Source organism: Alteromonas sp. 4NH20-0056 (assembly GCF_057539655.1).
Map to the genome: position 1 here is coordinate 115,344 of NZ_BAAJLS010000004.1, position 230,686 is coordinate 346,029.

The 230,686-nt window shown below is 44.6% G+C and carries 206 protein-coding genes (2 of these 206 only partly in view); 111 read left to right on the forward strand and 95 right to left on the reverse strand.

All coding sequences use genetic code 11. From position 1 onward, the window contains the following. Both ilvD and ilvA read left to right on the forward strand, forming a co-directional pair. Positions 1 to 748, forward strand: partial view of a dihydroxy-acid dehydratase gene (gene ilvD, locus AC27EZ_RS09150; protein ID WP_487135035.1) — the final stretch only. 1,103 nt of this gene lie to the left of the window's left edge; 748 of the gene's 1,851 nt are visible here — the last part of the coding sequence; its start codon lies beyond the left edge, outside the window; the stop codon is at positions 746 to 748. Next, positions 745 to 2,283 carry a threonine ammonia-lyase, biosynthetic gene (gene ilvA, locus AC27EZ_RS09155; protein ID WP_487135036.1) on the forward strand — a complete coding sequence of 513 codons (1,539 nt, stop codon included), beginning with the start codon at positions 745 to 747 and terminating at the stop codon, positions 2,281 to 2,283. The genes ilvD and ilvA overlap by 4 nt, the downstream gene beginning before the upstream one ends. 132 nt (positions 2,284 to 2,415) lie before the next feature. Here ilvA and plsB read toward each other — a convergent pair whose 3' ends face one another. Both plsB and AC27EZ_RS09165 read right to left on the reverse strand, forming a co-directional pair. Continuing rightward, the gene (gene plsB / locus AC27EZ_RS09160) at positions 2,416 to 4,869 is read right to left on the reverse strand and encodes a glycerol-3-phosphate 1-O-acyltransferase PlsB (protein WP_487135037.1); all 2,454 of its coding nucleotides are present in this window, start codon (positions 4,867 to 4,869) and stop codon (positions 2,416 to 2,418) included. A gap of 136 nt (positions 4,870 to 5,005) precedes the next feature. Beyond that, positions 5,006 to 5,473: a GNAT family N-acetyltransferase gene (locus AC27EZ_RS09165; protein ID WP_487135038.1), complete on the reverse strand. Its 468-nt coding sequence runs from the start codon at positions 5,471 to 5,473 to the stop codon at positions 5,006 to 5,008. A 200-nt stretch (positions 5,474 to 5,673) separates the two neighbouring features. Between AC27EZ_RS09165 and AC27EZ_RS09170 the strand changes: the two genes are divergently transcribed. Both AC27EZ_RS09170 and AC27EZ_RS09175 read left to right on the forward strand, forming a co-directional pair. After that, on the forward strand, positions 5,674 to 7,974 hold the full coding sequence (locus AC27EZ_RS09170; RefSeq protein ID WP_487135039.1) for a sensor domain-containing diguanylate cyclase: 2,301 nt from the start codon (positions 5,674 to 5,676) through the stop codon (positions 7,972 to 7,974). A 163-nt stretch (positions 7,975 to 8,137) separates the two neighbouring features. Further along, positions 8,138 to 10,252 (forward strand): TonB-dependent receptor, encoded by a 2,115-nt coding sequence (locus AC27EZ_RS09175; protein WP_487135040.1) that lies wholly within the window; start codon positions 8,138 to 8,140, stop codon positions 10,250 to 10,252. 153 nt (positions 10,253 to 10,405) lie between these two features. Here AC27EZ_RS09175 and AC27EZ_RS09180 read toward each other — a convergent pair whose 3' ends face one another. After that, positions 10,406 to 11,104, reverse strand: a complete 699-nt coding sequence (locus AC27EZ_RS09180) for a hypothetical protein (RefSeq protein ID WP_487135041.1) — start codon at positions 11,102 to 11,104, stop codon at positions 10,406 to 10,408. A gap of 308 nt (positions 11,105 to 11,412) precedes the next feature. On the opposite strand from AC27EZ_RS09180, the gene lexA reads away from it, so the two are divergent. The 5 genes from lexA to AC27EZ_RS09205 all read left to right on the forward strand — a co-directional run bounded on the left by lexA (position 11,413) and on the right by AC27EZ_RS09205 (position 16,921). Continuing rightward, the gene (gene lexA, locus AC27EZ_RS09185) at positions 11,413 to 12,039 is read left to right on the forward strand and encodes a transcriptional repressor LexA (protein ID WP_487135042.1); all 627 of its coding nucleotides are present in this window, start codon (positions 11,413 to 11,415) and stop codon (positions 12,037 to 12,039) included. A gap of 624 nt (positions 12,040 to 12,663) precedes the next feature. Next, on the forward strand, positions 12,664 to 13,776 hold the full coding sequence (gene coxB, locus AC27EZ_RS09190; protein ID WP_421134794.1) for a cytochrome c oxidase subunit II: 1,113 nt from the start codon (positions 12,664 to 12,666) through the stop codon (positions 13,774 to 13,776). A 9-nt stretch (positions 13,777 to 13,785) separates the two neighbouring features. Continuing rightward, positions 13,786 to 15,399 carry a cytochrome c oxidase subunit I gene (ctaD, locus tag AC27EZ_RS09195; protein WP_421132930.1) on the forward strand — a complete coding sequence of 538 codons (1,614 nt, stop codon included), beginning with the start codon at positions 13,786 to 13,788 and terminating at the stop codon, positions 15,397 to 15,399. A 31-nt stretch (positions 15,400 to 15,430) separates the two neighbouring features. Further along, positions 15,431 to 16,018: a cytochrome c oxidase assembly protein gene (locus tag AC27EZ_RS09200; protein ID WP_421132929.1), complete on the forward strand. Its 588-nt coding sequence runs from the start codon at positions 15,431 to 15,433 to the stop codon at positions 16,016 to 16,018. A gap of 24 nt (positions 16,019 to 16,042) precedes the next feature. Further along, on the forward strand, positions 16,043 to 16,921 hold the full coding sequence (locus tag AC27EZ_RS09205) for a cytochrome c oxidase subunit 3 (RefSeq protein ID WP_421132928.1): 879 nt from the start codon (positions 16,043 to 16,045) through the stop codon (positions 16,919 to 16,921). Between the two features lie 18 nt (positions 16,922 to 16,939). Here AC27EZ_RS09205 and AC27EZ_RS09210 read toward each other — a convergent pair whose 3' ends face one another. After that, entirely contained in the window at positions 16,940 to 17,149 is a 210-nt protein-coding gene (locus AC27EZ_RS09210; RefSeq protein WP_421132927.1) for a DUF2909 domain-containing protein, read from the reverse strand. A 33-nt stretch (positions 17,150 to 17,182) separates the two neighbouring features. Between AC27EZ_RS09210 and AC27EZ_RS09215 the strand changes: the two genes are divergently transcribed. Genes AC27EZ_RS09215 through AC27EZ_RS09240 form a run of 6 tightly spaced genes read left to right on the forward strand, consistent with a single transcriptional unit; the run spans position 17,183 to position 21,619 of the window. Continuing rightward, complete coding sequence (locus tag AC27EZ_RS09215; RefSeq protein ID WP_487135043.1) at positions 17,183 to 17,890, forward strand: SURF1 family protein; 708 nt, start codon at positions 17,183 to 17,185, stop codon at positions 17,888 to 17,890. Continuing rightward, entirely contained in the window at positions 17,883 to 18,428 is a 546-nt protein-coding gene (locus tag AC27EZ_RS09220; protein ID WP_487135044.1) for a hypothetical protein, read from the forward strand. Before AC27EZ_RS09215 ends, AC27EZ_RS09220 begins: the two co-directional genes overlap by 8 nt. 9 nt (positions 18,429 to 18,437) lie before the next feature. Next, positions 18,438 to 19,472 carry a COX15/CtaA family protein gene (locus AC27EZ_RS09225; RefSeq protein WP_487135045.1) on the forward strand — a complete coding sequence of 345 codons (1,035 nt, stop codon included), beginning with the start codon at positions 18,438 to 18,440 and terminating at the stop codon, positions 19,470 to 19,472. Then, the gene (gene cyoE / locus AC27EZ_RS09230) at positions 19,465 to 20,382 is read left to right on the forward strand and encodes a heme o synthase (RefSeq protein WP_487135046.1); all 918 of its coding nucleotides are present in this window, start codon (positions 19,465 to 19,467) and stop codon (positions 20,380 to 20,382) included. Before AC27EZ_RS09225 ends, cyoE begins: the two co-directional genes overlap by 8 nt. Then, positions 20,379 to 21,032, forward strand: a complete 654-nt coding sequence (locus AC27EZ_RS09235; protein WP_487135047.1) for an SCO family protein — start codon at positions 20,379 to 20,381, stop codon at positions 21,030 to 21,032. Before cyoE ends, AC27EZ_RS09235 begins: the two co-directional genes overlap by 4 nt. Then, positions 21,032 to 21,619 (forward strand): GNAT family N-acetyltransferase, encoded by a 588-nt coding sequence (locus AC27EZ_RS09240; RefSeq protein ID WP_487135048.1) that lies wholly within the window; start codon positions 21,032 to 21,034, stop codon positions 21,617 to 21,619. The genes AC27EZ_RS09235 and AC27EZ_RS09240 overlap by 1 nt, the downstream gene beginning before the upstream one ends. Positions 21,620 to 21,632: 13 nt before the next feature. On the opposite strand, the gene AC27EZ_RS09245 is transcribed toward AC27EZ_RS09240, so the two are convergent. Further along, positions 21,633 to 22,649 carry a polysaccharide deacetylase family protein gene (locus AC27EZ_RS09245; protein WP_487135049.1) on the reverse strand — a complete coding sequence of 339 codons (1,017 nt, stop codon included), beginning with the start codon at positions 22,647 to 22,649 and terminating at the stop codon, positions 21,633 to 21,635. 239 nt (positions 22,650 to 22,888) lie between these two features. Here AC27EZ_RS09245 and AC27EZ_RS09250 point away from each other — a divergent pair, with 239 nt between their 5' ends. Continuing rightward, a complete protein-coding gene (locus tag AC27EZ_RS09250) occupies positions 22,889 to 24,229 on the forward strand; it encodes an MATE family efflux transporter (protein ID WP_487135050.1) in 1,341 nt (446 codons plus the stop codon). A gap of 47 nt (positions 24,230 to 24,276) precedes the next feature. Here AC27EZ_RS09250 and AC27EZ_RS09255 read toward each other — a convergent pair whose 3' ends face one another. The 4 genes from AC27EZ_RS09255 to nfuA form a co-directional block, all read right to left on the reverse strand. Further along, complete coding sequence (locus AC27EZ_RS09255) at positions 24,277 to 24,660, reverse strand: VOC family protein (protein ID WP_487135051.1); 384 nt, start codon at positions 24,658 to 24,660, stop codon at positions 24,277 to 24,279. A gap of 20 nt (positions 24,661 to 24,680) precedes the next feature. Beyond that, positions 24,681 to 25,391, reverse strand: a complete 711-nt coding sequence (locus AC27EZ_RS09260; protein ID WP_487135052.1) for an aspartate/glutamate racemase family protein — start codon at positions 25,389 to 25,391, stop codon at positions 24,681 to 24,683. Positions 25,392 to 25,477: 86 nt separating this feature from the next. Beyond that, positions 25,478 to 25,702: a hypothetical protein gene (locus tag AC27EZ_RS09265; RefSeq protein WP_487135053.1), complete on the reverse strand. Its 225-nt coding sequence runs from the start codon at positions 25,700 to 25,702 to the stop codon at positions 25,478 to 25,480. An 8-nt stretch (positions 25,703 to 25,710) separates the two neighbouring features. Then, entirely contained in the window at positions 25,711 to 26,289 is a 579-nt protein-coding gene (nfuA, locus tag AC27EZ_RS09270; protein ID WP_421132915.1) for a Fe-S biogenesis protein NfuA, read from the reverse strand. Positions 26,290 to 26,478: 189 nt separating this feature from the next. Between nfuA and AC27EZ_RS09275 the strand changes: the two genes are divergently transcribed. Next, on the forward strand, positions 26,479 to 29,028 hold the full coding sequence (locus AC27EZ_RS09275) for a M14 family zinc carboxypeptidase (RefSeq protein ID WP_487135277.1): 2,550 nt from the start codon (positions 26,479 to 26,481) through the stop codon (positions 29,026 to 29,028). Here AC27EZ_RS09275 and AC27EZ_RS09280 read toward each other — a convergent pair. Further along, the gene (locus AC27EZ_RS09280) at positions 29,018 to 29,623 is read right to left on the reverse strand and encodes a ComF family protein (RefSeq protein ID WP_487135054.1); all 606 of its coding nucleotides are present in this window, start codon (positions 29,621 to 29,623) and stop codon (positions 29,018 to 29,020) included. The two genes, AC27EZ_RS09275 and AC27EZ_RS09280, sit on opposite strands and share 11 nt — an antisense overlap. Before the next feature lie 163 nt (positions 29,624 to 29,786). On the opposite strand from AC27EZ_RS09280, the gene bioH reads away from it, so the two are divergent. From bioH to AC27EZ_RS09295, 3 genes are all read left to right on the forward strand, one after another. After that, positions 29,787 to 30,581, forward strand: a complete 795-nt coding sequence (bioH, locus tag AC27EZ_RS09285; protein WP_487135055.1) for a pimeloyl-ACP methyl ester esterase BioH — start codon at positions 29,787 to 29,789, stop codon at positions 30,579 to 30,581. A 144-nt stretch (positions 30,582 to 30,725) separates the two neighbouring features. Then, complete coding sequence (locus AC27EZ_RS09290) at positions 30,726 to 30,998, forward strand: hypothetical protein (RefSeq protein ID WP_487135056.1); 273 nt, start codon at positions 30,726 to 30,728, stop codon at positions 30,996 to 30,998. A 17-nt stretch (positions 30,999 to 31,015) separates the two neighbouring features. Continuing rightward, positions 31,016 to 31,969 carry a putative metalloprotease CJM1_0395 family protein gene (locus tag AC27EZ_RS09295; RefSeq protein WP_487135057.1) on the forward strand — a complete coding sequence of 318 codons (954 nt, stop codon included), beginning with the start codon at positions 31,016 to 31,018 and terminating at the stop codon, positions 31,967 to 31,969. A 69-nt stretch (positions 31,970 to 32,038) separates the two neighbouring features. On the opposite strand, the gene AC27EZ_RS09300 is transcribed toward AC27EZ_RS09295, so the two are convergent. The 3 genes from AC27EZ_RS09300 to fkpA all read right to left on the reverse strand — a co-directional run bounded on the left by AC27EZ_RS09300 (position 32,039) and on the right by fkpA (position 36,243). Next, positions 32,039 to 34,372 carry a Tex family protein gene (locus tag AC27EZ_RS09300; RefSeq protein ID WP_487135058.1) on the reverse strand — a complete coding sequence of 778 codons (2,334 nt, stop codon included), beginning with the start codon at positions 34,370 to 34,372 and terminating at the stop codon, positions 32,039 to 32,041. A gap of 136 nt (positions 34,373 to 34,508) precedes the next feature. Then, entirely contained in the window at positions 34,509 to 34,994 is a 486-nt protein-coding gene (greB, locus tag AC27EZ_RS09305; RefSeq protein ID WP_487135059.1) for a transcription elongation factor GreB, read from the reverse strand. Positions 34,995 to 35,457: 463 nt separating this feature from the next. Further along, positions 35,458 to 36,243 carry an FKBP-type peptidyl-prolyl cis-trans isomerase gene (fkpA, locus tag AC27EZ_RS09310; RefSeq protein WP_487135060.1) on the reverse strand — a complete coding sequence of 262 codons (786 nt, stop codon included), beginning with the start codon at positions 36,241 to 36,243 and terminating at the stop codon, positions 35,458 to 35,460. Positions 36,244 to 36,380: 137 nt separating this feature from the next. On the opposite strand from fkpA, the gene AC27EZ_RS09315 reads away from it, so the two are divergent. Together AC27EZ_RS09315 and AC27EZ_RS09320 are read left to right on the forward strand one after the other, a co-directional pair. After that, on the forward strand, positions 36,381 to 37,373 hold the full coding sequence (locus AC27EZ_RS09315; protein ID WP_487135061.1) for a WD40 repeat domain-containing protein: 993 nt from the start codon (positions 36,381 to 36,383) through the stop codon (positions 37,371 to 37,373). Positions 37,374 to 37,404: 31 nt separating this feature from the next. Then, complete coding sequence (locus tag AC27EZ_RS09320) at positions 37,405 to 37,656, forward strand: SlyX family protein (protein ID WP_487135062.1); 252 nt, start codon at positions 37,405 to 37,407, stop codon at positions 37,654 to 37,656. Positions 37,657 to 37,675: 19 nt separating this feature from the next. Here the strand turns inward: AC27EZ_RS09320 and AC27EZ_RS09325 are convergent, their stop codons facing one another. Further along, complete coding sequence (locus tag AC27EZ_RS09325; protein WP_487135063.1) at positions 37,676 to 38,773, reverse strand: DUF748 domain-containing protein; 1,098 nt, start codon at positions 38,771 to 38,773, stop codon at positions 37,676 to 37,678. A 429-nt stretch (positions 38,774 to 39,202) separates the two neighbouring features. Between AC27EZ_RS09325 and AC27EZ_RS09330 the strand changes: the two genes are divergently transcribed. Continuing rightward, positions 39,203 to 39,919 (forward strand): PEP-CTERM sorting domain-containing protein, encoded by a 717-nt coding sequence (locus AC27EZ_RS09330; protein ID WP_487135064.1) that lies wholly within the window; start codon positions 39,203 to 39,205, stop codon positions 39,917 to 39,919. A 158-nt stretch (positions 39,920 to 40,077) separates the two neighbouring features. Here AC27EZ_RS09330 and AC27EZ_RS09335 read toward each other — a convergent pair whose 3' ends face one another. After that, on the reverse strand, positions 40,078 to 40,284 hold the full coding sequence (locus tag AC27EZ_RS09335) for a YheV family putative zinc ribbon protein (protein ID WP_487135065.1): 207 nt from the start codon (positions 40,282 to 40,284) through the stop codon (positions 40,078 to 40,080). A gap of 116 nt (positions 40,285 to 40,400) precedes the next feature. Between AC27EZ_RS09335 and AC27EZ_RS09340 the strand changes: the two genes are divergently transcribed. Genes AC27EZ_RS09340 through AC27EZ_RS09355 form a run of 4 tightly spaced genes read left to right on the forward strand, consistent with a single transcriptional unit; the run spans position 40,401 to position 44,110 of the window. Beyond that, entirely contained in the window at positions 40,401 to 42,338 is a 1,938-nt protein-coding gene (locus AC27EZ_RS09340; protein WP_487135066.1) for an ATP-binding cassette domain-containing protein, read from the forward strand. Further along, a complete protein-coding gene (locus tag AC27EZ_RS09345) occupies positions 42,331 to 42,831 on the forward strand; it encodes a TIGR02444 family protein (RefSeq protein ID WP_487135067.1) in 501 nt (166 codons plus the stop codon). Before AC27EZ_RS09340 ends, AC27EZ_RS09345 begins: the two co-directional genes overlap by 8 nt. A 17-nt stretch (positions 42,832 to 42,848) precedes the next feature. Next, on the forward strand, positions 42,849 to 43,886 hold the full coding sequence (locus AC27EZ_RS09350; protein WP_487135068.1) for a hydrolase: 1,038 nt from the start codon (positions 42,849 to 42,851) through the stop codon (positions 43,884 to 43,886). Then, positions 43,883 to 44,110, forward strand: a complete 228-nt coding sequence (locus tag AC27EZ_RS09355; protein WP_487135069.1) for a YheU family protein — start codon at positions 43,883 to 43,885, stop codon at positions 44,108 to 44,110. The genes AC27EZ_RS09350 and AC27EZ_RS09355 overlap by 4 nt, the downstream gene beginning before the upstream one ends. A gap of 28 nt (positions 44,111 to 44,138) precedes the next feature. Here the strand turns inward: AC27EZ_RS09355 and AC27EZ_RS09360 are convergent, their stop codons facing one another. Together AC27EZ_RS09360 and AC27EZ_RS09365 are read right to left on the reverse strand one after the other, a co-directional pair. Beyond that, positions 44,139 to 45,518 carry a sensor histidine kinase gene (locus tag AC27EZ_RS09360; RefSeq protein WP_487135070.1) on the reverse strand — a complete coding sequence of 460 codons (1,380 nt, stop codon included), beginning with the start codon at positions 45,516 to 45,518 and terminating at the stop codon, positions 44,139 to 44,141. Further along, positions 45,515 to 47,044, reverse strand: coding sequence for a DUF3369 domain-containing protein (locus AC27EZ_RS09365; RefSeq protein ID WP_487135071.1), 1,530 nt, complete (start codon positions 47,042 to 47,044; stop codon positions 45,515 to 45,517). Before AC27EZ_RS09365 ends, AC27EZ_RS09360 begins: the two co-directional genes overlap by 4 nt. Positions 47,045 to 47,271: 227 nt before the next feature. On the opposite strand from AC27EZ_RS09365, the gene AC27EZ_RS09370 reads away from it, so the two are divergent. Next, a complete protein-coding gene (locus AC27EZ_RS09370) occupies positions 47,272 to 49,257 on the forward strand; it encodes an aminotransferase class I/II-fold pyridoxal phosphate-dependent enzyme (protein ID WP_487135072.1) in 1,986 nt (661 codons plus the stop codon). Between the two features lie 52 nt (positions 49,258 to 49,309). On the opposite strand, the gene AC27EZ_RS09375 is transcribed toward AC27EZ_RS09370, so the two are convergent. The 3 genes from AC27EZ_RS09375 to AC27EZ_RS09385 form a co-directional block, all read right to left on the reverse strand. Next, positions 49,310 to 50,926 carry a diguanylate cyclase gene (locus AC27EZ_RS09375; RefSeq protein ID WP_487135073.1) on the reverse strand — a complete coding sequence of 539 codons (1,617 nt, stop codon included), beginning with the start codon at positions 50,924 to 50,926 and terminating at the stop codon, positions 49,310 to 49,312. 2 nt (positions 50,927 to 50,928) lie between these two features. Beyond that, entirely contained in the window at positions 50,929 to 52,416 is a 1,488-nt protein-coding gene (locus AC27EZ_RS09380) for a bifunctional metallophosphatase/5'-nucleotidase (RefSeq protein ID WP_487135074.1), read from the reverse strand. Positions 52,417 to 52,693: 277 nt separating this feature from the next. Then, positions 52,694 to 53,242 carry an outer membrane beta-barrel protein gene (locus AC27EZ_RS09385; protein WP_487135075.1) on the reverse strand — a complete coding sequence of 183 codons (549 nt, stop codon included), beginning with the start codon at positions 53,240 to 53,242 and terminating at the stop codon, positions 52,694 to 52,696. Between the two features lie 579 nt (positions 53,243 to 53,821). Between AC27EZ_RS09385 and AC27EZ_RS09390 the strand changes: the two genes are divergently transcribed. Then, complete coding sequence (locus AC27EZ_RS09390) at positions 53,822 to 55,441, forward strand: OpgD/OpgG family glucan biosynthesis protein (protein ID WP_487135076.1); 1,620 nt, start codon at positions 53,822 to 53,824, stop codon at positions 55,439 to 55,441. Next, positions 55,422 to 57,386: a glucans biosynthesis glucosyltransferase MdoH gene (gene mdoH, locus AC27EZ_RS09395; RefSeq protein ID WP_487135077.1), complete on the forward strand. Its 1,965-nt coding sequence runs from the start codon at positions 55,422 to 55,424 to the stop codon at positions 57,384 to 57,386. The genes AC27EZ_RS09390 and mdoH overlap by 20 nt, the downstream gene beginning before the upstream one ends. A gap of 88 nt (positions 57,387 to 57,474) precedes the next feature. Here the strand turns inward: mdoH and AC27EZ_RS09400 are convergent, their stop codons facing one another. The 3 genes from AC27EZ_RS09400 to nudE all read right to left on the reverse strand — a co-directional run bounded on the left by AC27EZ_RS09400 (position 57,475) and on the right by nudE (position 59,579). After that, positions 57,475 to 58,056 (reverse strand): YceI family protein, encoded by a 582-nt coding sequence (locus tag AC27EZ_RS09400; protein ID WP_487135078.1) that lies wholly within the window; start codon positions 58,054 to 58,056, stop codon positions 57,475 to 57,477. A gap of 110 nt (positions 58,057 to 58,166) precedes the next feature. Next, positions 58,167 to 59,012, reverse strand: coding sequence for a 3'(2'),5'-bisphosphate nucleotidase CysQ (gene cysQ, locus AC27EZ_RS09405; protein WP_487135079.1), 846 nt, complete (start codon positions 59,010 to 59,012; stop codon positions 58,167 to 58,169). Positions 59,013 to 59,015: 3 nt separating this feature from the next. Next, positions 59,016 to 59,579, reverse strand: a complete 564-nt coding sequence (gene nudE, locus AC27EZ_RS09410; RefSeq protein WP_487135080.1) for an ADP compounds hydrolase NudE — start codon at positions 59,577 to 59,579, stop codon at positions 59,016 to 59,018. A 66-nt stretch (positions 59,580 to 59,645) separates the two neighbouring features. Here nudE and yrfG point away from each other — a divergent pair, with 66 nt between their 5' ends. The 4 genes from yrfG (at position 59,646) to AC27EZ_RS09430 (ending at position 63,544) form a co-directional block, all read left to right on the forward strand. Continuing rightward, the gene (gene yrfG, locus AC27EZ_RS09415) at positions 59,646 to 60,341 is read left to right on the forward strand and encodes a GMP/IMP nucleotidase (protein ID WP_487135081.1); all 696 of its coding nucleotides are present in this window, start codon (positions 59,646 to 59,648) and stop codon (positions 60,339 to 60,341) included. 14 nt (positions 60,342 to 60,355) lie between these two features. Then, complete coding sequence (gene yjjX / locus AC27EZ_RS09420; RefSeq protein WP_487135082.1) at positions 60,356 to 60,898, forward strand: inosine/xanthosine triphosphatase; 543 nt, start codon at positions 60,356 to 60,358, stop codon at positions 60,896 to 60,898. Between the two features lie 203 nt (positions 60,899 to 61,101). Continuing rightward, on the forward strand, positions 61,102 to 62,490 hold the full coding sequence (locus AC27EZ_RS09425; protein WP_487135083.1) for an NAD-dependent succinate-semialdehyde dehydrogenase: 1,389 nt from the start codon (positions 61,102 to 61,104) through the stop codon (positions 62,488 to 62,490). 100 nt (positions 62,491 to 62,590) lie between these two features. After that, positions 62,591 to 63,544, forward strand: coding sequence for an MBL fold metallo-hydrolase (locus AC27EZ_RS09430; RefSeq protein WP_487135084.1), 954 nt, complete (start codon positions 62,591 to 62,593; stop codon positions 63,542 to 63,544). An 11-nt stretch (positions 63,545 to 63,555) separates the two neighbouring features. Here the strand turns inward: AC27EZ_RS09430 and AC27EZ_RS09435 are convergent, their stop codons facing one another. From AC27EZ_RS09435 to gspC, 13 genes are all read right to left on the reverse strand, one after another. Further along, positions 63,556 to 64,998 carry a YdgA family protein gene (locus tag AC27EZ_RS09435; protein WP_487135085.1) on the reverse strand — a complete coding sequence of 481 codons (1,443 nt, stop codon included), beginning with the start codon at positions 64,996 to 64,998 and terminating at the stop codon, positions 63,556 to 63,558. A 39-nt stretch (positions 64,999 to 65,037) separates the two neighbouring features. Continuing rightward, positions 65,038 to 65,793 (reverse strand): type II secretion system protein N, encoded by a 756-nt coding sequence (locus tag AC27EZ_RS09440; protein ID WP_487135086.1) that lies wholly within the window; start codon positions 65,791 to 65,793, stop codon positions 65,038 to 65,040. Continuing rightward, positions 65,790 to 66,269 (reverse strand): type II secretion system protein GspM, encoded by a 480-nt coding sequence (gspM, locus tag AC27EZ_RS09445; protein WP_487135087.1) that lies wholly within the window; start codon positions 66,267 to 66,269, stop codon positions 65,790 to 65,792. Before gspM ends, AC27EZ_RS09440 begins: the two co-directional genes overlap by 4 nt. Next, the gene (gspL, locus tag AC27EZ_RS09450) at positions 66,266 to 67,465 is read right to left on the reverse strand and encodes a type II secretion system protein GspL (RefSeq protein WP_487135088.1); all 1,200 of its coding nucleotides are present in this window, start codon (positions 67,463 to 67,465) and stop codon (positions 66,266 to 66,268) included. Before gspL ends, gspM begins: the two co-directional genes overlap by 4 nt. After that, positions 67,465 to 68,475, reverse strand: a complete 1,011-nt coding sequence (gene gspK, locus AC27EZ_RS09455) for a type II secretion system minor pseudopilin GspK (RefSeq protein WP_487135089.1) — start codon at positions 68,473 to 68,475, stop codon at positions 67,465 to 67,467. Before gspK ends, gspL begins: the two co-directional genes overlap by 1 nt. Next, a complete protein-coding gene (gspJ, locus tag AC27EZ_RS09460) occupies positions 68,475 to 69,107 on the reverse strand; it encodes a type II secretion system minor pseudopilin GspJ (protein ID WP_487135278.1) in 633 nt (210 codons plus the stop codon). The genes gspK and gspJ overlap by 1 nt, the downstream gene beginning before the upstream one ends. Continuing rightward, a complete protein-coding gene (gene gspI / locus AC27EZ_RS09465) occupies positions 69,107 to 69,514 on the reverse strand; it encodes a type II secretion system minor pseudopilin GspI (protein WP_487135090.1) in 408 nt (135 codons plus the stop codon). Before gspI ends, gspJ begins: the two co-directional genes overlap by 1 nt. Continuing rightward, positions 69,514 to 70,140, reverse strand: coding sequence for a type II secretion system minor pseudopilin GspH (gspH, locus tag AC27EZ_RS09470; RefSeq protein WP_487135091.1), 627 nt, complete (start codon positions 70,138 to 70,140; stop codon positions 69,514 to 69,516). Before gspH ends, gspI begins: the two co-directional genes overlap by 1 nt. Before the next feature lie 15 nt (positions 70,141 to 70,155). Further along, positions 70,156 to 70,593, reverse strand: a complete 438-nt coding sequence (gspG, locus tag AC27EZ_RS09475; RefSeq protein WP_487135092.1) for a type II secretion system major pseudopilin GspG — start codon at positions 70,591 to 70,593, stop codon at positions 70,156 to 70,158. Next, the gene (gspF, locus tag AC27EZ_RS09480) at positions 70,593 to 71,819 is read right to left on the reverse strand and encodes a type II secretion system inner membrane protein GspF (protein ID WP_487135093.1); all 1,227 of its coding nucleotides are present in this window, start codon (positions 71,817 to 71,819) and stop codon (positions 70,593 to 70,595) included. The genes gspG and gspF overlap by 1 nt, the downstream gene beginning before the upstream one ends. A 1-nt stretch (position 71,820) precedes the next feature. After that, positions 71,821 to 73,386 (reverse strand): type II secretion system ATPase GspE, encoded by a 1,566-nt coding sequence (gene gspE / locus AC27EZ_RS09485; protein WP_487135094.1) that lies wholly within the window; start codon positions 73,384 to 73,386, stop codon positions 71,821 to 71,823. Position 73,387: 1 nt separating this feature from the next. Further along, complete coding sequence (gspD, locus tag AC27EZ_RS09490) at positions 73,388 to 75,439, reverse strand: type II secretion system secretin GspD (RefSeq protein WP_487135095.1); 2,052 nt, start codon at positions 75,437 to 75,439, stop codon at positions 73,388 to 73,390. 62 nt (positions 75,440 to 75,501) lie between these two features. Continuing rightward, positions 75,502 to 76,434 carry a type II secretion system protein GspC gene (gene gspC, locus AC27EZ_RS09495; RefSeq protein ID WP_487135096.1) on the reverse strand — a complete coding sequence of 311 codons (933 nt, stop codon included), beginning with the start codon at positions 76,432 to 76,434 and terminating at the stop codon, positions 75,502 to 75,504. A gap of 127 nt (positions 76,435 to 76,561) precedes the next feature. Here gspC and hslR point away from each other — a divergent pair, with 127 nt between their 5' ends. From hslR to AC27EZ_RS09515, 4 genes are all read left to right on the forward strand, one after another. Continuing rightward, positions 76,562 to 76,966 carry a ribosome-associated heat shock protein Hsp15 gene (gene hslR, locus AC27EZ_RS09500; RefSeq protein WP_487135097.1) on the forward strand — a complete coding sequence of 135 codons (405 nt, stop codon included), beginning with the start codon at positions 76,562 to 76,564 and terminating at the stop codon, positions 76,964 to 76,966. A gap of 24 nt (positions 76,967 to 76,990) precedes the next feature. After that, positions 76,991 to 77,890, forward strand: a complete 900-nt coding sequence (hslO, locus tag AC27EZ_RS09505) for an Hsp33 family molecular chaperone HslO (protein WP_487135098.1) — start codon at positions 76,991 to 76,993, stop codon at positions 77,888 to 77,890. Between the two features lie 461 nt (positions 77,891 to 78,351). Next, entirely contained in the window at positions 78,352 to 79,914 is a 1,563-nt protein-coding gene (locus tag AC27EZ_RS09510) for a phosphoenolpyruvate carboxykinase (protein ID WP_487135099.1), read from the forward strand. Between the two features lie 349 nt (positions 79,915 to 80,263). Continuing rightward, a complete protein-coding gene (locus tag AC27EZ_RS09515; protein ID WP_487135100.1) occupies positions 80,264 to 82,666 on the forward strand; it encodes a TIM-barrel domain-containing protein in 2,403 nt (800 codons plus the stop codon). 25 nt (positions 82,667 to 82,691) lie between these two features. Here the strand turns inward: AC27EZ_RS09515 and envZ are convergent, their stop codons facing one another. The 11 genes from envZ to prmA form a co-directional block, all read right to left on the reverse strand. Next, positions 82,692 to 84,026, reverse strand: a complete 1,335-nt coding sequence (gene envZ, locus AC27EZ_RS09520; protein ID WP_487135101.1) for a two-component system sensor histidine kinase EnvZ — start codon at positions 84,024 to 84,026, stop codon at positions 82,692 to 82,694. 48 nt (positions 84,027 to 84,074) lie between these two features. Next, positions 84,075 to 84,797, reverse strand: a complete 723-nt coding sequence (gene ompR / locus AC27EZ_RS09525; RefSeq protein WP_487135102.1) for an osmolarity response regulator transcription factor OmpR — start codon at positions 84,795 to 84,797, stop codon at positions 84,075 to 84,077. A 132-nt stretch (positions 84,798 to 84,929) separates the two neighbouring features. Continuing rightward, positions 84,930 to 86,024, reverse strand: coding sequence for a DUF2855 family protein (locus tag AC27EZ_RS09530; protein ID WP_487135103.1), 1,095 nt, complete (start codon positions 86,022 to 86,024; stop codon positions 84,930 to 84,932). Between the two features lie 125 nt (positions 86,025 to 86,149). Continuing rightward, complete coding sequence (locus tag AC27EZ_RS09535; RefSeq protein ID WP_487135104.1) at positions 86,150 to 87,055, reverse strand: phosphoribulokinase; 906 nt, start codon at positions 87,053 to 87,055, stop codon at positions 86,150 to 86,152. An 86-nt stretch (positions 87,056 to 87,141) separates the two neighbouring features. Beyond that, on the reverse strand, positions 87,142 to 88,077 hold the full coding sequence (locus AC27EZ_RS09540) for an ion transporter (protein WP_487135105.1): 936 nt from the start codon (positions 88,075 to 88,077) through the stop codon (positions 87,142 to 87,144). Between the two features lie 162 nt (positions 88,078 to 88,239). Next, positions 88,240 to 89,532: a phosphoribosylamine--glycine ligase gene (purD, locus tag AC27EZ_RS09545; RefSeq protein ID WP_487135106.1), complete on the reverse strand. Its 1,293-nt coding sequence runs from the start codon at positions 89,530 to 89,532 to the stop codon at positions 88,240 to 88,242. A 27-nt stretch (positions 89,533 to 89,559) separates the two neighbouring features. Next, positions 89,560 to 90,375 (reverse strand): class I SAM-dependent methyltransferase, encoded by an 816-nt coding sequence (locus AC27EZ_RS09550; protein WP_487135107.1) that lies wholly within the window; start codon positions 90,373 to 90,375, stop codon positions 89,560 to 89,562. Positions 90,376 to 90,701: 326 nt separating this feature from the next. Continuing rightward, positions 90,702 to 92,300, reverse strand: a complete 1,599-nt coding sequence (gene purH / locus AC27EZ_RS09555; RefSeq protein ID WP_487135108.1) for a bifunctional phosphoribosylaminoimidazolecarboxamide formyltransferase/IMP cyclohydrolase — start codon at positions 92,298 to 92,300, stop codon at positions 90,702 to 90,704. Between the two features lie 82 nt (positions 92,301 to 92,382). Further along, the gene (gene fis / locus AC27EZ_RS09560; RefSeq protein WP_012520109.1) at positions 92,383 to 92,676 is read right to left on the reverse strand and encodes a DNA-binding transcriptional regulator Fis; all 294 of its coding nucleotides are present in this window, start codon (positions 92,674 to 92,676) and stop codon (positions 92,383 to 92,385) included. 30 nt (positions 92,677 to 92,706) lie between these two features. Beyond that, positions 92,707 to 93,705, reverse strand: a complete 999-nt coding sequence (gene dusB, locus AC27EZ_RS09565) for a tRNA dihydrouridine synthase DusB (RefSeq protein WP_487135109.1) — start codon at positions 93,703 to 93,705, stop codon at positions 92,707 to 92,709. A gap of 314 nt (positions 93,706 to 94,019) precedes the next feature. After that, complete coding sequence (prmA, locus tag AC27EZ_RS09570; RefSeq protein WP_487135110.1) at positions 94,020 to 94,898, reverse strand: 50S ribosomal protein L11 methyltransferase; 879 nt, start codon at positions 94,896 to 94,898, stop codon at positions 94,020 to 94,022. 182 nt (positions 94,899 to 95,080) lie between these two features. On the opposite strand from prmA, the gene AC27EZ_RS09575 reads away from it, so the two are divergent. Then, entirely contained in the window at positions 95,081 to 95,848 is a 768-nt protein-coding gene (locus AC27EZ_RS09575) for a substrate-binding periplasmic protein (RefSeq protein ID WP_487135111.1), read from the forward strand. A gap of 106 nt (positions 95,849 to 95,954) precedes the next feature. Further along, positions 95,955 to 97,574: an amidase gene (locus AC27EZ_RS09580; RefSeq protein ID WP_487135112.1), complete on the forward strand. Its 1,620-nt coding sequence runs from the start codon at positions 95,955 to 95,957 to the stop codon at positions 97,572 to 97,574. A gap of 67 nt (positions 97,575 to 97,641) precedes the next feature. On the opposite strand, the gene AC27EZ_RS09585 is transcribed toward AC27EZ_RS09580, so the two are convergent. From AC27EZ_RS09585 to AC27EZ_RS09595, 3 genes are all read right to left on the reverse strand, one after another. After that, positions 97,642 to 97,935 carry a high-potential iron-sulfur protein gene (locus AC27EZ_RS09585; protein ID WP_487135113.1) on the reverse strand — a complete coding sequence of 98 codons (294 nt, stop codon included), beginning with the start codon at positions 97,933 to 97,935 and terminating at the stop codon, positions 97,642 to 97,644. Between the two features lie 222 nt (positions 97,936 to 98,157). Beyond that, the gene (locus AC27EZ_RS09590; protein ID WP_487135114.1) at positions 98,158 to 98,796 is read right to left on the reverse strand and encodes a flavin reductase family protein; all 639 of its coding nucleotides are present in this window, start codon (positions 98,794 to 98,796) and stop codon (positions 98,158 to 98,160) included. Continuing rightward, complete coding sequence (locus AC27EZ_RS09595; RefSeq protein ID WP_487135115.1) at positions 98,789 to 98,980, reverse strand: zinc ribbon domain-containing protein; 192 nt, start codon at positions 98,978 to 98,980, stop codon at positions 98,789 to 98,791. Before AC27EZ_RS09595 ends, AC27EZ_RS09590 begins: the two co-directional genes overlap by 8 nt. A 139-nt stretch (positions 98,981 to 99,119) precedes the next feature. On the opposite strand from AC27EZ_RS09595, the gene AC27EZ_RS09600 reads away from it, so the two are divergent. The 3 genes from AC27EZ_RS09600 (at position 99,120) to AC27EZ_RS09610 (ending at position 102,000) form a co-directional block, all read left to right on the forward strand. Then, positions 99,120 to 99,410, forward strand: a complete 291-nt coding sequence (locus AC27EZ_RS09600; protein ID WP_487135116.1) for a hypothetical protein — start codon at positions 99,120 to 99,122, stop codon at positions 99,408 to 99,410. 50 nt (positions 99,411 to 99,460) lie between these two features. After that, positions 99,461 to 101,587 carry an exonuclease domain-containing protein gene (locus tag AC27EZ_RS09605; protein ID WP_487135117.1) on the forward strand — a complete coding sequence of 709 codons (2,127 nt, stop codon included), beginning with the start codon at positions 99,461 to 99,463 and terminating at the stop codon, positions 101,585 to 101,587. 131 nt (positions 101,588 to 101,718) lie between these two features. Further along, complete coding sequence (locus tag AC27EZ_RS09610) at positions 101,719 to 102,000, forward strand: TIGR03643 family protein (RefSeq protein ID WP_487135118.1); 282 nt, start codon at positions 101,719 to 101,721, stop codon at positions 101,998 to 102,000. Between the two features lie 54 nt (positions 102,001 to 102,054). On the opposite strand, the gene AC27EZ_RS09615 is transcribed toward AC27EZ_RS09610, so the two are convergent. From AC27EZ_RS09615 to cutA, 8 genes are all read right to left on the reverse strand, one after another. Then, positions 102,055 to 102,501, reverse strand: coding sequence for a hypothetical protein (locus AC27EZ_RS09615; protein WP_487135119.1), 447 nt, complete (start codon positions 102,499 to 102,501; stop codon positions 102,055 to 102,057). 293 nt (positions 102,502 to 102,794) lie between these two features. Further along, positions 102,795 to 103,736, reverse strand: a complete 942-nt coding sequence (locus AC27EZ_RS09620) for a hypothetical protein (RefSeq protein WP_487135120.1) — start codon at positions 103,734 to 103,736, stop codon at positions 102,795 to 102,797. 340 nt (positions 103,737 to 104,076) lie between these two features. Further along, positions 104,077 to 105,420 carry an acetyl-CoA carboxylase biotin carboxylase subunit gene (accC, locus tag AC27EZ_RS09625; protein ID WP_487135121.1) on the reverse strand — a complete coding sequence of 448 codons (1,344 nt, stop codon included), beginning with the start codon at positions 105,418 to 105,420 and terminating at the stop codon, positions 104,077 to 104,079. Between the two features lie 14 nt (positions 105,421 to 105,434). Next, positions 105,435 to 105,890 carry an acetyl-CoA carboxylase biotin carboxyl carrier protein gene (gene accB / locus AC27EZ_RS09630; protein ID WP_487135122.1) on the reverse strand — a complete coding sequence of 152 codons (456 nt, stop codon included), beginning with the start codon at positions 105,888 to 105,890 and terminating at the stop codon, positions 105,435 to 105,437. Between the two features lie 14 nt (positions 105,891 to 105,904). Then, entirely contained in the window at positions 105,905 to 106,345 is a 441-nt protein-coding gene (aroQ, locus tag AC27EZ_RS09635) for a type II 3-dehydroquinate dehydratase (RefSeq protein WP_487135123.1), read from the reverse strand. 246 nt (positions 106,346 to 106,591) lie between these two features. Next, positions 106,592 to 107,401: a M23 family metallopeptidase gene (locus AC27EZ_RS09640; protein WP_487135124.1), complete on the reverse strand. Its 810-nt coding sequence runs from the start codon at positions 107,399 to 107,401 to the stop codon at positions 106,592 to 106,594. Positions 107,402 to 107,403: 2 nt separating this feature from the next. Beyond that, positions 107,404 to 109,179 carry a protein-disulfide reductase DsbD gene (locus AC27EZ_RS09645; protein ID WP_487135125.1) on the reverse strand — a complete coding sequence of 592 codons (1,776 nt, stop codon included), beginning with the start codon at positions 109,177 to 109,179 and terminating at the stop codon, positions 107,404 to 107,406. Beyond that, positions 109,176 to 109,505, reverse strand: coding sequence for a divalent-cation tolerance protein CutA (gene cutA / locus AC27EZ_RS09650; protein ID WP_487135126.1), 330 nt, complete (start codon positions 109,503 to 109,505; stop codon positions 109,176 to 109,178). The genes AC27EZ_RS09645 and cutA overlap by 4 nt, the downstream gene beginning before the upstream one ends. Positions 109,506 to 109,718: 213 nt before the next feature. On the opposite strand from cutA, the gene AC27EZ_RS09655 reads away from it, so the two are divergent. From AC27EZ_RS09655 to groL, 3 genes are all read left to right on the forward strand, one after another. Continuing rightward, on the forward strand, positions 109,719 to 110,231 hold the full coding sequence (locus AC27EZ_RS09655) for an FxsA family protein (RefSeq protein ID WP_487135127.1): 513 nt from the start codon (positions 109,719 to 109,721) through the stop codon (positions 110,229 to 110,231). Between the two features lie 265 nt (positions 110,232 to 110,496). Continuing rightward, a complete protein-coding gene (locus tag AC27EZ_RS09660; RefSeq protein ID WP_421132844.1) occupies positions 110,497 to 110,787 on the forward strand; it encodes a co-chaperone GroES in 291 nt (96 codons plus the stop codon). 40 nt (positions 110,788 to 110,827) lie between these two features. Further along, on the forward strand, positions 110,828 to 112,465 hold the full coding sequence (groL, locus tag AC27EZ_RS09665; protein ID WP_487135128.1) for a chaperonin GroEL: 1,638 nt from the start codon (positions 110,828 to 110,830) through the stop codon (positions 112,463 to 112,465). An 89-nt stretch (positions 112,466 to 112,554) separates the two neighbouring features. On the opposite strand, the gene AC27EZ_RS09670 is transcribed toward groL, so the two are convergent. Further along, positions 112,555 to 114,375: a DUF885 domain-containing protein gene (locus tag AC27EZ_RS09670; RefSeq protein WP_487135129.1), complete on the reverse strand. Its 1,821-nt coding sequence runs from the start codon at positions 114,373 to 114,375 to the stop codon at positions 112,555 to 112,557. A 597-nt stretch (positions 114,376 to 114,972) separates the two neighbouring features. Here AC27EZ_RS09670 and AC27EZ_RS09675 point away from each other — a divergent pair. The 3 genes from AC27EZ_RS09675 (at position 114,973) to ppiC (ending at position 118,131) form a co-directional block, all read left to right on the forward strand. Continuing rightward, the gene (locus tag AC27EZ_RS09675; RefSeq protein WP_487135130.1) at positions 114,973 to 116,466 is read left to right on the forward strand and encodes a hypothetical protein; all 1,494 of its coding nucleotides are present in this window, start codon (positions 114,973 to 114,975) and stop codon (positions 116,464 to 116,466) included. Next, the gene (locus AC27EZ_RS09680) at positions 116,459 to 117,697 is read left to right on the forward strand and encodes a hypothetical protein (RefSeq protein ID WP_487135131.1); all 1,239 of its coding nucleotides are present in this window, start codon (positions 116,459 to 116,461) and stop codon (positions 117,695 to 117,697) included. The genes AC27EZ_RS09675 and AC27EZ_RS09680 overlap by 8 nt, the downstream gene beginning before the upstream one ends. 152 nt (positions 117,698 to 117,849) lie before the next feature. Beyond that, positions 117,850 to 118,131: a peptidylprolyl isomerase PpiC gene (gene ppiC, locus AC27EZ_RS09685; RefSeq protein ID WP_487135132.1), complete on the forward strand. Its 282-nt coding sequence runs from the start codon at positions 117,850 to 117,852 to the stop codon at positions 118,129 to 118,131. A gap of 6 nt (positions 118,132 to 118,137) precedes the next feature. On the opposite strand, the gene AC27EZ_RS09690 is transcribed toward ppiC, so the two are convergent. Both AC27EZ_RS09690 and AC27EZ_RS09695 read right to left on the reverse strand, forming a co-directional pair. Next, a complete protein-coding gene (locus AC27EZ_RS09690; protein ID WP_487135133.1) occupies positions 118,138 to 118,824 on the reverse strand; it encodes a hypothetical protein in 687 nt (228 codons plus the stop codon). An 81-nt stretch (positions 118,825 to 118,905) separates the two neighbouring features. Beyond that, positions 118,906 to 119,082, reverse strand: coding sequence for a DUF6435 family protein (locus AC27EZ_RS09695; RefSeq protein ID WP_487135134.1), 177 nt, complete (start codon positions 119,080 to 119,082; stop codon positions 118,906 to 118,908). Positions 119,083 to 119,433: 351 nt separating this feature from the next. Here AC27EZ_RS09695 and AC27EZ_RS09700 point away from each other — a divergent pair, with 351 nt between their 5' ends. The 5 genes from AC27EZ_RS09700 (at position 119,434) to speA (ending at position 124,948) form a co-directional block, all read left to right on the forward strand. Then, on the forward strand, positions 119,434 to 120,591 hold the full coding sequence (locus AC27EZ_RS09700) for an NAD(P) transhydrogenase subunit alpha (RefSeq protein WP_487135135.1): 1,158 nt from the start codon (positions 119,434 to 119,436) through the stop codon (positions 120,589 to 120,591). Between the two features lie 2 nt (positions 120,592 to 120,593). Further along, positions 120,594 to 120,875, forward strand: coding sequence for an NAD(P) transhydrogenase subunit alpha part 2 (locus AC27EZ_RS09705; protein WP_487135136.1), 282 nt, complete (start codon positions 120,594 to 120,596; stop codon positions 120,873 to 120,875). Between the two features lie 11 nt (positions 120,876 to 120,886). Continuing rightward, a complete protein-coding gene (locus tag AC27EZ_RS09710; RefSeq protein ID WP_487135137.1) occupies positions 120,887 to 122,275 on the forward strand; it encodes an NAD(P)(+) transhydrogenase (Re/Si-specific) subunit beta in 1,389 nt (462 codons plus the stop codon). Between the two features lie 283 nt (positions 122,276 to 122,558). Then, a complete protein-coding gene (locus tag AC27EZ_RS09715) occupies positions 122,559 to 122,921 on the forward strand; it encodes an arginine decarboxylase (protein WP_487135138.1) in 363 nt (120 codons plus the stop codon). Positions 122,922 to 123,037: 116 nt separating this feature from the next. Further along, positions 123,038 to 124,948, forward strand: a complete 1,911-nt coding sequence (speA, locus tag AC27EZ_RS09720; protein WP_487135139.1) for a biosynthetic arginine decarboxylase — start codon at positions 123,038 to 123,040, stop codon at positions 124,946 to 124,948. A gap of 20 nt (positions 124,949 to 124,968) precedes the next feature. Here the strand turns inward: speA and AC27EZ_RS09725 are convergent, their stop codons facing one another. After that, positions 124,969 to 126,114, reverse strand: coding sequence for a serine hydrolase domain-containing protein (locus AC27EZ_RS09725; protein ID WP_487135140.1), 1,146 nt, complete (start codon positions 126,112 to 126,114; stop codon positions 124,969 to 124,971). 236 nt (positions 126,115 to 126,350) lie between these two features. Here AC27EZ_RS09725 and AC27EZ_RS09730 point away from each other — a divergent pair, with 236 nt between their 5' ends. From AC27EZ_RS09730 to AC27EZ_RS09740, 3 genes are all read left to right on the forward strand, one after another. Further along, on the forward strand, positions 126,351 to 127,745 hold the full coding sequence (locus AC27EZ_RS09730) for a DNA-3-methyladenine glycosylase 2 family protein (protein WP_487135141.1): 1,395 nt from the start codon (positions 126,351 to 126,353) through the stop codon (positions 127,743 to 127,745). 75 nt (positions 127,746 to 127,820) lie between these two features. Then, positions 127,821 to 128,282 (forward strand): methylated-DNA--[protein]-cysteine S-methyltransferase, encoded by a 462-nt coding sequence (locus tag AC27EZ_RS09735; protein ID WP_487135279.1) that lies wholly within the window; start codon positions 127,821 to 127,823, stop codon positions 128,280 to 128,282. Then, positions 128,273 to 129,151, forward strand: a complete 879-nt coding sequence (locus AC27EZ_RS09740; protein WP_487135142.1) for a DMT family transporter — start codon at positions 128,273 to 128,275, stop codon at positions 129,149 to 129,151. The genes AC27EZ_RS09735 and AC27EZ_RS09740 overlap by 10 nt, the downstream gene beginning before the upstream one ends. Positions 129,152 to 129,173: 22 nt before the next feature. Here the strand turns inward: AC27EZ_RS09740 and AC27EZ_RS09745 are convergent, their stop codons facing one another. After that, complete coding sequence (locus AC27EZ_RS09745) at positions 129,174 to 130,595, reverse strand: diguanylate cyclase domain-containing protein (RefSeq protein ID WP_487135143.1); 1,422 nt, start codon at positions 130,593 to 130,595, stop codon at positions 129,174 to 129,176. A 207-nt stretch (positions 130,596 to 130,802) separates the two neighbouring features. Between AC27EZ_RS09745 and glmU the strand changes: the two genes are divergently transcribed. From glmU to glmS, 4 genes are all read left to right on the forward strand, one after another. Beyond that, entirely contained in the window at positions 130,803 to 132,161 is a 1,359-nt protein-coding gene (gene glmU / locus AC27EZ_RS09750) for a bifunctional UDP-N-acetylglucosamine diphosphorylase/glucosamine-1-phosphate N-acetyltransferase GlmU (protein WP_487135144.1), read from the forward strand. A gap of 144 nt (positions 132,162 to 132,305) precedes the next feature. Beyond that, a complete protein-coding gene (locus AC27EZ_RS09755) occupies positions 132,306 to 133,331 on the forward strand; it encodes a Gfo/Idh/MocA family oxidoreductase (RefSeq protein ID WP_487135145.1) in 1,026 nt (341 codons plus the stop codon). Positions 133,332 to 133,411: 80 nt separating this feature from the next. Continuing rightward, positions 133,412 to 134,212, forward strand: a complete 801-nt coding sequence (locus tag AC27EZ_RS09760) for a DeoR/GlpR family DNA-binding transcription regulator (RefSeq protein ID WP_487135146.1) — start codon at positions 133,412 to 133,414, stop codon at positions 134,210 to 134,212. Positions 134,213 to 134,215: 3 nt separating this feature from the next. Beyond that, positions 134,216 to 136,048 (forward strand): glutamine--fructose-6-phosphate transaminase (isomerizing), encoded by a 1,833-nt coding sequence (gene glmS, locus AC27EZ_RS09765; protein WP_487135147.1) that lies wholly within the window; start codon positions 134,216 to 134,218, stop codon positions 136,046 to 136,048. A 52-nt stretch (positions 136,049 to 136,100) separates the two neighbouring features. Here glmS and AC27EZ_RS09770 read toward each other — a convergent pair whose 3' ends face one another. The 4 genes from AC27EZ_RS09770 to AC27EZ_RS09785 form a co-directional block, all read right to left on the reverse strand. Next, entirely contained in the window at positions 136,101 to 137,309 is a 1,209-nt protein-coding gene (locus AC27EZ_RS09770) for a CsgG/HfaB family protein (RefSeq protein ID WP_487135148.1), read from the reverse strand. After that, positions 137,293 to 138,699 (reverse strand): DUF6844 domain-containing protein, encoded by a 1,407-nt coding sequence (locus AC27EZ_RS09775; protein WP_487135149.1) that lies wholly within the window; start codon positions 138,697 to 138,699, stop codon positions 137,293 to 137,295. The genes AC27EZ_RS09770 and AC27EZ_RS09775 overlap by 17 nt, the downstream gene beginning before the upstream one ends. 221 nt (positions 138,700 to 138,920) lie before the next feature. After that, positions 138,921 to 139,541, reverse strand: coding sequence for a penicillin-binding protein activator LpoB (gene lpoB, locus AC27EZ_RS09780; protein WP_487135150.1), 621 nt, complete (start codon positions 139,539 to 139,541; stop codon positions 138,921 to 138,923). 21 nt (positions 139,542 to 139,562) lie between these two features. Continuing rightward, positions 139,563 to 141,005 carry a COG3014 family protein gene (locus AC27EZ_RS09785; protein WP_487135151.1) on the reverse strand — a complete coding sequence of 481 codons (1,443 nt, stop codon included), beginning with the start codon at positions 141,003 to 141,005 and terminating at the stop codon, positions 139,563 to 139,565. Between the two features lie 305 nt (positions 141,006 to 141,310). Here AC27EZ_RS09785 and AC27EZ_RS09790 point away from each other — a divergent pair, with 305 nt between their 5' ends. From AC27EZ_RS09790 to AC27EZ_RS09800, 3 genes are all read left to right on the forward strand, one after another. Further along, positions 141,311 to 142,321, forward strand: coding sequence for an ABC transporter substrate-binding protein (locus AC27EZ_RS09790; RefSeq protein WP_487135152.1), 1,011 nt, complete (start codon positions 141,311 to 141,313; stop codon positions 142,319 to 142,321). Between the two features lie 15 nt (positions 142,322 to 142,336). Then, positions 142,337 to 144,259 (forward strand): ATP-binding protein, encoded by a 1,923-nt coding sequence (locus tag AC27EZ_RS09795; RefSeq protein ID WP_487135153.1) that lies wholly within the window; start codon positions 142,337 to 142,339, stop codon positions 144,257 to 144,259. Between the two features lie 304 nt (positions 144,260 to 144,563). Beyond that, positions 144,564 to 145,865: an OmpP1/FadL family transporter gene (locus tag AC27EZ_RS09800; protein WP_487135154.1), complete on the forward strand. Its 1,302-nt coding sequence runs from the start codon at positions 144,564 to 144,566 to the stop codon at positions 145,863 to 145,865. Positions 145,866 to 145,923: 58 nt separating this feature from the next. On the opposite strand, the gene AC27EZ_RS09805 is transcribed toward AC27EZ_RS09800, so the two are convergent. Then, entirely contained in the window at positions 145,924 to 146,808 is an 885-nt protein-coding gene (locus tag AC27EZ_RS09805; RefSeq protein WP_487135155.1) for a LysR family transcriptional regulator, read from the reverse strand. Between the two features lie 458 nt (positions 146,809 to 147,266). On the opposite strand from AC27EZ_RS09805, the gene AC27EZ_RS09810 reads away from it, so the two are divergent. From AC27EZ_RS09810 to AC27EZ_RS09820, 3 genes are all read left to right on the forward strand, one after another. Continuing rightward, positions 147,267 to 148,262, forward strand: coding sequence for a 5'-methylthioadenosine/S-adenosylhomocysteine nucleosidase family protein (locus AC27EZ_RS09810; protein ID WP_487135156.1), 996 nt, complete (start codon positions 147,267 to 147,269; stop codon positions 148,260 to 148,262). Between the two features lie 155 nt (positions 148,263 to 148,417). After that, on the forward strand, positions 148,418 to 150,484 hold the full coding sequence (locus AC27EZ_RS09815; protein ID WP_487135157.1) for a TonB-dependent receptor: 2,067 nt from the start codon (positions 148,418 to 148,420) through the stop codon (positions 150,482 to 150,484). A 174-nt stretch (positions 150,485 to 150,658) separates the two neighbouring features. Then, positions 150,659 to 151,951, forward strand: coding sequence for an NAD(P)/FAD-dependent oxidoreductase (locus tag AC27EZ_RS09820; RefSeq protein WP_487135158.1), 1,293 nt, complete (start codon positions 150,659 to 150,661; stop codon positions 151,949 to 151,951). A gap of 47 nt (positions 151,952 to 151,998) precedes the next feature. Here the strand turns inward: AC27EZ_RS09820 and AC27EZ_RS09825 are convergent, their stop codons facing one another. Both AC27EZ_RS09825 and AC27EZ_RS09830 read right to left on the reverse strand, forming a co-directional pair. Then, complete coding sequence (locus tag AC27EZ_RS09825; RefSeq protein ID WP_487135159.1) at positions 151,999 to 152,565, reverse strand: YceI family protein; 567 nt, start codon at positions 152,563 to 152,565, stop codon at positions 151,999 to 152,001. Positions 152,566 to 152,580: 15 nt separating this feature from the next. Continuing rightward, positions 152,581 to 153,117, reverse strand: a complete 537-nt coding sequence (locus tag AC27EZ_RS09830) for a cytochrome b (RefSeq protein WP_487135160.1) — start codon at positions 153,115 to 153,117, stop codon at positions 152,581 to 152,583. Between the two features lie 250 nt (positions 153,118 to 153,367). On the opposite strand from AC27EZ_RS09830, the gene AC27EZ_RS09835 reads away from it, so the two are divergent. Next, complete coding sequence (locus AC27EZ_RS09835) at positions 153,368 to 153,805, forward strand: hypothetical protein (RefSeq protein WP_487135161.1); 438 nt, start codon at positions 153,368 to 153,370, stop codon at positions 153,803 to 153,805. Here the strand turns inward: AC27EZ_RS09835 and AC27EZ_RS09840 are convergent. Then, complete coding sequence (locus AC27EZ_RS09840; RefSeq protein WP_487135162.1) at positions 153,802 to 154,812, reverse strand: alpha/beta fold hydrolase; 1,011 nt, start codon at positions 154,810 to 154,812, stop codon at positions 153,802 to 153,804. The genes AC27EZ_RS09835 and AC27EZ_RS09840 overlap by 4 nt on opposite strands. Positions 154,813 to 154,892: 80 nt before the next feature. Here AC27EZ_RS09840 and arfB point away from each other — a divergent pair, with 80 nt between their 5' ends. Continuing rightward, a complete protein-coding gene (gene arfB / locus AC27EZ_RS09845; protein WP_487135163.1) occupies positions 154,893 to 155,312 on the forward strand; it encodes an alternative ribosome rescue aminoacyl-tRNA hydrolase ArfB in 420 nt (139 codons plus the stop codon). 124 nt (positions 155,313 to 155,436) lie between these two features. Further along, the gene (locus AC27EZ_RS09850; RefSeq protein WP_487135164.1) at positions 155,437 to 156,117 is read left to right on the forward strand and encodes a hypothetical protein; all 681 of its coding nucleotides are present in this window, start codon (positions 155,437 to 155,439) and stop codon (positions 156,115 to 156,117) included. Positions 156,118 to 156,180: 63 nt separating this feature from the next. Here the strand turns inward: AC27EZ_RS09850 and AC27EZ_RS09855 are convergent, their stop codons facing one another. Together AC27EZ_RS09855 and AC27EZ_RS09860 are read right to left on the reverse strand one after the other, a co-directional pair. Further along, complete coding sequence (locus AC27EZ_RS09855; RefSeq protein WP_487135165.1) at positions 156,181 to 156,372, reverse strand: CsbD family protein; 192 nt, start codon at positions 156,370 to 156,372, stop codon at positions 156,181 to 156,183. A gap of 393 nt (positions 156,373 to 156,765) precedes the next feature. Beyond that, the gene (locus tag AC27EZ_RS09860; RefSeq protein WP_487135166.1) at positions 156,766 to 158,004 is read right to left on the reverse strand and encodes an MFS transporter; all 1,239 of its coding nucleotides are present in this window, start codon (positions 158,002 to 158,004) and stop codon (positions 156,766 to 156,768) included. An 877-nt stretch (positions 158,005 to 158,881) separates the two neighbouring features. Between AC27EZ_RS09860 and AC27EZ_RS09865 the strand changes: the two genes are divergently transcribed. The 4 genes from AC27EZ_RS09865 to AC27EZ_RS09880 are packed head-to-tail and all read left to right on the forward strand — an operon-like array spanning position 158,882 to position 163,976. Further along, positions 158,882 to 161,461: an efflux RND transporter permease subunit gene (locus AC27EZ_RS09865; RefSeq protein WP_487135167.1), complete on the forward strand. Its 2,580-nt coding sequence runs from the start codon at positions 158,882 to 158,884 to the stop codon at positions 161,459 to 161,461. A 1-nt stretch (position 161,462) separates the two neighbouring features. Then, positions 161,463 to 162,317, forward strand: coding sequence for an outer membrane lipoprotein-sorting protein (locus tag AC27EZ_RS09870; RefSeq protein WP_487135168.1), 855 nt, complete (start codon positions 161,463 to 161,465; stop codon positions 162,315 to 162,317). After that, on the forward strand, positions 162,274 to 163,722 hold the full coding sequence (locus AC27EZ_RS09875; protein WP_487135169.1) for a hypothetical protein: 1,449 nt from the start codon (positions 162,274 to 162,276) through the stop codon (positions 163,720 to 163,722). The genes AC27EZ_RS09870 and AC27EZ_RS09875 overlap by 44 nt, the downstream gene beginning before the upstream one ends. A gap of 38 nt (positions 163,723 to 163,760) precedes the next feature. Then, entirely contained in the window at positions 163,761 to 163,976 is a 216-nt protein-coding gene (locus AC27EZ_RS09880) for a YgaP family membrane protein (protein WP_487135170.1), read from the forward strand. Between the two features lie 34 nt (positions 163,977 to 164,010). Here AC27EZ_RS09880 and AC27EZ_RS09885 read toward each other — a convergent pair whose 3' ends face one another. From AC27EZ_RS09885 to AC27EZ_RS09895, 3 genes are all read right to left on the reverse strand, one after another. Next, positions 164,011 to 164,406 carry a YybH family protein gene (locus AC27EZ_RS09885; protein ID WP_487135171.1) on the reverse strand — a complete coding sequence of 132 codons (396 nt, stop codon included), beginning with the start codon at positions 164,404 to 164,406 and terminating at the stop codon, positions 164,011 to 164,013. A gap of 248 nt (positions 164,407 to 164,654) precedes the next feature. Further along, entirely contained in the window at positions 164,655 to 165,416 is a 762-nt protein-coding gene (locus AC27EZ_RS09890; RefSeq protein ID WP_487135172.1) for an Npun_F0296 family exosortase-dependent surface protein, read from the reverse strand. Between the two features lie 242 nt (positions 165,417 to 165,658). Next, entirely contained in the window at positions 165,659 to 166,108 is a 450-nt protein-coding gene (locus tag AC27EZ_RS09895; protein WP_487135173.1) for a hypothetical protein, read from the reverse strand. A 479-nt stretch (positions 166,109 to 166,587) separates the two neighbouring features. On the opposite strand from AC27EZ_RS09895, the gene AC27EZ_RS09900 reads away from it, so the two are divergent. Next, positions 166,588 to 167,355 carry a sulfite exporter TauE/SafE family protein gene (locus AC27EZ_RS09900; protein WP_487135174.1) on the forward strand — a complete coding sequence of 256 codons (768 nt, stop codon included), beginning with the start codon at positions 166,588 to 166,590 and terminating at the stop codon, positions 167,353 to 167,355. 59 nt (positions 167,356 to 167,414) lie between these two features. On the opposite strand, the gene AC27EZ_RS09905 is transcribed toward AC27EZ_RS09900, so the two are convergent. The 3 genes from AC27EZ_RS09905 to AC27EZ_RS09915 all read right to left on the reverse strand — a co-directional run bounded on the left by AC27EZ_RS09905 (position 167,415) and on the right by AC27EZ_RS09915 (position 171,330). Further along, complete coding sequence (locus tag AC27EZ_RS09905) at positions 167,415 to 169,493, reverse strand: TonB-dependent receptor (protein WP_487135175.1); 2,079 nt, start codon at positions 169,491 to 169,493, stop codon at positions 167,415 to 167,417. A gap of 62 nt (positions 169,494 to 169,555) precedes the next feature. Beyond that, positions 169,556 to 169,966 carry a hypothetical protein gene (locus AC27EZ_RS09910; protein WP_487135176.1) on the reverse strand — a complete coding sequence of 137 codons (411 nt, stop codon included), beginning with the start codon at positions 169,964 to 169,966 and terminating at the stop codon, positions 169,556 to 169,558. A gap of 98 nt (positions 169,967 to 170,064) precedes the next feature. Then, the gene (locus AC27EZ_RS09915) at positions 170,065 to 171,330 is read right to left on the reverse strand and encodes a sigma-54 interaction domain-containing protein (protein WP_487135280.1); all 1,266 of its coding nucleotides are present in this window, start codon (positions 171,328 to 171,330) and stop codon (positions 170,065 to 170,067) included. A gap of 187 nt (positions 171,331 to 171,517) precedes the next feature. Between AC27EZ_RS09915 and AC27EZ_RS09920 the strand changes: the two genes are divergently transcribed. From AC27EZ_RS09920 to AC27EZ_RS09945, 6 genes are all read left to right on the forward strand, one after another. Then, on the forward strand, positions 171,518 to 172,090 hold the full coding sequence (locus AC27EZ_RS09920) for a Tll0287-like domain-containing protein (protein ID WP_487135177.1): 573 nt from the start codon (positions 171,518 to 171,520) through the stop codon (positions 172,088 to 172,090). Positions 172,091 to 172,425: 335 nt separating this feature from the next. Beyond that, the gene (locus tag AC27EZ_RS09925; protein ID WP_487135178.1) at positions 172,426 to 174,006 is read left to right on the forward strand and encodes a cytochrome ubiquinol oxidase subunit I; all 1,581 of its coding nucleotides are present in this window, start codon (positions 172,426 to 172,428) and stop codon (positions 174,004 to 174,006) included. Further along, a complete protein-coding gene (gene cydB, locus AC27EZ_RS09930) occupies positions 174,003 to 175,139 on the forward strand; it encodes a cytochrome d ubiquinol oxidase subunit II (RefSeq protein WP_487135179.1) in 1,137 nt (378 codons plus the stop codon). The genes AC27EZ_RS09925 and cydB overlap by 4 nt, the downstream gene beginning before the upstream one ends. A gap of 10 nt (positions 175,140 to 175,149) precedes the next feature. Further along, positions 175,150 to 175,263: a cytochrome bd-I oxidase subunit CydX gene (gene cydX / locus AC27EZ_RS09935; RefSeq protein ID WP_421134789.1), complete on the forward strand. Its 114-nt coding sequence runs from the start codon at positions 175,150 to 175,152 to the stop codon at positions 175,261 to 175,263. Between the two features lie 73 nt (positions 175,264 to 175,336). After that, positions 175,337 to 176,989 (forward strand): ATP-binding cassette domain-containing protein, encoded by a 1,653-nt coding sequence (locus AC27EZ_RS09940; RefSeq protein ID WP_487135180.1) that lies wholly within the window; start codon positions 175,337 to 175,339, stop codon positions 176,987 to 176,989. Further along, on the forward strand, positions 176,986 to 178,590 hold the full coding sequence (locus tag AC27EZ_RS09945) for an ATP-binding cassette domain-containing protein (protein ID WP_487135181.1): 1,605 nt from the start codon (positions 176,986 to 176,988) through the stop codon (positions 178,588 to 178,590). The genes AC27EZ_RS09940 and AC27EZ_RS09945 overlap by 4 nt, the downstream gene beginning before the upstream one ends. A 40-nt stretch (positions 178,591 to 178,630) precedes the next feature. Here AC27EZ_RS09945 and AC27EZ_RS09950 read toward each other — a convergent pair whose 3' ends face one another. Together AC27EZ_RS09950 and AC27EZ_RS09955 are read right to left on the reverse strand one after the other, a co-directional pair. Continuing rightward, positions 178,631 to 179,794: a M56 family metallopeptidase gene (locus AC27EZ_RS09950; protein ID WP_487135182.1), complete on the reverse strand. Its 1,164-nt coding sequence runs from the start codon at positions 179,792 to 179,794 to the stop codon at positions 178,631 to 178,633. Then, positions 179,787 to 180,182: a BlaI/MecI/CopY family transcriptional regulator gene (locus tag AC27EZ_RS09955; protein WP_487135281.1), complete on the reverse strand. Its 396-nt coding sequence runs from the start codon at positions 180,180 to 180,182 to the stop codon at positions 179,787 to 179,789. The genes AC27EZ_RS09950 and AC27EZ_RS09955 overlap by 8 nt, the downstream gene beginning before the upstream one ends. Positions 180,183 to 180,406: 224 nt before the next feature. Here AC27EZ_RS09955 and AC27EZ_RS09960 point away from each other — a divergent pair, with 224 nt between their 5' ends. Beyond that, positions 180,407 to 181,354, forward strand: coding sequence for a cation diffusion facilitator family transporter (locus AC27EZ_RS09960; RefSeq protein ID WP_487135183.1), 948 nt, complete (start codon positions 180,407 to 180,409; stop codon positions 181,352 to 181,354). On the opposite strand, the gene AC27EZ_RS09965 is transcribed toward AC27EZ_RS09960, so the two are convergent. Then, complete coding sequence (locus AC27EZ_RS09965; protein ID WP_487135184.1) at positions 181,351 to 182,127, reverse strand: sulfite exporter TauE/SafE family protein; 777 nt, start codon at positions 182,125 to 182,127, stop codon at positions 181,351 to 181,353. The genes AC27EZ_RS09960 and AC27EZ_RS09965 overlap by 4 nt on opposite strands. 346 nt (positions 182,128 to 182,473) lie before the next feature. On the opposite strand from AC27EZ_RS09965, the gene AC27EZ_RS09970 reads away from it, so the two are divergent. Further along, a complete protein-coding gene (locus tag AC27EZ_RS09970) occupies positions 182,474 to 183,685 on the forward strand; it encodes a sugar MFS transporter (protein ID WP_487135282.1) in 1,212 nt (403 codons plus the stop codon). Between the two features lie 9 nt (positions 183,686 to 183,694). Beyond that, positions 183,695 to 186,238: a glycoside hydrolase family 3 protein gene (locus AC27EZ_RS09975; protein ID WP_487135185.1), complete on the forward strand. Its 2,544-nt coding sequence runs from the start codon at positions 183,695 to 183,697 to the stop codon at positions 186,236 to 186,238. A gap of 373 nt (positions 186,239 to 186,611) precedes the next feature. Here AC27EZ_RS09975 and AC27EZ_RS09980 read toward each other — a convergent pair whose 3' ends face one another. Both AC27EZ_RS09980 and AC27EZ_RS09985 read right to left on the reverse strand, forming a co-directional pair. Continuing rightward, positions 186,612 to 189,554 carry a TonB-dependent receptor gene (locus AC27EZ_RS09980; RefSeq protein ID WP_487135186.1) on the reverse strand — a complete coding sequence of 981 codons (2,943 nt, stop codon included), beginning with the start codon at positions 189,552 to 189,554 and terminating at the stop codon, positions 186,612 to 186,614. A 65-nt stretch (positions 189,555 to 189,619) separates the two neighbouring features. Beyond that, on the reverse strand, positions 189,620 to 192,304 hold the full coding sequence (locus AC27EZ_RS09985) for a family 16 glycosylhydrolase (protein ID WP_487135187.1): 2,685 nt from the start codon (positions 192,302 to 192,304) through the stop codon (positions 189,620 to 189,622). Between the two features lie 551 nt (positions 192,305 to 192,855). Here AC27EZ_RS09985 and AC27EZ_RS09990 point away from each other — a divergent pair. The 6 genes from AC27EZ_RS09990 to AC27EZ_RS10015 all read left to right on the forward strand — a co-directional run bounded on the left by AC27EZ_RS09990 (position 192,856) and on the right by AC27EZ_RS10015 (position 201,103). Next, on the forward strand, positions 192,856 to 194,241 hold the full coding sequence (locus tag AC27EZ_RS09990) for a GH1 family beta-glucosidase (RefSeq protein WP_487135188.1): 1,386 nt from the start codon (positions 192,856 to 192,858) through the stop codon (positions 194,239 to 194,241). 19 nt (positions 194,242 to 194,260) lie between these two features. Continuing rightward, entirely contained in the window at positions 194,261 to 195,595 is a 1,335-nt protein-coding gene (locus AC27EZ_RS09995) for a glycoside-pentoside-hexuronide (GPH):cation symporter (protein WP_487135189.1), read from the forward strand. 68 nt (positions 195,596 to 195,663) lie between these two features. After that, positions 195,664 to 196,668 carry a LacI family DNA-binding transcriptional regulator gene (locus tag AC27EZ_RS10000; protein WP_487135190.1) on the forward strand — a complete coding sequence of 335 codons (1,005 nt, stop codon included), beginning with the start codon at positions 195,664 to 195,666 and terminating at the stop codon, positions 196,666 to 196,668. 77 nt (positions 196,669 to 196,745) lie between these two features. Further along, positions 196,746 to 197,828, forward strand: coding sequence for a methyl-accepting chemotaxis protein (locus AC27EZ_RS10005; protein WP_487135191.1), 1,083 nt, complete (start codon positions 196,746 to 196,748; stop codon positions 197,826 to 197,828). Between the two features lie 46 nt (positions 197,829 to 197,874). After that, complete coding sequence (locus tag AC27EZ_RS10010) at positions 197,875 to 199,380, forward strand: sensor histidine kinase (RefSeq protein ID WP_487135192.1); 1,506 nt, start codon at positions 197,875 to 197,877, stop codon at positions 199,378 to 199,380. 139 nt (positions 199,381 to 199,519) lie between these two features. Further along, positions 199,520 to 201,103 (forward strand): methyl-accepting chemotaxis protein, encoded by a 1,584-nt coding sequence (locus AC27EZ_RS10015; RefSeq protein ID WP_487135193.1) that lies wholly within the window; start codon positions 199,520 to 199,522, stop codon positions 201,101 to 201,103. Between the two features lie 27 nt (positions 201,104 to 201,130). On the opposite strand, the gene AC27EZ_RS10020 is transcribed toward AC27EZ_RS10015, so the two are convergent. From AC27EZ_RS10020 to AC27EZ_RS10030, 3 genes are all read right to left on the reverse strand, one after another. Further along, positions 201,131 to 202,486, reverse strand: coding sequence for an ABC transporter permease (locus tag AC27EZ_RS10020; protein ID WP_487135194.1), 1,356 nt, complete (start codon positions 202,484 to 202,486; stop codon positions 201,131 to 201,133). Further along, positions 202,480 to 203,181 (reverse strand): ABC transporter ATP-binding protein, encoded by a 702-nt coding sequence (locus AC27EZ_RS10025; protein ID WP_487135195.1) that lies wholly within the window; start codon positions 203,179 to 203,181, stop codon positions 202,480 to 202,482. The genes AC27EZ_RS10020 and AC27EZ_RS10025 overlap by 7 nt, the downstream gene beginning before the upstream one ends. Positions 203,182 to 203,312: 131 nt before the next feature. Further along, positions 203,313 to 203,600, reverse strand: a complete 288-nt coding sequence (locus tag AC27EZ_RS10030; protein ID WP_487135196.1) for a YebG family protein — start codon at positions 203,598 to 203,600, stop codon at positions 203,313 to 203,315. Positions 203,601 to 203,860: 260 nt separating this feature from the next. Between AC27EZ_RS10030 and AC27EZ_RS10035 the strand changes: the two genes are divergently transcribed. The 4 genes from AC27EZ_RS10035 to rplI all read left to right on the forward strand — a co-directional run bounded on the left by AC27EZ_RS10035 (position 203,861) and on the right by rplI (position 206,363). Next, positions 203,861 to 205,108: a sensor histidine kinase gene (locus tag AC27EZ_RS10035; protein ID WP_487135197.1), complete on the forward strand. Its 1,248-nt coding sequence runs from the start codon at positions 203,861 to 203,863 to the stop codon at positions 205,106 to 205,108. Between the two features lie 136 nt (positions 205,109 to 205,244). Further along, positions 205,245 to 205,646, forward strand: a complete 402-nt coding sequence (rpsF, locus tag AC27EZ_RS10040) for a 30S ribosomal protein S6 (RefSeq protein WP_487135198.1) — start codon at positions 205,245 to 205,247, stop codon at positions 205,644 to 205,646. An 11-nt stretch (positions 205,647 to 205,657) separates the two neighbouring features. Next, positions 205,658 to 205,885, forward strand: a complete 228-nt coding sequence (rpsR, locus tag AC27EZ_RS10045) for a 30S ribosomal protein S18 (RefSeq protein WP_012519954.1) — start codon at positions 205,658 to 205,660, stop codon at positions 205,883 to 205,885. Between the two features lie 25 nt (positions 205,886 to 205,910). Beyond that, positions 205,911 to 206,363, forward strand: coding sequence for a 50S ribosomal protein L9 (gene rplI, locus AC27EZ_RS10050; RefSeq protein ID WP_487135199.1), 453 nt, complete (start codon positions 205,911 to 205,913; stop codon positions 206,361 to 206,363). Positions 206,364 to 206,534: 171 nt separating this feature from the next. On the opposite strand, the gene AC27EZ_RS10055 is transcribed toward rplI, so the two are convergent. Together AC27EZ_RS10055 and AC27EZ_RS10060 are read right to left on the reverse strand one after the other, a co-directional pair. Then, the gene (locus AC27EZ_RS10055; protein WP_487135200.1) at positions 206,535 to 209,000 is read right to left on the reverse strand and encodes a TonB-dependent receptor; all 2,466 of its coding nucleotides are present in this window, start codon (positions 208,998 to 209,000) and stop codon (positions 206,535 to 206,537) included. A gap of 402 nt (positions 209,001 to 209,402) precedes the next feature. Then, a complete protein-coding gene (locus AC27EZ_RS10060; RefSeq protein ID WP_487135201.1) occupies positions 209,403 to 210,041 on the reverse strand; it encodes an MOSC domain-containing protein in 639 nt (212 codons plus the stop codon). 128 nt (positions 210,042 to 210,169) lie between these two features. On the opposite strand from AC27EZ_RS10060, the gene AC27EZ_RS10065 reads away from it, so the two are divergent. From AC27EZ_RS10065 to dnaB, 5 genes are all read left to right on the forward strand, one after another. Continuing rightward, positions 210,170 to 210,745 (forward strand): RNA polymerase sigma factor, encoded by a 576-nt coding sequence (locus AC27EZ_RS10065; protein WP_487135202.1) that lies wholly within the window; start codon positions 210,170 to 210,172, stop codon positions 210,743 to 210,745. Further along, positions 210,738 to 211,247 (forward strand): hypothetical protein, encoded by a 510-nt coding sequence (locus AC27EZ_RS10070; protein ID WP_487135203.1) that lies wholly within the window; start codon positions 210,738 to 210,740, stop codon positions 211,245 to 211,247. The genes AC27EZ_RS10065 and AC27EZ_RS10070 overlap by 8 nt, the downstream gene beginning before the upstream one ends. Positions 211,248 to 211,258: 11 nt before the next feature. Then, on the forward strand, positions 211,259 to 212,242 hold the full coding sequence (locus tag AC27EZ_RS10075) for a DUF4097 family beta strand repeat-containing protein (RefSeq protein WP_487135204.1): 984 nt from the start codon (positions 211,259 to 211,261) through the stop codon (positions 212,240 to 212,242). A gap of 202 nt (positions 212,243 to 212,444) precedes the next feature. Beyond that, positions 212,445 to 212,912 carry a hypothetical protein gene (locus AC27EZ_RS10080; RefSeq protein ID WP_487135205.1) on the forward strand — a complete coding sequence of 156 codons (468 nt, stop codon included), beginning with the start codon at positions 212,445 to 212,447 and terminating at the stop codon, positions 212,910 to 212,912. Between the two features lie 150 nt (positions 212,913 to 213,062). Next, positions 213,063 to 214,448 carry a replicative DNA helicase gene (gene dnaB, locus AC27EZ_RS10085; protein WP_487135206.1) on the forward strand — a complete coding sequence of 462 codons (1,386 nt, stop codon included), beginning with the start codon at positions 213,063 to 213,065 and terminating at the stop codon, positions 214,446 to 214,448. A gap of 85 nt (positions 214,449 to 214,533) precedes the next feature. On the opposite strand, the gene AC27EZ_RS10090 is transcribed toward dnaB, so the two are convergent. From AC27EZ_RS10090 to rsd, 5 genes are all read right to left on the reverse strand, one after another. Beyond that, complete coding sequence (locus AC27EZ_RS10090; RefSeq protein WP_487135207.1) at positions 214,534 to 215,718, reverse strand: OmpA family protein; 1,185 nt, start codon at positions 215,716 to 215,718, stop codon at positions 214,534 to 214,536. Positions 215,719 to 215,823: 105 nt separating this feature from the next. Next, positions 215,824 to 216,261 carry a secondary thiamine-phosphate synthase enzyme YjbQ gene (locus AC27EZ_RS10095; RefSeq protein WP_487135208.1) on the reverse strand — a complete coding sequence of 146 codons (438 nt, stop codon included), beginning with the start codon at positions 216,259 to 216,261 and terminating at the stop codon, positions 215,824 to 215,826. Continuing rightward, a complete protein-coding gene (locus tag AC27EZ_RS10100; RefSeq protein WP_421132759.1) occupies positions 216,251 to 216,715 on the reverse strand; it encodes a chemotaxis protein CheX in 465 nt (154 codons plus the stop codon). The genes AC27EZ_RS10095 and AC27EZ_RS10100 overlap by 11 nt, the downstream gene beginning before the upstream one ends. Then, positions 216,705 to 217,178, reverse strand: coding sequence for a transcriptional repressor (locus tag AC27EZ_RS10105; protein ID WP_421132758.1), 474 nt, complete (start codon positions 217,176 to 217,178; stop codon positions 216,705 to 216,707). The genes AC27EZ_RS10100 and AC27EZ_RS10105 overlap by 11 nt, the downstream gene beginning before the upstream one ends. A 38-nt stretch (positions 217,179 to 217,216) precedes the next feature. Next, positions 217,217 to 217,660 carry a sigma D regulator gene (rsd, locus tag AC27EZ_RS10110; protein WP_487135209.1) on the reverse strand — a complete coding sequence of 148 codons (444 nt, stop codon included), beginning with the start codon at positions 217,658 to 217,660 and terminating at the stop codon, positions 217,217 to 217,219. 138 nt (positions 217,661 to 217,798) lie between these two features. Here rsd and nudC point away from each other — a divergent pair, with 138 nt between their 5' ends. The 3 genes from nudC to AC27EZ_RS10125 all read left to right on the forward strand — a co-directional run bounded on the left by nudC (position 217,799) and on the right by AC27EZ_RS10125 (position 220,296). Further along, entirely contained in the window at positions 217,799 to 218,632 is an 834-nt protein-coding gene (nudC, locus tag AC27EZ_RS10115; RefSeq protein WP_487135210.1) for an NAD(+) diphosphatase, read from the forward strand. Positions 218,633 to 218,889: 257 nt separating this feature from the next. Continuing rightward, positions 218,890 to 219,981: a uroporphyrinogen decarboxylase gene (gene hemE, locus AC27EZ_RS10120; RefSeq protein ID WP_487135211.1), complete on the forward strand. Its 1,092-nt coding sequence runs from the start codon at positions 218,890 to 218,892 to the stop codon at positions 219,979 to 219,981. Between the two features lie 84 nt (positions 219,982 to 220,065). After that, positions 220,066 to 220,296, forward strand: a complete 231-nt coding sequence (locus AC27EZ_RS10125; protein ID WP_487135212.1) for a hypothetical protein — start codon at positions 220,066 to 220,068, stop codon at positions 220,294 to 220,296. Here the strand turns inward: AC27EZ_RS10125 and queG are convergent. Beyond that, a complete protein-coding gene (gene queG / locus AC27EZ_RS10130; RefSeq protein WP_487135213.1) occupies positions 220,293 to 221,435 on the reverse strand; it encodes a tRNA epoxyqueuosine(34) reductase QueG in 1,143 nt (380 codons plus the stop codon). The genes AC27EZ_RS10125 and queG overlap by 4 nt on opposite strands. 6 nt (positions 221,436 to 221,441) lie before the next feature. Between queG and AC27EZ_RS10135 the strand changes: the two genes are divergently transcribed. The 9 genes from AC27EZ_RS10135 to hflC form a co-directional block, all read left to right on the forward strand. Then, complete coding sequence (locus tag AC27EZ_RS10135) at positions 221,442 to 222,941, forward strand: NAD(P)H-hydrate dehydratase (RefSeq protein WP_487135214.1); 1,500 nt, start codon at positions 221,442 to 221,444, stop codon at positions 222,939 to 222,941. Between the two features lie 56 nt (positions 222,942 to 222,997). After that, positions 222,998 to 223,480: a tRNA (adenosine(37)-N6)-threonylcarbamoyltransferase complex ATPase subunit type 1 TsaE gene (gene tsaE / locus AC27EZ_RS10140; RefSeq protein ID WP_487135215.1), complete on the forward strand. Its 483-nt coding sequence runs from the start codon at positions 222,998 to 223,000 to the stop codon at positions 223,478 to 223,480. Positions 223,481 to 223,553: 73 nt separating this feature from the next. Then, positions 223,554 to 224,879, forward strand: coding sequence for an N-acetylmuramoyl-L-alanine amidase (locus AC27EZ_RS10145; RefSeq protein WP_487135216.1), 1,326 nt, complete (start codon positions 223,554 to 223,556; stop codon positions 224,877 to 224,879). A 43-nt stretch (positions 224,880 to 224,922) separates the two neighbouring features. Then, entirely contained in the window at positions 224,923 to 226,677 is a 1,755-nt protein-coding gene (gene mutL / locus AC27EZ_RS10150; RefSeq protein WP_487135217.1) for a DNA mismatch repair endonuclease MutL, read from the forward strand. After that, positions 226,667 to 227,605 (forward strand): tRNA (adenosine(37)-N6)-dimethylallyltransferase MiaA, encoded by a 939-nt coding sequence (miaA, locus tag AC27EZ_RS10155; RefSeq protein WP_487135218.1) that lies wholly within the window; start codon positions 226,667 to 226,669, stop codon positions 227,603 to 227,605. Before mutL ends, miaA begins: the two co-directional genes overlap by 11 nt. Positions 227,606 to 227,681: 76 nt before the next feature. Further along, entirely contained in the window at positions 227,682 to 227,933 is a 252-nt protein-coding gene (gene hfq, locus AC27EZ_RS10160) for an RNA chaperone Hfq (RefSeq protein WP_487135219.1), read from the forward strand. Between the two features lie 17 nt (positions 227,934 to 227,950). Beyond that, positions 227,951 to 229,240 carry a ribosome rescue GTPase HflX gene (hflX, locus tag AC27EZ_RS10165; protein WP_487135220.1) on the forward strand — a complete coding sequence of 430 codons (1,290 nt, stop codon included), beginning with the start codon at positions 227,951 to 227,953 and terminating at the stop codon, positions 229,238 to 229,240. 54 nt (positions 229,241 to 229,294) lie between these two features. After that, positions 229,295 to 230,446, forward strand: coding sequence for an FtsH protease activity modulator HflK (hflK, locus tag AC27EZ_RS10170; protein ID WP_487135221.1), 1,152 nt, complete (start codon positions 229,295 to 229,297; stop codon positions 230,444 to 230,446). 5 nt (positions 230,447 to 230,451) lie between these two features. Next, positions 230,452 to 230,686: the start of a protease modulator HflC gene (gene hflC / locus AC27EZ_RS10175; RefSeq protein WP_487135222.1), read on the forward strand. It continues 647 nt past the right edge of the window; 235 of the gene's 882 nt are visible here — the first part of the coding sequence; its start codon is at positions 230,452 to 230,454; its stop codon lies beyond the right edge, outside the window.

The following is a 230,686-nucleotide window of genomic DNA, read 5'->3' on the forward strand; positions in this document are numbered from 1 at the left end:
TCCTGAAAATGAAAAAGCTATAGAGTTTTATCGTGCTGGACCTGCTGGAATTCGAACCACACAGGCCTTTAGCCAAAGCTGTCGTTGGGATGAAGCCGACACCGACCGTGAAAACGGATGTATTCGTTCTGTTGAACATGCTTTTAGCCAAGAAGGTGGTCTGGCTGTGTTATACGGAAACGTGGCAGAGAATGGTTGTATTGTAAAAACCGCAGGCGTTGATGAATCTATCTTAACGTTTAATGGTAGCGCACGAATTTACGAAAGCCAAGATGACGCCGTAGCAGGTATTCTAAACAACGAAGTGAAGGCTGGCGATGTGGTATTTATTCGTTATGAAGGCCCTCGCGGCGGACCGGGTATGCAAGAAATGTTGTATCCCACCTCTTATCTTAAGTCAAAAGGGTTAGGGGCATCTTGCGCGCTAGTCACCGACGGTCGATTTAGTGGTGGCACAAGTGGTTTGTCTATTGGACATTGTTCGCCAGAAGCGGCAAGTGGCGGCGGTATCGCGTTGGTTGAACATGGCGACAAGATTGAAATTGATATCCCCAATCGTCGTATCAACATTATTATCAGCGATGAAGAATTAGCCGAGCGACGAGCTAAAATGGAAGCCAGTGAAAAACCATGGCGACCTAAAGATCGCGTACGTGAAGTATCAACATCGTTAAAAACCTTTGCAGCACTAGCGACTAGCGCAGATAAAGGTGCCGTGCGTGATGTGACAAAACTGGAAAACCTATGACAGTAAGCGATCATGATTATCTAAAGAAAATCTTACTCGCACCGGTTTATGATGTCGCGGTAATGAGCGATTTGTCTTATATGTCGTTGCTCTCTGACGAGTTAGGGAACGACGTATTTTTAAAGCGCGAAGACCAGCAGCCTGTTAAAAGCTTCAAGCTTAGAGGGGCATACAACCGCATTGCTTCATTAACTGAAGCACAGCGCAATGCAGGTGTCATTGGCGCTTCAGCAGGGAATCATGCGCAGGGTTTAGCCTACAGCGCAAAAATGAAGGGTATTCAAGCGACGATCGTAATGCCTGAAACGACACCGGATATTAAAGTTGATGCTGTTCGTCGTTTCGGCGGTGAAAATGTTAATGTTGTACTACATGGCACGAGTTTCGATCAAGCCAGCGGCCATGCAAAAGCCTTGTGTGAGACCCATGGTTATACCTTTGTTCCCCCGTTTGACGACCCTGATGTGATTGCGGGGCAAGGAACGGTTGCCCGTGAGTTGCTTGAGCAAAATCCTAACCTGGATATCTTATTTGTTGCCGTAGGCGGCGGTGGATTAGCGGCTGGGATTTGTGTTTATTTAAAGCAGCTTAAGCCAAGTATTAAAATTGTTGCAGTAGAGTCAGAAGAATCGGCCTGTTTCATAAAAGCGAAGGAAATGGGTGAGCCCACTGAGCTTGAAAGTGTCGGCATTTTTGCCGATGGCGTGGCCGTAAAGGTCATGGGCCAAGAAACCTTCAGGCTTTGCAATCGCTTAGTAGATGACACCATTACCGTCACCAATGATGAAATATGCGGGGCGATTAAAGATATCTTTGATGATACTCGCGTTATTGCCGAGCCTGCAGGTGCATTGTCGGTAGCGGCCATTCGCAAATACGTGAAATTACACGGGCTTCAAGATAAGTCACTCGGTGGTATTTTGTGTGGTGCCAATATTAACTTCCATACACTTCGTTATGTGTCTGAACGCTGTGAGTTAGGCGAGCAGAAAGAAGCCGTGTTTGCGGTTAAAATTCCTGAGACTAAAGGGGCTTTCAAGCAGTTCTGCGAGTGTGTTGGCGCTAAAGCAATTACCGAATTCAACTACCGATATGCCAGCGATGAAGAAGCGCACATTTTTGTGGGCGTTAAGCTTAAAGGCGGCAAGCAAGAGTTTGCAGCGTTAGAGTCAGACTTAGTCGATAAAGGCTATGAATGCTTTAATTTAACTAATAATGAACTGGCTAAGCTTCATGTGCGCCACATGGTTGGCGGCAGACCCCCAGCTTTACCTAACGAGCAGGTGTTTAGTTTTGAGTTTCCTGAGCGTCCTGGCGCGTTGCTTAATTTCTTAACGACGGTGGGTGAGCAGTGGAATATCACGCTATTTCATTATCGTAACCACGGTGCTGCTGAAGGACTCGTCATGGTAGGGTTTGATATTACGCCCGATAGCAGAGAGGCTTTCAACGCGCATGTGGACAAGTTAGGTTACAAGGTGGAAGACGTTAGCGATAATCCTGCATACCAATTCTTTTTATCACAACCTCGCTAAGTGAAACCCGTTTTCGTTTTATGTCGCCCCTTGATAAGCATGGTTTAGCAAGGGGCGATATAAAGCGGGATATAAAGAAGGCCACTATTTCAACATGAAATAACTGGCCTTTTTTGTCGCTATACCGTGGCATTAATCGTTACGTTGAAGTGCTACATTTTCAAGATGTTGCATCATCTCTGGCCAAATCAACGCCATAACGTCTTCACGTAACCCTTCACACTCCTCAGAATATTTCAGGCTACCGTCGTCAGATGAGTCTAACCAATGGTTTTCCTTAAGCGCAGTAATGAAGCTAGACAGTACATTCTTGTCATAGAATTCAGGAGAGCTTAAGCCATAAAGTACAGATAAACGTTCAGCCACTTTTTTGCTTTCGCGCTCAAGTGCATTGCGGCTTATGACCTTTTCTTTATCCAGAATAGTAAGTACAACGGCATAGCGCTGCAGTGTTTCTTGCATGCATCGGCTCAATAACCATGCAGAATGAAACTGCTTACAGTGTGCATCAGGTGGAAGCAGCTCGTCATCGTTACTTCTTAACAAGCCTAGCGAGAGCAGCCCGTTGATTAGCGCATCGGTATGCGCTAAAGCTTGGTCTTGCGTTAAGTGCAAGAATAACTCTCTTTGTAGCAGTGGGTACAGCGCAGCAATTAGCTGGAGTATCGCTGACCTGCTGGTACCCTTACGAGCAAAGACCGACGCCATGATAAGACCTGGTAAAGCGAATAGATGCAAAATATTATTGCGGTAATAGGTTAGGTATATCGCCGACTTTGGCACTGGACTAATAAGCTTACCGTAGTCATCTTCTTTTATTTCAAACTTACCAAGTTTCATGGTGTCATTGAATAATTCGTCGGCAGATGCGTTTGGCATTGTGGCATCTTCACTGAAAGGCACCGCTTTAAATAGGCCCATAAAATCGTTTATAGCCTGTTTTAGCTCAGTATCACTCATGGTTTGCGTTTTAGAAGACAGCAAACATAAAGACGTTAATGCCATACCGTTTAACGCCGCCGCCCTATTAATGCGTGTCATAACGTTATTGGCGAGTTCGTTAACAGTAGGGGTTAACCACGAGGGCTTCTTATCGCTATCATCGTCACGACAGTCGCGCCAATTTGGAACATGGGTTTCTAAAAACTGATTCAACTGGATAGGTTCGCCAAAGTTCACATAGCCATGACCGAAATTCTTGAGCTTTTTCATTGCAGAAAAAACCTGAAGATTAGACTCTTTCTTTTTCTTTGAGCCTTTCAGTTCATTCAAATAGCTCTTCACTTCCATGACGTTTTCATAACCAATGTAAACGGGCACAATACTCACCGGCCTGTTTACTCCTTTTAGCATGGCCTGAATCGTCATCGCCAGCATGCCGGTTTTAGGAGGAATAAGACGCCCCGTTCGGCTTCGGCCACCTTCAGGGTAATACTTTACCGAATACCCCTTGTTGAAGAGCAGTTCTAAGTATTCTCTAAATACCGCAGTGTAAAGCTTATTACCTGCGAAGCTGCGTCTTAAAAAGAAGGCGCCACCACGGCGAAACACCTTTCCAACAGGCCAAAAGTTTAGGTTTATTCCAGCAGCAATGTGAGGCGTTACCATACCTTCATGGTAGATGACGTAGGTAAGTAAGAGGTAGTCCATATGGCTACGGTGGCAAGGAACATAGATTATTTCGTGGCCATTTGCCGCTAATTCTCGTATGCGCTCAGCATGCCCAACACTAATACCGTTATATATTTTGTTCCAAATACGTGTAAGAAGCCGTTCACCAAAGCGAATAAGCCCCTCACGGTAATCGGCGGCGATTTCGTCTATGTAGCTTTGTGCTTGAGACTTTGCTTCATCATGTGTGAGCTTTTTACCACGTGACGCTTCTGCAATAGCCCGCCTTACTGCGTCAGACCCTAGCACACTGTTGTTTAATTCTTGGCGCTCTAAGAGTGTTGGCCCCGTCATGCTCTGACGTTTGCGGTGAAAATGGGTACTGGCCACACGCACTAACTTTTGCGCTATGTATTGATCGCTTCCATGCTGGTTCGACATGGTGCGCGCAGACACTGCTTTTGAGTAGTTAATAAAATTATCGCGGCCTAAAAACAACACGATAAAAAGCTTTCTTAGCCAACTGGGCGCGGCTTTGTCTGCGATGAGGTCGCTAAGCCCTGGTTTTCCCTTACCCGGAGCTCGTCCCCACGATACAAAAACCGGTACTACCTGAAGATCGAGATTTAAATGGTCTCTATGTAGATGAAACAGGTCAGTGAATACGCTCTCTATGCCCGTATTATTGGCTTCACTTCGAAAAAGCGGCTGCGTTTTTCTAAGAAACTGCGTGGCGGGGTATTCTCTTCCCGCGAGGGTCAATACGTTTGTTGGGCTAGGAAGTCCCAATGCCTCGGTTGACATTCTAAGCGCTAGCTGGTCTGTCACAGAGTTAGTTGGCAGCAAGTATATGATAGGCTTAGCCTTATCAATGCCTAGCTCTGACTCTACGTTGACCGGAATGCTGTGTGCTTTAACAAACAGCTTAACAGGATAATGAAATACCGATAAAAGGGCTTTTCGCATCCACGACATGAATTCTGTATTCCTATAAAATAAAGACTTATAAAGTGTACCATACGTTGCCTGTATTCACGTAAACTGGCGTATACAGGGTTACTACCTCAGTACAGCGTGTACAAACTGAAGTGGGTAAGGTAGCTATAGACGGCTACAGCATAGTGGGTTTATAACGCATCGCAACGTCACAGCGCTCGTACGATTTTCCGTATTTTTCCATAGTATCACTACAGTGAACAAACCCGTTTTTTTCGTATAAATGAATGGCTGACTCGCAGGCTTTGTTCGTTAGTAAAAACAAGTTTTTGTGTGCAATGGTTGGTGCCAGCTCTAGCACATGCTTAAGTAGGCACTCGCCTATCTTTTCACCGCGCGCTTGTGAGACAACTCCCATCTTGGTCAGTTCAAACACACCGTCTTCTTTTCGCATTAGCGCGCAGGTACCGGCAACACCATAATGCGGGTGTTTTGCAAACCAGATATGCCCACCTTTATTAATAATATGTGTTTTGGGCTGACTAATGACATCGTTATCAATAGGCTCAACGTAAAACATCGCATTTATCCATTCCCGATTAATGCTATCGAAATACGGAGCCAGAGCGTCGGAGTAATTCACAATTTCAATCATAAAGAGCAAGAAGGCTAATTTAAACTGGTTCGATATTATAATGGATTTAACGTTAAAGCCTATGGGTAATGGGCCACCAATTTATATAAAGAAATATTAATAAACTCGATGTAACGGCTTTGCTAATTTACTAAAGGCTGACTATTTTTAGTTGTAGTGTCGTGGTAACAGAATAGAGAAGTTAACGGTTGAGTTTCGAAGCGCGCGTAAAAAATAAAGCACTTTCTTTGGGTATGGAAGAGACTGGGCTTGAGTTAGACAATTTAATGTCTGTTCTGGCAAAGGCATTCAATGTGCCGTCTGCGTTTTTTGGCATTGTTGGTGTGCATAGTGAAATAGTGCATGCTTCATATGGAACCTCCCTTGACGTGATTGATAGGAATATTGCGTTCTGTTCGCACGTGGTGGACTCGGGCAGTCGCCTTGTGGTGAATGACACTCTTACCGATGAACGGTTTGCTGATAATCCAATGGTTGTTGGCGAGCCGCATATTCGTTTTTATGCCGGCGTTCCTGTCGAAGTTGAAGGCGCTAAAAAAGGCGTTGTATGCCTCCTTGATAGTAAACCTAGAAACATCGAAAAAAAGAAACTTATCCTTCTTAACAACATCGCCGACTTAATTGGCAGACATCTAGAATTAAAGAAGGAGCACGAGTTACTGAAAAGTGAACATGGATTGATTGAACACTCTCCATTAGTGCTTATGAGTTGGCAGTTCGGCTCATCGTTAAAGCTTATGCATGTATCAAATAACGTGTCGCGAATATTAGGCGTAGAAGCACAAGACTTATTAAATGGGAATGTGCAGATTATCGACGTTCTCGATAGTGCCAGTGAAGAAGACTTTACCTTTGCTATGCAAGCTCACATAGAGCGGGTGCAAACCCATACGTGTAGGCTCCGAATCAATGCCCCCACGCGCACAATATGGGTAAGTATGATATCAACCGCAAACTTTAATGAAGACGGCACGTTAGCCACCGTTCAGGCCTTTTTGTTTGATACCAGCGATCAAAAATATATTGAAGATAAGTTAAACGATACTAATCAGCGAATGCGACTGCTGCTAGAGGCATCTGAGCTTGGTACATGGGATTGGAACATTAAAGCCGACGTGAACCAGGTCAATAAAAGATGGTGTGAAATTGTCGGTGTTGACTACGAAGACTACGATACTAGCGCTCGGTTCTTCCGTCAGCGAATTCACCCTGCTGATATGGCAAGTGTCGAGAAAAAACTTAACGAACACTTGCTCGGAAAGACGCCTGCATACAATGCTACGTTCAGAATGCGCCATGAAAACGGAACATGGGTGTGGGTGGAAAGTTATGGAAAAACAGTCGAAAGTGATTACAAAAATGAAGCCATACGTATTGCCGGGATTCATCGAGACATCACAGATAAAATGTTAAAAGAGCTAAAAGAAAAAAAGAAAACCCAGCTGCTTCAATTCATTAATAAAACCCGAGAAGCGTACCTTAGTACTAACGACCTCACTCAGGCGTGCCAAGCGGTGCTTGCTGAGTTACTCGACCTGTCTGATAGTCAGTTTGCGTTCATTGGGCAAATGATAGATAAAGATTCTGAACCGAAACTATTTATTCATGCTATTTCAGATATTGTATGGGACAGCACAAGCTTGACCCAGTATCGGGAATATAAAAATCGGAACCTGTATTTTACAAGTTTTGATAATTTATTTGGAAAGGTTGTTACATCAGGTGATGTGGTAATAAGCAACAGCACGGGTACCCACCCGTCTTCGAAAGGTACACCAAAAGGTCATCCTCGAATTACACGCTTCTTAGGCATGCCTATAAAGCTTCAAACGGAAGTGGTGGGCATGATTGGTCTTGCCAACAAGTTCGAAGCGTATTCTTATGAAGATGCGGACTTTTTCCAACCCTTACTAGATGCCCTATCCGGGTTGTTTTATGCCGTTTCACTTGAGCAGGCTCGTGCAGAAGCGGAAGAGAAACTTCGAAAGCTAGCAATGACAGATTCACTGACAGGGCTGGCTAATCGACGCGCATTTTTAGACAGATGCGAGTTACTCGCGCTAGAGGACAAGCAATGTGTTGTGGCTATCATTGATATCGATTTTTTCAAAAAAGTAAATGACACCTATGGCCATGATGCTGGAGATGAAGCACTTATGCGTGTTGCTGCAACACTACAAAAACACGGTGATAGTGGCGACATGATGGCTCGCCTTGGTGGTGAGGAGTTTGCTTTTGTTGTTGTCGATAAGCGTGAAGAGGAAGCGGCGGTCATCCTCGAAACACTACGTCAAGATGTAGAAAATACGCCAATAAATTACAAAGACGATATCATTTCTTTGACTATCAGTATTGGGCGTACGCCTCTAATAGGCACATTCAACGCTGATTTTGGAGACTTACTGAGCCAAGCCGATAAGGCGCTCTATGAGTCAAAGGCGTCGGGTCGAAACTGTGTAACCCAATGCGCGGCGCCCTCTAAAAAATAGCTTTACCTCGCGTAGGCAGCAGCCTGCGCGAGTCCCCCCGGTCCTCATAAAACTTACTTAATATTTTAAAAATCCCTTTAAATTTTATTCAAGATCTATATGATGCGCTTACAAACGAGAATATTTCTCATTATCAATGTCATTTAACTTTGAGGAACGCACGTTGAAATTGAATAAAGTTATGTTGTCTATCGCTGCGGCGTTGACAGTGTGTAGCGCCAATGCAATAGCACAAGTAGACAATAAAGAAGCCGAATCATCTGTAGAGCGCATTACCGTTCGAGGGGCTTTTTTTGGGCAACAAGTTGCTAACGCTGTAAAGACACCCACTTTGCTGGTCAACGTACCTCAATCTGTTTCTGTCGTAAGCGCAGAGCAAATTGCTGAGCAAGCTTTATTTAGTGTTGCAGACGTTATGCAATACACGCCAGGTGTAAGCATTGGGCAAGGTGAAGATCACCGTGACCAAATTACTATTCGTGGACAAAATACGACGGCTGACTTTTTCGTAGACGGACTGCGTGATGACGTTCAGTATTTCCGCCCGCTTTATAACCTAGAACGCGTTGAAATATTGCGCGGTGCTAATGCATTGTTATTCGGTCGCGGTGGTGGCGGCGGTGTCGTTAACCGCGTTACCAAGGTTGCAGAAACTTCTAGCGATTTTACTCGCCTTTCTGCTGCTGTAGATACGTTCTCAGCGGGCTCTATTAGTATTGATACAAATACCGTGATTGATGAAGACAATGCGTTTCGTTTAAATGGCGTATTCGATACCATCGACAACCATCGCGATTTCAGAGATGGTGAACGTTTCGCCGTTAACCCAACTTATACATGGATGGTTAGCGACGATACAACTGTTATCGCATCCTATGAATATGTTAATGACGACCGTGTTGTTGACCGTGGTGTACCTTCACTTAACAACAAGCCGTTAGAAGGTGTTGAAGAAACATATTTTGGTGATCCAGACTTCAACAATACAACCCTTGAAGCACACATCGCGCGTTTAAAAGTAGACCATTCTCTTGCGCAAGACTGGAGTATTAACGGAACGGTTCAATTGGCTGACTACGATAAAGCCTATCAAAACCTTTACCCGGTTGGCTTCGATGCAACGGCGACGACGGTTACTTTAGATGGTTATAGAGATACTACTGCCCGCCAAAATGCGTTGTTGCAGCTTAATTTAGTGGGACAGTTCACCACTGGCAATATCGAACATACGTTACTGACGGGTTTTGAGTACGGTAATCAAGATACTGACAATGCGCGTCAAGATACCTTTTTTGCTGACACGCAAGACGATCAAATGACATTCGCGTTTTCTGATCCATTGGTAATCCCTGCGTTTACTTTGACAGACCCGGTTCGCGATCGTGCATCAGACGTTACCTTTGCATCTGCCTTCGTTCAAGATGAAATCAAATTGAACGACAACTGGATTGTGGTCGCCGGCCTTCGCTACGACAACTTTGATATTGACGTAGTAGATGCGATTGAAATCGCCAACGGTATTGAAGATAACAACGATGGTTTTCTTTCAAGTTCTGACTCTCAAGTGTCACCAAGAGCAGGTTTAATTTATAAGCCGTCTGAGTCGGTGTCGTTTTATGCTAGCTACAGTAAGTCATTTTTGCCACGTTCTGGCGACCAGTTCTTGAGCCTAACATTATCTAGTCAAGCGCTTGATGCTGAAGAGTTTGAAAACAAAGAAGTAGGCGTTAAGTGGAACGTGAATGACAGCTTGAGTGTAACCGCAGCTGCCTTTGAAGTAGAACGTGAAAACGGCACTGCGCAAGACCCAAATAACCCAGAAGCCTCAATTCTTACCGGTACAGAAACAACGGGTTTTGAAATCCAAGTTGTGGGTATGCTGACTGAAGCGTGGTCAATCAATGCTGGTTACAGTAATTTAGACGGTGAAGAAATGGGTCGCGTAGTAGATGGCGCAGTGGCCAATCGCGATCTGGCACAGTTGCCTGAGCACATGTTAACAGTATGGAATCAATATACGATTAACGATGCATGGGAAGTGGCTTTGGGCGTGATTCATCAGTCTGAACAGTATGCAACACTTAGCAACACGACTGAATTACCCGATTTTACTCGTGTAGACGCTGCGGTTTACTACACTTACAGCGATGACCTGCGTATTCAGCTGAACGTAGAAAACCTGTTTGATGAGGACTATTTTCCTTCGGCGCACAACGATAACAACATCTCAACAGGCGAGCCGTTAAACGCCCGTGTAAGCGTGCAATATCAGTTCTAGTCTGTGATGAACATGCGAAGCTATGCTTCATTTTAAAAAAGGCGGCTAATAAGCCGCCTTTTTAATGGATTGTGCAAAATCCGCGTGTTCCAGTTCAAAACTAAACTGGCCTCCACAAATCCAGCGCGACATTAAACTGCGCATCGGATGTACTCAGAACGAAAAACGCACGCCCAGATTCAACGTCGTGATTTTTCCGTACTCATACCCGGCGACTAGCGCTATATCGGGACTGAAATACCAACGGCCGTTCACACCTATCAGTATGTCGGATTCGAAGGGATCTGAACCGCTAGATGCGATACCACCGACCGCAGTGTAACGAGCATGACCCTGCAGATGTAAAGACGAAGTAGCAGCCCAAATAACGCCTAACTCAGCACCAAGGCCGCTATCGTCAGCATCGACATCCAGGTTGAAATCTGATGCACGCGCATCCTTGAACTCTAGTTGATCAAGGCTTAGCCGACCGTAGTATGCCAACATTTCCGAGACAGGGTATTGATAACCAACGCCGATTCGCCAGCGTACAACGTCGTACTCACCAGCAGCAGTGTTGATGTCGTTGCTTACTTCAAGCTCTTGGCCTAAAGATGCATACTCACCAAACAGGTGCATTTGATTACTAAACTGCCATGCACCACCAATGGACACGCCACCATCAGCATCGCTTTCTAAGTTTAGAGGACCATTTCCCGTAACCGCTCCAGATGTTTCCACATCGTTGACAAAGCCACCGGTGACTCCTCCCTCGATGTAGGTGAAGCCGATATCACCAGCTTGCACCATCGGTGTGTTAAATAAGACGCTAAATATAGCTGAACCCAACAATATTGCTGATTTGTTTTTCATTAAAATGTCTCTAGTGTTTTTAAGAGCATATGAAAGTTTTGCTCATTCTCATCATACATATAGATAAGTTCTTGCAAAAAATCTCAGTAATCGTGTTTAAATTTTTTAATCTCTGCACTTAAGCATTTATATCACTCATTTCTTTCGTTTAGTAATAACTGTCAGTTTTAGTCGAATTAAATATTGTTGGAATTTTTTCGTATTAAACTGAAACCTACAAATTCAGTCTTATTCTTCTATCGCGCCTCTTGTCATTTATTGTTAGGTGTATATACTTACAGTTAACTGTATAGACAAACAGGCCTTTTATGCGCCCACTTACTGCCAGACAAACCGAAGTTTTCGAACTGATTAAAGCAACAATGCTAGCGACAGGCATGCCACCCACACGTGCAGAAATTGCTCGCGAATTGGGGTTTCGCTCGGCTAATGCCGCAGAAGAGCATCTTAAAGCGCTGGCTAAAAAAGGGGTCATCGAAATCTTACCGGGTACTTCTCGAGGTATTAAGTTAACGCAGCCGCTTGAAGATGAAACGCCAGAAGATGAGGGCCTACCGCTTATTGGGCGTGTTGCCGCCGGTGAACCTATTCTTGCGCAAGAACATGTCGAATCACATTATAAAGTAGATCCCGCGCTGTTTAAGCCACAGGCCGATTTTCTATTGCGTGTTAATGGTATGAGTATGAAAGACATTGGTATTTTAGATGGCGATTTGCTTGCTGTGCATCGCACCACTGACGTGCATAACGGCCAGGTTGTAGTAGCCCGGATTGATGAAGATGTCACCGTTAAGCGCCTTGAAAAGCGTGGAAGAGAAGTATTGTTACACGCCGAAAACGATGAGTTTTCACCTATTAAGGTTGACCTTGCCACAGAACCTTTTGCAATAGAGGGGATTGCGGTTGGTGTTATTCGTAACGCAGACTGGATGTAGGCTTTTACCACTTACTATAGAAAAGCGACCTTAAGGTCGCTTTTTTGCATGTAAAGCGGGCTAAATAGCAGCCGTTTTCTGCTTTAAAGGCGCAGTTATGCCCTGCTAGTAACCTAGCCTACGTAATAGATTTTCCGTGCCCCGCGAAACATATTTTTATTGTTGTAATTACTCATGTTTTAGCTGCTTCGCAGTGATTTCTTGCACCTTTGTAGTGCGAAACACCTTGAATAATCTACATTACTGCCATTTCAAAACCGCATGTGGCGTCACTACATCACCATGTAAAATGAGCCAGTCGTGATGATACTTGCCACCGATTTCTTATTTCTCCTTCTCTACCTAAACATTAAATCTGATTAAAAAATAAGCGGCTCGATGATCTTTTTGCAGAAAAGACTAGACGGGCGGGTTTTATTGCGCAATTCTTAGTCAGTGATTAACAAAATAATAACAATGACTCTAAATTTGTTTTACAAATTGATGTTGTGGGTCAGGCATTAGGAAACCACATTGGTAGAAATAACACGCAAAAGTTGGGTGTTGTTGGTTCTACCATTACGGAGGTGCTGAGTGAAACAACCAACGATACGCGCGGCAAAATGGCTATCTACTTTACCATTATTGCTATGCTCACCTTTGCTTCATGCCGAAGCAGCCGCAGGTGAAGCGTCATCTTTAAACCTTCGACGGGGTGCCACAGATATAAGTGGGCAGGTGTACGATTTACACATGCTTATGTTCTTCATCTGTGTGGGCATAGCCGTTGTCGTATTTGGCGTTATGTTTGCGTCTATGTACTTACATAGAAAGTCGCGCGGTGCGAAGCCAGCGAATTTCCATGAAAACGTAAAAGTAGAAATTGCTTGGACGGTTGTCCCATTCCTCATTCTTATCTTTATGGCGGTCCCTGCTGCCAATACGCTTATTGCAATGGAAGATACTTCAGAGGCTGATATGACTGTGTTGGTCACAGGGTCTCAATGGAAGTGGCATTATAAATACATGGATAAAGACGTTGAGTTTTATTCATTGCTTGCCACCCAGCGCGAACAAATTGCTAATAAGTTCGAAAAGACCGAAAACTATCTTCTAGAAGTCGACCGTCCGTTAGTGATCCCCACGGGCCAAAAAGTACGATTCTTAATTACCTCTGACGACGTTATCCATTCTTGGTGGGTGCCTGATTTTGCCGTTAAGAAAGACGCTAACCCAGGCTTTATCAACGAAGCATGGGCAAACGTGAACGAACCCGGTGTATATCGAGGGCAATGTGCAGAGTTATGTGGCAAAGACCATGGTTATATGCCGATTGTAGTGATAGCGAAAGAACCTGCTGAGTTTGAAGCGTGGATTGGTGAGCAAGAATCTATTGCACGCCAAGCGAAGGAAGAAGAGCAGCGTCTTCTGTCAATGAATATGAGTATGGACGAGCTGATGACCGAAGGCGAGCGCGTATACAACGCAACATGCGCCGCATGTCATATGCCAAATGGTGAAGGTTTACCTGGTGTATTCCCAGCCCTAAAAGGCAGCAAAATGGCCTTAGAAGACCAACCTGCGCATATTGATATTGTATTGCACGGTAAAGGTGGTACTGCCATGCAGGCCTTTGGCAAAATGTTAAGTTTAAAAGAAATTGCAGCAGTGGTGACGTATGAGCGCAACGCCTGGGGTAATAACACTGGCGATATGGTTCAAGCAAAAGACGTTAATGCCGTCGCAACCGGTAATTAGGAGCGCGTTATGAGCAAAGCGACAGAAATCGTTACGCCGGGCACAGCGGCGCACAGTGATGACCATGAACATCATGATCATATCCCAAAAGGGATAACCCGATGGTTATTTACTACTAACCACAAAGACATAGGCACCCTTTATTTGTGGTTTGCCTTCATCATGTTTTTAGTTGGCGGGGCGATGGCCATGGTGATAAGGGCTGAGCTCTTTCAGCCAGGTCTTCAAATTGTAGAGCCTAACTTCTTTAACCAAATGACAACCGTTCACGGCCTTATTATGGTTTTTGGTGCGGTTATGCCAGCATTTACAGGGTTAGCCAACTGGCTTATTCCGATGATGATTGGCGCACCAGATATGGCACTTCCACGCATGAATAACTGGAGTTTTTGGATTTTGCCAGGTGCTTTCCTCATTCTCTTAAGTTCGTTGTTTATGGAAGGGGGCGGCCCGGCATTTGGTTGGACATTCTATGCACCGCTGTCGACCACTTACAGTGGTGATTCAACCGCGTTATTTGTGTTCTCTGTTCACATTATGGGTATCTCATCCATTATGGGGGCCATCAACGTTATCGTGACTATTTTCAACATGCGCGCCCCTGGAATGACATGGATGAAAATGCCATTGTTCGTTTGGACGTGGCTGATTACGGCATTCTTGCTGATTGCTGTAATGCCTGTTTTAGCCGGTGCTGTGACGATGGTACTCACCGATAAGTTCTTCGGCACAAGCTTCTTTGACGCAGCCGGCGGCGGCGACCCTGTAATGTTCCAGCATATCTTCTGGTTCTTTGGGCATCCCGAAGTGTACATTATGATCTTGCCTGCATTTGGCATCATCTCTCAAATTGTACCCACCTTCTCGCGGAAACAGCTGTTCGGTTATGCGTCGATGGTATATGCCACCGCGTCGATTGCACTGCTTTCGTTTGTGGTATGGGCGCACCACATGTTCACCACCGGAATGCCGGTTTACATGGAAATGTTTTTCATGTTTGCGACCATGCTTATTTCGGTACCCACAGGCGTGAAGGTATTTAACTGGGTCGCCACAATGTGGAGAGGGTCACTGTCGTTTGAAATGCCAATGATGTTTGCGATTGCGTTTATCGTGTTGTTTACCATTGGCGGGTTATCTGGCCTTATGCTGGCAATAACACCGGTCGATTTTCAATATCACGATACCTACTTTGTAGTGGCACATTTCCATTATGTGCTGGTGACAGGAGCGGTGTTCTCCATTATGGCAGCGGTGTACTACTGGCTACCTAAGTGGACAGGCAAAATGTATGACAACACATTAGCGAAATGGCATTTCTGGTGTTCATTGGTTTCCGTAAATGTGCTGTTCTTCCCTATGCACTTCGTAGGTTTAGCGGGCATGCCTCGTCGTATTCCTGACTATGCACTTCAGTTTGCTGACTTCAATAAATGGATAAGTTTAGGCGGCTTCGCATTTGGACTTTCTCAACTTATTTTCCTCGCGTTACTGATAAAAGCGTGCAGAAAACAGGGCGAGCCAGTGTCAAGTCAAGTGTGGGAAGGCGCAGAAGGGCTTGAGTGGGAAATTCCTTCTCCAGCACCATACCATACGTTTGAAACCCCACCGGTTGTGAAGTAGTACAACACTCATCGGCAATAGGAGCGAAGCAATGACGCAAACAAATGCAAATAACAAATTGGTCATCAAACTGGTTGTTATTGTGTTCGGTATGTTTGGTTTTGGCTTCGCCTTAGTGCCGCTTTACGATGTCTTCTGCGATATTGCAGGTATTAACGGAAAAACTGAGAACTCAGCGGCCTTGTATGAGTCGGTAGAAATCGATGAGAGCCGCGAAGTAACGGTAGAGTTTATAACGCGAACGAATACTGGGATGCCTTGGGAATTTCGCGCAGAAACTAAGCGGATTAAAGTTCACCCTGGTGAATTAAACACCGTGTCGTTTTATGTTCGTAACCCGGCATCAAGCAATATAGTGGCGCAGGCAATACCGTCGGTGTCGCCAGGTACCGCCGCAATATATTTAAACAAAACCGAATGTTTCTGTTTTAACCAGCAACCATTAACTGCGGGCGCAGAAGCGTATATGCCTATGCAGTTTTACGTTGACCCTCAGCTTCCAGAAGACATTACTTATTTTACCTTGCAGTACACCTTATACGATGTCACGGCACGTGCTAGTGACCTAACGACAAACCCGAATCCCTTTATGGTCCCTCAACCTGAAAGCGGTAAATAACAGGCACGGGATAAGGAGATATACATGCAACAAGAATACGAACGATATTATGTGCCCGCCCAAAGCCCTTGGCCAATAGTGGGTGCGGTAGCATTATTTTTAATTGCCGTTGGCGCTGGCAACTTTGTTATTGAAGCAACACGAGGAGAAACCGGGTACGGCATGCAAATATTGCTTGCGGGTATTGCCGTTTTATTAGTGATGCTAGTGGGATGGTTTAAAAATCAAATTGACGAGTCGATGTCTGGCCTTTACAGCGACCAACTTGGTCGTTCATATCGCCAAGGGATGAGTTGGTTTATTTTTTCTGAAGTGATGTTTTTTGCCGCGTTTTTTGGCGCCTTGTACTATGCGAGATTTATCTCTGTACCTTGGTTAGGCGGCGCTTCAAATAACGCGATGACTAACGAGGTGTTATGGCCAACGTTTGAGGCTATGTGGCCGCTAATTACAACGCCAGGTGGCATCTCTACTACCGAAATGAGCGCAGCAGGCCTACCAACAATTAATACCATTATTCTGTTGATATCGTCGGTCACCCTTCACTTTGCACACGTTGGGCTTGAGCAAAACAAGCGTAAGCAACTTACGGTTATGCTAGGCATTACTATCCTATTGGGTATCGGCTTCTTGTTTCTACAAGTAGAAGAATATATTCATGCTTATAGAGACCTAGGGTTAACCCTGCAGTCAGGCATTTATGGTAATACCTTTTTCATGTTAACCGGGTTTCACGGTATGCATGTCACGTTGGGCACAATCATACTGATCGTCTTGTTCTTTCGTGTCCTAAAGGGACACTTCACGCATGATAATCATTTTGCGTTCCAAGCAGGCAGCTGGTACTGGCACTTCGTAGATGTGGTGTGGGTAATGCTTTATCTGTTTGTTTATGTGTTGTAGCTAAAATATCGCCAAACCCTAGTAAGGTCGGGGGTTTGGCGTAATTAGACCTGTTGCTATCGCTATTAATATAAGGGTAACAATGGCAACAGAAGTAAATACCCTGCGGCCTATGTATTTGCTCATGGGGCCATCTTTAGGGTCGTTTTTCATCATGACCCTCATGGCTAAAAACAGATTTACTATCATGTAAATCACCAGGGCAGCCAGAATTATTTTTATTAACATGTCGACCTCTTAAGTTGTGCGCTGGTTTATTGAATGATGCAAAAACGTACCTCAACCTTTATTGCCATATTTGTTACTGCAACCTGTGTTGTAGCAATGTGCTACTTAGGTTTTTGGCAATTAGATAGGATGACGCAAAAGCAACAACGTTTAGCTAGCATAACGCAAAAACAGGGGAATGACAGTTTTGAACTTTTGAACGCATTATCGTTAGACGACCCTAGAGATGTCACGGTGACATTTGAGGGGTTGGCAGATAACCAGCATGTGTTTTTACTCGATAATCAGATACACCAGAGCCGAATTGGTTTTGATGTCGTTGTGCCAATGTTAACCAACGCAGGGTGGCTATTAGTTAATTACGGATGGATACAAGCACCCGACAAGGTGCGCACGCTTCCTGCTATTACGATTGACAATGTCGCCTCACACTTTGAGGGAATTATTAGTATACCGCAAAATAACCCAATGATTACGGAGACACTATCTAGTGCTCCTCAGTTTCCTGCGCTCATTCAACAAGTTTCTATAGCGCGTATCAAGCAAATTTTAGATCTCGATTTACTGCCCTATGTGGTTCAGCTTACCGGTGACAGCGCGACATTCGTTAGAGCGTACACCCCAGTAGTCATGCCTCCAGAAAAACACTTAGGCTATGCCGTTCAGTGGTTTGCACTTGCACTAGCTGCAGCGTTTATTGGTGGTATAGCAATAATAAAAAAAGGACGTAGTTATGAGTAATACTGCATCAAAGAAGACGCTGCTAATAATGTTAGCGGTATTTGTTATTCCAGTCGTGCTTGCAAAAATAGCGCTTGAAAACGATTGGTTTAACCGGGGTTCAACGAACAAAGGTTCACTGCTTGAGCCCACAATTAATGTGTCGACTTTGATGGAAGGTGAAGCGCCTAAGTGGCGAATGGTTTACGTACTACCTAGCGTGTGCGATGCAACATGTGAAAACGCACTTTTCAGTATTAACCAAGTATGGTTAGCGCTAGGAAAGGAGTCTGACCGCGCAGAGGCCGTGGTGCTTGTCAACGCACAAAGCGATCAAAGTGCGGTAGCAGCGTTAGCCGACTACCCTTTCGTAGAGGTGAAGCAGCTTGTCCCCGCTATTGATAATCCGCTTGCGACACAGAGCATTTATATCGTTGATACGCTGAATAATGCCATGCTGTTCTATACCCTTGACGAAGATAGACAAACTGCCGTGATGGAAAGCCGAAATATGCTTGCCGACATCAAAAAGTTATTAAAACTGTCCAGAATAGGGTAGGAGAAGTCTATGAAAAAACTTGTTCTATTCAGTTTGTTCCTGGCTGTATTTGTGATTATTTTGGGTGCGTACACACGCCTTACGGATGCAGGTTTAGGGTGTCCGGATTGGCCGGGCTGTTATGGCAACATTACCGTTCCGTTGAGTGAAGAAAAGGTTGAGGCTGCAAATCAAGCTTACCCTGAACGACCAGTAGAAGCATTCAAAGCATGGAATGAAATGGTCCACCGCTATTTTGCAGGCGCATTAGGGCTGTGTATTTTAGCTATTGCTATCGTTGCGTTAAAAAACCGTCGTGAAGGTGGGCCGTTAAAACTACCCTTGCTGTTACTTGGTCTTGTCACTTTTCAAGCCGCGTTAGGAATGTGGACGGTCACTCTCAATTTGCTTCCCGTGGTGGTAATGGGGCACCTTTTAGGTGGGTTTAGTGTGTTGTCCTGCCTTTTCATTCTTTACCTTCGATTAAAGCGTGATAGTGGAAATACCATACGCGATTCGGCAACAAACCCGGGCAAGAAAAAGCGCGTTACGACGTTTGCGTTTATAGGTGTTGCCATACTGGTGGGGCAAATTGCACTAGGCGGTTGGACGTCTGCAAATTATGCGGCATTGGCATGTACCGATATGCCAATTTGTGAATCAGGTTGGCAACAGCGCCTTGACTTTCCAGGCGCGTATAGTGTGCCAGATGCCGACAACTACGAGTACGGTGCGCACGATTATGATGAGCGTATGACTATGCATATAGTTCATCGCGCTGGTGCCGTCATTACACTGGTGTATTTGCTTGCACTGGCAATAATGTGTTTGCGAACAACGCAATTTTCACCGGTCATTAAACGCACGAGTGTATTAATGATAGGTGTTTTATTCGCTCAAGTTGCCTTAGGCGTAAGCAACATCGTTTTTAGTTTACCTCTTTTTGTTGCTGTAGCGCATAACGCCGTTGCCGCATTATTGCTGCTCACACTAATTCGTCTAATCTGGCACGTAGTGTCAGCCTACTCTTCTCGTTCTTTTTCCCATGGAGGCCAACATGGCTAAATCCCTTTCTTCTTATACCGGTAACACACGTAGTCACAACACCGCACACTGGCGAGACTACTATGAAATGACGAAACCGAACGTGGTTATGTTGTTATTACTTACCGCCCTTGTGGGTATGTGCTTGGCCACCCCAACGTGGGTAAATGCAGGCACACTCATTAGTGGTTTATTAGGTATAGGTATGTTGTCGGCCTCTGCGGCAGTGATTAATCACATTGTGGATCATCGTATTGATAAAGTGATGGCGCGCACCTTCAATAGACCGGTTGCAAAAGGCAAGGTAAGTATTAGCCATGCAACGTGGTTCGCGGGTTTATTAGGCGTGATAGGCTTTGTTGTACTTGCCACCTTCGTTAACATGTTAACCGCGTGGCTTACCCTTGCAAGCTTAGTAGGGTATGCGGTGGTTTATACCATGTTTTTAAAACGTGCTACGCCACAGAATATCGTCATTGGCGGCCTTGCCGGCGCCGCGCCCCCATTATTAGGCTGGACTGCCGTGACAGGCGAAGTGCATGCCCATGCGTTGTTGCTAGTTCTTATCATTTTCACATGGACACCACCGCATTTTTGGGCGCTAGCCATTCACAGAGAAAAAGACTACGCCAAAGCCGAAATACCTATGTTACCGGTAACCCATGGTGTTGCCTTTACCAAAACATCCGTTTTGTTGTACACCGTGCTGTTAGGGCTTGTGTGTTTGCTACCGTATTTAATTGGTATGAGCGACATGATTTACCTTGTGGGATCATCATTGCTTAATTTAGGCTTTTTGTATTATGCGGTTAAACTTAAATTTGCTGCAGAAGCACAAACCGCAATGAAAACTTTTAGGTTTTCAATTATCCATCTCATGGTATTGTTTGTGATATTACTTTTAGATCACTATGTACCTCTGAGTTTATGAATCAACGGATTTTTGTAGGCGTTGTTGCTTTTATCGCTCTTGTTGCAGGCATGATCGGTGCAATATATATTGCACCGCCTAGTATCGATAACGCACAAGAAACACAATATTTTCAATATTACCCCGAACCACGCGCTATCGCACCATTTGCGCTTACCGACCACAAGGGCAATCTATTTAATGAAGCGTCGTTAACCAATCGGTGGAGCCTGGTCTTTTTAGGCTATACATTTTGTCCCGATATTTGCCCTACTACTATGGCAGAATTGAACGGTATCTACCCATCGCTTCAGTCAATTGAGAGCGAATATCCTATTGATGTGGTTTTTGTGTCGGTTGACCCGAATCGTGATTCAATAGAACGCCTTGCCGAATACATTGGTTTTTTTAATTCGTCATTCATCGGAGTAACGGGCGAACATAAAGCTCTGTTCCCGCTTGCCCGTAACCTTGGAATGATGTACGCCATTTCTGAGAGTACGGACAACCCCAATTATCTTGTCGATCATAGTGCGTCAATTGTACTTATAAACCCTAAAGCACAGGTTATTGGCCGCTTTAAGCCAAAACGTGAGCCAGGAAAACTGTCTATTAGCGATGCACAGCAAATACTTGCAGATATGCCTGTTATTGTTGAAGGAAAGTACTAATGGGCGTCATGATAAGAAAGGGGCAACCTGGTGATGCAGACGTGGCCGCACGTCTTATTCTTTCTGCAGCAGAGGCGCTCATTGCGGCGGTTTTTGGCCACAATGACAAACAAACCGCGCTTAATTACTTAATGCATGCGTGGGAACATGGTGACGGCCAATATGGGTGTAACCATCATTGGGTTGCTACGCAAGAAGACAAACCGCTTGGTGTGGTTACTGCGTGGCATACCAAGCTTGGGGCGGCGTTTGACCGCGCTACGTTGGACAGCATTACGTCATTTTTCTCGATGGATGAAGCGATTTCTATTTTAATGCGCAATCAAACCATTGCGGTAAAACTAACACCTCCGACACCAAATGAGTTAATGATAGGCCACGTTGCCGTGCTTTCCTCAGCGCAGGGATTAGGAGTGGGGCGCAAATTAATCGAGCATATGGCCGATTATGGCGTCACCCTTAACAAGCAAAAGATTGTGTTAGACGTTGAGTTAAAAAATACAGCAGCCATTCGCTTTTACCAACGTCTGCAGTTTAGCGAAGATAGCGTGAACGGTGGCTTTGTCAGATTTCAGCGCTCGCTATAGGTAAACGTTTCACCTAGTCTGGGTAATGCCCGCTTTCATCAGCAACGAAGAATGGCTGTGAATACCAATAGAAACGGCCATGCTGCTGTTTTGAGGGGGCGGTGCAGTTTACACGCGAACGCCCCGTTGGCAGAGGGTCTGCTAGCGCGATATTTACCTGGTGTTGATTGCTTGTAGTTGTGACCTGAGTGCCTCCAAAGAAGCAGTTAATCTGAGTGGGTTTAATATCGTCGCTGTCGATAACTAGCGTAATGTTATCAGGGGGCACTGACGATACTTGCTGCGGCTCTATCATTGTTGAAGAAGAAAAAGGCATAGCTAAGCTGTGAATTTTGGTTTTAAGGGTATTGAGATTCGCGTAAGGCCCTGCAGCGGGAAAACGTGGTAGCGCCTGAAAGTGACTGGTGTTGCCGGCTGCGCCTGAATGTTGGCCAAATCCGGTGTACCCCTCTTCCTCGAGTTTCTCAAGCAGTGGCATATTGAATTCGCCATAAGGGAATGCAAGAAACTTATATGACACACCAAGCCTATCTTTTATTGCTTCCTCTGCAGCCTCTACGTTCGCCCATACTGTATCTAGCCATTCATGGTTCTCATCGTTCAATGACCCATTTAGCATGTGAACATGATCCATTGTGTGATTGGCAAAAATTACTCCGTCATCGTGCATACTTTTGACTTGCTGCCACGTCAACTGCTTTGGCGCAGAACCAATCTCGGCTGGGTTAATGAAAATGGTGTAAGGAAACGCCATTTTAGTCAAAATGGGATGCGCGTTCTCTAATATATTGCGGTACCCATCGTCAAATGTAATAACGACCGTATTATTAGGTAGTGGAGTGTTTTGTTTGAGCGCATTTATAACCACGTCGAGCGGTAACACGGTGGCGTTATCTTTCAGATATTCCATATGCGACAAAAACGTACTAGGAGAAACACTGGTACTTGGCGGCGTCTCACTCGATACGTGGTGATACAGTAAAATTGATGCATTGGGCGCGGCATCGCTCGACTCAACTGCTGAACTCATACCAATACTTAATAGTAATGTACTAAAAAAAGCCGTTAGTCGAACCAGTACTCCGCGCAAACATGCCAGGTTTATACGGTGACTTAATATCGATAGACACAACGCAACGCGTAACATAATGTGCATGATAAACTCCCTATTTCGCCTTAATCGCATAAAGCATGTTTTCAAAATGACGATGAAGCGTGCATTGCGAATGACACTCAACATTATCGACAGTTTTTAAAAGAGACCGCACTATGACGACGGCGTCGCCGAAGAACCCTCTTAATTTGTGGCAGGATAACACACGACTATTGGCGCTGGCACTGCCCATGATCTTGGCCAACATTACCACACCACTACTTGGACTGGTGGATACAGCGGTATTAGGGCATATGAATACCGCTTCAATGCTTGCTGGGGCATCAATCGGCGCGCTGATACTTACGCAAATATATTGGGTTTGTGGGTTTTTACGCATGTCTTCAACGGGCCTAAGCGCGCAAGCAAAAGGCAGTAATGATGCTTCGGTTGAATCAGCAAAAGTATTATGGCAAACCACGGCAGTTGCGCTTGCGCTCGGTGTCATGATTTTACTCTTGCAATACCCCATCATCTCAATGGGCGTTCACTTGACTCAACCTAACTTACAGGTAGAAACCTACCTCACCGACTATTTCTCAGTGAGAGTCTGGGGCGCACCGGCTGCCATGCTAAATTTAGCGCTAATTGGCTGGCTGGTGGGGCAGCAAAAAACGCGTGTTGTTATGGTCATACAAATTATAGGGAATTTGCTCAATGCGAGTTTAGATATCCTTTTTGTCTATGGCTTGTCTTACTCGGTGGAAGGCGTGGCAGTGGCGAGCGTTATTGCCGAATACAGTATGGCGCTCATGGCGCTAATTGTCGCATTTACGCATTGTCGGCTTATTAAACCTAACGCGCTTTGGTTTAATCGGGCTGCACGAAAAATACTGATGAAATTGAATGGTAATATGTTGCTGCGCAACCTTGCGCTGCAAGCATGTTTGGCATTTCTTACTATTCAAGGGGCGCGCTACGGTGAAACGTCCGCCGCGGTTAATGCCATCCTCATGCAGTTTTTTGTCCTTATTGCCCTTGGGCTCGATGGCATTGCCTACGGGGTTGAAGCGTTAGTAGGGGAAGCCAAAGGTGCAAACGACAGCGTTGGAATTAAACGCAGAACTTATCAAGGGTTAATATGGTCAAGCGTGTTTGCACTCGTCTATGCGATTATTTTTAGCGTATTCGGTGAAGACATCGTGAGCGTGCTAACTGAGCATCGAGAAATTGTTAACGCGGCGATGCCCTACTTGCCGCTTATGATGGTGCTGCCTTTACTTGCTCACTGGTGCTTTCTTTATGATGGTGTTTTTGTTGGTCTTACCCGGGCAGCTGCGATGCGCAATACCATGATTATCAGCGCAGTAGGCATCTACTTTCCTCTTTGGTTTATGCTGTCAAACCAAGGAAACGTTAGCTTATGGTACGCCCTACTCGCTTTTTTATTCGCTCGAGGCATCACGCTTTGGTATGTGTTTAATCGGTTGGATAAGAACGGGCAATTATGTGAATAAAAAGCCACTTCATTATCGTGAAGTGGCCTTTTTAAAGAAGTAAGCAATTACTTTTTGACGATATGTGTTGCACACAACTTGTTACCCGCCGGATCGCGCAGGTACGCTAGATAAAGCTGGCGCTCTTCTGTGCCTCTAAGGCCCGGAGGGTCTTCAATTGGTGCGCCGCCATTCTCAGCTCCCACTTTGTGCCACGTATCTACTAATTCTGGCGTCGACGCTGCGATCCCAATGGTGGTGCCATTGCCATGAGTGGCCTCGTTACCGTCTATTGGTTTAGTCAGCGCTAAAATACCTTTTGGCGTGAAATAAAATACTCGTCCATGCTCATCATAGACACCGGGCTCATAACCAAACACCGCTAAAGTGGCATCATAGAATTTTTTCGATGCTTCTAAGTCGTTAGCACCTATCATTAAGTGACTGAACATTGCGTTACCTTTTATTGTCGTTAAGGGGCGAGAACGCGTGGTTGTAATACAAAATTAACGGCGGCGTTCGCATGAATTGTTGTAGTGTCGTAAAGTGGCATGTCGGTATGGCTTTGATTGACCAACAATGCAATTTCAGTACACCCTAAAATAACGGCTTGAGCACCTTGTGCGCCAAGCGAATTTATAATCTTAATATACGCCTCTCGCGATGCTTCACAAATCACGCCTTTGCATAATTGTTCATAAATAACGTGATGAACCACTTCATGTTCTTCTGCTGTAGGAGTTACTACTTCAATACCATAATTTGCAGTTAATCGCTGAGTATAGAAGTCTTCCTCCATCGTGAAGCGCGTTCCTAACAACCCCACCTTGGTGACCTTGTTTAGCGTAAGAACGTCAGCGGTGCTGTCGGCAATATGAATAAGGGGAATAGTAATCGAGGCCTCAACCTTTTTAGCGACCTTATGCATGGTATTGGTGCATATCAGCACAGCATCGGCTCCCGCCTTTTCAATGGCGCTCGCGGCATTAATCAAGATTGTTGCTGCCTTGTCCCATTCACCTTGATGTTGATAGCGTTCGATTTCGGCAAAGTCTACGCTGTACAATACCAGTTTAGCGCTATGTAAGCCGCCTAGCTGTTTATTAACGCCTTTGTTTATTGCCTGATAGTAGCTTACGGTCGATTCCCAGCTCATGCCGCCGATTAGCCCAATCGTCTTCATAGTTATTGCACACGTCATCAGAAGTCATGTCAGATATCATAGCGTAACTGGTCGCATAGTGAAGAAAAAGTAAACAGAATCAGGGGTTAGAATTTTGGCGGCTTTTTGATATTTTTGAATGAAGAGAAACGTTGCAGAAAAATGCCTGAATAGCCAAGCATAGCAATAGCAAAGCCGATAATAAGAACGGCAATCGAGAGATAGTTAAGTAAAGGGTGGTAAGTACTGAGGGTAAAAAGTAACACCACGCCGACAACGAAGAGGCTTAACCCCAGTTTAAATCGTTGCCAGCATGTGTGTATGTCTGTCATTGGTTCAGCTAGTAATAAGAGTGCTCGCCTGCTTCGTGCTCAGTAGCATCGCGCACACCTTTTAACTCGCCTGCAAACTGCTCAAGCATTTGCTTTTCGATACCATCTTTTAAGGTTACGTCGACCATGGAACAACCGTTACAACCACCACCAAACTGAAGAATGGCGAAGCCTTCATCAGTAATCTCAACTAACATTACTTGGCCGCCATGATTAGCAAGCTGTGGGTTAATTTCAGATTCGATCATGTAATTAATTCGCTCAGCAAGCGGCGCGTCATCTGACACTTTCTTTGCTTTCGCATTCGGAGCTTTAAGCGTTAGCTGAGAGCCCATCTGATCGGTAACATAGTCTATTTCCGCTTCTTCAAGATACGGAACGCTTTCCTCGTCAACCACAGCGTCAAACCCATTGAAAGGTAAACGCGTATCAGTATCCTCTACTGCATCTGGCGGACAATAGGACACGCCGCACTCGGCTGAAGACGTACCTGGATTTACGACGAATACACGAATATTCGTGCCAGACTCTTGTTTATCCAACAGTTTTGCGAAGTGAGCCTGGGCTTCTTCTGATATAGTGATCATCAGCAAGTCCTATAAAATTTTAAATCTTTTACTATGATAACAAATTTACCTGACTAAAACAGTCAAGTATTACTAATTTTGGTATATCAACAAAACAACAAGATGGGATACACTATGCTAACAGCGTTGTTAAACACCACTAGGATGGCCCCCCTGCGACAGTGGGCTGTCACCATCTCGCTTTCTGCAATGATGTGCTTTGTCACTTCAGCGCACGCAATAGCGGTTAAACCCGACGTGGGCGGCAAGCCAATTCAGGCTTATTTGCCAAACGACGTTACCTTTGACCCAGCCATCCCAACACCTGAATCAGTATTGGGAGCTAACGTGGGAGAGTGGCACGTACGACACGATCAGCTTGTAAGCTACATGCGAATTCTTGCCGACCGTTCAGATCGCATTACGATTGAAGAAACGGGCAGAACGCACGAAAATCGCCCATTGCTGCTGTTGAAAATAACGACGCCAGAAAACCACAGCAAGCTTGAAGATATTCGCAAAGCCCATATGGATGCCATTACAACCGGCGAGCAGGTATCAAAAACCACCCCGCTTATTTTCTACATGGGGTATTCGATACACGGGAACGAACCTTCAGGCGCTAATGCATCACTGGCAATAGCCTATTATTTGGCTGCTGCAAAAGGTGAACTTGTCGATACGTTGCTTAAAGAGAATATTGTGCTTCTTGATCCGTCTTTCAACCCCGACGGCTTATCAAGGTTTGCGCAATGGGCCAATATGCATAAAGGTAAGCAGCTCGTTTCTGACGGTAATACTCGCGAGCATGATGAAGGCTGGCCTTCAGGCAGAACCAATCACTACTGGTTTGATTTAAACCGAGATTGGCTGTTGCTGACTCACCCCGAGTCTCGTGCACGTATTAAACAGTTTCAGAAGTGGCGCCCTCATATTCTTACCGACTTTCACGAAATGGGTACAGACAGTACGTATTTTTTTCAGCCAGGCGTTCGTTCGCGTAAAAACCCCATTACGCCAGATGAAAACGTGACGCTAACAGAGGCCTTAGCAAAGTTTCACGCCAAGGCATTTGATGAAAGCGGAACGCTTTATTTTTCAGAAGAAGCGTTTGATGATTTTTACGTAGGGAAAGGCTCGACTTACCCTGATGTGCACGGCAGCATTGGTATTTTATTTGAGCAAGCAAGTTCACGTGGACACCTACAATCGTCTATTAATGGCGATCTCGCGTTTTCCGATACTATTGCCAATCAGATCACGACATCATTAAGTACCTTCAGAGGGGCACTAGCGAATAAGCCCGCAATTTTGGACTATCAGTCTGCGTTTGTTAACGACACCAAAGAACTCGCAAAAAATGATGATGTAGCGGGATATGTACTTGCAATGCCGAAAGACAATGGGCGAGTAGAGGCGTTACTAGCATTACTTGCTCAGCACAAAATTAAATACGATGTCCTCAACCAGGACACGAAAATAGAAGGTGTGGCGTTTAATGCCAAACACGCTATTTATATCCCCGTAGCGCAGCCACAATATCGTCTTGTGAAGTCACTTTTCTCCACTCAAACGTCGTTTGAAAATAATACGTTCTATGATGTTTCCACATGGAATCTGGCTTTAGCGTTTAACCTTGACTATCAAACTGTTGATAAGCGTAATGCAAGAAGCATCAAAACGGCGGTAAATGCATCACTTGAAAAAGTGGCAGTTGCTGATGCATTGCCAACGGCTGCTTACGCATACGCGTTCTCATGGAACGACTATTATGCGCCTGCATTACTGCAAGCACTGCTTGAAAATGGTGTTTCGGTAAGAAGCAGTGAAGAAGGGTTCTCCGCCGTGCTGACCAACGGCAATGTGGAGCATTTCGATGCGGGCAGCATTATCATTCCCACGGGTTTAGCTCAACCTAGCGAGTTGGTCACCTTATTAAGTGATTATGCTTCTTCGCTGGCAATTGACGTGAAAAGCATTAAAACGGGCCTAACCCCTGCAGGCAACGACGTCGGCAGTCGTAGTATGGCTCCGGTGTTACCGCCTAAGGTATTAATTGTCGGCGGCGAAGGCACTAGCGAGTATGAAGTCGGCGAAATTTGGCATTATTTCGACACCCGTGTTGGGCTGCCGGTAAGTATTGTTGAGCAGCAAAAATTACAGCGTGCCATATCACCTGAGTACACGCATATTATCTTTGTAAGCGGCAGATACATGTTGTCAGACGATACAAAGTCACAGCTTAGTGCATGGGTCAAAGCCGGTGGAACGCTTATTGGACAAAAATCTGCATTGCGATACTTCGCCAAAAATGATTGGTTAGACGTAGATATTTTAGAGCGTCATGCGATAGATGATGCATTTGACGAGCGTAATTTAACGTATGGTGATAGAAGTGCACTGTATGCGAAAAAGTTAGTGGCCGGTTCGGTATATGAAGCCAATATTGATACGTCTCACCCGTTATTTTATGGGTACGAAGGCGATACGCTGCCCATGTTCAAAACCAGCAACATGGTTGTGAAGAGTAATAACTCACCTTTTACAACGCCCTCTACTTACACGAGCGCGCCGTTGATGGCAGGGTTCAGCCATCAAGCAATGGTTGATCTTATTGCCGATACCGCCTCGGTCGTTACGACGAAGCAGGGTAATGGTGTAGTCATTGGCTTTACTGATGACACGCAATTTAGAGGTTATTGGTACGGTACAAATAAAATGCTAAGTAATGCTATTTATCAGTCACATTTTATTCGTTAAATAGGCTACTTTTGGGCGGTGGTGTAAAGGTCATCGCCCAGACTTCCACCACAATACTGGGATAACGCGCCTTCAGTAGCGCTGCCAAAACATCTACGGTAACGCCGGTTGTGACAACATCGTCTATTATTGCCACGCTTATTTTCTCACCCCACCGTGCGATGTAACGGTCTAAGCAGTGCTTGGAAAGCGCAAATACCGCTTTAGCATTACTCACCCTCTCTGTTTTTGATAAGTGATGTTGCGTGGTACTTCCTTTGCGCACTGCCCAGCGATTATCACAACAAATGTGCCAGGCGTTACCAATTGCTTTCGCAAGAACTGCAGCCTGATTATAATGGCGAGACGCGATTCTTGTACTCGTAATAGGTACAGGTATTAGCAACGTGGGAGGGGCGGCTTTGTGGTGTTGTTTCTTGTTGACGAACCATGTGCTTAGCACCTTTCCTGCGGTCAGCGAATGTTGAAATTTAAATTGATGGACGAGGCGAGATAGGGGCCAAGTATGTGAGCCTAAAACGGTAAGTGCATCGATATGGGCATGACGGACGTGGCGGCCCACGGGCGCAAAGGCTAATAAGTTTTGATTGTGCACATGATTGTCGAAAAAAAAGATGTCATGTTCACACCACTGACATACTGGGCTCGGACTTGCCTGATAACATAATAAACATGAAAGGTTCATACGTTCGGTTCTCGCTTTTGCAAGCGCGTGTTGCTATCGCACTTAACATGCCAGTGATTAATAGGATGATTCAGTGACAGATTTACATACAAAGTTACCTCTCGTCACCCGTACAGTAGGTACAGGAAACGATCTGGTTTTACTTCATGGATGGGGAATGAACAGCGGCGCATTTACCTCTTTTCTTCCCTTTTTAAGCAAGCATTGTCGAATTACTTCAATTGATTTACCGGGATACGGCGAAAACGCGGAGCATTTACCGCACCCTTATGATGTGGATGCCCTCGCGAAGGCGATTTTTCCGCACCTACCGGCACATGCTGTGGTGGCAGGGTGGTCGTTAGGCGGGCTGGTGGCCCAAAAGTTAGCGTTACTCTACCCACAGGCAGTAAGAGGCATAATTACCATTGCTTCTACGCCAAGATTTGTCTCAGGCCAAAACTGGCAAGGTATTTCGCCAGATTTATTAAGCACGTTCGAGTCTCAACTTGAACATAATTATGAGAAAACACTGGAACGCTTTTTGGCTATTCAAGCGATGGGAAGTGAGACCGCTAGACAAGATATCAAAGCGATAAAACAGCACCTTATTGAGTATCCTTCACCTTGTGTAGATGCGTTGAAGAAAGGGTTGAGAATATTGTCGACAGAAGATATGCGCAGTGACATTGGCCGAATAAGTTGTCCTACGCTTCGATTGTATGGCCGCTTAGACAGTTTAGTGCCCACGAGTGGCATTGATAGAATCTGTGAATTGCAGCCAAATGCGGATACGGTGGTTCTGCCTCATGCGTCTCACGCGCCATTTATTTCGCATCCACAGCAAACCTCTGACATTGTACTGAGGTTTTTGGCTAACCTCGCGTAATCATTTGTGTCATGAGATTAGGCGGGCGCTTTGGTAAAAAAATAACTGATTTTTATACAATAAGTTAGCCAAATAGCAGGGATTTATCCTTTTCATTGCAGTTAAATTGGTTAATAATTGCACATGAGAGTGTAGGGGGAGTGAATGTCTATGATTGGTGGCATAAATGGCAGCGGTCTAACGTCGGCTATTACAGCAGGGCAAAATGGTTTGCGACAAGCCAGCGATGGTGTGACGCAAGCAGCGAAAAATATTGCACAACAGAATACCAATACCCCACAATTGCCCGCTACTACTGACAATGTTGCTTCCGACTTACTATCGTTAAACGTCAATGCATTGAGTGCTCAAGCATCTGCAAAAGTTATCGATGTAGCTAATGATACGCTCGGAACCATTATTGATACTATCGCTTAGCGATTAAGAGGATTTCAGTGAACATAGTGACGCCAATACTTAATGCTATTGCGTACCCTACTGCTAACGTGAATACGGAAGCGGCAAGGCGCGATAATGTGTTGCGTGAAACTATTCCTGCCTCAACTGATGCCGAAAAAGGGGCGTCACAAAAGGGGTTGGGCTCTGAGTCTGATAAAGCCCGTACACCAGGCCAACCGCCAGCACCTGTCACCTACGAACGTCCGCAAATTCAAACCGATTTACAGAATGCGTTTCAAAGCGTATTTGGTGACCAAAAGGATAATGCGCAAGATGAAAGCGCAGGTAAGCAAGACGCACAAGATAAGCAGCAAGCGCAACAAGAACAACAAGAAATTGAGCAATTAAAGGCACGGGACCAAGAAGTCCGCACGCACGAACAGGCACACGCGACGACAGGTGGGCAGTATGCAGGCTCACCAAGTTACGAATATACAACGGGGCCAGATAACAAACGCTACGTTACCGATGGTGAAGTATCGATAGATATTTCGCCTGAACAAAGTGCAGAGCAAACACTTAGAAAAATGCAACAAGTGCGAGCTGCAGCATTGGCACCAGCGCAACCCTCTTCACAAGACTTAAAAGTTGCTGCCGAAGCCGCACAAAAAGCGTTTGAAGCACGTAGTGAATTAGCGCAAGAAAAAAATGAACAGCTTTCTGGCGTTGATAAAGCGCCATCAGCGTCTGAAATTATCCCGCCAAGTATTGATGAAATAACGGATAACGGTGGGGTTGATGTACCTACTCGCTCACTTGATGACGCCATATTATCAGCGCAAGAGACAACCCGTGAACGGTCTACCGACACTGCATCAGGCCCCGGCGCTCGCTCACTTGATTTTGGCAATACTGATGATAGCGGTATGCAAGGGCGTGTGGGTCGTATTCAGCGTTTCTATTCGCAAGCCTATACCCCAGCTGCTGAAGGGTTCTCGGCAACGGTATAGCAAAAGAGTACTCCTTCAACCCATAAAAAAACGCCAGCAAGCTGGCGTTTTTTTATTTTGCATATGAGGTTATTTTTCTTTTGCCTTGGCGAAAGCGTCGGCAAAGGCGTTACCCATTAAACTATTTTGCGGTTTATCTTGGCGTGGACTGCCACCGCGAGGGTTGTGCTTCGGTTTATTGGTGGCTTTACCCGCTTTTGTCGGCTTTGCGCCTTGGTGGTTCGAGTTTGCCTTATCGGGCGTATCGTCAAGACGCATCGTAAACGAGATACGCTTGCGCGCGACATCTACATCAAGCACTTTAACCTTAACGATGTCGCCTGCTTTAACGACTTCACGCGGGTCTGAGATGAATTTATTGGTTAGTGCAGAAATATGCACTAATCCGTCTTGGTGCACGCCTACGTCAACAAATGCGCCAAAATTAGCTACGTTACTAACTACACCTTCCAATATCATACCAGGCTTAAGGTCGTTGATAGTTTCAACGCCTTCCTTAAATGACGCAGTTTTAAACTCTGGACGGGGATCGCGCCCCGGCTTATCTAACTCTTTAAAAATATCTATAACCGTAGGTAAGCCAAACGCGTCATTGGTAAAGTCATCAGGAGATAAGCTTTTGAGCAACTCAGTGTTGCCGATGATATCGTTAACCGCCACTGCCGTAGTGTCGATAATACGGTCAACTACGGGGTATGCTTCAGGGTGAACTGCCGAGGCGTCGAGAGGGTTGCTACCGTTAACAATGCGTAAAAAACCAGCAGATTGCTCGAAGGCTTTAGGGCCTAGACGGTCGACACTCAATAACGCTTTTCTGTCGGTAAACGCACCCTCTTTGTCTCTACGTTTTACAATGTTGTGGGCGAGCGTTTTGTTTAAGCCTGAAACATAGCTCAATAGCGCTGGTGATGCCGTGTTCAAATCTACACCCACAGCGTTTACACAATCTTCAATGACTCTGTCTAGCGACTTACCAAGCTGGCTTTGGCTCACATCATGTTGATACTGACCTACACCAATGGCTTTTGGCTCAATTTTTACCAGTTCTGCAAGGGGGTCTTGTAGCCGTCGAGCAATTGATACCGCGCCACGAATAGATACATCTAATTCGGGTAATTCTTTTGAGGCAAGTTCGGATGCTGAGTACACTGACGCGCCTGCTTCACTCACCATAATTTTTTGTGCATTGAGGTCGCTGTTATTTTTCAGCATCTCGGCAACCAGCTTATCGGTCTCTCTTGAACCGGTACCATTACCGATGCTGATTAAGTCTACCTTGTACTGCTTACACAACGTGGTAAGCGTACGCATCGACTTGTCCCACTGATTTTGAGGCACATGAGGGAAAATCGTGTTTGTCGCAACGACTTTACCTGTCTTGTCGACGACGGCGACTTTTACACCGGTACGAAGGCCAGGATCAAGCCCCATAGTAGTTTTTGCGCCTGCGGGAGCTGCCATTAATAAATCGTTTAAATTCTTGGCAAAGACTTCAATAGCTTCTTCTTCTGCACGTTCTCGTAGTGCACTGAAAAGCTCGGTTTCCATGTGCAAGCCAATTTTAATCTTCCACGTCCATTGAACGACCTGGGCGAGAAAGTCATCTGCAGCGCGGTTCTTGTGCGAAATGTTGTAATGGCTCGCGATAATATGCTCACAATGAGACGACGTTCCGTCTTCTTGCTGTGGGTCTGCATCAAGTTGAATGTGAAGCATGCCCTCATTTCGACCGCGAAACATGGCTAGCGCACGGTGTGAAGGCACATTTTTATAGCGCTCACTGTGCTCGAAATAATCTTTGTACTTTTGTGCTTCTTTTTCTTTGCCTGGCGCGACTTTGCTTTTTACGTGCGCGTTCTCTACTAAATAATGACGAATCTTCGCCAACAAAGCTGCATCTTCAGCAAACCGTTCCATTAGAATAAAGCGTGCACCTTCAAGCGCAGCTTTGGCATCGGCTACGCCCTTTTCGGCATTAATAAATTTACTTACTTCGTTGTCTACATCGCAGTCTGGATTTTCAAATAGCGTGTTTGCCAACGGTTCAAGCCCGGCTTCAAGTGCAATTTGACCTTTGGTGCGCCTCCGTGGCTTAAACGGTAGGTATAAATCTTCTAACGATGTTTTATTATCGGCATCTAGAATGCTGGCTTTTAATGTATCGGAGAGCTTACCTTGTTCATCAATAGATTTAAGAATTACGCTACGTCTATCTTCAAGCTCTCTTAGGTAATTCAGGCGCTGCTCAAGGTTGCGCAGTTGAGTATCGTCTAGGCCCTGGGTGACCTCTTTACGGTAACGTGCAATAAAAGGCACGGTTGCACCTTCATCTAATAGTGTTACCGCAGCATTCACTTGCGCAGTATTAACGGCAAGTTCTTTAGCAATTTTTTCAATGATCATAGTTCGCTCTAGGCAATAGCAATAGCGAAGCAACCACAATACGTGGGCATCGCTGGGTTTAATTTTTGCAGCAAGTATAGCACCGCATAGGTTTACGCGTAATTAACCGCGTTTAGCGAGCCAATGCGTTGGCATGCTATAGTTTGTCGGTGGGGTCGTACCAAATTTTATTGATCCACCACTCTTTTTCACCCGCTTCTGTTTTTACTACAAATTCGTCATCTTCTTCTTTTCCAATCAACGCTCTCGCCATAGGAGAGTCCACGGAGATATAGTCTCTTCGACCAAAAATCTCATCATAGCCCACAAGCCTAAGCGCCATTACGTTACCGGCTTCATTTTCAATTTCTACCCATGCGCCAAAGAACACTTTACCTTCTTGTTCATCGCTATAGTCAACGACCTTGAGGTTTTCGAGGCACTTTCTTAAGTAACGGACCCGCCGGTCGATTTCTCGTAGTTTCTTCTTGTTGTATTGGTAGTCAGCGTTTTCACTTCGGTCACCGAGGCTTGCTGCCCACGTCACCTTTCTCGTGATTTCCGGGCGTTCCTCACGCCACAGCACGTCAAGCTCTTGCTTGAGCTTCAAATATCCCTTTCTTGTGATGAGCGGTGTTTTCACAATGGCTAGCTATGATTGTCTGGAATTACCCTACTGTATGTGGGTGAAGGCAAAGAACGCAATCTTTTGACAAGCTAAAAGGGCTAAAAAGTGGCTGTTTGATTGAAAAATAGACATAACGTCCCTTCGGGCTGTTGCGTTTCGTATTATAAGACTTATCGGAGAGGCATAAATCGCTGATTATTGGCCTTTAAATATTTCGTTCTAACTATGGTTTTTTTAGGTGAATTTGGTTTAACGAAAATGGCAATATGGACGGCAAAAGGCGATGAATCATCTATACTAAGAATGTTGATTCGAGATACCACATTTAACGAATAACCCACTTTATTATTTGGGTACGTGTGTGACAAATTGTGTCATGTGCATGTTGGGATTAGGTAGGCACGGACTATGCTGAATCAAAAATAAAAAGCCGACATTAACGTCGGCTTTTTTCATATAAGGAGGTTTGCTTAAACTATTACTCGTCTGCTGTCTTTGGCTCTGGTTGTACAACTTCCAATAATTCAACATCAAAGATGAGTGTTGAGTTTGGTGTAATTGAACCGGTAGCACGCTCACCGTAAGCAAGTTCTGAAGGAATGTGGAAACGGTATTTCGCGCCTTCTTTCATTAACTGCACGCCTTCAGTCCAACCCGGAATAACACGGTTTAGAGGGAATTCTGCAGGCTCGCCACGTTTGTAAGATGAATCAAACTCTGTGCCGTCAAGTAATGTGCCTTGATAATGCACTTTTACTACATCTTCAGCGCGTGGACTTGCGCCCTCACCTTCTTCTAGCACTTCGTATTGTAGGCCAGACTCAGTGGTCATTACGCCATCACGCTTAGCATTTTCTTCAAGGTATGCTGCGCCGGCTTCAATATTTTTTTGCGCCGCCATTTCAGCCATTTCTTGTTGCTTAGCGCGAAGCATCTCTTCGCCTTGTTGAGCAATTTGCTGAATTTCTTGAGGGGTGAATTTCAACGTGTCGTTTAACCCGTCGTTAAAGCCTTGCTTAAGGGCTTCTTGGTCCATCGCAAGGCCAAGTTGTTCTTGTTGTTCTGCACGACTGTTTACGAACAAGCCCATGCTGGCACCCATTGCGTAGGCTTGCTTTTGCGTATCTGTCATCTCTTGTGCAGCAACACTAGCGGTTTGTGCACTATCAGCGCTTGTAGTTGTAGCCTCATCTGATGTGTTTGGCTGGCAGGCAAAAAGGCCTAGCGCAGCAAGCGTTGATAAGGCAACGAGCGACTTCTGCATAAAAACGTCTCCATTAATTTTTATCATCATGCTTCTGTATTTTTACTGCTGCATCTAGGGCAGTGTGCACGATAGTGAAAGATGCGTTATCCATGCTATGGTAAACCTAGCACTAACAAAGCGAAACCCATTTGATTATGTTTAATCCGCAATTTTTTCAAAACACATTACTGATCACGGTACTCACAGGCGTTTTGTCAGCCTGTACTATCCCAGAAACGACGCCAATTAAACAGTGGCGACATGTCGATGAAGGGACATATGCCGCAGATATTACGACCGATGGCACATTAGCAGTGGTGTCGGGGGTAAATAGTGGCGTAAATGTATGGGAAATCGGTAAAGAGACGCCAAGATACCAGTGGGGGCATCAAGGTGAGGGTAGTAACCTTGTCGCGTCGGTACATATTTCCGCAGATAAAACGTATGTAGTAACAGCTGATAGAGAAGCATTTGCTTTGTGGAATCTAGAGACGGGTGAGCCCGAGGGATTTTGGCGTATTGACGAAGCCAGCATTCGTGATGTGGCAGTGGCCAATAACGGCAAGGGCGTATTAGTCGCAAGGGCGAACGGTAAGGTGATGTACTTTGAACCGAAAACACAACGGCGTATCGAATTTTTAGGGCATCAAGAAAAAGTAAATTCCATTGATATTTCCCCTAATGGTAAGTTTGCACTGACGGGGGGGAATGATTATATCGCGTATCTATGGAGCACAGATACGGGGCAAATTATTCATACTTTCACGCACCCTACACGTGTTACTAAAGTGGCACTTGACGACGAGGGACGATTCGCTTTTACGGCAGATAGTCAAAGCAAATCGCAAATCTGGGACGTACAAACTGGGCAGCCAATCAGTTCGCTGAAATTTATTGCACGTCAGAAAATTTTTACTGATGCTGAATTTTCAAAAGATGGTAAGTATTTACTTACTGGTTCACCCTCTAGAAAGGTTTACCTTTGGGATGTGCGTAGTGGTGAAGAACTCGAGTCTTGGGAGGTCGCGTCAAGGGCATCTATTTCGCCGCCCACTGCAGTTGTTTATGGCGTTGCCTTTATGGCAGATGGTAATATAGTCACAGAAAGCAGCAGCGGCTTGGCCGAATTATGGCACCGCGATAAATAACACGGCAAATGTACCGTAAACTGAGTACCCTATGACTGAAAAAACATCGCAGCACGCCTTAAAAGACGCGCTCGACTTAGCACATAATTATATTGAAGAGCTTCAAACTAAAGTGGCGTTTCAAGAACACACTATTGATGTACTCAACGAAGCATTATCATCTCAACAAAAGCAGTTAGACGACATTGCGTTCAAAGTTCGCCATGTTGTAGAGCGTGTGCAATCAATAGAGCCGTCTAATATTGCAAAACAATCAGAAGAAGCGCCGCCCCCACACTATTAACGGGCTTGATTTGCAAGGGCTATCGCGCATTGGGTTTATCGACATTTAATCGTTCTAATTCGATACTCTCTTCAACATCGCCTTTGAATGCTTTAACAAAAGCGTTTTCTAAAATTGCGGTAAACGCCTCCCATGCTTCAGTATTTAAGCTAGAAATGCGCCCTTCTATTGGTATTCGTGTCGCAATTTGATCTTCGCTTTGGTTTTCAAAAAGCTCAGCCACGACGGCAGATAGCGCTTCTACACTGCCTTCTATAAGGCCATCACCGTCACGTTCGATATCACCTTTCCAAGAGAACACTTCAACGTTATGCAGGATAGGTTTTATATAGCCTTTAATCTCACCCTCGTTCGACGCAATCTCGGCGGCGAGTGTCAACGTACCAGCTTCTAAATCAAATGGAGCATAGGTGTCGAGGGTGTTTTTGAAGTTAACCAATGCTACGTTGTCGGCACGTATATCAATGTCGAATGTAGGTGAGGTTGTCGCTGGGTTCAATTTTGCATCTAGTGTAATGGTACCTTGTTCAGCGGTTTGCCCTGTTGCAGTTGCGGTGGCAACACGGGTATCCGAGCGTGCGGTGCTGTTCACCAAGTTTTTAAGTTCTAACTGAATATCGTTAAGAGATATATCGATAACTGGCGACGTGTCAGGATTGTAGAATGCAATTTTTCCGTTATTAATGTCCAGTTTATCTATACGAAGAGGAAAGAGTTGATCGGCAATAGAGAGCCAGTTTTCGTTTTTACCAGACTGGCTTTTTTCATCCGTTGAACCATCAACAAAATTTATCTCTGGAGAGTTAACCACAATGCGACCAACCGCAGCGCCTTCTAAAAGCTGAGACCAAGACAGCGTAAACTCAACGTAATCCGCTTTAAATAGGGGCCTGTCGACTTCACCGTTAGATTTGTATAACAATACATCTTCAAGGCTATAGGCACCTCGCCACAGCATAAGGTCTACATCACCTACTTGGCCATTATACTGACCGGGCTTACTCAATGTATCGTTTATATACCACGCCGCTGCATAGGGCATGGCGAGCCGAGCGGCGACCAACACAATTAACAACCCTAATAAAACATAGTAAATACGTTGCTGAACCGTTTTCATAAATCACTCCTTTAGGTAGTGACCTACAAAAAGCGTGCCTGCTGCGTAAATTCTAATCGTCCATCTCGTGTGCTTGGCTTCGCAACGCGCTTTTAGAAAAAAGTGTTAAAATTCAATGATAAATAATGAATTTCAGCTTTGCACGAACTTGCTGTTTGACGCTAGCAGTACGAAAATAAAGCTCATTGCCTGAACGGCATGATGTAATTCACGGTCGATTGTGTAAATGCTTCCTACCGTCATTTTCTACCAGATAAGCTTAATAATAGCTATTTTGCGAGTGGTATCTTCAATAATGGTGTGTCAGCTTTTTTTACATCGCCCTGTTCTAAGCGGCTTTAAAAACATAAATTACCTGCTAAAACAGTTGATTGAAAAAGTGGTATGTTTTTTGATTGGTGTAAGTAAAATGAAGTGGGAGTATCACCAATGAAGTTAACGTTTTTAAAATCAATTCTTGCTGTTGGAATGCTATGTAGCATTTTGCCAGCTCAAGCAGCACTCGTTTTGGGGACAGGCTCAAGCGCACTGATCGGTGGCGATTTAACTGATCCAGAAAATAACGCATCAGCGTCTTCTAACGTTGGCTATGACGCAGTATTCAGAGCAAGCCATGAAAACATCTTCAATAATGAAGGTGCGTTCAATGTGTTTGATAACACGGTTGGCTCTGGTAATGCGAAATGGTGTTGTAATGGCCCTGGTACTCAAGCACAAGACCTAAGCCAATCAAACCTACGCAGTGTTTGGGTGGAAGCGGATTTCGGTTTAGATCGCTATTTCTTGAATGTATTTACGTTAGCTTCAGGAAATGATGTTGCGGGAAGAGATGCTGACCAATGGAGACTATTAGGGTCTAACGACGGCATTAACTATTCAGCCATTTATACGTGGGACAATAATGGACGTAGTGTATGGTCGGCAAGAAACCAGGTTGTAGAATTCTCTTCAGCAATGGGCGACTTTGCAACGCAGACTACAGCTTATAGTATTTTTAGATACGAAGCATATTCTACTATTAACCAAAGCTTACATCAGGTTAACGAACTAGAGTTGTTCGGTGTACGCGATGTACCTGAACCAGCTGGTATCGCAGCTTTAGGGCTTGCTATGCTATTGCTCGGAAGCCGTAAACTGCGTGCATAAAACGAAGCCTTTACGCTGATTAAGTTAAAAAATAGTGCAAAAGGCCAGCTTTTTAAGCTGGCCTTTTTTGATATTAAAACAACATCTGTAACGTTAGTTTTGTGTAATCAACGACACAACAAAATATTGCTCAATAGGCACGTTTTCAAACAAGGGTGCTAATGAGGCTTAAAAATACCAATTACGTTTTCGTTACTACGGGTAGCTGCGCTTACTTTTTCATCAGTCTGCGCTTCATTATGGCCACATGCCACACACTCTAACTTTTCCACGTTGTTCTCGAAATACAACGAAATGGTGTCTAATTCTTTGCACTCAGGGCAGGTTGCGCCAGCAACAAAGCGGCGTTTAACACGTTTTGACATACATACACCTTTATTAAATACGCACGTATTATACCGTTAAAACCCGTTCGTTGATCAGCTTTTGCCTGAAGTTTTTGATATCATACGCGCCCTGTGTCATTCCATATAGGTTACTTATGATTAAGCTTTCTAACGTATCGTTACTGCGTGGCAGAAAGGTATTACTTGAAGAAGCATCCGCTCAAGTATTTCCTGGCCATAAAGTAGCGCTAATAGGCAGTAATGGCTGCGGTAAGTCGAGCCTATTTGCCCTATTGCGTAAAGAGCTTAGCGTTGATGCGGGTGACTGTAGTTTACCGTCTGATTGGCGCATTGTTAGTGTTGCGCAAGAAACGCCTGCAACTAACAGAACCGCTATTGAGTATGTGATTGATGGCGATAAACACTTACGCAACCTGCAACAGCAATTAGCCAATGCAGAACAGCGTGAAGATGGTGTGGCAATAGGACAAATTCATGGCCAGCTCGATCAAGCAGGCGCCTATGATGTTGAATCGCGAGCCGCGACAATATTGTCAGGGCTGGGGTTCACTAATGCGCAGTTATCGTCACCCGTGAGTGATTTTTCAGGGGGATGGCGTATGCGTCTTAACCTTGCGCAAGCCTTACTGTGCCCCTCCGACTTATTACTGCTAGACGAACCCACTAACCATTTAGATTTAGATGCCGTAATTTGGTTGGAAAAGTGGCTTCAACGTTACGATGGGACCTTGCTTTTGATATCGCATGACAAAGCATTTATTGATAATACCGTCGCGCAAATTGTGAGTGTTGAGCATCAAAAGTTAGTGACCTATACGGGTAATTATTCGGCTTATGAAACGCAGCGAGCTGAACGTATTCGTCTTCAAAACCTTGAGTATGATAAACAGCAACAAAAGGTGGCCCACCTTAATTCTTTTATCACGCGGTTTAAGGCTAAAGCTAGCAAAGCAAAGCAAGCACAAAGCCGGATTAAGCAGCTAGAAAAAATGGAAACGTTAATGCCAGCGCACATGGCAAGCCCGTTTAGTTTTTCTTTCGCGCCGCCTGTCGCATTACCTAATCCGTTGGTGCAAATGGAAAAGGTTCAACTTGGATACGACGAACGTATCGTGTTGCAACAGGTTAAATTGAATTTGGTTCCGGGTAGCCGTATAGGTTTACTCGGGCGAAACGGGCAAGGGAAGTCCACGCTGATTAAATTGCTTGCCGGTGTACATGACCCGAAACAGGGTGTTTTCAATACCGCAAAGAGCCTAAAAATTGGTTATTTTGCTCAGCATCAACTAGAGACGCTTGATGCGAATGCAACACCAATACTGCATTTGCAGCGCCTAGACGAAAAGGCGACAGAGCAACAATTGCGCGATTATTTAGGTGGGTTTGGCTTTAATGGCGATGAAGCACTTTCTCTGGTTGCGCCAATGTCTGGTGGAGAAAAAGCGCGTTTAGTGTTGGCGCTTATTGTTTATCAAAAGCCCAACTTATTGTTGCTTGATGAACCGACTAACCACTTAGATCTAGAAATGCGTCATGCCCTTAATATTGCCCTTCAGGGGTTTGAGGGGGCGATGGTATTGGTATCGCATGATAGATTTTTACTCTCGTCTGTGTGTGAAGACTTTTATTTGGTAGATAGTGGCGCGGTTGAGCCGTTTAGTGGTGACCTTGATGACTATCGCGATTGGATTTTAAAGCAACAAGCTGCTGAAAAGGCGAGAGCGAATAGCGAAGCCAAAGAGGAAAGCCAACCGTCTGAGAGTAAACCAGAACGCAAGGTCGATAAAAAAGAAGAAAAGCGGCGAGCCGCTGAGTTTAGGCAAAAAATCGCGCCGCTCAAAAAAGCCATAGAGAAACATGAAAAGGCAATGGAAAAATGCGCGTCATTACTCGCAGAGTTAGAAGCCACGATGGCCGACACGGGTTTGTATAGCGACGACAGGAAATCAGAGCTAATGCTATTGCTGGATAAACAAGCCACACTTACTCAGCAGTTAGAAGAAGAGGAAATGGCGTGGCTCGATGCGCAAGAAGAAATAGAAAAAGAGCGAGAGGAGTTTGAAAATGCATAGTTTAGATGCCTCATCGTTTTGGCAATACTCTGTTTCTCGTTACAGTGTAGGTGATACCGCACCGGTTGCGTTGGTGTTGCAAGACAACCATGGGGTCAACGTAAACGTACTGTTGTTACTATGCTGGTGCTTAGAAAAAAACGTGGTTATTAATTTAATGCAGCTTAAAAAGGTGATAGACGCCGCAAGCCTGAAAGACGAGCACCTAATTAAACATAGGGAAATGCGCAAAGCCGCCCACCCTGATAATGGTGGTAATGCATTGCAGTATGACGCGCTAAAACAAGAAGAGTTAGCATTAGAAAAGCAGCAGCAGGCAGATATTATTGAAGCGTTTACGGCGCTAGAGGTAGCATCGTTACCTAGTGGGGCCTCTATGCCGAATAGTGGCGTGCTAAATGCGTCGATTGCATCTTTTATCAATGCATATGGTCTAAGAGACAGTGCTGAAGCGCGCCAACTGCTTAGCCACCTCGTTAAACAATTATCGTAAAAGAACAAGAATAAGCTATGAGTAAATCAGCGTTATCGCATGGAAAAATTTTAAAAAGTAGTTTTCGCGTACCAAGCTGGGCTAAAAACAGGCACATGCAAACCATATGGCCCCGTTTCATCCAAAAACGCTTACCGCTAGATTACACCATGGAACGGTTAACATTGCCTGACGATGACTTTGTTGATGTGGCGTGGGGCCCGAAACCCTCTGAAACATCAGGTGTGGTGGTGTTATTTCACGGTCTTGAAGGCAGCATTCGCTCTCATTACGCGAATGACATGATGGCAAAATTATCTGTGAATGGTTGGCAGGTAGTCATGATGCATTATCGAGGCTGTAGTGGTGTGCCAAACCTTAAAGCGCGCGCTTACCATTCTGGCGAAACAGAAGACCCACAGTTTTTCTTAGAATGGTTAAACAGTAAATTTCCGAGTATACCCAAAGTAGGTATTGGCTTTTCTTTAGGCGGTAATATGCTACTTAAACTGTTGGGTGAGCATCCTGCACAAAAGTGGTTGAATGCGGCTGTGGCTATTTCATCTCCGCTTAAGTTAGCTGAATGTGCAAAATCCATCAATCAGGGCTTCTCAAGGGTATATCAAAAATACTTACTCAATAGCATGAAGAGCACGCTGAAAAAGAAGATGGCGTTTATCGATTACCGCAAACTTATTCAACTAAGTAGTGACGATGTGAACGGTATTACTAACTTTATGCAATTTGATGAGAAAATCACGGCTCCACTTCATGGCTTTGCAGACGCTCAGGATTACTACGAAAAGTGCAGTGCTTACCACTTTCTAAGTGCGATTCACTGTAAAACATTGGTGTTACATAGTATTGACGACCCATTCATGAATCACCTTATTGTGCCTAAAGAAGAAGAGCTTGCGCGTAATGTAACCCTTGAACTTAGTGAAAGCGGTGGACACGTTGGTTTTATGCAAGGCAATATGCTTAACCCTACTGTTTGGCTGCACGAACGTGTAAAACGCTTTGTTAGCGAGGTGTTGCCAATAAACCCTGACACTACTTACTGCAGAACATTATGATTATACCCATTAACGAACTGGCTCCTGAAACGCTTTATAGCCTTGCTGAATCATTTGTATTACGTGAGGGGACTGACTACGGCGAAGTAGAAGCAAGTTTAGAAGAAAAGGTAACTCAAGTGCTTGTATCGCTTAAAAGTGGAGAAGCAGTATTGGTTTACTCTGAACTGCATGAAAGCGTAGATATAAAGCGTAAGGAAGACATGGTTTCTGACGACGAGTAAATCTGCTGGGCCACAGTTCCTCCGCAGACTATTCTTTCTCTGCTGAGCCTAGTATTTCAATGTCAACCGGTATACAGATTGTAACGCTTGTTCCTTTACCAGGGGCTGATGTTAGCTCAATGTCTCCATTGAGTTTTTGTCGAATTAGATTGTATAAAATGTTTAAGCCTAGCCCTGTGCCACCTTTGTCACGAGCCGTGGTATAAAAAGGCTCAAACACTTTTTTGTGCAACGATTTTGGAATACCTATCCCGTTGTCTTGTACTCTTAGAATAATATTTCTACCATCTTGAATACAGCTCACGGTGATTTTGTTTATGTCATTGTTTACTGCTGGGCCAAAAGCATGAAGCTGTGCATTAGTAATTAAATTAGTAAGTAGTTGAGCAATAACGCCTGGGCAGGTAGTAATAACTAGGTTGGGTGTAACATCTATGTTCAGCTCAACTTTTGCCTTGCGAAGCATTGGCTTTAAGGGGTTACATATACTTGGTATATATTCATCTAACGCAATGTCTTCAATGTCTAATGAGGTTTGATCGGCCGACGTACGCTTAAAGTCCTGCACTAATTTTGCCGCTCTGACTAAACTCGATTCTGCTAAATCTAAACACTCTGAACATATCGCGCCAAAGTCTTTAAATCCTTGCTCGGTTAATTTGTCACTTTCAAAGTCACGATAGGTTTTTTTCAACTCTTCTTTGCAGTTGCTAACAGACGTTAATGCGATGCCCAGTGGTGTATTAACTTCATGGGCTATTCCAGCAACAAGATTACCTAACGCGGCCATCTTTTCTGATTCGACTAACTTTTCTCTCGCAGTTTCTAGTTCTTTTGTGCGAATTTTTACATTGTGCTCTAGCGTTTGGTTAGCTTCGACCAGTTTAGCTTCGTACTCGGCCCGCTCGTTCGCACTTACCGCTCGACCGTATAGGTCGGCAAGTGATGCGGTAAAAACGATTTCATCAGCGTGCCATTCACGCATTGTTCCTTGGTGTTCACAGCAGATTATTCCAATCATGTTGCCACGATGGCGAATAGGTACATCCAGCATTGAAGTGATGCTGAGTGGCGTTAAATATACGTCTGCGAACTCAAAGGTTGCGATGTTCGTGAGCGCGTTGTCAGCAGCTATTGTTCGTTCTGAGTCTAGGGCTTCGAAATAGTGAGGAAAATCTTTTCGTGTTAGCACTAAGCTTTCATGTTCAAGATCGTTACCTTTGTCGATAAGCAAGGTGCATTGTATAAGCGTTTGCATTTCGTCATACAACCAGATACCCGCACGGGTAATGTTCAAACCTTCACATACCGAGTGGAGAATCAGCCTTGAAGCAAGGTTCAGTTCGCCTGCGTCAATATCCTTGCTTTGGCCAACACGCAGTAGAATTAACTCTAACGCTTCCTTCATTCATCGTCGTCCGGTTCAGTCGCGCGGATTTCAAGTATCCTATCGAAGTGCTCAAGCATAACGTGGGTAATCAACGGGTCGAACTGTTTACCCGCATTTTCTTGAAGATACGCTATTACTTCTTCAGGACGCCATGCAGCCTTGTAGCAACGTTTAGACAGTAAGGCGTCTACTACGTCTACAATGGCCATGATTCGCCCCTCTAACGGGATGGCGTCACCGGCCAACCCTTCTGGGTACCCTTGACCATCCCATCTTTCATGGTGGGTTTTTGCGATAATGGCACCCATTTTAGCAACGATACGATTTGACGCCGCGAGCAAATCGTAGCCTTTCTGTGCATGTGTCTTCATGACCTCCCATTCATCCGGAGTAAGCTTACCCGGCTTGTGTAGAATCGTTTCAGGGATACTGATTTTTCCAACATCATGAAGTGCGGCTGAGTATCTAATAGTGTCGATAAATTCTCTGCTTAGATGGAGCTTTTCCGAGAGAAACTCGGTCATCAGAATGACCCGCTTAACATGCCCACCCGTTTCTTTGCTGCGCATCTCGATTGCATCGCTAAGCACCATGATAAGTTCTTTCTGGGTCTTCTGAATATCTTCTTTTTGCGTAAGGTTTTGAAAAATAACCGCCACATTAGATGCAAACATTTCTAGGGTTTTGTGTTGTAATTCATCCAATGGCTGGTCGAGTTTCACATATAAAATATTGTGGCTATCCTCGCCTGTTGGATAGTACCCAATAAAAAGGTCCTTAGATTGGTAGTGGCTTTTGTTTTTTAATACCTGCCTAACTTCTTCTTCGATTGTTTCAGGAATTTGGTTTGAAATTCCAGGTTCACACAGCCCAATCAAATCGCCGCTGGTACCAAGAACCGTCATGGTTGTATCACCATATAAATCAGTGTGTTGCGTGGTCAGGTAAAGCACCGAGTTATTTAAGTTTAGTAACGTAAGGGTTTGCCTTAATACTGCGGTACCAAATTGGGATAAAGACTGACTGGCCAATACGGAAGACGACGATTTTATTACGTCTTCCATGCCGCGCTTGCCCTTCTCAATAGTTTGAATATCTCGATAAGAGCGAATTGCAGTGTAAACGCAAGATTTGAGTTTTAGCGACGATAACTCAGTTTTTGCCTTGTAATCGTTAATATCGTATTGTCTGATGACTTCCTCTTCAGGGGCTTGACCGGGTTGACCCGTGCGAAGAATCAAGCGAGTAGTATGATTATTTAGCTCGCTTCTAATGGCATCAATCAGTTGAAGGCCTGCATCGTCGGTTTCCATCACCACGTCGACAAACGCAAGGGCGATATCAGAGTGATCTCTAAAGAGGGCTAATCCTTCCGCCCCGCTGTGCGCTGATAAAAACTCAACTCCGCGATTCTCAAAGTTGAATCTACGTAGAATGAGTTTAGTGACTTCATGGACCCCTTCTTCATCGTCAATAATGGCTATTTTCCATGGGTCTAAATGAAGGTCAGGTTGCTCTTCGTTTGAATCTTTAAATAACGGCATAAACAGCGCTATAAACATTTGTATAGTTTAAACGTAAGCTACAAATCGCATTCTCGCAAACTAGCGAGATACGTTTTGTTCTAAAGTTCAATATCTGCATTTTTCTATGAAAAGCAAAAACTGACGGCTTATTAAAAGTTTGCACGACACTGGAAAAATTCAGCGTTACACTATCTTTGTTCTCGGTTTACGAGCAATATGCTCGCTATTTACTATATGGTTTTACAATGCGCCCTCATTTAAAAGTTCTTGTTATAGAAGATGCTGTTGATCTACTCGAACAAATCACTTCAAGTATAAGCAACACCATCAGTTATTTTGATAGAAACGATATTGAAATCAGTCTTTTGGAAGCAAGTTCTGTCGCAAAGGCACTGCAGGTGGTTCGCGAAGATGGTGATATTCAAGCTGTGGTTTTTAGTTGGGATGTTGTTACTAAATTAAGTGAATTATCTGGCATGTTGCCCGTCAATGTAATCAGCACAGAGGGTATGCTTAAGCCAGAAAATGATACTGAAGATAACGAGACAGTTGAAAATAACGCGAAGGTGATCGATGCCATTAAGCGCATACGGCCTGAGCTTCCGGTTTACGTTCTAGGCGATGCGGTAAAGGGTTTAGACATTGTAAATCAAGCTAACGGTATAGAATCGTTTTTCTATCGCAATGATATTATTTCCGATCCTGAGTCTATTCTTGGATACATCATCAATGATTTTGATGATAGAAATGAAACGCCATTTTGGACCGAATATAAAGAATATGTCGTCGAATCAAACGACTCTTGGCACACGCCAGGGCACAGCGGCGGTGCAAGCTTTAGAAACTCTCCTTATATCAGTGATTTTTACCGTTTCTTTGGGCGTAACGTATTTGTTAGTGATCTATCGGTCAGTGTTGATTCACTTGGCTCTTTATCTGACGGCACTCATGCGATTGGAAAAGCGCAAGCCGCGGTAGCAAACACATTTGAGGTGCGTCACTCGTATTTTGTTACCAATGGCTCTTCTACGTCAAACAAAATCATTCTACAGACGTTACTGCGAGAAGGCGACAAAGTCATCGCTGATAGAAACTGTCACAAATCTGTTCATTACGGCATCATTCAAGCACGCGCCATGCCCGTGTACTTGGACAGTGTGTTTAACCCAGAATATGGCATTTTTTCACCGCCTAAAATGGCGCAAATTGAATCATTGATCGAAGATAATCGCGACGCTAAACTCATTGTGCTCACCGGTTGCACTTACGACGGTTTGCTTACCGACTTAAAACAAGTGGTAAAGCTTGCCCATAAACATGATATTAAAGTGTTTATTGACGAGGCGTGGTTTGCATATTCGCTGTTCCATCCAGCGCTTCGTAATTATTCAGCCATTGCCGCGGGCGCAGATTATATCACTCACTCTGCGCATAAAGTGGTATCAGCATTTTCTCAAGCATCGTTTATCCATGTTAATGACCCTGATTTTGACAAAGATTTCTTTAAGGAGGTTTTTGCAATACACACAAGTACCTCACCAAAGTATCAGCTGATTGCTTCATTAGATGTTTGTCGTCAACAGTTAGAGATGGAGGGGTACAAAATTCTGAATGAGCTGTTGAGTAACGTGGCCGAGCTTAAATCACAAATGGCAAAGTTCAAACGACTCAAAATACTTTCACCAAGTGACTTTGCTTCTATGTTTTCACATTTTGAAAGCGACAATATAGGCCACGATCCGCTCAAAATTCTTATTGATGTATCAGCACTGCAGTACTCCAATCAAGAGATACATCGTTTCTTAATGGATGAAGTTGGTCTTGAGATAGAGAAGTTTACCCATAGCACTATTTTAGTTCTGCTGACGCTAGGCGGTATGCGTTCAAAAATTGTGAGGCTATACAACGCATTAAAGCGGTTAGATGATGGCGCGGTAAATCTAAGCACAAGAAAGAATAAAAGCCCATTGCCAGCTGATATCCCGCCGATTCATTTAGACGATCTGCCGTCGAAAGCCTTTTTCAGTAAGCGTGAAGCTATTGCATGGCAAAATAGTATTGGCCGCACCGCCGCGGGATTAATTACCCCTTATCCTCCAGGCATTCCACTCATTGTTCCTGGTCAAAAAGTAGAGCAGGCACATATTGACTACCTTCAAGCATTGGCAAGCCAAAAATTAACGGTACAAGGAATCTATGACGGCGAAATATACGTTGTTGCAGAAGAATAGAAAAACGTTTGGTAAATACAAAGAAGTCGAGGATGTTCAAGTAGTTAAGTGATTAATCTCCTTCGACTTCGATATGACTAAAACAATTTCTGCCCGCGTCTTTTGCTTTATAAAGTGCAATATCAGTTTGTTCTATTATTCGGTCGTAGCTCCATATTTTATGTCTACTATAGTTAAACGAGGCTACGCCAATACTAATAGTTACATAACCGAAGTCGGGGTTATTTTTATGTGCTATCTGCAAGGCAGCAACAGCTTTCAGTAGTTGTTCTGCTTTGTTTCTTGCGCCTGAACTGTCGGTATTGGGCAAGACACAGGCAAATTCTTCTCCGCCAAACCTGGCAAACAAATCTGTGCTTCGCGTGATTTTTTCACCTAATGTTTTGGCAACAAGGGTTAAACAGATATCGCCTTTGGCATGGCCGTAGTAGTCGTTATATTTCTTAAAAAAGTCTATGTCGATGAGTAGCAGCGTTAAAGGCCAGTTTTGTCGTGATGCACTGGCAATTTCAGCACTTATTTTTTGGTCGAAAGCGCGTCGATTGGGTGCGCCGGTGAGCGGGTCTGTCAACGACATGCTAACTAACGCATCCTCTTGTTCTTTGACTTTATCAATATACATAGAGAACGTGTCGGCAAGGTCAGCAATTTCATCTTTGCCGTCAATGCTCACATTGCTTAGATTGTCATAATTATCAGGGTTCGTAGCGATATCAACTTGCTTTTTGAGCTTTATAAGGCGGTGAACAATACGGGTGTGCAATAGATAAATCATAAGCAGTGTCAGCAGCAAAGTGACGGCCCCTGCAATAAGCGCAGTATGGAATTGCTCTTCTATACGGGCCTCTGTGCTTTCGGCATCCCGTTGCGCTGTCTCATAACGCATTGTTAACCGTAGGCTTAAATTATTCGCTACATCATTCACTAAATTTTTTACAAAGTTACCTCTACCAATGGTTCTGCCTGATACTCGCAGCGATTCTATCTGCTGATTGATAATCCCGTTGTCACCCATCAGCATAGTGAAAAGCATATTAATGTTTTGATTTCTGCTTTCTGAAAGCGATAGCGTGCGCAATTGCTTAAACGTTCCATGCAGTGCTTGTTCGATGCTTCTAAGTTGATAAATTCTATCGTATTGATCGAGCTTTACTGCAGATAGAGAAACGTTTGCGAGCAGTGCTGTTTCTGTTAGGTTCTGCGATGAATCATAGAGCTGCTGTACGAAAGAGAAAAATGCAGCCTTGTTCTCGCCAAGGTTATTTTGAATTTTAAGGCGCTGCTCCACAAGCGTTTCTAGTTCTTTTAGTTCCTGTTCAAGCGACGTTATTTGTGTTGAAAGAAAGCTTTCTTTTGCGCTATTTGCGTTGAACGAATTCCTAAGAGAAGAAAAGGTATCGTTTAGCTGCTTGCTCACTATGCGCCTTGTTGGCTCATTTGTAGCGTTGGACAAGCTAACGGTGAGAAAAAGCAAACGTTCCACACTTTGGTTAATCGTCGCACCCTCGACAATCACTGGGAGGGTGTCTACGGTCAAGCGTTCAAGCGATTGCTGCACATCGGCTAAACGCGTCAATATGAAGATAGTGACAAATGCAAACAGCGCTAAGATAGCCAGTTGCAAGTAGGTGAAATAAAGTATCGAGGTGCGCTTTGTCATCTCCTTCATGACTATTTGCTCTCTACTCGCTTTATTCGGTTTTCTAGCGAGCTTGATACGCCCCCGTTTAGACGAATGTTTTGCACAACTAAGTCTGATATCAATAGGTTGGTTTGACTTCTTATTTCACCTGTCTTGCCATTTTGGAAGCTTGTATAGCCGTCACCGCCGCGTCGTAAATAGTCTGTCGTTGCTACACTGTACCGTTTATTCTTGTCTAGCGGCAGTCCGTCAACGTAAACGCTTGTGACTCGCTTTCCCGCGGGTTGTGTTGGGTCGAAGGTAACTTCCATACCAGAAAAGTGAGGGAATGCGCCTTTTAAAAGCTCAACTTGGGAAAGCCCATTTTCTATGCCGCGTAACAGTGCTTCTCCGGTTAGTGAAATTTGAACAAGAGATGACCTAAATGGAAGCTCTGTCGCAACATCTCGTCGTGTGATAGGAGTATTTATGCGATAGCTTTTATTGCCACGGATGCTCCCTCCATTAATGATAGCAATATCGCTCTTTGTGTACGTTCGCATACTATCAGCAATAAAATTAGCGAATTCATTTTCCTCACTTCGAACACGCGCATGTTCGCTGGTAATGTTGTTTTGCCAGACACCAATTTTTTCATTTAATAACCGATCGAGCCGAAGTTGATAGCTATTTACTTGCAGTTGAATTGATGGCGATGCGACAAGGCTGGGTAGTTCGTACGATTGAACGCTCTCTAGCTCAACGTTGGTATTATTGATTGCTACATTGGCGACTACTGCCATGCCGCTTTCATCAAGTACCAATGTTTTTTTATGCGGCGTGAATCCGTGCCCCTTCTCTTTTAAACGGTTATCAGACATTAAGGCAATATCGATAACGTTCTCATCAAGAAGCGAGGATACAAAATCAAACGGATAAGAATAATGAAGCAATACAATATCAGCGCCCTGCTCTTTCAGTTGTTGCGCACTATTTTGTGCCGTGATTAGCGGGTCGAGAAGCGCAATATGCTGTAATAAATACTCATCGATAACGCGTTCGTTGAGCAGTGAAATAACCCCTAATTTAACGCCTTGCTTTTCGATAATGGCGGTAGTAACGAGTTCGTTAAGGGGAGCGTTGAAGCGTTTATCAATAACATTACTGGCGACAAGCGGAAATGCTGCCTCATAGGCGCGAAGTGATAGCTCGTCTTCAAAATAACTAAACTCTCGTTTAGTGACAGTCATTACGTCGGGTTCAAGCGAGTTTAAAACATCGATGATGTGTGAACCTCGGTCAAAAGACGCCATGGCGCTAGGCCCAAGTGAACCGCCACCAAAAATGAAGAAAAGAGGGGCTTTCTTTTCGCGCTGTTGATCAAGTAAATTTTTTAGCTCGGCATATCGGCCAGAGTAGGGGCTGGAAATATCGGGCATGTCAGCAGCAAGCAAAAGCGTGACGTGCCTAGCATTGCATGGAAGTACAATGCAGCAAAAGAGACATGCAATAAGTAACGCGGTTGAGCGTTTAGGCATGATAATGCTAAGTCCTTACTCTAAAAGCTACTAAATACCGAGCCCGGTATATTACACACTAATGATTACTGTATCGGTCGTGTGCACGATTCCTAGAGTACGCATGCCATTCGAGCGATGCAATTATCCTAAAGAACAAGGTTTATGTGTTATGCGTTTATCATGTCGCGATACTGAAAGGCACGCTACGCAACGTCGTATAGCGTAAAATTTGATAATTCAGACATAAAAAAACCGGGTTTGGGTAACCCGGCTCAACATTAGATTATTAATAAATTTAAAACGCGTAACGCGCAGTCACCTGCATAATATCTAAGTCATCAATCATTTCGTAGCTTGCGCCCACTGCCCATTGTGGTGTGATGTAATAATTAGCGCCCACTTTAATGGTAGCTTCACCTTCATCAATATCGTAGTAACCGACTTCACCCGCGAGCTCAATTTGGTCGGTAACCATTGAACGCAATCCAGCGTTAATGCTGTAGCCTGTGTCATCTTCAACATCGCCGTCTACACGTTCTAGGTTAGCGCCAAAATACGCATCGGTTGTTGCATTTACTGGCAAGCGATAACCAGCGCCTACTGTCAGCATATTGAAATCAAAATTACCTTCTTCGAAGAAGCTGTATTCTCCATTTAGAAACCAGTTGTTGTTTAGTAGGTACTTACTATTCACGGTTAGGCCATCTGGCTCAAAAGACTCATTATCGTCGAAGTCTATTTTAGTATAGCCACCCTCAACGTAACGCCAGCTTGGAGAATCTGCTAGTACAGAGAAAGAAGAAGTAGCAGTGAGTACAGCTAAAAGTGTGATTGTTTTACGCATGTGATAACTCCTTATTGATCACGAGCCCCTTTACCTTCTTTTGAACGACAGTGTTAGGGGCGTGGTATTGCTTCCTTAGAAAATTGGTTTCAGTGAAAACCTGGTTCCAATCTCTCTATTTACACCTTAAGGTGTGCTTCCACCTTATTATTTGCAGTGACTACGTTTGCAATGTCTTTGCCAACTTAATGACTTTACGTCCTCCATCTTCTATGGTATTGAAAATAAAGGATTTTGTTTTATTCTTAGTATTTCATTTATCTTCTAACGCCCTGTAATCTTTACCGGAATATCAACTTTGCTGTAATTGTGTCTCTAATAACCAACACATTTGCGTCTTACATGCAGCACGCCGGCTTGTATCCCTTGGCCCGACTCAACGTTTCCTAATCTAAAGCTACTGTAACATTATGATATTTATTGGATTAACGTTTTATTAGCCTTGGCTTTTAACCTTGGAACGCCTCTTGCTTTTAGACGTTGAAGTTGTGCTGCTTACTTTGTTATTAACTTCACATTGAGCGGATATTCGTGACATGCAGCGATGCGATTACCACACCATTATTTAGGAGAGGGAAGATGGATAAGGCTTTTTCAATAGAGCGCTTAAGTAATGCACACCGAAGGATACCGGTGTTTTCGCAACGGCTTTTTGTTTTAGTCGGCCTACTTTTATCATTATCGTCGCACTATGTATTTGCCGAGGATGTAGTCGATGCTCATCAGCCCCGTCAGTCAGCGCCAGTTTTGCAAGCGGTTATTGATGCAGCGCGTGAATCTGCTAAGGGGGCTTACAAAGAAAACGACCATGGTCTTAATAAAACGCTGAAAGCGATAGATTATCAAACATATCGCGCTATTCGTTTCAAGCCAGAAAAAAGTTTGTGGCGAGATAAGAAAGACTATGAGATTCAATTTTTTCACCCAGGCTTTCTTTATAACACCCCCATCACCGTGCATACCATAGGTGAAGATAACCAGCCCAAGCAGCTTCATTTTAATAGCGAGATGTTTAGCTACGATGGCGATGCAGCGTCACTCGCTGGGTTGACCGGCCAGAACACTGGATACGCAGGTTTTCGTATCCACTACCCTATTAAAAATGATCAATACAAAGATGAATTTGCCGTATTTTTAGGGGCGTCATACTTCAGGCTTGTGGGCAAGCATCAAGTATACGGTATTTCAGCAAGAGGGCTTGCAATTGATACGGCGTTACCTAAAGGTGAAGAGTTTCCTCATTTCACCGAATTTTGGATTGTTGAACCCAAAAAAGGCCAGCCTATTACGGTTTATGCCCGTTTGGAAAGCCCGTCGGTAGCCGGTGCCTATCGGTTTGTTATTCACCCTGATGTCGATACCACGGTAGATGTTCAATCGTGGTTATTTGCCCGTGAAGACGTGCAGAAGTTAGGCGTGGCGCCTTTCACAAGTATGTTTCTTTATGGTGAAAATAGTCAAAAGCGCCATGACGATTATCGCCCAGAAGTACACGATAGTGATGGGGTATTAATGGTTACGCACGCAGGTGAGGAAATTTGGCGCCCACTTGCTAACCCCAGTCGCCTACAAATTACATCGCTAAGCGACAGTGCTCCCGAAGGATTCGGCATGTTTCAACGAGATGGCCGTTGGGAAAACTATCTTGATGCTGAAGCTAACTATCACCTTCGTCCTAGTCTTTGGGTTACACCTCAACATGGCTTTGAGAAAGGGCGGTTAGAGGTAGTTGAAATACCCACTAACTCTGAAGTGCATGACAACGTGGTGGCGTATTGGATACCCGATGCCCCCCTGTTAGAGGGAGAGTCACGCTACTTTGCTTATCAGCTAAGCACTACAGAGCAGTATGCTTTTAATAGCAACGTTGCCACGGTTCTTCGCACTCGACAAGGTAAGGCGGTATTGCCTGGTGACGAGTTTGCAGATGAAAGTCTAAATACTACTCGCCAGTTTAGTGTTGACTTTGCCGTACCTGACGACGCAGACATTAACCCAGACGACTTAAGATTTGTTGTGCAGGGGATTAACGGAGAAGTGTCAAAAGTACGTGTTTACGCAGTGGACAATGGCCGTGAATGGAGAGGCACTTTTATGGTAAAGCCGAATGAAAGAAAAACAGTCGATATGCGGGCTTTCATAGAAGCAAAGGGTGAACGAGTAAGTGAGGTATGGAATTATGTCTATCAAAGTAAATAAGCTACTGTCGGCAACGACAATAAAGGGTGTCACGCCGCATTCAACAGCGTTATTCCTTGTCAAAGGAGAGTCGATGCGCTTATTCGTGATGGCAATGCTAGTGATACCCAGTATTGCATTAGCTGGATGGAGTCTTTACGAAATATTTTTGCCTAATGGCTTAACTGCATTGGAAATAACCCAGTTGGGATTAGGACTCACCTTATTTGCGTGGCTATGTATGGCATTTTGGACCGGCATTATTGGCTTCGTTTTGCAGTTGTTTAATATTGACCCGTTGAGTTTAACGAAGAACCAGCCTGCGCCTACAAAACAACAAACGCTATCGCAGCGCCACGCGGTGGTAATGCCAGTATACAATGAAGATACCCGTCGCATAATGGTGGGGTTTGAAGCCTGCATTCGTGAAATACTGGAATGCAAAAATGCAAATAACTTCGATTTTTATATGCTCAGTGACACACGTGATGAAGTGAAAGCCGATAATGAGTTACGCGCTTTTCATCGCTTATCCCGTCGTCTAGGCAACCATGCGAAGCAGGTGTTTTATCGTCGTCGCGAAAAAAACGATCATAGGAAAGTGGGGAACCTCAAGGATTTTTGCGAGCGTTGGGGCGCCAACTATGAATCTATGATTGTCCTTGACGCGGATAGCGTTATGACGGGGGAGCGAATGGAAGACCTCGCTCTCAGAATAGAGGAGAACCCAGACACGGCGCTGGTGCAAACTATTCCTATGCCGGTGCGCCAACATACTATGTTTGGTCGCTTTGTTCAGTTTGCAGCGCATTTGTACAGCCCTATGTTGGCGACAGGGTTGTCGTTTTGGCAAACCGACAGTGCTAACTATTGGGGGCACAATGCAATTATTCGTATCCAGCCATTTATACAACACTGTGGCTTACCTACCCTAGCAGGGCGAGCGCCGTTTGGTGGAGAAATCTTAAGCCATGATTTTGTCGAAGCCGCGTTACTGCGCAGAGCTGGCTGGAAGGCTTATTTACTGACTGACACTACAGGCAGCTATGAAGAAGTGCCCAGCAACGTTATCGATTACGCTATCCGTGATCGCCGGTGGGTGCAAGGTAACATTCAGCACTTAGGTTTGTTAAACGTAAAAGGGCTTAAGGTTGCCAACCGTCTCCACTTTTTGTTTGGTGCATTTGCCTATATATCGTCTCTGGTTCTGTTTTGTATGTTAGCGCTAGGTACAACAGATGCACTTATCCGGGCAACATCAGTGCCTGATTTTTTTATGTCCGAATATCAACTTTTTCCAACATGGCAGGTGGCAAGGCAGGACATGATGATAGTTACCATGTGGGGTACTGCGGCGCTATTGTTTTTACCTAAAGTGCTGGGTATTACGCTAGCGCTACTGAAACGGCGAGCTGAATTTGGCGGTGCATTTTCACTGATTAAAAGCGCTTCTGCTGAGTTGTTGATGGCAGTGTTAATTGCGCCTTTGATGATGTTTTACCACAGTTACTTCGTTGTAAGTGTGTTAATAGGTCACAGTGTTAAATGGGAAGCACAAGAGCGGGAGGGCCGCAATGTGCCTTGGCGAATTGCCATTAAGCATACGCAGCTATTGAGTAGCATAGCGATTGCATGGGGAACGACGACATTTTATTTCACTCCATCGCTTTTTATGTGGTTACTGCCGGTTTTAGTGGGTATGGTGCTAGCTGCGCCGATTATCCGTCTATCAAGCAGCGAGTGTATAGGCCGCGCAATGCGTGAGCGCGGTATATTGCTCATTGATCAGGAAATTAATGAATGTAAAGCGCTTAAGCGTTTACGTGTATCAATTAAGCACTTCGCGATTTCACACTATGCTGCCAAGGTACCTGCGTTACCTAAGAGCAATAATACAGTGATGGTAGCGCAAACGTTAACGCAAAACCCATTACCCATGCGCCCTGTGATTGTTGGGAATGGATAGGTAAAGCAGACGCGTAAGCCCCGTAAATGACAACAATAAAAAACCGCCAATAGCGTATGCCGTTGGCGGTTTTTTTTATGAGAATAACTTAGTTAGTGAAGGTAACTGAAAAAGTGACCGGTACTGTTGTGGTGATACTTTTCAGCCCGGCTATGTTTTGTAGCGCAGCAATCCCTTTTGCAAGATCGAATGCGTCAGCCTTAATTAATGTAGGCGCGGTGGTCGAGACGCTTAACGTATTCTCACTGACCTTACTTATTTGAACCGAGAACGCGGTCGGTACCGCTTTACCATGAAGCGACAGCACGCCGTCAACTTTACTCCTAACGACATCGCCCACTTCGAGCGCCATCATTGATTTAGGCAACGTGGCCTCAAACTGCGCAGTCGCATATTTTTCTACATGGAAAAGCATGCTGCGCATCCGCTCATTTCGAATATCAATATTCGTATTTACCGATGCTAAATCGACCGATACGGAAAGTTTTCCGCTATCACTAAGTGCACCACTAATGTCTTCGAATTTGTGTACTTCGGTAATTTGTACATTTTTTGTGGAAAGAAAATGCAGCACACTATCGTCACTGTTCATTTTCCATTCGGCAACAGCAGGGCATGTAAAACCACATGCTAGCAACGCTATCGTTAGCGCCTTGATACCTGTTTTCATGGGATACTCCTTTAAAAATAAATTGAATCGTGGGCAGAGCACAAAGACCCAGAGTCGATAAGCAACAAGGGGTGCCAACACATCTTTGTGTTAGCACATACTATTACGGCTTATTGCTTATGTGGGTTTACAAAATCGTTATATTGGATGACATCTTGCCACTTCACCCGTTGATCGCCCATAACAACAAAGTCTGGGTTTTCAAGTGAATGGCGTTTGTTGTAGGTAAGAGGTTCAAAGTTTGCTGCTGAAATGCTGCCGCCCGCTTCCGACACAATGCATTGTGATGCGCCGGTATCCCATTCGCCAGTTATGCCGATACGCATAAACACATCCGCTTTACCTTCTGCGATAAAGCACGCTTTTAATGAACAGCTACCTAATGGAAGCGTTTGATAAACACGTTCATCGCACATGCGTGAAAGTACTTTTTCTCTCGATTGACGCCTACTAATCGCAATAATAACCGCGCTAGTATCAGGGTCATCAAGTTCTCGAACTGACAGCTTTTCATTACCTTCGGGTGACGACTTATACGCCCCATTACCTTTAGAAGCGTAATAAAGTGATTGACCAGGAGGCCAGAAAATCACTCCAATAGCAGGCTGATTATTCTCGATAAGGGCAATATTAACGGCAAAGTCACCACTGCGAGCAATAAACTCTTGTGTGCCGTCGATAGGATCGATAAGCCAATAACGCGGCCAATCTTTGCGCTCGTCTAAACTGGCGTGTTTGTTTTCTTCCGAAAGAATAGGAATATCGGGTGTCAGCGTGCTTAGACGTTTCGTTATGATGTCATTGGCGAGGTAATCTGCGCTGGTTACCGGCGAGTCGTCTTCCTTTTGATAGGCGTCAAAATCGCCATGATCATAAACTTTTAATACGGCTTCACCCGCTTCAACAGCGGCGTCTTTCGCTATGGTTAGTAAATCATCATACGTGTTTGAGGGCATAGGTTACTGCTCCTTAATCCACTTTTGAGTAAGTAAAAGTGCGGCAATGCAGCGAGCTTCAATAAAGTCTTCCCGTGCTAATAATGCATCAGCATCAGCAAGGGGCCAATGAATCACTTCTAATGGCTCTGGCTCATCACCTTCCAATGTTTCAGGGTAGAGGTCTTGAGCGATTACGATGGTCATATTGGCATTAAAAAACGTGGGTGCCATGCTCACTTTATGCAATTCTGATAGTGAATTAGCACCATAACCCGCTTCTTCTTTAAGCTCTCGGTTAGCCGCTTCTAGGGCGCTTTCGCCTGGGTCGATAAGGCCTTTTGGAAAGCCGAGTTGGTAAGAGTGTGTGCCTGCAGCATATTCACGGATTAATACCAACGTATCATTATCATACATTGGAACAATCATTACTGCGCCGCGATTACCGCCGGCCATGCGTTCGAATTGACGTTTTTCTCCGTTAGAAAATTCAAGGTCGAGGCTCTCAACTCTGAAGAGTTTACTCTGAGCAACGATTTCTCGATGATGAATTTGCGGCAACGGTTTATTGGGATCAATTTTTCGCATGTCTCTCGCTACAACTTTGTTATCATACCTTCAGTAACAAGCTTACTTCATTATAAGGAAAATCGCTTGCCCTTTCTGCCCTGGAATGAAATAGATACCGTGCTTCTTGATATGGATGGCACCCTATTAGACCTACACTATGATAATCAATTTTGGTTACATCATTTGCCAAAACGCTTAGCTGAGATACGCGGTATTTCAGCGCAAGAGAGCCAACGGGAAATGGAAGCGCGGTACGAGAGTGTCTTTGGACAAATTCAATGGTATTGCCTCGACTATTGGGCGGAGTCATTAAACATGGACCTAGAGCAAGAGTTTATGCCACTTAAGCGGGAGCTAGCGCATTTACTAAGGCTGCGCGACGATACCATACCGTTTCTTAAAGCCTTGCATGAATCTGGCAGAGAAGTGGTTTTGGTGACCAATGCGCACCCTAACAGTTTGGCCTTAAAGATAGAGCATACTCAACTTGATGCGCATATCGACAATTTGATATCGACTCATGAGTTTGGTGTTACCAAAGAATCGCAGGAATTATGGAAAAAACTTAATGCGAGAGTAAAGTTTGATAGCAGTCGAACACTCTTTGTTGATGACTCTCTACCCATTTTAACTTCTGCACAAACCTATGGGATCCGCCATTTGCTTGCCGTAGATAATCCAGACAGCACGCTGCCAAATCGAAACATTACCGACTTTCCAGCCGTAAAAGACTATCGCACAATGATTGACGATATTCTTGCTCACCCTGTTAACAAATAAGGAATGCGCAGCCTATGAACTCACAGCTTTATGTCGGGTCGCAGAACCCGGTGAAGGTGAATGCAGCACTTAATACATTATGCGATACGCTTGAGCAAGATTTTAGTGCTGAAGCGATGTCGGTACCTAGCGGCGTTTCTAATCAGCCTATGAGCGAAGACGAAACGCGTCATGGTGCTATTAACCGGGTAGAAGCCATGCTTGAGTTGCATGATGGTGGTGAACAAAATGCATGGTACGTTGCAATCGAAGGGGGTGTTGATGTCTTTGAAGATGGGCCGGCCACTTTTGCTTATGTGGCTATTTATCATCAGGGACATTGGTCGGTGGGACGAAGCGCAAGTTTACCCTTGCCTGTCAGTGTTTATCAGGCGCTACAACGAGGTGAAGAGTTAGGCACGGTAATGGATAAATTGTTTAATACTGTAAACGTTAAGCAAAAAGGAGGCGCCATAGGCCTACTTACCCACAACCATGCAAGCAGGCAGAGCGTCTATGAAGTCGCATTAACCCTCGCGATGGCAAAATTTCATTTTCCTGACCTTTACACTAATTAGCATCACGTGGTTTTGCTCGCTCAATTACACCCTGCAATCTTTACTGAATAAAGTAAACTTTTCCAAACGGCGCGGCGAGATACTGAGATGTCGTGCCGCCCTCTGTGATGCATCCCATTGTTTGTAATGATAAAAATTATTTTTTTATAAGGTGGCGTTCTTGTTGCAAGTGGTTAAAGCCAAACGTAATAAGGAGCATAACGATGAGCGAGACAATCAATACTTACAACCCTGCCACGGGCGAAAAGTTAGATCACTATCATTTGATGAGCAGCGATGACGCTGATCATGCGGTTACACGTTCTCAGGAAGCCTACATTAACTGGCGTAAAACCTCATTTGAAACCCGCGCAAAACTATTTAATACACTCGCTGATCTCATGGAAGCCCGAGTCGACGACCTTGCTAGCTTAATGACCAGAGAAATGGGGAAAGTTGAAGCACAGGGAAGACAAGAAGTTGAGCTATGCGCACAAATTTGCCGCTACACCGCTGAACACGGTGCGTCGTTTTTAGAAGATGACCACAGAATTTTTGAAGGTGGCCGAGCCATCGTCACATATCAACCACTCGGGGTAATCTTAGGCATTCAACCTTGGAACTTCCCGCTTTATCAGGTTATTCGTTACAGCGCTTGTAATATTATGGCGGGTAATACCACCGTACTGAAACACGCTAAAAACGTTTTCGGCATGGCGCTCGCTATTCAACAGTTGTATGAAGATGCAGGTTTTCCAAAAAACGTTTATCAATCGCTGTTGATAGACGGCAAAACTGCAAGCGGGCTGATTAAGCATAAATATGTAAGAGGCGTAACCTTTACCGGCAGTGATGAAGTAGGCAAAAGCGTAGCGAAAGAAGCGGCTGCGATGTCGAAAAAAACCGTAATGGAGCTTGGCAGTAACGATGCTTATTTGGTGTTGTCTGATGCAGATATCGATATCGCAGTAGAAACCTGCATTAAGGGCCGCGTAATTAATAATGGCGAAACCTGTGTCGCCGCTAAACGATTCGTCGTGGTAGACAGCGTGTACCAAGCGTTCACTGAGAAATTCATTGCCCAATGTAAGCGCCTTAAAGTTGGCGACCCGACTGACGATGCAACCGACTTGGGGCCAATGGCGCGAGAAGATTTACGTGATGAGTTGCACGAACAAGTGAAAACGTCGATAGACAAAGGTGCTACGCTATCGTTAGGTGGAGAAATACCGGATAACAGCGGTTATTACTATCCCATTACGGTATTGGAGGATGTATCTCCAGGTATGCCTGCGTATGATGATGAGCTGTTTGGCCCCGTAGCGTCTATTATTAAAGCAAGAGATGACAAGCAGGCGATGGAGATAGCGAATGACTCTCGATACGGTTTAGGTGGCGGTATTTTCAGCACCGATACTGACCGTGCTATTTCATTGGCGAAGAACGAGTTTGATACCGGTATGATTAATATCAACGGCTACTCGTTAGCACAACCCAATCTGCCATTTGGCGGCGTAAAAGACAGTGGTTACGGCCGTGAGCATGGTGGCTTTGGTATCAGAGAGTTTGTTAACATCAAAACTATCATGGTGGCAGAGCAGCGCCCTGAATAAGGGTTACTTGCCAAATAGAAAGATACGTCGCCCCTTCGCGGGGAACGTATCTTTTTTAGTATTCAGCACACACCGAGTGAACGTGCAAAAAGGAACCACAATGAAAAATAACAGTGCGAAAAGGCCGATAGTAAGCCGTCTACCGTTGTTGGGGGCTGCCCTGTTATTTTCACTGCATGGTATTGCAGCAGACAATGCTAAAACCGATAACGCAATGCGTTGTGAGGGAGTATCGGTTCAAGTGCTAGGCTCGGGTGGGCCAGAGCTCGACGATGGCAGGGCGTCGAGTGCGTATCTTGTGTGGTACCACAACGAGGCGAAGGTGTTGGTTGATGCCGGTAGTGGAAGTAGTGTGCAATTCGGTGCAGCGGGCGCATCGTTTGAAACCGTAGACGCTATTTTACTCTCTCACTTACATACCGATCATGCAGCAGACTTACCCGGTTTTGTTAAAGGGAGTTACTTCGGCACGCGCGCTGAAGACTTGCCCATTATTGGGCCGGCTGGCAATGACATAATGCCGTCTACCGACCGCTATATTGAGGCGCTACTTGGAAATAAGGGCGCATTCCGCTATTTATCGTCGTATACACAAGCAGAACAAGATGACTATCTGCTTACCCCTATTTCTGTCACCGACACGCCGTTTAGTTACGATATTAACCCGTCGGTAAGCGTATCGGCGATAGACGTACATCACGGTCCCATTCCAGCACTGGCGTGGAAAGTGAATGTGAATGGTTGCATTGCAGTATTTTCTGGTGATACGAATGATGCCGATGGCACGCTGAGTGAGTTTGCAACGCAGGCTGATATCTTGGTGCTTCACAATGCAATAGACGATGCAGCCGGCAGTACAGCAAAGCAGTTACACATGACACCCACACAACTTGTAGATATTGCATCAACATCTAAAGCCAAGCGGGTGGTGATATCTCATATTATGAAACGCAGCGAACCTGGGCTCAGTGCGTTAACTGACGCGATTGCCGTTATCGCGCCAGGCCGTGTTTATGCTGCGCAAGATTTAATGAATATTTCGTTAAACCCTTAGCAATGTCGGGTTTATTGCGCGAAAGGTAAAGGAATGGTTTCGCCGTTAAGTACCGCTACGCCATCAGCTAGGCCCATTGTGGCAGTATAGGCGTCACCGTCAGAGACAATGAAGCCTTGTCGTAAAAATGCCTTCATCACCTCTGGGACTTGCTGGTCGACCGTCGCCATAAGTTCTTGAGGTGTCATGTTTTGTACCTGAGGGTTAGTGGCAAGTTGTGACAGCACATAGCTGCTCATCGCTTTTTTCGCAACGCCTTCATCCATCGTAACGTTTGCATCTGCAACAATATGGCTTACCCAAAACGCAGGGTCTTCTAGCATGTCAGGCAGCGCATCAACACCGCTCACTTGGGTATTTACGTGCGCAGTAAATTTACCCTCTGGCAGCGTGCCTGATAATTGAGTGATATTAATTGCTGGGGATTTTTGCAAGAAGTCTAGCAAGTTTTCCTCTATAAAGCTTTTAACCAGTTCAGGCACTAACTCAGGCTTAGTGGTCAGCGTTGCATTGCTAATGTCTTGGTAAGCTTTAATGAAGTCCGTGTCTAACTGCTTTGCTTCCATAGCAAACACCGCATCGTGTAGCGTTAAGTCAGGCGAACGCATTGAAGAAACTTTGTATTCGAAAAACGCATCAACAAGGTTGTTATCTTCGTCAATATCGGTGCGAGACGCTAATGAAAGATCTTCCATCACAAAAAGAGGTGTCTCACCATCAATCGCATTATCGCTAGATACTGTCGTCTCCTTTAAATTAAGGCTGAAGGTCGATTCGAATAGCTCCCCTTTTATGGCCTTAATAAGGCTCCCCGACCACTGCATTTCCATGTCCATGTCGTTCATGGCAATCACCATGCCATCGCCCACAATAGTAACGTTAGGTATTGTGCTTTCATAATGCGTCACGTCGCCACTACCCTCTGCCTCACCGTCAAAGCCTGAAAACGTCAGCGTTATATCTTCGTCTTCATCGATAAACGTTAAGGCTGGCACCGTGTCTGAGAAGTCAGTGCTACCGAATAGCCCTATTACGCCTTTGTTTGCATAAAGGGGAGTGTTGCTCTCCCATTCTACGTACTCTCGCAGTGCGTCGCCTTCAATATGCAAATTATACTGTAGTCTACCAACACCTACGCCGTCGCCCATATAAACCGGGCCTTGATGTGCAACAATGTTTGCAATAAAAGTCGGGTTTTCCGCTTGCTCAATGTCGCTTTGGTCTATTTGCTGCGCCTTAAGCATTGCTTGTAAATCAAAGCCCACTTCAACTTGTGCGGTGGTGGTAAACCACCCTTTTTCGTAAGACACTACATTGGCGCTGTATACAGGGTGTTCATCAATATTAGCTATGGCGCTATTAAATTTTGATTCAAGGCCATTCCCGATGAAGTGTGGTGCGATGAGAAGTGCACCTAATGTAGCGCCAGCGCTAAGTAAAAGTGGTTTATTCATAATTACATTCCCTTGTTCTGTGAGTGTGTCAGCGTACTGTTATAGTTTTATAGTGGTGTAGCCACTTGCATCTGGTTTGCCAAACAGGCTAGCCGCTTGATGCACTTCATTGGGCAGTGACGCATCAGGCTTAAATTTCCCATTAACTGAGAATTTTTTTGTTAATGGAGAAACGGTAGCATCGATACTTAAGCCTAATAAGTTGGGCTCGGCTACCGTAATGCCAATGTCTTCACCGTCACATCGAAGCGACGCCGAGTACGTTCCGAAGTCAATGGGGCCTTGTGTGCCTGCCACAGTCGCATTCAGCCAGTCACCTTTGCCACTAAGTGCATTACATGCTGGGCCAAAATCTAGCGTTTCTAACGCGACTTTGAAACGACCTCCTGCATTGACCGGCAGTGGGAGTCTAACCTGTGCAATAACCCTATCTACCGGTAAGTAAATGGTCATATCTTTTACAATAACGCGAGACTGCGAAAACAGCCCTGTGCGAACCGGGCCTTCAAATGCAATATCGTTCAGATTTCTGATGTTGCCAGCTTTCAAATCTGCATGCAGTTTACCGATAAAAAACGCCCAAGGATTAATATCCCATTTTACATTGTTTATGGGTAAGCCATTCACCACAACGCTTTGTGCTTTACCTTCAAGTAGGGTGCCAGACACACCGCTGACTGCTACGTTTTTTGGCAATGCTATTCTGCCTATCACATGAATAGCCGGCATGTAAGCGATAGCAAAAATAAGAAAGGCGACAATACCGCCAATGATCCACGTAACTGTTACCTTCATGCTTTTCCTAACTGTAATCGACGTATTTTTATGTAACCGGCTGAATCGGCCTCTGCAATATCGGCCTGTAGAATGACAATGCCCATCGCTTCCATTCCTTTAAGCCAGTCGAGCACGTTATTAAATGGTGCTTGATCTACCCATACTTGTAAGTCTTCACCGTTGGGTTGCATGCGTGATATTTCAATGTCGTGTCGTGCGGTTGTACGGTTAACGGCTTGTGGAAGCGAACCTGAAAATGCGCGCTTACCGCTGCTACTTCTGCGAAGCTGTTGTGCGCGCATGGCGCTATCTTGAACCCATGTTAGCAGTGCTTGTTGGTTATCTAGCAATTGTTTCTGTTGATGCAAACTTGCATTAAGCGGCGACCAAATCGCAAAGTAAAAAATAGCAATGAGGACTACCACACCGCTTATTAGCACAAGGCGCTGCTCGCGTTCTGTGAGCGCTTTGTATTTATCTAGTAATGCTTTCATGATGCACTCCTAATCGATACTGTACCCACCACGCCGTTATCTCTATTGTTAAAGGCGCCTTGCTCAACAACAAATCCTGCGCTCTCGGCTAGCTTTTTAAATTGCTCTAAGGCTTCAAAATTCTTTCCTTGAGCCTGAATGCGAATTTCAGTGCGTGTTGAGTCAAATCGTAGTGTTTGTGGCGTAATTTTTGTGGCAGCAAACGCCGGAGTGAGTTGGTCAAGCATGATTAACATCGACGCATCACCGCCGCCTTGCTCTAACTTTGCCAGTTCAGACTGTAACTTTAGCTTAACGTTACGTACCATGCCTAGGTTAGGAAAGCCGGCTTTAACGGCGGCGTTAATATCGGCTTTAAGTGCGGCATTTTGTGATTCAAGTTGGTACAAGGTTACCGTTTTGTCTATGAGGCTAGTGGCGAGTACGATTACTGCAAGCACCGCTGCGGTGCGCCATTGAGACCATCCGCTACTGCGCTTTCTTTTTACTTTATATTCACCCTGGTAAAGGTTGAACTTGCTCGCTAATGCTTCTTTTGCCAGCATATGCATGGGCAGTTCAAGTGGCGCCTCTGAAATGGTGGTGTTCGGCATGCCGTCAAGTGGTAAGCCAGCATAGTTGGTAATCGTCACTGCTTCTTCTTGTTGCGAGGCAAAGTGACTAAGCATTGGGAGCAACCACGTTTGTTCGCCCTGCATGCCTTTAAAACTGTCCTGTCGAACCAGCAATTGTTCGCCTAATGTAAGGATAGACCAGCCGTTTTCTGTTACCGGTACTGCAAGTACGTCGGGGATCAACGTGTCACAGAATAACCCTGCATTACTGAGCCATTGTTGCCACATCGTCATTTTGTCATGACTGACTACCGCTACAGCCTGTTGGTCACCATTTTTAGGGCCAATAGCAAAAAACTGCTCACTGATATCGGTTGCCAATTCATCTTCAAGCATGAAGGGTAATGCAGAAAGCACTTTTCGACCGGCTCGAGGTGGCAGCGTAACCCATTTCAGTAAAATATCGCTACTTGGGGCAAGCGCAATAACAGGCCGTTGACCGACACGCTCTGCGAGGGTAGATAACGCCATAGCATTAGGAAGTTCTCCCGACGCAATTATTTCTTCTTCCTGCGTTGACCAGACCAACCAGCTTATGGGGTCGGTCTCTGTCGCGCCCAATCTTACTAGGAGCTGTTCCATTAATTAAATCCTCCAAACTCGCGTTTCAATATGCTTACGCCCGCATCTTTGTTTGCTTGAAACACGGTGGAAAGCTTAAAGGTTGCTTTATTGTAGCGGGTCTTAGTATGCAAAATAAAATATTCGGTAGTGACAGCGAACCATGCTTGTCGCGTATTGTTTAAACTCAGTGCTTGAATAACAGGCTCGCTAAGAAAATCTGCTGCTTTTTCCCACCCGTCAGGTGGTCGATTTCCAATTAAGCTGGTGGCTTCTTGGATATCTAACCCCGTTACGCCGGCCAGTAACGCGGCGTGCTCAGGCTTAAGCGTATTGACGTTAATAATGAGCTCTTGGTTATCAGGAATAACGCATACCAGAGGCATTAGTTCATTTATCCACGCCGGTGACGCGCCGTTTATAATACGTAATTCCGTCTTAGATGCCAGCGGGTTATTGGCAGCGAGATAAGGAAATTCACGGGATTCATACTCACTGTCCTCAGCGCCATAAGAGCGCATTCGGTCATCGTCATCAACCCAATCGGCCAGACTATCTCGTAAGGTGTCTGCCGTATAGTTATCTAGCCCGTCTATTTGCATGGCTAATAACATGGATTGGAATGCGGTCATGGCTTCGGTAGGTTGATTGCGTGACGCGGTACTTGAAGTATTCTCACCCTGTAAAATAGCGTTTAAATTAAAGCATGCGCGCAAGTCTTCTAAGTTGGCTTGCAGCCCGCCGTTCTCTAATGGATACACAAACTCCTGCGCCCAAGGCTGGCTTAGCGTTATTTTATCGCGCGTTTCGTCCATTAAATCTTGAATAGATTTTCGTGCGAACGCTTCTGCACCGCGTGCATACCAATACGCTTGGTTATTGTCTTTAAGATTCATGGTGCGCTGAACTTGTAATTGCAGCCTAGCGCCCATTTCGGTCGCAAGCACTACGACTAAGGCAACGATCATCAGCACAATCATAAGGGCAACACCCTTTTGTTTGCTTGGCGCTTGAGGAGGGAGACGACGCATTATAGCCCTCCTATTGCAAATTCACGCCGTATTAGGCCGAAGTCTTTACTCACAAACTCAACGGCTACCGCGCGAGGTAATGCAGTACCTTTATAGCTGTCAGACCATTTATCTTCTTTAAGGCCTTCTTCACTATTATTTGATGGCGCAATAAATTCGACTTTGAAACTTTCTATATTCTCTAATAGTGGCCTGACCTTGGGCTCATGACCAATAACGTTGTCGAGATAATTACTGTATACGCGCTCTAATTTTTCTTCACGTAACCGATAGGCTACATACTGTAATGTGCTTCGTGGCAGCATAAGTTGAGGGTTGTGCCAGCCACTTCGTACAAAGCCGATACCATCATCGTCACTTTCCGCTGTTTCGCCCCCGGCCATGACAACTTCTTGCATTTCCCCTTCTACTCTAATGGGGCGCGGTACAGCCTGTTGAATGTCTCTTTCGATAGTGATCATGGCGCGTTGCAAAGCTTGGAGCTTATCAAAGCGCGCTTCTGACAAATCATTACTATCGATAACGGTGGTAAGCAAGCCGGTTGATGCTAGGCCTATTAGCGTAAAAATAGCCATTGCAATTAAGATTTCTAGTAAGGTAAAGCCTTGATGGTGACGTTGTGTTCTTTGCATCACGAGCCATCCGACGTAGGGCGCGCAACGAAGCTCGTAACCGAGGTAACACTGGAACTGTAGTCTTCGGCCTCGCCAACAGAAATGGTTACCGCTCTTAAACTAGCATCGTTCGTTTTCGCTACCGTTTGTTGCCAGTACCATGTGCGGTCAGCCATTTCCATGCTGCCTTTTAAGTTGTTTTTTGGTGGCCACGTATTTTCAAGTTGAACTTGATTAAGACGATTGCTTGCCACCCACCCAGCGAACGTAACCGACTCAATTTGCCCTACGCTACTGAGGTGTTCACCCGATGCCTTTAATATTGCTGTACCTGTGAGGGCGAAAATAAGCAGTGCCACCATGACTTCCAGAAGGGTTAACCCTCGTTGGCGCGACGCACGGCTCGCGTGAGATAAAAACGCCATTATTGTGGTTGCTCCAATGGCCCTTCCAATGCCAAAGGCGGAAGTTCTTTGTTTAAAAGGGTGAAATAGACAGGCTCGTCATCAAAATCGCCTTCATAGTTGAAGGTAAGGGTAAATGGCGTAATGTCGCCACTGGACATAATTAAGATTTGTGGAGGCGGAAGCTTCTTGTCTTCGTCGCTTCCAATATCAACGCCATCACTTGAAACACTGAGGTTTTCATCAAATATATCGCGGTCAAACAACCTGTCTTCAGTGTCCCAAGGAAGGTCGTCTAAGTTCAACGTAAATGTAAATGGCTCAGGTAGGGTATAGGTGTCGTATATTTTCTCACCTTCTAGCCGTTGCCACTCGTTATCTTCGTCCAGGTACACAAAAAAGTACGCATTGTCTTCTTGCTCTACCCGAATGCCCAGCTGCTGTTGATTAAGTACAGCAAAGTCGCTGGCCATATCAACAATGACTTGAAGGCGCTGTGCCTGGCTTTTTAGTAGGTCGCTTTTGCTTGCGCCAAATGCATTAAACACGACATAGCCGGCAGCAATGCCCATGAGCAGTAGCACAAGCATAACTTCTATTAGTGTAAAGCCTTTTAAAGCGTGCTTTTTACTATTGCACTGGCGCATAAAAACCTAGGGTGTTTAGTTAAGGTATTCGTTAATGTTCCAGTTACCTATATCGTCATCGGTACCGGGTTCGCCGTCGGGGCCATTTGAAAAAATATCCACTACTCCTAGCTCCCCTGGGCTGATAAGGGCATAAGGGTTACCCCATGGATCTTCTGGTAAGCGCTTAATAAAGCCGCCTGTTGGATAGTTTCTTGGAATAGGGTCGATAGTGGGTGCCGCAACCAGTGCTTCAAGCCCTTGCTCTGACGTGGGGAAACGATTGTTGCGCAACTTATACATTTCAAGTGCGCTCTCGATTTGTTGGATATCGACAGCGGCTTTCTTCAATTGCGCCTCTTCTTGATTCCCAAGTATTTGTGGTGCAACCATTGAGGCCATGATGCCTATAATAAGCAACACGACCATCACTTCAATCAAACTAAATCCAGAACTACGTTTTAAGGTTTTCATTAGATATTCACCATATTATTCAATGCTAAAATTGGCTGCAAAATTGCCATGACAATAAACAGAACAATGCCTGCCATTGTGACAATTAGTAAAGGTTCGAAGACTTTAAGTGAGACACCAATAAGCGCCTCAAATTCCCTATCTTGGTTATCTGCAGCACGCGCGAGCATACTTTGAAGCTCGCCCGACTTTTCACCCGATGCGATCATATGCATCATCATTGGTGGAAACATTTTTGTATTGTCCAGTGCAGCGCGAAGGCTACTCCCTTCTTTTACATTAATCGCAGCATCTGCGACTTGATTCTTTATATGTTGGTTTTCAAGCACGTCGCCGGATATACGCATGGCATCAAGTAGCGGCACTGCGCTGGCACTTAAAATACTTAAGGTACGTGCGAAACGCGCGGTATTTAACCCTCTTGATACGCGCCCAAGTAACGGCAGTTTTAGCAGCACCCGATGATAGCGAAGTTTCATGGCTTTCTGCTGAAGCAGTCGTTGTGCAATCACAATAAGCACGGCGATGGCGAGCAACATAAAAATACCGTAGTTTTGGAGCCACGTACTCACCGCAATAAGAAATTGCGTAATACCTGGTAGGTCTTGGCCCATGTGGTCAAATTGGCCTACGATTTTTGGCACCACAACGGTCAATAACAGCAATACAATGCCCATAGCAAAGAACAACATAAGCGACGGATAAATCATGGCCTGTGTAATTTGACTACGTGTCTGCTGGCGTCGCTCAGTGTAATCAGCTAATCGGTTTAATACGGTATCTAAATGACCGGATTTTTCACCGGCAGCGACCATGGCGCGATATAAGTCGTCAAATACACTTGGAAATTCAGACAAGGCTTCTGCTAATCCTCGGCCTTCAACCACTTTACTGCGCACCGCCATCATCATATTTTTTTGACGGGGCTTTTCACATTGTTCGCCAACGGCTAACAACGCCTCTTCTATTGGAAGGGCTGATTCAACCAGTGTAGCTAATTGGCGGGTAAGCAATGCAAGATCGGAGGCTGAAATACGCGGTTTGAACAGTGCATTAATGAAGCCTTGGTTGTTGTGCTGGTTGCGTTCAACAACCTGCTCAACTTCTATTGGTATTAACCCTTTTTCGCGCAGCTGTTGACGTGCCTGGCGAGCGTTATCGCCTTCCAGTACACCTTGCGTATTTCGACCACGGTTGTTGACCGCTTTGTAGGCAAATGCGGGCATACTAGTCCTCCCTCGTTACTCGAAGCACTTCTTCTAACGAGGTAACACCAGTGAGAACCTTGCGGCATCCATCTTCACGAATGCTTGGCGTATTATGGCGAATATACTTTTCTATGGCTTGCTCACCAACACCTTCGTGCATCATTTCACGTACTTTTTCATCAACAATAAGCAACTCATGAATGCCCGTTCTTCCGCGGTAACCTGTTTGATTACATGCAGCACAGCCATGTGCAGAATAAATGGTCATCGCGGTTGCGCTATCAATCCCAAGCACTTCACGCTCTGAAGCATCTGGGTTACGAGGCACCTTACAGTCTTCGCACAGCGTACGTACAAGACGCTGTGATAACACGGCTAATAAACTAGAGGACAGCAAAAACGGCTCAATGCCCATATCTTCTAAACGTGTAATTGCCCCGGCAGCGGTGTTGGTATGCAGCGTAGACAGCACCAAGTGGCCGGTTAAACTGGCTTGTACCGCAATTTGCGCGGTTTCAATATCTCGAATCTCACCCACCATGACTACATCAGGGTCTTGACGCAAGATGGCGCGCAACCCTCTGGCAAAGGTCATATCAACGCGCGGATTAACTTGCGTTTGCCCAATACCAGGTAAGTCGAATTCAATAGGGTCTTCAACCGTTAGGATATTTCGGTCGCGGGAGTTAATTTCGGTAAGGCCTGCATATAGCGTGGTACTTTTACCTGAGCCTGTCGGACCGGTTACCAAAATAATGCCGTGGGGTTTACGAATTAGCGTTGAAAAATGGTCGCGGTTGGCTTTTGTCATGCCTAAATCTTCAAGATTTAGGCGCGCGTTATTTTTATCAAGTAAACGTAATACAACGCGTTCGCCATGGCTAGAAGGCATGGTAGATACACGAACATCTACTGCTCTGCCCGCAATGCGCAGCGTAATGCGACCGTCTTGCGGCACTCGCTTTTCTGCAATATCTAGTTTGGCCATGACTTTTATGCGCGACACCAACATCGAGGATAGCTTGCGGCTGGGGCGCAATATCTCTCGAAGAACACCGTCAACACGAAACCTAACCACTAACTGGTTTTCAAAGGTCTCAATATGAATATCTGATGCACCTTCTTTAATCGCTTCACCTAACATAGCGTTGATAAGCTTGATGATAGGGGCATCGTCTTCACTGTCTAGCAGGTCTTCTGTGTCTGGTAGGTCTTCGGCAAGCGCAAACAAATCGCTCTCGTTACCTAAATCTTCCATTAACTGCTTTGCGGCAGAACTGTCGCGCTGAAACGCGTTGGTCAGTAAGTTTTCAAACTCATCAGCCGGTATAGTTTTCGGCATGAACGGTTCGCCATAAAAACGGCGGACTTCGGCAAATACGTCAAAAGGCGTATTTTCGGTGAAATATAATACCGCAGGTGTTTCGTTCACTTCCAAGAGGACTTGATTGCGTTTCGCAAAACTGAATGAAAGCTGCTGTGGGCCACCTTCATCAACCTCGGGCAACCCGTCTTCATGCATCGCTTCTAACGCTTCTTCCTGGGCTTCTACAGCCATGGTTAGCTGATCATTTTGACCCGCCATACTAGTCGTTACCTTCTTCTATGCGCTTATCTTTTTCTGAAATGTATTCTTCAAAAGAGGGCGGCAACGACAATGCGTCATCCCAGTTTGGCATAGATGGGCCTACCGCAGACGGCATTAACGATACACCTTCTTGCTGGCGCTTAAGCTGAAGAGCGCGAATATAATTGTATTTACGATGGCTAATGGCATTCATGGTCGCGCCATCTCTTACAATTGTTGGCTTTAAAAACACCATAAGATTGCGTTTACGTTTAGACGTTGAGCTGGTTTTAAATAAATGACCAAGAATTGGAATGTCGCCCAAAAGCGGTACTTTAGACACGCTTTCTTGGATGTCTTCATCAATTAAGCCACCAAGCACAATGGTCCCGCCATCATCCACGATAACCGTAGTTTTGATTTCGCGCTTATTGATAGAGATATCTACTGATGTAGCGCCGCTTACACTCGACACTTCCTGTTCTATAAGTAGTTGTACAGCATCGCCTTCGTTAATTTGAGGCGTGACTTTCAGTTTAATACCTACTTCTTGGCGGTCGACAGTTTGGAATGGGTTAGAGTTGTTTGCGCCGGTTGTGGTACCAGTAATAATTGGAACTTCCTGGCCTACAATGAAAAATGCTTCTTCGTTATCCATAGTAGTAAGGTGAGGCGTTGCAAGAATATTCGAGTTGGTATCATTGCTAACGGCTTGGACTACTGCGCCCCAACCATTTTCAATAATGCCAGCTATCATACCATTCGCGCCACCAAGTAAACTGGCTAGCGAGGTAAAGTCACCCTCTATGGTTTCCGTTGAGGTAACCACTTCGCCATTGGCGGTGATATTGGTTTGGTTTACTTCACGGTCTTCGGCTTGGCGTAGCGCCACACCTAATGAACCAACCGGAATAACCCCGTTATTAAATTGTGTACCGCCACCGGCTTCTGATACCAGCTGAACGCCGAGCGTAGTGCCATCACCTTCAAATATTTCAACGATAATCGCTTCTACCTGAACCTGAGCGCGGCGGACGTCTAGTTGGCGCACTACTTCTTCTAGCGAGCGCATCATGTCAGGCTCTGCCGTGATCACAAGGGCATTTGAATCTTCGTGAGATTCGATACTAACATCACGATTATTGTTGCCCGCTCGTCGCGTGGTACCTGATGAACTCTGTTCTTCTGCTTTGATGCTAGCTGATACACCTTGCAGCACTTTCACTAAATCGTCAGCTTTCGCGTAATTGAGAAACATTACGCGCGTATTACCGTTAGTTTCTAGCTCTTGGTCCATACGTTGAATTAATGTGATCAGGCGCTGTCGTGCTTTTTCGTCGCCACTTACAATAACCGAGTTGGTTCTGTCGTCAGCAACAACACGAGGCTCTGATTTATCGCCAGTTGCCGCTTTACCTTGTGATTTATTGATGCTGTCGATGATACGCACCATCTCTGAGGCAGAGGCATAGCGAAGCTTTACAATTTCGACTTCTTCATCACCGGCACGGTCAACACGCTCGATGATTTCAACAAGACGGTTAACAACGGCAGCACGGCCTGTCAGCATCATTACGTTGGAAGGATCGTGGCTAACTACGTTACCACCGCCCGCTTGGTCATTAAGTTGACGTAGAATAGGTGCCAATTCGCGTACTGGTACATTGTAAACAGGGACAACACGGGTGATCATTTCGTCACCATCGCGATTTGCGCCTTCTACAACAGGAATATTGGACGTTTTTGCGTCTTTAGAACGTACAACTTTAAGAATGCCGCTTGGCATTTCTACCACTGCAAAATCGTAAACCTGCAGCACATTCATAAAAAATTGATAATACTGTTCTTCATCAAGCATGTCGTAACTACGTACGCTGATTTTTCCGCGTACGTTAGGGTCGACGATAATGGTGCGTTCTAAGTTTTTGCCCACGATATTAATAAATTCATTAATGTCGGTATCTTTGAAGTTAGGCATATACTCAGCGGCGGTAACTGAGAAGCAAAGAAGCGCTGTGCACATTGCGGTGCTCACGCGAGATAACAATTTGTGGCTTATGCGCCTTTTCATTCCGTCGTCCTTTATTTCTTATTCTACTGATGGCTTAACGTGCTTACCTTGCCCTGTTTTTATTATTCTGAAGCAGAAGGTAAATCAAGGTAAAGCGTGGTTAAACTACCATCACGAATTATTGTAAGTTCAAGGGTTTGTGCATTTCTTAATTCAGATAATGCCTCTTGAGATTGCTGCATGTCGGTTAGATCTAACCCGTTAATTTGTGAAATCACATCGCCCGCTTTTAATCCTGCCGACTTAAATAAAGCAGGTTCAATCCCGGGGCTTACTTGATAACCAATAAGTTGCCCTTCATTAGTCTTGGGTGATATGGAGATAAAATCAGTGAAGCTGGCTGGTCGTTGGCGTAGTGCCGTCGTTGCTTCAACCGCTTCTCTAGAAAGTTGACGAACCTCATTGTCTTGCTGACGAGGTGAAGCTGCCGATGCAGTTTGCACCTGCTGTGCTCTTCGTCGATTCGCTTCTTCGAAGTCGATACCATCTAGCATTAGGGTTTCGTTTCGAACCCCATTTTTGATAATAACCCTGTCGGTATAAACACGTTGTAATGTTGCGTTGGTACCTTCAATTTTTTCACCAAGACCATATACTGCTTGGCTTCCTTTATTTTCTATTATCGCGGTGCCTGCATTTTCAATAGAGCTAGAAACCACCCCAGTTAACACCAAATTCAGCCGCGTTTCAGGCGCATCTGTAATGTCTGCTGCTTCTACGGGCTTGGGTTTCGCGGTAGCGTTACCAAATAAATTTAGCTGTTGTATTTTCTTTATATCGACCCCACTTTGCCCTGATGGCGATGAAATAGGGGCGATTCGTGATGCAGTAGGTGTCGCGGATAATTGAGGTTCAGGTATAATTCGCCACATTAACTTAGCGGCAAATGCAATTAAATATAGGCTTAACAGTACTACGACAATAGTGCGAAGTCGCTTCTGGTGCTGGCTTACGTATAAAGCCAGAGTGTGTGCGTTTGGTTTATTGAATGTCATGCTGCCACTGATGGTACTGCTTATTATAATAAAGTGAAAATTTGGTTAACCGCGCTTTAGCGACCCATCATAGCCTAGTCAAGGTAAGGGTCACAACACTAAAGCTCTAGCATTACGAAAATATTACATGAGCCAATTGGAAAGCAACAATACAACACAAAATATCAGACTGGACAAGTGGCTATGGGCAGCACGCTTTTTTAAGACGCGTGCGATAGCCAGAGAAATGGTTCAGTCTGGAAAAGTGCACTATAACGGCCACCGAGCTAAGCCAAGTAAGAATGTAGAGCTAGGTGCTATGATTAAAGTTCCCGCAGGATGGGATTCTCGAACAATAGAGGTGCTGGGTTTAAGTGATAAAAGGCTCAGTGCGGCGTTGGCGCAAGGGTTATATGTTGAAACGGCTGAAAGTGTAACAAAACGTGAAGAAAACCAAGCTGCTCGAAAATTGAACGCATTTCACAGCCCTAAGCCCGACAATAGGCCTGATAAAAAACAGCGCCGACAAATTATTAAATTTAAGCAGCAATAGTTTGCTAACGAACAGGATCCACCTATGAGTGCTTTTGATCAACTACACCGTTTTATTTTTACGCAGGCCAATGTCCGTGGCGAGCTTGTGCGTCTTGATGAAAGCTTGCGCAGTATTGTGCATAGCTATGAATACCCAAAGCAAATTCAGCGCTTATTGAGCGAAATGGCAGCCGCCACATCACTACTCACCGCAACATTGAAGTTTAAAGGCGAGATTGCGTTACAGATTCAAAGTAAAGGGCCGGTTAGCTATGCGGTTATCAATGCGACGCATGACCAAACACTTCGAGGTGTGGCGCGTTGGGATGATTCATTACCTTCTTTACCTGAAACGTTCGGTGAGCTGTTAACCGAAGCGGTCTTGGTTATGACCATAACCCCTGATGAGGGAGAGCGTTATCAAGGTGTGGTTGCGCTAGAGAAGCCTACGTTAGCAGAGTGTCTAGAAGAATACTTTACGCAGTCTGAGCAATTGGCTACGCGCGTGCATCTAATGACAGATTTGGCTAATCCAAACAATGCAAAGGCGGCAGGCGTGTTGCTTCAAGTATTACCTACTGATGCCAGTGCGACTGATGTGTCACAAGCAACCGAGTTTGAGCATATCTCTACACTTACAGAAACCCTGTCAGAAGAAGAAATGTTCACACTGCCGGTAAACGACATTCTGTTCCGTCTGTACCACCAAGAAGACGTAGAGCTTTACCCTGCGCAGCCCGTATCGTTTGCGTGTACGTGTTCAAAAGAACGCAGTGCTGAGGCACTTCGCCATGTGGCCAAAGAGGAGCTGATGGCAATCGTAGAGGAAGACGGTGCGATTAAAATGAATTGTCAGTATTGTCATACAGAATATACGTTTGACAGTATTGATGTTGAAGTAATCCATAGTGGTAACCACACCGCTTCGCAAACAAATCAGTAAATCAGTGTAGAGGCGTTGGGTACGCTATAAACACAGACCATCGTCTCTACTACCTTCTCTCTAGCATGCTGATGCATGTTAGGGAGAGTATGCTGTATTATTCGTTATTGTGTGATTAGCTCAAAAGTTGCTTCACATTTGTTTAATAATTAATCGATTTTTGTTTTTCCCTCCTCCATTTTTTCGAGATTCTATTTTTTCGTAAGTGATTTTTTGTTATTTCAGCAGCACCTACAAGAAGCGTCTTGTCCGTAATATTCCGTTATAATTTGAAAAATAATGAATTTATATGCGGGTTAAACCTTTTCCTTGTAATTAAATTTCATTTTTTATGTAAGTTTGAGTGGGTTAATAACCACTATGTGTCATCAAAATGTTGCCTAAGCCTTGTTTACTTTACACTTAACCAAGTGATACTTTTTTGAAAGTGCTTTTGAAAAATTACAAAGAGGGTTACGGGTATGACGGCTGCAACTACATTAAAAACGGACTTGAAAATGTCCCCATTGGTTGATTTGTCCAGCGCTGAGCTGATTGAACGAGCAGTAAAGCGTGGGGAAGGTGTATTAGATAAAAACGGAGCATTGGTGGTAGAGACAGGCGAACGAACAGGTCGCTCACCAAACGACAGATTTATCGTGAAAGAATCGACAACTGAAAACGACATTGAATGGGGCAAAGTAAATAAACCATTTGATGCTGATAAGTTTGATGCATTGTGGGACCGCGTTGACGCTTACCTTTCTACCCAAGAACATTTTTTATCACACCTTGAAGTGGGTTCAGATCCTGAACATGCCCTTCCATTAGAAGTACGTACGCAAACGGCGTGGCAGCACGTTTTTGCTCGTAATCTTTTTATTATCCCAGAGCAATGGAACGTCAATGATCAACAGCCTTGGCAGATTCTTAATGTACCTGGCTTTACGTGTGATCCTGAACGTGACGGCACGAATAGTGATGGTACGGTAATCATTAACTTTGCTAAAAAGCGTGTACTTATTGCAGGTATGCGTTACGCCGGTGAAATGAAAAAAGCCATGTTCTCGGTTCAAAACTTCTTGTTACCGGCAAAAGACATTTTGCCTATGCATTGTTCAGCTAATGTTGGTGAAGAAGGCGATGTAACCCTCTTCTTCGGTTTATCTGGTACAGGTAAAACTACCTTATCGGCTGATCCTAAGCGCTTCCTTATTGGCGATGATGAGCATGGCTGGGCTCCTGGTAGTGTATTTAACATCGAAGGCGGTTGTTATGCGAAGTGTATCGATTTGTCTCAAAAGAACGAGCCAGTAATCTGGAACGCGATTAAATTTGGCACCATTTTAGAGAACGTCGTACTTGATGACTCTCGTACGCCTGATTATACCGACACGTCATTAACACAAAACTCTCGGGCTGCGTATCCTCTTGAGCACATTGAAAAGCGAGTTGAAGAAAACCGAGGTGGTGAACCCCGTTCAGTTGTCTTTCTAACTTGCGACGTAAGCGGTGTATTACCACCGGTGTCAGTATTGAGTGAAGAAGCGGCGGCATATCATTTCTTAAGCGGTTACACAGCAAAAGTTGGGTCAACTGAAATTGGCTCTACCAGCGATATTGAGTCGACGTTCTCTACGTGTTTTGGCGCACCGTTCTTCCCACGTCCTGCAGGCGTATACGCAGAGCTCTTAATTAAACGCGTTAAAACCTTTGGCGCTAAAGTGTACTTGGTTAATACCGGCTGGACCGGTGGCCCATACGGCACGGGGAGTCGTTTCGATATACCGACAACGCGCGCTATTGTTGATGCCATCGTATCCGGTGAGCTTGCTGACGTTGAAACCCAGCACATTGACGCACTAAATCTTGATGTGCCGGTTGCCATTCCTGGTGTAGACAGCAACTTGCTTGTGCCAAAAAATACATGGGCAGACAAAGCCAAGTATGACGAGTTTGCTTCAAATCTTGTGACTAACTTTAAAGCAAACTTTGAAAAATATGACGTGAGCGAAGCCATTAAAAAGGCTGGCCCAGGTAACTAATTCCCACGGTGTCGCAAGCTGGTGATAGGCTACTTGCTAGCGCCCAATGTGGAATAAAGGGGAACTGAACCCTCCCCCTTCCCAATGTTCGTCACAGATAACGTGATTGAATTTTTGCCCACGCAATGTCGTGGGCTTTTTTTCTTCTATGAATACGTATGTTTGTTTCGTTTTCGTAGCGCTATGGTTATGCTTTTGTTAATGATGTAATAATACGAGTGCACTAACCATGATGTGTGGCATCAAACAAAAGTGGGGACGCTTTTTCCAAACAAGCTTCCAAAGCAATAGCTTACAGAACACACCAATAAATCGAGTTTACATAGCCCCATCGCTTATAAACCAGATAATGGTTTTACTTATACTGGCCATTTTTTCATTTAATGCGGTTGCGCGGGTTACAGACTATGTCGTTGAAGACAGCGCGCTGTTATTACATACCGACACGAACACGCTGCGTGTTTCAGCCTTATCACAAAACAGTTTTTCGGTGACATATGAACAAGACGAGCATGTCAATTTACCCTCATTAGCCTTGCCTGCATCTTTAGTACAAAACACTTCCGTTACACTCGACACGCTTCCAGATAAATTGGTGTTTTCGGCCGGTGATGCCGCAGTGCATATCAACAGAGCATCCAATAAACTTAGCTTCTATCTTAATAATACTCTGATGACACAAGAGCGAAGCGGTTTATCAGTAGATAATGGGCGTGTACAGTTATCGATGCAATTAACGCCCGATGAAAAGCTTTATGGCGGCGGGCAGCGTGTGCTGGGGATGGACAGACGGGGCTATGCAATGCCGCTTTATAATAAAGCGCATTATGGTTACACGAGTGAATCTAATCAGATGTATTTTGGCTTATCGGCTGTGATGTCATCTAAAGGTTATAGTGTGCTGTTTGATAATACTGCATCAGGTGAGCTTGATATAGGAAAGGCCACACCAGACGAACTGCGGTTTCAGGCTGTATCAGGGAGAGCCAGCTATATCATTGTATTAGGTGAAACCATGGCAGAAACCATTAAAAATACGGTCTCTGTTACCGGTAAGCAGCCGCTCCCTCCTCGCTGGTTGTTAGGGAACTTTGCCTCTCGATTCGGGTACAAATCTCAGCAAGAGGTTACCGATGTAGTCCGCGCCTTCAATGAGCAAGACATTCCTCTTGATGCGGTGGTACTTGATCTTTATTGGTTTGGTAAAGACGTTAAAGGGCATATGGGGAATCTGTCGTGGGACCGTTCGACCTTCCCAGAGCCAGAAGCCATGATTGCGTCGCTCAAAAACCAAAACATAAAAACGGTATTGATCACAGAGCCTTTTATTCTGACTACCTCAAAACAATGGCAAAGCGCTGTCGATAACAATGCGTTAGCGCTCAACAGCGATGGTAAACCTTATACCTTCGACTTTTACTTTGGCAATACCGGATTGGTAGATGTGTTTAGTGATGCAGGTAAAGACTGGTTCTGGCAGTTCTATGAAAAACTGGCAGCGCAAGGCGTAGCAGGGTGGTGGGGAGATTTAGGTGAGCCTGAAGTGCATCCGGATGACACCATTCACTTATGGCAAACTAAAAAATTACCAGGCAAGGACAGTACAGGCGAATATGTTAGAGGCGATGCCATTCATAATGCTTACGGTCACAAGTGGGCGGAAGTGGTATTTACGCGGTTAACTGAACTGCAGCCCTACCAACGCCCGTTCGTATTGATGCGTTCTGGCTTTTTGGGCAGCCAGCGTTATGGCATGGTGCCATGGACCGGCGATGTTAGCCGCAGTTGGGGCGGTCTAAAGCCACAGGTAGAGCTTGCGCTTCAAATGAGTGTGTTTGGTATGGCTTATACTCACTCTGACTTGGGCGGCTTTGCTGGCGGCGATGCATTCGATGCGCAGCTATATACACGTTGGTTACAGTTTGGCACGTTCTCGCCGGTATTTCGTCCTCACGCGCAAGACTCAATCGCCCCCGAGCCAGTATTTCATGCCGACCCTGTAAAATCGATAGCACGACAGTTTATTAAACTGCGTTACGCGATGCTGCCTTATAATTACAGTTTAGCCTTTGAAAATGCGCTGTTTGGTACGCCGTTAATGCGACCACTTGGTATGATGCATGACGATGATGACTGGTTTGAAAATAGTCATAGTTACTATTGGGGAGATGCGCTTGTTGTATCGCCGGTTACCCAACCTGATGTTAGTACTTGGCCTGTAACCTTGCCGCCAGGGGTTTGGTTTGATTTTTTCAGTGATACTAAGTATCAAGGTGATCGCGAGGTGGCTTACCCGTTAACCGATAGCACGTTTCCTGTGTGGGTAAAGGCTGGCGCCTTCTTACCCATGAGCGAAAATTTATCACGCACCGAGCAATACAATGCCGCGTCTCTTACCGTTCACTACTGGCATGACGCGTCTGTAAACACGTCGCAATATTCCCTTTACGAAGATGATGGCGTCAACCCTAGCACGATAAATAAATCGCTGTTTTCTGAATTACAATTTACGGCATCAACCACTGAGTCAGACAGCACCGGGCTTATGTTGACGTTGAGCAGCGACGGGAGCTATGTAGGTATGCCGCAAACACGTGACATTGCGTGGGTGCTGCATGGATACGAGCACGCGCCGAAGGAAGTATTAGTAAATGGTAAGCCAATAACACCGCAGTGGGATGAATCAAAGAAAACCCTATCATTATCGGTGTTATACGACTATCAGCAACAACTCACTATCCATGTTTTATAAGATAAGAGGGGCGATTATCGCCCTTCTATTTTCGCTTCACCGTAGTGATGTCGACAGGAATATAAAACTCGGCTACTAAGCCTTGGTAAGGGTGGTTTCGCAGGCTAACTTGCCCGTCGTGCGCTTCAATAATACGTTTAATGATGGCAAGCCCTAAGCCTGAACCTGAAGAGCTACGGGCCTTGTTCCCTTGAACAAACGGCATAAACACATTGTCGAGTTCATGTTCGGGGATACCTGGGCCATAATCACGGACTTTGCAATAAACACGTTTTTCACTTTTATTGAAATAGGTCGAGATAACAATGTTGTCTGAGCCATAGCGAAAGGCGTTTTCGATTAAATTATCGATTACCCTTTTCATTGCAATACGACGCAGGGGTATCGATGGAATGGCGTTAAGTTTTAGCTCGATGTGATGAGTATCGTCTAACTGCCTTACCTGCATTAGCTCGTTAATAATTGTATTTAGCGCAATATCTTCTTTTACTTCCTCGCTATCATAGCGAGCATAGTCGATAAATTGATCGATAATCGCATTCATATCTTCTATGTCGTTTACGATCCCTTCTTTTATCCATTCCTGATCGTCTGGAAGCATTTCAGAGGCAAGCCGGATGCGTGTTAACGGTGTGCGAAGGTCGTGTGAAATCCCCGCTGTCATCAAGGTTCTATCGTGCTCAAGCTGCTTTATGCCTTGATTCATTCTATTGAAGGCGCGTGTTACTTGTCGCATTTCACTGCTGCCTTGCTCTTTAAGGGGTTGAGGGTGCTCCCCTTTGCCCACTAATACTGCGGCTTGTTGTAGAGCAGACAGTGGCATTGTCATGCGGCGTACAAACAGCCAACCACCTGCCACGCTTAATATTCCTATTACCATTAAGTACATCGTAAGGGGGGAGATATTCGCTTCATTTAGCCCGTCTATGGGGATCGCTATCCACGTGTCTGGATAGCGAGAAAGTGATATCCACACCGTGTAAGGCGATGCACTATCACTGACTTGCGACACCGTACTTATGCGAACGTCAGCCAACTGTTGTAATTGTTCGCTTACTTGCGATGACATAAAGCTATAGTATACCGCCGAGTCTAGCCCTTGGACTTTCGCCTGACTCCCTTCTAACACCTGAACTTGAGTACGGTCATAGTATCGTTGTCTACTGGCATCATTACTGACCAATAGATCATTAGCCAATACGCCTTTTACCTGCGTCGCTAACAGGCTATTTATTTGCTGGTAGCTAGGTTGAATGAAGTAATAAGTAACTGACACGTATGACACGATTTGATTAATCAGCAGTAATGCGCCAATCAACAGAACGGTTTGACCAAATGCGCTATGAGGAACTAAGCGCATAGTGTGTGCAGTCGTTGTAACGGGCGTACTTCACAAGGTGCCATGCAGCTATACATTTTCACCGTCTGGAACAAATACGTAACCTAACCCCCATACCGTTTGAATATAGCGCGGATTTGCTGGGTCTTTTTCTAACATGCGTCGCAGCCGTGATACTTGAACGTCAATACTGCGTTCTAGCGCACTGTAATCTCTTCCTCTTGCTAAGTTCATCAACTTGTCGCGAGATAGCGGCTCACGGGGGTGTGTGACGAGCGATTTTAAAACCGCGAATTCACCACTCGTTAAAGTCAAAGGGGTATCGCCTGCGGTCATTTCGCGGGTGGCAAGGTTTAGCTTATACTCGCCAAACTCAATCATTTGAATATCTTTAGACGGTGCACCAGGCGCTTCGCTGCTGCGACGTCGTAATACCGCTTTCGCGCGAGCAAGCAGTTCACGAGGGTTAAACGGTTTGGGAAGGTAATCGTCTGCGCCCATTTCTAGCCCAATAATTCGGTCTACTTCATCGCCTTTGGCGGTCAGCATAATAATGGGGAGTTCACTGCCAGTCTGTCGTAATCGACGGCATATAGAAAGGCCATCTTCGCCGGGTAACATCAGGTCAAGTACCATCAAATGAAAGTTTTCACGCTCCAACAAGCGGTCCATTTGCTCAGCATTGGCTGCGCTTCTTACCTGATAACCTTGCTCTACTAAATAGCGTTCCAACAAGCTTCGTAAGCGCATGTCATCATCAACTACAAGAATTTTAGAGGTTTCCTGACCCATAACCATACCTTTGATATTTCTTTTGATTCACTATAACCACAAGCAGGCAAATACAAAAGAAGGGATTACTGTTATGTAGTCCCCTCTTTGTTACAAATGGTGTCAGTATTTACATACTGGGCAAGCGATAAGCTAAAACTTTACCACATTAAGTGATTTTGTATTTGCCGAGCCGGTAAGCGTATCAAGGTACAATGCGACAATAGCATCGCTGCCGGTATGCGCTTCTTCTGTAAAGGTATCGTGAAGTGTGGTTGCAAAACCTTGCCATGCAGCTGCATACTTTGCCAAGAAGCCTTCGTGCCCCCATTCGCTCTGGCGCAATTTCACACGTGATGGCGCAAAGAAGATTTCGGCGCTTAATGCTTTAGGGTTGGGTTTCTCTTGTGCTTTCCAATCTGTTGCGCCAATAAGGGTGACATTGGCTAGCTTGTCGCCAAGGGTTTCAGTTAGGTTGTTTATTAATGTGCCGTTTGCCGCAAAGTCGAGAAGCCAGTAGTTATCATTAGTGTCTAGCGTGGTTAAATCGTCATAGCTATAAACTTCGTCATAGCATCCCGTTGCCTTAACCATTTCAACATTGTGCGAAGAGGTAAGCCCAATGACTTTATAATTCGCATTGCGTGCGCCTTTTTGTGTTTTTAATAATTGCGCTGTGCCTAATGCAGTTTTACTTGATGCGCTAGATAACAGTAACGACTCACCTTTCGATAATTCAGCGACATAGTCATCAAGAACAAATGATGTCATAAACAATGGCCTAAAGTTGAGCTGCCACGGCTCACGCTGTGGATTATAACCGGGGTCTGTAGCGCAACGGAGATACTGGTCGTAAACCGGGCTAATACTCTTTCGCTTTTCATGAATATCAGAAAACCCATGTGGTGCGACTTTGCCTGCTTTTATTATCCAGTGAGTTGCCATTGGAAGGTAGCCGAACACTTTTTCGCCTACCTTAATATCAGGGTGATTAGACGCTTTAACCGTAGCAAAGCCCCACACGGGCACAATACCGAAGCCGTCATCAGCGGGGAAAAAACCCCAGTAGCCCATTTTGAAACCGAGGGCAGCATAGGTAATATTATTGGCTGAGAAGCCAAAGCTGTCGGTTTCAAGCACGACTTCATCTTGCAAAAGTGTGTCAATAGAAAGGGGAAGCTCAACCACTTTGGTGTCATCGAGCTGGCTTTGATTTATCCAAATTTGGGTACTATTTACAGTTGTCATGTTGTCTTACCTGGCGATAATTTTAGTTACCATGACGTATTTGCCGCAATATTACGACTTACAGTTGTAAATATATTGTTATAGAAGATAAGAATACAACAAAAGAGGCACTAAGTTGCAGGCCGCTATTCCTCGTTACTCAACCAGTCCATCTGATGACCTGCACGGCGTTTCTTATTAAGAATGTCTTCAAGAAGAGGGGATAAAATAAGCTCCATGGCTAGCCCCATTTTGCCGCCTGGTACAACAAGGGTATTAATACGCGACATAAAGGCGCCGTCGATCATTTTAAGCAGGTAAGGGTAATCAACATTTTTCATTTCGCGCCTAAACCGCACAACCACGAAGCTTTCGTCTTGCGTAGGGATTTCTCTCGCACTGAAAGGGTTAGAGGTATCTACTGTGGGTACACGCTGGAAGTTAACGTGGGTACGTGAAAACTGCGGTGTGATGTAATGAAAGTAATCATCAAGACCCCGGACAATGCTGCTCATTACTGCTTCACGAGAATGCCCGCGGTCGGTAGTGTCACGAACGATTTTCTGTATCCATTCAAGGTTTACAATAGGAACCATGCCGACCAGTAAATCAACATGCTTGGCAACGTCGTTTTCTTCTGTTTTTACGCCGCCGTGAAGGCCCTCATAAAATAATAAGTCGGTATTTTGAGGTAAGTCTTGCCATGGCGTAAACGTGCCAGGCATTTGATTAAACGGTACCGCTTCGTCGAACGTGTGCAGGTATTGTCTGAATTGACCTGAGCCAGAGCTTCCGTATTCTCTAAACAGGGTTTCTAATAGCTCGAAGTCATTTGCTTTCGGCCCAAAGTAGCTAATATGCCGACCTTGCTCTTGCGCTTTACGGATTTCTACTTCCATCTCTGGACGGGTAAAGCGGTGAAAGCTATCGCCGCCTACAATTGCTGCATTCACACTGAGGTTTCGAAAAATGTGACGAATGGCGTTCGTGGTGGTGGTAGTACCCGCACCAGAAGAGCCTGTTATAGCAATAATAGGGTGTTTTACAGACATAGGAATTCTATTAGGGAATGACGGATACTAGTTATAAGCTGATGGGCAGCAAGAATCAAGTCGAAGGACATATAGTTTTATAACCGTCACTTATTTTCATTGTTATGGTGATGCTGCAATAAACGAACAATAAGTCGCGCTTCTTCTTCATCTAAATCTAAAAGGTCACGTACTCGGTTTATGTGGCTAAGGTCATGTGTACTTAGTTTCCCATCATCAAGTGCGATACGTACTGTGTCTTTAAACCTATCTCTTTTAAGCTGCATTTGCGCAGTAAAGCTAGATGACAAAATACCCGCAGGCAATGCATAAAAACAAATACCCATTACCGTGATGAGCCCCCCAAATACTTTTCCTAAAGCTGTTACTGGTACTGCATCGCCGTAACCTACAGTGGTTAGCGTAACCAGGGCCCACCATAGTGATGCCGGAATGCTGCTAAACACATTGGGTTGTGCGTTATGTTCTATATAGTAAATGCAGGTGGCGGCAATAACGGTAAAAACAAGTAGCACGCTAACCGCCGCTAACAAGCTATGCGACTCATTACGTATCACCGTGATCAAGGTTTGCATTGAGCGTGAATAGCGACCAATTTTCAAAATGCGCAACACCCTAAATACACGAAGAATACGCAGGTCAAATACAAAAAAGACGCTGAGATAGAAGGGGAGTATGGCCATGAGATCGACAATGGCCATTGGGCTTTTTATATAATGCCAACGCTTTGCCCAAGCACTCACGTTGTTCAGCTCAGTATTGCTATGGACAGGGGCCGCTGCGCTGCTATAAACCCGCACAGCGTATTCAATGGTAAATAAAACCACAGAAACCACTTCAATAAGGTGCAGCTCGTAAGACCATACTTTTGCCACCTCAGGGACCGTTTCTAGCATCATGGCGGCCACATTAATTAGCACAAGACAGATCAGCATCCAATCGAAGGCTTTGCTTAATGCCTTGTGTTGTTGGGCATCGCTAGAGGCGGTGACGATGTTATAACACGTACTCTGAAGTGACATAAAAAACTTGGCGTAAAGAACCTGCTTATTACTCTAGCAACAATTAGAGCGTAAGCCAAAAAAGTAGGTGGCCAAAAGGGTTATAGAATGGCTGACATAATGACAAAAAACGCGGCACTAGGCCGCGTTTTGTTGTTTTATTAACCGCTGTTGGCTACAACGTTATTTCGCTTCTGCTTCCCGCGCAATCGCACGATAAGCAATATCATTGCGGTAATATACATCTTTGAACTGAATAGTCTTTAGTAATTCATACGCTTTTTGCTGTGCTTCTGTCACGTTGTTACCCAGTGCTGTTGCGCACAATACGCGGCCGCCTGAGGTGACGATGTTGCCGTCTTGTAGTGCGGTACCAGCATGGAATACTTTTCCGTCTAGCGCTGAAGCTTCGTCGAAACCGGTGATCACATCGCCTTTATTATAGCTTCCAGGATAGCCACCTGCCGCAAGAACCACGCCTACTGCAGCTCGCTCATCAAACTCGATGGTTTTGCCTGCTAACTCGCCTTTGCATGCGGCTTGACACAGTGGGACCAAGTTAGACTTCAAGCGAAGCATAATTGGCTGGGTTTCTGGGTCGCCAAATCGACAGTTGTATTCAATCACTTTGGGTGTGCCGTCTGACATAATCATTAGGCCCGCGTATAGAAAGCCGACATAGTCATTACCTTCTGCGGCCATGCCATTAACGGTAGGCATAATAACGTCGCGCATGACACGGTCGTGAATGTCAGGGGTTACAACAGGTGCTGGAGAATAGGCTCCCATGCCACCGGTATTCGGGCCTTTGTCCCCATCAGCTGCACGCTTATGATCCTGACTGGTTGCAAAAGGTAATACATTTTTACCGTCGACCATGACAATGAAAGAGGCTTCTTCACCATCAAGGAATTCTTCTATGACTACTCGGCTACCTGCTTCGCCAAACGCATTACCTGCTAGCATGTCACGAATGGCGTCTTCTGCTTCTTGCAATGTCATTGCAACAATAACGCCTTTACCTGCGGCCAAACCATCGGCTTTCACAACAATAGGCGCGCCCTTTTCTCGTACATAAGCAATAGCAGGGTCGATATCGGTGAAGTTTTGATACTCCGCCGTAGGAATATTATGGCGTGCTAAAAAATCTTTCGTAAAGGCTTTTGAGCCTTCAAGCTGCGCGGCAGCTTGCGTAGGCCCAAATATCATTAACCCTTCGTTAGTGAACGTATCAACAACACCGGCAACAAGCGGCGCTTCTGGTCCCACAATGGTAAGTTCAACATTGTTGCCTTTGGCAAACGACACTAAACCTGCAATGTCATTAACATCAATAGCAACATTTTCAAGTTTTGGTTCGGTTGCCGTTCCCGCATTACCAGGTGCGACAAACACGGTTGAAACATCAGAAGACTGCGCCGCGTTATACGCTAGCGCATGTTCGCGGCCACCGCCGCCAATTACAAGTACGTTCATTAACTGTTCCGTTTATACGTTGGGTTTTTACGAATTAGGTTTTACAAATTTAAGTGTCATTCTATTGCTCTCGCCGATGGCAAGATACATTGCTCTGTCTTGGTCGTCGAGTGCTAACCGTGGTGGTAATGTCCACACACCTTTAGGGTGGTCTGCGGTATCCATTGGGTTAGCATTAACATCGCTGCTCGCTTCAAGCACAAAGCCTGCTTTTTCTGCGGCTGCAACCACATATGAGCGCTTCATATAACCACTCTTTTTCATCGCTTCATCGTCTGCACTTTCAGGTAGCTCATGTTCCACTACACCCAATACGCCGCCTGGCTTAAGGGCGTTAAAAAACGCACCAAATGCATTGTCGATACCTTTATCGCCGTGGCGCATGTACCAGTTATGAACATTGCGAAACGTCAGTACCATGTCGGCACTACCTGCTTTTGCTACATCAAGTGCTTTAATGGGGTCAAAGGCTGTCACTACTGCGCCTTCGTATTTCATGCCCGCTTTAGTATTTTCTTTGAAGCCATTAAGTGATTTTTTGTAGTAATCGTTTGTCGACTCGTCAACATAATAATGTGCAGCAACATATTGGCCGTTGCCTTTCACTACCGCATTCAGAATATCGGCATACCAACCACCACCTGGCGATATCTCTATCACGGTCATATCTGGCGTTAAACCAAAGAAGCGCAGTGTTTGCTGAGGGTTACGGTATTCGTCGCGAACTTTGGCTTTCGCTGAGCGTATGTCGCTCATTGCTGCGTCTGATATCGCGTCTGCATTGGCATAACTTGCCGTCATTCCAAGGGCAGCTACAAGGGCGAGTTGGGCTAATCTTTTCATTATTATTTCCTTTTTCTGTCTAGGGCTAATTTGTAATTACGTTAACAGTATTACTACAAATATCCAAAATCAGATTAAGCCTAACAGCTAACCATGACAGTCAGCCGACAACCAGCATGATATTTCGCCCGTCTGTCGCTTAATGTGTCACGTTCACGGGGAATGAAAATACACAGTATGAACCATAAAAGTGCGTAAAACGATGCACAAGATTATGCAAACATCCGCTATGGCATTGATACCATAGCGGAGTCGTTATTATAGTGAGCAGTATATAATGCAAGTTTGTTATGCAATTGCATGCATGTACCGCGCACCATTTGCGATTAATGGCGGAAGTGACGCATACCCGTGAACACCATGGCGATGCCATGTTCATCAGCTGCCGCAATCACTTCTTGATCGCGCATTGAGCCACCGGGTTGAATAACCGCTTTAATCCCGGCTTCAGCCGCTGCATCTATACCATCACGGAATGGGAAGAACGCATCAGAAGCCATAACAGAACCTGCTACTTCCAAGTTCTCATCAGCCGCTTTAATGCCAGCAATTTTAGCAGAATAAACGCGACTCATTTGACCCGCGCCCACGCCAATCGTCATGCCGTCTTTGCAGTATACAATGGCATTAGATTTTACGTATTTTGCTACTTTCCAGCAGAACATCAGGTCGCGCAGTTCATCTTCCGTTGGTTGGCGCTTTGTGACAACTTCAAGGTCATCCATTTCGACCATACCGAAGTCGCGTTCTTGCACCAACAAACCACCGTTAACGCGTTTAAAGTCGTAGCCATCGGTAAGTTGCCCAGCCCAATCACCACAAACAAGCAAACGAACGTTTTTCTTCGCGCTGACAATATCTTTTGCTTCATCACTTACCGTTGGAGCGATAATAACTTCAACAAATTGACGGTCTACAATGGCTTGAGCGGTAGCGGCATCTAATTCACGGTTAAAGGCGATGATGCCACCAAACGCTGATGTAGGGTCTGTCTTGAACGCACGATCGTATGCACTTAATAAGTCATCGCCAATGGCCACACCACAAGGGTTAGCATGCTTAACAATGACACAGGCTGGCTCGTTGAATTCTTTAACACATTCTAGCGCAGCATCAGTATCGGCAATATTGTTAAAAGATAACTCTTTACCCTGAAGCTGTGTTGCAGTGGCAACTGATGCTTCTTGAACGTTGTTCTCAACATAAAACGCAGCGCTTTGATGGCTATTTTCACCGTAACGAAGGTCTTGTTTTTTGGTTACTTGAACATTGTAAGTACGTGGGAATTCGCTGTGATGATGGTCACATTCATCTTCACAGTCAACACTATCAATACGTGCACCAAAGTAGTTGGCAATCATGCCGTCGTATTCAGCAGTATGCTCGAATGCTTTAATGGCTAAATCGAAACGGGTTTGATATTTAAGCGAACCGTCATTATCTGACATTTCAGCAAGTACGCGGCCGTAATCAGACGCATTCACAACAATGGTGACGTCTTTATGGTTTTTCGCTGCTGCGCGAACCATCGTCGGCCCACCAATATCGATATTCTCGATAGCATCTTCTAGGGTACACCCTTCTTTAGCCACAGTGGCTGCGAATGGATAAAGATTAACAACCACTAAATCGATAGGCGCAATATTGTTTTCGTCCATAACCGCTTCATCAATACCACGGCGCGCAAGAATACCGCCATGAATTTTAGGATGTAGTGTTTTTACGCGACCGGCCATAATCTCAGGGTGGCCAGTATGGTCAGATACTTCTTTTACTGGAAGGCCCGCATCGGCAAGTAGCTTTGCAGTACCGCCCGTTGACAGAAGTTCTACCCCAGCGTTATGCAGCGCGTTGGCGAAGTCGAGGATACCGGTTTTATCAGAAACACTTAAAAGAGCACGTTTAATAGGTTTTGGAGTTTGCATAAATGTATAAGCTTCAAAGTTGTAGTGTTGAAACAAAAAGAGCACCGTTTGGTGCTCTTTACAGGGCAATGCCCTTAGGATTTTAGTTCATGCCGTATTGCTTTAGCTTCTTGCGAAGTGTGCCACGGTTGATGCCCATCATGATGGCCGCGCGGGTTTGATTGCCACGCGTGTAAGTCATGACTTCTTCTAGTAGAGGCGCCTCTACTTCAGCCAGTACCATTTCGTACAAGTTATCGATGTTTGCGTTATCTAGCTGCTTTAGGTACTTATTAACCGCTTGCTTTACAGAGTCGCGCAGTGGCTTTTGAGCTTGCGTTTGTGAAGGCGTAGTTACTGTAGTAGTAAAAGGTGAAGTCACGTTTTGATCGAACATAATACTGTGTTGCTCTTTAGTTAGTCATCACTATGCTGCGGGAGAAATCTGTCGGCTTTCTCGAGTCTGCAGCGCTTGAAAATATGCATTTAGTGCTTCGAGTTGCGTATTTGCATCATCGATAGCGTTAAACGTTGAGCGAAACTGACGATCCGTATCGTGCTCCGCGAGATACCAACCCACATGTTTGCGGGCAATTCTTACACCAGCAATGTCACCGTAAAACGCTTGCACATTCACGACGTGCTCGCGCAATACTTCATACTGCTGTGACAACGGTGGTGGTGCTAGATTCTCGCCCGTTTCAAGATAATGTTGAATTTGTTGAAAAATCCAAGGTTTACCTTGCGCGCCGCGGCCTACCATCACACCATCCGCACCGGTGTAGTTCAGCACCTCTTGTGCTTTTTGAGGAGAGGTTATGTCTCCGTTTGCAATAACAGGTATCGATATTGCTGCTTTAATACGACGAATAGTGTCGTATTCAGCCTCTCCTCTATACATACATGCTTTCGTTCTGCCATGAACAGCAAGCGACTGTATGCCGTTTTGCTCTGCAATGCGGGCAATCTCTACCCCATTGCGGTTTTCTGGGTTCCAGCCGGTACGTATTTTCAGCGTAACGGGTACATCAACGGCATTAACAACAGCCTTTATGATGGACTCTACTGTATCTGGGAACTGAAGAAGTGCTGAACCAGCCAACTTCTTATTCACTTTTTTTGCAGGGCAACCCATGTTGATATCGATGATTTGCGCACCGTTATCGACATTAAATTGCGCCGCTTGAGCCATAAGCTCAGGATCAGCTCCAGCTATCTGTACAGAGCGAATACCTTCTTCGCCATCATGATTCATACGCGCTTGTGATTTTGCGGTGTTCCACACCTTCGGATTACTTGAAAGCATTTCCGATACCACAAGCCCGGCGCCTAAACGCTTACACAGTTGACGAAACGGTCTATCTGTTACGCCAGCCATGGGAGCAAGCATCAAATTGTTTTCTAACGTGTAAGGTCCAATTCGCATTATTTATCACATGCTCGCTATCTAAAACTGCACAGAAATTAAACACCCGGCTAAAACGGGGCGCTAAGTGTACGCGTTTTCGCAATACTTGAAAAGGCTAAAAATCACACAAAATTTCACTTATCGGTATTGACAGTTAAAAAAAACTGTCACATTAGTAAGCTATCTGGTTTGCGCTGAGTAAAAATTGTACGAAAGTCTTACAGGCCACGAATTAAAAGGGCTTTGATGTGAATTTTTTTAACAAATCAACGCCCATTTATTCAAAACAAAAAAATATTTTTATAGTGCAGTAGGTGATTTAGTGAGGCGCTCTAACGTTTTTTGCCGGACACACGTGCCCATTCGCCGTCGATTGCGCTTTGTTCGAGTACAAAATCTCTGGCATAGGCTGTTTCAATACTAGTAACTTGCTCAGCCAAAATACCAGAGAGAACAAGTAATCCCTCGGTTTTACAGAAGCCTGAAATCACATCCTGTAGCGCGAGTAGCGGGCCTGAAAGAATATTGGCCACGACAACGTCAGCCTCTAGTGTGGGTTGGTCTTCAGGTAGGTACACACTTAATCTATCTTCTACGCCGTTTCGGCGGGCATTTTCTTCGGTCGCTTGCAGCGCTTGTGGATCAATATCGATGCCAATGACTTTTTTTGCACCCAATTTTAGCGCTGCTAACGCTAAAATACCCGAACCACAGCCGAAATCGACAACGGTTTTTCCTGTCATATCAATGCCGTCAAGCCATGTTAAACATAACGCGGTAGTCGGGTGGGTTCCTGTACCAAAAGCTAGACCTGGGTCGAGCATGACATTTACGGCATCCGGATCGGGCACATCGCGCCAACTTGGACAAATCCATAAACGCTCGCCAAATTGCATAGGATGAAAGTTATCCATCCATTCGCGTTCCCAGTCTTTATCTTCTAAGGGTTCAAGTTTGTGCTTAAAGTTAGGCCCAAGTACTTTTGCTTTGCTTAAGCGAGCAAGAATACCTTGCATGTCAGCGTCAGCTTCAAAAAGCCCAACCACCTGCGTATCCGGCCATAACATCACTTCGCCTGGCTTGGGTTCATACATAGGAGTATCTTTCGCATCAACATAGGTAACGGCTTGTGAACCGTTGGCGGTGAGCATGTCGCCAATTGACTCTGCATGTTCTGATGAGGTGTTTATTCTAAGTTGCAACCAAGCCATACGTGTTCTTAATAAAGGTATTGAGGTGTCTATTGTACCTCGACCTTGTATAAAGCGAAACGCAAAGCCGCGGTAATACGGTTCGGATAAAGCACAAAAGGCTTGACGCAACGGTCAAAACTAAGGTCTAGTGGTTTGCTAGGCTTTCTTTTATTCCTAACCTCTTGCCTTCGGAACTTATTTTGCGATTTACTATTTTACTCACGTTTTTGGTGCTAGTGCCGCTTAGCCATGCTCGTACACTGAATGTTATCGTAGGGTGGGACAAGCCTCCTTACGTGGTTTCTTCTTCTCATTCGGGAATTGAGTTAGAACTCATTGGGGCTGTTTTACATGATATGGGACATGAGATTCTGCCTATATATGTACCGTTTGGCCGCACGGTAAGATTAATAGAGCAAGGCGTTGCAGACATCGGGCTTACCGTGAATGAAAAGCATGATATCGACAAAAGCGTTCTGTCCAACCCATACATTATTTATCAGAATGTTGCTGTAACGCTTGCCGAGAGTATGTTTACGATAAACAGCGTAGATGATTTACAAGATAAGAGTGTGGTTGCGTTTCAAACGGCTTCGACGGTGCTTGGAGACACGTTCCATACACTGATGGCAGGACGGTCGCGCTATATCGAAATGCCAGAGCAAGAACGTCAGGTTAGCATGTTACTATTAGGCAGCGTCGATGCCGTGATAATGGACAGAAACATTTTTACCTATTTAAAATCAGCAATGCCTAAACCGCATCGTCGCGATACGGTTATTCATGAAATCTTCCCAGTCAGCCTCTATTCAGCCGCTATTCCTAATGCGGCTTTGCGTCGGGACTTCAATCTAGCACTCGCGGATTTTATTGAAGATGGTAGGTACGACGCGCTGCTTAAAAAATACGGTTTGGACAACCAACTGTCTTATTTGCAAGCAGCTTCTATAGCCGCTGATAAGCAATAACGCGGTAGGTGTGTTGTTTGTTATCGAGATTTAAATTAGTAATTAATGCGCTTATTCACCAGTAAGTCAGTATAGATTTTACTGCCACTTAAAAAGGGAATGAAATATGAGGCTTTCTATTATTATTGTGCTGACGGCGCTATGTATGGCGTGTACCTCGTCTCAACACCATACAAATGAAAATCACACACCTGATACACCAATAAGCACATGGCTAGATAAACCTGCATCTGAGCAAGCGCTTGCTATTAAGCAGGGTAACCTTAGTGCTAAAGCACTCGTGGAAGCTTATTTAGCAAGAATAGAGCGCATAGATACTGACGTTAATAGCGTTCTCGTACTTAACGCCAACGCATTAAAGGCCGCCGAAGCGGCTGATGACGCTGTTGCGCAGGGAAAGACGGTTGGCTTGTTGCATGGTCTACCGGTGTTGCTAAAAGATAATATAGAGACAAGTGAACTGCCGACCACCGCTGGTTCCTTGGCGTTAATTAATAATACAACGCAAAGAGATGCCCCCATTGTTGCGAAATTGAAACAAGAAGGGGCGATTATTTTAGGTAAAACCAATTTATCTGAATGGGCAAATTTTCGTTCAGAATCATCAATTAGCGGGTGGAGCGCTGTGGGTGGTTTAACAAGAAACCCGCATATGCTGTCACGCAGTGCATGTGGGTCCTCTTCTGGTTCAGGCGCTGCGATGGCGCTGCGCTTAGCGTCACTGGCCGTGGGTACTGAAACGAACGGTTCTGTTATTTGCCCCTCTTCAATGAACGGGGTAGTGGGGTTTAAACCCACGGTTGGTTTGTTGTCTCGTACTCACATCGTCCCCATCTCGGCAACTCAAGATACCGCCGGACCCATGACATCTAACGTTAACGATGCATGGCTAATGACAGCGGTTATGGCGGGTAAAGATGACAACGACCCTGCTACCTTATCGTTGGAGAGTCACCGTATAGCATTACCTGGTGACAGCATGCTTGCCACCGACATGAAAGGGGTGAAGGTTGGTGTTGTGCGGTATAGGCAGGGTGATGATCCACGCGTACTCGCTGTATTTGAAAGTGCACTGCGTACATTAGAAGAAGCCGGCGCGCAGTTAGTCGATATCGAGCAATTTGAACAACCTGATGCTTTCTGGTCTCAGTCTTATCAGGTGTTATTGAGCGAATTTCACCACACTATCAACGAATACTTGGCCAATAGCCCAGCCAATTTAGCATCGAGAACGCTAACCCAACTCATCGAATTTAATAAAAACAATGCGCGTGAATTATCGCTTTTCGATCAAAACATATTTGAAAAATCGCTAGCGTCTGATGCTATTGATAGTAATGAATATCAAACCGCTTTAGCGAGTATTCAGGCGGCCACGCGTGAGCAAGGTATTGATTTAATGCTATCAGAGAATAATGTCGACGTATTGGTTGCGCCGTCTAATAGCCCAGCGTTTCTTATCGATGGTATTTATGGCGATCACGCGCCCGGCGGATTTATCGGCATTGGCTATTTACCCGCGATTGCGGGGTACCCACATTTAACCGTGCCTGCAGGTGCCATAGAGAAATTGCCCATCGGGATAAGTTTCATTGGAAGTAAAGGCGACGATGAAATGCTACTGCGACTCGGCAGCATATTTGAAGCCAAGCATAAGGTTGACATAACGCCTTCTCGACTTCCTACTTACTTTGACCGGCCTGACGTAAAGGCGGTTATTCAATAAGCACAAAAAACGCCTCTACTAAGAGGCGTTTTTTATTTTTAGAACGTAATTTCGTTCACGACAGCGGTTAGCCTGGGCGTTTTACCCACGCACTACACCAACCGTTAGCACTCACCAGTTTTCCAGGGAAAATAGCACAAGGACGATTTTCATCGCCGTCTGCACCCTGCACGTACATGCAGTTGCTGCATTTAGCACCTTCAACCGTTGAGTTTGGTGTATAGCTTAATGCCTTCGCTGTAGGATCATCTGATTGCAGCTGTTCTTGTGCTTGCGCACGTAGCGCAACACCGCCAAGCGTAAGGCCAATTAGTGTCGTACCTGACATTTTTAAAAAGTCGCGACGGTTTACAGATTTCATAATACTCTCCAAATGAGATAGAAACGATAATGATTCTTTTTTATCAAACGCTTAAAACGCAAAAACCTGCCGCAAGAGGCAGGTTTTTATCAACAATATTTGTACTATAGCGTGAAACAAAAGGATCGGCCAAAATTGTTTTTACTTGGTTGATCTAGATTAAATAATGTTAAGCATTTATCGCTACTACCAAGTTTAAGACCACACGACCGCACAAACCGTTCATTTTTGTTTCAAGGTTTCATTCGGTTTTGCATAGGCATACTGTGCAATCCTTTTGGTGCTATGGTAACTGTCTAAGCCTGAAATACATGCGCTGCCTAGTGTCTCTATATCAATATAGCCATCATCAGCGATTGTATTTCCTTCGACAAACAACTCCTCTACACGGCCTATAACCATTTCTGTTTTATTGCATAGGGTGAAGTGCTGTTCGACAGTGAGGCCCAACTTGAGGTGGCTTTGCATTACGTAAGGGGCGCTAAAGTTATCGCTAAACCAAGGCGTGAGGCCAACAGCGTCAAACTCGCTTTCTTCTTTGTCGTATCTGGCTGAGGTTTGGTGTGCTTTATCTACCCAGCTACTGTGCACATGATTTAACGTATATTTACCCGATTTTTTAATGTTCTCGAGTGAATCACGCTGCACGGTATGTGGACGCATGATCATACCCAGCAGCGGTGGATTTGCGCCAATATGAACCACTGAGCTTATTATTGCGGCATTATTGGTTGTGCCGTCTGTCGTGCCAAGCAGGCATGCAGACTTAAATCCAGACACACTATTAATTAGGTTAGCGCGATATCGCTGCTCAAGGTTTTCAATATCATCGCGTTTAAAAATGTGGGTATGTTCAGTCATTCTCTCGCTCTGCATTAATTTCCAAGTCATCACCATGTTGGAAAACGCTCAATTCGATAGGTTGGCAGCACACTTGGCAATCAAGTACTTGCACTTGGCCCACATCGTTAATTTCATCTATTTCTACGTCGTTAGGCGCCATGCAGTAGGGGCATGAGAACGACATTGAACGGGTTAAACTCATGTTAGGTAACTCTGTTAAGAATGATAGTAGTTATACGGATCTAAAATTGAAGCGGATTGGTAAAAAAGTGAAGACCGTATTTGATGTCATGGTATTTGCCAGTGTTTCATAGAAATTAATTGCTGATAGGGCGTTTGACATGTCAAAAAGAATTGGAATTTGTCCGTGTTGCGAACGCAAAACACGCCTGACGTTTCATCACCTTATTCCTAAGAAAATGCATAGACGCACGTACTTTAAAAAGCATGTTCCGCGCGAAATACGAGAGCAGGGTGTAATGGTGTGCAGGCAATGCCATAGCGGTATACACAGGTTCTTTGATGAAATGACACTGGCAAAACATTTTAATAGCTTGGCCTTGCTAAAAGACGATGCACAGTTGAATGCATTCTTTATGTGGGTCGCAAAGCAGCGCGTGAAGGTTGATTAATGGTGCTGTATAAATATACACTATAATGGTATTTGTTGACTGAGCATACTATGCGAAAAGAATTACCACCACGGTATTACCTCACCCACTTTTTTGAGTTTTTACAGTTTTTCGAAGGGGCAAATGCCCTGCTACTGAGTGAAGAGGCAAGCACATTCATTCAACGGTTTGTCGCATTAGATGAAAATAAACAGTGCATTGTTGTTCGCGCCGCGAACAGAAAGTACGCGGTAATTGACCGTACTCAGTTCAACTATGACGAAATAGATAACCCTCAAGCCCAAATAGACTGGCTTACTGCAGAAGGATGGTTTCGTGATTTGCGTTATGCATCGTTGCAGGATATTGCGGGGGTGATGACCAAGCAAGCCATTGTAACGCTGTTAAGTGAATATGGCAGTACCCAAGGGGGGGCGTCGCAAAGCAAACCTCAGTTGGTCAAGAAGCTTGGTGCACTAATACAGTCACACGGTTGGCCTGCTAATGTCTCAAGCCAAGACTACTTAGTCTGTGGGTTTGATAGCGCATTACGGTTCCTTTTGTTTTTATATTTCGGTAACACAAAAAGTCGATTAAATCAGTTCTCTATGCGGGATTTAGGGGTGATGCGAACCCGGGCTGACTCTGTTGCCGATGTTGCTCGGTTCGAACACAATGCTGATGCGCAAGCCGCATGGTTTTACGCAGATGCACTAAGCAAGCTTCCTTATTTAAACGACGCGCAGCGCCTTGACCTTGCAAATAGTACCATGCCGGTTACAGAAGGCGTATCAGCCAGCTTTTATCGTGACGAGCTTATCTACGCGCTTGGTTTACAACTTTTACCTGATGAACGGATAAAGGCATTGGCACTTCTGCATGATGCAAACAGCGATAAAGCGAAAGAAAAGTGGATTAGAGAAAGTTATAAAGATAAGGACGAAGAGGGCGTAAAGGCAATGCTGGAAGAGATAATGGCGTCGCCTCCTTCCGACACATTGTTAGCTTTTGCCGAGGATTTTTACGCAAGAAAATTCCATAAAAAACGCACAAGCGCGGTGACCGATATGCTGCGCGAGGCAAGTCGAACCCTCGATATTGATGTTAGCCAAAATCAACAGGTGGAACATGGCGTGCTGGCGCACTATAAGCGCCTGGGAATTAGCGGGTGGCGAACAGAAAACCGTTTATGGCGAAGCCTATTTGGACTAACGTTTTGGCAACAGCTATACGAGGAAGACAGCCTTGTCACCGAATTTGATAGGCGACCGTTATCGCTAAAACAAAACAACTTTTATGCAAAGTTTGCAGACAGTATCGAGCAGTTGTTTGCGCAATTGACGTCGCCGGAACGTTTTAAAAAGCATGTTAGTAAAAATGCCGCCGCCCATTATGGCAAAGTGAATAGCCTGTTTATGTGGAGCAGGTACCTTTTAGAGCCTATTGACGTGTTACTAGCCCACAGCGATATAGACCACGTTAAAGCGCTTTTAAGAATGATGTGTAAAGACTTTGCGGCGTTGAAAGACGGTTTTCCCGATATTATGGTACTGGATGGCGAGTTACGGTTTGAAGAGATAAAGGCGCCGGGCGACCAATTAAGAAGAAATCAATTGGTGTCTATTCAATGTCTTAAGCAAGCGGGCTTTAATGTTGCTGTCACGACGGTAACCTGGCATCGAGATCCTAATCAGCCTTATGTGGTGGTAGATATTGAAACCACGGGTGGAAATAGCGCTTACCATCGTATTACCGAGGTAGGTATGGTGAAGATGGTTGCCGGTGAGGTGATAGATACTTACCAAACCCTTATCAATCCCAACCGCCGTATTCCGGCTTCTATTACCCGTTTAACTGGTATTAGCGAGGAGATGGTGGCCGATGCACCGTATTTTGCTGAAGTCGCAGAGGGCATTGCGCAATTTAGTGAAGACGCGGTATTCGTTGCGCACAATGTTAACTTCGATTATGGCTTTATTAAGCAAGAATTCGCGCGACTAGAACAAACCTTTAGACGCCCCAAATTATGTACAGTGCGAGAAATGCGCAAAGTCTTCCCTGGGCTACCATCTTATTCTTTGGCTAACTTAACACGCCACTTCGATATTAGTATGGAGCGTCATCACCGGGCATTATCAGACGCAAAAGCTGCAGCGACACTGTTAAACTTAATACATGAAAAACTGAGCGATGCGTAGTGCTTAAAACCTGCGTAAAGGTGAACAAAAAGCAACGATAGACGTATAAAGCGAATAATCCTATGTACTTGGCTCGATAATGAGCAAGTACGCTAATGCCTGATACCTCTTTAACTGATATTTGATAAACCATGATGCAATTAACCACTGTGCAATTAACTGAAGAACAAGCATCTCGCGTGATTGAAATGGCGTGGGAAGACAGAACGCCGTTTGAAGCCATTGAACGCCTTTTCGGATTACCCGAGAAAGAGGTGATCAAATTAATGCGCAAAAACCTGAAGCATAAAACATTTAAAAATTGGCGTGCGAGGGTAACGGGTCGAAAAACGAAACATGCCGCTTTGCGCCCAGAAGGCGTAGATAGAGGGTACTGTCCATCTCAGTACAAACCCAAAGGGGCCAACAAATAGCCCCTTCGGTGATTTTACTATTGTAAACCGATTACGATTTAATCAATGTTCCGCTTATGTTTTGCTTGGCGGCTCATCAAGTGCCGCAATAGGCAGTAATAGGGTCATCAGTTGCTGTCGCCAAGGTGAAGGAAACGTAGACGTATTGTTTGCGCTGTTTATTGCGTCGGCCTGTTCAACTTGCTTACTCAGCGACTTTAATTCATTCGATTCTGCTTTAAGTTCATCTACACGTTCTAACATGGTGTTAATAAACACCGTTGGCTCAATACCCTCGTTGTCTTTCATATCAAGTACGATAGCCCGAAGTACATACGCCTCCCATTCTTGGCGGTAGCTATCTGACAGGCGCTCGGGTACTACAGAGAGATCCGAAACATCTTGTTTTAAATCTACCACATCGTTTTTCGTGTCGTACAGAAAACGTAAGGCAAGAAGTAAATCGATAGAAATTCGAGAAAGAGGAAGCACTTCTTTTAGTTGGTTCAGGCGTGAAGCCACAATCAATGGTCTCCTATAGTTGTCTTATTTCGGCAGCTATAACTCGATCCGTGAAGTATGTCGTTTTTCCCTAATACTAAAGGCTAATAAAAAAGTGAGGATATGTGTAGGGAAGTGAGGAAAAATTAGGTTAAGAAAACGTAACGATTGCGCAGTGAACTTCATAACACGTCGCCCCGTAAACTACTATGCACTGTTAAAGTGTGTACGCGTTCTTGCTGTTTGGCCCATCATTTGATGGGCCTTTTTTATACGCAGTATTTTGTTACGCAAACTCAAGGCGTGTTTTGATGCTAACGGGGAAAAGAGACTTTTACGCCGGTTAGCACGCGACTAACGCTATCGATAACGTCAATGCGCACAAACCATTCCGTGTCGAACTGTTTAAATAACACACCGCTAAACTCAGCAGACATACCGTGCCCGGTGCCCAAAAAGTCTTCAGTAAGTTCGGCTCTAGGGCCAAATGCATTGCTTACATAAGAGTAATGTGAAAAATATTCGATAGGGTAGTCGTCAAACAAGACTTCACCTTGAACGCCAACCACTATTTTCGCGCTGTCACTGCCAATTAAGTTAATACCTTCAATAAAAAGGGTATTGTAGTTGGAATATTTGAAGCGATATTCGGCTCGTAAAAAATTACTTCTTGTCATGCGTTCAGCACTGATTTCGTAACTGTGGCGTTGCCCCATTTTTGCCGAGTATTCGATTTCTATGTAATCGTCTTGTTTATCAAAATCTAGTGCATCCCCTGCGTTCACATCGCCTAATTGGCCGATAACAATTTCTAAGGCGCTGTCGTTGGCAAGGGTTGAAACATTGCGAATACCGGTTATCCACCCGTCTTTCGATAGTCCCGATGACGATACTCTGCCCTTATACGTTGGGATTACGCCAAACTCGGTCTTTCCGTTCTCGTCTTCAACAGCCAAAAACAGGCGACGGGCATGCAGGTAGTCGGTGGTATCGCTACCAAAGGTATTATGGCTTGAAGCGAAACTGTCACCTGTTACTACAAAGCTATTGAGAGACCAGCGTGAGTCGCTGGTGAAGGTAATGCGAGGATAAAAGCGCAAACGGTATTGATTGCGGCTAGGGCGGTTACTACGCTCGTCATGGCGTACTTGCACATCGAGTTTGTGCGAGTAGTTAATGTTGTCGCTTGCCCAGGTTCGTGACGACAATATGAAAAGTGCTACCACAGCAAAGAGAGCTAAGAGTCTTGCGCCCACGCGAGTCCTTTCAATAAGGTTAAGTAAAAGGTAATACTATAGGGAAAATGTAACGCAGAACATATTGTTTTGTATTTGGTTTTATAAAAAAGCCGGCAAATGATGCCGGCATACAGTGGAGTTGGACTCCGAAAGGGAAAAACACATAATAAACACAATGTTTAACAGGGAGGTGTTAAAACATGCGAGTAGTATACGAACATTAACTAACTAAGAATAACGTTAAAACTTGATTGTTTTAATCGTTAAAATAGAATAAAAAATTATAGAGATTCAAAACGCAGAGTATGACGTTTGGAAAGTTGGGCCGCACCAGCGTAGTGTGCGACCCAAAGGGGGATTAGCTTAATCCTAGTTTCTTTTCGAGGTAGTGAATATTGGTACCACCAGCGAAGAAGTTTTCATCGGCCATAATGGCACGCTGCAACGGAATGTTGGTTTTAATACCTTCTATGACAATTTCATCGAGTGCATGACGCATTCTTGCGATGGCTTCGTCTCGGCTTTCACCATAAGTAATAAGCTTACCAATCATCGAGTCGTAGTATGGCGGTACGGTATACCCAGCATAAACGTGAGACTCCCAACGCACACCTAAACCACCTGGCGCGTGAAACATACTGATGGTTCCAGGACTTGGAATAAACGTGTCTGGGTCTTCAGCGTTGATTCGGCACTCGATAGCATGGCCACGAATTTGTATTTGAGACTGGTCTATTGAAAGCGGTTGGCCCGCTGCAATGCGCAATTGCTCTTTAATAAGGTCTACACCAGTGATCATCTCTGATACTGGGTGCTCTACCTGAATTCGAGTGTTCATTTCGATGAAATAGAATTCACCGTTTTCATATAAGAACTCGAACGTCCCCGCGCCGCGATAGCCTAATTCAATACACGCACGACGACATCTATCACCGATTTTTGAACGCATTTGCTCAGAGATACCTGGCGCTGGCGCTTCCTCAACCACTTTTTGGTGACGGCGTTGCATTGAACAGTCGCGTTCGCCGAGGTGAATCGCATTACCTTGACCATCTGCCAGTACTTGAATTTCCACGTGTCGTGGGTTTTCTAAGAACTTTTCCATGTAAACGACAGAGTTACCAAACGCAGCACCGGCCTCAGCCTGAGTGGTTTCGATAGAGCTGATCAGTTCACCTTCACTTCGAACAACACGCATACCGCGACCACCGCCGCCGCCTGCTGCTTTAACGATAATAGGGTAACCGATTCGTTTGGCGATAGCTTTATTACGTTCTGTATCAGCAGTAAGTGGGCCGTCAGAGCCAGGTACGCATGGTACGCCAGCCTTCTTCATCGCGTTAATGGCAGAGACCTTATCGCCCATCAGGTTGATAGTATCCGCTGTTGGACCGATAAAAATGAACCCACTTTTTTCAACCGCATCAGCAAAATCTGCGTTCTCAGCAAGAAAACCATAGCCTGGGTGGATAGCAATCGAATTGGTGACTTCTGCCGCCGCAATAATGCGCGGTATATTCAAATAGCTTTCGGTGGCTGATGCTTTACCGATACAAATAGATTCATCGGCAAGTAGCACGTGCTTTAAATTTTTGTCTGCCGTTGAGTGTACCGCTACAGTTTTGATGCCTAATTCTTTACAGGCTCTCAAAATGCGTAGGGCAATTTCTCCGCGGTTTGCAATAAGTACTTTATCTAGCATGATGCAGTGCCTGCTTATTCGATGATGAACATAGGTTGGTCGAATTCTACGGGATCTTGGTTTTCTACCAATATCGCTTTAACCACGCCGGCCTTGTCTGATTCAATTTGGTTCATCATCTTCATTGCTTCGATAATGCAAAGGGTGTCACCTACTTTTACCTGCTGGCCTACCTCAGCAAACGCTTTAGAAGTAGGTGAAGAGGCGCGGTAGAACGTACCTACCATGGGGGATTTAACCACGTGACCTTCAGGTGCAGCCGGCTCTGCGGCTACAGGTGCTGCAGCAGGCGCTGGGGCCGGTGCAGCTTGTGGTGCAGCCGGCGCTGCAAAGCTATAGTTCACAGGCGCTTGAACACCCGTTGGACCGCGATGGATACGAACTGATTCTTCACCTTCCGTAATTTCTAATTCTGCTACGCCAGACTCTTCAACCAACTCGATGAGTTTCTTTATTTTTCTGATATCCATGATCTGTCTCTATATTAATTTTGTGTTTTCGGTAAATTGATGGCTGCAGTCAGTGCAAGGGAGTAGCCAATGGCACCTAACCCAACAATGACACCTGCTGCAACATCTGAGAAATAAGAATGATGACGAAAAGGCTCTCGCGCATGTACATTTGATAAATGCACTTCAATAAAGGGAATATTTACGCTTAACAACGCATCTCGTAACGCTACACTGGTATGAGTAAACGCAGCTGGATTAATAATAATAGCGTCTATAGCGCCCATCGAATCGTGTATACGCTCGATGATCGCATGCTCGGCATTTGATTGAAAATGCGTTAGCGTGACATCTGAAGAAGCGGCTTGCGATTGCAAGTCGTCTACAATGTCTTGTAATGTTTGTGTACCGTACTTATCGGGTTCACGTTGCCCTAACATGTTCAAGTTTGGGCCATTGAGTAACAAAATATTCATTGAATATGCCGCTATCTTCGGATAAAAGTTGTTGTATTCGCCATTTCAACAAATTTCAACAACAGTTGCACGAAAAAAAAGCAGTTATCTGTCTCGTTCATCATATTGACCACTGATTATAGCTATAAAGAAAGTTTTCGCAGCAAAATACTGGTCTAATCAGGTGTTTTCGGTGCAAAGTTGCTAGTGGTGTTGACGGCCTTATGTCGCCTGAGCGATACGGCACACCTTGACTTCGGTATAAGACTATTGAGAGTGTATTGCGTAGGCTGGCATAGAAAATGGCACACTTTTATAGCTACCATTAAATTGCGCGATGTATACACCAAAATGCAGGTGGGGTAGCGAAGAAAACCCCGTATTGCCACTGTAACCAATGAGCTGACCTGCGTTTATTGCTTGTCCTCGGGTAACGGCCACACCGTTGTGCTTAAGATGGTAGTACTCTCCGGTTGTTCCATCATCATGCAGTACCGCGACATAATTGGCATGTTCTGCAAAGTCGGGAGAGGGCCCGCCTGCTGTTCCATCTGATTTTGTATCAATAACGATACCGCCACGGACAGCCATAACGGGTGTCCCTATAGGCACAGCAAAGTCGATGGCGTAACGAGAACGCCCACTATGGCTAAATGAGCCATTAAAACCTTGTACTATAGGGTAGCGACTTGTAGGCAGGAGTGGCGGCAAGTAGTCGATAGCCTCATTATGTATTGCTGTGACATCACCTGGTGTCCACTTTACTCGCATATTTTCCCAAAATGTATCTGCATGCTCGACCGTACCTAATGCCACGGGGGTGTTACTGTTAAGAAATGCACTGCTATGCGATGAAGGGTGAAGGCTGTTCGAATAAACGGTAACTGCGACAGGAAGGTTAATTCGGCGAACGGCAGAAACTGCTTGGGTATTGTCGGCGTTGGGAGTAAGCACAATACAAAAACGGGTGTTATCAAAACACCCCTCTTGCTGTGCGGCGCTGACACTACTTACTATGGCAAACAGCGAAATAGATATAAGTAGCGCACACCTGTTAATAATACGACACCTTTTCACATCTACGGATTTACCGTGCTATCGACATGGCGCGAAAACGTCTCAGCGTTCATAAAGCCGGTGACCCTTGCATTCGTCAGCTCATCGCCTTCAACGTTAAAAAATAAAATAGTCGGTAGACCGAGCACGTTGAACGTATCAAAGATTTCCTGACGCTCAGGGGTATTGTCGGTGAGGTCCATCTGCATCCATACGGTATTGCTAAGTGCAGCTACCACTTCTTTGTTGGGGAATGTGTATTTCTCAAATTCCTTACATGCCACACACCAATCGGCATAGAGGTCAACCATGACGGTTTTGCCTTCGGCATTAGCACTGACAATCTTGTCTTTTAAATCACTAAGATTTCTTGCCTTTATAAATTCAGGGTGGCCCTGTTGCTCGCCCCATAAGCCCACATTTTGGCCTGCATGAAACGCAATAGAACTGCTTGCCATGATACCCATTGCTACCAACACAGCGCGTATTAATTTAACCCAGGAGTTCGGGGTAGAGCGGTTAATGCGCCAGTAATAACCAAACAGCCCAAAGCCCAGTGCGGCCCATAAGAAATCTGAGTATGGGCTATTCCATAGACGCTCTATGAAAACAATGGCGACAGCTAACATCATAAAGCCGAAGGTTACTTTAATAACATTCATCCAATTGCCCGCTTTAGGCAGCAATTTACCCCCGGTTATACCAAATATAATAAGGGGAATGCCCATGCCTACACTAAGCAGGTACAGTGAAATAAACCCTAGCGTCATGTCGCCGGTTTGCGCAATAAATAGCAAAATGCCGGTAAGGGGGGCGGTAGTACAAGGAGACGCAATCAGCCCAGATAGCACACCCATCACAAACACACCTAAAAAGCTGCCTGGAGTTTGGTTATTACTTGCATGCGTTAAACGTTCTTGCCATTTAGCCGGCAGCTGTATTTCAAACCCGCCAAACAGTGCAATGGCTAGGGCAATAAAGAGTGTTATGAAAACGCCTAACACAACGGGGTGCTGAAGCGCAGCTTGAAATTGTGCACCCGCAACCGCAACCACTAACCCCAAAAGCGAGTAGGTGATCGCCATACCTTGCACATAACTAAATGTAAGCCAAAAAGCATGGGACAGGGTCTTGGGTTTTCCTTGCCCAATAACGATACCTGACACAATGGGATACATAGGAAACACGCATGGCGTAAAGGCCAAACCAATGCCTAACGCGAAGAAAAGCAACAGTGTGATGGGTAAGTTGTCTTTTTGAATAAGGCGCTCAGCCAAAGAATATTGTTCGCTTTTTACCTGCAAAGGAGTGCTGGCTTGCAGCATTTCGCCTGAAACGACCTCACTTAAATACACCACTTTCACCGTGGGGGGATAACACAGCCCTTCGTCAGCACAACCTTGATACCGTATTTTTATGACGCCGTCTTCGCTTGCTTGCGTGATAGGAATATCGATGGTGACACTGTTATAAAATACCTCAGACTTACCGAAAAACTCATCTTCAATCATCACCCCTTGTGGATAGCGCGCACTGCCTATTTCTGCCTCTTTCGCCACATACTTAAATTGCTTCTTATAAAGATAATAACCATCGGCAATGGTAAACGTGGCACTAAGTAATTGGCCTTTTTGAGCAAAATCGAAGGCAAAGGCCTGTTCGACATCCAAAAATTCTGGCTGGCTAGAAAAAACATCATCTAGTGTTCCGGGCACCTGAGTGTTCGCAGACGTTATGACACTCACCGCAAGAAAAAAGAGGGCAAACACATGCGACATGGTTTTTAATTTATTATTCATGAATGTTCTTTTGTTATCATTGTTACGTCATGCATCCACGCGCGGTAGTTATCGCTTGCAGAGGCGTCTAATATTATCCATTCTGGCACATTATAAGGATGTAAACCGCATACTAATTCATACGCACGAACGACCTGCTGTGATGCGGTTTTAATAATAAGTTGTACTTCTTTGTCTTGCTCTACCTTTCCATCCCAGCTGTAAACAGAAGTAATGTTGGGGAGTATGTTTACGCAAGCAGCGAGGCCAAGGCGTATCAATTCATGAGCGATATGCGTTGCACTCTCTTCATTTGGTGCTGTACATAATACGACGCTAATTGTCATGGTGAACCTCGCTTGTGTTATTTTGCATGAACGTTTTAAGACACCTATGCTTTATGAGACCAGAATAACGCGGATATTCTTGCACAAGCGTTACGGTGTTATCCACTTCCTACCGCTTTTCATAGTGAGTTAGCCGAAACAAGGGCACCTTTTCTTGTTATTACGTTCAAAGACCTTATAACAGACTATGAAATATTCAAACGAGGACACATTTTGCCGGTTTTATTTTTACTTTTCGTTGTTTTACCTATTTTAGAAATTGCCTTACTGGTAAATGTGGGAGGCATGATAGGTGGCTGGAACACTATTGGATTAGTGGTGTTAACCGCGTTCGTTGGTGCTTATTTTGTTAAACGAGAAGGGGTAAGTACGCTGCAAACCGCACAAGCAAAAATGCAACGTAATGAGATGCCAGGCAAAGAGCTTGTTGACGGGTTGATGCTAGTCGTCGCGGGTATTTTATTGGTTACCCCTGGTTTTATTACCGATATATTAGGGTTTATGTTTGCGCTTCCTGGCTCTCGCCACTTAATTGCTGCCCAAGTCAGTAAACATATGAAAATGCGCGTGGTGATGCCAAACCCTTCCGCAGGCGCAGGTGGTTTTTATCAACAACCTGGAAGCAACCAGTCGCCGTTTACTCGACCATCGAATGAAGACGGCGATGTCATTGAGGGTGAGTACAGTGATAACACCACACAGGACACGGATAAGCGGTTAAAGTAGTTCTATTTACCCCTGCCGATAGATTAGGTGTCGCATTACGGTGTGGCGCCAATTCTCGCCAAAACCAATCATTTCGCGAAAAAATCAATTTTTTTACATTTTTTTGTTTCAAAACCCTTGAACTTGAAAGGGTACTCCCCCATTTAACCGTGCAGAAAAGAATTTAATTGCTCAGCAATGAGCACCCTAAGCACACAGCATTCAGATACGCTGAATGCTGAAAATCACTTAAATTTGAATAGTGAAATTTTCAGGAGACTTGAAAATGGCAATTCGTCCTTTACACGACCGCGTAATCCTTAAACGCGCAGAGCAAGAAAGCAAATCTGCAGGCGGTATCGTACTGACTGGTTCTGCAGCAGAAAAATCTACTCGTGGCGAAATTATCGCTGTGGGTAATGGCCGCATCCTAGAAAATGGCGACGTTAAAGCGCTAGACGTAAAAGTTGGCGATACCGTTATTTTTAACGAAGGCTACGGCGTTAAAACAGAAAAGCTGGATGGTGAAGAAGTTCTGATCCTAAGCGAAAGCGACATTCTTGCGATTGTTGAGTAATTACAACTAACGTTAAACGAATTAAGAGAGGAATTTTATCATGGCAGCTAAAGAAGTACGTTTTGGTGACGACGCTCGCACAAAAATGCTTAAAGGCGTTAACACGCTAGCAAACGCAGTTAAGGTAACACTAGGGCCTAAAGGTCGTAACGTAGTATTGGATAAGTCTTTTGGCGCTCCAACTATCACTAAAGATGGTGTATCTGTAGCGAAAGAAATCGAGCTTGAAGACAAGTTTGAGAACATGGGCGCACAGATGGTTAAAGAAGTAGCGTCTAAAGCGAATGACGAAGCGGGTGACGGTACGACTACCGCTACTGTGCTTGCACAAGCTATCGTAACTGAAGGCCACAAGTCTGTTGCGGCAGGCATGAACCCAATGGATCTTAAGCGCGGTATCGATAAAGCCGTTGCTGCAGCAGTTGAAGAGCTTAAAGCACTTTCTACTGATTGTGCTGACAGCAAGTCAATTGCTCAGGTTGGTACTATCTCTGCAAACTCTGATTCAGAAGTTGGCGACATCATTGCACAAGCAATGGAAAAAGTAGGTAAAGAAGGTGTTATCACTGTAGAAGAAGGTCAAGCACTTCAAAACGAACTAGACGTTGTTGAAGGTATGCAGTTCGACCGTGGTTACCTATCTCCTTACTTCATCAACAACCAAGAGAACGGTACTGTTGAGCTAGACAGCCCATTCATCCTATTGGTTGACAAGAAAATTTCTAACATCCGTGAATTGCTTCCTACCCTTGAAGGCGTAGCAAAAGCAGGTAAGCCACTGATGATTATTGCAGAAGACGTTGAAGGTGAAGCGCTAGCGACACTTGTAGTAAACAACATGCGCGGTATTGTTAAAGTTGCTGCTGTTAAAGCACCTGGCTTTGGTGACCGTCGTAAAGCAATGCTACAAGACATCGCAGTACTTACTGGCGGTACCGTAATCTCTGAAGAGATTGGTTTAGACCTTGAAAAAGTACAGCTAGAAGACCTAGGTACAGCGAAGCGTGTAGTTATCAACAAAGACAACACGACTGTTGTTGATGGTAACGGCGATGAAGAAGCGATTGAAGGCCGTTGTGCCCAAATTAAAGGTCAAATTGAAGACTCTTCATCTGACTACGACAAAGAAAAGCTTCAAGAGCGTTTAGCTAAGCTTTCTGGTGGTGTTGCAGTAATTAAAGTTGGTGCAGCAACTGAAGTAGAAATGAAAGAGAAGAAAGACCGTGTTGAAGATGCACTACACGCAACGCGTGCGGCGGTTGAAGAAGGCGTAGTACCTGGTGGTGGTGTTGCTCTAGTTCGTGCAGCGGCTAAGCTTGCTGATTTAACGGGCGACAACGAAGACCAAACTGTAGGTATTAAACTTGCGCTACGTGCAATGGAATCACCTCTACGTCAAATCGCGAGCAATGCGGGTGCAGAAGCATCGGTTGTTGTTAACGAAGTAAAAGGCGGCGAAGGTAACTACGGTTACAATGCAGGTAACGACACTTACGGCGATATGCTAGAGATGGGTATTCTTGACCCAACTAAAGTAACGCGCTCTGCGCTTCAGTTTGCAGCATCAATTGCTTCACTAATGATTACTACTGAAGCCATGGTTGCAGAAGTACCGAAAGACGATGCGCCTGCAATGCCTGATATGGGCGGCATGGGTGGAATGGGCGGCATGATGTAATCATCCCCTAAGTTTAACGCTTAAAAAAAGGCGCTACTTTTTAAAGTTAGCGCCTTTTTTATGTCTGCCCTTTAGAGAGGCTTTGCCTTCTAGGCTTGTTTTTCTTCAATGTATGCGTCAATTAATTCCTCGAGGATCGCCAGAGGAACCGCACCATTTTTCAACACCACATCATGAAAGTCTCGTAGGTCGAATTTATCGCCTAAGGCGTTTTTCGCCTTTTCACGAAGGGCAAGAATTTTAAGCATACCGACTTTGTATGACGTCGCTTGGCCTGGCATGACAATGTAACGTTCAATTTCAGAGGTGACATCGCTTAGTGCCATACCTGTGTTACTTGCCATATAGTCGATGGCTTCTTCTCGAGTCCAACGCTTATCGTGAATGCCTGTGTCTACTACTAGGCGTACGGCTCTAAACAATTCCGCTTGAAGTCGACCAAGGTTGTCCAGAGGGTTGTTTTGAAAGCCCATCTCCCACGCTAGATACTCTGAGTACAACGCCCATCCTTCTGTGTAGGCAGTGAATGGCGACATTTTTCGAATAAAAGGCATGCCCTCAATTTCCATCGCTAGCGCTATTTGGAAATGGTGACCCGGAATACCTTCGTGATAGGCCAGCGTTCGCATGCTGTATTTAGGTGTCGCCTTTATATCGTAAAGGTTGGCATAAAAACGACCCGGCCTAGAGCCATCTATAGCAGGTTGCTGATAGTAAGCACCAGGTGCAGTTTTTTCTTTAAATTCAGGGATACGGACTACCTCCATACCTGCTTTAGGGCGAATACGGAAAGCGTCGCTCATACCTTCTTCTATTTCATCAAGAATGGTTTGATAGTCTTTCAATATTTGTTCACGGCCGGCATCGCTGTCTTCATAGTAGTGAGTAGGATCAGCTGCAAGGGCGTCCATTGCTTCTGTAAACCCTAATGTTACGTCGTAGCCTTCGCCTTCAAGAATTGCCAGCATTTCGCCTTGAATTCGAGCAACTTCTTTTAAGCCGATATTATGAATTTCATCGGCGGTCATATCGGTGGTGGTGAAAAAGCGAAGGGCGTTGGCGTATACCTTGTCGCCATCGGGTAAGTGCCAATATCCGTGGTCGTTACCTGCCTTCGCCTGTAGTGTTGTGAAGTAGTCGATAAATAGCTGATAAGCGCGATTTACATCATCATTAATGCGCGCTTCGGCTTTAGCCAAGAACTCATCTTGTTGTTCTTGCGACAGCGTTTCCACACTAGACATCTTCTCTTTCAGCGAGCTGTATAGAATGTTCTCGCTTATCGGTGAAGAAACAAAGCCGTTCATTTCATCAAGCACGCGGGTGATAACAAAACGCGGAGGAATGATGCCATTCTCTTCACGTATTTTTAGACCTTCCAATACTTGTGCAAACTTTTCATCCACCGCTTCTAAGCGACTAAGATAGTTTTCTACATCGGTTGCATCATTAATTTGATGCTGGCCCTGCATGAAGCTAGGGAAACTGTTCTGTACGCCGAATAGTTGGTTTACCGGGTAGGTGTGATATTGAAATGGCTCGTTGCCGATTAAATAATCCAGCAAATAAAGGGTTATTTTCTTAGAAAGTAACTCGTCTTTACTTAGATCTTCATTGTCGTAATCTACAATAACTTGCCTAATGTCTCGCGCTTTATCAAAAAGCGCTGCGCCTTTCTCGGGGCTGGCATCGTCTAGTTCTGCATTATGCCCTTTAATACCCATCGACTCTAAAAAGCCTAATGATGTTAAGGTTTCAGGACTATCAAACGCTACCTTTACCATCTCTCTGTTTAAAAAGTTATTAAAGTAAAAAGGTTTATCTGCATACCACTCGTGAGCAGCGAAACTACCGCCTACTAGTACAACAACAAGTAAACCGGTACCAATCCATTTAAAAAATCGTTTCATTATTTTTATTGTCCACATTTTGTTCCCACTCTACGTTAGCGGAATTTGCGCTATAAAGTAAACCTGATTAACGGGTGTTTTTAGCTAAGGCCAGAGTAACAGCAGAATATCTGAAAATTATATCCAAAACCGGAATACTGATTCCTCCTATATGTCGTTTATACATTAATAGGGAGATATTAAACTGCTTACCAATTAAAAAAACAAAGTTCAACAAACCATTTATCTATGGTTTTGATTAAGAACTCAGAGGGCACTTCATGGCAGATAACGAGAATTTGAAGAATGAAAAAGTAATATTAACAGGCGTAACAGATGGAATAGGGGTAGAGACTTCGAAATTACTGGCTGCACAGGGTAATCACCTGCTTATGCATAGATGTAGCGATCATAAACTGCATAGGTTCGGGTGTTTATTGATTTTCTAATAGAAAAATTAGGTGTTTTGTCGTTGTCCGATAGTAATGTATAAAGAGACTATCTTTCATTGAATCAATGGTCCAAGTACATTACTCTTCTTGTAGGCGCATAGAACAGGTTTCACTTTATCTAGTCTCTCATGCGGTTGTACCTAATTTTTAATGGACTAATGACGTGATGGGATTCATAAAAGTCTTTCTTCTGGGTTGGGGAAGCATACTCGTATTCTGGGCAGCAGCGCTATTCTTTTGCTTTATAGGGACAGAGGTTGGTTTTAAATATTGGAAACGAAAGCTAGTCATTGGGTTACCCTTCTTTTTGTTATTTTTTTTTCTCGTCCATGCATTCGGAGTGCCTAAGTACTTTGTATATGACCATGTTGAACCAAAGCTTTTAAATGGTCAGTCCTATTACCCTGCAGTAAAAAATCATATTATTTTCCAAGGTCCATCGTTCAAAACCTATGGCGTAATAAGTGAAGACTTAGAAGACTTTAAAAGTGAGGAAACGTATTTCTCTGCATTTGGGGTTTCTGCACGGGAGGACTACCCTTCTGTTGTTGGTATAAAAAGCTGGATAAATGAAATTATCCTAATAAGCTATTTTTTGTTGTGGTACATATTTATCAATAAGCTTCATAATGCTAGTGCAGCAATGGCGCTTTATAAAGAGGCTCGTAAGGGAAACCGTTTAGAGCAATACCAAAGTTACCTCAATGCATCGCAAGCAATACGTTTTCTACAGCCATTTAAAAGACGTAACGCGAGACGAGAATTCCACAAAATACGTCAGGTCTATATTCAATACCTAGAAACTATGTTGCTTAAGCTTGCAAATCAAGCGAATGAATCCTCACGACCGGTATTACTGTATTTGGCAGACCAGTTGCGAACTTCAGTAGAGTGGTACCCTACCGTTACCGCACAAGGTCATATTGAAGACTTAACAACAACTCCGGATATCGAAGCCCATGAAAAAGGCGTTGAATTCGATCGTCGATATTTTAAGCCTACTGATAATGAGCTAAGCGACGCGCTGGGCAGCAGTGTGGCGAAAACACTTAATCAGTTTTTGCCAGAGGCATTGTTAAAAGGCACTTCAAGCTCCGAGACTTCAACGGTAGCACTTAACTGTAAGTTACGATGTCGCGTAGCTGATTCTAGTCAATTAAAGAAGGGCGATGGTAGAGCGTCTTTGGTTTTGGTGTGGGGAGATGTCAACCAACACCCTAGTGGAAAAAGCCTCATCTTTCAGGACAAGCTTTGCACTTACCCACCTACTTTCAAAGAGGGTAAACCCGAGGCCAGCCGAAAGTTTTGTGCTAATCAAATTGCTCAATCAGTAACAAACAATGTCTTATTTCCCAACACGCAGAAAGTTAATATTCAAGAAGGGGATGATAAGAAGATACAGGCTAAATTAAAAGAGATTGAAGCACGCCAGAGTCGTGTGTTCGACGCCATTATCGATGAATGCAAATCGACCGCTAGAGATGCAGTCTTAGCAGAAACAATTAGTTATGCACTTAAAAATAATGAAGTGCTCGTTGATAGGGCGATGTCAGAAATGCATCAACTCCTGGCTGAAAATACGAACCTCTATGCGCAGATTATTGCACAAGAAGCAATTGGTGGTTTGCTTGAAGGTGTAGTGGAGGCTGCAAGTGAGTAAGTTAACGAAGGTACTATTCGGTTTATTTGCTGCCCTTTGTTTGATGTCGTGTTCTAAAAGCGCGAAGCTTATTGATATCGCAAAAGAGGAGGGCGTTTCTAATGCTGCCGGCTGGGGGGTAGATAGCGCTTTAAAATATATCGATATTGATTATGCACTCTCATTGATGGAAGAAAATCGTGTGCATAGTGTTAATTCAGGTAAAGGCATTAATGTTGTTATTAATGACTGGAAAAGTAATGTAATACTGTCTGTTACACCGCTAAATGGTGTGGGTAAGAAGCGCAGGTTATATGAGAACACGCGCGTCTTTCCCGGCGATTATCTCTTAGCAGCAAATATTGGCACGTCGTCTAAAAGAATATCTCTTCATAAAGATGTTACTTATGATTTTTATCAAATTGCAAAAGTGCTTCAGGCTGACGCAAGTCAAGAACGAGGGCGTTTAAAGTTGGAGGTTTCACCGGCTGATGCAACAATCGTTATTTATGGCACACCTCACAAATACCATGAGGGAATAAAGCTTCCTGAAGGAAGTTATGACGTGAAAGTGACCAAATCGGGGTATGAAGAAAAAAGGTTAAGCGTTTCGATAATAAAAGACAGCCTAACCACCAAAGAAATTACGTTACGACGTGCATCACCTGCGTTATCCACGCAATTAGACAGTGATGCAAAAGATGTTGAAGTTATATCTGTTACCGGCTCCCGTGACGAGACTGAACGTCGTAAAGAGGATAGCAATGCCTTTGGGAAACTCACCATCTTGCCGCAGCGTGAAGATATACTGTATAGCATTAGTGATGACCAAGCGATTGAATATGAGGTAGAACCACTCATGGTGTTGCCAGAGGGCAACTACAAGATTACCGCTAAACGCTCTAGTACCGGTGATGTCATAGCAAGTAAACGAGTAAGCGTTAAACGAACAGAACAACATCGCGTCGAATTTTCAATTCCTGAATTACCTTACCAACACGAACTTGCTGTCTCACTGACATTTACTTCAGACTCGTTACATCGCCAAAGAGCAGAGATCCGTCTTGTACCGAATGAAGGGAAGGCAATAATAATTAGAAAAAGAATGGGCAGGCGTGGGTTAGATGTAGAAACAGTATTGATGAATGGGGAATACACGGCAGAACTTACGGCGGGTGGTATACAATATGATTTGGGCCTTATTACTATCGTAAGAGGCAAAAGCAATAGGTTTGAATTCGTTTTAAAATAGGCACGTTAAGGTAGATTCGGTTATGTCTTTATAGTTAAGCATGGCAACGAGGTATCATCGTGACGTGCCGCTATTGCCAATGAACCTTACGACGCCTTTTCTTGGTGAATACGATACAATAAACGCTCGTTAACTTTTCATCAGGTACTTACATGGCCACAGCATCAGCCGTTCACATCTTGGTTAAAACCGAAAAAGAGGCGTTATCTATTTTAGAGCAGCTTAAAAAAGGGAAAAACTTCGGCACACTGGCAAAAAAGCATTCAACGTGCCCCTCGGGTAAGCGAGGCGGCGATTTAGGCGAGTTTCGTCGTGGTCAGATGGTAAAAGCCTTCGATGATGTAGTGTTTAAAAAAGAAGTGCTAAAAGTACACGGACCTATAAAAACCCGCTTTGGTTTTCACATCATAAAAACGCTATATCGGAATAACTGAGGGTTGTTACGGCAACCATTTTTCGCCACACACACCCTTTGCAGTGTAGATATTATAGGGGCTGCGGTGCGGATGGATAACACTCGTCAGTGCAGCGTTGTGGTCGACACTGATAAACGCAGCATCTTCCGCATTCCCCGTTTCGTCGAGCAAGAAATAATCGGAACGATAATGACTAAGGAACATATGGTTTTTGTTGTCGACTTCGGTTAATCGAACCGACGTAACGGCTTTAAACGTTGCTGAAGGGGAAGGCAATGCCAAAATCGTTTTGTAATAGTACCCTTTATCTTTTTGTAGCTGAGAGAACCCACTAAGTACTGACACTAAATCATCGAGGGGCATTGCCTCTCGTTGTAGCATAAAGTCATGGTGAATAAGTCGGTTCCCGTTTTCAACAGTTTGCCCAGCCGTATAAACTTGTTCCGCTTCTAACTCACTTAAGTATGTTTGTCCCTCTTCTGCGTAGTTGTTAAGCGCACCGGTATTCATATTTACCATATAATCGCTTATGCCAGCGGGCAACACTTCAAAAAGCATGACGTCGGGCGTGACAGCACCGCGTTCTTCAGGTGCTTGTGGGCCCTTTGGGCTGCATCTATCTGAGATAAAATAATAATACTGACCAGCCCCGATAGCGTTAGCGACCGAACTGAAAGCAAGTAAGAATGTTATAAGGACAAATGATCGCACAATGAATTGCTACTGATTCAACAAAAGAGTGTGGACATTCTACGTGGTAACGAGGCCCGGTAGAACGTTTTGTCGGAAAAATTACTTTTTCTTTTCTTCTAAGGTTTGGATCTTCTCCCACAATGTCTCTGATTCCGCAGTGAGCATTGAATACGTTTTGATGTCACCGTTACGTTGGGCATGCATTGCGCGCTCAAGCAGCGAGTCGTATTGCTTTCTAAGCTTTTTCGTAGGATTTGATTTAAATAAGCCAAACATGGCGTGGTCTCGACGAGTGTGTGTACTAGTGAAACGTAAATAAAAGACGATTCGATCACATCTGTGGCAAAGATACTGACGTCTAATCACAAAGGCAGGCCTCACTATTCATGCTATTTTTCGCAGATACATCTCTCCATCATTAAAACGATATAAATATATTATAAATATTTTTTATGAGTAGGTAGAAAAAGATATTAGTAAGAAATGTATATATCCCCTAACTTGACGCTACCAACATCAAATTTTGCCTGTAATTTCGTCAAAAAATGATAAGAATAAGTGAATAAAATGGCTTGCTAGCCTAAAAATAATGTCATTCTCGTAGAACTTGGATGTGAGGAGAAGCGTGTGAAAATCATAGTTTTAAATGAGTCTGTAACACAAGATCCGCTTTTTCCTGTGGAAAAACGGTGTGCAGTTACCCCTGCAAGTGTTGGGCGTCTGGTTAAAAAAGGCGTCACTATTCAACTAGAGCGTGGTGCGGGTGCTTTATCGGGATATACAGATAAAGAATATGAAGAAGCGGGTGCTGTTATCATTAATGATGTGAATGTTGCGTTATCATCAGCAGATATGCTTGTGGCCGTAAACAAGCCAACAGAGATACACCTGTCACAAATGAAAAAAGGTGCGGTTGTCGTTGGCCATTTAGATCCTTTCTTTCAACAGCCGCTTGTTGAGTCGTTGGCCGAGCATGGCCTAACGTCGATTTCAGTTGAAATGATACCGCGCTCCTCGCGCGCTCAAAAAATGGATGCACTCAGTTCTCAAGCCAGCTTAGCAGGCTATGTGATGGTGATGCAGGCCGCTAACTTACTCCCGTCGATTTTACCGATGATGATGACACCGTCTGGTACCATTAAGCCGGCCAAGGTGTTTATTATCGGCGCTGGTGTTGCTGGGCTTCAAGCCATTGCTACTGCGAAACGGTTAGGGGCGAATGTACTTGCTTATGATACCCGTCCTGTGGTTGCTGAGCAGGTTGAATCGCTAGGTGGGAAGTTCTTAAAAATAGACATCGGTGAAACTGGCCAAACGAAAGATGGCTATGCAAAAGAGCTAACCGACGAGCAAAAAGCGAAGCAACAAGATGCGCAACGTGACGCGATTGCCGACTCTGACATTGTTATCACTACTGCGCAGCTGTTCGGTAGAAAACCCCCTGTACTTATTAGTAAAGAAACCTTATCGCTAATGAAGGCGGGAAGCGTTGTTGTTGATATGGCTGCCCAATCTGGTGGGAACGTAGAAGGTTCCGTTCCAGGTGAAACGGTGAATATTGATGGTGTTAACGTTGTGGGTAATGGGAATTGGAGCCAGAGCGTTGCTCGGGCCGCCACGGATATGTACGCCAACAATATTTATAATTTAGTAGACGAGTTCTTCGATAGCGAAACAACGTCTTTTAATGTGAACCTTGAAGATGACATTCTTGCAGGGTGCGTTATTACCCATGATGGCAAGGTAACTAACGATATGCTTATTAACGCCTATAAAGGAGCGTAGTGATGGAAATTATTTATCTTCTTTTCATTGTATTGCTGGCAGCATTTCTGGGGTTTGAGCTGATCCGTAAAGTACCAGCTACATTACACACGCCGTTAATGTCCGGCTCTAACGCCATTTCTGGTATTACGCTGGTAGGCGCATTGGCAGCTGCTGGTGGCGATAACGAGTTACTAACTACTGTGCTTGGCACTGCTGCTGTCGCGTTAGCGAGTATTAACGTGGTTGGGGGTTACCTAGTAACCGATCGCATGCTTAGTATGTTTAAGAAAAAAGAAAAATAAGGAGTACGTAGGTGAATGATATCGAAACCATAATCAATCTTGCGTACGTTGTTGCCGCAGCGTTGTTTATTTTGGGCCTGAAATTGCTCAGTAGCCCTGATTCTGCCAAGCGCGGTAACTTTGTGTCTGCAATCGGCATGTTCATTGCCGTTGTTGTCACGTTGCTTGATCAGCAAATTATTAGTTATCAGTACATTCTTGCTGGATTCTTTTTAGGTGGCGCCTATGGAGCGTGGAAAGCCAAGACAGTAGAAATGACGGCAATGCCAGAGCTTGTTTCATTGTTTAATGGGTTTGGTGGTGCTGCATCACTTTTGCTTGGTTGGGCAACATTAGCAGGCATGAGCGTAGTGGCGCTTGAAACCACTGGGGCCTTTACCTTCATCACCGTCTTTTTTACTATTTTAGTGGGCGGCATAACTTTCTCTGGCTCGGTGATAGCATGGGGAAAGTTGTCAGGAAAGATGTCATCGAAGGCCGTTATTTTTACGGGGCTTCGCGAACTTAGCATTTTGCATATTATTGCCATGTTCGCCGTTGGGTATTTATTTACGACCGATCCTTCAAACAGCTTATGGCTCTATTGTGCTATTGCATTAGCACTAAGCTTTGGGTTGTGGGCGACCATTTCTATCGGCGGTGCCGATATGCCGGTAGTCATCGCGTTACTAAATAGCTACTCGGGCGTTGCGGCAACTGCAGCAGGACTTGCTACAGGAAACACCATTCTTATCGTAACTGGTCTGTTGGTAGGTGCATCAGGTCTTATTCTTACCAATATCATGTGTAAAGCAATGAACCGTTCGCTAATGAATGTGTTGTTGTCTGGTTTTTCTAAACCGGTTGAAGCCGGAGAGAAAATAGAGGGTGAAATAAAGATTCTGTCGGCACAAGATGCCTACTATGTACTAGAAGCTGCGCAGTCGGTGTTAGTTATTCCAGGCTATGGTATGGCGGTAGCGCAAGCGCAGCATGCAGTGCGAGAAATGCAGTCTTTACTAGAAGAAAATGGATGTACCGTTGATTATGCCATTCATGCTGTAGCAGGGCGCATGCCAGGCCATATGAATGTGTTGCTTGCAGAGGCAGACGTACCGTATGACCAGTTGTACGAAATGGATGACGTTAACCCGCGTATGGAAAACTATGACGTAGCTATTGTCATCGGTGCAAACGACGTGGTTAACCCAGCGGCAAAAGAAATGAAAGGCAGCCCTATTTACGGTATGCCAGTGATTGAAGCCTACCGAGCAAAAACTGTCTTTGTACTAAAGCGTTCAGCGAATGCCGGTTTTGCGGGTGTCGATAATCCTCTGTTCTTTAAAGATAACACTCGAATGGTGCTTGGTGATGCCAAAGATACTATCAATAGTATTATTCGTGAGTTTGGTGACGACTAGCTAACAATAAAAGTAGGCGTTCTGGCGCCTACTTTACTTTAGCACCGGCAGACTGAGCGTTTCACAGCGACAAGCTATAATGCTACCGCATACTCTCTGCGTCAGTTAACTCATCGCTCCAATTGTTCGCCATATCTTTTGCACACTGTTATATATTCTCCAGTTAGGTTACGGTACAAGCGTACTGGTTAATAACTACATGCTAAGGTTACGTTAGGTGGCACCTTTCTCTATTGAAATTTTTCAGAATTACCTCCTTGTTGTTTTAAGAGGACGGTGGGATATGAGCACAAATATTCATTACCTGTCGACACTTGCCTTGTCATTGCAAACCTGTAACAGCAAAGCTTTTCATATGGTTGTTGATATGCGAGGGTGGCAAATTCCTAACGACACGCTTTCAGAAAAAATAAAGGCGCCTATTCATCTCGATCGCAGAAATCAGCGTAGCGAAATTTGGCTGGAGGATAGCGATACAGTAGCCGACCATATTGCAGATAAGGTTACCAGTGAACAAAGCGTCCATTTACTTCGTACTGATTCTACAAGCAGGGTTATCGAATGGGTGAGTAAACAAAGTTCACCGTCTGTAACTGAGCATATTAGCCAGTGGTTAGCTGACAACACAGTCGATAAACAAAAATAGTCGAGACAATAGATATTTTACATAGCGCTTATTGTTCTCTTGTCTATAATACCTGCCCTATTTTAAATTTAAGCGCTAAGCTGTCATGCTTAGAAAACGTCAAAAGGTGAGCAACATTGTCAGATTGGAGCATTGAAGAAGCGGAACGTGTCTACGGCGTATCGCAGTGGGGCGGTGGCTATTTTCAGGTTGGTGAAAATGGCAACGTTCATGTTACCCCCGTTCCCGATCAACCCTCAATTCGCATCGATTTCAAGTCTGTTATTGAGGATATTCGGAAAGAAGGGGTTCAGTTTCCTGTTGTTGTTCGTTTTCACGATATTCTTCGATCGCAAGTTGCAGGTTTAAATAAAGTCTTTCGCGATACTATTGCTGAAGCGCAATATAATGGTGAATACCAAGGCGTGTATCCGGTAAAAGTAAACCAAATGCGCGAAGTGGTTGAAGAAATCGTTGAAGCTGGTGCACCGTTTAACTACGGGCTTGAAGCAGGGTCAAAGGCAGAGCTTTTAACCGTACTTGCCATGAATACTAACGAATCGTCTCTGACTATTTTAAATGGTTACAAAGACGATGAGTTCATGCGTTTAGCATTATTAGGCAGAAAATTAGGCCGAAAAGTTGTTGTTGTTGTCGAGAAATTTACTGAGCTACTACTATTGGTAAAAGTTTCAAAAGAGCTCGACATCGAACCTATTATTGGCGTGCGCGCAAAAATGACGGTGAAAGGTCGCGGTAAGTGGGAAAGCTCGGGCGGCGAACGCGCGAAGTTTGGCCTTACCATTACTGAAATCATTAAAACCGCACGTTACCTTGAAGAGCAAGGGATGGCGCATTGTTTAAAACTACTTCATTTCCATATTGGTAGCCAGTTAACTGATATTCGCGCAGTAAAAGAAGCAATAACAGAAGGCGCGCGTATTTATGCAGACCTTCATAAAATGGGCTTCCCGCTTGATTATGTCGATGTAGGTGGCGGCTTAGGCATTGACTACGACGGTAGCAACTCAACCAACGAGTCGTCGCGTAATTATAGTATGCAAGAATACGTTGCCGATGTGGTTTATGGCATGAAAGAAATGTGCGATATCGAGGGCGTACCTCATCCGCACTTAGTCAGTGAGAGCGGTCGAGCAATAACGGCGCACCACAGCTGTGTGGTGACTGAGATTGTCGGTGAGATAAAGACGAATTCAGCTAGCATCGACACGTCAGTTAAAGATGGTGAGCACTTTTTTCTTAAGAATATGCGCGAGCTCTCAGAAACGTTTGATAGCCAAACCAATATGCATGAAGTGTATAACGATGCCTCGCAATACAAAGAGCAAGCGCTTAGTGCCTTTAAGCTTCGCGTTATAACGCTAGAGGAACTGGCGAAAATCGAAACTCTTTATTGGGATATTATGTCACGCTTGCAAGTGTGGTATCGAAATGAAGAGTACGTGCCAGAAGAGCTTCAGGAACTCGATTACAGCTTATCTTCACAATACCTGTGTAACTTTTCTGTCTTTCAGTCTGCGGCGGATACGTGGGCAATTGATCAGTTGCTGCCCGTTGTGCCGCTAACAAGAATGAATGAGAAGCCCACTGTTAATTGTTCGTTAGTCGATATTACGTGTGATAGTGACGGCAAGATTGACCAATTTGCAATAGGTCGAGAGATTACTGATGTATTGCCTATGCACCCGCTTAAAGCCAATGAGCCATATTACATTGGTTTATTCCTTACGGGCGCATACCAAGACGTGATGGGAGATATGCATAACCTCTTCGGTCGATTGAACGAAGTGCATATCTTTAGCTATGACGACGATCCGGAAGACTTTTACATAGAAGAAGTCGTGAAGGGCTCCTCGGTAGAAGATGTACTTAATATTATGCAGTACAACCCGCCCGCGATGGCGTCTGATGTAAAACGCTTAATTGATAAGCAAGTTGCGAATGGCACGTTTAATCCAAGAGAAGGGGTACGTTGGACAGATTTCTATGAAAACTGTTTGAAAGGTTACACCTACCTTAAGCCATAAGTTAATTGTGTAGGCCGGCGCTATTTAGCGTCGGCTTGTTTAAAATAGCGTTTCCAAAATTCAGCTGTTGTTGAGTTAATCATATTGGACTCAGCATTCATCAGCATTACATACCCTGCTTTATAATCGGGTGAAAATGCAACATCTGCACGATAACCCTTGACCCAACCACCGTGATAATTCACGCGTTTCCCGTCTACATTGTAAACACGCCAGCCCAGTCCGTAGTGTGCTTCTTTAAGTAGCCCACGCCATCCTCTTCGGTAGGTTTCTCTGCGTGTTTCGACTCGTGGTGTCGTTACTGTCTCGATCATCTCTGGCGATATGACGGTGGGAAATTCGCCAAGTAATGCTTGGAGGTATATTGTCATATCTTGAATGCTGGCATTAACGCCAGCTGCTGGAGAGAAACGATAGTAATTGCTTTCTACTGGTCCTTCTCGCCATTTGCTTCGTGTAATGGCGACATGTGGCCTTGCCCAGCTATCAGAGCTTAATAGCCCCCCTTTGCCGACGCTCGCGTTTTTCATACCCAGAGGCTCAAAAATATTAGACTGCAGCTCTCGTGAATAAGAGCTATTGTTTGACGTTAAAAAGTATTCTAATGCGCCGAATGCTGCATTTTGATAGGTATAACACTCACCAGGTTTACAGAGCGGTTCGAGCTTACTCAACGCTGTTAGTACACGCTCTAGCGAATAGTCTGCCTCAATAAGATTATCGTAAGCGTTTGGCATAAACCCACTTGATTGCCCAACAATATGCTGCAACTGTAGTTTGTCCATGCCGTTGTCATTAAACGGAATACTTGGTGTTAACGTGGCAATAGGTGTGTCCCACGATAATCGATTCTGTTCTACCAATTTTGCACTAAGTAATGCAGTGAAGGTTTTTGATACCGAGGCTAAACGGAAAACGGTATTTTCTTCTATGTGCTTGCCCCCTTTCTCTATTCGCCCATACACGTATATTCTTGGTACTTTTCCTTGTTCGTAGTAAACAAAAGCATAGCCAGGCACATTGTATTTATTCGCTTCTCTTTTGACGTAATTAGCATAGTCATCTAACCACGGCTCTGCATTTACGGTTGCACAAAAGACAAACGTTATTAGCAAAGCTGCGAAATGGATAACCCATGGTCGCGTAAGGCGTACGTTTTGAAGCATGAAAAGAAAGGCTCACTTTAGTTGGTTGCGCGTGGGACAACACTTAATTTTATTGCAGTATTATGCGTATCCAATATGTATTTATCAAATATCTAGCACAATTGGGCGGTATGCCTATGGCAATTATTAAATTTCCATAACGGTAAACGCATTACTATAGAGTACTGATTTTGTCGCCCATTACGAAAACGTTCAGGTTACACTTACCCAATGTTAAGGCAACCATGTAAACCTAAATGTCGATAAACAAGGTAGACGAAAATACGTGCTCACAAGCACGGCACAGTCGTGACCCACGATTCGATGGTATGTTCTTTGTTGCCGTGAAAACCACGGGCATATTCTGTCGCCCTATATGTCCTGCGAAACTTCCTAAAGAAGAAAATGTGCGTTATTACTCGTTGGCTGCAAGTGCGATGGCTGATGGTTATCGACCTTGCTTACGCTGTCGACCCGATAGCGCACCTCGCTCACATGCTTGGAATGGCGTTCAAACTACCGTCTCGCGAGGGCTTTGTATGCTTGATGAGATCCCGCCAAAGAAAGTAGCGAATATTGCTGAGAGGCTTGGTATCTCTGAACGTTATTTTAATAAACTCATTACGTCCTCAATAAGTTTATCGCCTAAGCAATATCAGACGATGCAACAAGCGTTGTTCGCAAAGCAGCTTTTGCAGCAAAGTAACGCATCGGTTATCGACGTTGCGCTAGCGGCCGGTTACGGATCGGCTAGACAGTTGCAAAGGGCGATGCAAACGCACTGTAAAATGCCGCCCTCTAAACTTCGGGGTAACGTAAAGCACTTGAATACCTCAGCAATTACATTGCGCTTACCCTTTCGGCCGCCGTATCACTGGGACTATGTTCGTGATTTTTTAGCGCTGCGTGCCGTTAGGGGCGTTGAAGCCGTGACCGCAGATAGCTATTCACGTAATTGCAATATACATGGAGAGACTGCACAGTTTACGGCTACGTATAACCCTAAAGCGAGTGGATTCGATGTCAGTATTGTAATGGCCAATTTGAAATACCTCTATCCGCTAGTTGAAAAAATAAAGATGATGTTGGATGTGAATGCTCAGCCTGAATTAATCAGCGCTAGCTTACAGAAGGCGGGTGTAGAGGAAGCTGAGATCGCGCCAGGACTGCGCCTGCCAACTACGTTTTCGCTATTTGAAGCTGGATGCAGAGCAATTATTGGTCAACAAGTCAGCGTTAAAGCAGCAATGGATCAGGTAACAGTGTTCACTGAAACCCTAGGGAAGACAAATGCAGACAATAAAGCGATGCCATATGCTTTTCCTACGCCGGAGGATGTAGTTGGTCGTTCATTGGCTTTTTTAAAAATGCCACAATTGCGCAAGCAAGCCATTAGCGACTTTGCGGCACTTTGTGCTAGCACCCCTCGCCCGACCTATGATGACATTCTAGCGATTAAAGGCATTGGTGAGTGGACGGTTTCTTATATAAAAATGAGAGGCGCTGGCGATCCTGATATCTATTTAAACGGCGATTTAATTGTTAAAAAAGCAGCGCTCATGTTTGGAATCGATGAAGCTAAAGCGGCACCATGGCGTAGCTATTTAACTTTGCAGCTATGGCATCTTTACAACCAATCAAAGGCTGCATGAAAGCGCGTAACGATTTTAGTGTGATTACAATAACCAATAATAAAAGGGTCGGGTGTGGATAAGTATTTACAAACCATGATGTCTCCTCAAGGTAAGCTGTTGATTACGGCAAGTGAAAAAGGAGTTACGTCTATTACGTTCGCCGATCAAACAGAAGAAGCGTTGAGGACAGGACACGCCAATGAGTTAACGCAAGCTGCATGCGAACAACTTACAGCGTATTTTTCTAAACAGTTAACGCGATTTTCTTTACCTCTTGATGCAAAAGGCACACACTTCCAACAAACCGTATGGGCTGCACTTGCTTCGATAGAATACGGCAATACAAAAAGTTATCAGGACATTGCCAACGCGATAGATAACCCTAAAGCCGTGCGAGCAGTGGGCTTGGCAAACGGAAAAAACCCCATTGCGATTGTTGTTCCGTGCCATCGTGTTATTGGCAAAAATAACCGCCTTACCGGCTATGCTGGTGGCGTTGATAAGAAACAATACTTACTAAAACTAGAAGGTGCGCAAGGCGTGTTATGGGATTAAAAGATATTGCGGCATTGTTAGTGCTTGCTGCTATTTGGGGTGGTTCGTTTATTTTTATGCGAGTCGCGGCACCTGAGTTCGGTATTTATGTGCTGGTGGCCATACGTACGTTGTTAGCCACCTGTGTTTTGTTGCCACTGCTTATTTTGCGTGGCGGCGTAAAAGATATTTATCGTCATTGGTTGGCCATTGGTTTGGTTGGGCTTGCCAACACGGCGGTACCGTTTGTTTTGTTTAACTATAGTAGCTTGCATCTTGAAGCCGGGGTAAATGCTATTTTAAATGCAACCGCGCCTATGTTTGGTGCTGTAGTGGCATGGCTATGGTTAGGCGATAAATTGACGAAGAGCGGCAGTGTAGGCCTGCTTATTGGTTTTGCTGGGGTGGCCGTTATTAGCCAACAGAAATTGGGTGAAGGAGAAATAAGCTTTTTACCTATTCTTACTGCGCTTGTTGCCACCGTTGGCTACGGTTTAGCCGCCAGTATGATGAAACGATGGCTGCAAGGGGTGAAACCCTTAGTTGTTGCTACTGGTAGTCAAGCGATGGCAACGTTAATGCTCGCCCCTTTCGCATTGGCCACGCTGCCCGAGGCTATGCCCAGCATCAATGCATGGACAAATACCGTGGCACTCGCCATTGGCGGAACTGGTATTGCGTACATTTTATATTTTAAATTAATTGCAGATATCGGCCCTGCACGAGCCATCACAGTGGCGTATTTGGTGCCGCTTTTCGGCATTGTGTGGGGTATTGCATTCTTAGATGAGCACTTGTCTTTACAGACCATTATTGGCGGCGTAATGATACTGGCTGGCGTCTCGCTGACCACAGGGGTTATTCAGCGGCTTCGTATTTTCAAGAAATAAAGCAGCGCTTCGTGTGCTGCCTTTATTCTATCAACTGCATTCTTACTGAGTTGCTACCGTCACGTTTCGCCTGATATAGCGCATCTTCTGCATGCGCAGTAACTTCGTTCATCGCTCTAGGTGATGCCGTGAACGATATACCAATACTTGCGGTAAGCTGCATGCTAGGGTGTTCTGCGAGCGGTGATAACGTTGCAATGCCATGTCGTAAGTTTTGTGCCAACTCCAATGCTTCATGAGGGCCTACTTGCGGAAGTAAGACGATAAACTCTTCGCTATTCCATTTACCTAGCACTTGGTTATCTTCGAGCTTATCTGATAAGTACGACACTATCTTATCTTGTATATCATCGCCTGTACCACGTCCATGCGCGTCGACAATAGTAGAGAAGTCGTCTATTGCAATAAGTAAGACGCTTAATGACTTTTGCTCTGCAAGTACAGACTGAAAAATAAGCTCAACACTTTGTCTATCTGGTAACCGGTTCAGATGGCGTACAATAAGTTCGGGCTGCATATCTTTGCGGAAGTAATACAGTAGGTTGTAAATGAGTAAAAACAGCGAAAAGACAATAACAAGAAGTGTTACAACGCTAAAAATAAACGCTTGTGATATTTCAGCTTGTCTATCTTCAAGCGGGCTCAGCAAAAATACCGTCCAACCAAATTGATTGAGTTTTACTTCGGCAATCAGATAGTCTTTTTGCTCAATGGTTATTAGCTTGTTGTTAAGTGCTTGGCCATCTTGGATGGTATTAGGGAGGCTAGCATACCAAGGAAGCTCCGATAGATTCGTAAAATCAGAGTAAGACGCAATAAGTGACTCGTCAGAAGACAACATAATATCGCCGTTCCCATCTACAAATAGGAAGTCGTAGCCATATTCTTGCTTATAGCTATCAAAAACGTCGATAAAGCTGCGTAGGCTTTTTCCCACACCAAAAAAGCCTAAAAACTTACCAGCTTCATCGCGTATTTTAATATCAATATAGAGATGTGTGTCTTCCCATTTGCCAATATCTGCTATGGACTCGGCGGGGTAGTCTTTATATTTAAAGTACCAATTTACCTCGCCTTCAATAAGCTCAATGGTAGAACCATCAGAATTGTACTGGCGGTGTGCATTTTCACTGGCAAGAAAAAAAGAAAACCCAAATTCATTTTCTAAGCGTCGCAGTGTTTTAAATACGGCATCTTCATCGACTGTTTGCGTATTCATTAGGTCGACTAACTCAGTAGAGTTACCTAATGCTTCAGAAATATGCAGAGGTTTAAGCAACTGTTCGACGATAAGCGATATTGCGGGAGAGAGGGACTGTTGCTGGGCACGACTTTGCTCTGCGACTATTTTTGAGATACTAAAGTGAACGAGCGTCACAATAGCAAGCACAACAACGGCGAACAGAATAAGTATACTGCGATGAAGAGTTCTAAATGTGTTCACAGACCGCGCATGCTCCTTTGCTCAATGAACGATATTAATACAGTTCCAAGTATACCTGTTGCATTTATGAACTGCTAGCAACATGTCTTAAACTTTAGATCAAGTATCATGCAGTGTAGTGATTAACTCGGGTACAAATGAAACGCTGACTTATTGTTATAGCTTAGATACACTACGAATAATTTGATGAGCATTCACAGGGATCCCATGTCACTTTCAGTTGTTATATTAGCGGCCGGTAAAGGCACGCGCATGAAGTCTTCATTGCCGAAAGTTTTGCACAAAGTCGGCGGTGTAGCGATGGTTCAACGCATTATTAATACAGTACAAGCGCTTGGTGCTGACGATATTCATTTAGTATACGGCCACGGTGGCGATAAGCTTCAAGCAACAGTAACAGGTGAAAATCTTAACTGGTGTTTGCAAGAAGAACAATTGGGTACAGGGCATGCCGTGCAACAAGCTGCCCCGTTCATTAAAGACGAAGATGACGTACTTGTATTGGTTGGGGATGCGCCACTTATTCAACGAGAGACGCTGGCACGCCTTCAAGCCGTAAAGGCGAGTTGTGATTTAGCGTTGCTAACGGTAACGCTAGACGACCCTACAGGCATGGGCCGTATTATTCGTGAAAACGATAATATTACCGCTATTGTTGAGCATAAAGATGCTACCGATGCGCAACGCGCCATTTGCGAGATAAACACTGGCATGATGTTGATGGGCGGCAGCGACCTTAAACGTTGGCTAGGTGCACTAAGTAACGATAACGCGCAAGGTGAATACTACCTAACGGATGTTATTTCAATGGCAGCCAGTGAAGGTAAACGCATTCAAGCAGCGCATCCAGACTCGGCGGTAGAGGTTGAGGGTGTTAACAATCGTGTTCAATTGTCACACTTAGAACGAGCGCTTCAATCGCGTCAAGCCGTAGCTCTGATGACCAACGGTGTAACATTGGCAGACCCGAATCGTTTTGATTTGCGCGGTAGTCTCACCAACGGAAACGACGTGATTATCGATATTAATGTACTAATAGAAGGTACGGTACATATCGGTAATAACGTAACAATAGGCGCGAATTGTATTTTGAAAAACTGCAGTATTGCCGATAATGCGGTGATTGAAGCAAACTCTATTGTCGAAGACGCATCGGTTGGTGAAGGTTGTACTGTTGGCCCGTTTGCGCGATTGCGTCCTGGCGCCGTCATGCAAAAACATGCAAAAGTGGGCAACTTTGTAGAGATGAAAAAGACCGTGCTTGGCGAGGGTGCTAAAGTAAACCACCTCACCTACCTAGGCGATGCAGAAGTGGGCGCTAAAGCGAACATTGGTGCTGGTACTATTACGTGCAACTACGATGGCGTAAATAAATCGAAGACAGTGATTGGCGATAATGCTTTTGTCGGGTCTAACTCATCACTGGTTGCCCCTGTGGTTATTGGCGACAACGCTACCGTTGGCGCGGGCTCTGTGATAACAAGCAACGTAGACACCGACGCACTCGCGGTGGCAAGGGGCAAACAGCGCAACATAGCGAATTGGCCACGCCCCACTAAAAAGTAATATATAGAACGATACCTTTGCATGCTGAATTGCGGCTGCTAGAGTGAATATGGCAGGTCGGCAGTTATAATATGCTAGGTTCATTCTTTGTTCAGAACAGGCAGAAGCGGAAGTTTCTGCCTTTTACTTTCTAGTGAGGCGGTCATGCTTTCCACTCTTATTGTTGGCTTTGGTTTTTCGGCAACCACTTTTCATCTTCCCTTTTTAGATTCGCTTTCTACGTTTTCTGTGGATGGTGTGGTTACGTCAAAGCCTGACAAGATTCAGCATATTCTGCCAAAAACGATGACGTTTTCCTCGCTAGAGGATGCCTTACAACGTCATCATTTCGACGTTGTCGTCATTACTACGCCAAACCACCTTCACTATTTGCAAACCAAGCAATCACTAGAGGCAGGCTGCCATGTGCTGGTGGAGAAGCCATTCACTCTGTGTAGTGAGCAAGCAGCAGAATTAGTAGCGTTAGCAGATAAAAAAAACCGTAAGCTTTGTGTTTTTCATAATCGTCGATTTGATGGTGACTTTTTAACCATTAAAAAGATCCTAAGTGAAAATACGCTGGGTGACATAAAGCGTTATGAAAGCCGTTTTGATAGGTTTCGCCCTCAGCCTAGAGATAGGTGGAGAGAAAATGAAGGTCCAGGAAGCGGGATCTTTTGGGATTTAGGGCCGCATCTTATTGACCAAGCACTACAGCTGTTCGGTACGCCATTAAAAATTTCCGCTGATATAATGCAGTTACGTGATAACGCTAAGTCTGATGACAACTTTGATATTACACTTTATTACGCTCATCATGTTGTGAAGTTAGGTAGTTCAAGCTTTCAGGCTGGTCCAACATTACGATTTGACGTTCAAGGTACGAACGGTAACTTTCGAAAGTTTCATTTAGACCCTCAGGAGGATCAGTTAAAATATGGCGTAAGTATAAGCGCCCACGACTTTGCTAGAACCGCCGAAAACGAACATGGCACACTATTCACTAATGATGATTCTAGAGCAATAATCACCGAAATTGGCGCATGTGCCAGGTTTTACGCTATGTTTGCTGATGCAGTTATTAACGGCAGTGCATTACCAGCAGATGGAAAGACGGTGATTTCAGTTATCAAGATAATTGAATACGCGATACAAGCAAGTAAAACACAAAGAAGTGTTGATTATAAATAAAGCAAAAAACTTGCGCTTCGAAACTTTACTCTCTATTATGCAGGCTCTTTTTTTCGTTAGTTTCATTTTGAAAGGTTTGAGTGGTGAGGCAGTCTGTAGTTCAACGCCGAAATAGCATTGTTAAATGGGTGAATGCGAATGGCCTCACCCAGGTAAGCGCGCTTGCGAGCATGTTCAATACTTCTGAAGTGACAATAAGAAAAGACTTGCTAGATCTTTCACAGAAGGGCCTATTGATTCGACAATTCGGTGCTGCGGTGCCTATCAGTGGCGTAACCACAACCACCTTAAGCGAATCATCGTCCCTATCTTCCCCCAACGTACCTTATTACAATACTTTTGCCCCCTTAGGTAGGGCAGCCGCAGCGTTGGTAACAAAAGGCGCTAAAATAGTTATTGATGGCGGCACAACAACGCTACAGCTCATCCCCTTTTTGGACGGTATTCGTGATGTAGTGGTGATGACAAACTCGTTGCCTGTCGCTAACGCACTTACTGCGTTTGAGAGTGAGCCTACGGTGCTTATGACGGGTGGGACGTGGGATGCAAACTCTGAGTCTTTTCAAGGCGCGATGGCCGAGCAATTAGTCTCGGCATACAGTTACGATATCGCATTTATTGGTGCAGCAGGTATTGACGTAGCGCGCGGCACGACGACATTCAATGAATTGACTGGTGTTACTCGTGCAATGGCGCAAGCAGCAAAGCACGTTGTAATAATGGCAAGCGCTAAGAAGTTGTCTCATAAAATGCCAAATTTAGAGCTCGATTGGAAAAACATAACGACATTGATTACCGATACGGGGATCAGTGATGTTGATAAAGATAATATTGAAAAGAAGGGCGTCTCGGTAATTACCGTATTGCGCGATGGAGAATAATATATGTGTGGAATAGTTGGCGCAGTTGCCGAACGTAATGTTGTAGAAATTCTGTTAGAAGGCCTAAAACGCTTAGAATATCGTGGTTATGACTCGGCGGGTGTTGCATTGTTGCAGCAAGACGGAACGCTGTCTCGTTTACGTCGAATAGGTAAAGTTCAAGCATTGGCTGATGCGGTTGCTGAAAACGAAGCGTTAGGTACTACGGGTATTGCCCATACGCGCTGGGCAACGCATGGCAGTGTAACAGAAGCAAATGCCCACCCGCACTTTTCTACCGACCGTATTGCTGTTGTACATAACGGTATTATTGAAAACTACCAGTCACTTCGAGCATCACTTACTGAGCAAGGCTATACCTTCACCAGCGATACCGATACTGAAACGATTGCGCATACGGTGCACGAATTTTTGAAAACTGGCGTTTCACTGTTAGAAGCAGTTCAAACTGCGGTGAAAACCTTTCACGGTGCTTACGGCACGGTAATTATGGACAAGCACGATCCTAGTAAAGTGGTCGTTGCACGCTCTGGAAGCCCATTAGTAATCGGATTAGGAGTAGGTGAAAACTTTATTGCTTCTGACCAAATGGCACTACTTCCTGTTACTCGTCGCTTTATCTTCTTAGAAGAAGGTGATGTGGCTGAAATTACTCGCAGGAATGTGTCTATTTTTGATAAAGATGGCAACCCTGTCGAGCGTGAAGTCATCGAATCGAATATCGAGCATGATGCCGGTGATAAGGGTGGGTACCGACACTACATGCTTAAAGAAATCCATGAACAACCTACTGTAGTGCGCAACGCGCTTCAAAATCGTATTGACGAAAATGGATTGGTCGCAGATATTTTCGGTCAGGGTGCAGACGAGATTTTCAAAAAAGTGAAGCATGTGCAAATCATTGCATGTGGCACAAGTTACCATGCCGGTATGACCGCGCGTTACTGGTTAGAACAATATGCAAACATTTCATGTAACGTCGAGATAGCGTCTGAATTTCGTTATCGCAAGTCGGTAGTACATGAAAATAGCCTTATTATTACTATTTCTCAGTCGGGTGAAACTGCCGACACACTTGCGGCACTGCGTTTAGCAAAAGAAGCGGGTTACATGGCTAGCCTTACCATTTGTAACGTACCAGGATCGTCGTTAGTGCGCGAATCAGACTTAGCATTTATGACGCGAGCTGGCGCAGAAATTGGTGTGGCTTCTACCAAAGCCTTTACCACGCAGTTAACTGCATTCCTTATGCTCACCCTTGCTCTTGGAAAGCAAAACGGCATGAATGAAGAAGAAGCTCGTGCGATTACCTCTGCATTGTTAAGCTTACCCGCGAAACTCGAAGAAACCCTTGCTATCACTAGTGGTATTGAAGATTTAGCAGAAGAGTTTGCAGATAAGCAACACAGCTTATTCTTAGGTCGTGGCGATCAGTATCCTATTGCTATGGAAGGTGCGCTTAAGTTAAAAGAGATTTCTTATATACACGCAGAAGCTTATGCATCTGGTGAGCTAAAGCACGGGCCTCTGGCGCTTATTGATGAAGAAATGCCAGTGATTGTAGTAGCGCCAAACAACGAACTGCTTGAGAAGCTTAAAAGTAACGTAGAAGAAGTGCGAGCGCGGGGCGGTATTATGTATGTGTTTGCTGACAAAGACGCGGCATTCCTTGGCGATGACACCATGCGTGTTATTGATGTGCCGCACTGTGACTCACCTATCGCGCCCATCATTTACACCATACCGCTTCAGTTACTGTCTTACTATGTAGCTTTAATCAAAGGTACAGACGTTGACCAGCCTCGTAACTTAGCGAAATCGGTTACCGTTGAGTAGGTAGCGCGAGTAAGTAGGTGCAATATGGTTTTGCACCTACTTGCTCTGTGCCTTAATTGTCAATAACAACCCCGCCATTTGGCGAAGGCTTAAGTTCTTTTTTTTGCATAGCGGGAATTAAAATCCCACCTGCTGCCGACGCTTTTACTGTCGATTTCGGCTCCAAATTATCTGGACTGTTTGAATATTCAACGAGCGAAGGTCTGACGATCGCGCCCTCTCGCATTGCTTCAAGGCTGCCTTCGATAACCGTTGCATAAGATACTTTACTTGTAACTTTGCCAACGAGCACCTTGCCAGCATATATCTCCTCTCGTCCTAGCGACTCTTTTGTATAGGGATCAATAAGTTTTTTCCCTAAATCAAAAACATCATAAAGCTCCCCAACCGTAACGCTTGTGCCTCCTTGGTTAAGCGTAATAGAACCGTTTTGATTAGAGACTATCCTCATCGGATAGATGGCACTGGTAATCCCTCTCGATATCATTTGTGCGGTAACTGGGTCGGATATATTTTCGTTGATTACAACAGAGTCTTGCCATTTTATTTGTCTTGTAGCGAGGTTTATGACTTTATAGTCAATTTTAGAAACTACGTTGTCGACATAGGACACTTCGCCGGTGAAAGAGCTTTCTGACTGATAAGAATTGTCTTCAAACGATGCAGTTCCAACAACAAGATAATCCAAGCCTAGCACTTGTCCTAGTCGCATTTTTTCTTTCAATGGCGTATCACTGCTTAGTAGAAGACGCTTTTCTGCTTCGTACTCGCTATTGTGTTGACGGTCTAATATTGCGAATCGGCGCGTTTGCACTAATGCGCTTTGCAAGTTGTCCGAAAACGCATCACCATCACTGCCTGCGAAAGGAGCAACAACGAGCTTACGTCGTTTATTGACGTTAAGACCTGGGCTCTTATACACAGGCACAGTCACGTTCAATAGAACTTCACATTCGTCATCACACACTGAATCTATGACCTCATAGCTAGTGACCTGACCCTTTGTCTTCATGGCGGTAATATTCGACATTGCAACGCTAGTGTTGGACTCTCCATTAGTCCTGATCTGATTCGCTATTCGTACTGTTTCGCTATTAATATTAGTACCATTTACTTGTGCAACGGCCTGAATCAAGCCGGCCTCAATCGCTAAGTCTTTCGTAGCGCCTACAGCAGTAACTTCAACGATTCGCTCATCTGCCAACGCTGTTGTTGATACGCCAAGCAGCAAAAAAATAAACGGTTTAAAAATCTTCATCATCAACCTCTATGCTTTCGCCAGACTTTGCTTTGAAATTGACTTTACCCGCAGCGGATTTCTTTTTTAAATCCTTGTTCGATTTGAACGCTCTAGTTGCTTGTTCGGCAAGTGGATGCCATACCAATACCACACCGTTCACTTCACGATTCGTTACAGGGTGTTTTGCGCTCCACCTTGTTGCTTCCTGAACGCCAGTTAAACCTTTTACACTGGATGCCATTCTAGAAGATTGTGACGTTTCTTTAATAATTTTAGCAACGGTCTGCTCTTGTGTTTCAGTGGTATTATCATCAGTTAATGTCGCAGTTGCGGTTCTCGATTTATCACTGGTCGTTGAGCTTGAAGCGTTGACTACACCGACCAAGTTATATGCTTCGGCGATATGCGCCCATGCATTAAGCTCTGCGTCTAGATAGCTAAACTCTCGATTGTCTGCACATTCCTCATAATCAGAAACATTACAGTCGTTACCAGACATCCCATAAGAAAGAATAACGGGATAGCCATTTTCGTCCCAATGCAGCTTCGTACCAATTTGATACATGAAATTAGAGCGATATTTTTCTAGATAGTCTTGAACAGGCATGTTTGCCTTTTCTGGGCTAGGTTCGATATTGCCTTTACTTTTACGAAGAGAAGCTAAGAAATTTTTCTTTTTGTTTGAAGTCGCAATGATCACCGACACCGCGGTATTGCCATTTTCGTCAGTTTTCTCGAAGGACTTCATTATTTGAGAACCCGTAATGTCACCTCTTGAGGATGTTGAGACGGATTGTGTTATCGCCTTCTGCATCATGACTTTTCTTTTACTAGGCGGTGCTGCGTTGTACTCGCTAGGGTTAACACCAAGCTCTTCTAACTGTGAATCGACTGTGGCATCCGCTAAAGCGACTACTTTATTTAAAAGCGCTTCAAACCGACTTTGGCTTTGAATTTCCTCTGGAGTGAACGTCGGAAGTTTATTCGTCTTAAACGATTTTCTTACCGTTTCTGAAGCAACACTTGTATATAGCTGCTTAAGTAATTTTTCTCTCGCCTTTTGTTGAGCTTCTGTATACGCCAATACACGGGCGTCTGCCCAACCGGCTTCCGTAGGTTTGAGCCTAATTAGTGCCGTCCCCGAGTGAATAAAGACTTGTTTGCCTTGTGAAGCAAATTTGCGTCGCTTCTCAGTTATATATTGTCGCGCTTTTTCTTCAACGTATGCATAGGCATCTTCTGGTTGCTCTTTATGCGCTTCGACAGTCTCTTCATTACTTGAGGCTGGTTGCTGTGCTTGTTTGTCTTGAACAATAAGGTCGACTTCTTCTGATATTTGTTCCTGTGCGACTGCACTTACTGATGGAAAAAGAAGAAATAGGGCAGTTAGACGTATTAATGAACTTTTCATATATTTTCCTTGTTCTTTTGCACTGATATGAAATGGAATACGCTTGGAATACATATCTCGCAAGAGAAGGATTAAATAAAGTAACGGTTAAGGTTGTCATACCGAAACGTGCGTTTACGGCATAACAGCGTAATGAAGGTTATAAGCTTTATTATCACAGGCTTTCTGACGACTCTATCATTGTCAGAAAGCCTGCTTTAATTATTGAACTTGCAACTTTTTTACCATGTTACTGAATCATTACTTCCAGTTTTTGCGATAGGGTATTCGCCTTCCCAATACGCCAGTCCGGTTTCTAACTGAGTAAGGGTAAGTTGGAAATAATACTCGACAAGTTGCTCTGAGCGATTAACTCTGTTTGTTCGTTGTATTATTTTACCGCTCAAACTGAAATCGGGCGAAATGACCGTCCCGTTTTTCTTTACTGTGTTTTTATTCATCAACGCTGAATCGTTAAGCTCTCGTACTTTTGCGCTGCTCGTATCTTCCGGGCCAGAGCCTGTGAAGTTAACCGCGGTTGTAGTAAGAAACTTACCGCTTTGCAGAAGGCCCACACGAATCTTTTTAACTAATTGGTCGGTGTCGATACGCTGAGAAGTATCATTGATGATGTTGTAAATAGAGAGCACATATCTGCCTCCCTTGTCAGCTTCAGGATGAACAAGCAAAGGGCTTGCGATAATGTCATCTAGAGCTTCATTTGCTGCTTTATCAAAATCTCTTTGAGAAAGCCCAAGTACGGCTATGCTTTCATCACCGCTGTCCACGTATTTAGTCGTAGATTGACAGCCACTCACCAGCATTACGGCTGGCAGTACGGTTGCTAATATTAGTTTTTTCACTGTGATACTTCCTTACAAGTTTTAAATAGAAATAACTTCTACAGATGGTGCCAGAGTCGAGTTTATGGCTTTTACGTAAATGATATTTTTCTTTGTCGGGTCAACGCTCACCGATAATGCTTCGCTAAATCCAGGTGAGCTAATAGTGACTTGACCCGAACCATCATTCTCTAACATAAGCGCTTGGAAGTTTTTAGGAAGCACACTCCAAGTTCTTGTGTCAGCTTGCGTTGTAACGGCTTGAAGAACGCCCGCTGCGATACCAAGCCACATGTTTTGATCATTTACTTGTTTCTGAACAACGGTTTTTATAACAGAACGCGTTATTTCACGAGTCAGAATAAGCGGCCACTCTTCCTTAAATTCAGCTTTGATGATTCTATCCATGTCAGCGACAACTTCAGACTTTTGACCGTTAACCGCTACGTGACCGAAGTGGTCTATTTGCTCTTGAATCTTAGGGAGCGCAACACCTGCGTAATTTACATTCTCAGACGCGATGAAAACGGGAAGGTCTATTCTAAATTCCTCTTTTTTCGCCATTTCGCCATTTTCGAAAACTACCCAAATGTTACTAATAGAATCAAGAGAAGTGTTGCCATTGTTAATGTTTTGGGCAAGGGCAAGAGTGTCAGCTGCGACTTTCGTGTCTGTCATATTTGACACGCGTTTAAAGCTGTCTACGGCCTTACTTACGTCTGAAGAATCTTGTGCATTTAACATGAAAAACAAACCATGCATGAACGTAGAGAACGGATTAACGTAACCGTCATATGCTGTCCATTGCGACATATCAATGTTTTGTTCTGCTAACAACTCATCAGCTTTAGACAAGCTTTCATTAACCTCAACATTGTTAGCGGCTTCGTTTTCCTCTAATTCTTTTTCCGCTTCTTCTTCTTGCTTCTCGCGCTTTTCATTAATGCGTTCAGCAAAGTAATCTGCAGCTCTGCGCTGCCTGTCATCTGAACGGTTCCATTCTACACGCGCATTTTGAAGGTCTCCCATCGCGGTAAAGTTAAGCGCTTTATAGGTGTTAACCATAATTGAATCGTAAACGCTTTGCTCGTAGTCTAGGAATGTGTCATTCGTCAATGAGCTTGTCAGCGTTTCAGAAACGTTAGTTATCATGCCCTCAGTATCTTCGCGATACATAACATCTTCGATGAGGTCAAAGTATTTATTACTTGCCTCATAATCTTTTTCAAACCGATATATACTTGCCGTCTGCATGCCCCAAAACTGATCGTCCAAAACATTATCTTCTTCGTCGTACTCAGCTTCATCGAGTGCAATTTCTTTTGCTTCGACTAGGTTTCCGCTAGCCAGAACAATATCGAATTTACTAATTTTAGAGTCTGGTGTGAGGGAGTTAGTTAAGCTTGATAGCGGGCTCTGCCCATCAGTTGCTGCGCAACCTGCGAGGAGTATAGTGGTGAGTGATACAATAGCTATTTTTTTCATAAACGTTCCATATTTAAGCGATTTTTAGAACAAAACCAAGAGATATGAAACGCCATAAAACATCACCCATCCTTGGTAAATATCCATTATTTTTATAATTATGTTTTTTGTTTAGCCCGTATAAGATAATTCACAATCTATGATTGTCAACTGTTAGGCCCTGTCTAATTGTTGAGGTTACTTTGCATACGTTTATATATTAATACTTTAGTCTAGTGTTTTTTTCATAAAGGCTAGGCAAATGTCACATAAGTCACTATTATTGATTTATCTGTTTCTGCGCGTGAAAGTTGCTCTCCTTCTGAATGAAAATTCTATTTTCAATATGCTTGCTAATTGTCACATTCACATCTTGGTCTGTTAAGTCAGAAACTTATCGTATTGTCATTATTGAGACGCTTGATTTACCTCTAATTACCAATTCAACGACTGAGTTTATCCGTGAACTTGAAGTATTAGCGCAAGGTGATGTCCTCCAGATAGAAAGGTACAACGCACAAGGCAGCGAAAAAAACGCGCGAGACATTGTTCATGGGTTGTCGAAGGAAGTCTCTATCGACCTAATAGTGTCTGTAGCGACACTCGCAACACGTGCCGTTTTTAATTCGCCTTCAGTTGAGCACATTCCTAAGCTTTTCATGACCGTGGCCGACCCGGTAAAAGAAGGGATAGTCGACGGGTTTGGAATGACGAGTTCGGCGAATATCACAGGTGAATCACATGTGTTATCTGCGCGTGTGAAACTTGACTTATTTGCAGGCCTGTTGAGCAGTAAAAAATCGCCTGCGCCCTTAAACGTTGGGCTTCTGCATTCTGAATATCCTTCTTCTGCTAATTTAGTGAAAAGCCTTGTAGCACTGAACAGCGAATATCCTAACGTTAACCTCATACCAATTAGTATTCCTTACAAAGAAGGAAAAGATGGTATTGATCAAATGGGTGTTGAATTAGCGAAAACGCTACAAGCGTCCGAGTTGCAGCTTGATGGCTACTGGTTATCTACTGGACCTTTAATACAAGCCGAAAACTTAGTGACCTCACTTTACGCCAAAACTGGCTTGCTGCCGTTTTTCTCTGAAAGTATTACTTCAGTGAAGCAAGGTGCGCTATTTGGCGTGGTATCGGATGAGGCCAGTATTGGTAAGTCAGCGGCCGCTTCAGCTAAGCGTATTTTAAACGGCGAGCCCGCATCGTCGATACCAGTAAGCAGAATGCAAAAATATACAGTAGCCGTTAATGTTTCTACCGCAATAAAACTTAATATGCCTATTCCTTCGTCATACCTGAAGTTGGCTAAAAATCATGTGTATCAATAAATAGGCAAGGAATTTATGCGAATAAAGTCGAAACTTTTATTAATCTACATGCTTATACTTTTTATCGGTATGACAACGACAGGGTATTGGGCTTACCTTACTGCTTATGACACTGTAAGAGAGAAGGAATATCAGCTACTTCAGCAAACTTTAACGCTTACGGTCATGGATCTTGTTGAGGAGCGTCATGAACTACTCGTTAACTCTGGTCTTGAAAACGTACCTGTATTTTTAAACGCTTATCAGACAGAAGTTTTCGACGAATTGGTTGCATTACATCAGGTAACAGGTAAAGAGTTCACCATTACGAGCAAGGTAAACAGTGAAATACTCTTTTCTACGCTTGAGGTAAAAGACGATGCTTATCAGCCTTTAGATACAGATGCCGCCACCATCATTGAAGTAGGGTCAAGGCGTATCGCATTTGGTGAAACAAAAAGTACAGCAGGCGAAATACTTTTTGCCTGTGCCGAATTTAATCCGTGGAACTGGAAATTAACCGTTAGCCAGACAACTGAAACACTACAGTCTTCATTATCTAATATTGCATTGTTAACGGTTTTTATTACCCTTTTTGCGTTGATTATTGTCATTATCTTGATGGGTAATGTTACTCAGTATATGGTGCTGACCCCCATCACCAAGATTAAAGCGGCGACGTCTCGTATTGCCCAGCATCATCAAAAAGTCATGGTAGACATACACAGTAATGATGAGTTGGGTGATTTGGCGAAAGACGTCGAGTCCATGTCTAAAGACATAGAAGCTTATGTACACCAAGCGCAGGAAGCGAGTAAGGCCAAAACCGACTTCTTGGCCGTAATGAGTCATGAAATTCGTACCCCCTTAAACGGCATTCAAGGCTTGTCGTCTTTATTGCTTGATACTGAGCTTTCTGAAAAGCAAGCGCGATATGCTCGCGATCTCAAGACATCATCCACCATACTCGCGCAAGTTATTAACGATGTGCTCGACTTATCAAAAATAGAGTCGGGTATGACAGAGGTTGACGTTACCGAATTTGATGTCGATACCATGTTGAATGACTTAGTCACGTTATTGGGAATTAACGCGAGTGCTAACAATACACGCTTGACGTATAAAAGCCGTAATCTGGCATCGGTAATAGTTGCTAGTGATATTACTAAAATTAGGCAAGTCGTCATAAACCTAGTAAGCAATGCGATTAAGTTTACTCACGAGGGCACAGTGGATGTTTCGGCTCGCTTAAAAGGAGAGGTCTCCGATGAGGCGAGAGAGCATACATTAGTGATTGCGATAAAAGACACAGGCATAGGAATAGAGCCAGCGCGACTGCCGCAGATTTTTGAACGCTTCACGCAATCCGATTCATCTATTTCACGCCGCTATGGAGGCACAGGGCTTGGGCTTGCCATCGCTCGTGAGCTAGCACAGATACTTGGCGGTGATATTGATGTCATCAGTAATGTGGGAAAAGGGTCGTGTTTCACGGTGTCGTTTATTGTAACTGCACGTAAAGCGATAGCTGAACCGGTAAGTATTGACTCTGATTCGATCGAGAATGGTGCTGCTCTTCTTGAGGGTAAAACCGCATTACTTGCCGAAGACAACGCGATAAATGCGGTAGTAGCGCAAGCACTTCTTGAGCAACTAGGCTGTAATGTTATCCACGTTGATGATGGATTAAAGGCGGCCATGCGTGTTGAGGAGGGCGGAATCGACTTCGTGTTAATGGATATTCACATGCCGGTAATGGATGGCGTTGAAGCCACACACCGTATTCGTAACCTTCAGAATGAAAATGCTTCAGTCCCTATTGTTGGTTTAACCGCCGAGGCATTTAAAGAACGTCACGATACGTTTGTTCAAGCAGGTATGAACGATATAGTAACGAAACCCGTTACGCTAACCTCGCTGCGCGAGGGCATTCTTTCAGCGCTCGAAGTAAAACCATAATCCCACTTCTGCGGCTTCTACCCATTCAAACCCACGGGCGTAGTATTTATTCTTACCGTAATGAAAACGGATGATAGCGAAGCTTCACGCCAATAGCGTTTTTTCATGTACATTTATTTGCATTTACAAGTTAGCAACCTAAGTGTAACTATGGGTTATCATTGTTGTAGATAAAATCACCGAAATTGCTATTAAAGTTTCTAAAAATCTGCAATTTTGCGCTAAACGTGTTTACTTGTGTTGAACGTAACTGTTCTCGTCCGTAGAATGCCTGCTGCATTTTTTTCTATATAACGAGTACTCTATGTCGCAACATTTTTCTGTACGTGCTTCAGTGTGTATGGCACTGATTTCTTTTTCTTCTTCGTCCGCATTGGCGGCAGGTTTTCAAGTTAATGAGCACAGTGCTAATGGGTTGGGTCGAGCGATGGCAGGCCAAGCAGCAATGCCTGAAAATGCCTCGGTATTAGCAACTAACCCCGCTGCTATTGGTATGTTTACAGCGTCTCAATTTAGTGCGTCGGTTAGCTTTATCGACCCTAATGTTGATGTTAATGGGCGAACAACGTCTTCAATTTCTACCGACACGGGCCCAGTGATTATTGCCTCTGCTGATGCGTCAAACGACGATATTGCTGATACTGCTATCGTGCCTTCTTTCTTCTACATAAAGCCGATAAACGACACATGGTCTGTAGGTGTTGGTGGATTTACCGCATATGGTTTGCGTTCTGACTACAGTGATGATTTTGAAGCGCTGCATTTTGCTGATACTGCTGAGGTGAAGTCGTTTACCTTGAATCCGGCTGTTTCATACAAAATAAATGACACGCTACGTGTAGGTTTCGGTCTTAACTTAACGTATGCAGAGGCGGAAATTAGCTCTGCACTGCCTAACTCACTAACACCGGTTTTAGGCGTTCCTGTAGCAAATGCGTCGGTATTCCAACTTGAAGGTGACGATATCGGTTATGGTTGGAATGCAGGTATATTCTGGCAGCCGACCGAAACCACTAATATTGGCTTCTCACATCGTGCAGAAACTAAATTAGAATTAGATGGTGAAGTGAGTTCAGCGCTGTCTGCTGAACTTAATCAAGCCGGTAGTCTCGACCTTAATTTAGCGGCTATTACTGAAGTGGCTATCAATCAAGTACTTGATGCACAGTGGTCTATTCAAGCAAGTTTTGTGTTCACCGACTGGAGTGCATTTCAAAAGCTAGAAGCCAATTTGGCAAATGGCGAGGACTTTTTGATCAAAGAAGAAAACTTTGATGACTCTTGGAGAGGCTCGTTAGGTGCCACTTATAAGTTAAACGATAAGTACACTTTGCGTGCTGGCTATGCATACGATGATGGTGTAGTGACGATTGAAAATCGTTCGTTGAGTATTCCAGATACTGATCGTCACTGGATTACGGCAGGACTTACCTATGTTATTGATACGGATAGCTCGGTTGATGTTGCTTACGCCTATATCAACGGTCGCGAAGCAGCAATAAACAAAACCCGTAGTCTAGGTGCGACCGGTATTTCGTCCACCATGGTTGGAAGTCAATCGGCCACTGCGCATATCTTCAGTGTGCAGTTCAATATGCAGTTCTAATTAAATCTAAAGCAAGCATAAGCCTATAACGTAAAAAGCGCCTCCATCGGCGCTTTTTTTAGATTTGGGCAAACAAGTCTTGTAAACATTTCACCGCAGCGCTTATTTTTGCGGGGATGAGATCGTGTTTGGGCGTGACTGCAAACACAGTATAATCGGGCAAATGCCAGTCATTGAAGAGCTGCTTCATTGTTCCGCTGCGCAGTAAATGACGCACTTCAGGTTCGGGCAATACGGCGTAACCGACGCTATCCTGGGTAAGCTGAATCATCGTCTGCATCGAGTTCACATCGAGTCGAGGTGCATCAAGCACCATACTTTCATGTACTTTGTGCGTTAACGAATACTCCTCTATGTGTCTGTGACTGATATACGAATGCCCTTTCAATTGTTCTGGGTGGTCAGGCGTGCCAATCGCTAAAGGGTGATCAGCAGAGACGCAAAGAATACGTCGCCATGTCGCAAGTTTTAAACTGCTAAAGTTTGTATCTGATACCGGGTAAAAGCTCAATACTAGGTCGGCGCTAGAGGTAATAATGTCCGTAGGCTCGTCAGTAACGGTAAGTGATATTGTAATTTGAGGGAATTCATCACACAGCTTTTTTAACGGTTCGCTTAGCAACCCACCACCAAAGCCTTCGGGGGCCACAATTTTTATTTTTCCTGCTGGTGCATCATGAAGGTTTTCAATCTGCAATTGCGCTTTTGTTGCGGTTTTCAGCATACTCTTGCTGGTTTCGTAGTAGATGCGTCCAGCCTCAGTTAAGCTTAAATTTCTGGTATTTCGATTAAATAAGCTAAGGCCTAGCTCGTTTTCTAATTTACGTAATTGTTGGCTTATTGCCGATACGGTCATATGCAGCTCTCGCGCTGCTACACTCATACTTCCGCTGTCTGCGACAACCGTAAAAACTTGCAAAGAACGAAGAATTTTCATATTCATGGTGTTTTCATATCCTTAATACTCACCATTGAGATCACCAAGCATCCAAAGCACTCGCCGGTTTTTATTTTCTCGCCAATAAGTTAAAACGAATCCATAAGGTGCGCTTAGTTGATGGCGACAGTGCAAAGGTGTTTAGCGCTGCTTAACTGTAAATATAAACAATTTTTAATGAAGCGCCAAAACACTTAATCACATTTCTATGCAGCTAAACGTATTTACTGTAATAAAGAGCGCATCTTTGCTTTTTACGGTTGCTCGTTGCTCATTTAACCCGCAGCGCTGTTAGCGCTGAGTGTCTCTTTTGTAGTCAAAATGTAAACGATTGAAATAACGCTTTAATTAATTTGGCGAGATGATAGGTTATTAATAAATATTCAATTGGAATGCATTTCTATATAGTAATTTTGAAGAAAATGTACTGAGTATAAATACCAATAATGAGAAGGGTGAAGCTTATGAAAAAGTACGCAGTATTATTTGTGATAGCACTACCATGGTTAGTCGGCTTAGCGGGTTGCAGCGCTACACCACACTATGGCCCCGCGAAATTTGAAGGCGAGGAATTTACGGCGGTGGCGGTGGCTTACGCACCCGAGATGGAAGGTATTCTCAACAAAATCGACACAGATCCTAACGCGAGCATTAGCGCAACGCTTTCAATAAAAGGTGTAACATACCGGGTAGGGCGTTATCATGATGAGCCCATTTTGGTATTTGCTACTGGGATGAGTATTGCCAACGCGTCGATGACAATGCAAATGGCGCTAGATTACTTTCCCGTAAAGCAAGTGGTTTATATGGGAATAGCAGGTGCGGTAAATCCTAAATGGAAACCGGGTGATGTTATCGTGCCAGAACGTTGGTATTACCATGACGAAAGCGTATATACCAACGAAGAGCCTGGAAAACCCGGAAAATACGTGCTTCCTGAGTACTATGCTAAATTCTTGGAGGAACAGCCAGAACGAAGAGCAAACGATCCTCATTATCCCAACTACAAACCGTTTCATTTTATTCATCCCGATGAAGTCTTAATCGTAAAAGAGGGTATGAAGAAACCTCAGGATACGGCTTATTTTTCTGCTTCAACACGGTTGCTTACTGCCGCCCAAGACGCCATCAACAGTATGCCTACGCAACGCATTTTGAATGAGCGAAATGCCCTATTGCATGTTGGGGGTAACGGGGTGACAGGGTCTGTCTTTATGGATAACCGAGAATACCGTCAATGGACAAGAGAGGTATTTGACGCTGAGGTTACTGAGATGGAATCCGCTGCTATAGGGCAGGTATGCACAGTGAATAATGTTGATTGGGTTGTCATTCGTGCTATTAGTGATTTAGCCGGCGGTCAAGAAGGAGTGAATACTGAAAACCTTTATGACAAAGAAGTCTCTCGCGTGGGCGCTAATGTTCTTTTCTCGGTACTTGATGAATTAGCATCTGAGTAGTGCACTGTTAGGCATGGGTTGCTTGAGACATACGTGGGTCTTCGTGTTGTTAGCGACCGTATAAGACAGAAACTGCTCATAGTGCGCTAGACGCGCTAGCATTCAACAAGAATATGTATCAGCATACGGCCTTTCACTATTCGCAAGGAACCAACATGTTACGTACGCTCAGTGTATCTATTATTAGCCTAGTGACAGCGTTTCCGTGTATTGCATTAGCGCAAAATACCGACGAAATCGAGCGTGTGATAACAACAGGAACGCGATTGGCTGGCAGTGAACAGCACGCTGGATATGTTGTGTCGAGTGTGGATGCGTCGACAATCGGTTTGCTTTCGCCTCAACATATTGAAGAAGCGCTTAATTATATTGCTGGCGCAGGCGTTCAGCGCGGGAATGGTCAGGAATATTTGCCAGCTTTGCGCTCTCCGGTTCTGTCGGGCGCTGGCGCATGCGGCGGTATTCTCGCTGCCGAAGATGGCATTCCTTTGCGTGCAGCGGGTTTTTGCAATATTAACGAACTGTTTGAAGCCCATAGTGAAATGGCGCAGCGTATTGATGTGCTAAAAGGGCCTGCATCCCCACTTTATGGGTCTAACGCGATTCATGGTGTTATTAACGTCATTACTCCAGATACTACCCGCGATGGAGGCTTCGTTGGAATAGACTATGGTTCTTTTGGCTACCACCGGCTTAAGTTTCGACAAGGAAACGATTTTGGCGATACTGGTTTTGGTGTGAACGCCAGCGTAACGCGCGATACAGGTTATCGAATTGATGAGGGCGTGGATCAAGAGAAACTCAATCTACGTCATCGAATTACGCTAGATAATCTCGACATTACCACGGGGTTAACTTACACCCATTTAGACCAAGACACGGCAGGTTACATCACCGGTTTTGAAAGTTATAAAGACGACATTATCGCGCAAAGTAACCCTAATCCTGAAGCTTTCCGAAAGGCCCGAAGTTTTCGCTTGTGGAGCAAGCTGGATGTAATGATTGATGGAGGGCATCAACTGTCGCTTACGCCTTATCTACGCAATCAAGATATGGATTTTAGGATGCACTTTTTACCCGGAAAACCATTGGAAGAAAATGCACAAAAAGGCGTGGGGCTATTGTCGCAATATCGCCACGTTATTAGTGATGGGTTTAATATAGATGCGGGTATCGACGCAGAATATACACAAGGAAGTTTGCTGCAAGCACAAGCGTCTGAGACGCTAGGTTCGGCCTTCTTGGTCGAGACTGTGCCGGTTGGAAAGCACTATGATTACGATGTTGACGCGACACTTATCGCGCCCTACTTTTCACTAAACTGGCAGTCGTCGCAATGGGATGTTTCGTTAGGCGGCCGCTATGAAAGTATGCAGTATGACTACACCAATAATATGCTCGCAGGGCGTACACGAGAAGATGGCAGCGAGTGTGGTTTCGGAGGGTGTCGATATGCACGTCCACAAAGCGGCGATAATAATTTCAACATGTTCAGTCCTAAACTATCGTTCAGCTACGCTTTAAATGAAGGCGTGCGTTTATACGGCGGTCTTTCTCGAGGATACCGAGCTCCCCAAGCGACAGAGCTTTATCGGTTGCAGCGTGCCCAGCAAATTGCAGACTTAGAAGAGGTTACCGCTACAAATGCAGAGATTGGCGTTCAAAGCACAAATGATTGGGGAAGTTATACTGTGTCGCTTTACAGCCTTAGAAAAGACAATGTCATCTACCGTGACAGTGATTTTTTCAACGTAAGCAACGGTGAGACGTGGCATAGAGGTATCGAAGTTACCGCAAACTATGCACTTACCACGTCTATTGATGTGGCCTTTGCCGGAACATACGCACGCCATACCTATGAACACGACCAGCGCTCGGGCGAAATAAACATCAAAGGTAACGACATGGATACCGCGCCTGAGCTACTGTTTAATACTCGCGTGAACTACCAGATTACGCCTTCTTTTTTCGCACAACTTGAATGGCATCATGTTTCGTCATACTACACCGACCCAGAAAACCTAAACGAGTATGAAGGGCATGATTTATTGCATGTACGCCTACGTTATTTGGTAAACGAACAATTCTCATTGGTCGCAAGAATAAGTAATGTATTAGACCGTGATTATGCTGACCGAGCGGACTTCACGAGTTTTACAGGAGACCGTTATTTTCCCGGTCGTCCTCGCAATCTGATGCTGTCTGCTAATTATCGTTTTTAGTCTAGTTGCGTTACGCCCTAACGTGTTAAGCGAAAGGGCGTAGCGAGGTTGCTCTGTTTTTGACTACCGCGTAATCTAGCATAATCACACCGCATTATTAGTATGGGTAAAGTCGCACCACGTATCGTCGTTTTGCAGTGACAATACGTGGAATGATTTAAATAAGGTTAACCCATGCAGAAAATTGTCATTGTCGGGGGCGGTGCCGGAGGGCTCGAGCTTGCCAGCCGATTAAGCCGCACTCTAGGGAAAAAGAAACATGCCGACATCACGCTTGTCGATAGAAGCCGAACGCACATTTGGAAACCGCTTCTTCATGAAGTTGCAGCAGGTGTCATAGATAAGCACTCTGATGGCGTGGATTACGCAATACATGCCGCAGTACATCATTATCGTTTTCAGCTTGGGGAAATGTGTGCAATAGACACGCAAGCTCAACACATTACGCTACTTCCTTTGTTAGATGACGACGGCGAACAACTTCTGCCTGAGCGCCATATCCATTATGATCAGTTGGTATTAGCCGTAGGTAGCGTCAGTAACGATTTTAAAACGCCAGGCGTCGCAGAAAATTGCTACTTTTTAGATTCACTTAAGCAAGCCGAACGTTTTCACGGCGCGCTACTGAATCAGCTTATCCGCATCAATCAGCAGGACGATGACAGCAGTAGAATCAATGTAGCCATTGTTGGCGCTGGTGCAACCGGTACCGAGCTAGCCGCACAGCTTCACCACGTTGCAAATTTATCTAAGGCTTACGGAATGCCCGGTATGTCAGCATCCCGTCTTAAAATAACTATCGTAGAGGCGGGGGAGCGTATTTTACCCGCGCTGCCGGAACGCATTGCTAACTCAGCCCGCAAAGCACTGCATAAACTGGGTGTAGATATCAAAGAAAACACGATGGTCGCAGAGGCGGACAAGCATGGTCTTATTACCGAAGACGGTGGGCGTATAGACGCTGACCTAATGGTATGGGCAGCAGGCGTTAAAGCCCCAGACTTTATTGTTGATATGAACATATTTGAGGTAAATCGCGCCAATCAAATTCTGGTCGATAAACAACTTAGAAGTACCACGTTTGATACCATTTGGGCATTGGGTGATTGTTGCGGCTTCAAGCAAGAAAATGGGACATGGGTTCCGCCTCGTGCTCAATCTGCCCATCAAATGGCAGATACCGTGGCCTATAACATCACGTCGTTATTCAACGGGAAGTCGGCTAAAGCTTATACCTATCAAGATTACGGCTCGTTGGTGCATCTTAGTAAATACAGCACCGTCGGCAGTTTAATGGGGTCGTTGTCAAATAGCAGTATGTTTATTGAAGGTAGGTTAGCAAAGCTGGTTTATGTTTCTCTTTATAATATGCACCAATTCGCTGTGCATGGAAAAGTAAAAGGCACGCTTAAACTATTGGTTAAGAAGCTTAGCCAAGCACTTAGTCCTAAACTAAAGCTTCATTAAAAAAGACCTCCACCAATTGGTGGAGGTCTTTTATGTATTAACAGTGTTTACTGTTTAACCCCTTCAACGTGAAGAGACAGTTCAACATGTTGCGAAGCTGGGCCTAAATCATAATCGATACCAAAGTCTTTTAATGCAATGGTTGTTGTGCCCATAAATCCTGCGCGATAGCCACCCCACGGATCACTACCCTCGCCAATTTTCTTGGCTTCTATCGTAATAGGTTTTGTGACACCGTGAAGGGTAAAGTTGCCCATGATATCCATCATGCCATTGCCCTTATCAACTACGTTTGTACTTACAAAGGTTGCTTCGGGATAGTCGTCAACACTTAAGAAATCATCACCCTTGAGGTGTTTGTCTCGTTCAGCATGGTTCGAATCGATACTGTCGGTATCAATCGTTACCGTTATGTTCGCTGCTTCAGGGTTGCTTTCGTCATAACTAAATTTGCCGCCGAAGTCATTGAAGCGACCCGTTAACCACGAGTAGCCTAAATGTTGAATTTTAAAGTTGATTGAGGCGTGCGCCCCTTTTGTGTCAATGACATAATCTGCCGCATTCGCCGTACCCATTGATAATGCCGCAGTGATGGCAAGTACTAATTTTTTCATCGATATCTCCTTTAATTACTTATTGGAACGAAGCCTAAGCATTTGCCTTAAGGTATCGTCTTTGTTTATAAAGTGGTGCTTAAATGCTGCTGTAGCATGCAGTGTTGCCACGCCAATTAAGGTGCATGCCACATAAAAATGTATGTCACCGGCAATATCCTCTTGGTTCTCAACTATCGCGCCAAAACCTGGCAGCGAAAACCAATCAAAAACCGCGATTGCTCTGCCGTCAGCGGTTGAAATTAAATACCCAGAAAGAAATAACGCCATGAGCAAACCGTAAATAAGCCCCTGAACGACTTTACTCGCCATGTTCTCTACGCGATTTCCAAAGCTTGGGGGCCTTTCACTGCGCAAGCGAACGGTTAACCGATATGCCGTAACAGCAAATAGGATCAGCCCAACACTTTTGTGCCAATGTGGGGCGGTCTTATACCAAGTGCTGTAGTACGTGAGGTCAACCATCCATAATCCAGACGCAAACATGCCTATCACCACTAAAGCACTCAGCCAGTGGACAGCAATAAGCTTGCGTGACCATCTTCCCTTCATGGTATTTCCTCAACGTTATGTAATATGAATAGAGTAGCTAAATAAAATACGATCAACTATTGCTTAATTTCGCGGCTTTCATTCTTTTTTTTAGAACGATTAAGCGCATTAGAAAGGCATAGCCGGTGGCAAAAACAGCACAGCATGAATAAGCGGTAAGCATAAAAATATAAGGAAGTATTTAAAGCGGAAAAAGTGGAACGCTTTTCGCAATCTAAAAAATGAGAAAATAATAAACGGCGAACGATGAATGAGAGAAAATATGCAGCACACCGCCTATTCAAATAATGTAGTAACACGAGCGTTTACATGGGCTTACCAGGAAATAGGCTTCTCTGAAGAGCAAGCTGCTGAGTTACTTGGGACTACGTTATCTGCGCTGACTAGGGCGAATGCAGTTGGGTTTGACAATGCGTCGTATGAATATCGTACACAGTTGGCGTTCATTCGTATGTATTATTTACTCATCAGTATCACAGATGGCGACGCCGAAGTGATGAAGCATTGGTTCCATCGCTATCATCCAATGCTAAACACCTCTCCTAAATTACTCTGTCTAGACAGCGATGGTATTGGGAAGGTGACTGACTATTTACGAACAGTTCGTCAAAATGAAATGACATTCAGGCCTAAGCCGATAAATATTGGTGCGGGTTCGACAAGCAAACCCGCGACGACAATCCACTAAGCCTCTACGCTCACTAATTTATTCGTTTCGTTTATAAATGCCATACATGCATCGGGTTGAGTGATTGGGATCATGTGACCTGCGCCCGGTAGTGTCTTAGATAGGACTAATTGAATGGCTGTTGTAACGGGCGGCATTTGCGATTTAGGATCTAATATCGCATCCTTTTCACCGTATAAAATGCCTACTGGGCACGAAATATCTCCGTATTGTCTCACTTGCTTATACAGACTTTTCTGGGCGGCTACCGTGTCGCTTGAAGAGTGAAAAAAGCACTCAGAGTGCAAAGCTAATGCACCACCGCCTTTTGTCGCAAAATCTGTTGGAACCGGTTCTGGCGCAAAGATTTGAGCCATGTGCTTTTTACCTACTTTCATACGATAGGGGGTTGCCACCGATTTGGCAATAAACTTGCGAAGGCCTTCGTTAGGGATATAAAGCATTGAAAGCGGCCCTGCGCCTCCTGTCAATGGCGCGGTTAACGGGCATAGAAGCGTAACACCTGCAATTTTCTCTGGCGCATCAAGCGCTAACCGCAGTGAAATACCTCCCCCCATCGAATGCCCGACGAAAAATGCTTTTTCGAGATGAATGTTATCCATCCACTCTACAATCATCTCGCTTTGTTTTTCAAAACTCGCCGAGGTATCCCGCTCTCTTTTTGAAAAACCGCTTCCTGGCCGGTCGATACTGTAAACCGTATACTGCTGCGCTAATCGTTTTGTAAGTGCATTAAAATTGAGTGTGTTACCCGCAAGCCCATGAACCAGCACTAACGCAGGGCCGTCGCCTTGTTTTGCCCAATGTATGACACCGCCTTTCACTGGGGTAAAGTGACCTTGAGGAGTGAAACCCGCCTCAATTTTTTTATCAACGCGTTTTGTCACTAAGAACGAAACAACAATCGTTAATACGATAAACGCGAGTACAAAGAAAAAGATATGCATAGATAACAAACTAACAGTAGAGGGTGAAACTAAGCTAAGTGTATTCTTACTGTCAGTCAATATACTTATTCCTCCCCCGTATTAGACAACCACAGGTGAGAGTGTCACACTTAACGGTATTGATTTGGCTTGTTTAGAGAATGATGCAAATAGTAATCACCTCCACGTTATCTATTGATGATAGCGAAATTGAAATGAATGCAATGCGAGCGCAGGGCGCTGGTGGGCAAAACGTGAACAAAGTGAGCAGTGCCATTCACTTGCGTTTTGATATTAATGGGTCTTCGTTGCCAGATACACTGAAGGCTTCATTGTTAGCGCTAAATGATAAGCGCATTACCAGTGAAGGGGTTTTTGTAATGAAAGCCCAAAATTTTCGCACTCAAGAGCAAAATCGAGATGATGCGATTCAGCGGCTTGTTGAATGGATTGCGGCGGCGGCTAAAAAGCCGAAACCTCGACGTCCTACTAGGATGAGCCGAGCAGTAAAAGCCCGTCGTGGAGAAGCAAAAAAGCTACAAAGCCAGCAAAAGAGTCTAAGAAGAAAAGTGGAATTTTAACCATTTTTACACTAAAGTATAACGCTCATATATGTCATTTCGCGAAACTAACGGAAAATTCTAATAATAAAGAATACGTTTCGTGCTCATGCTAATAACAGGATTTAAAGGAAGCATTTTCTAAATGACGCGTTCAGATATAATTCCTATGGTGCTTTTCGCTGCCATCGTTGTGTCTTTGGGTATTAATACGCCCCAAGCTGCCGACGAGATAATCGCGCGCCTATTCGGCAACGATATTTCTAACAGCGAGCTTCAGCCAGAACAAGGCGATGTTGATCGGTTTCAAACAATACTTAGCGATATGTCTGAAAAAGATGTGCGCCAGATGTTGGTTCAACGCGCCTTAAGTGAGAAAATTACAGAATCGGTATTAGCTGATTTTGCGTCAAAAAACAGCATAGAGCCCGATGCAGCCGAGGTTGAGTCTGCTTATTCCGCTATCAAAGTGTGGACAGCCGAGCTTACTGGCAATTCTGAATATTCTCGTGAAGAAATTGATGCTTATCGACGCGCAATGGCAAACGCAATGGCGAAAAGTTGGAAAACATCAAAGGCGCTCTATGAAACATATGGTGGCGATGTGGTTGTGCGTCAAGATAATCCTCTTACACCAGTAGGCGCTTATAAAGTGTTACTTGAGCAATACAACGAACAAGGCGACTTCGCCATTTTTGACCCTAAATTGAAAGCGGCTTTTTGGGAGTCGGTAAGTTTGCAATATGCCAACACTATTCCGTATGAAAATATTAATTTCACTGCACCGTGGTGGGAGCAAAGCGCTGGTTTAAGTGAATACCGTTGATTATGAAAAGCACAAAGCCCCGAATCGAGACTCTGTGCTTATGGGCGTAGCTAATAAGTAATCTTAGTTCAGATACTCATCAACTTCTTTCTCTGCTTCTTCACGGCTTTTGCCATAGGCTTGTTGAATCTTGCCAACAAGCTCTTCACGGCGGCCATCGATAACGTCCATATCATCGTCAGTTAGTTTGCCCCACTTCTGTTGAACTTTCCCTTTCATTTCCTTCCAGTTACCTTCAATACGATCACTGTTCATTATGCTCTCCTTAATAATGGTTAATAAAAATGTCATTGCTTCGTACATACTGAAGCAATCGCCATTCCAGTTATAAGTTTATGTTTTTATAGTGTATTTTTATTATGGAGGCGCACATTGCTACAGTCTTTGTGTATGAATTACATAATAATGAAAGCTTTTCGCACGCTACAGAAAGCGCTTAAGGCAAGAAGAAGGTAATGTTAAAAAGAAGGGACTGTTTTTTGGGCAAAAGAAAAGGGGCTATAAGCCCCTTAAAAAACACAATATCACTTGGAAAACACATTTAAACACCATGAATACGCACACTCAACGACTTCATGTATAAGTAAGATAGCAATTTATGAAAAAGGTTCCGCGTTTTTTAAGATAATTGGGTAATTTTTTTTATACCTATTCTTTTGGTGTTTTATTCGTGTTTATCAGCGTAATGGTAACCAATATCGCGAAGACGGAAATAAGGATGCTAGCTACGAGAAAAGGAGAACTAATATCGAATTGATAAAGTGTTGCGGCGAGGGGAGGGCCCACGATATAGCCCATGGCAGGTGTTGCCGTGATAAGCCCGGTAATAGAGGCTTGTTTTTCTTCAGTACAGTAGCTAGTTGCTGTAGCAGTAAGCGATGGGTAGGCCATTCCCATACCAATTCCCATGCAGAACATAGCAATATATAAGGTCGCTATTTGTTGGTGGGTGTACATCAGCATGTAAGCTACCGCTAAAAGCGGAAGGGCGACTTTGATCATTTTTTCTGGTGAGAAGCGAGCGCGTTGCACAAGTAATAGTTGCACGCTAAGTGATGCGACGGCACTTATCATCATTGCCGTACCAACCTGCTGAGCTGCTTCTACCGTGCTCTTGCCATAAAAATCGATGAAGAAGAACCCAAGGGTCTGTTGCATCATTGCCATAGCGCAAAAAACGCCAGCACAAGAGCCCACAAGAAGTAGCGGAACCATGCTGTGATGAATGTTTTTTTTGCTCAACGTTATTTTGTTCTCTGCTAGTGCAGGTGGCGCTATAGCGGGAAGCTTTATCCATACTATAACCAATGCAGTTAATGTAAGTATCACAATGCTGAATAACGGTGTGAGAAGCCCAAATCCAACAAGTAAACCTGCGTATGCTGGCCCGACAATTTGCCCCACGTTACTGGCCGAGGTTACTTTACTAATTGCGCTCACACGTTCTTGTTGTGTACTTATTGCAATGGCATAGCCTACCGCAGAGGGGGGAGTCGCAGACATAATGGTTGACTGCATGCTGCGGCTAATCAGTAAAGCAAGGAATAGCGAAGTGCCCGTTATTAGTCCGGAGAAACCCATTTGCCATGCGCTTGCAAAAAAGAAGGTTCCCATGCTGTAGCCGAATAAGCCCACCATAAGGATACGCTTAAAGCCTGCTCGCTTGGCTACTTTACTCCATACGCTAGTGCCAAGCGCAAATATAAAGGCAGAGCTAGACATGATAATAGCAATATGAAATTCAGATAATCCCGCTTCTCTTCCCATGGATGGCAAGGTGGTAAGCATAACGCTTTGGCCAATAGCCGTGGCTAATAATGCGCAGAACAAAATACGAAATGTAGCCGAAGACGCGTGGTGTGGCATAGCGGTATCAATAAAATTCAAGACGGCTTAAGTGTACCATAGTACGGACAAAAAAATGCCCGCCAAAGGCGGGCTAAATCAGAGGTTTAAGGCCGGGAAAGGGCCTTGAAGGGAGAGGTGAGTTACTACCATCAGGAATAGTAGTAGTCTCCTCAAAGGTAGGTGTTGCAGAAATGAATCTGCATCACCGAATAGGGGTACAATCCTTCGTACATAAATAACATCACTGTTTTTCTCTGGTGATGGGAGGTATCCAAGCATATTTGCTTTGTTTCTCACAGGAATTTAGGGTTTACCTTAACCACCGTTCCAACCAACCAGACATCAACGGGTATTTGAATACTTGTGCTAACTGTTCCTTACATTACCTATACTATCCTTGATACGTAATGTGTTAACTACCGTGTTAACATATCGGCTCTCCAGCCATCCTTTTTCAACATTCCCTGTTGGTGTTAGCTACAACGTTAATTCAATAACAACGCGGTTGTTTTAGAAATTACCCTCTTCCTTGAATCCTTGCTGATACGCTTCCATTCCGTTCCGTCTCATCAGCGGGTAATGAGTAAAACAAGCGTTCATGGTTACTATGTAACGATAAGCCATCCTAGCTACATGAATACACGTTGTTCTTCCGTTGCTAAGTAATATGCTAATCCTGTGCCAACGTTGACTTTAAAATTTTCTTTGCATAAATAATTGATTTTATTGGGTATTTCATTTTCTCTTGGTTTTCAGATACATTGGTTCAATTACAGCTAGGTAAATTATTCTTAATACAGTGTCGAATTTATACAACTTGGAATTTAATACCTTGTAGACAGTTGCTTTTTGCGAAGTTTGTATTAATATTAGAAAAATATTATATAAATAAATTCTTATTTAAGGTGTTAGTGTCATGCATGCTATTACACAAGCGCTACTGTTTATGAGTACGCACAAGCGTCGGTGGGTATATGCCCTTCTCTTTTTAGTAAGCGGTTTTGCAGCGTTTCAAATCAGACTTATCCAAATCGATACTGATCCGGAAAATATGCTGCCGCAAACTCATAGCGCAAGAATGTTTCATAACGAGGTAAAAGCTACGTTTGCTATGCATGATGCCATTGTGGTGGGGGCAATAGCGAAGAATGCACAAAAAGAAGGTGTTTATACGCCTGAAATACTGAAAAAAATCCATGCGGTTACTGATTACGCCCTAACCATTGATGGGGTGGTTTCTCAAGATGTAATGGCATTTTCAACTGTCGATAATATTACACAATCAGATAATGGCACGTTGCAGTTCTCGTGGCTGATGGACGCCGCGCCTGCAACGCAAGAAGGTGCTGATAGAGTCAAAAGTGCTGTTGAGCGTCTGCCGCTACTCTACGATACGCTGGCCTCTTCTTCCGGTAATGCGGCTGCTATTTATATTCCTATAAACGATAAAAATGAAAGTTATCGTATTGCAGAGGCAATACGAACTTTCCTGAGTTCTGATGTTGCGTCTACTGATGATTCAACAAATCAAAGGGTTATTGAATGGCATATCACAGGCTTGCCTGTCGCAGAAGACCAGTTCGGTGTAGAAATGTTTATTCAGATGGGCATTGCCGCTCCTGCTGCGGGGGTAATGATTTTTATATTACTCTTCGTGTTTTTTAGAAACGTGGCATTGATTTACGCGCCCATGATTGTGGCAATGGCAACGGTTATTATTACGATGGGAGCACTCATCGGTATGGGCTTTACTGTTCATATAATGTCATCCATGATTGCTATCTTTCTTATGCCTATCGCAGTAGTCGACTCGGTACACATCTTGTCAGAGTTTTCTGACCGATATAAGCCAGGAGAAAATGCAGGCAATGTTATTTCTAAGGTGGTTACGCACTTATTAAAGCCCATGCTGTTTACGTCGCTAACGTCATCGGCAGGTTTTTTCTCTCTCATGTTAACGCCGATACCACCGGTACAAATATTTGGTGCCTACATTGGCTTTGGTATCTTGTTGGCATTTGTTATTACGCTAACGTTTATTCCTGCCTACATATCGGGCATGTCGGAAAAGTCCCTCGTTAAGCTTCAAGAGGCATTGCACAAAAACGACGTAAGCAACGCGTCGGTGCTAAACCGAGCGGTTGGTTATTTGCGTTATGTTGCACTTAATTTTCGTGGAGCATTGCTTATCAGCGTAGCGTTGTTAAGTGTTATCTCAATATGGGGCATTACAAAAATAACCATCAATGACAACCCAGTAAGGTGGTTTAAAGCGGACCATGAAATTCGCGTAGCAGACAAAGCGCTAAATGCTGAATTTGCTGGGACATATAATGCTTATCTTGTTCTTACCGATAATCAGGTTATTAGTTCCGCATCACAACTATTAGAAGCAAGTAACTTACCTAGCGAATTAGATGAATGGAAACAGCAGACGCTTGAGAACATTATGTTGGAAATGCCGGGTAATCGTCTTGGTCAACTTTCAACGTCTATCGATGATGCATTATTTAGTGAGTTTTCGGATAGCGCGATGGTTGCACTTGATGATTTGAGCCTGCGTGTGAGTAAAGTCAAAACACAGTCGCAAGTGTTTCAAACACCCGAGGCGTTAACACTGCTTTCTGATTTACAACAATATCTATCAACGCAGCCATTAGTAGGTAAAAGCCAATCGCTTAGCGATGTCGTTAAAGTAGTTAACCGTGAGTTACGTTCTGGCGAGGATAAAGACTATCTTATCCCTACCTCACAAGCGGGCGTTGCGCAAACGCTGATGCAGTACCAATCTTCACATCGTCCTCAAGATTTATGGCACTTTGTTAACCCCGACTATCGTCAAACACTTGTATGGCTGCAACTTACCAGTGGTGATAATCAAGATATGACCGCACTGCTTAAGATAGTTGATGACTATTTTGCTGCGAACCCCTTACCCGAAGGACTATCGTATCAATGGGCCGGTAAGGCGTATATCAACGTCGTGTGGCAGGAAAATATGGTGGCGGGAATGCTGGACAGTTTATTAAGCGCTTTCGTGATTGTTTTTGTCATGATGGTGCTGCTGTTTCGCTCTTTTGTATATGGCGTATTGGCGATGTTACCGCTGACCATCACCATCACATTTATTTATGGCGCAATTGGAATAGTAGGAAAAGATTACGATATGCCTATTGCCGTGCTCTCAGCACTTACATTGGGCTTGTCCGTCGACTTTGCTATTCACTTTTTAGCGCGAGCGCGGGAGATATATCGTGATACAGGCAGTATCGATGAAACACTTCGGGCTATGTTTGACGAGCCTGCCAGTGCAATTTCTCGTAATGCATTAGTCATTGCATTAGGCTTTACGCCTCTGCTTTTTGCACCGCTCGTGCCTTACATTACGGTAGGTATTTTCTTAGCAAGTATTATGATCATATCGGCATTAGTGACCCTGTTGGTGCTACCTGCTGCAATGGTACTTCTCAAACGTTGGGTTTTTATGGAGTCTTAACATGCTTACATTTTCAAAAAATAGTATTGCTTCGCGTATGGCGATCAGTCTTTTCGTTTCGTGGTTCAGTGTAGCTGGACTATCAACATCATATGCTGATGAACTGACACACAGTAAAGAGCATGTTGAAGAAATCGTGCTAAAGGCTGAGAAAGCAGCGTATTACGCGGGAAATGATGGCAAATCTTTAGCACGAATGATGATTGTAGACAGTCAGGGGCGTAAACAAATGCGCCAGTTTACGATATTGAGAAAAGATGTCGTTGACGATGAAGGAGTCGATACTGGCGATCAACGTATGCTGGTATTTTTTAGTCGCCCAACGGAAGTACAAAATACGGTATTTCGCGTTGAAAAACATACCGACCTTAGCACTGATGATGACAGATGGCTGTATTTACCCGCATTAGATTTAGTGAAACGTATTGCTGCTGGCGATAAGCGCACCTCATTTGTAGGTTCACACTTTTTTTATGAAGACGTATCGGGGCGCGCGATCGCTGAAGATAGCTTTACGTTGATTGAAGCAACGGACACACACTATAGATTAAACGCAGTCCCTAAAAAGCCTGAGTCTGTTGAGTTTACCCGTTACGTTGTGGACATTGATAAAGTCACCTTTCTGCCTACACAGATTGATTTTTATAAGGGTGATAATAACTACCGCCGTGTAGAAGCGGTAACGGTTGATACTATTCAAGGTTATCCAACGGTAGTAAGAAGCAAAGTGTCTGACTTAGCAACGGGAGGTTATACGCTGATGGAGTTTAGAAATATCAGTTATGACATTGGGCTTTCAGACAGCATTTTTAGTGAGCGAAGCCTCCGTGTGCCGCCACAAGACTACATTGATTGATGATGCCCCAATGTTTATAAACCGTGTCAGTTTTACGCTTTTGCTCACCCTGTGCTTGGTGGTTCAATCACCACATGCGTTCAGTCAGCAGGAGAATGTTGCCGATAGTAATGGTACTACATCAACGCGCACATTAAGTGGTGAGCAGGCGCAGCAAACACAGGATGACTGGGGAGATGAATGGGGCGACAGTTGGGAAGACAGTACCATTGAATCGAACCCTCTTACTTTGTCGGGCTTTGCTGAAATCGCAATTGGTGAACGGCTTTATAGCGACTCAGCAATCAACACAGCCAAAACATTGCGTGATGCGAGGGTTCAAGTGCGTGCTGATTACGCGCTTTCAGCCTCAACAGTGCGCTTTCGTGGAGACCTTTATTATGACGGGGTCAAGCGTAGTTGGGAATCTCAGTTACGCGAGCTCGCTTGGCAGGGAAGTTTGTCTGGATTAGGAAAGTGGGGAGAGCAATTTGACCTTAAAGTAGGCCAACAGGTACTGACATGGGGTACGGGCGACTACCTATTTTTAAATGATTTATTTCCAAAAGACTTTCAGTCATTTTTTGCCGGGCGCGATGATGAGTATCTGAAAGCGCCAAGTGCGTCGATTAAGCTCTCTGGGTATTTTGATACGCTCAATATGGATGTCGTTATTACCCCTTCTTTTGAACCGGACATTGGTATCACGGGCGAAGTGTTTTCGTTTTTTAGCCCGCAATTAAATGACAATATCGCTCCAGCTTTTTCTGTTGCTAACGATAACACGCCAAGTGATGAAGAGGTCGCAGTGAGGCTTTATGGCAGTATGGGGCAAGCCGAAGTGGCGCTTTATGGGTATAGGGGGTATACCAAACAACCTTTATCGGCTGATGAAAACGGCCTTCCCCGCTATAGTCGCATGAATGCCTTCGGCGCGAGTATGTTAATGCCGCTTGGCGATGGGATCGCCAACGCCGAATATGCGTATTACGACAGCGTTGAAGACGCCGATGGAAGTAATCCATTGGTGATGAACTCTCAAAGTCGATATCTAATAGGCTATACGCAAGAATTGTTCACTAATGTTACAGGGGGGGCGCAATGGTATACCGAAGTCGTTCACGATCATGATGCGCTCATTAATAGTTCTCCCTTTCCAGCGTTTGAACAAGCGCGTTACCGGCATTGGGTAACCACGCGCATAACTTACATGGCGCTGCGTCAAACGCTTATGGTAAACGCATTTTTATTTTATTCACCCACTGATAGCGATGGCTATTTGAAAGCGAACGTAACGTATAGCCCTGGTGATACCTGGCAGCTACGTTCTGGTATTAACCTTTTCAAGGGAAATAATCCCAATACGTTTTGGGGGCAGTTTGAAGATGCGAGTAATGCTTATGTCGCGCTTCGCTATTTTTATTAATGCACATTTACTAATGCACTATGTTAAGTGAGGACACCATGTCACAAGAAAGAGCACTAACAGCATTTGCTGGCTTTATGGTTATGTTATCGGTTGCGTTGACGGTATGGGTTCACCCGTATTTCATGTGGTTTACGGTATTTGTCGGCGCAAATTTGTTCCAGCAAAGCTTTACGGGGTTTTGTCCAGCAACGCTTTTTTTCAAAAAGGTTTTAGGGCTTAAGAGCGAGCGGGAATTAGCGCACAAAGCATAGAATCTTTGGAATATACATCGTCGCTCGACGATGCTTAAGCAAAGTCGAGCAAATCAGTACCGAAAAAGTTGTCGATGATACATCGCCACTGACCATCACTCTGCTTCTGCATAACATATACAGCGCGCTTTCCCTCGCAGGGAAGAGCGTGAGGTGTCGAACGTGGAACAAGATAAAGTTTGGCAATGACTAGTGCTATGTCTCCGGCCTCAACCACCACCTCATCCCCGGTAGTAACAAGGTGCGAAGGCATAAACTTGTGCTGAAAGCGGCGAAGCGCATCTACACAGTCACGCTGAGCATCCGTGTGCAGCGGGGCGGAAACAATATTAGCATTAGTGCCATAGCACGCTTTTATTGCATCTTCATCGCCTAGGTTTACTGCGTCGTGTAAGCGTGAGAGTAATTGCGAAATAGTCGGGGTAGTCATGGTCGCCTCTATCATTAGCTACTAAGGCGAGTACATAAAAAAACCCGCCTTGGTGGCGGGTTGTTGTTATTAGTTTAAACGCACTAGCTTACCCGCCAATTAGAAATAATAGCGAGAATAATAATCGTGTTAACGGTTGCACTTTGCGTTAAGCGTTTCGAACGTGCGATCATCGATAGTACGGTGCGTAAAGTCATGGTTGCAGTATTTATTCTGTGAACGTTTTTGTCAACGGTTCATCCACATACTTACTCCAATATGCATAGGTTTTTGTGTTTACGCTGACGCGTAGCAAGGAGTAATAAGGCAGCACTAAATAGGGCCATGGTTGAAGGCGCAGGCACGGCAGTCACCCCAAGGGTCGAAACGCGAGCTCCTGTGGTTTGAAGTGGTTGCGTACTAATCGTATGGTTATCGCTTTCGAAGTTGCTGCCATAAAAACGAATAGCGGTAATAGTATCTAGGGCAGACTCTGCAAATAGGTTAACGAAGGCAAAAGGTTGCCAATTTGCAGTGTACTCTTTGTGGGAAGTTGGATTTTTCCAAAATGGATTGCCGAAGTGTAATGGCGTAAGTGCAGGCGAATTCAAAATGTCAGAGGTAGTAAATTCAAGTACGTTACTACGGGTTTGAATTTCAAGTCTATTGGCGTCATCGCCTGCGCTCCACCAAAAACCAAAATAGCTGACTGGCGCTGAGAATGTTAACTTAACCCCCTCCCCACCGCCGGGAATAAATAGGAAGCTCCCTTTACCATCAGCCCCTCCCCATTTACTGGCTTTTTGTATATTGATATTGCCTGATGTCACCGAATAAGTACCAAAAGAATTGGTATACGACTTTTTAATACTGTTGTTTGCTAGGCTATTAAAATCTTCAACAACAGTGTTAGTGGTACTGGTTCGCAACGCCATTCCAGGTTGTTCTAATGTGAGAATAATGGCGGCATGTGTTGATATACTTGCACTAATGCAAGCCATGCTTAGTAGTATTTTGAAATAGGATTGCATTGTTGCACCTCAAGTAATTTTTGTTGCAAGTAACAAGAGGAGGCTATATTCGTGCCATAATTTTAATTCTTTGATTTTGTTGTTTTTTCACTGTTTTTTAACATGGGGGTTTGAACAATGGTGAATGCATTTTCGCAAAATGAAAATAAGATGGCTGTGCCGTGTAATTAAAAATTGCAGGCATAAAAAAAGCGCCTTCAAAGAGGCGCTTTTTTATATCAACATGGTCGGGCGAGGCGGAACTAACCGTTAAACGCTTTGTTAAACTTCTTAGCAAAGCGAGTAAGGCTTTGGCCGTTACACGATAATTCTTCAGCTCTAACACGCACATTCAATAAATCTTGTGCTTCTTTGAACGCAACGTTTGAAGTGGCCGCAGCGATACATAAATCACTTTCGATGCTGTTATTAACGTTTTCGAAAGACGTTACACGAATAACGTCGTTACCTTTTGCAGAACGGAACTTCTTAACGAAGCTGTTTAGCGGCATGTCGTTACACGTTATGTTATCAAGCTGAAAGTCTTTGATGCTATTTTCAGTTACTACGCGCTGTAGCGCATCGTTAGACTCAACTGCTGCGATACAAACCTGTGTAAATGGAGAGTTGTCACCTGATTCCAACTCGATCGCTTGAGCCGAAGCAATTGAAAGTGAAAGTGCAGCAACTGTTACTAAGAAAGACTTAACCATGATGTATCCTCAAAATTGTTCAAAAAGTAGCTTAAAGGTGTTCGATTTGTGCGCATTCTAGCGGCTGCAGAGAATTGCGCAATTTAAAATAATTGCTTAAATCCATTAGTTTTTATAATGTATTGTTTTTATTGAAACTGGCGTTTATTTTGTGAGCTAAAGAATTTAGTTATAAATTTCATTTATTTGTATGATTTATATTTTCCTAATTTATAATTTAAACGAATTTTAATGTTCAGTTTGATTTTTAGTAAAAATTTTGCCATAAATTTATTTATGGCTTTTGCGGTTGAATAGTTATGCTTTATTTGCGGGTAGTTTCATACTCGTCAACCTCTAAAAAAACGATTATTAAATAGGGCTAAATATGGCTTTAAGTCGTACTTTCGTTGAAACGCACTGCGATCTTTCATCGATACTTGGGTACTGAAGCGCGGTTAATGTATGGTTATGCACATTGATTCACTTTGAGTAGTGCGATGGAAATCTTTTTGCAGTGGCTAAGCGCTGATGGGGCAGTGTCATCGTCAACAGCGGTATTGTTAATTGCTACGTCTTTATTCACATCAATGATGACCGCCACCTTTGGTGTGGGAGGTGGTGTATTGTTACTTGCCGTGATGGCGGGAAGTCTTCCCGTTGCTGCGCTTATTCCTGTTCACGGGTTAGTACAACTAGGCTCTAATGGAAACCGTGCACTTATGACCTTTCGGCATATAGATTGGGCAATGTTACGCCTTTTTGCCGTTGGCGCAGTGTTAGGCGCAGTAGTCGCGTCTTATATCGTGGTGCAGTTGCCCCTAATTATTATTCAATTTTCTGTTGCTGCTTTTATTCTCTTTCTTGTATGGGGAAGCAAGCCAAAAGCGCAAAATATGGGGCCAGCAGGGCGAGCGCTTGCTGGAATGATCACGACACTAATTACTATGTTTGTTGGTGCTACCGGCCCTTTAGTTGCCGCTTTTGTACATAGAAACAGCTATAACAAAATGCAAGTTACCGCTACGTTTGCAAGCTGCATGACATTCCAACATGCGTTGAAAGCGTTTGTTTTTTCGTTTGTAGGGTTTTCATTTAGCCAGTGGGCTGGCTTACTTGTAGGCATGATTGTAAGTGGCGCTATCGGAACATTTATAGGGCTTAAGATATTAAAGCGTATACCCACAAAGCACTTTATGAAGATATTTAAGTGGGTGGTGACATTGCTTGCATGCCGTTTGATATGGCAGGCAATACAGCAGCTGTAGCAGTCTCCTTAGCTTCTCTTCTTTCGATGCTAAGGAGCTGCTATCGGTAATTGGCAGGATTAAAATTGATAGGCCAATGAAACCTGCCATTCTCTGCCTGGTGATGGAATGCGCTCGCCTATCGCAGTCGTTGCATTGGCCACGCGGTTAACGCCTGACAAATGAGGGGCATAGTATTTATCAAACGCATTGCGCAATTGCGCAGAAACGCGAAGCGTATTATTCATTTCCCATTCAATACCCATGTGCATAAGCCCGTACCCAGACGTTTGTGCCTCGTTTTGAAGTGTCGATACATGGCTCTGTGCGCCCACCAATTCAGAGGTGGCGTTTAATAATAAGGGCGTGTTGAACAACACGGTTTTCCATCTAAGTTGCGTGGTGAGGTGCTCTGGCGCAATACGAAAAAGTGCGTCATCAATATCATCTCTATTAGCGTGGCTATACCCTGCAACCATAGAGAGGCGAAGATTATCAGTAAGGTATCCATCTAAGGTTACGTCAAACCCCTTGATGACAGCGTCTGTATTGTTCCATTGAAATGGCGCGTTACCCGTCATCATAGTAGAAAACATATTAGCCGCCATATTGGTGCTAGGCGTTCCGGCAATATAGTCTTCAATATCTTGATAGAAAAGGCGAGGCGACAGTACAAAACCGCCATACTCCATATGAAGGCCTAGTTCTATTTGTCGTGCGGTTTCGTTATCTAAATCTAGGTTGCCAATATAATTGAAGCCGTCAGCCATGCCGCCTGATATACCCAGTGGCAACCAGGTATAGCGCTCAAAATAGGTGGGGGCACGATTTTTTTGCGACGCGCCAAGGAACACCGTGACATTGTCACTCGTTGGAATTTCAACCGTAGCGGCCAAATCAAGCATGCCATACGTGTCGCGTTTGTCCGTACTATTAAACGTGTTTACTAGGGCAGCGATAGCATCGTTCATCATTGCCATACTAGAGCCTGCGTTTTCAGCGTCCATAGTCACCGACGTGTATCGAGCACCTAGCACATAATTTACGTTTTCATATTGACGCTGATATTCGCTAAATAAACTGTAGGTATCACGCGTTGTGTCGGTAAAGTTCTTAATCGAAAACATCGCATTGTTCGGGTTGGTGATTACCGAGTTGTTTTCGCTTTGATGCATGTTTGCGCCGACTGTAAATTCGCTGCTCCCATCAACAGTGGTATACGTTACATCTGCACCTCGTGCTATCGCGTCTGCGTTGTTCTCACGAGACATGGTTGGCATCATCAACGGGCGTTGGCGAAAATTATCCATGGCGTGTTGGTTGCTATTGCCAAACACATCTATCGTTAGGGTTTGCGATTCATTCGGGGTGTATCGATATCCAAGCTTGTACCATTCGGCATCTATAAAGCCGATATCCATTGCCAATGCAGGGGTTCCACTTTGGTTAGTGTTTAGGCGTTGATAACTGACATCTATCTGATGATCGCCTAGCGTGTACCCGGCACGCAGCTTTGCACCATTACGAAGATAATGACTATTGACGATGTTATCGCCGTTACCGTCTTCTCTATTGTTACGTTGCTGGTGTGTAAACGCTGCGCTCACAAAAGCATTATCGAGTTTGTAAAATACATTGCCTTGATACTGTTGCCCGCTGCCGGGCGAGACGAGCGCGCCTTGGATCGCCCCGCTTACTCCGTTTTCATGACTAAACAGTGAAACGGCATCAGACTGAATACGTAACTGCCCACCTAGCGTTTGTACACCAGCACTCACCGGTACAATCCCTCGATAGAGTGTGGCGGTAAGGCCTACCTCCGGCAGGACATGGGAAAGTGGAGAATCCATTCCATTTGGTCCCGCTCCAGTAATGTTAACACCGTCAACGCTAATACCCACACGGTCGCCGTATAACCCTCGGTATTGAACCAGCCCCGTCACCGGGCCATTACGCGTAATTGAGACACCCGCTAGATTATCTAATTGGTCGCCAAAGTCAGCCTCAGTATTTGTCGAGGCATTGACAGATTCATGTTCGGTTAACGTAACCGGTGCGCCAATGACGGTAATAATTTCGGTGGTCGACGCGCTACTTGCGTCAACATGAAGCGAATGACTGGCGGCAACAACGGCCAGCGCGATAGCAGTTTTTTTCATAACAAATCCAACATGTAAAATACATTGACTGACAACGCGTCAGTATCGAAAGCGAAGGGTTGTTATGCGTGAGGAGGTGCTCTACCTAGCGATACCGTGAAGGGAAACAGTGTGTAAGGGCGTTGGGCAATACGCTGAACAAGCGCACGGTAACGTACAAGGGGTAATGTCGTTATCGATGATACATAGACATCATCGGTTTGGGGTACGTCGGCAAGTACGCTGTTTGTACAATCAACATGCTCAGCAGGCGCGTCTAGCACGTCGGGGTTAATGAATACGAACTCGCCAAGTGCATCGGTTTGACTCAACGAGATGTAACGCATGGTTTTGCCAGTACAAATGAGCTCTACGTCATTGCCAGCGAAAGCATGGGCCTTTTCCATTGAATATGATGCAAGCCCTAACGCCATTGCATTTTGCAACAGCAGCGTAAAGCACACCAAAAAACTAATGAAAGATGAAAGGCGCATATAAACCTCATAAACCAATGTCTTTTTATACTACTCAAAATAAAGTGTTGGTGGCTACAAAAAGCGAAAATTATTTTAATGCCAGCGTAATATTCTTATTATGGAAGCTTAAGACCTAATGCTTGCAACTTTCGATATAAAGTACGCTTGCTGACATTCAAAGACTCGGCTAGGTCGGCTATCGAGCCAGTGTAACCTTGAACAATATTAGCTAAATAATTTGCCTCAACCACCTCAAGTGGAACAATGCCTTCTAACGCCTCATCGTCTTTTTTTTCAAAAACGCTGTCGGGTAAATCGCTTTCAAAAATCGTGTTTTCATCTGCAAGCAGTGATGCTTGTTCTACAACGTTTTTCAGCTCTCGCACATTGCCCGGAAAGGGATATTGCATAAGGGCTTGCTTGGCATTTTTGTGAAGTCGTTTCTTGTCAGAAAAGCTAGATAAAATATGCTCACACAGCAGAATGATATCGTCCTGACGCTCTCGTAGAGGAGGCAGAAATATGGGGAAACCCGCAATTCGGTAGTAGAGGTCTTGTCGAAAAGCGCCGGTTGCTACCATGGCTTTTAGGTCTTTGTGGCTTGCACATACTAACCTGAAGTTTGCTTGCTTAATATGTACGCTTCCTACGGGCCGGTAGGTTTGCGTTTCCAACAGCCGTAGTAGTTTAACTTGCATAGAAAGGGGAACGTCGCCAATTTCGTCAAAAAATAAGGTTCCACCATTGGCCGCCTCAACCAACCCTTTTTTATTTGTTGTTGCTCCCGTAAATGCCCCCTTTTCATAACCGAAAAGCTCACTTTCGAATAAAGCATCGGTGAGGCCCGTACATTCAATTACAATAAAGGGCTTATCTGCCCTGTTACTGCTGCTATGAAGCGCTTGAGACACCAACTCTTTTCCGGTGCCGGTTTCACCCTGAAGAAGCACGGCGATATCAGACTTTGCCGCACGATTTATCTTGTTTAACATCGTCTTAAATGCTGCAGACTCACCAATCATCTTACCTTCTGACGGGTTGTTAGAGGCGAATGCAAGCTTGTCCAATATTTCTAAGTAGCCTAGGAGTTCTCCGGTGCTGTCATGCACCGGCCGCATAAGAATGTCACAGTAACTTTGACCTTGATTAGTAGAGTGGATATGTACAGTACTTGCACTTCTTCCTGTCTCTTTGCATTGCGTCATAGGACAGGTTTCACCGCACTGATCGCACGGCTTAGTTTTGTTATGTGAAACGGTGAAACATTTGCTAAAGCCGGGCTTTATATTGACCGGGTAGGTGTCGCGATAAGGCGTATTTACGGCTTCGATAATATAGTCTTGATTGATGAATATGGCAGGCTTGTCAATCGCGTCTATCATTGCTTGAACAATAGCAATATTCACAACCAGCTTTCCTTTATCAAAAAACGTAATACAAATATTGAGATTACCATAATGGCACAACACTTGTTAGTAAGAGGTTAGGATTAGCCCAAGGAATGGGGTAATGGGATTTATTAAGAGCAGGAAAAATAACGTCCTGGCCTTCACTTTCAAAGGTAATTAAATGAAAAATTTTACGTTAATCGCGTGCCTCAGTGCAGCAATAGTAAGCGGTCATAGTGTTGCGGTAACAGTTCCATCAGAGAAAGTGAATGAAGCTAGAATACATGCAAAAGCGCTAGGTGGTGCGCTAAAAGCAACCTTGAAACAAGCGATTCAAACCAATGGGTTGGAAGAAGGCATTCATGCTTGCCGTCTTAGCGCTGGGCCTATTGCACAAGAGCTAAGCATTAACGGGTGGCAAGTAGGGCGCACGGCACTAAAAGTCCGTAATTCAGATAATGCGGCCGACGCGTGGGAGCATGAGCAGTTGAATGCGTTTGCACAAGCACTAGCATCAAACGTACAAGGTCCACTAGAGGCTATTCAGTACAATGAAAACACCGGCCAAATGCGGTATATGTCTGCGATTCAAACCGGCCAAGTATGCACTGCTTGTCACGGCAACGCTATATCACCAAGCGTTCAGCAGGCTATTAATGCTGCTTATCCTGACGATCAGGCGACAGGATTTGACGTAGGCAGTTTACGTGGTGCGTTTACCCTTACCTATTCGCCATACAGTGCGAAAGAATAGGGGTATAGCTTCCCGCGCTTCGCTTAGTTACTTAGTAAATATCTTTTCGTTTTTGAATATGTCTGTGCCATTTTTGTCTCTCAGCTGCCATAAATGGCTCAAAAACTATTTTCTCACCTTGCGATAGATCAAATCTCTTCTTTTTTTGCCATGAAATAATGTGCTCGTACAGTAAGGAAATGGAAGCATTCCTCGTGTCGCCGTGACTTTTTCGTTCTATGTAGTGACGCTGGCACAAAGCATGCTCATGAGCTTACTGATTACTAGCTTTACGCTAACTACACATTAATAACTGTTGATAGCACATACCTGTGCGATAAGAAGGGAGAAGTTCCATGAGCGATACGTTAATAGAACTATCGCGGTGGCAATTTGCGTTAACCGCAATGTTCCACTTTATATTTGTGCCCCTTACATTAGGGCTTAGCTTTTTGCTTGCCATCATGGAGTCGGTGTATGTGATGACGGGTAAAGAAATTTACAAGCAAATGACCCAATTTTGGGGCAAGTTGTTTGGTATTAATTTCGCTATCGGTGTTGCTACTGGCCTCACCATGGAATTCCAGTTTGGTATGAACTGGTCTTACTATTCTCATTACGTAGGCGACATTTTTGGCGCACCGCTTGCGATCGAAGGCCTGATGGCGTTCTTTTTAGAGTCAACGTTTGTCGGGTTGTTCTTCTTTGGTTGGGACAAAATGACCAAAGTTAAGCATCTTATGGCAACGTGGTTAGTCGCTATTGGTTCTAATTTCTCTGCGCTGTGGATATTAATTGCAAATGGCTGGATGCAATATCCGGTAGGCGCTGAGTTTAATTTTGAAGCCATGCGTATGGAAATGACCAGTTTTGCTGAGGTTGTGTTCAACCCAGTGGCACAGGTGAAATTTGTGCATACCGTGTCAGCAGGGTATGTCACTGGCGCCATATTTGTTCTTGCCATTTCAAGTTACTACCTACTTAATCACAAGCATATTGCGTTTGCTCGTCGTTCTTTTGCTATCGCAGCAAGCTTTGGTTTAGCTGCTACGTTGTCAGTCATTGTTTTAGGCGATGAAAGTGGTTATGAACTTGGCGATGTGCAGAAGGTTAAGCTTGCCGCTGTTGAAGCCGAGTATGAGACACATCCTGCACCCGCTCCATTCACAGTATTCGGTATTCCGAATGATGAAACCGAGACAACCGACTATGCACTGCAAATCCCTTGGGCAATGGGCATTATTGCTACTCGGTCACTTACCGAAGAAGTAAAGGGAATTAAAGCGTTAAAACGTGAAAACGAAGTGCGTATTCTTGATGGCATTAAGGCCTATGAGGTACTTGACGCTGTGCGCAATGGCACTGCCTCACCAGCGCAACGTGCAGCTTTTGAAGCGCATAAAGACAGCCTTGGTTATGCCATGCTTCTTGAGCCTTTTACTGATGATGTTTCCAACCCTAGCGATACTGCGTTACAACAAGCCGTTGATTACAGCATTCCGCCTGTTGCGCCGCTATTTTGGAGTTTTCGTCTAATGGTGGCATCTGGGTTCCTGATGTTGGCGTTATTCCTTTGCGCATTTTACTACAGCACAAAGCATAAAATTACCCAGCCTCGTTGGTTACTTAAAGCGTCGCTATTTAGCTTACCTTTGCCATGGATTGCCAGTGAAGCAGGATGGTTTGTGGCTGAATACGGTCGCCAGCCATGGTCTATAGCCGAGGTGTTGCCTGTACATGCCTCAGCGTCAAACCTTGCGATCAGTGACATCGTTACAACGTTGGTGGCATACAGTACATTCTACACCGTGATGTTTATTGTGGCGTTTTACTTAATGAAGAAATTCGCCAAAAAAGGCCCTGTTCCGCCGGCTCCAGAGCAGCCTGAAACAGATATTACCCTTATTGATTTAGAGACTAAGGGAGCAAACGCATGATTGATTATGAACTACTCCGTGTAATCTGGTGGTGTTTGGTTGGAGTGCTGCTTATTGGTTTTGCCGTCACAGACGGATTTGACCTTGGGGTGGGCGCGCTACTTACACTTATTGGTAAAAACGATAAAGAACGCCGCGTAATGATAAATACTATTGGCCCGCATTGGGATGGTAACCAGGTGTGGTTTATTACAGCCGGTGGCGCCATTTTTGCCGCATGGCCCATTATTTACGCCACCGCGTTTTCAGGGTTCTATTTGGCGTTAGCGCTGACATTAATTGCACTATGGATGCGTCCTATTGGTTTTGATTATCGCAGTAAACTGCCTAACCCGCAGTGGCGCAAAGCGTGGGACTGGGCCTTATTCGCTGGTGGCATCATTCCATCACTGATTTTTGGCGTGGCATTTGGCAACTTGTTGCTAGGCGTACCATTTGAAATGGACAGTACGCTACGCTCAACCTACACAGGCTCGTTTTTTGGTTTGTTAACGCCTTTTGCACTCGTGAGCGGCTTGCTGTCGGTAGCGATTTTGCTTAATCATGGCGCAACATGGCTTCAGATGAAAACCGATGGCTTTATTGCAGTGCGCGCTCGGGCGGTCTCTGTGGTGTTAAGCCTAGTGGGTGTTACCTTATTCATATTAGCGGGTGTGTGGGTGGCCTTTGGTTTAGATGGGTTTGTGATCACCTCAACGGTAGATACGCTTGCTACATCAAACCCACTTAAAAAAGAGGTAGCTATAGAGGCAGGTGCATGGATGAATAACTACCACGCATACCCCCTTATGATAATTGCACCAGTGTTAGGTATTGCCGCGGGATTAGCCTGTGCATATTTCTCTAAGAGAGGAAATGCGGGACTTGCTTTCGTATCTAGTGCGCTGTTCATTGCCGGTGTGATTTTAACGGCAGGCCTTTCAATGTTCCCGTTCTTGATGCCAAGTATCACCATGCCGCAAGCGAGTTTGACAGTTTGGGATGCCACTTCAAGCCATCTTACGTTGAACGTGATGTTTATTGTTGCCTGTATCTTCGTACCCATCGTGCTTAGCTATACCGCATATAGCTTCTACGTAATGCGTGGCCGCATTAAAAACGACGACTTAGATCAATCTCACACAATTTATTAAGGAGACGATGATGTGGTATTTCGCTTGGATATTAGGTGTGTTACTCGCATGTTCATTTGGCATTATTAACGCCATGTGGCTAGAGTCTACGGAAAATATGGATAGACCCGAAGACGCTGAATAATCCACGTTATTGAATAGAGGTGAAGCAATAGCTTCACCTTTTTAACCTGAATGATTACAACGGTAACTTAGCAGTGATAAAAGAAAAAAATGCTTATCGGCAAACACTTACTCAATGGGTGAGTGAAATTGATGAGGCGCATCAGCTTGGCATGCGAATGTCGCTTTTACAGTTCACCCTGGTTAAGTGTTTGTCGCTTTTTTCTTTAATTATTGGGTTCTACTTTTTCTCGCTTATTGTTCACGAGTGGATAGTAAATAAGACAGCTGTAAGTGTATCCATAAGCGTGTATTTGGCAATTAGCTTAGCAATAAGTTGGGCGTTACAAGGTGCTTTTAACCACTTATCTACACGCTACAAAATGACCTTATTAACGGCGCTAGAGCGTGCCCTGCAACAAGCTTTTGCAGCGCGTCAGCATGCGTTGATTAGACAGCACTCAACATTTTACTGGCAGGCAGTTTGGTTAACGCAATTACAGGCGCTCGCCGACTGGGCATGTGAATATCGTGTTCAGCAGACAGTTGCAGCCATTGTGCCTTTGTTAGTGCTTACGGTTATTCTTTATATCAATGCGGTGATTGGAATAGGGCTACTTATCACGCTTCCTGTTGTTCCACTTTTTATGATTATAGTGGGTAAGGGCGCCGCTACTCTTCATAAAAAGCATTTTGTTGCCTTAGAACGCCTAGGGGGAATGTTCACCGACCGTTTAACGGCATTACCCATGTTAGCCAACTACCGCGCTCATGATGCGCAAACATCGTTATTGTCACAAGCCAGTGAGAATTTGAACAAGCGGACAATGAATGTGGTTAGCGTCGCGTTTTTATCAAATAGCGTTCTCGATTTCTTCGCGACATTATCAGTCGCACTTGTTGCGGTCTTTATCGGCTTTACATTACTGGGAGAGATAAACGTTGGGCCGACTATTTCACTGCATGAAGGCTTATGGATGTTATTAACAGTACCGTTACTGTTAAGTGAAATGAAAAAATTAGGACAGGTTTATCATCAAAAAGCACAAGCTGAATCAGCACAAGAGGCCCTCGCTTCGCTTTTTTCAAAATCCGGGCATTCCTTGACTCCAACTTTACCCTCAGTTGTTTCGCGGCACAGTGAAAGCGCATTGACGGCGTTTACCGGCTGGCACGCAGCGTCGTTCGATGTGCCTGACCTATTGCATGGTGAGGCGATGCACATTGCTCCCAAAGATCATATTTTGCTGAGTGGAGCGTCAGGTAGCGGTAAAACGGTATTACTAGAAGCTCTCTCACAACAACGTGAGGCTTCTCACTCGCTGCCTTGTAATACGGTGTGGCTTACTCAAACGCCTGTTATTTTGCCGTCTAGTGTGCGAGACAACTTGTGCTTAGATGATTCCTATTGTGACAAAGTACTTACCGACACATTGCACCGCGTAGAGCTTGGAGATTGGTTAGCCGCCTTGCCTCATGGGCTTGATACAAAGATGACTGATTATCCGGCATTATCCGGTGGTGAAGCGCAGAGACTGTCGCTCGCCCGTGCGTTGCTTCGTGATGCAGAGGTCTGGTTGCTTGATGAACCAACAGCACACTTGCCTGATAGCCAACACCATCGGTTATCGTCACTGATTTATTCGCTCACTCAACAAAAAACGCTTCTATGGGCATCGCATAAAGCGCTTCCTGCACAGTGGTTTTCTCATTTTTGGACAATTGAAAACAAAGAGGTGTTGGTATGAAAACGCAAAAGGCCGAGCCGTCTTCTGACTCATCAATACGGCCAGCTTACCTCACGCTTTTACTGGCAATGCTACATGGTGTGGCGGGCTTAAGTATTTTGGTCGTCTCTTCTTGGTTTATTGCCATTAGCGCAATCGCGCCTATTGGTTTTAATTATGTCATTCCCGCTGTTGTTATTCGCGCATTTGCGCTTTTACGGATTGCCTCTGGTTATGCGAGTATGTGGGTAGGTCACAACGACTTGCTCACCAGAATTTCGACTACACGCCTTGCGGTATTTTCTCAGTTAACCAATAGTCGATTAGATGAAAAAGCACTTACGACAGAGGCCTTAGCCCACCATACGGAAGAATTAGCCTCGAAATGGATTGCATGGATATCGCCGCTTTCAAGTGTTCTTTTTATCTTTTCCTCACTGTGTGTAGGCGCTTCCTTACTCGAGTTGCCAGGCGTAAATGTACTTTGGGCATTGTACGTTTCATTTTTAGTGTTAATCGTGTGGCAGGGGATGGGAGCACTGACTCTTGCAAAAGCACACACTCAACACGCAGGACATTTTCGCGATATCTCGTCTCAGTTCCTTAATGCCAGCGCCATTTGGCATTTAAAACACAAAACGCCGCAGGGTGATGCGACCACGTTAATGAAAACGCCGAGCGCGAGTGACGTGTGGAAAGTGCACGCTCAACAAAAGCAGAAAGCGCAACGCGGTGCGTGGCTATTTCAAGGCATCGCGTTTCTACTCGTAGTGATTATTTGTGCCTTTGCTTCACCTGCGTTTTTCGTGCCCATTGCTGTTGTGGTTCCAATGGTTATTTTAGCTGCTCCAGAGTGGGCGTCGGGCGCATTTATTGCCATTAGCAAATATGCACATTACCAACAAAGCAAAAAGGCACTTCAAGCACTTAATACGCGCCCACTACACCAATTAACATCCCCTCCTTTACGCGAAGAGCTAGTATTAACCGCGTTTAAAGCGGACGACAGAGCTATGCCGGCGCTCACTACGTCGTTGCCTGCCGTTGGTTTGGTTACCGTCAGTGGTGAATCTGGTTGCGGAAAATCCTCATTATTACAAGCTATGGTAGGGTTGTTGCCGTCAACGGGGTCGCGACATGTTGATGGTAATATAATTAATGCAGGCCTTGTCGATAAATGGTTATACGTAGAGCAAACTCCAATCGTGTTGTCAGGCAGCGTTGCACTCAACCTTAACCCAGCGAACGATGACATAACAAAAGATGATATGACATCGTGCTTGCAAGCTCTTGGATTAACGTCGTTGTTACCGTTAACGACATGGGTAGGAAAGGGAGGGCGGCCCTTGTCTGGCGGTGAGAGTAAACGGCTAGTACTGGCGCGAGCGCTGGTTGCTAAACCTCACGTCTTGTTACTTGATGAACCATTTGAGGGGTTGGATCCTGTGTCACAGCGCAGGGTTTGTGAACGACTTAATGAAGCTAGCGAACATTCGTTGGTAATCGTGGCCTCTCATGTTATTCCACATCGTCTTAATGTGTCGACTGAGATTGTCTTGACTCCCCGAGGTACGAGGACGACGAGAAAAGACAATGAGGGTATCAAGGGCGCTAAAGCATAGAAAGACGCTGTTCATTGTTGTGAGCAGCGTCACTGCTGTATTACTGTGCTGCTGTATCAGGGCGAAGTTTATAATCTAATTGCACTAATAACCCTGCTTGGCGCTGCGCCGTTCCGCCTTGTATACGCGGCTTGTATTCCCACTGCGATAACGCGTTACGAGCGCTGTCGTCAAATACACCTTCTGGCGTTGAGTTAATAATACTAATGTTATCGGTGGTACCCGACTCTGTTATATCAAATTGCAGAACTACTGAGCCTTCCAATTCGTTGGTTACTGCATTTTGAGGGTAGAGAGGTTCAACCCGTTTAACCGGGTTTGCATCGTTAATTTTACTCGCTTCTACAGGCGTATTACTGAAGTTAGCTAATGCAATATTGGCTGTAAATGCGCTTATCATTAATACCGACGCAATACTGACGAATTTGCTCGCCACACGAGGCTGCTTGATATGTTGTAGTCTTTTAATCATGGTGCTTTTTTCTCCAAATGTAGGGTAGAGATTAAGAGTTGCTGATGAATGCTCAGCACACTGCACAAGTGCTTTTGCATAGGAAAGTCTTTCATTACTTGATTTGTTTTCGAGTACGCGGCTATCGCACGCGAGTTCTTGATGTATTCTGAACGATTTTAAAGCCAGCCAGACCATTGGGTTAAACCAACACGCTGTAGTAACAATTAGCGCTAATGCATTCCAAATATGATCGCCATGGCGAGCGTGGGTGGTTTCGTGCTCTATGATCATGCGCTGCTGTTGATGGCTATAAGACGAGGTGAAGTGTAAGGGCAGCAATATCTTTGGGGTAATAAACCCAAAGAGCATGGGAGTGGTGGCGCGTTGGCTGTAATATGCTGCTTTATAAGTGTCGACCTTTTTTCCAACAGAGGTATAGACAGCAATATAGTGAGCGGCAATATAAGTGCTTATCAGTACAACACCAGCTGCCCACACAAGGTAAAATGCATTGATATCGGTAACAGGTAGCGCGGGTGTCATTCCCACCACATAGCGGCTTATCTGACTGGATACCGCCGGCGCAATCTCTAGTGGAAGGTTAAAGGCAATCATGGTTAGCGGTACAAAAAACCACAGTTTGTAACTTAGGCGAGGGCCAATGTATTTTGTTAACAGCCGCTCAAAAACAATTAATATCAAAAGGGTAAAAGACAGCGTTATTTGTTGAGACAAAACCCAATTAATCATTGTCTTTCTCCCATTGTTTTATCAACGTTTTGAGTTCTTCAACATCTTGTTTTGACAGCGTATTGTGGTTGGCAAACCCAGCAACCATGGGGGCAATTTTGCCTTTAAATAACCGACTTACAAATGTCTCAGTTTCTTTTTTCGTATAATCTTCACGGGCAATAAGAGGACGATAAAGGTACTTGCGCTCATGCTTTTCATAATCCAGTACCCCTTTTTTAACTAATCGACCCAATAATGTTTTGACCGTTTTCTCGTGCCAATCTTTTTGTCGATTTAATCTGGCAATGATGTCATTAGACGTAGCGGGATAGTCGTCCCATAGCGCGTCGAGTACATCGAACTCAGCATTAGAAATGTCGGGCCTTTTATTTGTCTCTGTCATCATCGCCTCTTGTGGATTACATTTGTAGTCTACAATAAAGATTACATATGTAATCATAAAGCGCAAGATTTTATAACGATAACATTAAGGTTTAAAGAAACCGGCGCGGCGAGCCATGGCGGTAAAATTGATGTCTATCAATAAGCCAGCCTTCTGCGTGCCATGTTTATTGGCATAAAGCGCACAGGAGCGTATGCTGACAACTCATTGAAAAAAGAGTAACAGCGATGCACCATCATCATCACCACGAACATCACGATAGCAATGGTGAAACTGACAGCACACGTATTGGCTGGGCATTTTGGCTAAACTTTGTTTTTACCATTATTGAGTTTGTAGGAGGCTGGCTTACTAATAGTGTTGCCATTATGGCTGATGCTGTGCATGACCTTGGTGATTCTCTCTCCATTGGGCTGGCGTGGTGTTTAAGTAAAATGGGGCATAAGCAAGCTACCGAGAAGTACTCATATGGCTTCAAGCGGTTAAGTTTATTAGGTGCACTGATTAATGGGCTTATTCTCGTTGTTGGCTCAGTTTGGATCCTCTCTGAAGCGATACCACGTTTGATGCAGCCAGAAATGCCCCTGACCGAAGGCATGATAGGCATGGCTATTTTAGGGATTGCGGTTAACGGATTTGCTGCATTTAAGCTTAGCGGTGGCCATTCTATGAACGAGAAAGTGCTGAACTGGCACTTGATTGAAGATGCAATGGGGTGGGTAGCAGTGTTGATTGTAGCGATTGTACTGCACTTTTTTCATTGGCCTATTTTAGACCCGGTACTTTCTATCGTGTTCACGCTTTTCATTCTGGTTAACGTAATACGCTATGTTATTCAAACGATGAAGTTATTTCTGCAAGGCGTGCCAGATGAGGAGCAAAAGAAAGACATTGTTGAGGCGTTACTTTCACTAGATCACGTAGAAGAAATTCACCACATTCACTTTTGGTCGTTAGACGGTGAGCAGCACGTGCTAAGCGCTCACATCGTCATTAACTGCAGTATCGACAATGACAGGTTGCGTTATCTAAAGCATCAAGTTGCTGAGATACTGGCGCCCTTTAAACTTGCCCATACAACCATTGAATTTGAATTGCCGGGAGAACCTTGTCGTGACGACAATGACCATTTGCACGCGCATCCTCATTCCCATGAACACGTGCATATTCGTTAATGCTGAAACAGTAAGAGTAGTCCGCTTGTTGCCAGCAGTGAAATAGAGAAACGCCTTATAATATTGTGGTTAATAAATGGTGATGCCTTTCTCGCTAATTTGGTGAAAATTAAAACAACGGGTATTGCCGTGATAGCTACATAAAACGTATCGAGTGCGGGCCACGTGCCAAAGGGAATAATTAACAGCCGAATTAACGACGTAATGCTAAACACACAAAGCAGCGTGGCCTTTACTTGCTCAATGTGCCACGGTTGTCGGTATATTTGATAAACAACTGGCGGGCCGAATGTTGAATATAGTCCTCCCAACACACCCGCAAATGCGCCTGAAAGAAAAAAGCTAAGGGCACCGCTTTCGTGTGTTTGTTTCTGCTTTTTTATCAATAATGAAAAGGTTGCAAGTAAAATAAACACACCTAAAAGCGTTTTTAGTAACCCTGCTTCAGAGGTCGACAACCATTCAAGCAATATAAAACCCACCACAATAAAAGGTAGGCCTGCGTAAAGAATTCGTCTCGCCGCGACTTTCTGAATATGGTGTCTGTTTCTCACCGCAAGTTCTGCTGAATTGATAATGCTTAATGCACTAATGAGAAATGCAGTTGCAGTGAGCGGTAAAAGGTTAAATACGGTCAATATTGAAACGACAATTAAACCGAACCCAAACCCAGTGAGCGATTGAATAAATGTTGCCGCGGCAATGGTAGCCAGTAACAGTAGATGACTCGCTTCAAACATGAGGGGGATATCGATAAGTTGTGTGTGTGCCATGATACCTCAAATAACGTATGGCCTTTGTGAGGTATTCGATGAATCGACTGTATAAGCGACGTATAGACGGCACGATTGAGCGGGTAGTGAAGCAACAAAAAGAAAGACAGCTGATTACCTGTTAATAATGTTTGTGTGATAGTAGAAGATAAAAAATAACATGTTTTTTACATTGAATTTCTGGGGTCTTCGTGTAATATTTAGTTAACAATGTAAGCGCTTACAAATATAAAAACTGTATTTGTTCGGCTTTCGTGACTAACGTGTTATTAGACCATAATAATGTCAGTAGAGGTTTATAGTGGATACATCAGCCCATTCTAGCAATACAACGACAGGTGCAAGCATGCCTGCAGGTGGATATAGGTTTGCACTTATATCGTTAACTACGCTGTTTTTCATGTGGGGCTTTATCACTTGCCTTAATGATATTCTTATTCCATATTTAAAAGGGGCATTTAACTTAACGTTTACACAAGCAATGCTTATTCAGTTTTGCTTTTTTAGTGCTTATTTTATCGTTTCACTCCCTGCTGGTATGTTGGTCGCAAAAATTGGCTATCAAAAAGGAATCGTGGTCGGGCTAGCAATAGCGTGTTTAGGGTGCTTGTTATTTTACCCTGCAGCGGCGCTCGGTGTTTATGCGATATTTCTTATTGCACTGTTTGTACTGGCTTCGGGTATTACTATCCTGCAAGTATCTGCCAACCCTTATGTCACCGCATTGGGCGATCCTAAAACAGCGTCTTCTCGCCTGACAATGACCCAAGCATTTAACTCTTTGGGTACGACGGTAGCACCATTTTTTGGTTCTTATCTTATGTTTGGTGCCGCTGGCGAGCATGGCGCAGCAACGGCTTCTGCATCTGACGTTCAGGTGCCATATCTTATTTTGGCGTTTTCACTGCTGCTTCTTGCACTCGTGTTCTTGTACTTAAAATTACCTAAGCTTCATCACACCAATACCAATACAAAAGTGTTCTCTGGTGGTGCGTGGCAATATCGCCACCTTGTGCTTGGTGCGGTCGGTATTTTCATGTACGTAGGGGCAGAGGTGGCTATAGGCAGTATGCTAGTTAACTACCTAGCTAGCCCTGCCGTTGCTGGTTTAAGCGAGCAAAAAGCATCTCAGTTAATCGCATATTACTGGGGAGGCGCAATGGTCGGTCGTTTTATTGGCGCACTTGTAATGCAGAAGATTTCTGGCGGTAAAGTGCTCGCGTTTAATGCGGTAATGGCAATCGTGTTTATTTTAGTGTCTATATCAAGTTCAGGAAATATTGCGCTGTGGTCTATTTTGAGTGTGGGTCTTTTCAACTCAATTATGTTTCCCACCATCTTTAGTTTGGCTTTACAGCAGCTTGGTAAGCACGCTCCACAAGGGTCGGGCATTTTGTGTCTGGCCATTGTAGGGGGCGCTATTGTGCCGTTACTGCAAGGTATGCTGGCAGATTCTATTGGTATTACCCTCTCATTTTTACTCCCTGCTGCGTGCTACCTATTCATTGCCTACTATGGCGTGGTGGGCAGTCGCGTAACACAACCCGAAGACGTTTAAGGAATTACGATGCGAATTAACATTCTTGCCTCGGTAATTGCCGCAGCACTACTTACAGGCTGCACAAAGACAAATGAGCAACCCGTTGTATCGCAAAGCGATGACGTGAAAGCAGCGTCAAGCGCTGAAAAAGTGTGGCCTGTGCTCGATATTGAAGTGAAAGCCGACCCTGCGGTTGAGCAAAAGGTCAGCGATATAATGGCCACTATGACGCTAGAGCAGAAAGTGGCGCAGATGATTCAACCAGAAATACGTAATATCACCGTTGAAGATATGCGTAAGTATGGCTTCGGGTCATACCTAAATGGTGGTGGCGCTTTCCCAGATGATAATAAACATGCAACCCCTGATGACTGGGTGGCCCTTGCAGAGCGGCTATATCAAGCATCGGTAGACGACAGTGTTGATGGTTCAACCATACCGACGATGTGGGGTACGGATGCGGTTCATGGTCACAATAATGTTGTTGGTGCTACGTTGTTCCCGCATAACATTGGATTAGGTGCAGCAAACAACCCTGAGCTGGTTGAAAAAATTGCGCATACGACAGCAAAAGAAGTCATGGCAACGGGTATAGATTGGGTTTTTGCGCCTACGGTCGCCGTGGTCAGAGACGACCGCTGGGGAAGAACGTATGAAAGCTATTCTGAAGACCCTACCATTGTTCGTGAATATGCTGCAGCAGTGGTTAAAGGTCTTCAAGGCGCGGCGGATAAAGACTTTTTGAGCGACCAGCGCGTTATCAGTACCGTAAAGCATTTTGTTGGAGATGGCGGCACCGTGGGTGGTGACGACCAAGGCGATAATATTGCATCTGAACAAGCGCTTTTTGATATTCATGCACAAGGCTATGTAGGCGGTCTAACCGCAGGCGCGCAGTCTGTAATGGCCTCGTTTAACAGCTGGAACGGTGAAAAGCTTCACGGTCATAAATACCTACTTACCGATGTGCTTAAAGACCGAATGGGCTTTGACGGCTTCATTGTGGGCGATTGGAATGGACACGGGCAAGTAAAGGGCTGTAGCAATGACAATTGTGCGCAGGCGATAAATGCAGGCTTAGATATCTTTATGGTACCTAGCGATTGGAAGGTGCTTTTTGATAATACCCTTGCTCAGGTAAACAATGGCACGATTGCCATGTCGCGTATCGATGATGCAGTTCGCCGTATTCTTCGTGTAAAAGTTCGTGCTGGGTTATTTGAAAAACCCAGCCCAGCGAATCGCCCTTTATCAGGCGATCGCTCGCTCATTGGTAAAAAAGAGCACAGAGAGATTGCAAAACAAGCTGTTAGAGAGTCGTTGGTGCTATTGAAAAATAAAGCCAATACCCTGCCTATTGACGGGAGCAAACGTATCCTCGTCGCGGGTGATGGTGCTGATAATATCGGTAAACAATCTGGTGGCTGGAGTATTACCTGGCAGGGCACGAACAACACGAATGAAGACTTTCCAGGTGGAACGTCTATTTACGACGGTATTGCCGCCCATGCAAATAAAGCGGGTGGAAGTGTTGAGCTTTCAGTCGATGGAAGCTTTGAAACCAAGCCTGATGTCGCGGTAGTCGTATTTGGCGAAGAGCCATATGCAGAAGGACATGGCGATAGAGAAACCCTTATCTATCAAAACGGCATGAAACAAGATCTTGCGCTTCTAGCAAACCTAAAGGCGCAAGGCATTCCTGTGGTTTCTGTCTTCATTAGCGGCCGCCCTATGTGGGTAAATGCTGAGCTTAACGCATCGGATGCGTTCGTGGCTGCTTGGTTACCGGGGTCTGAAGGTGCGGCGGTAGCAGATGTGTTATTTGGTGAGCAAGACTTTAAAGGAAAGTTACCCTTTTCTTGGCCGGCTAGCCCGCAGCAAATCGTGAACGTCGGTGATGACGATTACGCGCCTTTGTTACCTTATGGTTTTGGTCTGTCTTTAACAGATGAAAATGTACTGGATGACACGCTAGACACAACCGTAACGGTCAGCGCCGATGATGACAAGCCGCTTGAGATCTTAAATGGCACAGTGCAAGTCCCGTGGGTCTTGTGGTTGTACTCTGGTGACGGCTCGCTGGAAGTGAATGCAAGTACGCACAAAATAGGGGCTGTTAGTTATCGAACGGTAGATAAAGAGGTGCAGGAAGACTCCCGTAAACTGACATTTGATGGGTCTGAATTTGCTGCAATGCGCTTTGCGAGCAAGAGTTTCTTCAGGGAAGATTTAAGTGCACAGCTATTGTTAAATTCGGCGCTAACTATGAGTGTGAATAGACACTCTGCCATCACAGCACCGCTTACCGTTGGCATGAACTGTGAAGGCGAGGGCGACGCGCCAGGCAGTTGTTCAACGCAGATTGATATCAGTGAACAGCTTAGCGCCTTACCAATCGATACATGGTCTACGCTCAGTGTTGACCTCCAATGTTTTGCTAACCAAGGCATTGATTTTAGCGGTTTGGTTGTGCCCTTTGAAATAGGTAGTGCGGGTAGTGCCTCTATCAGCCTTGCCGATATTCAATTTACACCGGGTCGTGCAGCGTCTGCCCAGGTTACCTGCAATTAAACGCACTAAGGCATGCTAAGGCGCTGCCTATAGCATTCATAAAAAGCCGCTATACCTTTGGCATAGCGGCTTTTTTATGTCTTACGTTGACGTACAGCACTTCCTTGCCATTGATATTGTTTAACGTGTACTGAACGGCATACAGATGGTCTTTACTCATTATGCGTATGGGGCGTGTAAGCTTTTGTGTCTGGTAACGTAGGGCAATAGCAGCGTGTTTATTAATGTGTGGTGCAGATTTATTACGCCTTAGTACAGTTAGGAGAAGGCGAATGATTACGAGCGAGTGATTGCGACGTGTTCGTGCTTAGAATAATAAAGAGGGTGAAATAAAAAAGGCCGCTAGCGCGGCCTTTTGTTGTTTATGCTCGTCTTAGAACGAGTAACGTGCACCAAAGGTGTAACGCGGACCGTATTGACGAGCAAACAAGAATTGCTCTTCAAAGCGACCGTAGCCACGCTCAGTCTCATCGTTAATGTTCACGCCTTCTAGGAATACCGTAAGGTTATCCGTTACGTCATAGTTGATGCTTGCATCAACTTGACCGAAGGTATCAAACTGCGTTGCTGGGTTATCAGATGAACCTTGTGCTTGGCCAATACCGATAACATAGTCTGAACGCCATGCGTAGGTTACTTTTACCGACAAGCCTTCTTTCTCATAGAACACTTGGAAGTTTGCTGAATCGCTGATACCTACCAATGGGTTCTGCGGTGTTAAGTCATACGGGTCGTATTCAACATCACCATCTACGAATGTCGCGTTTGCGCCTACACCAAAGCCGGTTTCACCAAACGTATGCTGAACGGCAAGCTCAATACCTTCAACAGTTTTTGTGTCGTTTAGGTTACGAGGCTTGGTTACACGCCAGTTGATAAGGGGGTCATCAGCATTGGGTGAAACCACACCATTTGCATCTGCATAACCGTTATCAACAAAGTAACCGTAAATAGCACTGTCAGTGGCTTGAACACCTTGTGCTTCAAGCGCTGATACCGCTTCGTTCCAACGTGGGCCTTGATAAATATCGTTTAAGCCGTCAAAGGTTTCATCTGAAGCAGAAAAGTCGATATAGTTTTTAACTGATTTTCTGAATAAACCAACAGCCGCAAAACTCGATTCGTCGTAGTACCACTCAAGTGATAAATCTAGGTTTGTTGACTCGTACGGTAACAGCGCAGTGTTGCCTTCTGATACGGTACGCGCGCCTATTTTAGGGCTGCCACTAAATGAACGGCCACCTTGTAAAAGGCCAATAGGAGCGCGAGTAATTGATTTACCCCATGAGAAACGTGCAACTACGTCATCCGTCACATCAACTTTTACATCAAACATAGGCAATACGATATCGTATTCGCCGGTAAAATCTTGAAGCTGAAGATCGGGTTGGAACGCGGTGATCCACTCGGAAGCCGCTACCCAATTTACTTGAATTGGCACACGTACTTCAGCGGCGCTAGGAACTTCAGTTTCTTCATAACGAACACCAGCGTTAATTTGAACGTAGTAACCTGCAAGGTCAAAGTCCCACTCAGTCTGAACGTAGATAGAGTCTGTAGTTTCTTCAACGTTGCTTACCGTAGGCGCGCCCATAAAGTACGGGTCAATAGAGTACGCATTGCTTTCACCCACCACATCTGCGGTTAAATACGCGAGCTGACGCGCAATGGCTTCGTCAAAGTTAAACGTATAGTAGTAGTTTGGGCTAAGTGCCGAGCCACCACCATCAAACGAATCTAAGAAGTCACCTGTGTCATTTCTGACAAACATGCTGTCTGGGAATATTTGAGTGAATGATGGGTTAAAGCCAGGGCCGCCGCGTAAACCGCTCCATGCGGAAAAACCGCTAAGTGATTGTTGCGTGCGTGCGTAACCGAAATCAACTTTTATCAATGGGATGTCGAATGATGAATTAAACCACGTTCCGTCTAGCTGAAGCTGCTCGATATCAGAACGCCCCGGTGAGTATATAAATTGACTGAAGTTTGAATCAATTTCGCTCGGTAAAACCTCATTGCTGCCATTGTTCCAGTTAACCAAAAACTGCGGGATGTCACCTGAACGATAGTCATACTCTTTAGACTGTAGTTGATCAGAGCCTAGAATAATCTGCCCTGCGCTGCCTAGACCTTCGTCGTAGCCATTATCAGTTTCGTTGTATGAATCATGGTAATCTAGCGTAAAATGCCAGTCGTCATTTAGCTCCCAATCTAGATTTACACCAATAGAGCGCGCGTCGACGCGAGTGGTATTTCTACTTGCAGTAAATGACGCATCATCACCGCTTATATCTGCATAAATCGCAGTACCATTTTCGTCAAGCTCATACGCGTTGATGTTAGCGCCAAAGTTATTCCAAATACCCCAACCCACAGAGTTAGTGCCGGTTGTTGCTCTAGTCGCGGTGTAGTCGACCGTTGCCGTAAAGTTATCAACCGGTCTGAATTGGAACGTAACTTGAGCATTTTGGCGTTCACGTTGAACGTCGTTAATGCTGTAGTTCATGTCTTTAGGGAAGAAAGCTGCATCGGTGATATTACTGCGGTTATCAATAGCGTTTTGCGCATCCAAATCGGGTAGAGCGTCATTTTCTTGTAGTACCCACCCTTGAATGTTTGCGGCTTGCTGTTGGAAATCACGCTCTTGATGCGAGAATGACACACCAAACCCGAACATATCGTCTGCAAAGGTGTTGCTGTATACGCCGGCGATTTCAGGCGTTACATCGTCGCCCTCTTCGTTAGAAGTGTCATAAATACCTTTTGCTGAAAACGTAAAGTTTTGACCCGGTTGTGACAATGGCTTCATGGTAATAATGTTTACCGTCGCGCCCAGGCCACCACTAGGGTTTTCAGCTCGTGCTGTTTTATGAAGCTCTAATGTATTGACGCCTTCAGAGGATAAGTTCTCAAGGTTAAAGGAGCGAGTAAAGCCGGTGCCCGGCATTTGACGCCCGTTTAATGTCACAAGGTTAAACTCTGGTCCGAAACCACGAACCGTAATTTGGCTACCTTCACCGTTTGAGCGGCTAATGGTGACACCAGTAATACGCTGGAGCGCTTCGGCTAAGTTGGTATCTGGGAATTTACCAAGTTCTTCTGCAGAGATGGCGTCAACCACACCGTTCGAGCTTCGTTTAAGGTCCATCGAACGCATGAGGCTTCCACGAATACCGCTTACTTGGATAACTTCTAGCTCTGCCTCTTCTGGCACGTCAGTTTCTTGTGCTAGCGTTGGCATAGTGAATGCGGCTGTGCCCAATAACAACGCCATGGATGTGGCAAGCTGGGTCTTTTTAAAGGTTATGTTTTTCATAGTTGACCTACAAATCTTATCAATTTGATTGGATGACCGACGACATCGTCGGCCATCAAGCTTTGTTATTGCGCTGCAATTTCAGCGTTGTCGATGCGGTACACTGCGCCTTCACCGGTTCCCCATGCAGGGAATACCATAACGACATCAATGGCACTGATATCTAAACCAGCATCAAACAATGTTTGTAATGGGAATGTGTAGGTTTGCCATTCTCCGGCTACTGGGTCTGCCCCTTCTAGGCTCGCAGATAAAGGTAGCTCGACAGCTGTTGCGGTATCACCAGATTCAATCTTGAATAACCACGGCGCAGATGCATCATTTGGCATTGCGCTTACTTTCATTTCAAAGCGCACTGCACCATTTGAAAGTAGTGCTGAAGCGTCATGATATACACCTTCATCAGCAAGGAAACCCATTACCGTTGGTGCTGCACCAATTCGGAATTCAGCGACTACGCCATGAGCGTCGTCATCGATTTCTTCTGTTGGCGTAGAGCCTCCACAGCAGTCCCAAATAGACCATTGATCTGCCGCAGCATCAGCGAATAAGGTTATTGCACCGGCAGCGCCATTGCCGCCTTCACTGTCTGGGTGATAAAACTTCACATTATCAAGACGGTATACTGCGCCTTCACCCGTGCCCCATGCTGGGAATACCATAATTACATCGATAGCGCTGACATCAAGGCCTGCAGCTTGCAATGAAGATATAGGGAAGGTGTACGTTTGCCACTCACCAGCGACCGGGTCTGCACCCTCTGCGCTCTCAGCAAGTGGAAGTTCAACCGCGGTTGCACCATCGTTTGATTCAATTTTAAATAACCAAGGGGCAGATGCATCGTTTGGCATGCTTACTACACGCATATCAAATTGAAGTAGGCCACCATCAGTTAGCGCTGTTGCATCAAACGGTGTATCACCACCACCTGACGCTGAGCGTGTAATAAAGCCCATTACTGTCGGCGCTGAGCCTATGCGGAATTCAGCAGTAAGACCATGTTCTTCATCATCGATTTCTTCCGTTGGCGTAGAACCGCCACAGCAGTCCCACATTGGCCAGTCTGGATTTTGCTCATCTTCAAAGATAACCAACTCTGGGTAAGCCAATGCTGCGTCTTGTGAAATTTCTACATTTGCAACACGGTAAACGGCACCACTACCTGTGTCCCATAGTGGGAAAATCATAACCACATCAATGGCACTGGTATCAAGCCCTGCTTCTGTCAGCATACTAAGTGGGAATTCGTACGACTCCCACACACCCTGTGTTGGGGTAGCAGCTGCTGTATCAGATGGGCCGACATAGCCGTCCATAAGTGGCAGTTCAACGGCGGTTGTGCCTTCTGAACTTTCAATTTTAAATAACCATGATGTTGTTGCATTGTTTGGAGCAGACATCATTTTAAGGTCAAATTTAACGCTTCCAGTTTCTTCCATCGGAGAGGCATCAAAAGGTGATGCTTGACCTTCAGGATCGGTAATGAATAGCTCTCGACTAATAAAGCCCATTACGGTTGGTGCATCGCCAATACTAAACTCGTAAACCTGTCCTTCAGCACTGTCTTCTACAAGCGCTGGAGTACTACCACCACAGCAGTCCCATGCAGGCCAGTTAGGATTTGGCGTGCCACCAAAAATAGTAAGGTTTTGTGCAATACCCGTTGATGGCGGTGACGGAATAGGCGCTGCACCTTCAACCATGGCATCGTCTAATGAATCATAACCAGGGCGGACCGTTTCACAACCTCTACCCGTATCAGGGTCTGAGGCACATTCATAAACACGCACATAATCAATGGCGAACGTTTGACCTTGTGCAAACGCATCGGCATTAATGCCGGTTTCATTTACCGCTTCAGGCCAGTTTCCACCTACTGCTAAGTTAAGAATAAGATAAAAATCTTGGTCGAACGGTGCGTTGTCCCAGAACGTAGTAAGTTCGCCAGAGCCCTGTTCAAAGTACTCTGCATACCAACCACGATGCGCAAGTCCAGTGGCTTCGCCTTTGCTGTTTACACGAACTTCAGAGCGGCGCTGTGTTGCATACAAATAGCCATCCATATACCAACGTATTTCACCTTCTTGCCATTCTATAGCGTAGGTATGGAAATCGTCTGCTGGGTTAGCGTCATTAGGTAGCGAGTATGCTTGGCCTGAACTGTCATTGTTTGGCCATTCTTTACCATAGTGGAGCGTACCGTATATATGCGCTTCTGGATTACCGTCGATATCCGCTGCTTTTAAGTTTACGGCTTCAACAATATCGATTTCGCCAGAGCGTGGCCAGCCGCCGTATACTTCATCGGTCGGCATCATCCAAAAAGCTGGCCAGCTGCCTTGCCCTGATGGCATTTTGGCTCGCATTTCGATGCGGCCATATTTAAAGTCGCCTTTGTAACGTGTGTTTAAACGCGCTGATGTGTAGGGCTTCTGCGCCCCTTCTTCTGCCGGTAGGGCAACGATGTTGAGAACACCGTCGTCTACAAACGAGTTAGTGCCATCATCGGTGTAGCACTGCGCTTCATTATTACCACCGCCTGCGCAGTTTACTTCATGGGTCCATTTATCGTCGTCGATGCTAGTGCCATCGAACTCGTCACTCCATACCAATTGCCAGTCTGAAACTGGCGCTGATGGCTCTACGACGTTGATATCAGTTGAGGTAGTGGCGCCACCACCGCAGCCAAAGAGTGTCGTGACCGATATCGCAGCAGCTAGCCGCGATAGTTGAGTCGCTTTTGTAGTCATTGTTTCGCCCTTTGAAAAATAGGTTTTGTTGAGTTCGCCGCGATGGCTCTATTCTTTTGTAAGCGCTTACAGTTGTCGGGAAATTTTTTTGGAAGCGCTTACATGTCGCAAATGTAATCTACCGAAGCATAAAGATCAATACTGTTTCCAATTTTTTAACATTTCTCTTTTGTTTCGTCGGTTGTTTTTTACAATAAGTATCAAAATATTATTTCCATTTTAAATCAGTAGGTTATTTTTGATTTAAAATGCCTGATTATTGATTTCTTTGACATATAGTTACTTTTTTTAAAACTAATTGTTAACTTTGCGCAATACATTTTTAATTTTTTACTGTTTGCTACTAAACTTTATACACTGTCGAATACGTGAGTAATGCTTGTAAGAATGCAGATTGTAAATGTTTTGTGAATTCAGGTTGAGAGTAATAATGAAAGCGCTTACAATCGTTATCAAGTTATATGTGTAATGCCCAATATTTTGTTGCATTGGCATAAAAATATCCATGTGTAATTCACGTGTTTTTAATTTCGAAGAAAGGCTTTTCAATCATGGAAATACTGGCCAAATCCGGCTCACCTTTTACGAGCAAAGCGTTCACGATAGGTGTCGCAACCTCTTCTTTTCAAATAGAAGGTGACGCAGATAACAGAGAAAAATGTATCTGGGATACGTTCTGTGAGCAGCCTGGAAAAGTTGCAGATGGCAGTGACGGATTGATTGCCTGTGATCACGTGAATCGCATTGATGAAGATGTTGCTATCATCGACTCGCTTAATGTTGATGCATATCGCTTCTCTATAAGTTGGCCACGAGTGATACGGTCAGATGGCACTGTCAATCAAGAGGGGTTAGGGTTTTATATATCGCTGCTAGACAAACTTGCCGCTAGAAATATAAAAGCTTATGTCACCCTTTATCACTGGGATTTACCTCAATATTTAGAAGATAAAGGTGGTTGGTTAAATAGAGATACCGCATTTGCGTTTGCCGAATATGTAGATATTGTAACTAATGCATTTGCCGGTAAAGTGCATTCCTATGCCACGTTGAATGAACCGTTTTGTAGTGCTTATTTGGGCTATGAAATCGGTGTTCATGCCCCTGGCCTAATAGGCAAAGAGTACGGTAAAAAAGCAATTCATCACTTGTTATTGGCACACGGGCTCGCGATGAGAGTGATACGCAAAAATGCGCCGGGTATAGAAGCAGGTATTGTGCTTAATTTTACACCTTTTTACCCTAATTCCACTGCAGAAAAAGACGTGACCGCAACGAAACTTGCACATGATCATCACAACGACTGGTACATTAAACCGTTACTGCATGCACAGTATCCGGCATTAATTAACGAGATTCCCGTGTCGCACCGCCCAGATATTCGCGATGGCGATTTAGCCATTATTTCTGAAAAAATTGACTACCTTGGCGTGAATTATTATACGCGGGCCTATGTAGAAGACGACGGCAGTGACGACCCCTGTCAGTTGCCAGCGCCGGAGCATGCTGAAAAAACGGCGATGGGGTGGGAAGTATATCCACAGGGTCTTACCGATTTACTGTTGCAACTGCATAATGATTATACCTTGCCATCAATCATTATTACTGAGAATGGTTTAGCCAGTGATGATGTATTGGAATCTGGAGAAGTGAATGATGAGCAGCGTATCCGTTACCTCACTACACATTTAGATGCGGTAGCTGCTGCCATGGAGCAGGGTGTAGATATTACTGGCTACTTCGTTTGGAGCTTACTTGATAATTTCGAGTGGGCGTTAGGCTATGAAAAGCGCTTTGGTATTATTTATGTTGATTATGAAACACAGAAGCGAACGTTAAAAGCCAGTGCGCAAAAGTTGCAAGCACTGTTGGCCAAACGTCGTGAGCTAACAGAAGAGTCTGCAAAACAGTGTGAAGCAGTAACAGCGATAAAATAACGAAAAAACGGTGGAATAGATGGTTGGCGCGAAGGAAAAAATTGCCTATGGTTTAGGCGATACCGCAAGTAATTTTATATTTCAAACGGTGATGTTGTTTTTAACATTCTACTACACCGATGTTGTAGGTTTATCTGCCGCCGCGGTAGGTAGCATGTTTCTTTTGGTGCGCGTGTTTGATGCCGTTACCGATCCTCTTATGGGCTCACTAGCCGATAGAACAAGAACGCGATGGGGGTCTTATCGCCCATATTTATTGTGGTTAGCGCTGCCTTTTGCGTTATGTAGTGTGCTTGCGTTTACGTCACCAGAGTGGTTAACCGAGGATGGAAAGCTTTATTACGCGTTTAGTACTTATGCGTTACTCATGCTCATGTACACCGCAATTAATATTCCTTATTCAGCATTAGGTGGCGTATTAAGCGCTGACGCAACAGAGCGTGTATCCATACAATCTTACCGTTTTGTCTTTGCAATGGGGGGCGGCTTGCTGGTTACCTCTTTCATGCTTCCTCTCGTCGGCTACCTTGGCGATGGAAATGACGTAATAGGTTATCAACGTGCAATGACGGTAATGAGCGTCGTTGGTATGGTGTTATTTTTATTATGTTTTGCAGGCACCAAAGAACGCGTTAAACCTGCAAATGAAACGCCAGCCCCCTATAAAACGCAGTTGAAGTCAGTGTGGCAAAATGACCAAGCCCGCGTGTTATGTATGGTTGCTGTGGTGCTTTTAACCGGAATGGTGCTAAGAAATACTCTCGCGCTTTACTATGTCAAATACGTGCTTCAACGGCCAGAATCGGCCACCTTCTTTGTTACAGCGGGTATGATAGGAAGCATTATCGGTTGTGCGCTTGCTAACCCCGTTGCAAAACGAATTCCAAAGATAAAAGCCTATGTGATTTTACAAATAGCCAGTGCGCTAATATGCATTGCTAATTTTTTCATTCCTTACGACGCTTGGGCTGCTGCCGTTATGCTTCATTTTGCATGGGGGCTATTGCTGCAAATGGCGACGCCTTTACTGTGGTCAAAAATTGCCGATGTCGTTGATTATGGCGAATACAAAACCGGTCAACGCATGACAGGTTTAACGTATTCAACCATCGTGTTTTTTATCAAAGTTGGGCTCGCTTTAGGCGGCGCATTGGCGGGGTGGCTGTTAGCGTCATTCAATTACCAGCCTGATGCCTATGAGCCTACCGTCGCTGCCGGTATTGTTGCTGTTTTCTGTTTTGGACCCGCTATTGCGTCGATAGGTGTTGCGATTATCATGCGGTGGTATACATTAGACGAACTTAAAATTTCGTCTATCCAGAAAACATTGGGAATAGCATCGCAAAAAGCATAGTGCATTTTCTTACCACAAAGACGTTGAGCAAGGATATAAGCACGCCGACGTGCGATTAATGAACGATTATGGTTACAATAAAGCAAGTGAGTGAGCTCGCTGGAGTGTCTTCAGCAACGGTTTCTCGCGTAATAAATAATACCGATACGGTAAAAGAAGCTACCCGCAAACAAGTGCTCGCAGCGATGAAGAAGCTAGGGTACCGCCATAACGTTATTGCTGCGTCTCTTGCGTCTAATAAAACGCATACCGTTGGGTATGTTGTTCCTGAATTGCATGGTTCTTTTTTCGGTACCATGATGGCAGGTTCGGAAAAAGTCCTGCGTCAAGCCGATAAACATATGTTTGTAGTCACCGGCCACAGTGACGAAACTCTCGAAAAGAAAGAAATTGAAGCGTTACTAAGCCGTCGATGTGATGCACTTATTTTGCATGTTGAGGCCGTAAGCGATGAATACCTAATCGACTTGGCGAGCCAATCTGTGCCAATTGTCGTGGTAAATCGTTACATCAAAGAAATAGGTGAGAAGTGCATTAGCTTAGACAATGTGTTGGGCGCGTACTTAGCAACCCAGCACTTAATTAGTTTAGGTCACACTCAGATTGCTTATGCCGCAGGCGCATTATTTAAAGCCGATGGTATCAATCGTTTAATTGGGCATAAAAAAGCATTGCAAGAAGCCAATATGCCATTTAACGAGGAAACCGTTTCTGAAGGTAACTTCCAAGCATTCTCGGGTGAAAAATGTGTGGAAGAGTTAATAGAGCGACGCGTTGAGTTTACCGCGATTGCCTGTGCCAACGACGAAATGGCTTCTGGTGCAATCAATGCGCTGCGTAAGCATGGTAAGCGTGTACCTGAAGACGTATCAGTCATCGGTTTTGATAACATCGATTTTGCCAGCTACCTCACTCCTAAGCTTACCACTGTGAATTACCCCATAAGGGACATTGGCGCGATGGCGGCAAAGTGGATCCTTAACCAAGCATACGGGGACGGGAAGATGACAATGGAGCATATTTTGTCTCCCAGAATTATTGTGCGCGGCACCACAATGAAAATAAAAAGTTAAATTCAACTTCAGACTAATAGTGACGGTGCCGATAATTCTGATACTCTGGGTAAGAATAACTAAAGGTGGTGGCAAATATGTTTGTTTCTCGTGGCAGGTACGAAGAAAAAGAATCTCAACTCACACAGCTTGACGCAAAATATCAAGATGCCTTAGAAAAGGTGTCGATGCTTGAGTCAGAAAACGCTGAGCTACATCAACAGCTAGAGGCCGCCAGTAAAGCACAGGCACAAGCTAAAGACTCAACCATTATAAGATGTTTGCTAGTTTCTCTTGAGCAAATTGCTGGCATTAGAGAAACGGTGCTAGGGGCTTACCAACAAATAGATGCTGAGAGTAAATCTATCTCTAACATCAATGAGCTATTTAGTCAGTCTTCGACCGTTCTTGATAAAATAGTTAAGGACATGAGTGGCTTAAATACTCAGATGGGCAGCATGAGCGAGCGTATTTCTGGGTTGTCTACCACCGCTGATAATATTAATAAATTTGTATCGACGATTACCAGTATCTCCGATCAGACAAACTTGTTAGCACTGAATGCCGCGATCGAAGCTGCTCGTGCCGGCGATGCAGGTCGAGGCTTCAGTGTTGTTGCTGACGAAGTCCGAGCGCTTGCTACCGAAACGAACAAGTCAGCCACAGAAGTATCGGAACTGGTTAACGGTATTATCCAATCTACTGCGCAAGCGGTGTCTGGTGTGAATGAACTTCGTGGTAATAACGAAGAGCTCGAAGCGGGCATTACAACATTAAATCAAAGCTATGAAAGTATGGTCACGCATTGCGATAGTATGAAAAATACTATTGAAGACGGGTCACTTCGCACGTTTATTCAAACCGTAAAGCTTGACCACGTTGTGTGGAAAACAGACGTTTACGCTGTAATTTGTGGTGAGAGTGATAAACAGGCGTCTGAACTTGCCGATCATATGAGTTGTCGCTTAGGGCAATGGTGCAGTGCAAACGCGGGACAGCCTATTTCACAAAACACAGCGTTTAGAGAGCTTGATGTGCCTCATGCACAAGTTCACAAATGTGGCGTGGCCGCGCTAGATGCCAAGGCAAAAGGTGACAACGCCACTGCAGATGCTAAGCTTGTCGAAATGGAACGAGCAAGTGAAAAAGTCATGGCGCTGCTCGATAGATTGGCTAACTAACGTTAGCTTTAATCAGCATTAATTGCGCACACCAGGGTGAACATTGTTGAGCGGCTCGATTGATGAAACTGACGCTGTATCAGTATCTGATTTAAAGGCACAAGTAAAATCGCTTGAGCGCCAGCTCAAGCGACAAAAAATAGCACGGGAAAATGCTGAATCGTTCCTTCAAACGTATTCAAAAGACGCTTACTTAGCTAACCAAGCACTTCGTAAATCACTCCAAGACTCAAAACGACGAGAAAGAGAACTGCTTTTTCTCAATCGTTCCGCTTCCCAATTAACAGCTGCTGAAGATGGTATCAATTTTATTTTCTCAGCGCTTGAATCTGTTGTTGAATTTAGCGATGCCCTTTTCGGAAAAGCGCTGATTGTTAAAGGCGGTCAGATAATTAAAGGTGATGACGATAGCGTATTGTCGCCAGAAGATGGCTGGCTTGAAAAACCCCTTTTCACTAAGCTATTAAAAGAAGAGTTACCTCTTACCCTTGAGGAAAGCTATACGCATTGGTGTGTGAACGCGATTTCAAGGCCAGATAACCAGGCTGAAGCGCGACTATTACACTTTATGCAAGACTTAGGTAATGGCGAATTTGGTTGGCTTGCGCTGTTCACGAAAGATGACACGCTTGAAGAAGAAATGCTTTATGTTTTAGATACCACTAAACATTATTTAAAGTTTGGTATTGGCTATCAAAGTAAGACGCAAGAGCTTTCACATAAGAAACAAGCGCTATCTTCTATTAAAAAAGATCATGAGAATTTACAACAGAAGCTTGTCTCAGCAGACAAAATGGCGATGCTTGGGCAACTTGCGGCAGGTATTGCGCACGAGATAAATAACCCAATTGGCTACGTGCGCAGTAACACCGCTGTTGCAAAGGACATATTTAAAGATTACTTAAGCGCACTGGGTGAAATAAAAGCCCTCTGCGAGCGACAAGGCGGGCAGCTGTTTGATGAGTTTTGTGCCTTAGAAAATAGTTATTCTTTAACGGAAAGCGCTGAAGCCATTTCAGAGATGTTTGAAGAGTCGTCTGAAGGTATTGAACGCATTATAGATATTGTTAAAGCGCTACGTAGTTTTTCTTATCCGGGAACAGAAAAGAAAGAAACTGTAATTGTTAATGACGTTATCAACACAGCGCTTCGCTTAACGAGTAACCTCTATAAGTATAAAAATAACGTTGTTTTTAATGAGTCAAATGAATCCATTAATGTTATTGGCAGCGCAGGCCAGATACAGCAAGTCCTCGTCAACTTAATCACCAATGCAGTCTATGCAACACCTGAAGGTAAAAGTATTTATATAGATGTTGAAAAATCGCAATTTCAAGCACGTATTATCATAAAAGATGAAGGTGTTGGCATGTCTCAAGATGTGGTTGAAAAAATGTTTACGCCTTTCTTTACCACTAAGCCTCCGGGAGATGGCACAGGCTTAGGTATGTCTATTTCTTTAACTATAATAGAGGAGCACGGTGGCGAATTTGATATTGAAAGTAAAGAAGGGGTAGGCACGACAATTGGTATAACGCTACCACTTGCTTAGCTTTTTATTCGAAAAAATCCATTATTCTTTATACTTAAGTATAGACGTTGTGTATATTTGTTCTACGCTTACTAGATAATATGAAAAAGCGTAACAAGCGCTAATTTTGTAGCATAGAGTTTGATGGAGAGCGCCGCACATGCGTAACAACCAGCCAGTAACGCAACGAGAATATAAATTTCCTACCGATTACCGTTTGATATCGTCGACCGATAGACGCGGCGTGATAAAGCATTGTAATAAAGAATTTATTGAAGCCAGTGGTTTTTCCAAAGAAGAATTAATAGGTAAGAATCACAACCTTATTCGGCATCCTGACATGCCTCCCTCGGTTTTTAAAGAAATGTGGAGTACGCTTGAGTCAGGGCAATGCTGGTTAGGTTTGGTTAAAAATAGACGTAAAAATGGCGATCATTATTGGGTTTCCGCTTTCGTTACCCCAGTGTACGAAGGGAGAGAAATAGTAGGCTATGAGTCGGTAAGAGTGCCGGCGTTAGATGACGAAATAAAGCGGGCTGAAGATATTTATGCGCGTATAAGAACCGGTGGTAGTGCGATGTCTACCACAAGCTTAATGATGCAGAATGCAATACAAGTTTTACCTATGCTACTTACAGGGTTGGCGCTTGTTACTACGTTGTGGTTTACCGCAGGTGGCGTGTCTGCGTTAATCTCTTTGGTTGCACTCTGTATTATGATGTTATGGCAGGAAAGCCATAACCGCGCAAGTTGGAAAAAGGTGATTAACCTCAGCCCAGCGACTTATACGAATAGCATTGTTGCGCAAACGTACTTCCCAGACATAGCCCACGTAGCGCAGGCAAAATTGGCGATAGGGTGTGAACTCGCCAGAACAAGAACGGCACTGACTCGCATAAAAGATGCCTCAGCCGGGCTAGACGCTATATCTTCTACTACTCACGAGCAAGCCGAAACCACTAGTGCTGCCGTGATGCAGCAAAACCAGGCGACTCAGCTTATCGCCACGGCGGTCACCCAAATGAGTCAAGCCATTCAAGAAGTAGCGGAGCGGGTAGAAAGCAATGCACTAAGCGCCGGTACCGCTGCTAAGAATGTACAAACCGGTAACGACAAAGCAGAGCAAGCCATGCAGGCTATAGTGGCGCTGAGGGAAGCGGTAGAAAGTATTTCCGACACCGTTACCGAGCTTGCACAGTCAACGAGCGATATTGGTGAGGCAGCCAGTATTATATCAACCATTGCCGACCAAACTAACCTACTTGCACTAAATGCAGCTATCGAGGCAGCACGTGCGGGCGAACAGGGCCGTGGGTTTGCGGTTGTTGCCGATGAAGTACGCACGCTTGCATCTAAAACGAGACAATCAACCGACAAAATTCACAATATTATTCAAGAACTTGCTGAGCGCTCAGAGCGAGCCGTCAGAGTTTCAACAGAAGGGATGTCATCGGCAGAGCATGGAAGTGCTATTGTTCAAGAGACACGTGGGGCGCTACATGAAATCAATAATGCGGTGCAAGGTATTGCATCTGCAACGGTGGAAATGTCATCGGCGGTTGAACAGCAAAGTACCGTTGCTGAGCATATAAACCAACAACTGGTAGAAGTGGCTGACGGTGCAAAAGAAACACAGCGTTCTTCTGAGGCATCACTGGTTGCAAGTCAAGCGTTAAGAAGAACAGTAGACGAAGTGCATTCATTGATTGTTCGTTTTAATACAAGCAAGCGATTAGGCGATTAACGTTACTGGTCTATTTTGCACTTAGGGCTAGGTTTGGTTGAGCCCTGAGTGCAAGCCTTGCCGGTATGCCGAGACAGCAGGGAAGCATGCAATAATAAGAGTTGCAGCCAGCACGCCTGTTACGATGATTGCACTCTCAATATTGAAAATATTGCCAGACAGATATAGCCCATAGTAATTACCTATCCATTCACTGGTGGTAAACAGCAGCGTGGCAACAACGAGTAAACTTATTACACATCCTGCCAAGCTTACTAATAGCGCTTCTAATTGTATTAAAATAAGCAGCGTTAAGGGCGACGCGCCAATCGTTCTGAGAATAGCCATTTCATGACGACGCTCACGCATGGAGGCGAGCAACATGGTGGTTAACCCAAAGAGAGAGGCAACCACAATGAGCAACGAAATACCCAATAACACCCCCTCAATGTTCCCCATTATGTTCCAAAGTTGTGAAAGCACGACACCAGGTAAAATTGCCGATAGCGGCTCAGTTTTATTTTGGTTTAGTTGATATTGAAGCTGAAGTGCAGCGACCCTATTTTTAAGCCCAAGCATTGCCACACTAACAATCTGTGGGGTGTAGTCCTCTTTGTAATTATCTGAACCTTCTACAACCTTACTTGTATCTTCATGTCTGTGGTGGCTTTCGTGTTCGTGAGAGTGAGACGTTAAATGGTCGTGCTCGTGTGCAGTTACTTCTAAGGTTGGTTTGTTAGGTTTTTTGATGTGCGAAATGGAGGACGTCGCGGTGTCATGCGCCGCATCGAGCCCTTCCAGCGTTACGTAAATCGCTTTATCAACTGGTGTGCCGGTTTTGGCGAGTATACCTGAGACAAGAAAAGGGTGGTTTGCATGTTGTTTAAAAGAAACGTTGCCTAATCCATGAGCCAACACAAGCATGTTGCCGAGATCGTAATTCAAGGCGGCGGCGACATCTGCCCCTAAAACTGCAGAGGACGGGCTGATAAAGTTTTTGCCTCGCGCAATGACCAATGATGTTTTATTTCCATACATAAAGTGCTTGAAGTAAGCGTTGCTAGTACCTACAACACGAAACCCGTTATGTGTATCGCCCAGTGATAGAGGAATGACCCATTCAACCGCTCGGTGCTCGGTTAGCATTTCGATGTTGGAATATGCAATGGCTTTGGTTGGCGAGCCAATTCTAAAAACGGAAGACAAGAGTAGATTAATTTCACCACTTGGTGCACCAACGATAATGTCAACGCCTGAAACGGTTGACGCGAAACTTGATTTCACTTGATGACGGACAGTTTCAACCGTGAGCAACAAACTTACGCTTATGACAATAGATAAAAGCGTAAGTAAAACCGAACTTTTTCGCTGTTTTAAACTGCCTAGTGCGATGGTGGTTAACATGGTGCTTGTTCCCCAAGGCGTATTGCATCCATTGTGGTATGAATATCAAAATAGTGCTTAAGAGATGGGTCGTGGCTAACAAACAACAGCGTGCTGTGTACCGATACTTCTTTAAGTAGCTGCATAAATTTATCGCGAGAAGCGGTATCAAGCGCGGACGTAGGCTCGTCGACGATTAAAATTTCAGGTTCATTAATAAGTGCTCGCGCAATGGCTACTCGTTGTTGTTGTCCTACGCTGAGTGCGTCTGCGCGCTGAGTCGCTATATCTTCAGGCAATTGTAGCGCGCTTAGCAAAAAAGAAAGGCGTGTTTGCGTTACTTGCTGCTGGCCGTTGCCAGACGCAAAGTACACAGCGGCTTCAATGTTTTGATACACCGTTAAATAGGGAATTAAATTAAATTGCTGAAAAACGACGCCAATGTGCCTAGCCCTAAACTTATCTCGTTTACTACCTGATAATGACGAAAACGGGCGACCTAGTAATTGGATATTGCCTGATGTAGGTGTAAGCGTTCCGCACAGCAAGTTCAACAGTGTACTTTTTCCGCTTCCAGATGGCCCAGACAAAAATACGTGTTCACCTTTGTTAATCGACCATTTCGGTACGGATAAGACTGATGATGATGATGGGTAAGTAAAATTGAGATTACTTATTTCTATTGCTGATGTAGACGATAAGGTAGCGCGGCTCACATATGCATCCTGTTAATGTAGCCAAAACAAAAGCGCTCTGACCAACAACGCTGTGTGTATTACGCACACAAGGTTTTGATGACGACAATGTGAAAAGAGTATAACAGCGCTAGGTGTAAAGCTAGCCAACCTTATCCGTTGGCTTTAAGCTTTACCACTTCGGCACTTTCATCTTCCAACACGCTATCTGCAGACGCACCTTTGAAGATTTTTGCTACTTTTTCTTTATTCTTAGACAGCATAATAGTGAGCTCCTCTGCTATCCCTGCATCTAGTGCAATACCTTTTGCCTGAATGTATTCCGCCAAATTGTCAGCGGCTTCAAGCATTTTGTCATATTGATCGGCTTCTTTCTTGTCGGTAGTTACCAATTTTTCTACCCCTTTGTGCGTAACAACATACTGTGTGGTAATGGCCATGGTAGGTCCCCTGTTTATTGAATACATAAAAACTGTACAGCAATTAACTGTATAAATAAACAGTAATTTAAAAAATATTTGTGCCATAAATAATATCGTACTCGTATTATACTTTAGTATAAGTTAGCCAGTTGAGTTACACTTAGTCGTTGCGCTGCGTTACAGCATTAGATCAGTAGTTGATAGAAGCTGAGAGCGTTTTAAAAAATTAGGGAAGGACGCTGTTGACAGTGTTTTTACCATCATAGGATGTATGACAAATGGCAATGAACGAGACCAGCCAACGAGATATTCAAGCAATTGATGCAATCGCGGCCATTCCTCACATAATGCAAATATTGGCTAGTAGTCTAGGGTTGCGTTTTATTTGTGTTGCGAGAGTTACAGAACAAGCATGGACCATGTGTGCAGTGTTAGACAATGCTGAATTTGGTTTATTACCTGGAGACACTTTAGATATAGAAACGACGTTTTGTCGCACAGTTCGCGCAAACGAGAAAGAAATCGTCATTAACCATGCTTCGGCCGACCACCAGTATAGTGATAGCCCTATTCCTAACATGTACGGTTTTGAAAGTTACTTTTCGTATCCTATTTATGATGCTAATGGTGAATTCTTTGGAACACTTTGCGGTTTAGATCCAGAACCTAGGGAACTACGCACTGAGGCCATTCATGGCCAAATTAGTGCTTTTGCAGAACTTATTTCCAATCAAATTTTGTTAAACGAACAGATTGAACGTTCTCGCGTGCAACTCACCGACGTTAAAAACCGCGTCCGCTTACAAGAACAGTATATTGCTATTCTAGGTCATGATATTCGGACGCCCTTGTCCTCCATTCAGATTGGTATTAGCTTTTTGGACGACATAATAAAAGACAGCCAAATAGCGAGTACGGTACAAGTGCCGGTTTTTAAAGCGGTCTCTCGAATGAAAAATAGTGTGCAACGAATGACTCGCCTTATCGAAGATGCCATGGACTTCACTCACAGTCGAATGGGAGAGGGCCTACCGGTAAAATTGGGGGTTGCGTCTGACCTTGCGCAACAACTGAGCTTTACAGTTGAAGAACTAGCCGCAACGTACCCCCAATCCACAATTAAAACGCACTTCGATATTGCACGTCAGTTAGTATGTGATGAAAAGCGCGTATGTCAGCTACTTTCTAACCTACTGAAAAATGCCCTTGTCCACGGCGACCAAGCACATCCAGTTTATGTTAAGATTATCTCCAATCAGAGTGACTTTATACTTAGCGTTCGTAACAGTGGCTCCCCAATTCCTGATGAGTCCAAAACTCGTCTTTTCCAACCTTTTTGGCGTAAAGAAAGCAGCGCTAAAAAAGGGGGCTTAGGGTTGGGGTTGTTTATAGCCTCAGAGATTGCAAAGGCCCATCAAGGCAAACTAAGTGTGTCTTCTGACTTCACAGGGACAGAGTTCACTTTTCGTTTTCCTTTAACGAGGGTTACGTCTGACATTTATGAAAGTGCGTCGCATTCCCTATAAAACATCCCCTAGTTGATTAATGCTTGTGCAAAACAAAAGGTGTGCGTATAATGCGCGCCCTTACAGCCATCCAAATCCGTTCCTTGTCTCCATACAGTTGGCTGTACTGTCGAGGCTACAACCGTAAGGAGCTATAATGCGTCATTACGAAATCGTATTTATGGTTCACCCTGATCAGAGTGAACAAGTACCTGGTATGATCGAGCGTTATACTACTATTCTTAAGCAAGACGGTGGTCAGATTCATCGTTTAGAAGATTGGGGCCGTCGTCAACTGGCATACCCAATTGAAAAGCTGCACAAAGCCCACTACGTACTAGTAAATGCTGAAGCAACTGCTGAAGCTGTTGATGAACTGGAAAATGCTTTCCGTTTCAACGACATTATCCTACGTAACATGGTAATGCGCACCAAGACTGCTGTAACAGAGCCTTCTCCAATGATGAAAGAAGAGCCTCGTCGTGAGCGTCGTGACGATTCTGCTCCTCGCCCAGAGCGCGCAGAAAAGCATACTGAAACCACTGAAGACAACGCTTAAGGAGAACACTCATGGCTCGTTTTTTCAGACGTCGTAAGTTCTGCCGTTTCACTGCAGAAGGTGTGACTGAAATAGATTACAAAGATATCGCTACGTTGAAGAATTACATCACCGAAAGCGGTAAAATTGTCCCTAGCCGTATCACTGGTACAAGCGCAAAATATCAGCGTCAGCTGTCTTCTGCGATCAAGCGTGCGCGTTTCTTAGCGTTGCTTCCGTACACTGATTCACACAAGTAACTGGCGAACTTAAGGGATAGCTTAGATGAATATCATCCTACTAGATAAAATCGCCAACCTTGGCGGCTTGGGCGACCAAGTGACTGTAAAGTCTGGTTATGCTCGTAACTTCCTTTTCCCACAGGGTAAAGCAGTTCCAGCAACTAAAGACAACGTTGAAAAGTTTGAAGCACGTCGTGCAGAACTTGAAGCGAAAATTGCTGAGCAGCTAGCGGCTGCAAATGCACGCGCTGAAAAAATCAACGAACTTGCTGAAGTTACTATTGCAGCACCTGCTGGTGACGAAGGTAAATTGTTTGGTTCTGTTGGTACTCGCGACATCGCTGATGCAATTACTGCTGCTGGCGTTGAAGTTGAAAAAGCAGAAGTTAAACTACCTACTGGTACGCTTCGCGAAACCGGTGAGTATGATATCGACCTACAAGTTCACTCTGACGTAATCACTTCTATCAAAGTGATCATCATTGCTGAAGCGTAAGCGTTGACATTAAAAACAACGGTTTGATTAATCAGGTTTACTGAGACGTCTTACCATTGTATTAAAAGCCTGATTTTGATCTTATTTCAAGTCAGGCTTTTTTGTTTCTAGCGTATAAAAAAAGCCCCTCGACATTGACAGTATTGAGGGGCTTTTTGTCTTTATATTTCCCTAGAATTCATATGATACCGTCGCGCCGAAGGTACGCGGTTGATTTGGGTATGCACTGAAACTACCTGCTTGGATAGGCGGTGGGAACGCCGACAAGAAGTATTCATCATTATTTAAGTTACGAACCCATAGTTTAACACTAACGCCGTTTTCCATTGTTAACCCAGCACTGGCATTTAATGTTCCAACTTCACGGGTAAGCTCTGCAGGAACGTTCTCTACAATCTGCGCTTCACTCTCGTAGATATAGTCGGTACGCACGAATCCATACATGCCGTTATCTAGTTCAAAGTTATACGTTAGACCACCAACAAAACTGCGCTCATGAATACCTGCAGGCATGGTGCCTGATAAATCAGTAGGGCCGTTTATGCCATTTGCACCCTCGAACGAATCATAGATTGGGTCAAGAATGGTTCCACCAAGAGTAAACACTAAGTTGTCGGTAAGACTTACTGTCGAATCAAACTCGATACCTTTTGTAGATTGTTTACCTGCATTTGCCAAAACAAAACCGGTCCCTACGAAGATACTCGATTGGAAACCCTCGATAGTTTGGTCAAACAAGGTGACATTAAATGCACCACGCTTGAACCGTGCTTTTAGGCCTAATTCGTACACCGTAGACTCTTCTGGCCCTGCATATCGTGTACCGTAGCTTTGGTTTGCTCGGGTAATACCTGCAGATTCAAGTGCCTGTTGGTCAGTAGCAAATGGACGAGTATCTCTTGATAGGTTCCAAGACGATGCTTTGAAGCCAGTAGCCGCAGTGGCAAAAACGTTTATGTTTTGATTAACTTCATAGGCTAAACGAACATTCCATGTTGTCTTGCTGTCGTTAGTGTTTCCCGACTCTACGTTATTAGGGAAGGTAAGTTGAGGCGGTAAAAACTGTACGCCTTTGAGTGTCGGTATAAATGGCTGTACATCTGGAATAAATGACATTGGTACACCAAATACCGTAGGATCGGTATCAAAATCTATCGACGACAGTGCCTCATTGTTTACTGATGTTACTGAAACGTCTTTTTCATCATCGGTATACGCCAAACCAACGGTTGCTATTAACTTGTCGGTAAGATCATAGTCAACAGTGGCAAACAAACTGAAGGCATCATTTTTCTGTAGGAAGTTACTCGCAATAAAATTGTCTGCGGCAAAGAAGGTATTACGAGGCTGAGCGTAAAAGTCTTCTGTAAGCTCAAGCAGTGGCTGTAAGCCTAATACATTAAAGTACGGACGAGTTCCTGGCCCATAATTAAGCACGTCGCCAGTATCAACTTCTTCAGAGAAATAGAAACCGCCTACCATCCAGTCAAATTGATTATCACCAGTAGAGGTTAACCTAAATTCTTGCGTGAAGGTGTCAATATCGGTTTCGCCAGCCTCAGTTAAAATGTCTAACGAGGTGTAATCTACATCGACAAAGTAATCACTTTTGTTATTTCTAAATGCGGTAATTGAGGTCAGTGTGAAGCTGTCGTAATCCACATCAATTTGAAGCGATATGCCGCCATCTTCTACGGTGTTGCTTGGATCTCTATTTAATGCCGATTTGAACTCAAATTGGTCTTCAACATCAAGCACTGTTCCGCCAAGTGCCCGCACTGCTGCCGTTGTTGGGCCGTTGATTACATCAGCCACGGTACAGCAACGTTCATCAATTTCACTGTAGTCGGCGATAAATCGAATTCGCGTACTTTCTGTTGGCTCGTATAAAGCCTGACCGCGAATGTTCCATCTGTCGCGGTTGTTCATATCGTCAAGGCCAACAACGCTGTCGGTGTAACCATCGCGCTTGTTGATACCGCCAGAGAGACTAAATGCCAACTCGTCGGTAATTGAATTCGTGTAGTAGCCTTTTAGTAATCGTTGATTATAATTTCCGATACCGGCTTCTATCTTACCCTCTTCAGCAAAAGATGGCCCTGCAGTTCTCACACTTATAACACCTGCTGAAGCATTTTTACCAAATAATGTACTTTGCGGGCCGCTTAACACTTCCACTTGTTGAAGACGTGGTAGGTCACCGATTTGAGCTGCGGCACGAGAGCGGTATACCCCATCGATAAAGACACCAACGGAAGGCTCTATTCCGGTATTATTCGTGCCATTACCAAAACCACGAATAGAGAAATTAGTATTACTAGAGCGTTGTAGTGGTGTAACACGTAATGTTGGGACTAGCGCTTGTAAATCCTGAATATCAAGAACCTGAGTTTGTTCTATATCTTCACCACTGGTTACCGTAACCGCAATAGGGGTCGCTTGCAGCCCAGTTTGTCTTTTCGACGCGGTGATAAGAATCTCTTCATAAAGCCCATCATCTGCTTGCTCAGTTTCTTGAGTTTGGGACGGTGTGGACTCTTGTGCTGTAGCGACACTTGCGCCACCGATACCTAGCGTTAATGCAATAAGTAAAGTCAGCGGCTTTCGTTTAAAGAAAGGAAGGGGGTGTTTTTCCATGTGCGTTCTCTTAGATATTGTTGTGTTTCTTATTATTAACCCGCCAATCAAGCATACTGCTTTACATGCCAGCGAAGGACGAATGCGTATAAGTACCTAATCTACCGTAAAAGCGCGTAATGTAAAAAGGTTGTTAACATTTAGTTAAGTTATATTGCGAATTCGATTTAAGTGATATTCATAAATACTCGCATAGGGCAGTTGCCCTACTGTAAGTTAGTGAATAAATCGATGAATACTCAGTTTTAAAAAATAATGGCGTAAACGAAGTGGGTATTGAAGAGTTTTTAGGAAAGGTGCATCTGAGTAAGTGCAGGTGATATTGATAATAAAAATACCGCCAAACGTCGCCGTAACGCACTCGTTTGGCGGTATTTATCGCTCATGTGCTATTGCACCTTTTTAACGACGGCTAATTTTTTCACACTTTTGACGCCACTCGTCGTCGAGGATGGCTAACTGAGACAGTGTGCTCGCCAGGGCTTTATCTGTCTTAGTATGTGCACATTGCATAAGCGTTTGAATGTTAACCGTGTCGTTTTCTCGATGAAGTAAACGTACGTCATCTCCCACCTTGATAACGCCCGTTTTTAATACTCGATAATACCAGCCTGTTATACCGCGCTCACCGACGAAGCGATCTAAATTAGCAATGTTATAGCGTTGATTGATTTTGTTGCAGGGCGCGCGAGGCGCGCTAACTTGCAATTCTACATTACCGAATTGCCAAATGTCGCCAATGAATACGGTTGTGTCGTCCATACCATCAACGCTAATGTTTTCACCAATTGTACCAGGTAAAAAATCTCCCTCAGGGAAGTGCTTCTTGATTGTGAGATAGTTTATCGGGCTATATTGATGCAGCACTTTTTCTGGACCACCATGCAAGCGCTTGTTGGTTTGTGTATCTTCATCCGTATGGGTTGAATGAACAGTAAGGGCGTTGACCGGCGTCTTTACAATGCTGGTTTTGGCGCCTCGTGGGCCAAGTGGCGCCGGACTGCCAGCGAAAAGCGCATCAACCGTAAACTGAGTGAGCATTTATTTTCTCCTAAAAAGTTTTACGGATTTAAACCTTTTTACTATAGGGTACGACTAACACTTTAACACTAACAAATAGTTAAGCCGAAACAATATTAAACGGCTGGCAACGTACTGGTGAAAATTACATGGAACCTATCCAACAACGCGCAGTACATCGTGCTTCTGTGTTTGGTTTGAGTGATGAAGACTGCTGTATATCTGCTGCAAAAGCGGGTGACAAGGAAGCGTTTAAATCTCTCTACGATAACCATATAGGCAATGTCTATGGCCTGTGTTACCGCCTTACAGGCGACAAAGGTTTAGCAGAAGATGCAGCGCAAGAGGTATTCATTCAGCTTTGGAAGAAACTGAATAATTATCAAGGTCAGAGTAAGTTTTCTACGTGGCTTCATAGCGTTACCGCCAACATCACAGTGTCTTATATGCGTAAACAACGTAACTGGATGCAGCGTATGTTTGCACTAGAGACAAGTAGCGCGATGTCGCTACCTTCTGAAGTATGCACTACCGACGTGGATTTAGAGACGCTGGTGCTTAGACTTCCAGAGCGCGCACGAATGGTGTTTGTACTTCATGCTATAGAAGGTTATCGCCATGAAGATATCGCCACGATGCTAGACATGGCGGTTGGTTCAAGCAAGGCGCAGTTTCATCGCGCCAAGCAATTGCTAAAAATGTGGATGGGGTGTGACGATGAGTAAATTTGAACAGAAGCTAGAAGAAAGTATTGCATCATTACCATCTGCAAAGCAGCCTGAACGGGACTTATGGAGGGGCATCGAACTGGGTATTGAAGCGCAACACCAAGACGCTAATAAAGAGGTTATCACACCTTTTGTATCACACAGGCAATGGCTCGCGCTCGCGGCAAGCGTCTGCGTCGTTACCCTACTTTGGTTTGCGATTCCTTCCGTGTTCACACCGGTAAGTAATGAAACAACGAATTACGCGGTTATTGAAAAGATGAGCCAGCAACAGCAAACGCAGGTCAACCGTTTATTAACCAGTTTTGAACGTACCCCAGCGCTTACCGAAGATTGGCAAGCGCAACTAAACGAATTAGATGAGGCTGCAAGCGCAGTAAAATTAGCGTTAAAGAATGACCCAAATAATAAGGCGTTAATTCGTATGCTTCATCACGTATATCAACAGCAAATTGCCCTGATTGAGCGAGTGCACGCGCCCAAATGGCAACAAATATAAGAGGCTACACTATGTTATTTACAACCTTTAAACGTCCGATTCGCGTGCTTTCAAATACGCTTATCACTAGTACACTTTTACTTTCAGCGTCTGCTTATAGCGGCGAAAAAATTGATAAAACCTTAGATACTTCGTCGTCACCTAAAATAGATATTCAACATGTAAATGGTCAAGCTGATATCCGTGTTTGGGATAAACCCCAAGTAAAAGTGACGGGAGAATTAGGCGACAGTACCGAAGAGTTTACCTTTGAACAGCAGGGCGATGTTGTTGTTATCCATGTCGAAGTAGAGCGGGCTAAAAAAGGTTGGTGGGGCAAAGACAATGAAGGCGATGAGTTGGTTATTTATGTCCCTGCAAACAGCGACGTTGATTATAGCGCCGTGAATGCAGATGTTCGACTTGATGGAGTACGAAATGGTGTCGATATCGACGTGGTGAACGGCGATGTGTCGCTTAATAATGTAGCACAGCATATTGATGTTGAATCGGTTAATGGCGATTTGTCACTAACGTCTGTTGAAGGTCGAGTGAATGCGGAAACCGTCAATGGTGAAATAGCACTGCAGCATAAGGGAAAAGAAGCAATATCGGTGGCGTCGGTAAACGGGCGAATGAAGGTGGAGACAACCAGCGCAGACGTATCGGTTGAAAGTGTAAATGGCAGGATAGAGCTAGCGCTATCGCATATTGATATGCTTAGAGTGACTACCGTAAATGGCCGTATAGACGCAAATTTAGTGCTGAATGAAAATGGCACAGTCAAAGCCAGTTCGGTGGGCGGTGCGATGGACTTCAATTTTCAAAAGGACGTGTCTGCACAATTTGATATTGAAGCGCATGCGGGCGGCGATATCATAAATAAACTGAGCAAAGACGAAGTGAAAGAGCCAAAGTACGGGCCAAGCAGCTGGTTGCGCTTTACCAATAATGGAGGACGAGGGAACGTTGATATCTCCACCGTTCACGGCCGCATTGCGCTAGACCAAAAATGAATGTCTTATAAATAGGTTAATTCATTTATTAGCTTGAAAAATAACTATTAGGCCATATTTTCCTATTAAGATGTGGTGCGGCTACTGACAATAAATACAAAACAGATTGTTGGTACTCGCATCATTTTTAGCGTAGCAATTACATCGGTGAAACCGATACGGTTCGGTCCTACGTTAGAAATAATGAACGAGGAGAAGATAGGTGAAAGTGGTACATCACGTAAAACGTTTCTGGCGTTTTCACGGTCTAATAGCTGCAGCAATTACCCTTAGTGCGGTTACGCTAGGTTGCGCGGTAAAAGAGCCTGCTTATTTTGAGGGAACATGGATAGTCACTGACACTTATCAGCAAGGTGGTAGCGCTATCGATAACAATAGTTCCTTGCTGTTAGGGCGCTCTATTCAGTTATCGCAAAGTAACGCACAGCTCAATCAAGCGCACTGTGATTCACCCATCTATCATGTAACCTCACTAAACACAGAGCAATTTGAAACTGCTTTTGCGATGCCGAGTAGCAAGCTTGGGTTCGATGACGGGGCAATAACACACGTTACCCTTGAATGTGCCAACCACACACCTAAATTTGGCTCAGAATTCTTGTTTCAGCCATACAGTTTTGCTTATATCTCAACGGACGATGCCTTTTTTAAGGTTGAAAAAGCACGTTAAATCTCTTTGTTAGGAGTAAGAGAAACGCGTACTTTTTAAAGGAGATTAATTAAACAACTGAGCATCATTATCGATATACTTTGTTGTTCAGTGTCGCACAAAAGCGCATAATGGTAAGATAATGTTTTTTCAATCTTACAGGTAAATGTAGTGGCGTTCCCTTCGCAAGGCGATAACAAGATAGAGAAATTGAAGGTTCCTCCTCATAGTATTGAAGCGGAGCAGTCGGTTCTTGGCAGCATGCTTATCGACCCTGAAAGCTGGGATAAAGTCGCCGAACTCGTTACCGATAGCGACTTTTATAATCGTTCCCATCAAATTATTTACCGTGCGATAACGCGATTACTTAACAACAGTAATCCGGTCGACCTTATTACTGTTTCAGAAGAATTAGAGCGACACGACGAACTAGATGATGCGGGCGGGTTTGCTTATTTAGGGGAACTTGCAAAAAATACCCCTAGTTCTGCCAACGTTGTGTCTTACGCGCAGATTATTAGCGAACGGGCTATTACTCGTGAACTTATTGGTGTCGCCCATGAAATTGCTGAGGTTGGATATAACCCGGAAGGTCGTGACAGTGCCGATATACTCGACTTAGCCGAGAGTAAAGTATTCGAAATTGCTGAGCGTCGAACCGGAGAAAATGAAGGCCCTCGAAATGTAGAGGCTGTGTTAGGCAAAACGATAGACCGCTTAGAAGCGCTGGTAAAGACGAATAAAGAAGTTACCGGTGTCACCACGGGTTTCACCGATTTAGACAAGAAAACCAGCGGCCTTCAACCTTCAGATTTAATCATTGTTGCGGCACGTCCTTCCATGGGTAAAACCACCTTTGCAATGAACCTGGTTGAAAACGCCATGATGGCTGAAGAAAAGCCGGTACTTGTGTTTAGTTTAGAAATGCCTTCTGAACAAATCATGATGCGTATGCTGGCATCGTTGAGTCGGGTTGACCAAACCAAGATCCGTACCGCTCAGTTGGATGACGAAGATTGGGCAAGAATTTCAAATACAATGGCCATGCTGAAAGATAAAGACAGCCTATTTGTTGATGATTCGTCAGGCTTGACCCCCATGGACGTTCGAAGTCGTGCTCGAAAACTTGCAAGAGAGCGTGGCGGGATAAGTCTTATCATGATTGATTACCTTCAGTTAATGCGCGTCCCTTCGTTAAGTGATAACCGTACCTTAGAAATTGCAGAAATCTCGCGATCACTGAAAGCACTAGCAAAAGAATTAGAAGTACCCGTCGTGGCATTGTCGCAGCTAAACCGTACACTAGAGCAGCGTGCTGACAAACGTCCGGTAAACTCAGACCTTCGTGAATCAGGTTCAATCGAGCAGGACGCCGATTTAATTATGTTTATATACCGTGATGAGGTTTACCATGAAAACAGCGAGCATAAGGGTATTGCAGAAATTATTATCGGGAAGCAGCGTAATGGCCCGATTGGTACCTCACGACTTACGTTCCAAGGTCAGTTTTCGCGTTTTGATAATTATGCTGGGCCAGCACTAGCAGATGATTATTAAAATGAGACGTCGCGCTCACGGGTAACGTAAAAAATATAGATAATAAAAAAGGCGCCTTAGGCGCCTTTTTTCGTTTTAGTTACTATTACTTTTCTTCAGCAACTTTTACTGTACCGCTTACTGTCACTGAAATGCGACGGTTTACGCGATGCGCTTCAGCGTTTTTAGCTGTATCTAGCAGCTGTGTTTCACCGAAACCTTCAGTTTCAAGACGACCTGCGTCGATACCGTACATATCAACCATTACGTCTTTGAAAGCAGCCGCACGGCGCTTAGAAAGAGCCATGTTGTAAGATGCTGCACCTGGCGCTGAAGTGTGACCTTCAATGATTGCTGTTGTGCTTGGGTATTCTTTCATGAATGCCGCAAATTCAGAAATCTCTGGATCACGTGGCGCTTTCACTACCGCACTTTCGTTGTCAAAAAGAACACGTAGAGTAATTTCTACAGACTCTTCTGCGTAAACTGTACACCCTTTAGCGTCAACTTCTACACCAGCAGCAGTATCAGCACACATATCTTTGCTATCTACTACGCCATCGTTGTCACTGTCTTTGATTGCACAGCCCATAGCATCTACTGTAGTGCCAGCAGGTGTGTTTGGACACTGGTCAACGCTGTTCATTACGCCGTCGTTATCGTTGTCTACACTACAACCGGTAGCATCAACACGAACGCCTGCGGGTGTCATTGAACACTGATCGCGGCTATCAACTACGCCGTCGTTGTCGCTGTCTTTCGGTGCTGCTGGCGTACTCTTACCGAAAGGAACAGCAAAACCAAGTTTAATGCTGTAGTCGTTATAGTCTTCGCCAAAGTCATGATATGCAGCAATTTCAGTTACGATTCTAACTGAATCAGCAACATCCCAGTGCTTACCAATACCAATGTTACCTAGTGTAGTCGATTCAAATACTGCTTGGCGCTTAACACCACCAAACACGTACCATGCATCGTTTGGCATGAAGTATAGTGCATCTACACCTACCATTTCGCCAATATCGCTATTACCGCCAACGTAGTCTAAATCTAGTGAAGTAAACTCGGCACGCGCTGCCCACGTTTGGGTAAAACGAAAACCGTATTCGAAGCTAATGCCTCGGCCGTCATCTGCCACACCTTGATTAAGAGGGCGAGATACGTCAGTGTTGTAGTACATACCTGAAAGGCCAAGCCAATGTTTGTATTCTGGTTCAGCACTTTCTTGTGCAAATGCTGATGTAGATAGTACAGCAAGGGATAGCGCTGCTAGTTTAAAGTGTTTTTTCATAGTCACATCCTGTTTAACGTTGAGTGATTATCGGATTATTTTGATAATTCTGATTTGTGCTTAACCCGTTATCATAAGCACGTTTAATGCCATTTTTTATATGGGCTAAGAAACGGTCCCTTGTAATGTGGCAATGATTTTACGTCGACCACCGTTATTACGGTGTTCACCGAGTATGATACCCTGCCACGTGCCAAGTGCAAGCTTCCCTTGCTGAATTGGCAAAGATATTTGGCATCCTAGCAAACTTGACTTGATATGCGCGGGCATATCGTCACTGCCTTCATAGGTATGTATAAAATAGGGCGTGTCTTCTTTTACGCTATTATTGAAGTATGACTCCATATCTTGGCGCACAGAAGGATCGGCATTTTCATTAACAGTTAGGCTTGCACTTGTGTGTTGAAGCCATAAATGAAGCAAACCTACCTCAATGCTATTGAGCATAGGCATCGCTTCGATAACGTTGTCAGTAATAATGTGGAAACCGCGAGAATAAGAGGGAAGTACAATGGTTTCTGACTGCCACACACTATTTGTCAAAGCAAATTTCCAAGTGCGCCAGCCCCTCATCACACATGAATGGAAGAATTATTTTGGCACCGTCGACTTGATGGCTAATAGAATGTTGGTGGCCCGATACGACAATAGGTGTCGCCATACCAAACTCAAACCCTCGTTCGGCCAAATCGCGCTTCGCGTTACCACAAATCATATTGGTTACTTCGCCGACCATGTCAGCCACTTCAGCGTCTAGCTTCTCAGGACGTTCGCCTACCATTCTTTCCATAATAGTAAGTGCGAGTGACTCGTCGAAAGTAATCGACATCGAGCCGCGTACATCCGGACCGACCATACCAATTAAGCCTGATACGTCGCCTTTTGCGATATCACTTTGCTTACGTTTAGGTTTGCCTGGCGTCAATTTTGTTTGTGCCATGGTCTCTAAAACGTTCAACAGCCCTGAAATAAACGGGTTTACGAATTCAGCATTCATGTGAGTGCTCCTTGATGGATGTATCTTCCGTTTGTTGACAATCAGCGCAAAGTCCATGTGCTTCTATTGTTTGTTTCAGCACGCGAAATCCGTGTGCTTCTGCTTGGCTATTCAATGTATCTTTAAGCCCTTCGGACTGTATTTCAGCCACATCCCCACAGCTATCGCATATTAGAAACTGGACAGGGTGGTGACATCCGAAATGATAACATGCAACGAATGCATTGGTAGACTCTAGTCGATGAATTAAACCAAAATCGAGAAGAAAATCTAGCGCGCGATAGACAGTGGCGGGTTTTGCCCCTGACTCTGTTTCTTTTAACGCATCCAAAAGCTCATAGGCGCCCATCGGGCCATGCTTCTCAATCAGAATGTCGTATACTTTCTCTCTGAGAGGGGTAAACCTTGCCCCTCTTTTTTCACAGTACTCGCGAGCCTTGTGTAGTAACGTAGCATTATTCATTTAAAGTAACCGTTGTTGTCCTTCAGCAGGCTCGAGCGCTATGCATGTTCGTGCATACATGCAATCAATCTGTCTTCTAGTGCAAAACGTTCTTCTAGTGTTTCACCCAGTGAAGCCAGCGCATTATCAAACTTAGCTGCTTGTTCTGTAGTAACTGAATCAACGAACGTGTCGTTAAAAAGCAACGCCTCGTCGGTCGTCTTTACCAACGCTGATTCTAAGTTTTCGCGTAGTTGTTGCGCTTGTGTGTTGTTTCCGACAAGCATATCAAAAACTTCAAAATGACCAGCGGAGAGATAATCCACTAAGATTTCACAAAATGTCGTGATCGAATTTGCTTCAGGCAACGATTCACCTTGGTCATTTAAGCCTGCTAAATTGCAGTAGGCTTTTATCAAGTCTTGTCTTTCTAACAACCAATTATCTACAGCTTTACTTTTGCCGCCCCATTTGGCTGTGCTTTTTTCTACTTGCTGTAACATTTAATATCCTTAGCGGCTTATCGCGCTAGTATGCGAAAGTACAGTATAACATCGACGTAACATGACACAAATAACGCGCACTTGTTACTTTTTATATATGTTAACCTATCACACAGACCGTTTCGGGAGTATAGACAGATGATGATAAAGCGTAATGAGGACCACGTAATCCGCACTCTTGGTACGTGGGTGATATTTAGTAAAAGCCGTGTCATTGTCAAAATTGGCGAAGCGCGTGTTCCGCAAGATAACTTTACGGCCTTTCCTTTTCTAGATGAATATAAAGAAGATATTTACGAGTTGCCACCATTAGGCGATTCGTCGCCATCCTCACTCCCTACGTTTATTGTTGATTTAGGCGCAGAAATTGTAGAACACGATGAATTTGAGGCAATTCCATTACGTAATTTATTGTTTTCTCAGCAAGACATGGCTTTTACGGTCATAGGCAGGGCATGGCAATATGTACATTTTTTGCGTACCCATCGTTACTGCGGTCAGTGTGGCTCACCCACAGAGCGTATTAATTGGGAAATGGCAGTACATTGTCACACCTGCAACCATCGTAGTTACCCTCGGGTATCACCTTGTATCATTGTTGCAATTCATGACCAAGAACGTATTTTACTTGCCCGCGGTGTTAGGCACAAAGAAGCCAACATGTATTCAACGCTTGCAGGTTTCGTCGAAAGCGGAGAAAGTCTAGAAGAGGCTGTGCATCGAGAGGTATTTGAAGAAGTTGGCGTTAAAGTAAAAAATATTGAGTACGTAGACAGCCAGCCTTGGCCGTTTCCACATTCTTTGATGGTCGGGTTTATTGCGCAATATGATGGTGGTGAAATTCGCTGCCAGGAAAATGAAATAGATGATGCGCAGTGGTTCGATATTGATGCGCTTCCTACTATCCCCCCTAAGGTATCTATTGCAGGGCAACTTATTGCGAGAACCGTGTCTCTTATTAGTGACAAATAAAAAACCCTGCCAAGGCAGGGCTTCAATTCGTTTAGCACGGTCCCGTTATCGGGCTTCTTCTTGTTACGGTATATAGTAATAGCAAACCCTTATTTTGAGCGCAACCTCTTTTTTTTAATTATTTACAAGTGGCGTTCATCTTTAAAATTCTACGTTATACCGTATGTAGTAATTATTACTCAGCTTTTTCACCCACTGTCAGATGAATACTGATATAATTCGCGCGATTAAATTTTTGTATTTAGGTGAGTGTATATATGTCGCAACATAATGATAGTGTTAATAAACCCGCGTTAAAGAACGACCGTTACTTACGTGCTTTGCTTAAACAGCCGGTTGATATGACACCTGTATGGATGATGCGACAAGCAGGTCGTTATCTTCCTGAATACAAGGCTACACGAGCCGAAGCCGGCGATTTCATGTCATTGTGTAAAAACGCTGAATTAGCGTGTGAGGTGACATTGCAGCCGTTACGTCGTTTTCCCCTAGACGCAGCAATACTTTTTTCAGACATACTTACTATCCCTGATGCAATGGGCTTAGGGCTTTATTTCGAGACGGGAGAAGGCCCTCGTTTCAAAAACCCCATTACCTGTAAAGCAGATGTGGATAAAATAGGGTTGCCTGATCCTGAAGGCGAGCTTCAGTATGTGATGAACGCGGTGCGTACTATCCGTAGAGAATTAAAAGGTGAGGTACCATTAATTGGTTTCTCTGGAAGCCCTTGGACACTTGCAACCTATATGATTGAAGGTGGTTCAAGTAAGGCATTTACTAAGATTAAGAAAATGGCTTTTGCTGAGCCGGCAATTTTGCATGCATTACTTGAAAAACTCGCTGACTCAGTGACCGAATATCTTAACGCCCAAATCGCTGCCGGTGCACAGTCGGTTATGATTTTTGATACATGGGGCGGAGTACTGTCGCCACGTGATTATAAAGAGTTCTCGCTACAATATATGGCGCGAATCGTTGATGGTCTCACACGTGAGAGTGACGGTCGCAAAGTACCTGTAACCTTGTTTACCAAAAATGGTGGCATGTGGCTTGAGTCTATCGCGGCGACAGGGTGTGATGCTGTTGGACTCGATTGGACTATCGATATTGCTGACGCAAGAAAACGTATTGGCGATAAAGTGGCACTGCAGGGAAATATGGACCCGTCTATGCTGTACGCTTCACCTGAACGTATAGAACAAGAAGTCGGTACCATTCTAGAGGGCTACGGCAATGGCAGCGGACATGTGTTTAACCTTGGTCATGGTATCCACTTGGATGTACCGCCTGAAAATGCAGGCGTGTTTGTCAATGCGGTGCATAAATTAAGCACGCCATATCACAAGTAATACAGGTAACGAGCACCCTTCATGCCTTTGTGAAGGGTGTATTACCTTTAATAAGCAATGCTCACGATGCAAAGGTTCTTTAGATTGAAGAAAAAAGGTCAGTTAGCCTTTATTGCGGCGTTGATAGTATTCATTGCTATCGCCGCTGATCAATACCGCTATTACAATAATAAACTTAACAGCGCGAGTGCACAGAAGGCTGAATTGCATAGAGAGTTAGAGCGAGAGAAAGCAACTAACACAACTCAGCTTAAGGTAATTAAGCCTACCTCAAGGCTTGCGAAGGGCGATACCTCAAACGCACCTACTTCTTAAGCGTCTCTAGGTAAACCTTTCTCAATAGCACGAATAAACCGTTCTTGTTTTCTGCTCGCTGTGGGCGCCTTAACGTTTGCTTTTTGTTGTTGTGTCAATGCCCATTCAATATGACGGTCTACCTGCTCGTTCACCTTCCCTTTTTTAAGATTGAGTACGTCAACTATTTCTTCGTCGTAGGGCGCGTTTCCCATCGCAACAGCAATATTTCTTAGCCACTTTACATAGCCTATTCTGCGTATTGGCGAGCCTTCGGTGTTTTGCAAAAATGCCGTCTCTGACCATGAAAATAGAGTGACTAGCGATTGACCATGAAGAATGTCTCGGGCGTGAAAATCCTCTTCTTCAGTAATATCTGCATAGCGGTTCCACGGGCAGATTAGCTGGCAGTCATCGCAGCCGTAAATCCTATTACCCATTAACGGGCGTAATGCTTCGGGAATATCCTCGTCAGACTCAATCGTGAGATAAGAAATACACCGTCTTGCGTCTACCGTATAGGGGGCGACGATAGCATTGGTTGGGCAAATAGTAAGGCATGCGGTACAGCTCCCGCATCCTTCTTCAACGGGGGCGTCAACAGGAAGGGGTAAATTAATGAAAAGTTCGCCTAAAAAAAACCACGACCCAGCTTCTTTATTAATGGTGAGGCTGTGTTTGCCTGTCCAACCTAGCCCTGCTTTTTCTGCGATGGCATGTTCTAATACGGGCGCAGAGTCAACAAATGGGCGGTATGATGTGGAACATAACGCTTGAGTAATTTTTTCACCCAGTTGCTTAAGGCGTTTTCGAATTACCTTGTGGTAGTCTCTGCCAAGGGCATATCGGCTAACATAGCCAATATCCGGGGTTGATAGATGTTGAGCAAAGGACGCATCGGGTGGAAGATAGTTCATGCGCACGCTGATTACCCGCAATGTTCCAGGTACCAGTTCGGCAGGACGAGCACGCTTCATACCATGACTTTCCATGTAGTGCATGTCACCGTTAAATCCGTTCTCCAGCCATGCTTGAAGATGGGCCTCATGCTGATGCAGATCAATATCGCTGATACCAACTTGCTGAAAGCCTAGCGAATAACCCCAAGCCTTGATATTGTTTGTTAATTCAACTAAGTCGATAGAATTTATTGTGGACATGCGCTTATGCTAGATACTCAACTCACCTCAAGTTTATCATACAAACTTTTCAGAGCCGACCAAGTAAGAGAAAACGAAGCTAAAGCCGCTGAACAGTCAGGTTGTGACATGTTTACACTGATGCAGCGAGCTGGCGACATTGTGTTCGAGCAATGCCAAGAGCGCCTCCCCAATTCTGATGTGTATTTAATTGTTGTAGGGCAAGGGAATAATGCAGGTGATGGCTATGTAGCAGCGATTAATGCAAAGCTGGCGGGCAAACAAGTTTATGTTTGCGCGGTGCAGCCAGAACGAGTTTTAGAGGGCGATGCTGGTACTGCACAATCTCGATGGATAGATTTAGGCGGAAAGATTAGAGCATTTGATAGCGCATTACTTGAAAAAGCGGACGTTGTAATAGATGCGCTTCTTGGCACGGGTATCAATAGTTATATAAGAAATGAATTCGCCCATATTATTGATGCTATCAATGCATCAACAACGCCTATTGTCAGTGTTGATGTCCCCTCAGGGCTCGATGCTAATACCGGGCAAAGTTTAGGGCGCTGTGTACAAGCCGATGTAACGGTAACATTCGTTGGCATTAAGCCTGGGCTGGTTACCGGAGCGGGTAAGCAATCGTGCGGCAAGCTGGTATATGCCGACTTAGGTATCGGTAAAGCGTTTCAATCGCTGGCACGTGCCTGCGCAACGATGCTGAATATCGAACATTTTAAAGGCATGGGGCCACGGGACATCCACAGTCACAAAGGCACCTATGGGCGATTACTTTGTGTCGGAGGAAATCGAGGCACTGCTGGTGCAATAAGGCTTGCTGGTGAGGCCGCACTAAGAAGCGGAGCCGGTATGGTTCGGATTTTTACGCATACCAATTCGGTTGTACAAGTGAGTGCAGGAAGGCCTGAACTTATGGTGTCCGATACCGATTTGGCTGCCGCGCTCGATTGGGCAACTTGCGTAGTAATAGGGCCAGGATTAGGCCAAGATGAATGGGCTGAGGAGACCTTTCAGCTTACGATGAAGTATTGCCAGCAGCATAACAAACCTATGGTTATTGATGCCGATGCACTTAATTTACTATGTAAACAATCAACCGCTTTTACCATAGAAAACAGCATTCTTACACCACACGCGGGTGAAGCCGCGAGATTGCTTGGTGTATCTATCGATGACGTGGAAGGCGACCGATTTAATTATGCTCGTCAGTGCGCGCAGCGTTATCATGCGGTGTGTGTGTTAAAAGGCGCAGGAACACTCATAGATAACGAACGTAAAACCTGGGTGTGTCGTCATGGCAATCCTGGCATGGCAACCGCGGGTAGTGGCGACGTGCTCAGTGGCATTTTAGGAGCTTTACTTGCGCAAGGCTTAACGGTTGATATTGCTGCCAAATACGGCGTTACGCTGCATGCAAAAGCGGGAGATGATATTGCCCAGACCTACGGCCAGCGTGGTATGATAGCCAGCGATTTGTTTGATGCGGTGAGAGCGCTGATAAATCAGTAGTCTACAACAGCATTCAACGTCGTTTTTCGTTTAACTTCGATGATGGAACACAATACATGTCATATCCGCAGGCTTCATTTTTTGCAGCGCAGCAAGACGACACCGCTTTGCTCGCTCAAGACTTGGCGCAAGCCGTAAAAACGGCTGAATCGTCTAATGCTGTTATTTATCTCGATGGTGACCTAGGGGCAGGAAAAACAACATTCAGTCGTTTTTTCATCCAATCATTTGGTCATCAAGGTAGCGTGAAAAGCCCAACCTATACTCTAGTTGAACCTTACGAGCTAGAAGATGTCTCTATTTATCACTTCGATTTGTATCGTCTCGCCGACCCAGAAGAGCTTGAATTTATGGGCATTAGAGATTATTTCGGTGATAACACTATTGCCCTCATTGAATGGTCGGAGAAAGGGGGAGAGTTATTAGCAGCTCCGGATATTGTGATTGATATTGCTATTACGCCATCTGGTCGCACATTTACCGTTACTGCCAGAAGTGCAAAAGGTGCAAGACTACTACAACAGTGTAAGCGACTGTAGTAAGCTATTTATGCAATATAATGATAATAAGCCTGCATGCAGGTAATAGATAAGGCCCTAAGATAGGCGAATTATGGTGCGCAAAGTAATTTTGATGTTTTTTTTGTGTTTCGCGATACACAGCGTGTCAGCGGCACAAAATAGACTAGAAAGCGTGAGGATTTGGCCCTCACCCGATAATACGCGTGTAGTGTTAGACATGCGTAGCGCGCCTGATTTTACATACTTTAATCTTAAAAAACCTGAAAGACTGGTTATCGATCTTGCTGCTACAGACAACAAACTAAGCCTTTCTAATATTGAGAATAGCGGCGATTTAATAAAAAAAATTCGCTATTCGACCCCTAAAAATAAACACTCTGCACGTATAGTTATCGAACTTAATCGTAACGCCGAACCAACGCTTTTTGCCATGACACCTGAAGCATCATTTGGTCACAGACTGGTCATTGATTTAGCCGATAGCGAACCAAAGATTGCACCAGCAAGTGTGGTGATGGACGAGACTACGAGCACAAGAGATAGAGATATTATTGTTGCTATCGATGCCGGACATGGGGGAAATGACCCAGGCTCTATTGGTCCAGCGGGCACGTATGAAAAACACATTACATTAAGTATTGCCAAAAAACTCGAAGCCATGGTGAATGCCGAGCGCGGCATGAAAGCATTTATGACGCGCAGCGGAGACTACTATATTTCGCCCAATAAACGCCCCGAGCTTGCCCGTCAACAAAAAGCCGATTTACTTATTTCTATTCACGCTGATGCCTTTACGCAACCTGAACCACGAGGCGGCTCAGTGTGGGTACTGTCGATGCGCAGAGCTGATACCGAGCTAGGGCGCTGGATGGAAAGAACAGAACGTCATTCCGAGCTTCTTGGTGGGGCCGCGGAAGTCATTAGTGACAAATCCAGTGAGCGATATTTAGCGGAAACGATCCTTGGTCTGTCAATGGATCACAGCATGGCGACCAGCCATGATTTAGGGAACAAAGTTATCCAAGAGTTAAAAGGAGTGACGAAACTGCATAAAAAGGCCCCTCAAGCGGCGAGCTTAGCAGTATTAACGTCGCCCGATATCCCGTCTATTTTGGTTGAGGTTGGGTTTATCTCGAACCCCCAAGAAGAAAAAAACCTAAATTGGACCAAATATCGAGAGCGTTTGGCAAAGGCGATGTTCAACGCTGCTAAACGCTATTTTAAACAGGTGCCACCAGATGGTACATTATGGGCATCTGAGAAAGCGAAAAATCGTACCCATAAAGTACGAAGCGGCGAGTCGTTATCAATACTTGCACAGCGCTACAACGTAAAAATAAGTAGCATAAAAGCAGCCAATAACCTAAATAATGACGTCGTTCGAATCGGGCAAGTACTGACTATTCCTAATATATAATCAGCCCACCTTCGATAAAATAACTATCTAGCAGGGTTACCCATTGCCTATACAACTATTATCCCCTCAATTAGCTAACCAAATCGCTGCCGGTGAAGTGGTTGAACGCCCCGCGTCTGTCGTCAAAGAGCTTGTTGAGAATAGCTTAGATGCAGGGGCAACTCGCATCGAAGTCGATATTGAGAAAGGCGGCCACAAACGAATTCGAATCAAAGATGACGGCAGTGGTATTGCCAAAGACGAGCTGACGCTTGCATTAAGTCGCCATGCGACCAGTAAAATAACGACCTTAGATGATTTAGAACAAATTCTGTCTCTTGGCTTTCGCGGAGAAGCATTAGCAAGTATTAGTTCTGTTAGCCGCTTAACGTTAACGTCTCGCACACCAGAGCAAAAAGAGGCTTGGCAGGCCTATTGTGAAGGCCGTGAAATGGCAGTAAGCGTGAAACCCGCTGCGCACCCGATAGGCACAACTATTGATGTTGCCGATCTATTTTATAATACCCCTGCGCGGCGAAAATTCCTTCGGACAGAAAAGACTGAATTTCAACATATCGAAGAGGTTATCAAGCGAATTGCATTGAGCCACCCTAAAACATCTTTTGTCTTGAAGCATAACGACAAGATAGTAAAGCGTTTTATTGCTGATAAAAACGGGTCGATGACGGCGAGGATATCGGGCGTATTAGGGCAGAAGTTTGTCGATAACGCGATTCATGTTAACACCCTCTACGATGGTATAACGATTGACGCCTGGTTAGGCAATGAGGTGATGCTTCGCAGTAGTAACGACTGTCAATTTAGTTTTGTTAATGGCCGTGGTATGCGAGATAAGTTAATTATGCATGCTATCCGGCAGGCTTATGAAAGTGTGTGGGGCGTCGTAGAACAGCCTGCGTTTGTTGTTTATTTAACGATAAACCCGAAAGATGTAGACGTTAATGTGCATCCAGCAAAACATGAAGTACGTTTTCAGCAGAGCCGATTGGTGCACGACTTTATATGTAAGACAGTATGCGACGCGTTGAGCGATATTACCACGGCGCCGAGTGATGCCACCCCTGAAGGGGCAAACTCTTACAGTGTATTTGACGCGTCACCCGCCACGCATGATTATATTAGACCGCTAACGCCAGCGCCCGCGTCATCATCGCCAACGCGTTCTGCGCGCTCGTCGACGGGCGCTTATCATACCCAATCGACATCACCAAGCGGTGCTTATAACGCCAATTTTACCGCACTGATGACGCCAAATGCCGACACTGGTAACGATAAATATCGAGCCAGCGATATTGAATCTTCTTTTTTTAGTCTGTCGTCGTTACTGAGGCTATATAAAAAAGACGAAAGTATTTTTCTACTTTGCGCTTCAAAACTTGCGGGATCATGGTTAAACAACCTATTTTTAAATGCAGAGAATGCGCAACCCTTATTAATGCCAGTCGCGATTTCAATTGATAACGTGTCAGATAAGCGTATTGAAAAGCTGACAGAACATAACTTTGTCATAAACAAAGTAGCGGGGAAAATCCGTTTGCAGCAAGTTCCTGCCGGAACCCGCCATCTTCCGTGGGTAAAATGGTTTGAGAAGCTATTACTTGAAACAGAATGTGACGATGACAGCATGCTGACTAACCTCAATGTTGCCAAATGTGATGTAGACGAGAACCTATCTGCTCACATCTGGCACTGGTTGGATCAGCAATCTGAAGTTAAACAATGGGAATATGTAGAGCAATTTGCTAGAGTGCGCTCCATCGACGCCTTGTCTGAATTTTGGGGCACAAATGATAGGTAGTGGCACAGAAGCTGCAAAGCCAGTAATCGCAATAATGGGTCCCACGGCTTCTGGTAAGACAGGACTTGCTTTAGCGTTATCCGATATGGCGGACTGTGAAATAATAAGTGTCGATTCTGCACTCGTTTACAAAGGTATGGATATTGGAACGGCAAAACCGACTCGTGAAGAGTTAAATAAGGTTCCACACCACCTCATTGATATTATTGAGCCAACCGACAGCTATTCCGTGGCGCAATTTTGTACTGATACCACAGCTCTTATTGGCGATATTCATGCTAGAAATAAGGTGCCCGTGTTGGTTGGCGGTACAATGATGTACTTTAATGCCTTGATAAATGGAATTTCGGCACTACCTAAGTCTGATGAGAATATCCGACGCGATATAAATGAAGAAGCAAAAGCCAGAGGTTGGGAGGCGTTACACACACAGTTGCTCAACGTCGATCGTGTGAGTGGTGAAAGAATTCACCCTAACGACCCACAACGGATAACGAGAGCGCTTGAAGTATATCGAAGTACCGGTAAGACACTAACGCACTGGCAAGGTGTTAAAGGGTTCGAATGTCCTTACGACATTACCCAATTTGCGATAGCGCCAGATGACCGCGCCAAGTTACATAAACGTATTGAACAGCGGTTCGATATTATGCTCGAGCAAGGTTTCGAGAACGAAGTAAAAAATCTATTCGAAAGAGGTGATCTAAATGAAGATTTACCGTCTATTCGTTCAGTAGGTTATCGACAAATGTGGCAGTACTTGGATGGACAGCTTTCATATCCAGAAATGAGAGAAAGAGGTATCATCGCCACAAGACAATTAGCCAAGCGACAACTGACGTGGTTGAGAGGTTGGAACGAGGTCACGTGGCTTGACACATTTTGTAATGATAATTTGACTAAAATTACAGCAAAAGTCACACTTTGAAGTGTTGAGTGTGATATACATTAGACGTGCAATAGCTGCATTGCGCAGCATTAATAATAAAAACTAAGGATATCAAATGGCTAAAGGGCAATCTTTACAAGACCCATTTTTAAATGCACTGCGCAAGGAGCGTATTCCAGTATCAATATATCTGGTTAATGGCATTAAATTACAGGGACAAGTTGAGTCTTTCGATCAGTTCGTGATTTTACTCAAAAATACAGTGAGCCAGATGGTGTATAAGCACGCTATTTCAACCGTTGTACCCGCGCGCGCAATCACAATGCCAAGCGCAACAGGAGATTCTGACAATACTAAAGCTGAATAAATTAGAAGGTAACGCGCTTGTTTGACCGTTATGAAGCCGGTGAACAGGCTGTACTTGTTCATGTTAATTTTACCGATGAAAACAGTAAGGAAGATCTCGCTGAACTAGAATTGCTAGTGTCTTCTGCAGGGGTAGATGCCGTCGAGGTTTTAACGACGTCACGAAGCGCGCCTCATGCCAAGTTTTTTGTCGGTTCAGGCAAAGTTGAAGAAATTGCTGCGGCCGTTAGTGCACACAATGCGAATGTGGTGATTTTTAATCACTCATTATCGCCGTCACAGGAACGTAATCTTGAGGCGGTGTGCAAGTGTCGTGTACTCGATCGCACCGGACTCATTTTGGATATCTTTGCTCAACGAGCCAGAACGCACGAAGGTAAACTACAAGTAGAATTAGCGCAGCTGCGCCATATTTCTACACGCCTCATTCGAGGCTGGACTCACCTTGAACGCCAAAAAGGCGGGATCGGGCTGCGTGGACCTGGTGAAACACAGCTAGAGACGGACAGACGTTTGCTTCGAGGGCGCATTAAAGCCATTTTGCGTCGCTTAGAGAAGGTACAAAAGCAACGAGAGCAGGGACGGCGCTCGAGAAAACGTGCTGAGATTCCTACGGTGTCCTTGGTAGGATATACAAACGCGGGTAAGTCTACCCTTTTCAATACGATAACCGATTCGCATGTTTATGCAGCCGATCAGCTATTCGCAACGTTAGATCCTACGTTACGAAAAATTGAGCTTCAAGATGTGGGGCCTGCAATACTGGCTGACACGGTCGGATTCATTCGTCATTTACCACATGATTTGGTTGCCGCGTTTAAAGCAACGCTACAAGAAACGCAAGAAGCTGACTTGTTACTGCATGTTGTCGACATTGCTGATGTTAATTATCGTGAAACGATGGATGAAGTTAACGCTGTACTTGAAGAGATTGATGCTGACGACATTCAACAATTACTTATATGTAATAAGATTGATAAACTTGAAGACGTAGAGCCGCGTATAGAGAGAAACGAAGACGGCATTCCAATAAGAGTGTGGTTGTCAGCACGAACTGGCCAAGGTACGGAACTATTAGGTCAAGCGCTTACCGAGTGCTTGGCTAAAAGCATGGTGAACTATACATTGCGTATTCCCCCAGCACAGAGTCAATTGCGAGGGGTATTGTACGAATTGAATTGTATCGCCAGCGAAGAGTATGACAGTCAAGGCGATTGGTTAGTTGACGTTAGAATGCAAACGGCCGATTGGAACAGGCTAGAAAAACGACTAGAGCACGGATTATCAGAATATGTTGTGCGTCACTAAGTAAAGTGACACATGAGTACTTAATAACAATATTATAATTTATGGAGTATCAGCATGGCTTGGAATGAGCCGGGTGGAAATAAAAACGACCCGTGGAAAAATCGCGGTGGGAAAGACCAAGGCCCACCTGATTTAGACGATGTATTTAAAAACCTGTTTGGCAAATTTGGCAAATCAGGCGGCGGTAATGGTGGCTCAGGCAAGAGCTTGGGCGGCATTGGTGCAGGTATTTTGGTTGGCCTTCTCGTTGTTATCTGGTTTATCAGTGGCTTTTACACGATTCGTGAAGCTGAGCGTGGCGTGGTGTTACGTTTCGGTGAATACCATGAACAAGTTGAACCAGGCCTACGTTGGGCGCCGACATTTATTGACACAGTAATGCCGGTAGATGTTCAGTCTATTAGAGACCAGTCTTCATCAGGCTCAATGCTTACTGAAGATGAAAACGTGGTTAGCGTTCAAATGGAAATGCAATTTCGTGTTGTTGACCCATTCCGCTGGATTTACGCGGTTGAAAACCCTGAAATGAGTTTAAGCCAGTCACTCGACAGCGCAATTCGTTATGTTGTTGGTCACTCTGCCATGGATGACGTGTTAACTGACGGTCGTGAACTAACCCGTCAGCGCGTATGGGAAGAGCTTCAATCTATTATCGAACCCTATAACATGGGCGTATCGATTATCGATATGAACTTCAGAGACGCTCGCCCCCCAGAGCAGGTTAAAGACGCATTTGATGATGCGATATCTGCTCAGGAAGATGAACAGCGTTTTATTCGAGAAGCTGAAGCGTATGCACGTGAAATTGAGCCACGAGCACGTGGTCAGGTTAATCGTATGAACGAAGAAGCACAGGCCTATAAAGAGCGAGTAACACTTGAAGCGCAGGGTGAAGTTTCTCGTTTTGAAGAGTTGCTACCTCAATATGTTCGCGCACCAGAAGTAACGCGTGAACGTATTTACTTGGAGACAATGGAAGAAGTACTAAGCAGTACGAGTAAGATCCTAGTCGACAGTAAAGGCGGTAACAACATGATGTATCTACCTTTAGACAAGATCATGGAGCGCCAACAAGGTTCATCGCAACCAAGTTCAAGAAGCACCCTTGAAGGTCTGCAGCGTCCGGTAGTGGATGAAGGCGCGAATAGTCGCAATTCGTCACCTACATCAGGTTTACGCGGCGGTAGCTCGAGAGAGGGGAGATAGGTAGTATGAAAAATTTAGGCATTGCAGTATTGGTTTTGCTGGTTGTTCTTGCTTCTGGTTCACTGTTTGTGGTGAAAGAGGGCGAGCGCGCGATAGTGATCCAATTTGGTAAAATTCAAAGAGATGATGCAACCGGTGATACGAAAGTATTTACGCCAGGTTTGCATTATAAACTGCCATTTATTGATTCAGTTCGTCACTTAGACGCACGAATTCAAACATTAGACGGCACACCAGATC

Coding starts and splice junctions, on each gene's coding strand:
- ilvA (WP_487135036.1), top strand. CDS start 745: ATGACAGTAAGCGATCATGATTATCTAAAGAAAATCTTACTCGCACCG.
- plsB (WP_487135037.1), bottom strand. CDS start 4,869: ATGTCGTGGATGCGAAAAGCCCTTTTATCGGTATTTCATTATCCTGTT.
- AC27EZ_RS09180 (WP_487135041.1), bottom strand. CDS start 11,104: ATGAAAAACAAATCAGCAATATTGTTGGGTTCAGCTATATTTAGCGTC.
- lexA (WP_487135042.1), top strand. CDS start 11,413: ATGCGCCCACTTACTGCCAGACAAACCGAAGTTTTCGAACTGATTAAA.
- ctaD (WP_421132930.1), top strand. CDS start 13,786: ATGAGCAAAGCGACAGAAATCGTTACGCCGGGCACAGCGGCGCACAGT.
- AC27EZ_RS09200 (WP_421132929.1), top strand. CDS start 15,431: ATGACGCAAACAAATGCAAATAACAAATTGGTCATCAAACTGGTTGTT.
- AC27EZ_RS09205 (WP_421132928.1), top strand. CDS start 16,043: ATGCAACAAGAATACGAACGATATTATGTGCCCGCCCAAAGCCCTTGG.
- AC27EZ_RS09210 (WP_421132927.1), bottom strand. CDS start 17,149: ATGTTAATAAAAATAATTCTGGCTGCCCTGGTGATTTACATGATAGTA.
- AC27EZ_RS09215 (WP_487135043.1), top strand. CDS start 17,183: ATGATGCAAAAACGTACCTCAACCTTTATTGCCATATTTGTTACTGCA.
- AC27EZ_RS09220 (WP_487135044.1), top strand. CDS start 17,883: ATGAGTAATACTGCATCAAAGAAGACGCTGCTAATAATGTTAGCGGTA.
- AC27EZ_RS09225 (WP_487135045.1), top strand. CDS start 18,438: ATGAAAAAACTTGTTCTATTCAGTTTGTTCCTGGCTGTATTTGTGATT.
- cyoE (WP_487135046.1), top strand. CDS start 19,465: ATGGCTAAATCCCTTTCTTCTTATACCGGTAACACACGTAGTCACAAC.
- AC27EZ_RS09235 (WP_487135047.1), top strand. CDS start 20,379: ATGAATCAACGGATTTTTGTAGGCGTTGTTGCTTTTATCGCTCTTGTT.
- AC27EZ_RS09240 (WP_487135048.1), top strand. CDS start 21,032: ATGGGCGTCATGATAAGAAAGGGGCAACCTGGTGATGCAGACGTGGCC.
- AC27EZ_RS09245 (WP_487135049.1), bottom strand. CDS start 22,649: ATGAGTTCAGCAGTTGAGTCGAGCGATGCCGCGCCCAATGCATCAATT.
- AC27EZ_RS09250 (WP_487135050.1), top strand. CDS start 22,889: ATGACGACGGCGTCGCCGAAGAACCCTCTTAATTTGTGGCAGGATAAC.
- AC27EZ_RS09255 (WP_487135051.1), bottom strand. CDS start 24,660: ATGTTCAGTCACTTAATGATAGGTGCTAACGACTTAGAAGCATCGAAA.
- AC27EZ_RS09260 (WP_487135052.1), bottom strand. CDS start 25,391: ATGAAGACGATTGGGCTAATCGGCGGCATGAGCTGGGAATCGACCGTA.
- AC27EZ_RS09265 (WP_487135053.1), bottom strand. CDS start 25,702: ATGACAGACATACACACATGCTGGCAACGATTTAAACTGGGGTTAAGC.
- nfuA (WP_421132915.1), bottom strand. CDS start 26,289: ATGATCACTATATCAGAAGAAGCCCAGGCTCACTTCGCAAAACTGTTG.
- AC27EZ_RS09275 (WP_487135277.1), top strand. CDS start 26,479: ATGATGTGCTTTGTCACTTCAGCGCACGCAATAGCGGTTAAACCCGAC.
- AC27EZ_RS09290 (WP_487135056.1), top strand. CDS start 30,726: ATGTCTATGATTGGTGGCATAAATGGCAGCGGTCTAACGTCGGCTATT.
- AC27EZ_RS09300 (WP_487135058.1), bottom strand. CDS start 34,372: ATGATCATTGAAAAAATTGCTAAAGAACTTGCCGTTAATACTGCGCAA.
- fkpA (WP_487135060.1), bottom strand. CDS start 36,243: ATGCAGAAGTCGCTCGTTGCCTTATCAACGCTTGCTGCGCTAGGCCTT.
- AC27EZ_RS09315 (WP_487135061.1), top strand. CDS start 36,381: ATGTTTAATCCGCAATTTTTTCAAAACACATTACTGATCACGGTACTC.
- AC27EZ_RS09320 (WP_487135062.1), top strand. CDS start 37,405: ATGACTGAAAAAACATCGCAGCACGCCTTAAAAGACGCGCTCGACTTA.
- AC27EZ_RS09325 (WP_487135063.1), bottom strand. CDS start 38,773: ATGAAAACGGTTCAGCAACGTATTTACTATGTTTTATTAGGGTTGTTA.
- AC27EZ_RS09330 (WP_487135064.1), top strand. CDS start 39,203: ATGAAGTTAACGTTTTTAAAATCAATTCTTGCTGTTGGAATGCTATGT.
- AC27EZ_RS09335 (WP_487135065.1), bottom strand. CDS start 40,284: ATGTCAAAACGTGTTAAACGCCGCTTTGTTGCTGGCGCAACCTGCCCT.
- AC27EZ_RS09340 (WP_487135066.1), top strand. CDS start 40,401: ATGATTAAGCTTTCTAACGTATCGTTACTGCGTGGCAGAAAGGTATTA.
- AC27EZ_RS09345 (WP_487135067.1), top strand. CDS start 42,331: ATGCATAGTTTAGATGCCTCATCGTTTTGGCAATACTCTGTTTCTCGT.
- AC27EZ_RS09350 (WP_487135068.1), top strand. CDS start 42,849: ATGAGTAAATCAGCGTTATCGCATGGAAAAATTTTAAAAAGTAGTTTT.
- AC27EZ_RS09355 (WP_487135069.1), top strand. CDS start 43,883: ATGATTATACCCATTAACGAACTGGCTCCTGAAACGCTTTATAGCCTT.
- AC27EZ_RS09360 (WP_487135070.1), bottom strand. CDS start 45,518: ATGAAGGAAGCGTTAGAGTTAATTCTACTGCGTGTTGGCCAAAGCAAG.
- AC27EZ_RS09365 (WP_487135071.1), bottom strand. CDS start 47,044: ATGCCGTTATTTAAAGATTCAAACGAAGAGCAACCTGACCTTCATTTA.
- AC27EZ_RS09370 (WP_487135072.1), top strand. CDS start 47,272: ATGCGCCCTCATTTAAAAGTTCTTGTTATAGAAGATGCTGTTGATCTA.
- AC27EZ_RS09375 (WP_487135073.1), bottom strand. CDS start 50,926: ATGAAGGAGATGACAAAGCGCACCTCGATACTTTATTTCACCTACTTG.
- AC27EZ_RS09380 (WP_487135074.1), bottom strand. CDS start 52,416: ATGCCTAAACGCTCAACCGCGTTACTTATTGCATGTCTCTTTTGCTGC.
- AC27EZ_RS09385 (WP_487135075.1), bottom strand. CDS start 53,242: ATGCGTAAAACAATCACACTTTTAGCTGTACTCACTGCTACTTCTTCT.
- AC27EZ_RS09390 (WP_487135076.1), top strand. CDS start 53,822: ATGGATAAGGCTTTTTCAATAGAGCGCTTAAGTAATGCACACCGAAGG.
- mdoH (WP_487135077.1), top strand. CDS start 55,422: ATGTCTATCAAAGTAAATAAGCTACTGTCGGCAACGACAATAAAGGGT.
- AC27EZ_RS09400 (WP_487135078.1), bottom strand. CDS start 58,056: ATGAAAACAGGTATCAAGGCGCTAACGATAGCGTTGCTAGCATGTGGT.
- cysQ (WP_487135079.1), bottom strand. CDS start 59,012: ATGCCCTCAAACACGTATGATGATTTACTAACCATAGCGAAAGACGCC.
- nudE (WP_487135080.1), bottom strand. CDS start 59,579: ATGCGAAAAATTGATCCCAATAAACCGTTGCCGCAAATTCATCATCGA.
- yjjX (WP_487135082.1), top strand. CDS start 60,356: ATGAACTCACAGCTTTATGTCGGGTCGCAGAACCCGGTGAAGGTGAAT.
- AC27EZ_RS09425 (WP_487135083.1), top strand. CDS start 61,102: ATGAGCGAGACAATCAATACTTACAACCCTGCCACGGGCGAAAAGTTA.
- AC27EZ_RS09430 (WP_487135084.1), top strand. CDS start 62,591: ATGAAAAATAACAGTGCGAAAAGGCCGATAGTAAGCCGTCTACCGTTG.
- AC27EZ_RS09435 (WP_487135085.1), bottom strand. CDS start 64,998: ATGAATAAACCACTTTTACTTAGCGCTGGCGCTACATTAGGTGCACTT.
- AC27EZ_RS09440 (WP_487135086.1), bottom strand. CDS start 65,793: ATGAAGGTAACAGTTACGTGGATCATTGGCGGTATTGTCGCCTTTCTT.
- gspM (WP_487135087.1), bottom strand. CDS start 66,269: ATGAAAGCATTACTAGATAAATACAAAGCGCTCACAGAACGCGAGCAG.
- gspL (WP_487135088.1), bottom strand. CDS start 67,465: ATGGAACAGCTCCTAGTAAGATTGGGCGCGACAGAGACCGACCCCATA.
- gspK (WP_487135089.1), bottom strand. CDS start 68,475: ATGCGTCGTCTCCCTCCTCAAGCGCCAAGCAAACAAAAGGGTGTTGCC.
- gspJ (WP_487135278.1), bottom strand. CDS start 69,107: ATGCAAAGAACACAACGTCACCATCAAGGCTTTACCTTACTAGAAATC.
- gspI (WP_487135090.1), bottom strand. CDS start 69,514: ATGGCGTTTTTATCTCACGCGAGCCGTGCGTCGCGCCAACGAGGGTTA.
- gspH (WP_487135091.1), bottom strand. CDS start 70,140: ATGCGCCAGTGCAATAGTAAAAAGCACGCTTTAAAAGGCTTTACACTA.
- gspG (WP_487135092.1), bottom strand. CDS start 70,593: ATGAAAACCTTAAAACGTAGTTCTGGATTTAGTTTGATTGAAGTGATG.
- gspF (WP_487135093.1), bottom strand. CDS start 71,819: ATGCCCGCATTTGCCTACAAAGCGGTCAACAACCGTGGTCGAAATACG.
- gspE (WP_487135094.1), bottom strand. CDS start 73,386: ATGGCGGGTCAAAATGATCAGCTAACCATGGCTGTAGAAGCCCAGGAA.
- gspD (WP_487135095.1), bottom strand. CDS start 75,439: ATGAAAAGGCGCATAAGCCACAAATTGTTATCTCGCGTGAGCACCGCA.
- gspC (WP_487135096.1), bottom strand. CDS start 76,434: ATGACATTCAATAAACCAAACGCACACACTCTGGCTTTATACGTAAGC.
- hslR (WP_487135097.1), top strand. CDS start 76,562: ATGAGCCAATTGGAAAGCAACAATACAACACAAAATATCAGACTGGAC.
- hslO (WP_487135098.1), top strand. CDS start 76,991: ATGAGTGCTTTTGATCAACTACACCGTTTTATTTTTACGCAGGCCAAT.
- AC27EZ_RS09510 (WP_487135099.1), top strand. CDS start 78,352: ATGACGGCTGCAACTACATTAAAAACGGACTTGAAAATGTCCCCATTG.
- AC27EZ_RS09515 (WP_487135100.1), top strand. CDS start 80,264: ATGGTTTTACTTATACTGGCCATTTTTTCATTTAATGCGGTTGCGCGG.
- envZ (WP_487135101.1), bottom strand. CDS start 84,026: ATGCGCTTAGTTCCTCATAGCGCATTTGGTCAAACCGTTCTGTTGATT.
- ompR (WP_487135102.1), bottom strand. CDS start 84,797: ATGGGTCAGGAAACCTCTAAAATTCTTGTAGTTGATGATGACATGCGC.
- AC27EZ_RS09530 (WP_487135103.1), bottom strand. CDS start 86,024: ATGACAACTGTAAATAGTACCCAAATTTGGATAAATCAAAGCCAGCTC.
- AC27EZ_RS09535 (WP_487135104.1), bottom strand. CDS start 87,055: ATGTCTGTAAAACACCCTATTATTGCTATAACAGGCTCTTCTGGTGCG.
- AC27EZ_RS09540 (WP_487135105.1), bottom strand. CDS start 88,077: ATGTCACTTCAGAGTACGTGTTATAACATCGTCACCGCCTCTAGCGAT.
- purD (WP_487135106.1), bottom strand. CDS start 89,532: ATGAACGTACTTGTAATTGGCGGCGGTGGCCGCGAACATGCGCTAGCG.
- AC27EZ_RS09550 (WP_487135107.1), bottom strand. CDS start 90,375: ATGAAAAGATTAGCCCAACTCGCCCTTGTAGCTGCCCTTGGAATGACG.
- purH (WP_487135108.1), bottom strand. CDS start 92,300: ATGCAAACTCCAAAACCTATTAAACGTGCTCTTTTAAGTGTTTCTGAT.
- fis (WP_012520109.1), bottom strand. CDS start 92,676: ATGTTCGATCAAAACGTGACTTCACCTTTTACTACTACAGTAACTACG.
- dusB (WP_487135109.1), bottom strand. CDS start 93,705: ATGCGAATTGGACCTTACACGTTAGAAAACAATTTGATGCTTGCTCCC.
- prmA (WP_487135110.1), bottom strand. CDS start 94,898: ATGGCTTGGTTGCAACTTAGAATAAACACCTCATCAGAACATGCAGAG.
- AC27EZ_RS09580 (WP_487135112.1), top strand. CDS start 95,955: ATGAGGCTTTCTATTATTATTGTGCTGACGGCGCTATGTATGGCGTGT.
- AC27EZ_RS09585 (WP_487135113.1), bottom strand. CDS start 97,935: ATGAAATCTGTAAACCGTCGCGACTTTTTAAAAATGTCAGGTACGACA.
- AC27EZ_RS09590 (WP_487135114.1), bottom strand. CDS start 98,796: ATGACTGAACATACCCACATTTTTAAACGCGATGATATTGAAAACCTT.
- AC27EZ_RS09595 (WP_487135115.1), bottom strand. CDS start 98,980: ATGAGTTTAACCCGTTCAATGTCGTTCTCATGCCCCTACTGCATGGCG.
- AC27EZ_RS09600 (WP_487135116.1), top strand. CDS start 99,120: ATGTCAAAAAGAATTGGAATTTGTCCGTGTTGCGAACGCAAAACACGC.
- AC27EZ_RS09605 (WP_487135117.1), top strand. CDS start 99,461: ATGCGAAAAGAATTACCACCACGGTATTACCTCACCCACTTTTTTGAG.
- AC27EZ_RS09610 (WP_487135118.1), top strand. CDS start 101,719: ATGATGCAATTAACCACTGTGCAATTAACTGAAGAACAAGCATCTCGC.
- accC (WP_487135121.1), bottom strand. CDS start 105,420: ATGCTAGATAAAGTACTTATTGCAAACCGCGGAGAAATTGCCCTACGC.
- accB (WP_487135122.1), bottom strand. CDS start 105,890: ATGGATATCAGAAAAATAAAGAAACTCATCGAGTTGGTTGAAGAGTCT.
- aroQ (WP_487135123.1), bottom strand. CDS start 106,345: ATGAATATTTTGTTACTCAATGGCCCAAACTTGAACATGTTAGGGCAA.
- AC27EZ_RS09645 (WP_487135125.1), bottom strand. CDS start 109,179: ATGAATAATAAATTAAAAACCATGTCGCATGTGTTTGCCCTCTTTTTT.
- cutA (WP_487135126.1), bottom strand. CDS start 109,505: ATGACAATTAGCGTCGTATTATGTACAGCACCAAATGAAGAGAGTGCA.
- AC27EZ_RS09660 (WP_421132844.1), top strand. CDS start 110,497: ATGGCAATTCGTCCTTTACACGACCGCGTAATCCTTAAACGCGCAGAG.
- groL (WP_487135128.1), top strand. CDS start 110,828: ATGGCAGCTAAAGAAGTACGTTTTGGTGACGACGCTCGCACAAAAATG.
- AC27EZ_RS09670 (WP_487135129.1), bottom strand. CDS start 114,375: ATGAAACGATTTTTTAAATGGATTGGTACCGGTTTACTTGTTGTTGTA.
- AC27EZ_RS09675 (WP_487135130.1), top strand. CDS start 114,973: ATGGGATTCATAAAAGTCTTTCTTCTGGGTTGGGGAAGCATACTCGTA.
- ppiC (WP_487135132.1), top strand. CDS start 117,850: ATGGCCACAGCATCAGCCGTTCACATCTTGGTTAAAACCGAAAAAGAG.
- AC27EZ_RS09695 (WP_487135134.1), bottom strand. CDS start 119,082: ATGTTTGGCTTATTTAAATCAAATCCTACGAAAAAGCTTAGAAAGCAA.
- AC27EZ_RS09705 (WP_487135136.1), top strand. CDS start 120,594: ATGGAAATTATTTATCTTCTTTTCATTGTATTGCTGGCAGCATTTCTG.
- AC27EZ_RS09715 (WP_487135138.1), top strand. CDS start 122,559: ATGAGCACAAATATTCATTACCTGTCGACACTTGCCTTGTCATTGCAA.
- AC27EZ_RS09725 (WP_487135140.1), bottom strand. CDS start 126,114: ATGCTTCAAAACGTACGCCTTACGCGACCATGGGTTATCCATTTCGCA.
- AC27EZ_RS09730 (WP_487135141.1), top strand. CDS start 126,351: ATGTCGATAAACAAGGTAGACGAAAATACGTGCTCACAAGCACGGCAC.
- AC27EZ_RS09735 (WP_487135279.1), top strand. CDS start 127,821: ATGATGTCTCCTCAAGGTAAGCTGTTGATTACGGCAAGTGAAAAAGGA.
- AC27EZ_RS09740 (WP_487135142.1), top strand. CDS start 128,273: ATGGGATTAAAAGATATTGCGGCATTGTTAGTGCTTGCTGCTATTTGG.
- glmU (WP_487135144.1), top strand. CDS start 130,803: ATGTCACTTTCAGTTGTTATATTAGCGGCCGGTAAAGGCACGCGCATG.
- AC27EZ_RS09755 (WP_487135145.1), top strand. CDS start 132,306: ATGCTTTCCACTCTTATTGTTGGCTTTGGTTTTTCGGCAACCACTTTT.
- glmS (WP_487135147.1), top strand. CDS start 134,216: ATGTGTGGAATAGTTGGCGCAGTTGCCGAACGTAATGTTGTAGAAATT.
- AC27EZ_RS09770 (WP_487135148.1), bottom strand. CDS start 137,309: ATGATGAAGATTTTTAAACCGTTTATTTTTTTGCTGCTTGGCGTATCA.
- AC27EZ_RS09775 (WP_487135149.1), bottom strand. CDS start 138,699: ATGAAAAGTTCATTAATACGTCTAACTGCCCTATTTCTTCTTTTTCCA.
- AC27EZ_RS09785 (WP_487135151.1), bottom strand. CDS start 141,005: ATGAAAAAAATAGCTATTGTATCACTCACCACTATACTCCTCGCAGGT.
- AC27EZ_RS09790 (WP_487135152.1), top strand. CDS start 141,311: ATGAAAATTCTATTTTCAATATGCTTGCTAATTGTCACATTCACATCT.
- AC27EZ_RS09795 (WP_487135153.1), top strand. CDS start 142,337: ATGCGAATAAAGTCGAAACTTTTATTAATCTACATGCTTATACTTTTT.
- AC27EZ_RS09800 (WP_487135154.1), top strand. CDS start 144,564: ATGTCGCAACATTTTTCTGTACGTGCTTCAGTGTGTATGGCACTGATT.
- AC27EZ_RS09805 (WP_487135155.1), bottom strand. CDS start 146,808: ATGAATATGAAAATTCTTCGTTCTTTGCAAGTTTTTACGGTTGTCGCA.
- AC27EZ_RS09810 (WP_487135156.1), top strand. CDS start 147,267: ATGAAAAAGTACGCAGTATTATTTGTGATAGCACTACCATGGTTAGTC.
- AC27EZ_RS09815 (WP_487135157.1), top strand. CDS start 148,418: ATGTTACGTACGCTCAGTGTATCTATTATTAGCCTAGTGACAGCGTTT.
- AC27EZ_RS09820 (WP_487135158.1), top strand. CDS start 150,659: ATGCAGAAAATTGTCATTGTCGGGGGCGGTGCCGGAGGGCTCGAGCTT.
- AC27EZ_RS09825 (WP_487135159.1), bottom strand. CDS start 152,565: ATGAAAAAATTAGTACTTGCCATCACTGCGGCATTATCAATGGGTACG.
- AC27EZ_RS09830 (WP_487135160.1), bottom strand. CDS start 153,117: ATGAAGGGAAGATGGTCACGCAAGCTTATTGCTGTCCACTGGCTGAGT.
- AC27EZ_RS09835 (WP_487135161.1), top strand. CDS start 153,368: ATGAGAGAAAATATGCAGCACACCGCCTATTCAAATAATGTAGTAACA.
- arfB (WP_487135163.1), top strand. CDS start 154,893: ATGATGCAAATAGTAATCACCTCCACGTTATCTATTGATGATAGCGAA.
- AC27EZ_RS09850 (WP_487135164.1), top strand. CDS start 155,437: ATGACGCGTTCAGATATAATTCCTATGGTGCTTTTCGCTGCCATCGTT.
- AC27EZ_RS09855 (WP_487135165.1), bottom strand. CDS start 156,372: ATGAACAGTGATCGTATTGAAGGTAACTGGAAGGAAATGAAAGGGAAA.
- AC27EZ_RS09865 (WP_487135167.1), top strand. CDS start 158,882: ATGCATGCTATTACACAAGCGCTACTGTTTATGAGTACGCACAAGCGT.
- AC27EZ_RS09870 (WP_487135168.1), top strand. CDS start 161,463: ATGCTTACATTTTCAAAAAATAGTATTGCTTCGCGTATGGCGATCAGT.
- AC27EZ_RS09880 (WP_487135170.1), top strand. CDS start 163,761: ATGTCACAAGAAAGAGCACTAACAGCATTTGCTGGCTTTATGGTTATG.
- AC27EZ_RS09885 (WP_487135171.1), bottom strand. CDS start 164,406: ATGACTACCCCGACTATTTCGCAATTACTCTCACGCTTACACGACGCA.
- AC27EZ_RS09890 (WP_487135172.1), bottom strand. CDS start 165,416: ATGCAATCCTATTTCAAAATACTACTAAGCATGGCTTGCATTAGTGCA.
- AC27EZ_RS09895 (WP_487135173.1), bottom strand. CDS start 166,108: ATGGTTAAGTCTTTCTTAGTAACAGTTGCTGCACTTTCACTTTCAATT.
- AC27EZ_RS09900 (WP_487135174.1), top strand. CDS start 166,588: ATGGAAATCTTTTTGCAGTGGCTAAGCGCTGATGGGGCAGTGTCATCG.
- AC27EZ_RS09905 (WP_487135175.1), bottom strand. CDS start 169,493: ATGAAAAAAACTGCTATCGCGCTGGCCGTTGTTGCCGCCAGTCATTCG.
- AC27EZ_RS09910 (WP_487135176.1), bottom strand. CDS start 169,966: ATGCGCCTTTCATCTTTCATTAGTTTTTTGGTGTGCTTTACGCTGCTG.
- AC27EZ_RS09915 (WP_487135280.1), bottom strand. CDS start 171,330: ATGATAGACGCGATTGACAAGCCTGCCATATTCATCAATCAAGACTAT.
- AC27EZ_RS09920 (WP_487135177.1), top strand. CDS start 171,518: ATGAAAAATTTTACGTTAATCGCGTGCCTCAGTGCAGCAATAGTAAGC.
- AC27EZ_RS09925 (WP_487135178.1), top strand. CDS start 172,426: ATGAGCGATACGTTAATAGAACTATCGCGGTGGCAATTTGCGTTAACC.
- cydB (WP_487135179.1), top strand. CDS start 174,003: ATGATTGATTATGAACTACTCCGTGTAATCTGGTGGTGTTTGGTTGGA.
- cydX (WP_421134789.1), top strand. CDS start 175,150: ATGTGGTATTTCGCTTGGATATTAGGTGTGTTACTCGCATGTTCATTT.
- AC27EZ_RS09945 (WP_487135181.1), top strand. CDS start 176,986: ATGAAAACGCAAAAGGCCGAGCCGTCTTCTGACTCATCAATACGGCCA.
- AC27EZ_RS09950 (WP_487135182.1), bottom strand. CDS start 179,794: ATGATTAATTGGGTTTTGTCTCAACAAATAACGCTGTCTTTTACCCTT.
- AC27EZ_RS09955 (WP_487135281.1), bottom strand. CDS start 180,182: ATGATGACAGAGACAAATAAAAGGCCCGACATTTCTAATGCTGAGTTC.
- AC27EZ_RS09960 (WP_487135183.1), top strand. CDS start 180,407: ATGCACCATCATCATCACCACGAACATCACGATAGCAATGGTGAAACT.
- AC27EZ_RS09965 (WP_487135184.1), bottom strand. CDS start 182,127: ATGGCACACACACAACTTATCGATATCCCCCTCATGTTTGAAGCGAGT.
- AC27EZ_RS09970 (WP_487135282.1), top strand. CDS start 182,474: ATGCCTGCAGGTGGATATAGGTTTGCACTTATATCGTTAACTACGCTG.
- AC27EZ_RS09975 (WP_487135185.1), top strand. CDS start 183,695: ATGCGAATTAACATTCTTGCCTCGGTAATTGCCGCAGCACTACTTACA.
- AC27EZ_RS09980 (WP_487135186.1), bottom strand. CDS start 189,554: ATGAAAAACATAACCTTTAAAAAGACCCAGCTTGCCACATCCATGGCG.
- AC27EZ_RS09985 (WP_487135187.1), bottom strand. CDS start 192,304: ATGACTACAAAAGCGACTCAACTATCGCGGCTAGCTGCTGCGATATCG.
- AC27EZ_RS09990 (WP_487135188.1), top strand. CDS start 192,856: ATGGAAATACTGGCCAAATCCGGCTCACCTTTTACGAGCAAAGCGTTC.
- AC27EZ_RS09995 (WP_487135189.1), top strand. CDS start 194,261: ATGGTTGGCGCGAAGGAAAAAATTGCCTATGGTTTAGGCGATACCGCA.
- AC27EZ_RS10000 (WP_487135190.1), top strand. CDS start 195,664: ATGGTTACAATAAAGCAAGTGAGTGAGCTCGCTGGAGTGTCTTCAGCA.
- AC27EZ_RS10005 (WP_487135191.1), top strand. CDS start 196,746: ATGTTTGTTTCTCGTGGCAGGTACGAAGAAAAAGAATCTCAACTCACA.
- AC27EZ_RS10015 (WP_487135193.1), top strand. CDS start 199,520: ATGCGTAACAACCAGCCAGTAACGCAACGAGAATATAAATTTCCTACC.
- AC27EZ_RS10020 (WP_487135194.1), bottom strand. CDS start 202,486: ATGTTAACCACCATCGCACTAGGCAGTTTAAAACAGCGAAAAAGTTCG.
- AC27EZ_RS10030 (WP_487135196.1), bottom strand. CDS start 203,600: ATGGCCATTACCACACAGTATGTTGTTACGCACAAAGGGGTAGAAAAA.
- AC27EZ_RS10035 (WP_487135197.1), top strand. CDS start 203,861: ATGGCAATGAACGAGACCAGCCAACGAGATATTCAAGCAATTGATGCA.
- rpsF (WP_487135198.1), top strand. CDS start 205,245: ATGCGTCATTACGAAATCGTATTTATGGTTCACCCTGATCAGAGTGAA.
- rpsR (WP_012519954.1), top strand. CDS start 205,658: ATGGCTCGTTTTTTCAGACGTCGTAAGTTCTGCCGTTTCACTGCAGAA.
- rplI (WP_487135199.1), top strand. CDS start 205,911: ATGAATATCATCCTACTAGATAAAATCGCCAACCTTGGCGGCTTGGGC.
- AC27EZ_RS10055 (WP_487135200.1), bottom strand. CDS start 209,000: ATGGAAAAACACCCCCTTCCTTTCTTTAAACGAAAGCCGCTGACTTTA.
- AC27EZ_RS10060 (WP_487135201.1), bottom strand. CDS start 210,041: ATGCTCACTCAGTTTACGGTTGATGCGCTTTTCGCTGGCAGTCCGGCG.
- AC27EZ_RS10065 (WP_487135202.1), top strand. CDS start 210,170: ATGGAACCTATCCAACAACGCGCAGTACATCGTGCTTCTGTGTTTGGT.
- AC27EZ_RS10070 (WP_487135203.1), top strand. CDS start 210,738: ATGAGTAAATTTGAACAGAAGCTAGAAGAAAGTATTGCATCATTACCA.
- AC27EZ_RS10075 (WP_487135204.1), top strand. CDS start 211,259: ATGTTATTTACAACCTTTAAACGTCCGATTCGCGTGCTTTCAAATACG.
- AC27EZ_RS10090 (WP_487135207.1), bottom strand. CDS start 215,718: ATGAAAAAACACTTTAAACTAGCAGCGCTATCCCTTGCTGTACTATCT.
- AC27EZ_RS10100 (WP_421132759.1), bottom strand. CDS start 216,715: ATGAATGCTGAATTCGTAAACCCGTTTATTTCAGGGCTGTTGAACGTT.
- AC27EZ_RS10105 (WP_421132758.1), bottom strand. CDS start 217,178: ATGAATAATGCTACGTTACTACACAAGGCTCGCGAGTACTGTGAAAAA.
- rsd (WP_487135209.1), bottom strand. CDS start 217,660: ATGTTACAGCAAGTAGAAAAAAGCACAGCCAAATGGGGCGGCAAAAGT.
- nudC (WP_487135210.1), top strand. CDS start 217,799: ATGATGATAAAGCGTAATGAGGACCACGTAATCCGCACTCTTGGTACG.
- hemE (WP_487135211.1), top strand. CDS start 218,890: ATGTCGCAACATAATGATAGTGTTAATAAACCCGCGTTAAAGAACGAC.
- queG (WP_487135213.1), bottom strand. CDS start 221,435: ATGTCCACAATAAATTCTATCGACTTAGTTGAATTAACAAACAATATC.
- AC27EZ_RS10135 (WP_487135214.1), top strand. CDS start 221,442: ATGCTAGATACTCAACTCACCTCAAGTTTATCATACAAACTTTTCAGA.
- tsaE (WP_487135215.1), top strand. CDS start 222,998: ATGTCATATCCGCAGGCTTCATTTTTTGCAGCGCAGCAAGACGACACC.
- AC27EZ_RS10145 (WP_487135216.1), top strand. CDS start 223,554: ATGGTGCGCAAAGTAATTTTGATGTTTTTTTTGTGTTTCGCGATACAC.
- miaA (WP_487135218.1), top strand. CDS start 226,667: ATGATAGGTAGTGGCACAGAAGCTGCAAAGCCAGTAATCGCAATAATG.
- hfq (WP_487135219.1), top strand. CDS start 227,682: ATGGCTAAAGGGCAATCTTTACAAGACCCATTTTTAAATGCACTGCGC.
- hflK (WP_487135221.1), top strand. CDS start 229,295: ATGGCTTGGAATGAGCCGGGTGGAAATAAAAACGACCCGTGGAAAAAT.